A 227,686-nucleotide genomic window follows, 5' to 3' on the forward strand; every position below is an offset into this window, starting at 1 on the left:
TACCCCCAGGCAGATACCCTGATCGCATGGACGACGACGGCTGGGAGCGGCGGGCGAGCGCCCTCTGGGGCGACGAGACGGTCGACGACGAGGCGCGGCTCGCGGCCATGCGGGTCCTCTCGGCGACGGCGCCGCATCCGGCGCTCGGAGCCTTCGAGCTCGGCGGTGCGTACGACTCGGCCGGGCACGAGGCCGAGGCGGATCGGGAGTACACCGCGGCATACGAGGCCGGCCTCGCCGAGGTGGATCCCGACCGTGCCGCGCAGATGGCGGTCCAGCACGCGTCCACGCTGCGCAACCTCGGTCGGATCGACGAGGCGATCGCGCTGTTGGAGGACGCACCGGAGCACCCGTCGACCGGTGCGGCCCCGCGCGTGTTCCTCGCGCTCGCCCTGCACACCGCCGGACGGCATGACGAGGCCTTGCGAGTCGCGATCGAGGCGATCGAGCCGGGCCTGCCGCGCTATCGGCGCTCGGTGCGCGCCTACGCCGCGGCGTTGACCGCGCCGGGCGCGTCCCTCGACATACCCTGAGGTATGCGTACTCTTCTGAACATCATCTGGTTCTTCTTCGCAGGGATCGGCCTGTGGGTGTCCTACGCGATCGTCGGCGTGATCGCCTTCATCACGATCATCGGTATCCCTGCGGGTATCGCGTGCTTCCGCATCGCGAACTACGCGATCTGGCCCTTCGGCCGCGAGGTGGTACGCGACCCGAAGGCGGGCGCCTGGACCGTGATCGGCAACATCCTGTGGATCCCGCTGGGTCTCATCCTGGTGATCGCGCATGTCGCGACGGCCTTCACCCTCGCGATCACGATCATCGGCATCCCGATGGCGTGGGCGAACCTCAAGCTCATCCCGATCTCGCTCACCCCGATGGGTCGGATCATCGTCGAGACCCACTGAAGCTCTAGAGAGCAGCGACCGCCAGGACCTTGAGCACGACTTCGCCGGCCTCGTCGCTCGCCTCCAGGTCGATCGCCGCGACGATGCCCCAGTCGTGGTCGCCCGCGGGATCGTCGATGACCTGGCGCACGATCCACATACCCGCAGGCACCTCAGAGTGTTCGGTGACGGCGAGGGCCGCGCGAGCTCGCCCGTCGTCGCCGCTCGAGCCGGCTTCGACGAAGGTGAGCAGCGCTGAGGCGCGTGCGTTCGGCCCGATGCCCACCGCATCGTCCCCATGCAGGTCGAAGAGCGGCGCAAGCGCGTCCTCCCACGCCGCGGCGTCCCACCCCGCGGCCTTGTCGAGGGCGCCCAGAGCGTCGTAGTCCTCGCGCGCCGCGAGCTCGATCCTGCGGAACATCGCGTTGCGGATGAGGCGGCGCAGCACGCGCGGGTTGCCCGTGACCGGTCGGACGGGACCGGTCGCGGTCCCGGTCGGCGTCGGCGCCGCGGGGTCGGCGTCGTCCGCCTCGGGATTCGCGAGCTGTTCCCACTCGTCCAGGAGAGAGGAGTCGGTGGACCGCACGAGCTCGCCGAGCCAGTCCGTGATCTCCGCGACCTCCTCCGTGCGATGCTCCTCGGGCACCGTCTGCCGCATCGCGCGGTACGCCTCGGCGAGGTACCGCAGCGCGATCCCCTCCGTGCGCTCGAGGCCGTACGTCGACACCAGCTCGCCGAACGTCATCGCCTTCTCGAGCATGTCGCGGACTACGGACTTGGGGGAGAGCTCGGCGCCCATGATCCACGGGTTGGACCGGCGGTACATCGCGAACGCCGGCTCGAGAAGGTCGGCCAAGGGTCGCGGCCACGTCACCTCCTCGAGGGCGTCGAGGCGCTCCTCGTACTCCATGCCTTCCGCCTTCATCGCCGCCACCGCCTCGCCGCGCGCCCGGAACTGCTGCGCGACCAGAAGCTGGCGCGGATCCGACAGGGTCGACTCGATGACCGAGACCACGTCGAGCGCATGAGACGGCGACTCGACGTTGAGGAGGTCCATGGCGGCGAGCGCGAACGGCGACAGCGGCTGGTTGAGCGCGAAGTTGCGGGGCACATCGACCGTGAGGCGCACAGACGGCCGTGAGCCACGGGGGTGGGACGGGTCGGTGATCCGCACCCGCTCGACCACGCCTGCCTTGCGCAGCGACCAGTAGATCCTCAGCGCCTGCCGCGCATGCGCGGCACGCTGGGCCGGCGTCTCGTGCACCGCCGCCAGCAGGTCCCGCATCGCGATCACCGGATCCTGCGCCGCCCGCCCGACCCGCGCATCGTCCCTCCCGCGCGCCAGGATGTTGAGCACCATCGCGTGCGTGACCGCGAAGCTCGAGGTGAGCGGCTCCGGATCGGCGTCGCGGAGGCGCTCGAACGTCGCGTCCGTCCAGTTGACGTGTCCCGCCGGCGCCTTCTTGCGCACGATCTTGCGCTGCTTCTTGACGTCGTCGCCCGCCTTGAGGAGGGCCTTGCGGTTCTCGATGACGTGCTCGGGCGCCATGACGAGGACCTCGCCCTCGGTGTCGTAGCCCGCGCGGCCCGCGCGCCCTGCGATCTGATGGAACTCGCGTGCGGTCAGGTGGCGCATGCGCTCACCGTCGTACTTCACCAGCGAGGTGAGGAGCACCGTGCGGATCGGCACGTTGATCCCGACCCCCAGCGTGTCCGTGCCGCACACCACCTTGAGCAGACCCTGCTGGGTGAGGCGTTCGACGATGCGCCGGTACTTGGGCAGCATCCCGGCGTGGTGGACGCCGACGCCCGCGCGCAGGAACCGGCTGAGAGTCTTGCCGAAGCCGGTGCCGAAGCGGATGCCGTCGAGCGCGGCCGCGATCTCATCACGCTCGGAGCGGGTCGCGACGTTCATGCTGAGGAGGGACTGGGCGCGCTCGACCGCATCCTTCTGGGTGAAGTGGACGACGTAGACGGGCGCACGACCCGTCTGGACGATGCGCTCGACGACCTCCGGAAGAGGGTCCAGGACGTAGTCGAAGGACAGTGGCACGGGCCGCTCGGCGGTCGTCACCTGCGCGACCGGGCGGTCCGAGCGACGCTCGAGGTCCTCGACGAGCCAGTCGGTGTCGCCGAGGGTCGCCGACATCAGCACGAACTGTGTGCGCGGCAGCTCGAGGAGCGGCACCTGCCAGGCCCAGCCGCGCTGCGGGTCCGAGTAGAAGTGGAACTCATCCATGACGACGAGCGCGGCGTCGGTCGCGTCGCCGTCGCGCAGCGCGAGGTTCGCCAGGATCTCGGCGGTGCAGCAGATGATCGGGGCATCGGCGTTGACGGCGCTGTCGCCGGTCATCATGCCCACGTTGTCTGATCCGAAGACGTCGATGAGGGAGAAGAACTTCTCCGACACGAGCGCCTTCAGCGGGGCGGTGTAGTACGTGCGGCCGCCGGTGCCGGCGCGATACGCGGCGAGCGCCGCGAAGTGCGCTCCCGCTGCGACGAGAGACTTGCCCGATCCGGTCGGGGTAGCGAGAATGACATGCGCGCCCGAGACGATCTCGATCAGCGCCTCGTCCTGATGTGGATATAATGGAAGGTCCCGTTCCGCCGCCCACGTCGCGAATGCCTCGTAGAGCGCGTCAGGATCGGGGCCCGCGCCGGGCGCCGTCTTCGGCAGGCGGGCGAGCAGGGACAGGTCGGTGGCAGTCATCGTCGCCATTGTCCCGTGTCTTGACCGACTGAGACGCCGCGACCGCGCGTGATGCAGACTTACTCAGGACGTACTGACCCGGTTCTTCGTGCCCAGGCGCGTAAGAATGGCGGGAGCGTCCACACAATTGGACAGGAGCACCATGAACGACAGGGACGAGCGCGACGAGCGCCGCGCGAGCTATGACTCGCGCCCCGGAATCAACCCGCGCAAGCAGCGCGACGGCGACCGCCGCGAGGGCGGCGACCGCCCCCGTCGTCAGTTCGATGGTGACCGTCCGCAGCGTTCGAACGATGACCGTCCGCGTCGTCAGTACGACAACGACCGTCCCCGCCGTTCCTTCGACGGCGATCGTCGCGACGGTGGCGACCGCCCGCGTCGTGACTTCGACGGTGACCGTGGTCCTCGCCGCGATGGTGACCGTCCGCAGCGTTCGAACGATGACCGTCCGCGTCGTCAGTACGACAACGACCGTCCCCGCCGTTCCTTCGACGGCGATCGTCGCGACGGTGGCGACCGCCCGCGTCGCTCGTTCGACGGTGACCGTGGTCCTCGCCGCGATGGTGACCGCCCGCAGCGCTCGTACGATGACCGTCCGCGTCGCTCGTTCGACGGCGACCGACCGTCGCGTCCCGCCAACTCGGACCGTCCGCGGCGCAACTTCAACGACGACCGTGGCCCCCGACGCCCCTACGACAACGACCGCCCGCGTCGTGACTTCGACGGCGAGCGGAGCCCGCGCCGCTCGTACGACGAGGACCGTCCGCGCCGTTCCTACGATGACCGTCCCCGTCGTGACTTCGATGGTGACCGCCCCCGTCGCTCGTTCGACGGTGACCGTGGTCCTCGCCGCGATGGCGATCGTCCGCAGCGTTCGTACGATGACCGTCCGCGTCGTCAGTACGACAACGACCGTCCCCGTCGTGACTTCGAGGGTGACCGCCCGCGTCGCTCGTTCGACGGTGACCGTGGTCCTCGCCGCGATGGCGATCGTCCGCAGCGTTCGTACGATGACCGTCCGCGTCGTCAGTACGACAACGACCGTCCGTCGCGACCGGCGAACTCTGACCGTCCGCGTCGTGACTTCGATGGTGACCGTCCCCGTCGCTCGTTCGATGGCGACCGTGGTCCTCGCCGTGACGGCGATCGTCCGCAGCGTTCGTACGATGACCGTCCGCGTCGTCAGTACGACAACGACCGCCCGCGTCGAGACTTCGATGGTGACCGTCCGCGTCGCTCGTTCGATGGCGACCGTGGTCCCCGCCGTGACGGCGACCGACCCCAGCGGTCCTACGACGACCGTCCGCGTCGCCAGTACGACAACGACCGTCCCCGCCGCAGCTTCGACGGTGACCGTGACCGTGACCGCGCCCCCCGCGGCTCCGGCCGTCCGGGTGCCCGCCCTGACCGGGGCGGCCGTGCGCGCCCCGAGTCGGAGGAGCGCACCGCCCGCGTCGCAGGCGTCCCGCTCACCAGGTCGCAGCTCGTCGAGGCACCCGAGGTGCCCGAGGAGATCACCTACAACCAGCTCGACCGCGCGGTGCGCGCGCGCCTGCGCACGCTCAGCAAGGACAACGCCGAGGACGTCGGCCGCCACCTGATCATGGCAGGCAACCTGGTCGACATCGATCCCGAGCTCGCCTACCGTCACGCCCAGGTCGCGCTGCAGCGCGGTGGCCGTGTCGACGTGGTCCGGGAGGCAGCCGCGCTCACGGCATACGCCACCGGCCGCTACGCCGAGGCGCTTCGCGAGTTCCGCACGGTCCGTCGCCTCGGCGGCTCGATCGAGCACCTCCCGCTGATGGCCGACTGCGAGCGCGGCCTCGGCCGGCCCGAGCGCGCCCTCGCGATCGCGGAGGAGCCCGACGCCCAGCAGCTGCCGCGCGAGTCCGCCGTCGAGATGCGGATCGTGGTCGCCGGTGCGCGCCTCGACATGGGTGACGCCGAGGCTGCGCACCTGATCCTCAGCCGCATCACGGCTCCGAACGACGAGCTCAAGGCGCGCGTCGACGAGGCGCAGGTCGCGGTTCTCCGTGCGCTCGGCCGCGACGCCGAGGCCGACGAGCTCGAGGCGTCCATCCCCGAGCCCGTCGAGGAGGAGCTCGAGGAGGACATCGTCCTGTACGACACCGCCGAGCTCCCCGACCCCGACGTCGAGGACCACGAGGATGAGGGCTTCGACGAGGATGAGGACGACGACTTCGACGCCGAGGACGGCCTCACCGAGGTGACCGACGGCGACGAGGACGAGGACGACGACTTCGACGCCGAGCCCGCCGACGACCACGGCGACGAGGACGAGGACGAGGACGAGCCCGAGGACGAGCCCGACTCGGACATCGACCTCGCGGACGAGGACGGGAACCCCGAGGACCGCGCGTGAGCGCCGGCCTGCTCGGCACGGACACCGCGCTGCAGGACGCCTTCGACGTCGCGTTGGTCGACCTCGACGGTGTCGCGTACAAGGGGCCGCATGCGATCCCCTCGGCACCGCCCGCGCTCGAGGCGGCCCGTGCCGCCGGGATGGGCGTGATGTTCGTCACGAACAACGCCTCGCGCGAGCCCGAGACCGTCGCCTCGCACCTCTCGGAGCTCGGCATCCCGTGCGCCCCGACCGAGGTGATGACCGCCGCCCAGGCGGGCGCCGAGCTGCTCGCGGAGCATGTCCCCGCGGGCGAGCGCGTCCTGGTGGTCGGCGGCGCCGGCCTCTACACGGCGGTCGCGGCCAAGGGCTACGAGATCGTCGAGGACGCGACCGAGCACCCCGTCGCCGTGATCCAGGGCTTCTCCCCGGACCTCGGCTGGCGCCAGCTCGCGGAGGCGACCTACGCGATCAACGCCGGTGCCCGCTTCTTCGCGACCAACCTGGACCTCACCATCCCCAACGAGCGGGGCATCGCCCCGGGCAACGGCTCGCTCGTGGGCGTGGTGCGCACCGCCACCGGGGTCACGCCGCTCGCGGCTGGCAAGCCCGAGCCCGCGATGCTGCGCATGGCCGCCCGCAAGGCCGGTGCGAGCCGCCCGCTGATGATCGGCGACCGCCTCGACACCGACCTCAAGGGTGCCCGCGCGGCGGACATCCCAGGACTCCTGGTGCTCACCGGCGTCAACACCGCGCGCGACGCCATCCTGGCGGTACCGGGGGAGCGGCCCGCGTTCATCGGCGCCGACCTGTCGACGCTCGCCGACGCGCATCCCGCGCCGGTGCTCGCCGAGCACTGGTGGCACGTGGGCGAGGCCCGCGCGCGCGTCACCGAACGCCGGCTCGTCGTCGACGGCGGGGATGCGCTCGACCGGATCCGCGCCGCGTGCGCCGCGGCGTGGGATGCCGCCGATCGTGGTGAGCAGATCGACGTTGAGACGCTCCCGCACTTCGGCTAGCCTCCATTCCCATGGCTGACCTCAACGACGCGCGCGACTCACTGGGCCAGGTCGAGTACCCGGCCGAGGTTCGTGAGGCCCTCAAGGCCGTCACCGAGCTCCCCGATGACCTCGACCAGCAGGCCGAGTTCTTCGACAAGGTGCAGGAGGCGCTCTCGACACGCCTCCGCGACGAGTCGCGCTGAGCATGCGCCTGGACCGCGCGCTCGTGGCGCGCGGCCTGGCTCCGTCGCGCACCCGCGCACAGGAGCTCATCGCCGCCGGGGTGGTGACCGTCGACGGCGTCGCCGTCGCGAAGTCGTCGTTCGAGGTGGGGGACGATGCGGTGGTCGAGGCCGCCGCGCCCGACCAGTACGTCTCGCGTGCGGCCCACAAGCTCCTCGGCGCCCTCGACGCGTGCCCGGAGCTCGAGACGACCGGCCGCGTCGCTCTCGACGTCGGTGCCTCGACCGGGGGCTTCACCCAGGTCCTTCTCGAGCGCGGCGCCGCGCGGGTGCACGCGATCGACGTCGGCCACGGTCAGCTCGCGCCCGCCATCGCCGCCAACCCGCGCGTGGTCGCGCGCGAGGGCCTGAACGCACGCGAGCTCACGGCGGGCCACCTGGGCGAACGCCCCGATCTCGTGGTCGCGGACGTCTCCTTCATCTCCCTCACGCTCCTCATCGAGCCGATCGTCGCGACCCTCGCCGAGCACGCGGACGTGCTGCTCATGGTCAAGCCCCAGTTCGAGGTGGGCCGCGAACGCCTGGGCCGCGGCGGCGTGGTCACCGACCTCGATGATCGCGCCGGTGCGGTGATGTCGGTGGTGACGGCCATGATGGAGGCGGGACTCGCGGTCCGTCGCATCGCGCGCTCGACGCTTCCGGGCCCACACGGCAACGTCGAGTTCTTCGTGTGGGGGTCGCGGGCATGGCAGGCTAGTGGCGGGCCCGAGCCGCTGGTAGACCCGCAGATCAGGGCCGCGATCATCGAGGAGACGGGAGGGACGCCGTGACGCGACGCATCCTCATCGTCACGCACCCGCATCGTCCCGAGGCGGCGGATGCCGCCGCCCTGGCCGCCGAGGCCCTGGCCGCGGACGGCGTCGCGACCTGCACCGACTTCCACGCCGGCGACAAGCCCATCGAGGCCGCCCTGGTGCTCGGTGGAGACGGCACCATCCTTCACGCCGCCGACCTCACCCGCGGCACCGGCATCCCGCTCCTGGGCGTCAACCTCGGTCACGTCGGCTTCCTGGCGGAGTTCGAGCGCGACGACGTCGCCCACGCCGCCCGCCGCCTGGCCGCGGGCGACTACACGGTCGAGGAGCGCGGCACCATCGACGTCGCGGTGACCTCGCCGGAGGGCGTGGTGAGCACCGGCTGGGCGCTCAACGACGTCACCGTCGAGCGTGCCAACCTGCGCACCACCATCGAGGTCGCGCTCGACATCGACGGGCGCCCGCTGTCGACGTTCGGCTGCGACGGCGTGGTGGTCGCCACCTCCACCGGGTCCACCGCGCATGCCTTCAGCGCGGGCGGGCCCGTGCTGTGGCCCGACGTGGACGCGCTGCTCGTGGTGCCGCTCGCGGCCCACGCGCTGTTCTCGCGCCCGCTCGTGGTGAGCCCGTCCTCGCGGGTCACCGTCGAGATCCTGGACCGCTCGTCGAGCGACGGCCAGGTGGTGCTCGACGGTGCGCGTGCGATCGACCTCGCCCGCGGCGGACGCGTCGAGGTCACCCGCGGTGCCCAGACGGTGCGCCTCGCGCGCATGTCGGACGCCCCGTTCAGCGAGCGTCTGGTCCAGAAGTTCTCGCTCCCGGTCGACGGGTTCCGCGGCACCCGGCCCGTCGCCGGGTGGGGAGCGGGGATCTGACGTGCTCCACGAGCTCGCCATCGAGAACCTGGGCGTGATCGAGTCCGCCCGCGTCGATCTGGGTCCCGGCCTCACCTGCGTGACGGGCGAGACGGGCGCCGGCAAGACCATGGTGCTGACGGGGCTCGGCCTCATCACCGGCTCGAAGAGCATCCCCGCGACGGTGCGCACGGGCGCCGACTCCGCGGTCGCCGAGGCCGTCGTCGACGTCGAGCCCGGCTCCTGGCCCGCCGCACGCCTCGAGGAGGCGGGTGCGAGCCTCGACGACGATGGCACCGTCATCGTGTCGCGCACGGTGGGCGCGACCACGCGGTCCCGCACCGTCGTCGGCGGCCGCACCGTCCCGCAGGCGGTCCTCGCGGAGGTCGCCGAGCACTGGGTGACCGTGCACGGCCAGAGCGACCAGGCGCGGCTGCGATCCTCGGGCGAGCAGCGCGCGATCCTCGACGGCTTCGCGGGGCACGATGCCCTGGTCGCCTCGTACGCGGCCGCGTGGGAGGCCTGGCGAGACGCCCGTAGGGAGCTCGAGGCCATGGAGTCGGGCGCCGAGGCGGCGCGCCTCGAGGCGGCCCGCATGCGCGACGACCTCGACGCGATCGACGCGATCGATCCCCAGCCGGACGAGGACGCCGCGCTCGCCGCGCAGATCGAGGTGCTCGAGCATTCCGAGGCGGTGCGCACCGGCGTCGCGGGTGCGCGCGAGGCCATCGACGGTGACGCCGAGATCACCCTGGTGGTGGCCGTGGACGCGGCCCGTCGCGCGCTCGGCGATGCCGCCCGCCACGACCCCGCGCTCGAGGCGCTCGAGGCGCGCCTCGCGGAGCTCGCGTACGGCGCGGCGGACGTCGCGCACGAGCTGTCCTCGTACCTCGACCGCATGGACGCCGACCCCGCGCGCCTCGAGACGTTGCAGTCGCGCCGCGCGGACCTCAACGCGCTCATGCGCCGCATCGGCGCGGATCTCGACGGCGTGCTGGCCTACCGCGAGCGGGCCGCAGCCGCCGTCGCTCAGGACGACACATGGGACGAGACCCTCGCGGCGCGCCGGGACGCCGAGCGGGACGCCCGCGCCCGGCTCGAGTCCGTCGCGCGGGACCTCACCGCGAGCCGCCGCGCGGCCGCGGACCGGCTGTCCGCGGAGGTCGACGCGGAGCTCGACGGGCTCGCGATGCCCGATGCGGAGCTCCGCGTCGAGCTGCGCGCGGTCGAGCCACGCGCGTCCGGCGCCGACGAGGTGGCCATCACCCTCGCGTCCCACCCGGGTGCCCCGCACCGTCCTGTCGCACAGGCCGCGTCGGGCGGCGAGCTGTCGCGCATCATGCTGGCCATCGAGGTGTCGCTCGCGCGGCACGCCGTCACGCCGGGCCACACGTTCGTGTTCGACGAGGTCGACGCGGGGGTGGGCGGCAAGGCCGCGATCGCGGTCGGGCGCCGGCTCGCGGAGCTCGCCCGCACCCACCAGGTGCTGGTGGTGACGCACCTCGCGCAGGTCGCGGCGCACGCGGACCGGCACGTCGTGGTCGCCAAGTCGACCGACGGGTCGATCACCCGCTCGCAGGTCCACGAGGTGGCGGGGGAGGACCGCGTCGAGGAGCTCGCGCGCCTGCTGTCGGGCCATGAGGGCTCGAAGACCGCACTCGCCCATGCACGTGAGCTGCTGGAGGCCTCGCGCGTGGCACCATAGCCGCCATGACCGCCGCCACGACCGCCATCTCCGGCCCCGCGCGGGTCGACTCGTCGCCGCTCGCGCTCGCGCGGCGCCTCCAGCCCGGCGACGTGGCGATCGTGGACGCTCTCGACCTCGACAAGCGCGCCGCAGCGGCGCTGGCGGCCCGCCGCCCCGCCGCGGTGGTGAACGCGCAGGCGTGCATCTCGGGACGCCTCCCGACCACCGGCGCGCTGGTGCTGCTCGAGGCCGGGATCCCGGTGGTCGAGTCCGCCGGCCAGGACGTGCTCGCGTTCCGCGACGGCGCGCAGGTGACGGTGGAGGGCGACTCCGTCGCCTCCGCCGGCCGCATCGCCGACGCCGGCAGCCGGCTCACCCTCGAGGACGTCGAGCAGCGCATCCGCGTCGCCGACCAGGACCTCCACGTCCATGTCGCCTCCTTCACCGCGACGGCGCTGGACCTGCTCCACCGCGACGCGGACCTGTTCCTCGATGGCATCGGGCTGCCCGAGCTCCGCCTCCCCGTCGACGGCCGCCCCGTCGTGGTGGTGACGTCCCGCTTCGCCGGCGGCGACGAGGTCCTCGCCCGCTTCGCGCGCGAGCGCCGCCCCGTCGTCATCGGCGTGGGCGACGGCGCGGATGCCGCACGCGCCGCTGGTCTCAACCCGCGCATCGTCCTGGGCGATATCGACTCCGTCGGCGAGGACGTGCTCCGGCGCGCGTCCCAGGTGATCGTCCACGACCCGGCCGGACGCGACGCGGGTCTCGCACGCGCGCAGGCGATCGGCCTCAGCCACGACGACTGCGATGCGAGCCTCGCCAGCGAGGACGTCGCGCTGCTCGCGGCGCACGCCGCCGGCGCGTCCGTGGTGATCGTCGCCGGCGGACGCGACGGCCTCCTCGACTACGTGGAGGACCGCTCGACCGCGGGTGCCGGCGCGCTCCTGTCGCGACTGGTCGCCAGCGGCGCGGTGGTCGACGCCGCCGTGCTGCCCGCGCTCTACCGGCACCGGTACAGCGCCTGGACCGCGTGGGGCGCGCTCGGCCTGGCGGCCGCGGCGCTGCTGCTCGCGGCCTGGGGCACGCCCGAGGGGCACGATGCGCTGGCCGGCGCCTGGACATGGCTCGCCGAGACGGTGGGGGGCGGGGCATGAGCGACGGCCGCACCCGCCTCGTCTCGGCCGCCGCCGGCGTGGCGGTGCTCGCGATCGGCGTGGTGCTCGGGTCGGGCCCGCTGCGCGCGGCGCTGCTGGGGGACACGGGGGAGCGGATCGATCAGCTCGAGGCCGAGGTCGCGACCGCGCAGGAGGCCGCGGAGGACGCGGAGACGCGCGCCGCCACCGCGAGCGACTACGTCGACACTACGGCGCCCACCCTGCTCATCGGGCTGCTTCCCGAGACCCAGGTGGTGGTGGTCGCCGCGCCCGGCGCACCGGCCGACGCTCTCGCCGCGGTCGAGGAGCGACTCCCTCTCGCCGGCGCCGTCACCGCAGGCTCCGTCGCGCTGGGGGACGCCTGGGACGAGGACGCGACGTCCGAGTTCCGCGGTGCGCTCGCCGAGCAGGTCGCGCCCTCCCTGGTCGGTGTGGAAACGTCGGAGACGGCCGAGGTGCTCGCGCACGCGTTCGTCCAGGGCGCCACGGGTGCCGCCCCCACCGGAGCGGACCTCGCCGACATCGGCGCGGCGGGCACGGACCGCGGCGCGGTGCTGTGGGACCTGCTCGAGCAGTCCGAGCTCGCTGCGGGCAGGCCCGCGACCTCCGCCGACGCGATCATTCTCGTCGCGGGCCGAGGCGACGCGACCGCCTCGCTCGTCGAGGCCTTCGCCGCCTACGACGCGCCCGTCACGGTGGTGGGCGCGCCCGCCGCCATCCAGGGAGAGACCAGGCGGGATGATGTGGCGACCGTCGCATCGTCCGACTGGACCCTGGGGTCCGTCACGGCCGTCGCCACCGTCTCCGAGACCCTCTCCGGGTCGCTCCCGCACTACCGCGACGGCGACGTTCCGGCGGTTCTGGGCGTTTCCTGAGACGCACCCGGGACTCACGGCTGTTAGAGTTGAAGCCCGTGGAGCGAACGCGATTCTCGTCCGGTACGGACCATGTCACCCGTCAGATCTTTGTCACCGGAGGCGTCGTGTCCTCCCTCGGGAAGGGCCTGACGGCATCCAGCCTCGGCCGCCTTCTCCGGTCGCGCGGACTGCGCGTCACCATGCAGAAGCTCGATCCCTACCTGAACGTGGATCCGGGCACCATGAACCCGTTCCAGCACGGCGAGGTGTTCGTCACCGACGACGGCGCGGAGACGGACCTCGACATCGGCCACTACGAGCGCTTCCTCGACGTGGAGCTCTCGGCGGCCTCGAACGTCACCACCGGCCAGGTGTACTCCCAGGTGATCGCCAAGGAGCGGCGCGGCGAGTACCTCGGCGACACGGTGCAGGTGATCCCGCACATCACCGACGAGATCAAGCGCCGCATGCGCCAGCAGGCCGGACCCAACGTCGACGTCATCATCACCGAGATCGGCGGCACGGTCGGCGACATCGAGTCGCAGCCGTTCCTCGAGGCGGCGCGCCAGGTGCGCCACGATGTGGGCCGCGACCACGTGTTCTTCCTCCACGTCTCGCTGGTGCCGTACATCGGCCCCTCGGGAGAGCAGAAGACCAAGCCCACGCAGCACTCCGTGGCCGCGCTGCGCTCGATCGGCATCCAGCCCGACGCGCTCGTGCTGCGCTCGGACCGCGAGGTCCCCACGTCGGTCAAGAACAAGGTCGCGCTCATGTGCGACGTGGAGCCCGCCGCGGTGGTCAACGCCGTCGACGCGCCCAGCATCTACGACATCCCCAAGGTGCTCCACGCCGAGGGCCTCGACGCGTACGTGGTGCGCCGCCTCGACCTGCCGTTCCACGACGTCGAGTGGGGCGCCTGGAACGACGTCCTCAAGCGCGTGCACAAGCCCGCGAAGGACGTCGAGATCGCGCTCGTCGGCAAGTACATCGACCTGCCCGACGCCTACCTGTCGGTGACCGAGGCGCTGCGCGCCGGCGGCTTCCACCACAACACCAAGGTGCGGATCCGTTGGGTCGCGTCCGACCGCTGCCAGACCCCGCAGGGCGCGCAGGAGGCGCTCGGCGGCGTCGACGGCGTGCTCGTGCCCGGCGGCTTCGGCGTGCGCGGCGTGGACGGCAAGATCGGCGCGCTGCGCTGGGCCCGTGAGAACCAGGTCCCCACGCTCGGCATCTGCCTCGGTCTGCAGACCATGGTGATGGAGTACGCCCGCAACGTGCTGGGCCTCGAGGGCGCGTCCTCGTCGGAGTTCGACCCCGAGACGCCGCACCCCGTGGTCGCGACCATGGAGGAGCAGCTCGAGATCGTCGAGGGCAAGGGCGACCTGGGCGGCACCATGCGCCTGGGCGAGTACCCCGCGCTCCTCAAGGAGGGCTCGGTGGTGGCCGCCACGTACGGCGCCACGACCGTGGGCGAGCGTCACCGCCACCGCTACGAGGTGAACAACGCCTACCGCGCCCAGCTCGAGGAGGCGGGCCTGGTCGTGTCGGGCGAGAGCCCCGACCGCTCGCTCGTCGAGTTCGTCGAGCTGCCCCGCGAGACGCACCCGTACTACGTGTCCACGCAGGCGCACCCCGAGTTCCTGTCGCGCCCGACCAAGGCGCACCCGCTGTTCGCCGGCCTGATCGGCGCGGCGGTCGAGCGTCAGGAGGGCGCCACGGCCCCGGCGGACGCCGCGGCCGTCTGATGATCGCGGACGTCCCCGGCGCGCGGCCGGTCGTCGAGACGCGCCTCGCCTTCGAGGGCAAGGTGTGGAACGTGCGATCGGACCGTGTCGACCTGGGGGAGTCCGGTCAGGTCCAGCGCGACTACATCCATCACACCGGCGCTGTCGGGGTGATGGCGCTCAACGAGGCGGGCGAGGTGTTCCTGGTCCGGCAGTACCGCCACGCGGTGCGCGCCGAGACGTGGGAGCCCCCCGCCGGCCTGCTCGACCTGCGCGACGAGCCTCCCGTCGACGCCGCCGCGCGCGAGCTGTTCGAGGAGGCGGACCTGCGCGCCGCCCGCTGGGACACGCTCGTCGACTTCATGACCTCGCCCGGCGGGTCCTCCGAGGGCATCCGCATGTTCCTCGCACGCGACCTCACCGCGGTGCCCGAGGCCGAGCGCTTCGAGCGTCACGAGGAGGAACGCGACATGGAGGGCCGCTGGGTTCCCTTGTCCGACATCCTCGCGTCGATCTGGGCGGGCACCGCGCAGAGCCCGTCGCTCGTGGTGGGTGCGCTGGCGCTCGACGCGGCGCTTCGCTCGGACGGCGCGACGCTCCGGCCGGCCGACGCGCCGTGGCGCCGGCCTCCGTCGCTGCTGGACTGAGGGGCGGCCGGAGCGGGCGTCAGCCCGCGACCTGCGGCGCGAACCCCGCACCGCGCAGCGCCTCGAGCACCTGCTCCTGGTGGTTCGGGCCGCGCGTCTCGACGCTCACCTGCAGCACCACGTCGTTGAGCGTGAGGCCCAGGTCGTGGCGCGTGTGCAGCACCTCGATGACGTTCGCGCCCACGCGCGCGAGCAGCTCCGACACGCGGGCGAGCTGGCCCGGGCGGTCGGGGAGCGGGATGCGCAGCGTCATGTAGCGCCCCGAGGCGACCAGCCCGTGGGCGACGATGCGCTGGAGCAGCAGGGGATCGATGTTGCCGCCCGAGACCAGCGCCACGGTGGGCCCGGTCGCCTCGATGAGGCCCGCCTGGATGGCGGCCACCGGGGCGGCGCCGGCCGGCTCGACCACCAGCTTGGTGCGCTCGAGCAGCGTGAGCACGGCGCGAGCGAGGTGGTCCTCGTCCACGGTCACCACGTCGTCCACCAGCTCCTGCACCAGCGGGAACGTGTGCTCGCCGGGGCGGACCACGGCGATGCCGTCGGCGATGGTCCCGCCGCGCTCGATGGTGACGGGATGGCCCGCCGCGAGCGACGGGGGGAACGATGCGGTGGCGGAGGCCTGCACGCCGATCACACTCACGTCGCGCCCGGCTCGCGCCGCGGCCTCCTTGGCGGCCACGGCCACGCCGGCGATGAGCCCGCCACCGCCCACCGGCACGATGATCGCCTCGGCGTCCGGCACCTCCGCGAGGATCTCGAGCCCGATGGTGCCCTGGCCCGCGATCACGTCGGGGTGGTCGAACGGGTGGATCATCACGGCGCCGGTGCGCGCGGCGTGCTCCGCGGCGAGCACCAGGCACTCCTCGACGGTCGCGCCGTCGGTGACCACGGTGGCGCCGTAGCCCTTGGTCGCGAGCAGCTTGGGCACCGGTGCGCCGAGCGGCATGAAGATGGTGGCGTCGACGCCCAGCTGCTGCGCCGCGAAGGCCACGCCCTGCGCATGGTTGCCGGCGGAGGCGGCGACCACGCCGCGGGCGCGCTCCTCGGCCGTCAGGCGCGACAGCCGGTAGGTCGCGCCCCGCAGCTTGAACGACCCGGTGCGCTGGAGGTTCTCCAGCTTCATGTACGTCGGCACGCCCATGAGCTCGCTGAGGTACGAGGCGTGGTCCACCGGCGTGCGCTGCGCCACGCCCGCGAGGACCCGCGCCGCGTCCTCGACGTGGCTCAGCGTGACCTCGCGCGCGGCCATCAGGCGGCCGTGTCGCGCGCGGTGAGGCGGAAGAAGGCGGAGTGTGCCGCGGTGAGCGCCGCCGCGCCGAGCAGGTGGAAGCCCACGATCAGCGCGGGCAGCCCGGTGAAGTACTGGACGTAGCCGATCGCGCCCTGCGCGAGCGTGACGCCCGCGAGCACCCAGAAGGACAGGCGCGCCTCGTCGCGGTCGCCCGCGCTGCGGTCGCGGCGGATGCGCCAGCCGATCCACACCAGGAGCGCGCAGAACGCCCACACGGTCAGCGCGTGCGCCTTCGCGACGGACACCGGGTCCAAGGCGAGCCGCTCCGTGGCGTCCGCGTCTCCGGAGTGCGGGCCGGCGCCCGTGGTGAGCGCGCCCAGCACCAGCAGCACCACGAGGAGCCCCGCGGACACCCATCGCTCCACGGTGAGGGGGCCGCCCAGCCGCCCGCGAGCGCCGCGGTAGCGCAGCGCGAACCTCACGGAGTACCAGACGAGCGCGAGGCTCAGCAGCATGTGCGGCGCGACCACCCGGGGGTCGAGCTCGACCAGCACCGTGATGCCGCCGATGACCGCCTGAGCGAGCACTCCGAGCGCCGGCACCAGGCCCCACCACCGGAGGTCGGGCCGGGTGCGCCACACGCCGATCGCCATCGCCACCGCGACCACCAGCAGGAGACCGGTGAGCGTGCGGTTGCCGAACTCGATGAACGGGTGGATCGACGTCGCGTCGTGGCGCGTGGGGGTGAACTGCCCGGGCTCGCACTGCGGCCACGTCGAGCAGCCCAGGCCGGAACCGGTGAGGCGCACCGCGCCGCCGGTGACGATGATGCCCGCCTGGGTGGCGATGTTGGCCAGGGTGAGGCCGCGCGTGACGCGGTATCCCAGGGAGGAACGGGTCAGTTCGGTGGTGCTCGACACCCGACAATCGTAGGGCCGTCGCGGGCACAGAACGGCCCGCCGACGCGTTGTGGACAAGGGTGACCGCCGCATCGTCCCGAGGTAAGGGTCGCCTTGCTTGCGCGCTTCTTTTTAATGAACCAAAATGTTTTCAAATACCGCGTGGCCGTCGTCGACCGCGCGTCCCACGGACGAGAGGAGCAGGGATGACCGCCGACACCACGCGCGATCGGGTGCTCAGCCTCATCGCCACCGCCGGCCCCATCACCGCGGCCGCCCTCGCGTCCGAGCTCGGCGTGACGCCCGCGGGCGTGCGCCGCCACCTGTCCTCGCTGGAGGACTCCGGCTACATCGTCGACCACGAGCCCCCGGGCATCCACACCCGTGGACGCGGCCGCCCCGCGCGGTCGTTCGTCGCGACCAACGCGGGCCAGCGCGCCCTCGCCACCGCGTACCAGTCCGTCGCCGTCGACGCGATGACGGCGCTGCGCGACTCCGGCGGGCTCGAGGCCTTCGTCGAGGCGAAGGCCAAGGAGCTCGAGGACGCGGTCGCGTCCGCCGTCGACCCGGCCGCCCCGATGGCGACCAAGGTCCAGGACCTCGCCGCGGCGCTCGGGGAGCGCGGCTTCGCCGCGTCCGTGCGTCCCGGCCCCGGCGGCATCACCGTCCAGCTGTGCCAGGGGCATTGCCCCGTCCAGTCCATCGCGGAGAAGACCCCCGAGTGGTGCGAGGCCGAGGCCCGCGCGTTCTCGAGGATCCTCGACGTGCACGTGCAGCGGCTGTCGACCCTCGCGGGCGGCGCGCATGTCTGCACCACCACGATCCCGCTCGCCACCCCCACCCGTAAGGAAGGATGAGCATGAGTGCTCCGACCGAGCCCATGACGCAGGACGAGGCCATCGCCTCGATCGGCAACTACCAGTTCGGATGGCACGACTCGGATGAGGCCGGCGCGCTTGCCAAGCGCGGCCTCAACGAGGACGTCGTCCGTCAGATCTCGGCGCTGAAGAACGAGCCCGAGTGGATGCTGGAGACGCGTCTCAAGGGCCTGAAGCTGTTCGGCAAGAAGCCGCTGCCGCACTGGGGCTCCGACCTCACCGGCATCGACTTCGACAACATCAAGTACTTCGTGCGGTCCACGGAGAAGCAGGCGACCTCCTGGGAGGAGCTGCCCGAGGACATCAAGAACACGTACGACAAGCTCGGCATCCCGGAGGCGGAGAAGCAGCGCCTCGTCGCGGGCGTCGCCGCGCAGTACGAGTCCGAGGTGGTCTACCACCAGATCCGTGAGGACCTCGAGGCGCAGGGCGTCATCTTCGTGGACACGGACACGGGCCTGCGCGACTACCCGGAGCTGTTCGAGGAGTACTTCGGCACCGTCATCCCCACCGGCGACAACAAGTTCGCGGCGCTCAACACGGCCGTGTGGTCGGGTGGATCGTTCGTGTACGTCCCGCCGGGTGTCCACGTGGAGATCCCGCTCCAGGCCTACTTCCGCATCAACACGGAGAACATGGGCCAGTTCGAGCGCACGCTGATCATCGCGGACGAGGGCTCGTACGTGCACTACGTCGAGGGCTGCACGGCTCCCGTGTACAGCTCCGACTCGCTGCACTCGGCCGTGGTCGAGATCATCGTGAAGAAGAACGCCCGCGTGCGCTACACGACCATCCAGAACTGGTCGAACAACGTGTACAACCTGGTCACCAAGCGTGCCACCGCGGCCGAGGGCGCCACCATGGAGTGGGTCGACGGCAACATCGGCTCCAAGGTCACCATGAAGTACCCGGCGATCTTCATGCTCGGCGAGCACGCCCGCGGCGAGACCCTGTCGATCGCGTTCGCCGGCGAGGGCCAGCACCAGGACGCGGGCGCCAAGATGGTGCACGCCGCCCCCAACACCTCGTCCTCGATCATCTCGAAGTCCGTCGCCCGTGGCGGCGGCCGCACCTCGTACCGCGGCCTGGTCCAGGTCCTCGAGGGCGCGAAGAACTCGAAGTCGAACGTGCTGTGCGACGCGCTGCTCGTCGACCAGATCTCGCGGTCCGACACCTACCCGTACGTCGACGTCCGCGAGGACGACGTCCACATGGGTCACGAGGCCTCGGTCTCGAAGGTGTCCGAGGACCAGCTGTTCTACCTCATGTCCCGAGGCCTCGAGGAGTCGGAGGCCATGGCCATGATCGTGCGCGGGTTCGTCGAGCCCATCGCGCGCGAGCTGCCCATGGAGTACGCCCTCGAGCTCAACCGCCTCATCGAGCTCCAGATGGAAGGATCCGTCGGTTGACCGTCACCGATCACACCCAGGCCACCGCCGACGCCGCGCACTCGCACGGCATCGTCCCCGACAAGTCCCGCGCGGACCGCGTCGTCTCCTTCGACGCCGACGTGTTCCCCGTGCCCACGGGGCGTGAGGAGAACTGGCGCTTCTCGCCGGTGCGCGACCTCCGGTCGATCTTCGCGGACGAGCCGGCAGACGGCCACCTCGAGTGGACCACGTCGGAGCTTCCGGCGGGCGTCGCCCTGACCGAGGTTCCCGCGGACGATGCGCGGGCCCGCACCGTGCGCGAGCCCGGCGACCGCGCGTCGGCCCTGGCCGTCAAGCACTCCGGCGGCGCGATGGCGCTGACGATCGCGGCGAACACCGTGGTCGAGGAGCCCATCACCATCGACCTGCGCGGCACGGGCGGCGACGTCCGCGGCCACCTGCTCGTCGAGATCGGCCAGAGCGCCGAGGCGACCGTGGTGATCACCCGCACGGGCACCGCGCGCTACTCCGAGCTCGTGTCGGTCGACCTGCGCGACAACGCCGGCCTCAACCTGGTGCTCCTGCAGCAGTGGGACGAGGACGCGATCCACGCCGGCGAGGTGGTCGCCCGCCTGGGCCGCGACTCGCGCCTGCGCGGCACGGTCGTCACGCTCGGCGGCAAGGTGGTCCGCCTCAACACCTCGGCCGCGTTCGCGGGCGAGGGCGCGTCCGTGGACCTGTTCGGGCTGTACTTCGCGGACTCGGGTCAGCACCAGGAGCACCAGCTCTTCGTCGATCACGCCGTCCCCAAGTGCACGTCGCGCGTCACCTACAAGGGCGCGCTCGCCGGCAAGACGGCCCACTCCGTGTGGATCGGTGACGTCCTCATCCGCGCCGCGGCCGAGGGCACCGACACGTACGAGCTCAATCGCAACCTGGTCCTCACGGACGGCGCGCGCGCGGACTCGGTCCCCAACCTGGAGATCGAGACCGGCGAGATCGAGGGCGCGGGCCACGCGTCCGCGACCGGCCGCTTCGACGAGGAGCAGATGTTCTACCTGCGCTCGCGCGGCATCTCCGAGGACCAGGCCCGCAAGCTCGTGGTCCGCGGCTTCTTCGCGGACCTCATCCACGAGATCGGCGTGCCGGCGGTCGAGGAGTCGCTCCTCAAGCAGATCGACCTCGAGATCGCGCACGTGGAGGAGGAGCTCGAGCATGAGTGAGCAGCTCGCCTGCCTGGTGAGCGACCTGCAGCCCGGCTCCGCGATGCTCGCCGAGCTCACGGTTGCCGATGGCTCCGACATCCCGGTCGCCATCGTGCGCTCGGATGACGGCGACTTCTACGCGATCGACGACCTCTGCACCCACGGCGAGGTGTCGCTGTCCGAGGGCGACGTCGACGGCTGCCACGTCGAGTGCTGGGCCCATGGCTCCCGCTTCGACGTCCGCACCGGCGAGCCCGACGAGCTGCCCGCCATCACCCCCGTGAAGACCTACCCGACCCGAGTCGACGGCGAGCGCGTGCTCGTGGACGTCGACACCCCCAAGAATTCCGTCAAGGAGAACGCATGAGCACCCTGGAGATCCGCAACCTCCACGTCACCGTCGAGACCCCCGAGGGGACCAAGGAGATCCTCAAGGGCGTCGACCTCACCATCAACTCCGGTGAGACCCACGCCATCATGGGCCCCAACGGCTCCGGCAAGTCGACCCTCGCGTACTCGATCGCCGGCCACCCCAAGTACACGATCACCGAGGGCTCGGTCACGCTCGACGGCGAGGACGTCCTCGAGATGTCCGTCGACGAGCGCGCCAAGGCGGGCCTGTTCCTCGCGATGCAGTACCCGGTCGAGGTCCCCGGCGTGTCCGTGTCCAACTTCCTGCGCACCGCGAAGACCGCGATCGACGGCGAGGCCCCCAAGCTCCGCACGTGGGTCAAGGACGTCAAGGGCGCCATGGAGAACCTCCGCATGGACCCCGCGTTCGGTGAGCGCGGCGTCAACGAGGGCTTCTCCGGCGGCGAGAAGAAGCGCCACGAGATCCTCCAGATGGAGCTCCTCCAGCCCAAGATCTCGATCCTCGACGAGACCGACTCGGGCCTCGACGTGGACGCGCTCCGCATCGTGTCCGAGGGCGTCAACCGCGCCAAGGACACCACCGGCCTCGGCATCATGCTCATCACGCACTACACGCGGATCCTTCGCTACATCAAGCCGGACTTCGTGCACGTGTTCGTGGCCGGCCGCGTGGCCGAGCAGGGCGGCCCCGAGCTCGCCGAGCGCCTCGAGGCCGAGGGCTACGACCGCTACCTGGCGTCCGCCTGAGCATGTTCCCCGACCTCCGCGGCGACTTCCCGATCCTCACCCGCACGGTGAGGAACGGGAGGCCGCTCGTGTACCTCGACTCCGGTGCGACCTCGCAGCGGCCGCTCGCGGTCCTCGAGGCCGAGTCCGCCTTCGTCCGTGAGCACAACGGTGCCGTCGCCCGCGGCGCGCACCTGCTCGCGGAGGAGGCCACCGAGGCCTTCGAGACGGCGCGCGCGGACGTCGCGCGCCTCGTCGGCGCGCCCGCCGAGGAGATCGTGTGGACGTCGGGGGCCACCGCGGCGCTTAACCTCGTCGCCAACGGGATGCTGCAGGCGTCCCTGGGTGCCGGCGGCGCGGCGGCGGAGAGGTTCCGCGTGGGACCCGGCGACCGCATCGTCGTCACCGAGCTCGAGCACCACGCCAACCTCATCCCGTGGCAGCAGCTCGCCGCCCGCACGGGCGCCGAGCTCGCCTGGATCCCGGTGGACGATGCCGGGGTGCTGGTCCTCGATGACCTCGCCTCGGTCATCACGCCGGCCACCAAGGTGGTGGCGTTCAGCCACGCCAGCAACGTCACCGGCGTGGTGACGGACGTCGCGCCGATCGTGGCGCGCGCACGCGAGGTGGGCGCGCTCACCGTGCTCGACGGCTGCCAGTCGGTGCCGCACATCCCGGTGGACGTAGCGGCGCTCGGCGTCGACTTCATGGCGTTCTCCGGGCACAAGATGCTGGGCCCCACCGGGGTGGGCGCGCTGTGGGGTCGCAAGGCGCTGCTCGACGCGCTGCCGCCGTCGATGTTCGGCGGGGGAGCGATCGCCGTGGTCACCATGGAGACCACCACGTGGCTCGAGGCGCCCACGCGCTTCGAGCCGGGCACCCAGCCGGTCGCGCAGGCGGTCGGCATGGGAGCGGCGGCGCGGTACCTCATGGACCTCGGCATGGAGAACGTCGCCCGTCACGAGGCGCGCCTGGCGCAGATCCTGCGCGAGGGGGCGTCGAGCGTGCCGGGTGTGCGGCTCATCGGGCCGGTCGGGGACCCCGACCGCTTCGACGTGCTCGGCCTCGCGGCCGTCGCCGTCGAGGGCGTCCATGCGCACGACGTCGGGCAGGTGCTCGACGACCGCGGCATCACGGCACGCGTGGGTCACCACTGCGCGCAGCCGCTGCACCGTCGCCTGGGGCTCACGGGTTCGACCCGCGCCTCGGCGCACGTCTACACCACCGAGGACGACGCCCGCGCCTTCGTCGAGGCGCTGGCAGGCGTCCGCGAGTTCTTCGGAGCAACCCTATGAGCCTTGAGGCCATGTACCAGCAGGTCATCATGGACCACGCCCGTGAGGGACACGGGCGCGGCCTGATCGACCTCACCGCCGCCGGCCGCGGCGAGTCGCACCAGGTCAACCCGACCTGCGGCGACGAGGTCACCATGCGCGTGGGCGTCGACGGGGACACTGTCGCCGCGATCGCGTGGGAGGGCCACGGCTGCTCGATCTCGCAGGCCTCGATCTCGGTGCTCACCGAGCTGATCGAGGGGGAGTCGCTCGACACCGCCGACGCGACCGTGGAGGCGTTCCGCGCCCTCATGCAGTCCAAGGGCGAGCACCTCGACGAGGAGCGCGAGGATCTCCTCGGCGACGCGACCGCCTTTGTCGGGGTCGGCAAGTATCCTGCACGAATCAAGTGCGCGCTCCTGGGCTGGATGGCCTTCAGGGACGCGCTGATCCAGGCGCGCGGAAGCGCGGAAGGAGCAACGGCATGACCGAGGACACCAAGGCCCCGGCCAACGCGGCTGACGTCGAGGAGGCGCTCCGCGACGTCATCGACCCCGAGCTCGGCATCAACGTCGTCGACCTCGGCCTCGTCTACGGGGTGATGCTCGACGAGAACCGCCACGCGGTGATCGACATGACGCTCACCTCGGCGGCGTGCCCGCTGACGGACGTCATCGAGGACCAGGCGGGCCAGGCCCTCGACGGCCTGGTCGATGGCTTCCGCATCAACTGGGTGTGGATGCCGCCGTGGGGCCCGGACAAGATCACCGACGACGGTCGCGAGCAGCTGCGCGCGCTCGGCTTCAACGTCTGAGACGCATCGTCACCGGAGCCCCCTTCCCGTACGGGAAGGGGGCTCCGGTCGTTCCGGGGGACGATGCGGGCTCGGGTCAGAGCGTCGCGTCGACCTCGGTCGTGGTCGCGCTCGGCGTGAGGCCCTGCTCGAGCAGCCACGCGAGCACGTCCTCCGCGACGTCCTTCCACCCGTTGTCGAGCGTGAGCGAGTGGCCGCGACCCTCGTACTCGTGAAGGTCGGTGATCGACGTGGTGTGGTCCGCGTACATCTTCGCCACCTGACGCGTCACCACGCTCGGCACCACGTGGTCCTCGCCGCCCGAGGTCAGCAGCAGCGGCCCGCGGGTCGCGAGATGCGTGTCGACGGCCGCAGGGGAGCGCGTGACGAAGGCGGCCGTCGCGTCCTCGAACAGCGGGCGGCCGGGGCCGGGGATGACGAAGGTGTCGAAGATCGCGTTGCACTCCTCCTCGGAGATCGCGTTGCCGAAGCTGTAGTGGAACTCCTTCGCGGTGAGCGCGACGGTGCGGTTCTTGTTGGCGGGGTTCTTGAGCACGGGGAACCCGGACTTGAGCTGGGAGAACGGGAGGGCCGTGACGCCCTTGATGGGCGCCGGATCGATCGCGACCGCGCCGCGGACCACGCCTCGCGCCAGCAGCTCCTGGGCGACCAGGCCGCCGAACGAATGCCCGACCGCGATCGGCGTGCCGCCGAGGCCGCCGATCACGCCGGCGTAGTGGTCGACGATCTGCGCGATCCCCACCCGGTCGAGCCCGCTGGGATCCTCGCGGGTCTCGGCGACGGTGTCCTTGTCACCGGGCCAGCCCGGAGCGGTCGAGGTGTAGCCGTGCTCTGCGAACAGCTCCTGCCACGGTTGCCATGCCGTGGCGTGGATCCAGAGGCCGTGGACGAAGACGACGTCGGTGGGGGACATGAGCGGTGCTCCTTCGGGGTGTGGGTGTCGCAGGGGGATCAGAGTGTCTTGATGAGCCCGCCGTCGATGAGGACGTCGGCGCCGGTGACGTTGCCGGCGCGTCCGCTGGCCAGGAGGAGGACCAGGTCGGCGACCTCGGACGGCTGGGTGAACCGGCCGGTCGAGAAGCCGCCCTGGTGCGCGATGACGGCCTCGCGTGCGGTCGCCGCGTCCACGCCCAGCTGGGCGGCTGCGGTGGCCGCGACGCCGTGCTCGCCCAGCCACAGGTCGGTTGCGACGGGGCCTGGGCTGATGCTGTTGAACCGGAGGTTCTGGGGCCCGTACTCCTTCGACAGCGCCTTGGACAGGTTCCAGACCGCCGCCTTGGCGGCCGAGTAATCGACCACGCCGGGGTCGGGGAGGAAGGCGTTGACGGAACCGACGGTGACAACGTTCCCGCCGCCGCGGGCGATCAGCGCGGGGATCGCGGCGCGCGTCATCCTCAACATCGAGAAGAAGCAGACGTCGAAGGTCCGCGTCCACGCCTCATCGTCGATCGCGACGAAGCCGTCGCCGCGCAGGGTCACCGCGCCGACGTTGTTGACAAGGATATCGAGCCCGCCGACGCCCTCCGCAGCTGCGACCAGTGCGGCCGGGGTGTCGGGGTCGGTCAGGTCGGCCTGCACGAAGGTCACCGCCTCGCCCAGCGCCTCGATCTCCGCCGTCCGGGAGCGGGACGCGGCGATGACGCGCACGCCCTCCGAGACCAGCGCCGCCGTGATGGCCAGCCCGATGCCCTTGCCCGCGCCGGTAACGATCGCGGTCTTGCCCTGCAGTCCGAGGTCCATGCCGCCGATGCTAGGAAGCACCTCACGCCGCCGTCGTGCCCCCGGCCTTCCTAGGTGCGCCACGGTCACCCTCGCGCGACGGCGCATGGGTCAGCTGCGACAGGAGCTGGAGCCGCTCGGAGGACGGGCTGCCGGGGGCGGGCACGTACATGCCGAGCGACTGCCCGTCCGTGGCCGGCAGGTCGAACACCTGGTAGCGGAGCTCCATGGTGCCCACCTCGGGGTGGTGGAAGAACGTCGGCGCTCCGGCGGGGACGGCGGACTCGTGGCGTTCCCAGATCCCGTCGAACTCCGGTTCGAGCGCCCGGAGGTCCGCGAGGAGGCGGGTGATCTCGGGCCCGTCGTCGTACGGGTCGACTGACGCGCGCAGGTAGGCGGCCGCGCGGCGCGCATCGACGTGCCAGCCGGCATCCCGCGGCGCCTCCGGACGGTAGACCAGCCTCACCAGATTGCCGCCGGCGCGGAAGGCGGGGCTGAGCCGCTCGGCGAGCGGATTGACGAACAGGATGTCGAGGTACCGGTTGAGCACCTGGGCGGGGATCGAGGGCATCGAGTCAAGGAGGCCGAGGAGCGTGGGGCTCACCGTGCCGTCGGGCGGCGCCGCGGGCGCGTGCGGGGGTCGCGCGAGGCGATGCAGGTGGAGCATCAGAGGCGCGTCGAGCGCCAGTGCGCTGCCGATGCCGTCGACGACGGTCGACGAGGGGTGGAGCTCGCGGCCCTGCTCGAGCTTGAGGTAGTAGTCGGTGCTGATCCCCGCGAGCAGGGCCACCTCCTCGCGACGCAGGCCGTCGACGCGGCGCGCCGAGGCGCCGCGCGCGAGCGCGACCGCCTCCGGCTGCACCATCGCCCGCCGTGCGCGCAGGAACTGCGCGAGCGGGCCTGCCTTCTCCATGCGGTCAGGGTATGAGCACATCGCTCACATGCACATGGCCGTGGCGCACCCACGTTGGCCGGCGGGTCAGCGCTCCAGTGGATCGTCCTGCCGCGCGAGCCGCAGCAGCCGTTCCTCCGACGCCGTCCCGCGTTCCGCATGCGCGAGGATCACCGTCTGGTCGGCGCCGGTGACACGCAGCAGCTCGTAGGTGAGCACCATGCGGCCGACCACGGGATGCTCCATCGTGACGGTGAGCGCGTGTCCCGTCGCCGGGAGCTCCGGTGGCGCCGCGGCGAGCTCGACGCCGCGGCGTGCGAGCTCCTCGCGCAGCCTTCCGGCGTCCGACACCGCGGCCTCGGACAGAGCGAGGGGCTGCGCGAGCAACCCAGCCATGCGGTCGGCGACCTGACCCCACTCCGGCAGGGTCCGGCGGGCGCTCTCCGCGAGGAACGTCGCCGCGGCGAGGTTCCGTCCCACCGTGAAGTGGGGCGAGACCGCCCGCGCGACCGCGTTGGAGGCGACCACGTCCCAACGGTGGTCCACCACGGCTGCAGGGGTGGCGGGAAGCGACTCGACGAACTCGGCGAGCAGCGCATCGATGGGCACCATGCGCCGAGCGTAGAGCGAGCGGCCGCGCGTCGGGAGGACCCTTCCGCACCCACCCACGCTCACCCAAGCACGCTCACTCCCCGAGCGACCGCAGCGCCTCCGCCTCGGGTGTGCCGGGGTCGGCATAGTGCGCGACCAGCGTGAGACCGCCGTCGCCCGGCACCGACATGCTCTGCCAGCGCAACGTCAGCAGCATGCCGAGCGCGGCGACCCACGTCGTGCCCACGCCGCTCGACTGCACGGTGACGTCGTGCCGGGCCCAGAGCCGTGCGAACTCCGGCTCCGTCACGAGAAGCCGCCCGACCAGCTCGTGCAGCCGTGGGTCGTCAGGGTCGCTGCGCTCGCGGAGGGCCGAGATCCCGAGCGCGACGTGGTCGTCCCAGTTCGGCAGGTTCGCGCGCGCGGCGTCGGAGAAGAGCGTGTCGAACATGTTGGAGCCGACCGTCCCGAACGTGAACACGCGGCTGGCGCGCTCGTTGACGGCGAGGACGTCCTGGCAGGCGTTGATGACGTAGGCGGCGGTGTCCTCGAAACCGTCGAGGAACTCGAAGACGGAGTCGTCGAGCGATCCGGGGAGCGGGGCGAAGGAGCGCAGCGGCGGCGGATCGGCGATGCGCTTCATGTACGCTGCGGCGGCGTCGTCGAGTCCCAGCGCCGAGGCGAGACCCCGCAGCACCTGGTCCGACGGATGAGTGTCGCGGCCCTGCTCGAGGCGCAGGTAGTACTCGGGGCTGATCATCGCGAGCTGCGCGACCTCCTCGCGGCGCAGACCGTCGACGCGGCGCCCGGTGTCGGTGGGGAGGCCGACGTCCTCCGGGCGCACGGCGTGCCGGCGTGCGCGCAGGTAGTTGCCCAGCTCGTTGATCGCCACAGCGGTCAGGCTAGATCGGGTTCGAGGTCTTGGCTACGGTCGAGACCCAGGCGGCACCGCCGTTGCGGGTCGCGCGCGCAGGTGTGACGATGAACGAGGCCCGTCACCTGCGATCCCAGGAGCGTCACCATGGTCTACAAGGTCGGATACTTCATCGGCAGCCTGTCCTCGACCTCGATCAACCGGCTCCTGTCACGGGCGCTCATCAAGCTCGCGCCCGACGACATGGAGTTCGCGGAGATCCCCATCCGGGACCTGCCGCTCTACAGCCCGGACTTCGACGCCGACTATCCGGCGTCGGCCCTGGCGCTCAAGGACACCATCGCGGCTTCGGACGCGGTGCTGTTCGTGACACCCGAGTACAACCGCTCGATCCCCGGAGCGCTCAAGAACGCGCTCGACTGGGCGTCCCGACCGTGGGGTCAGAACTCGCTCGACCATGTCCCGGCGGCCGTGATCGGCGCCTCGCCCGGCAACATCGGCACCGCCGTCGGCCAGCAGAGCCTCCGGGCCGTCCTGAGCTTCTGCAACGCCCGTCAGATGACCGCGCCCGAGGCGTACGTGAAGTTCACCCCCGGTCTCATCTCCGAGTCCGGCGAGGTGCCCGACGCCGCGACCGCGACCTTCCTCGCGTCGTTCATGCAGGAGTTCCACGACCACACCGAGCGCGTGCTGACGGTCCTGCCGCGTGGCTAGCCACGTCGCGCTGATCCGCGGCATCAACGTCGGCGGCAAGAACCCGGTGTCGATGGCGCGACTCCGCGAGGCGCTTGCCGCACAGGGAGCCCCGTCCCGCACGTACATCGCCTCGGGCAACGTGCTGCTCGACAGTCCCGACCTCGACGAGGCGGGCGTCGAGTCGCTCCTCGAGGACGTCCTCCGCGAGGAGTTCGGCGTCGACACGGTGGTGGTGGGGGTCGCGGAGGCGCGCATGCGCGCCGCGGTGGACGATGCCCCGGCCGGGTTCGGCGCCGAGCCGCACCTCTACCACTCGGACGTCGCGTTCCTGCGGGCGGGCGTCGACGCGGAGGAGGCCTTCGCGGCCTTCGGGCTCCGCGAGGGGGTGGACGCGGGTTGGCCAGGCAAGGGGATGGTCTACTTCCGCCGGCTCAGCGCGCAGCGCACCAAGAGCCGCATGAACAAGGTGATGTCCACGCCGTTCTACGCGGACATGACCATCCGCAGCTGGACCACCACCGCGAAGCTGGTGGAGCTCCTCGACGCGGACTAGCGGCGCGACCGCCGCGACCTGCGCGGAGACGATGCGAGGGACGCATCGGTGTCGCCCTCGTCGTGGTGCGCCTCGCGCAGCGGAGGCTCGGCGAGGACCCGGCCCGCCGCATCGTCCCGCGGCGCCGCCGACGAGGTGGCCTCGCGCGCGGAACGCCCGTGCTCCGCGATGCCGCGCGCGTGCAGCGCCTGCCCCAGGTCCAGCGCGAAGCCCACGGTGCGGGACGCGGTGGGGATGAGGATCGCCCGCGGATCGCGGTCGAGCCCGCGCGCGCGGGCGGCGACGCGCGACTCGGTGAGGATCTGCGCGGCCTCGGGGATCGCGCGCAACGTGAGCGACACCATCACGCCGATGGTCTCGGGCGGCAGCAGCCAGCGCAACGGCCGGGCCAGCGCGGTGACGAAGTCGAGCATCGCGCCCATCGAGGTCGAGCTCGACACGGCCAGCGCGAGCGCCGCGATCGCGATGATGTCGCCCGCGAGGTCGAGCGCACGCACCCAGTCGCCGCGCCACAGCTGGAACAGCGTGGTGAGGATCGCGATCACGACGATCGCGCCCATGCCCTTGAGCGTCGCCTTGAGCGGCGGCAGCGTCGACGCGAGCAGCAGCAGGCACGCGGCCGTGATGCCGATGCTGGTGACCGGGTCCGACACGACCACGCACGTGATCGACATGCCCACCAGCAGCAGCATCTTGAACCACACCGGCGCCCGGTGCAGCGGGGTGCGCCGCGGCCGGTAGATGCCGAGGAGCGAGATCACGCCGTCGCGCCCTGCGAGGCTCGGCCGAACATGAGGTCGCGGTAGATCCCGACGGCCTCCTTGGGGTCGCCGTCGAAGACCACGCGGCCCAGGTCCACCACAAGCGTGCGCTCGGCACGCGCGGCGGAGTCGAGGTCGTGGGTGACCTCGATCACCTGGAGCGGCAGCGAGCGCAGCAGCGCGCCCACGTGCGCGCGCCAGCGCAGGTCGAGGAGGGTGGTGGGCTCGTCGGCGACCACGATCGACGGGGTGCACGCCAGCACACCCGCCAGTGCGAGGAGCTGGCGCTGCCCGCCGGACAGCGCGTTGACGGACACGTCCGCCTTGGCCGCGAGCCCGATCTCACGTAGCGCGGACATCGCGGCCTCGTCGCGCTCGGCGCGGTTCTTGATGAGGCGGCGCAGCGACAGCGCGACGTCCTCGATCGCGGTCGGCATGATGAGCTGCGCGGACGCGTCGGTGAACAGGTAGCCCACCTTGCGCCGCACCTGCGCGCCGTGGCGCTGCGTGTCGAGGCCGTCGACCTCCACCGATCCGGTGACCGGCAGCACGAGCCCGTTGATGAGGCGCGCGAGGGTGGACTTGCCGGAGCCGTTGGCGCCGATAATGCTGATGCGGTCCTCGGTGAGCGTGAGGGTGGTTGGCTCGAGGATGGGGACCCCGGAATCGGGCGCGACGACGGCCGCTTCCTTGAACTCGATCATGCGGACAAGGCTACGCGGTGGTGCGGGCGCCCTCGTCCGTCTCGTCGGTGACGGGGGACGATGCGGCGGTCACCGCGCGCGCCGAGCCCAACAGCCCCGGGTAGGCGCGGTGGATGGCGGCGGCGACGATGCCGGCGACGACCACCTTGAGGATGTCGCCGGGCAGGAAGGGGAGCACCCCGATGGTGAGGCCGGACACGCAGTCCGCATCCGTGATCGAGGTGCAGCCGGCCGGCAGGATCGGCACTCCGAGGCGCCAGGACAGCCACGGCACGCCCACCGCGTACACGAGGGGGATGGAGACCAGGCCGACGCCGATGAGCGAGACGGCCGCGACGCCGCGCCGCGCGAGCACCCCGCGCCGGGCGAGCATCTGCGCGAGCGCGCCGATCACGGTCGCGGCCAGGATGAAGCCGATGAGGTAGCCGCCCGTGGGGCCGGTGAGGACCGCGAGGCCCACCGCGCCGTTCGCGTAGACGGGCACCACGAGCCCGAGCAGCACGTAGAGCGTGACCGCGGCGAGCGCGCGCCACGCGCCGAGCACCAGGCCGGCGAGGACGATCGCGAACGTCTGCAGCGTGATCGGCACGCCTCCGACGAGCGTCACCTCGGGCACGAGCGTGGATGCGGCGATGAGGCCGGCGAAGACGGCGACGAGCGCGATGGACTGGCCGGTGAGGCCGCGGTGCTGAGCCATGGGAACCCCCTGGGATAATGGACGCCGGTCACCCTATCCACGCCCGAGGTCCCCCGGGCGGGGTTCCGGCTCGGGTGCAGAAACGTTGTGGGGACACCACAAGAACCGCCGCGGCGGAAGCAGGGAGAACGTGTGATCATCGCCAAGGATCTGGAGGTGCGCATCGGCGCACGAGTGCTGCTGCACCCCGCGAGCTTCCAGATCGGACCCGGCGACCGCGTGGGCCTGGTGGGCCGCAACGGTGCCGGCAAGACCACGATGACCCGCATCCTCGCGGGGGAGTCGCAGCCCACCGGCGGCTCCGTCACGCACCGCGGCTCGATCGGCTACCTGCCGCAGGACCCGCGCGAGGGCGAGCCCACGCAGCGCGCGCTCGACCGCATCCTGTCCGTCCGCGACCTCGCGGGCCTCATGCAGAAGCTCCGCGAGGCGGAGGAGGGCATGGCGAGCCCCGATATCAAGGTGATGGAGAAGGCGATGAACGCCTACCCGCGCCTCGAGGAGCGCTTCCGGGCCGCGGGCGGCTACGCCGCCGAGTCCGAGGCGCAGCGCATCGCCGCCAACCTGGGGCTCGACGAGCGCATCCTGTCGCAGCCGCTCGGCACGCTGTCGGGCGGCCAGCGCCGCCGCGTCGAGCTCGCGCGCATCCTCTTCTCCGACGCGGAGACGCTGCTGCTGGACGAGCCCACGAACCACCTCGACGCCGACTCGATCGTGTGGCTGCGCGGCTTCCTCGCCTCCTTCCCCGGCGGGCTCGTGGTGATCTCCCACGACGTCGAGCTGCTGCGCGCGTCCGTCACCCGCGTGTTCCACCTCGACGCCAACCGCGGCGAGCTCGACCAGTACGCGCTCGGCTGGGACCTCTACCTCCGCCAGCGTGAGACCGACGAGAAGCGCCGCCGCCGCGAGCGCGACAACGCGGAGAAGAAGGCCGCCGCGCTGCTCGCGCAGGCCGCCAAGATGAAGGCGACCGCCACCAAGGCGGTCGCGGCGCAGAACATGGCCAAGCGCGCCGAGCGCATGCTCGAGGGCGTCGAGGGGGAGCGGGTGCAGGACCGCGTGGCCGCGCTGCGCTTCCCCACCCCCGCACCGTGCGGCAAGACCCCGCTGCGCGCCGCCGAGCTGTCCAAGTCCTACGGCTCGCTCGAGGTGTTCACCGACGTCGAGCTCGCGATCGACCGCGGCTCGCGCGTGGTGGTGCTGGGCCTCAACGGCGCCGGCAAGACCACGCTGCTGAAGCTGCTCGGCGGTGTCGAGGACCCCGACACCGGCGAGGTGCAGCCCGGCCACGGCCTCAAGCTCGGCTACTACGCGCAGGAGCACGACACGCTCGACATGAACGCGACCGTGCTCGAGAACCTCCGGCACGCGGCGCCCGACCTCGACGACACGGCCGTGCGCAACGTGCTCGGCTCGTTCATGTTCCAGGGCGACGACGCGCACAAGCCCGCGAAGGTGCTCTCGGGCGGTGAGAAGACCCGCCTCGCGCTCGCGACGCTCGTGGTGTCCCAGGCCAACGTGCTGCTGCTCGACGAGCCGACCAACAACCTCGACCCCGCCTCGCGCGCCGAGATCCTGCGCGCGCTGCGCACGTACGAGGGCGCCGTGGTACTGGTCACCCACGACGAGGGCGCCGTCGAGGCGCTCGAGCCCGAGCGCGTCCTGCTGCTGCCCGACGCCGTCGAGGACCTCTACAACGAGTCCTACCGGGAGCTCATCTCGCTGGCCTAGCCGGACCCGCGGACGGTCAGCCCCAGAGCGACCCGAACCACTCCCAGAACACCACGATCAGGGTCGCGCCGAGCACGCCGGCGCCGCCGCACGCGATGCCCGTCATCGCGAGCGTGCGCGCGCCGGGGATCGGGTCCTCGGGCTCCTGGCGGCGCAGCGCCATCCATCCCAGCACCATCGCGACGCCGCCCAGCAGCAGCCCGCCGACGATCGTGAAGCACGTCACCACGGACGCGATGCCCAGCGTCACCGACCCGATCGCCCACCAGTCGCGGCGGCCTTCCTCAGAGCGCATCCTCGATCTCCTCGTCGCTGGGTTCGGCGCGCCGCCTGCGCGCCGCCTTCGGCGGGGACGATGCGCGGGGCCCGGCCCCTGCATCGTCCCCGGTGGCCGTCATGGCCGCCCATTCGCGGCGTGCCAGAAGGACGCCGGCGACGGGCGCGATGAGCGCGAACGCGAACCACTGCCACGTGTACGCCAGGTGCGGGCCCAGGCTGAGCGTGGGCAGCGGCACCTGCGCACCGAGCGCGTCCTCGCACCGGGTGGCCGTGCACACCTGCTGGACCATGCCGTAGCCGTCGATCGGCTCGGCGGCGGGCGCGGGCATCTGCACGGGTGTGATGCGGGTGGCGCCGTCGTCGCGGCGGCCGTCGTCCTCCTCGGCGGCGCGCAGCACCACCTCGAGCGTGACGTCCCCGGCGGGAAGGCCGGGCACCACGCCATCGGGCTCGCCCGAGTCGGGGATGGGCACCCAGCCCGCGTCCACCAGCAGCGACCGCCCGTCCGTGGTGTCGAACCATGCGAGCACGTGCCACGAGCGCTCGCGGTCGACCGGACGATTGCGCAGCAGCGTGGTCGAGCCCTGCTCGAACTCGCCGTCGACCGTCACCCGCGTCCACTCGGCGTCGCCCACCGGGTTGCCGGCCGGGACGGCCTCCGCCAACGGCACGGCATCGGCCTCCGCGTTGGCCTCGTAGAGCTCGATCGCGGCGGCGCGCGCCTCGTGCCTGCCGAGCTGCCAGAAGCCCGCCTTGACGGCGACCGCGGACACCGCGAGCCCCACCGCGACGATCCCGACGACGCGCAGGATCCGCGAGGCGAGCGAGGGCGTGGTCACCCGCACGATGCTAGTGCCGCGCTTTCGCGCATCCGTCCCCGCCTCCGCTAGCGTGACCCCCATGACCCGTCACGTCCTCGTCACCGGAGCCAACCGCGGCATCGGCCGCAGCATCGCCGAGGCGTTCGTCGCCAACGGCGACACCGTCTCCACCATCTACCGCGGGGGAGAGCTCCCCGACGGCGTCACCGGCGCCGTCGCGGACGTCACCGACACCGCGGCCGTCAATGCGGCGTTCGACGAGCTCGAGGCGCAGCACGGCCGCGTCCGCGTCCTCATCGCCAACGCCGGCATCACGCGCGACGGCCTCCTCATGCGCATGTCGGACGAGGACTTCGAGCAGGTCATCGACGTCAACCTCACCGGCACGTTCCGCTGCGTGCGCCGCGCCGTCAACTCGATGATCCGCGAGCGCTTCGGGCGGATCGTGCTCATCGGGTCCGTGGTGGGCCTCATGGGCAACCCGGGCCAGGTCAACTACTCGTCGTCCAAGTCCGCGCTGGTGGGCATGGCCCGCTCCGTCACCCGCGAGGTGGGCGCGCGCGGCATCACGGCGAACGTCATCGCGCCGGGCTTCATCACCACGGACATGACCGCCGAGCTGGGCGACGACGTCGTCAAGCAGTACGCGGACACCATCCCCGCCAAGCGCTTCGGCTCGACCGCCGAGGTCGCGGCCGCCGCCGTCTTCCTCGCGTCCGACGCCGCGGGCTACGTCTCGGGCGCGGTGCTGCCCGTCGACGGCGGCCTCGGCATGGGCCACTGACACCCCGCATCGTCCCCCTAGGAGCAATCATGGGCATTCTCGAAGGCAAGAACATCCTCGTCACCGGCGTCCTCACGGAGGGCTCGATCGCGTTCGAGGTCGCGCGGCTGTGCCAGGAGCAGGGCGCGACGGTCGTGCTGACCGGCGTGGGCCGCTCGCTCAAGATCACGCAGGCCATGGGCCGCCGCCTCCCCGTCGAGGCGCAGGTGGTCGAGCTCGACGTCACCAACCCCGAGCACCTCGACGGCCTCGCCGACAAGGTCCGCGAGCTGGTCCCGCACCTCGACGGCGTGGTCCACTCGATCGGCTTCGCGCCGCAGTCCGTGATGGGTGGCAACTTCATGTCGGCCGAGTGGGAGGACGTCTCCACGGCCGTCCACATCTCGGCGTACTCGCTCAAGGCTCTCGCGCAGGCGACGGCGCCGCTGCTGGTCAACGGTGGGTCGATCGTCGGCCTCACGTTCGACGGCCGCTACGCCTGGCCGGTCTACGACTGGATGGGCGTCGCCAAGGCGGCATTCGAGGCCGTCAACCGCTACCTCGCGCGGGACCTCGGCCCGCTCGGCATCCGCTGCAACGTCGTGTCGGCCGGGCCCATCAAGACCACCGCCGCCAAGCACATCCCCGGCTTCGAGCAGATGGAGGGCAACTGGTCGGAGCGGGCGCCGCTCGGCTGGGACTCCGAGGCCACCGCGCCGACCGCGCGCGCCGTGACCGCCCTGCTCTCCGACTGGTTCCCCGCCACCACCGGCGAGATGATCCACGTGGACGGCGGCGTGCACGCTATGGGACAGTGACACCGTGCCCACGCTGATCCTCGCCCGCCACGCGAAGGCGGAGGCCCCCGCGGCCGGCCTGAGCGACTCCGCCCGAGCGCTCGAGCTCATCGGCCGCAAGGCCTCGACCCTGCTCGGTCAGGTCATCGCGCGCGCGGGCATCTCGCCCGACCTCGCGCTCGTGTCCCCGTCGCTGCGCACGCAGCAGACGTGGAAGCTCATGGCTCCCGCGTTCGGCGAGTGCGAGACCGTCACCGACGACGAGCTCTACGAGACCCACGTCTCCGGACTCCTCGAGGTGCTGCACGGGCTGGGCGACGCGGAGACCGTGGTGGTCGTGGGTCACGAGCCCACGTCCTCCGCAGCGGCCGCGCACCTCGCGGGCCCCGGCTCGGACAAGACCGCGCTGCAGCGCGTCGCCCACGGTCTGCCGACCGCGACCGCGGCGGTGCTCGAGTTCGACTGCCCGTGGTCGGAGATCACGTCGCGCTGCGGTCGCCTGGTCTCGGTGCTGTCGGGCCGCGACGTCGAGGAGTGACGGACACCTCCGCGCTGTGGCGCGCGCTGCTCGCGATGCAGCGCTTCGGGTGGGAGCAGGGCGTGGCATCCCACGCTGCCCTCGACTCCGGTGACCTCGCTCTGGCGACCCTGCTGATCCGCGACGCGGTCGCGCGCCAGGATGCGGATGGCCAGCTGGGCGCGATGGACGACGCGGCGGCCGTGAACTCCGGCTCGCTCCTCGAGGCGGCGCTGCTGGTGGGACGGGACGATGCGGTGGTCGCCGAGGCCGCGCAGCGTCAGCGCTGGTGGCTGCTGCGGCATTCGCCGCGCGACGACTGGGGCGTCCTCCACCACCTCAAGGGTGCTGAGGAGGTGTGGGCGGATTCGGTCTACATGGTGGTGCCGGCGCTGGTCGCGTCGGGTGACCTCGCTCCGGCGGACATGCAGTACCGCATGCACCGGGAGCAGCTCTGGGACGCGTCCACGGGGCTCTACCGCCACCGCTTCGACATGGCGACGCGGACCTGCGTGCGCGACGCGTTCTGGGCGAGCGGGAGCGGCTGGGTCGCGGCGGGTCTCGCGCGGGCGCTGCGCCTGGGCGTCGCCGCGGAGACCGTGCGGGAGCGCTGGGAGACCGAGGCGCGGGCGCTGCTCGACGCGTGCACGCGGTACGCGACGCCCGAGGGCCGCTTTCACGACGTCCTCGACGACCCCTCGACCTTCACCGACGGCTGCGCCGGCCTCATGCTCGCGTACGCGGCGTTCACGGGCGTGGCGGACGGGTGGCTCCCGACCTCCTATGCGGACGATGCCGCGGCCTGGCTCGACGCGTCCCTCGCCCGGGTCGACGCGACCGGGGTGGTGCGCGACGTGTGCGGCGCCCCCGGCTTCGATGCGCCCGGCACGAGCGCGGAGGCGCAGGCCTTCGCGATCATGGCCCTCGCGGCCCGCGACCGCCTGGCCTGACCCGGCTCCCGCCACCCGAGCCTCGCGCAGCGCCCGGACTGCCTTGAGTGCCCGGAGCGCGTGTCCGCGCGATGCGTGTCGCCACGCTGGCCGTTTTCATGCACTTTGGTGAGCGTTGAGCCGGTCCACGGGCCGATCGCCCGAGCGGTTCACGAACGATCGGCAGGCTCTCCGGCATCATCCCTGGTAGATGAGATCCGGAGCGTTCCGATGGGGCGATGCGGCGCGCGGGAACGCGCCGGAGCGCCCGCGAAAGTGCATGAAAACGGCGAGTGTGGCCCACCGGGGCACGGAAGCCAGGGCGGTCGGGCGGTCCGGCACCGCGTCGGGATCAGCCGAGGATGATCGCCAGCGCCGCGTCGAGCCGGGGTGCGTTGAGCGCGACGTCCGCCTGCTCCTGGACGATCGGCTTGGCGTGCCACGCGATGCCCAGCCCGGCGGCGGCCATCATGTCGAGGTCGTTCGCGCCGTCGCCGATCGCGACCGCGTCACCCAGGTCGCAGCCCACCTCGGCCGCAAACGCACGCAGCGTCTCCGCCTTCGCCGCGCGGTCGATCACCGGGCCGACGGTACGGCCGGTGAGCCGCGCATCGTCCACCTCGAGGCGGTTGGCGCGGAAACGGGTGATCCCCAGGCGCGCCGCGAGCGGCGCGACCACCTCCGCGAAGCCGCCCGAGACGAGCGCGACCTCGAAGCCGGCGTCCTGCAGACCCGCGACCAGCTCGGGGGCCCCGGGCGTGAACTCGACCTCCGCGAGTACCTCCGCGAACACGGTGTCCGGGACCCCGACGAGGGTCGCGACGCGCTCGCGCAGCGATTCGGCGAAGTCGAGCTCGCCGCGCATGGCGCGCTCCGTGATCTCGGCCACCAGCTCGCGCGTGCCCGCGCGGGCGGCGATCAGCTCGATGACCTCGGCGGTGATCAGGGTGGAATCGACGTCGAGGACGCACAGCCTCATGCGGTGACGACCGTCCCCTTCGCGACGACGGTGATGCCGCTCTCGGTGACGGTGAACCCGCGCGCGAGGTCCGCCTCGCGGTCGATGCCCACGCGCGCGCCCTCCTGCACGTCGACGTTCTTGTCGAGGATCGCGCGGTGGACCTGCGCGTGGCGGTGCACCTGGACGCCGTCGAGCAGCACCGAGTCCGACACGGTCGACCAGGAGTGCAGGCGCACGCCGGGGGACAGCACCGATCCGGTGACGGTCGCGCCGGACACGATCACGCCGGGGGACACGATCGAGTCCGCGGCGTGGCCCAGGCGGCCCTCCTCCGAGTGGATGAACTTGGCCGGCGGGTGCGTGATGAGCCCCTGGTGGACGGGCCACTTGTCGTTGTACACGTTGAACACCGGCTGGACCGCGATGAGATCCATGTGGGCGTCGTAGTACATGTCCAGCGTTCCCACGTCGCGCCAGTAGTCGCGGTCGCGGTCGGTCGAGCCCGGGACGTCGTTGCGGATGAAGTCGTAGAAGCCACACGTGCCCTTGTCGACGAAGTAGGGGACGATGTCGCCGCCCATGTCGTGCTTGGAGCTCGGGTTGTCCGCATCGGCGGTCAGCGCCTCGAGCAGCGCGTCCGCGTTCGCGACGTAGTTGCCCATCGAGGCGAGGATCTCGCTGGGGGAGTCCGGCAGTCCGGACGGGTCCTTGGGCTTCTCGAGGAACGCGCGGATCCGGTCGGGGTTGTCGGGGTCGATGTCGATCACGCCGAACTGATCCGCGAGGGAGATGGGCTGGCGGATGCCCGCCACGGTGAAGTCCGCGCCCGACTCGATGTGCGCGTCGACCATCTGCGAGAAGTCCATGCGGTAGACGTGGTCGGCGCCGACGATCACCACGATGTCGGGCTGCTCGTCCTCGATGATGTTCACGGTCTGGTAGATCGCGTCCGCGCTGCCGAGGTACCAGTGCGGGCCGCGACGCTGCTGCGCCGGCACCGGTGCGACGTAGTTGCCCAGCAGCGGCGACATGCGCCAGGTGCGGGCGATGTGGCGGTCGAGCGAGTGCGACTTGTACTGCGTCAGCACCACCACATGCAGGTAGCGGGAGTTCACCAGGTTGCTCAGCGCGAAGTCGATGAGGCGGTACGTCCCTCCGAAAGGGACCGCCGGCTTCGCGCGGGCTGCGGTGAGGGGCATCAGGCGCTTGCCCTCACCTCCTGCAAGGACGATGGCGAGAACCTTCTGCGCTGGCATACCGCCAGCATAGGGGGCGAAGCGGGACACATGCAGGCTCTGGCGCGGGCGAGCCGCTAGCGTGGGGGTCATGCGCGTCGACATCCTCACCCGCGAGTACCCGCCCCACGTCTACGGAGGCGCCGGAGTCCATGTCACGGAGCTCGCGGCGGTGCTGCGCGCGCACCTCGACGTGCGCGTCCGCGCGTTCGAGGGACCGCGCGACGAGCCCGGCGTGACCGGCTACGACGCACTCGGCGGCGGGGTGGGCGACGCGTCGCTCGACGTGCTCGCGCACAACCTGCCGATGGCGAAGGACTGCGGCGGCGCCGACATCGTCCACTCGCACACCTGGTACGCCAACATGGCCGGCCACCTGGCCGCGCGCCTGCACGGCATCCCGCACGTGCTGTCCGCGCACTCGCTCGAGCCGTTGCGGCCGTGGAAGGCCGAGCAGCTGGGCGGCGGGTACCGCGTGTCCAGCTGGATCGAGCAGACCGCCTACGAGGGTGCGGACGGGATCATCGCCGTGTCTGACGGCATGCGCAAGGACGTGCTGCGCTGCTACCCGGAGGTCGACCCCGGCAAGGTCCACGTGGTGCACAACGGCATCGACGTGGCCGGCTGGGCGCCCCCCGCGACGGACGAGGCGCGCGCGAAGGCCGATGCCGTGGTCGCCGAGCACGGCATCGACCCGAACCGCCCCGCGATCGTGTTCGTGGGCCGCATCACGCGCCAGAAGGGCCTGCCGTACTTCCTCAAGGCGGTCGAACAGCTCCCGAAGGACATCCAGGTGGTCCTGTGCGCCGGGGCGCCCGACACCAAGGAGATCGCCAGAGAGGTGTCCGGCGCGGTCGCGAAGCTCCAGGAGACCCGCGACGGCGTGATCTGGATCGAGAAGATGCTGCCGCGCCCCGAGCTCGTCGCGGTGCTGGACGCCTGCACCGCGTTCGTGTGCCCGTCGGTGTACGAGCCGCTCGGCATCGTCAACCTCGAGGCCATGGCCGTCGGCCTGCCCGTGGTGGCGACCGCGACGGGCGGCATCCCCGAGGTCGTGGTGCCCGGCGAGACCGGCACGCTCGTCCCGATCGAGCAGGTCCAGGACGGCACCGGCACCCCGCTCGACCCGGAGGGTTTCGCGAGGGATCTCGCCGACGCGCTCACCGCCATGGTGTCCGATCCCGCGCGCGCGAAGGCCATGGGCGAGGCCGGTCGCCGCCGCGCCGCGGAGAGCTTCTCCTGGGAGGCGATCGGGGAGAGGACCCTGAGCGTCTACCGCTCGATTCTTGGATAGGCTCACCTGCCATGACTGAGGTGCTCGGGTTCGAGGGCGTGCGCGTCCGCCGCGGTGACAACGAGATCCTCCGGGACGTGTCCTGGAGCGTCTCCGACACGGACCGCTGGGTGATCCTCGGCCCCAACGGCGCGGGCAAGACCACGCTGCTGTCGATCGCGTCCGCGCGGATGTTCCCGACCGAGGGTTCCGCCACCATCCTCGACGAGCGCCTCGGCGACACCGATACCCGCGAGCTGCGCGTCCGCGTGGGCCTGTCGAGCGCCGCGCTCGCGGACCGCATCCCCCCGCACGAGACGGTCCGCAACGTGGTGATGACCGCCGCGCATGGCGTGACCGGTCGCTGGCAGGAGGAGTACGACAGCTTCGACGAGGACCGCGCCGACGCGCTGCTGTGGGCGTTCGGGATGGCTGACTTCGCGCAGCGCGAGTTCGGCACCCTGTCCGAGGGCGAGCGCAAGCGCGTGCAGGTGGCCCGAGCGCTCATGCCCGACCCGGAGCTGCTGCTGCTCGACGAGCCCGCCGCGGGCCTCGACCTGGGCGGCCGCGAGGAGCTCCTCGAGGCGCTGCGCGAGCTCGCGGGGGACCACCGCTCGCCCGCGATCGTCATGGTGACGCACCACGTCGAGGAGATCCCGGTGGGCTTCACCCACGTGCTGCTGCTGCGCGACGGCGCGGTGGTCGCGGCCGGGCCCCTCGAGTCGACGCTCACGTCCGAGTCGCTGTCGCAGACGTACGGCATGCCGGTGCAGCTGACCGCCGCGGGCGGGCGCTACTCCGCGCGCCGCGTCTAGCCGCGATGAAGGTCTCGGCCCGCGCCGACTACGCCCTGAGGGCGGTGGCGGAGCTCGCGCGCGCCGATGCGCCGCGCACCACCGGCGAGATCGCCGCGAACCAGGGGATCCCCCGCAAGTTCCTCGAGGGGATCCTCACGGCGCTGCGCGACGACGGCCTGGTGATCGGCCAGCGCGGCATCGGCGGCGGCTACCGCCTCACGCGCGACGCGGCCGACATCACGCTCGCGGACGTGGTCCGGTCGGTCGACGGACCCCTCATCTACGTGCGCGGCGAGCGCCCGTCCGGCCTCGAGTACGACGGCGCCGCCTCCGAGCTGCTCACCATCTGGGTCGCCGTGCGCGCGAGCATCCGCGCCGTGCTCGAGCGCGTCACCGTCGCGGACCTCGCGACAGGGGAGCTTCCCGGCGAGATCCGATCACTTGTCGAGGACCAAGCTGCCTGGGAGGACGCCCAAACAAACCTACTTGGCGAGTAGGAATTGATTCCTACCTACTAGGTGGGTATGGTTTGTCTCATCTCGACCCATGGCCGCGCCCGCGGCCGGCTCGGGAGGAGGCATCTCATGCGTTCTCTTGTCCTGCTGGCGATCGTCGGCTTCGGCGCGCAGCTCGTCGACGGCAGCCTCGGCATGGCGTACGGCGTCACCTCGTCGACCCTCATGCTGGCCGTGGGTCTGAGCCCGGCGATCGCGTCGGCCACCGTCCACCTCGCGGAGGTGGGCACCACGCTCGCGTCCGGCGCGGCGCACGCCCGCTTCGGCAACGTCGACTGGCGCGTGGTGTGGCGCGTGGGCGTCCCCGGCGCGATCGGCGCGTTCGCGGGCGCCACGTTCCTCTCGAACCTGTCCACCGAGGCGGCCGGCCCGATCATGGCGATGCTGCTGTTCGGCCTGGGCGTCTACGTCCTCACGCGCTTCACCGGCACCAAGGTGAGCGCGGACAAGGCCAAGCGGCCGCTCCGCTCGCGCTTCCTCGCCCCGCTCGGCCTCGTGGCCGGATTCGTCGATGCGACCGGCGGCGGCGGGTGGGGTCCCATCGGCACCCCGACCCTGCTCGCGTCGGGCCGCATGGAGCCTCGCAAGGTGATCGGCTCGATCGACACCTCCGAGTTCCTGGTCGCCGCCGCCGCGTCCGTCGGCTTCATCTTCGGCCTCGGCACCTCCGGTATCGACTTCGGCTGGGTGCTCGCGCTGCTCGCCGGCGGCCTGCTCGCGGCACCCCTCGCCGCGTGGCTCGTGCGCCTCGTCCCGCCGCGCATGCTGGGCGCCGCGGTCGGCGGCATGATCCTGCTCACCAACGCGCGCACGCTGCTCCACACGGACGCGCTCGCCGCCGTCGCGCCCTACAGCTGGGCCGTCTACGCGGCCATCGTGAGCGTCTGGGCATGGGCCATCGCCCGGGCCTGGAAGGGCCACCGCGCGGACGTCGAGGCGCGCAAGGCGCTCGAGGTCGCGGCCCCCTCCGAGGCGACCGCCGCGTAAGCCTCACGGCCGCTCCGGCTCAGGGCGCGCATCGTCCCCGCGGACGATGCGCGCCCTTCGTCGTCCCTGCTAGCGTCGCATTGACAAGGAGGACGCTGTGGAACAGTTCCTGTGGTGGTTCATTGCGGCGATGATTCTCGGGGCCATCGAGATCTTCACGCTCGACCTGCTGTTCGCGATGCTCGCGGTCGGCGCGTTGGCCGGAGGCTTCGCCGCGCTGCTGGGGGCGCCGTGGTGGCTCGCGATGATCATCGCGCTCGCCGTCGCGGCGGCACTGATCGGGCTGCTGCGCCCGTTCCTGCTGCGCTCGCTGCGTGCGAAGGGTGGGGGAGCCCCGCAGACCAACACGGCCGCGCTGGTCGGCCGTGGCGCGCGCGCGATCGACGAGGTCACCGAGACGCGCGGGCGAGTGAAGCTCAACGGGGAGGTGTGGTCGGCGCGCACCGAGGACGATGCGCAGGCCATCCCCGAGGGCACCGAGGTGACCGTGCTGAGGATCGATGGGGCGACCGCCGTGGTCGCGCCGCAGAAGGAGAGCTGAGATGGACAACGTCGGAACCATCGTGATCTGGGTCGCGATCGCGGTCCTCGCGATCTTCGTCATCACGGCGATCGCGCGCGCGATCATCGTGGTGCAGCAGACTCAGGCGTACCTGGTGGAGCGGCTCGGCCGCTATCACGCCACCATGGACGCGGGTCTGCACCTGCTGGTCCCGTTCATCGACAAGGTGCGTGCCAAGGTCGACCTGCGCGAGATGGTGTACTCGTTCCCGCCGCAGTCGGTCATCACGTCGGACAACCTGGTGGTCGACATCGACACCGTCATCTACTTCCAGGTGACCGACCCCAAGTCCGCGGTCTACGAGATCGCCAACTACATCACCGGTGTGGAGCAGCTCACCGTCACCACGCTGCGCAACATCGTCGGCACCATGGACCTCGAGCAGACGCTCACCAGCCGTGACCAGATCAACGGCCAGCTGCGCGGCGTCCTCGACGACGCGACGGGCAAGTGGGGCATCCGCGTCAACCGCGTCGAGCTCAAGTCCATCGAGCCACCGCTGTCGATCAAGGACTCGATGGAGAAGCAGATGCGCGCCGAGCGTGACCGTCGCGCCGCGATCCTCACGGCCGAGGGCTTCAAGCAGTCGCAGATCCTCACGGCCGAGGGCGAGAAGCAGTCCGCGATCCTCCGTGCGGAGGGCAACGCGCAGTCCCGCATCCTCGAGGCAGAGGGCGAGGCGCGCGCGATCCTCCAGGTGTTCGACGCCATCCACGAGGGCGACGCCGACTCCAAGCTGCTCGCGTACCAGTACCTGCAGATGCTTCCCGAGATCGCGAAGAACGAGTCCAACAAGGTGTGGTTCGTGCCGACCGAGTTCACGGGCGCGCTCAAGTCGATCTCCGCGGCATTCGGCGAGGAGGAGGCGCCGTCTCCGCTCGAGCGTGACCCCGAGCGGGCCAAGCGGGCCGGCTCGCGCATCACCTCCGCGCTCGCGGATCCCCGCGCCGCGCTCGAGGAGGCCCGTCGCCAGGCCGAGGGTGTGTCCGCGGAGGCCGAGCAGGCCGGCTCCGCCTCGGGCAAGCCGTTCGACCCGGATGCCGAGAAGGGTCAGTAGGTTCCGGAGGGACGATGCGGCGGGCCCCGGGGGAGCGATCCCTCGGGGCCCGCTGTCGCGTCCGGGGCGTGACGGCGGCACCCGGGCGCGACGCCTCCCTCGCTACGGGCCGGGAGGGGCGCCCGCCGGCGCCTCGGGCGGCTCCGCAGGCGGCGTCTCGGGACGGCGCTCGCGTACCAGCCACACCGCGAGCGCGACCAGCACCAGCCCGGTGGCCATCACCGCGACCCACGTCGCGACCGCGTCGCCCACCAGCTCGCTGATGAGCCGCGGCACCGCGACCAGCAGCCCGATCCCGCCGGGCACGATCAGCGGCATGAGGCGCGCGGTCCCGACCGCGAGCGCGATCATCGCGACAGCCAGCGCGACCGCGGCCGCGAGGATGATGATGCGCCCGTCGCCCGCGGCCGCGGTCTGCATCCCCAGCACCGCGAGGAGGCCGCCGGCGGCGAGCGCGATCGACGGGGGCCCCAGGAGGCGCGCCGCCCCGAGCGCGGCCCACGCCACGCCGAGCGTCGCCCAGGCGACGCCCATCCAGGTGGAGTCCACGGAGTCGTCCCAGGGGGAGACGACGGCCGTGAGCACGGCGGCGAGCGACGCGAGCAGCGCGAGCTGCGCGAGCGCGCGTCGGCGCAGCGCGTAGACCGTCGCCGCGACCACGGCGAGCGTCCCCGTCACCCACCTGGCCAGCGCATCGTCCCCCGTGAGCCCCGCGACGTCGTGCGCCACCACCCAGGAGAGCCACCCTGACAGGGCCACCGTGGCGAGCAGCAGGACGGAGGCGAGGCGCTGCGCGGACGGCTGCGCGGCGCGCGCGGCGAGGATCCCGCCCGCGGCGACCACCGCGGTGAGGGTGAGGACCAGCGCGAGACGCGCGACGTCGCCCAGGTCCTGCCACGTGCGGCCCACCACGAACGCCGCCCCGGACACGGCGAGCACCGCGCCCAGGTAGCCGACGATCTCGCCGACCACCGCGAGCGCACGGGGTGGGGGCGTGACGGGCTGGGGTGTGGCGGGTTCCGGGGCGCCGTGCTCGGCCTCGTAGCGGCGCACCTCTGCCGCCTGCTCGGGCGTGATGAGCCCCTGCTCGACCCACCTGTCGAGGCTGATGTCCACGCTGTGCATGACCGCCTCCCTCCGGCGGCGGCGACATCGTCGTCGTCGCTTCCAGGTTACGCCCGGGGGCATGCGCGCGCCCCTGCGGACGGCCGGGTGCTGGGATGATGGCGCCATGCCCGTGATCGCGATCGACGACCCCGCCGACCCCCGCCTCGCCGACTACCGCGGCCTCACCGACGTGGCGTTGCGCCGCGTCCTCGAGCCCGAGCGCGGCCTGTACATGGCGGAGGGCGCCAAGGTCATCGCGCGGGCGCTGCGCGCCGGGCATGCGGCGCGGTCGGTGCTGGTGAGCGAGCGGTGGCTCGAGTCGGTGGCGCCGCTGGTCCCGGACGAGGTGCCGGTGTATCTCGCGCCCGCGGCGCTGCTCGAGGACGTGACCGGTTACCAGGTGCATCGTGGTGCGCTCGCGTCGATGGAGCGGCCCGAGCTGCCCGCTTTGGCGGACCTTGCGCGGGACGCGCGCAGGATCGTGGTGCTCGAGGGGATCGTCGACCATACCAACGTGGGTGCGATCTTCCGTTCGGCCGCGGGGATCGGCGCGGACGCGGTGGTGGTGTCGCCCACGTGCGCGGACCCGCTCTACCGGCGGTCGGTGAAGGTCTCCATGGGGACCGTGTTCCAGGTGCCGTGGACGCGCGCGACCTCGTGGCCGGGGGCGCTCGACGAGCTGCGGGCGCTCGGCTTCACCGTGGGCGGGCTCGCGCTGACGGACGATGCGGTGGCGCTGGACGCCTTCGCCGCGACGGCGGGGGAGAGGGTCGCCCTGGTGATGGGCACCGAGGGCGACGGGCTCACCCGCCAGGCGCTCGCGCACGTCGACACCGCGGTGGTCATCCCCATGCACGGGGGCGTGGACTCGCTCAACGTCGCCGCCGCCTCCGCCGTCGCGATGTGGGAGCTGCGCGCGCGCTGAGCTCGCCCGGCCCCGCCCTCCGCGGCCGCCTTGCCCGGTGTCGGAGGGTGGGGTCATAATCGAACATACGTTCGAACACATGTTCGAACGGGTGGACGATGCGGGAGGTGAGCGGGCATGGCGGAGACGGCCGAGACGAGGCTCGCCCGGGCACGCGAGGCGCTCGCGGGCGTCCAGCGGCGGGTCGGCACCACCCGCGAGACCTGGGACGCGCCCACCCTGCCGCTCGCCCCGGTGCTCGACCAGGTGCTGCCGCAGGGGCTGCGGCGCGGCCAGGTGATCGCGGTGGCCGGGTCCACGTCGCTCATGCTCGCGCTCGCGGCCGCCGCGTCGGAGGCGGGCTCCTGGACGGCGGCCGTGGGGCTGCCCTCGCTCGGGGTGGTGGCGGCGGCCAGGCGCGGCCTCGAGCTCGCGCGGCTCGCGCTCGTGCCGTACCCGGGCGCCCAGGCGGCCGCCGCGGCAGGCGCATGCGTGGACGGCATGGACGTGGTCCTGCTGGGCCCGCGCCTCGCGCTGTCCGAGGCGGACAGGCGTCGACTCGCCTCGCGCGCCAGGGAGCGCGGCGCGGTCATCGTCGCGGACGGGGCCTGGACGGGGGCGCACGTCACGCTCACCGCGGTCGGGTCGCGCTGGCACGGGCTCGGCGCGGGCGACGGCCGGCTGCGCGGCAGGGATCTCACCGTGCGGGTCGAGGAGCGGCGCGGCGGCACCGCGCGCCTGGTCACCGTGCCGCTCGACGGCGTCGGGACCCCGGTCCGTCGCGGCACGGGCGTGCCCGCGGTGCCCGGGCACGTGCGCGCGCTCGGGGGCGCGGCATGAGCGTCGTCACCGTGGTGCGCCGCGCCGTCCTGTGGGTGCCGGACTGGCCCGTGGTCGCGGCCATGACGGAGGCGGGGCTCGGCGCGGACGTGCCCGCGGCGGTCCTGCACGGGCGCGGGCTGGTCGCGGTCTCCGCCGCGGCGCGTGCCGCCGGGGTCAAGCGCGGCAGCACCAGGCGGCTCGCGCAGCGCGCCTGTCCCGAGCTCGCGATCCTTCCCCATGACGAGGGACGCGACTCGCGCCTGTTCGAGTCCGTCGCGGCGGCCGCGGAGCACGCCGTCTCCGGGGTCGAGATCTCCCGGCCGGGCCTCATGATCATCCCCGCGGACGGCGCGGCCCGCTTCCACGGCTCGGAGGAGGCGCTCGCGGAGGCGCTCGTCACCGCGGTCGCCGAGCAGGCGGGGGTGGAGTGCGCGGTCGGCGCCGCGGACGGGCTGCTCGCCGCGGTGATCGCGGCCCGGTCCGCGGAGCTGGTGCCCGCGGGGACCTCGCGCGAGTACCTCGCCCCCGCACCCATCGGCGCGCTCGCGCTCGCGGCCATGGAGCGCGTCCAGCGCGAGGAGGTCGAGCGGCTCGCGAGCGTGCTCACGCGCCTCGGGATCGTCACACTGGGGGACCTGGCGGCGCTGCCGTTCGCGGACATCCTCGCCCGGTTCGGCCCCGTGGGGGTGTGGGCGCACAGGCTCGCCTCCGGAGAGGACCTCGCCCCGCCGGTGCTGCGCCGCACCGAGGAGGACATCGCGGTCGAGCACGTGTTCGAGGACCCGGCGGAGCGCATCGAGCAGCTGGTGCACGTCGCCAAGGAGGCCGCGATCGCGCTCGACCGCGCCCTGCTCGACGCCGGCATGCGCTGCGGGCGGGTGCGGATCACGGCCCGCACGGAGAAGGGGCAGGACCTCGAGCGGGTGTGGCGCACGGACGTGGGCACCCGCGCCGGCGCGTTCGCGCGGCACATGACGGACCGCGTGCGCTGGCAGCTCGAGGGCTGGCTGTCGGGCACCGCGGGATCCACCACCGGGGACAAGGGCCCGGAGCCGTCCCCGCTGGTCTCGCTCGGCCTGGTCGCCGAGGACGTGGTCCCGCTCGGCTCCGAGCAGGCCTACCTGTGGGGCGGGGTGTCGGGCGCGGACTCGCGCGCGCATCGTGCCCTCGAGCGCGTCCAGGGGCTGCTGGGCCTCGAGGGCGTGCTCGCGGTCGCCGAGCAGGGCGGACGCTCTCCCCGCGACAGGGCGCACCTCGCGCCCTGGGGCCAGGAGGCGCCGCCCGCCCGCGCGATCGCCCACCCGTGGCCGGGGCGCATCCCCGACCCGCCGCCCGCGACCGTGCCGCCCGTCGCGCGTCCCGCGCTGGTGCTCGACGCGGGAGGCGCCCCCGTCGCCGTGAGCCAGCGGCTCGCGGTCAGCGCCCCGCCCACGTGGGTGCGGCTCGAGGCGGACCCGTCGGACGAGCGCGCCCGCGCCGCGAACCGCCACCCCTCCTCGGGGCACGTCGGGCACGTCGACGGCCCCGTGTGGGACCGCCCCCGTCCCGTGGAGTCCTGGGCGGGCCCGTGGCCCGTGTCGGAGCGCTGGTGGTCGGAGGACGCCTCCCGGCAGGCGTACCTCCAGGTCGCGCTGCGCGACGGCGAGGGCGCCGTCATCGCGGTGCTGCTCGCCTACGGCGGCGGCGAGTGGCGGCTGGAGGCCGTGTATGACTGAGATCCCCGAGTACGCGGAGCTCCACGCCCACAGCGCCTTCAGCTTCCTCGACGGTGCGAGCCAGCCCGAGGAGATGGCCGCGGAGGCGGGACGCCTGGGCCTCAGCGCGCTCGCCATCACCGACCACGACGGCCTCTACGGCGCGGTGCGGTTCGCGGGTGCCGCCAGGGAGATCGGTCTGCCCACGGTGTTCGGTGCGGAGCTCAGCCTCGCGGCGGACGGCCCCGGCGGGCGCCCGGTGCTCGACCCGCCTACCGGGGTGCCCGACCCGCGCGCCTCCCACCTGGTGGTGCTCGCGCGCGGTGCCAGCGGCTACTCGCGTCTCAGCCACGCCATCGGCATGGCGCACCTCGCCACCGGGGAGAAGGGCCTCGCCCGCTACACGCTCGAGACGCTGGCGGACGCCGGCGGCGGCGACCTCCTGGTCCTCACCGGCTGCCGCAAGGGGGCGGTGCGGTCCGCGCTCGTCGGGCCCGGCGGCGGGGCGCTCGCCGGCGGGATCTCGCGCGACGGTCACGCCGCCGCTCGGGCGGAGCTCGACCGGCTGGTCGCGCTGTTCGGGCGCGAGGGCGTCGCGGTGGAGATCACGGACACGGGCTCGCCGTTCGACTCCGAGATCAACGCGGCCCTCGCGGATCTCGCCTTCGACACGTCGCTGCCCCTGATCGCCACCACCAACGCGCACTACGCGACCCCGCGCGACGCGGACCTCGCCGGCGCCCTCGCCGCGGTCCGCGCCCGCTCCTCGCTCGACGACATGGACGGCTGGCTGCCCGGCTCGCCCGGCCAGCACCTCCGCAGCGCGGGGGAGATGGCGTTCCGTCACCGTCGCCACCCGCAGGCCGTCACCACCGCGGCGCGCCTCGCCGCGGAGTGCGCGTTCGACCTCGACCTGGTCGCCCCGAACCTGCCGCCGTACCCCGTCCCGCCCGGTCACACCGAGGCCACCTGGCTGCGCGAGCTCACGTACCGCGGCGCGCGCGAGCGCTACGGTCCGCCCGACGCGGAGCGAGTCAAGGGCGCGTGGGCGCAGATCGAGCACGAGCTCGCCGTCATCGAGGCGCTCGACTTCCCCGGCTACTTCCTCATCGTCCAGGACATCGTGGCGTTCTGCCGTCGCGCGGACATCCTGTGCCAGGGTCGCGGCTCCGCCGCCAACAGCGCGGTGTGCTTCGCGCTCGGCGTCACCGCGGTGGACGCGGTGACGCACGGGCTGCTGTTCGAGCGCTTCCTCGCGCCCGAGCGCGACGGGCCGCCGGACATCGACGTGGACATCGAGTCGGATCGCCGCGAGGAGGTCATCCAGTACGTGTTCTCACGCCACGGGCGCATCAACGCCGCCATGGTCGCGAACGTCATCCAGTACCGGCCGCGCTCGGCCGTGCGCGACGCCGCGCGGGCGCTCGGCTTCGACGTGGGCCAGCAGGACGCGTGGTCCAAGTCGATCGACCGGTGGAGCGCGCTGCGGGTGCCCGCCGAGAAGCAGGAGGAGTGGGCGGCCAAGCAGCGCGACGCGATGTGGCCCGAGCCGCCGCCCACCCAGGATCTCGAGCACATCCCGGAGAACGTGCTCGACCTCGCCGACCGGTTCATGCGGCTGCCCCGCCACCTGGGCATCCACCCCGGCGGCATGGTGCTGTGCGACCGGCCCGTCATCGACGTGTGCCCCGTCGAGTGGGCGCGCATGCCCGGCCGCACCGTCCTCCAGTGGGACAAGGACGACTGCGCGGATGCGGGCCTGGTGAAGTTCGACCTGCTCGGCCTGGGGATGCTGTCCGCCCTCAAGTACGCGTTCCGGTACATGCAGGAGGTGCGCGGGGAGGACCTGGGGCTGCACTCCCTGCCGCAGGAGGACCCGGCCGTCTACGACCTGCTGTGCGCCGCCGACACGGTCGGCGTGTTCCAGGTGGAGTCGCGTGCCCAGATGGCGACCCTGCCGCGGCTGCGGCCGCGCCGCTTCTACGACATCGTCATCGAGGTCGCGCTCATCCGTCCGGGCCCCATCCAGGGCGGCTCCGTCCACCCGTACATCAACCGGGCGCGCGGCCGGGAGCCCGTGACGTTCCTCCACCCGCTGCTCGAGAAGTCGCTGGGCAAGACCCTGGGCGTGCCGCTGTTCCAGGAGCAGCTGATGCAGATGGCGATGGACGCGGCCGGCTTCGACGGCGCCCTCGCGGATCAGCTGCGCCGTGCCATGGGCTCCAAGCGCAGCCCCGAGCGCATGGAGGCGCTGCGCGCCCGCTTCATGGTGGGCGCGCACGAGCGCGGCATCCCCGCGGACGTCGCCCACCAGATCTTCGACAAGCTCAAGGCGTTCTCGGACTTCGGCTTCCCCGAGTCGCACTCGTACTCGTTCGCATACCTGGTCTACGCGTCCAGCTGGCTCAAGGTGCATCGGCCCGCCGCCTTCTACGCGGGCCTGCTCGCGGCGCAGCCCATGGGTTTCTACTCGCCGCAGTCGCTCGCCGCGGACGCCCGCCGCCACGGTCAGGCGATCCTCCGTCCCTGCGTCGCCCGCTCCGAGGTGCTCGCCCGCGTCGAGGAGCTCGAGACGCCGTTCGCGCCGCCCGAGGAGCGGCGCGAGGAGATGGCCCGGCTGGTGCGGGTGGACCCGCGGCTCGCCGTCCGCATGGGCCTCGCCGCGGTGCGGGGCCTGGGGGACGATGCCGCGGCGGCCATCGTGGCCGCGCGCGCCTCACGCCCGTTCGAGTCGCTCCACGACATGGCGCGCCGCGTCCGGATCCGCCCCAAGGGGGTGTCTGGGCAGTCGGGGCTCGCGCCGGAGAAGGGGCTCACCACCGCGCAGTGGGAGGCGCTCGCCACCGCGGGCGCGCTCGAGAGCTTCGGGGTGACGCGGCGCGAGGCGCTGTGGGCCTCCGGCGTGCTGTCCCGCGAAGGACCCGACACGCTGCCGGGAACGGTGCCCGGCGCGAAGGCGCCCATGCTGCCCGGCATGAGCGTGGTCGAGGAGGCCGTCGCGGACGTGTCGGCCTCGGGGGTGTCGGTCGAGGGCTACCCGACGGCGTTCGTGCGCGAGGGGCTCGACCGGAACGGGGTGCTGCGGGTCGCGGACGTGCTCGCGCACGAGGCCGAGCGCCGCGTCACCGTCGCCGGCGTGGTCACCCACCGCCAGCGGCCGGGCACCGCGCGCGGCGTCACGTTCATCTCCCTCGAGGACGAGACCGGCTTCCTCAACGTCATCTGCTCGGTGGGCGTGTGGAAGAGGTTCCAGGCGGTCGCCCGGCGCTCGCCCGCACTCATCATCCGCGGCCGGATCGAGCGCGCGGACGGCGCCACCAACCTGGTCGCCGAGCACCTGTCGCCGATGTCCCTCAAGGTGCCGTCGCGCAGCCGCGACTTCCGCTGATGCGGTCCGCGTCCGCCCGGAGCATGCTGGAGGCGGAGGTGCGGCATGAGCGACGTGACCGCGAGGGCGGGGGCGGGCACGCTCGCGATCACCGGCGGCCTCGACTGGGGGGACGGGCGCACCACCGTGGAGACGCGCTTCACCGGCATGCACCTCACCCACCTGGCCATCGCGGGATGCGTGCTCAACGACACGTACCGCGAGGCGGCCGCGCTCGGGATCCAGGTCGACGGCGTGCGCGTCGAGGTGCGCGGGGCGTTCGACATGGCGGCCGTCACGTTCGGCCCGGTGGACTACACGCTCGTGATCGACGCGCCCGAGCCTCGTGAACGGATCGCCGAGCTCGAGAGGCGCGTCGAGTCCGTCGCGGAGGTCCCGCAGGCGCTCGCGCGCTCGCTCGCGGTACGCAAGGTCGACGGCTGACGGGTGGTGCGGCCGCCGTCCGCGCTACGCGACGGCAGATGCCGCGGGCGCCGGGGTGACCAGGTGCCGCACGGTTGCGAGCAGCCACTTCACGCCGATCACGGAGGCGAGCGCCACCACGGCGACGGTCGACCCCGTCACGAGCGCCCACACGAGCGCGCCGACCGCGACCACGCTGAGTGCCGCGCCGGCCCGGTGGTACCAGCGCTTGCGCGCGGCGTCGGACTCCCACGACTCCGTGGAGCCGCCCGCGCACGCGCCGATCCCGAGCACGAACACCAGCCCCGCCGTGGTGCGGGCCGAGCCCACGAACGGCCAGTCGAGCCCGTTGACATGCGCCCACGTCAGCGCCGCCGACCCGCCCACGAGGACGGTCGCGAGGACATCCCTGCTCGACGCGATCATGATCAACCCCCTTGCCTCGAGCCGTGCTCCGGGGACCTGCTTCCACGCTACGCGCGGGCACCCCTGCCGCGAGGGCCCAAGGTCCCCGACAGCGGCCCCCGGCCGAAGCATCGTCCTACGCGGCGGGAATACCTGGGACGTCACCGGAGGTTGACACAGGCGCAACCCGGGTACGCACGCACATTGAAGAAGAAAGGCAGCATCGAAATGGAATTCCTCCTGTGGATTCTCGCCGTGATCCTCGTCGTCTTCGGCATCGTCCGGCTCATCCAGAAGCAGATCCTCTGGGGCATCGTGCTCATCGTCGTCGGACTGCTGGTGGGCCCGGGAGGCGTCAGCATCTTCACATGACGCGGGATCACTAAGTTTTCTCGGTGATCCGCACCCCGATGGCAAATCGGCGTCTCCGGACCGTGCTACAGTTCTTCTCGCGCTGAGGCGCTCGGAAGAGCATCTCGGACCACCTGTCCGGGTGGCGGAATTGGCAGACGCGCTAGCTTGAGGTGCTAGTGCCCGTATAGGGCGTGGGGGTTCAAGTCCCCCCTCGGACACCGAACAGAAGGCCCCGACCATGAGGTCGGGGCCTTCTGCGTTCCCCCGTGGCGCCACCACGGAGCGTGCCCGTGAGCCGTGCACGAACCGGACGGAACCGCCGATACGATGCGACCAACGCGCCCCACCGGGGCGCCTCGGAGGCAGGGAGCGCGGGTGGCAGGCACGACGACGCGGAAGGCACCGTTGCCGTCCGAGTGGCTGGGCCTCGCCGAGGAGTGGGCCGCGGGCTTCCGCGACTCGCGTCGCTCGCGCCTGGGAGTCCTCGCGCTCTACCTGGCGGTCGCCGCCGCGATCGTCATCCCCGTGGTCCTCGGACCCGGCACCGCGATGTCGCGCATCGACGAACCCACCCACGCCGACTACGCCTGGCGTGCCGCGCACCTCGAGATCCCCTACGCCGGATCGATCATCGCGCCCGAGATCCGCGAGATCTGGGCCTGCGTGGGGCAGGAGCGCTACGAGCTTCCGGACTGCGGCGCCGATGCCGACGCGTGGGAGTTCCCCTACGAGGGCCAGCAGTACAACTTCTCGCACCCGCCGCTGTACTACCTCGCCGTGGGCCTGCCCGCACGCGCGGTCGACGCGCTCATCCCCGCGGCCGACTTCGTCACGGCCGCGCGCCTGCTCGGCGTCCTGTGGCTCGGGCTGGGCATGTTCGTGATGTTCGTGGCGCTGCGCCGCTGGCGCGTGGACCCCGCCGCGGCGATCATCGCCCCCCTGCTCCTGCCCGCATTCCCGCGCGTCCTCCATGCGGTGACCACGGTCAACCCGGACGCCGCGTCGGTGGTGATCGGCGCATCGGCCGTCTGGCTGGCCGCCCGGATCTTTGTCGACGACGACGCACCCTGGTGGCTCGCGGCCCTCCTCGCCGGCGTCGCGGGTATGACCAAGACCATCGCCGCGATCCCGTTCATCGCGCTCGGCGCGCTGCTGACGTTCCGCATGCTCCGCGACTGGCGCCGCTCGCGCCCGCGCGGCCACGACCTCGCTATCGTCGGCGGCATGGCCGGTGCGATCCTCGTGCCGTACCTCATGTGGCAGGGATGGCAGGGGACACGCGGAGACCCGAACTGGCAGAACCCGCTGGTGGGCCTCAACACGCGCGACGTGCTCGGGCTGCCGGGATCCGAGTGGCTCGAGACCGCGTTCAGCGGCCTCAACCTCGCCTCGGACTACTACCTTCAGGAGCCGCTCGACGTCGCGATCATGATCTCGTGGACGCGGCTGCTCAACTTCCTCGTGATCGGCGCGATCTTCGCCGTGATCGTCGCGTGCGCCAAGGAGCCGGCGCGCCGCGCGCTCGGCTGGATGGTGCTCGCCGGCACCGTCCTGTACCCGACGGTGGTGCAGATCCAGGCGTACCTCAACACCGCGGTCCCGCAGTACTTCCCCAACGTCACAGGACGGTACGGGCTCGCCCTCATCCCGGGCGCGGTCGCGTGCATGGTGATCGCGGCCTGGAAGGCGGGCTTCCGGCGGCTCATCTACGTGCTGGCGGTCGCGGGCCTGGTGGTGCTCGGCATCGTGATCGTGAACGGCTGGCGGGTCATCTAGCCGGGACGATGCAGGGGCCGGGCACGCGGGGCCGCTAGCCTGGCCGCATGACCGAGTCCGACGTGGTGCGCCTCGCGCGCGACCTCATGCGCATCGACACCTCCAACTACGGCGACGCCGAGGGCCCGGGGGAGCGCGCGGCGGCCGAGTACGTCGCCGCGTACCTGTCGGACCTGGGACTCGAGCCCGTCATCCGCGAGGCGGAGCCCGGCCGGGCGTCGCTCACGGCGTTGTGGGAGGGCGTCGACCGCACGCGTCCGCCGCTGGTGCTGCACGGCCACCTCGACGTGGTGCCCGCGTTCCCCGAGGACTGGACGGTCGACCCGTTCGGCGCCGAGGTCAAGGACGGCATGATCTGGGGCCGCGGCGCGGTCGACATGAAGGGCGTCGACGCGATGTACCTCGCGGCGATCGGCCGCATGATCGCGGCGGGCGTGAAGCCGGCACGCGACATCGTCATCGCGTTCTTCGCGGACGAGGAGCACGGCGGCCACCGCGGCGCGAAGTGGATGGTCGAGAACCACCCCGACGACTTCCGCGGCGCCACCGAGGCCGTGTCCGAGGTCGGAGGCTTCTCGATCCAGGTCGCCGGCAAGCGCGTCTACCTGTTCCAGACGGGGGAGAAGGGCATGCAGTGGCTGCGGCTCGCCGCCTCCGGCGTGCAGGGCCACGGCTCGCTGGTGCACCACGACAACGCGGTCGCACACCTGGGCGGGGCGATGGCGCGCATCGGCGCGTACGAGTGGCCCATGGAGATCTCGCCCACGTCCGAGCACCTGCTGCGCGGCACCGCCGACCTGCTGGGCGTCGCATACGCAGAGGACCCTGCCACGGTCGACACGCTCATCGCCGGCCTCGGCGCCGTCGGACGCATGGTCGAGGCGTCGCTTCGCAACACCTCGAACCCGACCATGATGGACGCCGGATACAAGGTGAACGTCATCCCCGACACCGCCGGCGGGTTCGTCGACTCGCGGTTCCTCCACGGCCAGCAGGAGCAGGTGCTGCGCCAGATCGAGGAGCTCGCCGGGACGCACGTCAAGGTCGAGCAGTACATCACCGAGGCGTCGATCGAGCTGCCGTTCGACGTGCCGCTGGTGCACAAGGCCATCGAGGCGGTCACGTACGACGACCCCGAGGCGATCGTGCTGCCGTACACGATGATGGGCGGCACCGACAACAAGCACCTCGCGACCATCGGCATCGCGGGTTACGGCTTCGCGCCGCTGCGCCTGCCCCCCGAGCTCGACTTCCCGGGCCTCTTCCACGGCATCGACGAGCGCGTGCCCATCGACTCGCTCGAGTTCGGCACCGAGGTGATGGTGCGGTTCCTCACCGACTGCTGAGCCGCGGCGGCTCGTTAGGCCGCGTCGTCCGTCCGGCGGACGTTCATGATGCGGCGGCGCAACCACACGCGGCGCGCGCCGCCGATGAAGGTCTGCGAGCGGATGAGGTCCCACCGGCCGTACTCCGCCTGCTCCGTGAGCAGGGCGCGGGCCTCCGCTCGCGTGATCTCGCGCGGGATGTCCACCACCCTCCAGTCGAAGCGCGAGTCCGCCGGGACGGACGTGCGTCGAGGGGTGATGATGTGGGCGGTCCTGCGTGCGTCGTGGTTCATCTCGCCTCCCATTCAACCTGTTCCGCGGGTAACGTCATAGCCATGGATTCCCAGGCGCACGAGGCGCTGAGGCTGTTGATCGCGGCGTACGAGGAGCACCTCGCCGCCGTCCTCGCCCGTCGCGGCGACGCGGACGTGGCCGTCGACGATGCATACGACTCTCTCGCGGACGCCTTCGACCGGTACGAGGCCGTGCTCGACGTCGAGTACGGGGAGACGCTGCCGATGCTGCTCGACGACCTCGAGATGGAGGACGCGGGCGACGCCGAGGACGAGGACCCGGACGAGGATGACAGCCTCGACCCGCATGCCGGCGAGGACGAGGACGCGCTCGACGACGACCTGGACGACTTCCAGCTGCGCTGAACGGGCGCGGGGCCGGGGAGGGCCTCGCCGCGCGCGCACGTTCCCCGGGCTCGGAGGATCGTGCGCGCCGTGATCACCGGCGCTCCGGGTATCCCAGGTCGATCGCGGAGACCTCGTCGAGGGCGTCCACGATGGCGGGCGGCAGCTTGAGGGTCGCGGCCGCCAACGACGGGAGCAGCTGCTCCGCGGTCCGCGCCCCGACCACGGCGGTGGCGACGAAGGGCCGCGCGAGCACCCACGCGAGCGCCGTCTCCTGAGGTGTGACCCCGAGTCCCTCGGACGCGATCGCCAGCGCCTCGACGATCGAACCGGCACGGTCGTCGAGGTACGGCTCGACGAACCCGGCCAGGTGCTCGGAGGCCGCGCGCGAGTCCGCGGGGATCGCCGCGCGGTACTTGCCGGTGAGCACGCCTCGTCCCAGCGGCGACCACGCCATCACGCCCAGCCCGAGCGCCTGCGCGGCGGGCACCACCTCGCGCTCGATGCCACGCTGCAGCAGCGAGTACTCGACCTGCGTGGTCGCGAGCGTGGGGCGCCGGTCCGCGAGCGTCGCCATGCGGGCGGTCGCCCAGCCGGGGTAGTTCGACACGCCCACGTAGCGGGCGCGACCGGAGTTGACGGCGATCTCGAGCGCGTGGAGCGTCTCGTCGAGCGGCGTGCCCGCGTCGTACTGGTGCACCAGCCACACGTCGACGTGGTCGGTGCCGAGCCGTGCGAGCGACGTGTCGAGCGTGTCGAGCATGGTGTCGCGGGACGCGTCGACCATGCCGCCGTGGGCGGTGCGCCGGATGCCGGCCTTGGTGCAGATCTGCACGTCGGTGCGCGAGACGGACCCGCCGATCATGCGCCCGATCAGCTCCTCGGAGCCGCCGTCCGCGTACGAGGCCGCGGTGTCGAGGAGCGTGCCGCCCGCGTCGAGGAAGGCGTCGAGCTGGCCGCCCGCCTCCTCCGCGTCCGTGTCGCGGCTCCACGTCATGGTCCCGAGCGCCAGGCGCGACACCTCGAGACCCGTGGTGCCGATCCGTGCGCGCTGCATGGGGGTGACGCTACCGAAGGTCGGCGGCGTCACCGGCGCGCAACACGCGGGCACTAAGGTTGCCGCCATGGGTTGGTGGGAAGCGGTCATCCTCGGGCTGGTGCAGGGACTCACGGAGTTCCTGCCGATCTCCTCGAGCGCACACATCCGCGTCATCGGCGCGCTGCTGCCGCACGGCGAGGACCCGGGTGCCGCCTTCACGGCGATCATCCAGATCGGCACCGAGGCGGCCGTGGTGCTCTACTTCTGGAAGGACATCACCCGCATCATCGCGGCGTGGTTCCGCGCGCTGTTCGGGCGCGACGGCTCCGACTGGAAGGCGCGCATGGGCGCGCACCACGCGGACGCGCGCATGGGCTGGTGGGTGATCCTCGGGTCGTTCCCCATCGTGATCCTGGGCGTGCTGTTCAAGGACACCATCGAGACCAGCCTGCGCAACCTCTACATCACCGTCGTGGTGCTCGCCGGCTTCGCGTGCGTGCTGTGGATCGCTGACCGGATCGGTGCGAAGCGCCGCAACCTCGACGACATCACCATCAAGGACGCGGTCCTGCTGGGCTTCGCGCAGGCGATGGCCCTCATCCCCGGCGTCTCCCGCTCGGGCGGCACCATCACCATGGGACTGTTCCTGGGCATGACGCGCGAGGCCGCGGCCCGCGTCTCGTTCCTTCTCGCGATCCCCGCGGTCCTGGGGTCCGGCTTCTTCGAGCTGTTCACCGAGTGGGACACGCTCGGCGCGCCCGGCTCGCCCGGCTTCCTCAACACGGCGATCGCGACGGTGGTCGCGTTCGGCGTCGGCTACGCCGTGATCGTGTGGTTCCTCAAGCTCGTCTCGACGCATAGCTACACGCCGTTCGTGATCTACCGGATCGCCGCCTCCGGCGCGATCCTGGGCCTGCTCACCGCCGGCGCGATCAGCGCGACCTGACCCGCGCATCGTCCCGCAGGAGGTGGTGAGGGACGATGCGGCGGTCGCCTACGCCTTCCCGTTGCCGAGGTCGCGGCGGCGGAGGAACTTCTCGAACTCCGCGGCGATCGCGTCGCCCGACGCCTCGGGCAGGCTCGTCTCGTCCATGACGGACTCGAGCTGCTCGACGTGCGCGGCGATCTCCTCGTCCTCGTCGGTGAGCTCGTCGGCGCCCGCCTGCCAGGCGTCGACCTCGTCGGGCAGCTCGCCCAGCTCGATCGGCTCGCCCAGGAAGCGCTCGAGCTGCGACAGGATCGACACGGTGGCCTTGGGGCTCGGCGGGTGCGCGATGTAGTGCGGCACCCCGACCCACACGGAGATCACGGTGATGCCGCGCAGCGCGGCCTCGTGGCCCAGCACGCCGAGCACGCCGGTCGGGCCCTCGTAGTCCGAGCGCTCGAGGTCGAACGCCTCGCGTGCGCGCGCGTCCTCGCTGGTGACGAACGTGGGGAGCGGCCTTGTGTGCGGGGCGTCGACCAGCAGCGCACCGCACGTGATGAGGGTCTTGACGTCGAGGTCCTCCGCGTAGTCGAGGATCTCGCGGCAGAACCGCCGCCACCGCATCGACGGCTCGATGCCGCGCACCAGGGCGATCTCGCGGTCGCCCACCCACGGGCCGTTCGCGGTGGAGATGACGGTGCCCGGCCAGGACACCACGCGCTCGCCGCCCGCGAGCGTCTGGATGCTCGGGCGGCTCACCTGGAAGTCGTGGTACTCCTCGGGATCGAGCGCCGCATACTCGCGTGCCTCCCACGCGGTCGCGAGGTGGTCGAGCGCGGATGACGCGGCCGAGCCGGCGTCGTTCCATCCCTCGAACGCCGCGATCATCACGGACTGGTCGGCGGCCAGGGCTACGGGGTCGCTCTCGGCTGTCATTGCGCCAGCCTAGACTGGCGCCATATGAATGAGAAGGCGACGCTCCCGGCCGCCGTGCTGTGGGACATGGACGGCACGCTCATCGATTCGGAGCCCTACTGGATCGGCGCCGAGATCGAGCTCGCGAGGAAGTTCGGCGTCGGCTGGACGCACCAGGACGGTCTGCAGCTGGTGGGCAATCCGCTGTCGGTGAGCGCGCAGATCATGATCGACCGCGGCGTCGCGCTCGACCCGGACGAGATCATCACCTACCTGGTGGGGCGCGTGACGGCCCAGGTGCGCCAGCGCACCCCGTGGATGGACGATGCCCGGGCCCTGCTGGACGCCGTGGTGTCCGCGGGCATCCCGTGCGCGCTGGTGACGATGTCCTACGCGATGCTGGCCGAGGCGTTCGTGTCGCGCGCGCCCGACGCGTTCGCCGTGGTGGTGACGGGAGACGAGGTCACGCACGGCAAGCCGCACCCCGAGCCGTACCTCACCGCCGCGGCACGCCTCGGCGTCGACATCCGCGACTGCGTCGCGATCGAGGACTCTCCCGCGGGCGTGGGCTCTGCGCTGGCGTCGGGGGCGGCGACGGTGGGCGTGCGTCGACTGGTGCCCATGGAGCCCCGCCCGGGGCTGAGCCGGGTGCGCTCGCTTGCGGGGCTCGACGTGTCCGCGCTGGGACGGATCCTCGCGGGGGAGACGGTCGATCAGCTCGGGGCCGACGTCTGACGTCGCTCAGTTCCCCGCAGGAGCAGCAAACTTTCAGAAAGCGTCGCTGAGTTCCCCGCAGCGCGTGCGGGTGGGGTACGGATGCGGGCGGGAGCGACGCGTCAGGCCGTCGCGGGGCGGACGCCCAGGGCGCGCTCGACCGCGTCGGGGTCGAGCGGGAGCTCGGTGCCGCCGAACTCGGGGCACTGCGCCTGGAAGCTGCACCACCCGCACAGCGCGGACCGGCGGGTGCGGAAGCGTCCCGCCTCCGCGGCGGCCGTGATCTCGGCCCAGATCTCGCGGATCTCGTGCTCGATCCGGGCGATGTCGTCGCCGGTGGGGCGGATCTCGAGGCGACCGCCGTCCTTGAGGAACAGCAGCTGCAGCAGCGCGGGACGCCGCGCGCGCAGCCGCTCGACCACCAGCGCGTAGAAGCGCATCTGGAAGCGCTCCTTCTTCTCGCCGTAGCGGGGGTCGGGCGTCTTGCCGGTCTTGTAGTCGACGATCCGGATGGAGCCGTCGGGCGCGATGTCGATCCGGTCGATGATCCCGCGCAGCAGCGGTCCGTCCTCGAGCTGCAGCTCGACGAACTCCTCGCGTCCCGCGGGCTCGAGGCGCTGGGGGTTCTCGAGCTCGAAGTAGGTGGCGAGGCGCGCGCGGCCGTCCGCGAGCCACGCGGCCTCGGCGGAGGCGTCGGCGTGCAGCTCCGCGAGGTCCGGCTGCTTCTCCAGCATCGCGCGCCACTGGGGCTCGAGGCGGTCCTGCGCGGCGCCCACGGTGCGCTCGCGCGGCGGGAGGTCGTACAGCTTCTCGAGCACCGCGTGGACCAGGGTGCCCAGCGTCGCGGCCGCGGACGGCGCCTCCGGCAGGCGGTCCACCGTGCGGTAGCGGAACAGCAGCGGGCACTGCTGGAAGTCACCGGCGCGGGAGGGCGAGAGGGCGGGCGGTCGAGGCATGCGACCACCCTAGGGCCATGCTCCGACAGGCACCCCGCCATCCCCAGGCGGGACGCGGCGGGACGGCGCGCGGCTCACCGGACCCCCCGGCCGCGCCCACTACCGTGGTCCCCATGAGCCAGCCCCCGACCCGCGCCCGCAAGCCCCGCGGCATCACGCTCGGACGCGTCCTCGGCGCGCGCATCGTCCTCATGCCGTCGACCATCGTGATGGCGCTCATCCTCGCGGTGTTCTACGCGGCGGACGAGGACGGCTTCAGCCGGCAGGGCTTCTCGATCGGCCTCGCGGTGGCGCTCCTGCTGTTCGTGTCCGTCTTCCTCCACGAGCTCGCCCACACCGCCGCCGCGCGCGGGTTCAAGCGCGAGGTCGACGAGATCGTGCTGACGTTCTTCGGCGGGCACACGCAGTTCCGCAGCGCGGACCCGCGCCCGCTCGAGATCGGCGTGATCGCCGCCGCCGGCCCGCTCACCAACGCCGTCATCGGCGCGCTGGCCCTCGCGGCCGCGGGCGCGCTCGACGGCATGGCCGCCCGCATCGTCCTGTACGCGGGCGCGCTCAACCTCATCCTCGCGGGCTTCAACGCGCTGCCCGGCTCGCCGCTGGACGGCGGACGCGTGGTCAACGCGATCGTGTGGGCGATCTCCGGCGACCGCTGGAAGGGCCACCGGTGGGCGGCCCAGGGCGGGCGCATCGTCGCCATCGGCGTGATCGTCGTCGCGGTGGGTGTGCCGTTCCTCCGCGGCGGCCAGGTCGACATCGTCGCCGCGATCTGGGCGATGTTCCTCTTCTCCGTGATCTGGCCCGCGGCCAGCGCGGAGCTGCGCGCGGCCACCGTGCTGGGCAGGCGCGAGAACGTCACCGCGCTGTCGCTCGCCGCACCCGCCGTCGGCATCCCCTACGACGCCACGGTCGCGCAGGCGCGCGAGATCGCCGCGCGCGCCCAGGCACGCGAGGTGGTGGTGCTCGCCGCCGATGGCCAGGCGGCCGGGCACTTCCCGGTCGCGCTCACCGAGGCCGTGCCGGAGGAGGCGCGCGCCGAGACCCGGCTCGTGTCGGTCACCATGCCGCTCGTGCGGGGCGCCCAGATCCCCGCCGCGGCGACGGGGGAGCGACTCGTCGAAGCCGTGGTGCCGTGGTTCGGCCGCACGGACGTCCTGGTGGTCGTCGACGAGGACGGGCTGCCCGTCGGCGTGGCCAAGCTGGAGGAGATCCGCGAGGCCCTCAGCTGAGGAGCGACGATGCCCGGGGGACCGGGCGCGAGGGGTCCGGTCGGGCCGTCGGCGGCCCCCGACCCGCGCCCTAGACTGGCCGCATGACCCACACCTCCGAGCCCGTCGGCGCGTCCGAGCGCAGGGGCCCGCTCCGTGCCGGCGACCGCGTCCAGCTGACCGACGCCAAGGGCCGCCACCACACCATCATCCTCACGCCCGGCAAGCAGTTCCACACGCACCGCGGCCTGTTCCACCACGACGACGTCATCGGCCAGCCCGAGGGCACGGTGGTGACCAACACCGCCGGCTTCGACTACCTGGTGCTTCGTCCGCTGCTGAGCGACTTCGTGCTGTCGATGCCGCGCGGCGCCGCCGTCGTGTACCCCAAGGACGCCGGGCAGATCGTGCAGATGGCCGACATCTATCCGGGCGCCCGCGTGGTCGAGGCTGGCGTGGGCTCCGGCGCGCTCACCATGTCGCTGCTGCGCGCCGTCGGCGATCAGGGTCGCCTGGTGAGCATCGAGCGCCGCGAGGACTTCGCGGACATCGCCCGCGCCAACGTCGTGTCGCACTTCGGAGGCGCGCACCCCGCGTGGCGCCTCGAGATCGGCGACTTCGCCGACCGCGTGGGCGACGCGTTCGAGCCGGGCACCGTCGACCGCATCATCCTCGACATGCTCGCGCCGTGGGAGAACATCGACGCGGCGGCCGATGCGCTGGCCCCGGGCGGCGTGTTCCTCGCGTACGTCGCGACCACCACGCAGCTGTCCCGCCTCGCGGAGGACCTCCGCGAGCACGGCGGCTACACCGAGCCGCGCGCCTGGGAGTCGATGGTGCGCACGTGGCACCTCGAGGGCCTCGCGGTGCGCCCCGATCACCGCATGATCGGGCACACCGGCTTCCTGCTCACCGCGCGCCGCATGGCGCCCGGCGTCGAGCCGCCGCGCCGCACCCGCCGTCCCGCCAAGGGCTCGTACCCGACGACCGACGGCGAGTGGAGCCCCGAGGACGTCGGGGAGCGTCCGGTGAGCGAGAAGAAGATCCGCAAGGTACGCCGCGACGCGATCGCGGCGGCGCCGCACGGCGACGCGTCGTCCGTCGAGACCCCAGGGGAGGAGTGATGGTGGCCGAGGCCCAGGACCTGATCGCGCGCCTCGAGCGCCAGAACAACGAGCTCCAGCGGCTCCTCACGCTCGCGCGCGACCAGATCGGCGAGATGCGCGAGAAGCTCGCCGAGGCGTCGCAGCCGCCGCAGACGTTCGCCACGTTCGTCGAGTGGTCGGGCCGCCATGCGGACGTGGTGGCGAGCGGTCGCCGCCTGCGCGTCGCCGTGCTTCCCACCCTCGAGGCGGACCTGAACCCCGGCGACGAGGTGCTGCTCAACGCCATGTCCGTGGTGGTCGACGTCGCCAAACCCGACCGCACGGGCCAGGCCGCGATCGTGCGCGAGGTCGTGGACGAGGACCGCCTGCTCGTGGTGTCCCGCGGCGAGGACGAGCGCGTCGTCACGCTCGTCGGCGGCGACGCCGCGCGCCGCGTGCACGAGGGCGACACCGTCATCATCGACCCTCGCACGGGCTTCGCGACCGAGAAGGTCGAGCGCACCGGCGTCGAGGCGCTCCTGCTCGAGGAGGTGCCCGACATCGACTACGCGTCGATCGGCGGCCTCACCCCGCAGATCGAGCGCATCCGCGACGCGATCGAGCTTCCCCTGGTCCACCCCGAGCTGTACCGCGAGCACGCGCTGCGGCCCCCGCGCGGCCTGCTGCTGTACGGCCCGCCCGGCTGCGGCAAGACCCTCATCGCGAAGGCCGTCGCGCACTCGCTGGCGGACGCGGTGGGCGCGGACCGTTCCTACTTCCTGTCCGTCAAGGGCCCCGAGCTGCTCAACAAGTACGTGGGCGAGACCGAGCGCTACATCCGCACGATCTTCGAGCGCGCCCGCGCGAAGGCGCACTCGGGCGCCCCTGTGGTGGTGTTCTTCGACGAGATGGACGCGCTCTTCCGTGCCCGCGGCTCGGGCGTGAGCTCCGACATGGAGACCACGATCGTCCCGCAGCTGCTCACCGAGCTCGACGGCGTCGAGGCGCTGGGCAACGTCATCGTGATCGGCGCCTCGAACCGCGAGGACATGATCGACCCCGCGATCCTGCGCCCCGGCCGCCTCGACGTGAAGATCGAGATCTCGCGCCCCAGCCCCGAGGCGACGGCGGACATCTTCGGCAAGTACCTCACCGCGTCCCTGCCGCTCGCGCAGGCCGAGCTCGACGCGCACGGAGGCGACCGCGACGCCACGGCGCGCGCGCTCATCGACGCCGGCGTGGGCCGCATCTTCGCGCACGCCGACGCGTCGCGTCACGTCTCCGGCGCCGTGGTCCGCAACGTGGTCGACCGGGCCAAGACGGCCGCGATCAAGGGCGTGGTCGCCGGCCACGCGCGGGGCCTCACGCGCGCGCACCTCGAGCACGCCGCGGACCAGGAGCTCGCCGAGGCGCGCGCCGTCGCCGCGGGCACCCTCGCGGGGGAGTGACGTGCGGGTCGTCGGCATCGAGACCGAGTACGGCATCGTCGACCCCGCCGAGCCTCGCGCCAACCCGATCCTGCTGTCCTCGCGCCTCGTGACGGCGTGCCGGGCGTGGGCGGGGGAGCGCACCAGCCGGTGGGACTACGGCGGCGAGGACCCGCTGCAGGACCAGCGCGGCTTCCGCCGCTCCCGGATGGGCGCCTCCGCCGACCTCCTCACGGACGCGGCCGAGTTCGATGCGACGGCCGGCAGGGTCACCCTGCGTCGTCGCCGCGGCTCGTGGGAGGACCCGGCCCACCTCAACGCGGTGCTCGCCAACGGCGCCCGCTTCTACGTCGACCACGCCCACCCCGAGTACAGCGGGCCCGAGGTCACCGGCGCGCGCGACGCGGTGATCTGGGACCGCGCGGGCGACGCGATCGCGCTCGCCGCGGCCGTGCGCTACGCCGAGGACGAGGACGGTGCCGTCCACCTCTACAAGAACAACGTGGACGGCAAGGGTGCCTCGTATGGCACTCACGAGAACTTCCTGGTCGCCCGCGCAGTCGCGTTCGACGACCTCGCCCGCCGCCTCACCCCCCACCTGGTGACCCGTCAGGTGTACACGGGCGCCGGCCGCGTGGGCCTGGGCCAGTTCGGCGAGGAGCCCGGCTTCCAGCTGTCGCAGCGCGCCGACTACATGGAGGCGGAGGTGGGCCTCGAGACCACCCTGCGCCGGCCCATCGTCAACACCCGCGACGAGCCGCACGCCACGCGCGACAAGTACCGCCGCCTGCACGTCATCATCGGCGACGCGAACCTGTTCGACGTCGCGACGTTCCTCAAGATCGGCACCACGTCGCTGGTGCTCGCCGCCATCGAGGCGGAGGACGAGCGCCTCGACGAGCTCGAGCTCGCCCATCCCGTGGAGGCCGTGCAGGAGGTGTCGCGGGACGTCTCGCTGCGCCGCCGCATCGTCCTCGCCTCCGGCGAGACCGCCACGGCCCTCGAGGTCCAGCGCGCCCTGCTCGAGATCTGCCGCACCTACGCGACGGACGCGGGCGACGCCGCCGTGCTCGCCCGCTGGGAGGGCGTGCTCGAGAGGCTCGGCGCGGACCTCTTCAGCGCGGCCCGAGAGGTCGAGTGGGTCGCCAAGCTCCAACTGCTGGGCAGGCTCCGGTCGCGGCACGCCTCGGAGACCCGCCCGGACGGGCTGCCGTGGGACGATGCGCGGCTCGCCGCGGCGGACCTCCAGTGGAGCCGCCTCGGGGACGGGTGGGCGACGCGGCTCGCGGACGCCGGCCAGGTCGAGCGGCTCGCGACGGACGACGAGGTCGCCGCCGCGGCGACCAGGGCGCCCCAGGACACCCGCGCGCGCCTGCGCGGAGGCATCGTCGCCGCGCGTCCCGACCTGGTCGACGCGGCCGGCTGGTCCACCGTGGTGCTGGACCGCGAGACCGACCACGGGCACCTCGAGGTGGTGCATCTGGACGAGCCCGGCGCGGCGCGTCACCCCCTCCTCGACGCCCTGATCGACGGATAGACTCGCGAGCATGGCCCAGCTCAACGCGCAAGGACAGCCCTACGAGGACGACGCCCCCGAGCCGGAGGCGCCCGCGCCCGCCGCGGGGGCGACCGCCTCGAGCGACGCGCTCGACGACCTCCTCGCGGAGATCGACGGGTCGCTGCAGGTCAACGCCGAGCAGTTCGTGCGGTCCTTCGTCCAGAAGGGCGGCCAGTAGTCCGCTTGGACTGCCCACCATGCTCTCCACCGACATCCCGCCGCCGCTCGACGTCGACCCCTCCCGCCGCATCTTCGGGCTCGAGACCGAGTTCGGCCTGCACCTCGACACCGGCGCCGCGCGCCCGGTCACGCCCGAGGAGGTCGCCGGCCACCTGTTCCACTCCGTGGTGCAGTGGGGCCGCTCCTCCAACGTGTTCCTGCCCAACGCGTCGCGCCTGTACATCGACGTGGGCGCGCACCCCGAGTACGCGACCGCGGAATGCGACACCCTCACCGACCTGATCGCGCTCGACAAGGCCGGCGAGCGCATCGTCCACGACCTCGTGGCCGGGGGAGAGCAGCGCCTGCGCGACGCGGGCGTCGACGGCACCATCCACCTCTACAAGAACAACACCGATTCCGCGGGCAACAGCTACGGCTGCCACGAGAACTACCTGGTGCGCCGCCGTGCCGACTTCAAGGCGTTCGCGTCCGCGCTGCTGCCGTTCCTGGTGACCAGGCAGATCGTCACCGGCGCCGGGACCATCACGCGCACCCCGTCAGGCGCGCACTTCAGCTTCTCGCCGCGCGCGGACCACATGTGGGAGGGCCTCAGCTCCGCGACCACCCGGTCGCGCCCCATGATCAACACCCGCGACGAGCCGCACGCGAACGCCGAGCTCTACCGGCGCATGCACGTGATCGTGGGGGACTCCACCATGGCCGAGCCCACCACGCTGCTCAAGATGGGCGCGACCGACCTGGTGCTGCGCCTCATGGAGGCGCGCGTGGTGCTGCCCGAGCTCACGCTCGCGCGCGAGATGCAGGCCATCCGCGACGTCGCGCACGACCTCACCGGGGCCGCGACCGTGGAGCTCGCCGACGGGCGCCGGCTCACCGCGGTCGAGGTGCAGCAGGCGTACATCGACCTGGTGCGCTCGCACCTCGGCGGCGTGATCGAGCCCACCGACGAGGTCGACCGGATCCTCGACCTGTGGCAGCGCGGCGTCGACGCGGTCCGGACCCAGGACTTCTCCGGGATCGAGACCGAGCTCGACTGGGCCATCAAGCACCGCCTCGTGATGCGCTATCGCGAGCGGCTGGGCTGCGACCTCGACGACGCACGCCTGGCGCGCCTCGAGCTCGCGTTCCACGACGTCTCGCCCGAGCGCGGCGTCTTCTACCGGCTCCAGCAGCAGGGCCTGGCCCGGCGCATCGTGTCCGACGCCGACATCGAGCGCGCGATGACCACCGCGCCCCAGACCACGCGGGCCCGCCTGCGCGGCGAGTTCGTCACCAAGGCGCTCGCCTCGGGGCGTGACTTCACCGTGGACTGGGTCCATCTGAAGATCGCGGGATCCTCCGGCACGACGGTCCTGCTCAAGGACCCGTTCCGGACCGAGGACGCCCGCGTCGACGCCCTTCTCGAGGCCCTCGACCCCGCCTGACCGGCCGTAGACTTCTACGGTCCCGAAAGGAATCCCCCTCATGCGTCGTCTCGTCGTGCTCGCGCTCGCCCTGGTGCCCCTGGCGCTCGCGGCGTGCACCGCCGCGCCCTCCGAGACCGACCCGAGCGTGTCGCCCTCCGGCGACATCTCCGACATCGTCATCGGCGGCTCCGACACCCTCGCGCCGTCGCTCGAGTTCACGCCCGGTCTCGACTACGCCGAGGAGCAGTCGACCGTGGTGTGGGACGGCGACGGCGAGTACCTGCAGGACGGCGAGCCGCTGCTCCTCGACATCTACGGCGCGTCGCTCGACGACGGCACCACGCTCATCAACACCTACGACGGCCTGCCGCGGTCCTTCCTGCTCGCCCCCGAGGTGGTGGGCGAGGAGATCTACGACCGCCTCATGGACGTCCGCGTGGGCGCCCGCCTGCTCGTGGTCGCGCCGCCCGGGTTCGAGTCGGAGGCGGAGGAGCCCATCGCGATGGTGATCGACGTGCTGCCCGACCACGCGGTCGGCACCGAGGTCGCCGCGAGCCCCGACCTGCCCGAGGTCAGCAGGGACAAGACCACCGGCGAGCCCTCGGTGACGATCCCGAAGAAGAAGGCGCCCACCGACCTCCAGGTCGCGACCCTGATCCAGGGCACCGGGCCGCAGGTGAAGGAGGGGTCCTACCTCTCCGTCAACTACACCGCCTGGTACTGGGCCGACGGCAAGGACGAGGACGGCAGCTGGAAGAGGGGCGACGTGCTCGACTCGTCGTGGCCCGTCGAGGCCGCGCCGTTCGAGCTGCAGATCGGGTCAGGCCAGGTCATCCGCGGCCTCGACGAGGGTCTGCTCGACCAGACCGCCGGCTCCCAGGTCGAGCTCGTGGTGCCCGCGAGTTACGGCTACGCCGCGAAGGGCACGCTCGTGTTCGTCGTGGACATCCTCGACGTGTTCAACCCGGAAGGAGGCGCCTGATGGGTGTCGCCGTGCGTGTGATCCCGTGCCTCGACGTCGACGCGGGGCGCGTGGTCAAGGGCGTCAACTTCGAGAACCTGCGCGACGCGGGCGACCCCGTCGAGCTCGCCGCCGCCTACGGCGCCGCGGGTGCCGACGAGGTGACGTTCCTCGACGTCACCGCGTCCTCCGGCAACCGCGAGACCACCTACGACGTGGTGCGCCGCACCGCGGAGCAGGTGTTCGTGCCGCTCACCGTCGGCGGCGGCGTGCGCGCGCCCGAGGACGTCGACCGGCTGCTGCGCGCCGGCGCGGACAAGGTGGGCGTCAACACCGCCGCCATCGCGCGGCCTGAGCTCATCTCCGAGATCGCGCGCCGGTTCGGCAACCAGGTGCTGGTGCTGTCCGTCGATGCGCGGCGCGTGCGCGACGGCGTCGCGACGCCGTCCGGCTTCGAGGTCACCACTCACGGCGGACGCCAGGGCACAGGGATCGACGCCGTCGAGTGGGCGCGCCGCGGCGCGGAGCTCGGCGCGGGCGAGATTCTGCTCAACTCGATGGACGCCGACGGCACCACCGACGGCTTCGACCTCGAGATGCTGGCGCGCGTGCGCGACGTGGTCGACGTGCCGCTGATCGCCTCGGGCGGCGCGGGCACCGTGGAGCACTTCGTCTCCGCTGCCCTGGCCGGCGCCGACGCCGTGCTCGCGGCATCGGTGTTCCACTTCGGCACGCTCACGATCCAGGAGGTCAAGGACGCGATGCGCGCGGCAGGGGTCGAGGTTCGATGACGTCACGCGACCAGGCGCGCCGGTACGAGGTCTCCGGCCGCTTCACCAGGAAGGCTGCCCAGCTGCTGATCCACGCGGTACGTGAGCAGCCCTGGCAGTTCGGCATCGCCGTCGCCGCCGCGGCGGCGTTCAGCCTGCTCACCGTGCTGTTCGGCACCTTGCTCGGCGACGTCACGGACCAGGTGGTCATCCCCGCCGCCGCGGGCGAGCCCATCCAGGGCTACTGGGGCGAGCGCACGCAGGACCCCAAGACCGCGATCTGGCTGGTCGGCGGCGCGTTCGTGCTCATCGGCCTCGCCAACGCGGTGCTGGTCGGCATGCGCCGGACCGTGCAGGGCTTCGGCGTCGCCGGGGTCGGCGCGAGCCACCGCCGGGTGGTGGCCGATGCGCTGGCGTCGTTGCCGCTCGGCTGGCACCGGTCGAACCCGTCGGGACGCATGCTGTCCGCGATGTCCTCGGACTCGGAGACCGCGACGTCCCCGCTGCACCCGTTCGCGTTCACCGTCGGATCGTTCGTCATGATGATCGCCGCCGGCTGGTCGATGTGGCGCATGGACCCGTGGCTGGCGATCACGGGCCTCGCGGTGGTGCCCATCATCTTCGCCATCAACGTGGTCTACGAGAAGGTCATCACGCCGCGCTGGGACCTGGGCCAGAGCCTGCGCGCCGACGTCGCCACGATCGCCCACGAGAGCTTCGAGGGCGGCACCGTCGTCAAGGCGCTCGGCGCCGAGGACCGCGAGACGGCCCGCTTCGCGCGCGCCGCGAACGACCTGCGCGACGCCGATACGCGCGTGGGCCACACCTCCGCATGGTTCGAGCCCCTCATGGACGTGATCGTGCCGCTCGGCGCCGTCTCCCTCATGGTCGTCGGCGCGGTCCGCGCGTCCGCGGGTGCGGTGTCGGTCGGCGACGTCGTGTCCGCGATCTACCTCGTCACACTCATGGCGGTGCCCATCCGAGGGCTCGGCTGGGTGCTCGGCCAGATGCCGCAGGCGCTGGTCGCGTTCACCCGCATCGGCGACATCGCCCGCGCTGCGACCGAGGTCGACGAGCCCGGCCACACCGAGATCGCCACCGTCGGCGCCGGCGGCGTGCGCTTCGACAACGCGTCCATCGCCGCTGATGACGGCGACGGTGAGCTGGCTGTCATCCTCCACGACGTCTCGCTCGAGCTGCGCCCCGGCACCGTCACCGCGCTCGTGGGATCCACCGGTTCGGGCAAGTCCACGGTCGCGCTGGCGGCCGCCCGTCTCGCGCGCCCCTCCACGGGCTCCGTCACCCTCGACGGCACGGAGCTCGAGGCGATCGCGCGGCTCGGCGACCATGTCGCGCTGGTGCCTCAGACGGCTTTCGTGTTCGCCGGCACCGTCCGCGACAACGTCACGCTCGGCGCCGACTTCACGGACGACGAGGTGTGGGACTCCCTGCGCCGCGCGAACGTCGTCGACGTGGTCGAGCGGCTCGCGCGCGACGGCGGCACGGGCCTCGACGCCGTGCTCGCCGAACGCGGCATGAACCTCTCGGGCGGCCAACGCCAGCGCCTCGCGCTCGCCCGCGCGCTCGTGCGCCGGCCGCGCGTGCTCGTGCTCGACGACGCGACCAGCGCCGTCGACCCGCGGGTCGAGCGGGAGATCCTCACCGGGCTGGCGGGCGAGGACGGCCCGACCGTCCTCGTCATCGCCTACCGGTTGGCGTCGATCCTGCTGGCCGACCACATCGTCCACGTCGACCGCGGCCGCGTGGTCGACGCCGGCGCGCACGCGGACCTGATCACGCGCGACGCCGGCTACCGCGAGCTGGTGCTCGCCTACGAGGAGGACTCCCGCCGTCAGGCCGAGGAGCAGGCGGGATACGTGGGATGAACGAGCAGATGACCATGCGCCGGCTGTTCCGGCGCGGCCTCGAGCTGAGCCCGGAGTTCCGCAAGGGCCTGGGCGTGACCCTGACCCTGGCGGCGATCGCCGCGTCCGGGCGCGCGGCCACGCCGTTCCTCACCCAGCGCGTCACCGACCTGGGCCTGCTCGCGCCCGGCGGGGTCGACATCGGCCTCGTCGCCGCCTACGCGGCCGGCGGCGCCGTGGTGCTCCTCATCGCCGCCTCGCTGTCGTACGTGGTGCGCCGGCGCATGGTGACCGCCGCGGAGGCGGGCCTCGCCACGCTGCGCATCCGCGCGTTCGGCAAGGTCCACGAACTGTCGGTGCTCACGCAGAACGAGGAGCAGCGCGGCCGCTACGTGTCGCGCGTCACGGGCGACGTCGAGACCATGCGCGACCTCATGCAGTGGACCGGCGCGGCCATGATCATCTCGGCCATGGAGGCAGCGGTGGTCTTCGCCGTGATGCTCGCCTACTCGTGGCAGCTCGCGCTCATCGTGCTCGCCGCGTTCGTGCCGATGTCGCTCACGCTCGCATGGATCCAGCCCCGCATCAGCGAGGCCTTCTCCCGTGTGCGCGGCCGCATGGCCGATCTCATGGGCCGCACGTCCGAGCAGCTCGTCGGCGTCTCGACCATCCGGGCGTACGGCGTCCAGCAGCGCATGCGCGACCAGCTGGGCGGCGACATCGACGCGATCCTCGCGGCCGAGAAGCGCGCCTCGATGCTCGCGTCGGTGACGTTCTCGTCGACCGCGTTCGGCCAGTCGCTCGCGACCGGCATCGCGCTCGTCGGGGGCACGCACCTCGCGCTGGCAGGCGAGATCAGCGTGGGCACCGTGGTCGCGTTCGCGTTCCTCGTGTACATGTTCGCCGGCCCGCTCATGTGGATCATCGAGATGCTCGCGGAGATGCAGCGCGCGCTCGTCGGCTGGCGGCGCGTGGTCGAGCTCGTCGACGAGGAGATCACCATCCCCGACCCCGGCGAGGACGGCACCGCCATCCCGCACGGCCGCGGCGATCTCGCCATGGACGGGATCCGTCTCACCTACCCGGGCGGGCCCGAGGTGCTCAAGGGCATCGACCTGCACCTGCCCGCGGGCAAGCGCCTCGCTCTCGTCGGCACCACCGGCTCGGGCAAGACCTCGCTCGCTCGCCTCATGTCCCGCTTCTTCGACCCCACCGAGGGCACCGTCCAGGTGGGCGGAGTCGACCTGCGCGAGGTGCCCATGGGCTCGCTGCGCAGGTCCGTCGCGGTGGTGCCCCAGGAGGGCTTCCTCTTCGACGGCTCGGTGCTCTCGAACCTGCACTACGCGGTGCCCGACGCGGACTCGGACGAGCTCCGGAGCCGCGCCAACGCCGCGTTCGAGTCGCTCGGCCTCGAGGGCTGGGTCAAGACGCTGCCGCACGGCCTCGAGACCCACGTGGGCCCGCGCGGCGAGCTGCTCTCGGCGGGCGAGCGGCAGCTGGTCTCGATCGCGCGGGCCTACCTGCGCGACCCCGACCTGTTGATCCTCGACGAGGCGACGTCCGCCGTGGACCCGGCGACGGAGGTGCGCATCTCGCGCGCGCTCGAGTCGCTCATGCAGGGCCGCACCGCCGTGGTGATCGCGCACCGCCTGTCGACCGCCGAGCGCGCCGACATCGTCGGCGTGATGGAGCACGGCGAGCTCATCGAGCTCGGCCACCACGACGAGCTGGTCGCGGCAGGCGGCACCTACGCCGGCCTCCACGAGGCCTGGGTGACGCAGACGCGGGACTGAACCGGCGCATCGTCCCTCCTCCGTGTGGGACAACTCACGTCGTGTCGCTCTGGCGCGAGGGGACGATGCGGTGGTGAGATCGGTGCGGGCGCCCGGCCGGGCGCGGGCCGGGTGAGGAGCAGCAGTGGCGGAGTCGTTGGCAGCGAGCGTGCGGGGGTTGCGCATCGAGGCGTTCGAGGCGCATCTCGCGCGGTTGGAGACCCTGACCGTGCGCGAGCTCGTCGCGCTGTCCAAGGCGCGCCGCCTGGGGCTCACCGAGGTGTTCGACGTGCTCGCCGACACCGACTTCCTGGTGGGCGACTGGCACCCGGCGTGGCGCGAGGCGCACGAGACGGTGCGGCGCGTGTGCGCGGAGCGCGGCCTCGACGGGCTTCCGATCGTGTGCGACGCGGCCGCGGACGCCGCCGCATGCCAGGCGCTCGCGCGGCTGTTCGGCTCCGACGTGGGCATCGACATCCACGTCAAGCTGTCCGAGCCGTGGCGGTTCGTGATGGAGCGCGGCGCGCGCTGAGCCCCGTGCGCGCCGGCGCGGTGGCGGCGTGGAAGGATGGTCCGCATGCCGCTCGACGCTGACATCGCTGCGCGCCTCAAGCGCGACCCCGCCGGACTCGTCTGCGCCGTGGTGCAGCAGCACGACACCCGCGAGGTCCTCATGGTCGCGTGGATGAACGACGACGCGCTCCACGAGACCCTCACCACGGGCAGGGCCGTGTACTGGAGCCGCTCGCGTCAGGAGCTGTGGCGCAAGGGCGACACCTCCGGCAACGTCCAGCGCGTGGTGCGCGCCAGCCTCGACTGCGACGGCGATGCGCTGCTGCTCGAGGTCGACCAGCGAGGCCCCGCCTGCCACACCGGCACCCGCACGTGCTTCGAGGCCGGGGGAGACCTGGGCGCCGTGAACGGGCTCGCCGAGGCGACCCCGTGACCGCCGCACGCGTCGAGTGGGGCCAGACCTGGCCGACGCTCGGCGGGTTCGTCGACCTGGGCCGCTCGCACCGGGTGGTGCCGGTGGTCCGTCGGCTGCTCGCGGACTCCCTCACGCCCGTGGCGGTCTATCGCGCGCTGGCGCAGGAGCGGGCAGGCACCTTCATCCTGGAGTCCGCGGAGCCCGATGGCTCCCGCGCCCGCTTCTCGTTCGTGGGGGTGCGCTCGCGCGCGATGCTCACCGTGGACGGGGACGATGCGCGGTGGAGCGGGGACGTGCCCGTGGGCCTCGCGGACGGCGCGCCGCTCCCGGCGATCGCGCAGGTGCTCCAGGAGATGCGCTCGGAGGCGATCGAGGGGCTCCCGCCGCTCACGGGCGGCATGGTCGGGGTGCTCGGCTGGGACATCATCCGCCAGTGGGAGCCCACGCTGCCCATGAAGGCGCCCCGCGAGATCGACGTGCCCGACGTGCTGCTGCTGCTCGCCACGGACATCGCGGCCATCGACCACCGCGACGGCTCGGTGTGGCTCATCGCGAACGCGGTCAACGCGGACGCGCAGGAGGCCGGCATCGAGAACGCCTACGCGGACGCCGTGGCGCGGCTCGACCGCATGCAGCGCGACCTCGCCGCCGCCGCACCGGGTCCGGTGTCCGTGCTCGACGACGGCGCGGACCCGGAGGTGACCCAGCGCAGCGCGCCGGGGGAGTACGAGGCCGCGGTCGCGTTCGCCAAGGAGGCGATCCGCGACGGCGAGGTGTTCCAGATGGTGCCCTCGCAGCGCTTCGACGTGCCCTGCGAGGCGAGCCCGCTCGAGGTGTACCGCGTGCTGCGCACCCTCAACCCGAGCCCGTACATGTACTACTTCCAGCTCGAGGACGACCGCGGCCGCGAGTTCGCCGTGGTGGGCGCGAGCCCCGAGTCGCTATGCACCGTCAAGGACGGCCGCGTGTCGACCTTCCCGATCGCGGGCTCGCGCCCGCGCGGCGCCACGCCCGCCGAGGACCGCGCCCTCCAGGAGGAGCTGCTCGCGGACCCCAAGGAGGTGGCCGAGCACGTCATGCTGGTCGACCTCGCGCGCAACGACCTGGTCAAGGTGTGCGAGCCCACCTCGGTCGAGGTGGTCGAGTTCATGACCGTCAACCGCTACTCGCACATCATGCACATCTGCTCGACGGTGGTCGGCACGCTCGAGGCGCCCCACGGCGCGCTCGACGCCTTCACCGCCGTGTTCCCTGCCGGCACCCTCTCGGGCGCCCCGAAGCCCCGCGCCATCGCGCTGATCGACGAGATCGAGCCCACGCGCCGCGCGTTCTACGGCGGCGCGGTCGGGTATCTCGACTTCGCGGGGAACATGGACATGGCGATCGCGATCCGCACCGCGCTGATCGAGGACGGGACCGCGCACGTGCAGGCCGGCGCCGGCATCGTCGCCGACTCGGTACCCGCCACCGAGGACGCCGAGACCAAGCACAAGGCGGCCGCGATGATCCGCGCGATCGCCACCGCATCGCGCCTGGTCGAGCCGCGCGCTTCGCTAGACTGACGCCCATTCCACGAGTCCCCGAGGAGAACCCCATGTCGAGCGTGCACCTGGAGCCGCAGGACCTTCCCGAGATCGCCCCCCACAACCACGGCCGCACCACCGCCGCCTGGGTGACCAACTGGGGCCTGGTGATCGCCGCGCTGCTCATGTCGGTGGGCATCGCGATCCCGGTGCACCCGCTCACGTTCGTCGGCATCGGCGTGGCCGTCGTGTCGCTCGCCGCCGGCGCCGCGTTGCGGGCGCTCGGCCACGGCCAGCCGCTCTCCTAGGCACCTTGTGCCGTAATTTGAGGCGTCCTTGAGGCGCCCTTTGCGGCGGTAGAGTGGTCGCCATGGGAGAGGGTGGAATCAGCGTTCTCGACAGCATCGTGGCTGGTGTGCTGGAGGACCTCTCGGTCCGCCAGGAGCTCACCACGATGGACGCGCTCAAGGAGCGCGCCTCACGCCTGCCGAGCGCGCTCGACGCGCGGCAGATCCTCGCGCGCGACGAGGTCGGCATCATCGCCGAGGTCAAGCGCTCGAGCCCGTCCAAGGGGTCCCTCGCGGACATCACCGACCCGGCGCTGCTCGCGACCGAGTACGCCGCCGGCGGCGCGTCGGTCATCTCGGTCCTGACCGAGCAGCGACGCTTCAACGGCTCGCTGACGGACCTCGACGCCGTCCGCGCGAAGGTGGACACGCCGATCCTGCGCAAGGACTTCATCGTCACGCCGTACCAGGTGTGGGAGGCCCGCGCGCACGGCGCGGACGTGGTGCTGCTGATCGTGGCGGCCCTCGAGCAGCTCGCGCTGGAGAGCCTGATCGAGCGGGTCCACTCGCTCGGGATGCTCGCCCTGGTCGAGGTGCACGACGAGGTCGAGGTCAAGCGCGCGGTCGACGCCGGCGCCACGGTGGTGGGCGTCAACGCGCGCAACCTCCGCACGCTCGAGGTGGACCGCACCACGTTCGCCCGCGTCGCGCCGCACATCCCCGCCGGCGTGCTCCGCATCGCCGAGTCCGGCATCCGCGACAGCCACGACGTGGTCGAGTACGCCCGCCTCGGCGCGGACGCCGTGCTCGTCGGCGAGGCGCTGGTCAAGGACCGCGACCCCCGCGCCACCGTCGCGGAGATGGTCGCCGCTGGCGCGCACCCGGCCCTGCGGTCGGTGCGCCCGTGACGGATTCGCTCCAGGAGGCCCCCGGGCCGTACTTCGGCGAGTTCGGCGGCAGGTTCGTCCCCGAGGCGCTCATGGCGGCGCTCGACGAGCTCACGGACGCGTACGACAAGGCCCGCATCGACCCCGAGTTCACCGGCGAGCTCGAGCGGCTCGCCCGCGAGTACACCGGGCGACCGTCGATCGTGACCGAGGTGCCCCGCTTCGCCGCCCACTGCGGCGGCGCGCGCGTGCTCCTCAAGCGCGAGGACCTCAACCACACCGGCTCGCACAAGATCAACAACGTGCTCGGGCAGGCGCTGCTGACCAAGCGGCTCGGCAAGAGCCGCGTGATCGCGGAGACGGGCGCCGGCCAGCACGGCGTCGCCACCGCGACCGCGGCCGCGCTCATGGGTCTCGACTGCGTGATCTACATGGGCGAGGAGGACACGGAGCGCCAGTCGCTCAACGTGGCCCGCATGCGCCTGCTCGGCGCGGAGGTGATCCCCGTCGCGACGGGCACCCGCACCCTGCGCGACGCGATCAACGAGGCGTTCCGCGACTGGGTCGCGAACGTCGAGACCACCAACTACGTGTTCGGCACCGCGGCGGGACCGCACCCGTTCCCCGCGATGGTGCGCGACTTCCAGCGCGTCATCTCCGTCGAGGCTCGCGCCCAGATGCTGGAGCTCGGGGGACTGCCGGACGCGGTCCTCGCCTGCGTGGGCGGCGGGTCCAATGCGATCGGCTCGTTCGACGCGTTCCTCGACGACGAAGGCGTGCGGCTCATCGGCTGCGAGGCCGCAGGCGACGGCGTCGAGACGGGTCGCCACGCCGCGACCCTCACCGGCGGCCGCCCCGGCATCCTGCACGGCTCGATGTCCTACATCCTTCAGGACGAGGACGGACAGACCCAGCCCTCGCACTCGATCTCCGCGGGACTCGACTACCCGGGCGTGGGACCCGAGCACACCTGGCTGTCGAGCATCGGCCGCGCCGAGTACTGGCCGGTCACCGACGCGGAGGCCATGGAGGCGTTCCGCCTCCTCACGCGCACCGAGGGCATCCTGCCCGCGATCGAGTCCGCGCACGCCCTGGCGGGCGCGATCCGCCTGGGCCGCGAGCTCGGCCCGGAGGCGACGCTGCTCGTGACGCTCTCCGGGCGCGGAGACAAGGACGTGGAGCAGGCGGCCCGCTGGTTCGCGATGCTGCCGGAGGGGGACGAGTGAGCGCACTGACCGATCGGCTCGACGCATGCCGGGCCGAGGGGCGTGCCGCGCTCGTGGGCTACCTTCCCGTCGGCTACCCGGAGGTCGAGACGTCGATCGCCGCGATGCGCGTGCTGGTCGAGGCGGGCTGCGACATCGTCGAGGTGGGCCCGCCGTACTCCGACCCCGTCCTGGACGGCCCCGTCATCCAGCACGCCGCCGCACGCGCCCTCGAGGGCGGCGTCACGGTGGACGATGCGTTCGTCGCCGTTCGCGCCGTCGCGGAGGCGGGCGCGGTGCCCGTGGTGATGAGCTACGCGAACCTCATGCTGCAGCGCGGCTGGACGCGCTTCGCGGCGGATCTCAAGGCCGCCGGCGGTGCCGGCGTCATCACGCCCGACCTCACGCCCGATGCCGCGCCCGAGTGGGTCGCGGCCGCCCGTGAGGTGGGCGTCGACACGATCTTCCTTGTCGCTCCGTCGACCACGCGCGAGCGCATGCAGCTCACGTGCGACGCCTCGACGGGATTCGTGTACGCGACCCCGCTCATGGGCGTGACGGGCGAGCGCACCTCGGTCGGCGACGCCGCCCAGCGCGTGGTGGCGGGCGCGCGCGACGCGGGCGCCGAGCGTGTCTGCATCGGCGTCGGCGTGTCCACCGGGGAGCAGGCCGCGGAGATCGCCGGCTTCGCCGACGGCGTCATCGTCGGCACCGCGTTCGTGCGCGCGCTGGGCGACGAGGGCGACCTCGAGCGCCTCCGCGCCAAGGTCGCGGAGCTCGCCGCGGGTGTGAGGAGCGCGCGTTGACGACCTCGATCCCCAGCCCGCCCATCGAGTGGAGCTCGTTCTCGATCGGGCCGCTCACCATCCACGCGTACGCGCTGTGGATCCTGCTCGGGATCCTCGTCGCGCTGTGGCTCACCACGCGCCGCTGGGTCGAGCGCGGGGGAGACCCCGAGGTGGTCGGGGACATCGCCTTCTGGGCGATCCCGTTCGGCATCGTGGGCGGCAGGCTGTACCACGTCATCACCACGCCCGGACCGTACTTCGGCGAGGGCGGCAACCCCGTCGACGCCCTCAAGATCTGGAACGGCGGGCTCGGCATCTGGGGCGCGGTCGCGCTCGGCGCGCTGGGCGCGTGGATCGGGGCGCGACGCGCGGGCGTCAGCTTCACCGCCTTCGCGGACTCCGCGGCACCGGCCGTGCTCATCGCCCAGGCGATCGGGCGCATGGGCAACTACTTCAACCAGGAGCTGTTCGGCGGCCCCACCACCCTGCCGTGGGCTCTCGAGATCGATCCCGCGTTCCGGCCCGACGGCTACGAGCAGTTCGCGACGTTCCACCCGACGTTCCTGTACGAGATGGTGTGGAACCTCGCCGGGGCGGCGCTGATCATCTACCTCGACCGCAGGTTCAGGCTGTACGGCGGACGCGTGTTCTGGCTCTACGTCATGGTCTACGTGTCGGGTCGCCTGTGGATCGAGGGCGTGCGCATCGACGACGCCGTCACCATCGCGGGGCTCCGCATCAACGAGTGGGTGTCCATCGTCGTGCTCGTCGGCGCGACGGCCGCGTTCGCGGCCCTAGGATGGGCGCAACGCAGATCCGGCGAGCACCCCGAGCGCTCGCTGCTCGCGGCCAGCGCCTCCCACCCCGAGGATGCGGCCGCGGAGGACGTCGCCGAGACGCCCGACGTCGCCGACACCCCCGGCGACGGCCCCGCCGGGGCCTGAGAAGCGGGATTCCGTGCCTGCCGCCGTTCGCGGTAGGCTGAACGCCCGTGTCAACACCGGGTCGACGGCGCCCCGAAATCTACGAATGTCCCCGCTTGCCCGGGGACGCTTAAGGACGGTGTGATGGTCGCGCATCTTGGCGCTCCCCAGCCCGCAGCGGGGCTTTACGACCCCGCATACGAGCACGACGCGTGCGGCGTCGCCTTCGTCGCCACCCTGCGTGGCACGGCGGGCAGGGACATCGTCGATGCGGGCCTGACCGCCCTCAAGAACCTCGAGCACCGCGGCGCCGTGGGCGCCGAGACGGAGACGGGCGACGGTGCGGGCCTGCTCACCCAGGTGCCCGACGCGTTCCTGCGCGAGGTCGCGTCGTTCGAGCTTCCCGCCGCCGGCGAGTACGCCGTCGGCATCGCGTTCCTCACCCCGGGCGCCGAGGCGGCCGAGGTCGCCGCGTTCGAGGCCGCCGCGGCCGACGAGGGCGTCCGCGTGATCGGTTGGCGCGACGTCCCGACGAACCCCGAGCCGCTGGGCCCGAGCGCCCGCGCCGCCATGCCGACGTTCCGCCAGGTCTTCGTGTCCCACGACGGCCTCGCCGGGATCGATCTCGACCGCAAGGCGTACCGGGTGCGCAAGCGCGCCGAGAACGCCGGAGGACCCTTCTTCGCGTCGCTCTCGTCTCGCACGCTCACCTACAAGGGCATGCTCACCACGTACCAGCTCGAGCAGGTGTTCCCCGACGTCACGCACCCGCTGTTCGCGTCGGAGCTCGCGCTGGTGCACTCGCGGTTCTCCACCAACACGTTCCCGTCGTGGCCGCTCGCGCAGCCGCTGCGCGGCATCGCCCACAACGGCGAGATCAACACCGTGCGCGGCAACCGCAACTGGATGGCCGCACGCGAGGGCACCCTCCGGTCGGACCTGCTGGGCGACCTCGAGCCGCTCATGCCGGTGTGCACCCCGAGCGCCTCGGACACCGCGTCCTTCGACGAGGTGCTCGAGCTGCTGCACCTGGGCGGCCGCCCCATCCACCACGCGCTGCTCATGATGATCCCCGAGGCGTGGCAGAACAACGAGTCGATGGACCCGTCGCGCCGCGCGTTCTACGAGTACCACTCGGCCCTCATGGAGCCGTGGGACGGTCCGGCCGCGCTGCACTTCACCGACGGCACCGTGATCGGCGCGACGCTCGACCGCAACGGCCTGCGCCCCGGGCGCTACTGGGTGACGGACGACGGCCTGGTGGTGTGCGGGTCCGAGGCGGGCCTCCTGGACCTCGACCCCGCCAAGGTGGTCCGCAAGGGTCGCCTCCAGCCGGGCCGCATGTTCCTGGTCGACACCCGCGAGGGCAGGATCGTCGAGGACGAGGAGATCAAGTCCGCGCTCGCCGCTGAGCACCCCTACGAGCAGTGGGTCGCCGACAACGCGATCCGCCTGTCCGAGGTGCCCGACCGCGAGCACATCTCGCACTCGGCGCGCTCCGTGCAGCGCCGCCAGCGCGCGTTCGGCTACACCGAGGAGGAGCTCAAAATCCTCCTCGCCCCGATGGGCCGGACCGGCGTCGAGCCGATCGGCGCGATGGGCTCCGACACCCCGATCGCGGTCCTGTCGAAGCGCCCGCGCCTGCTGTTCGACTACTTCGTGCAGATGTTCGCGCAGGTCACCAACCCGCCGCTGGACTCCATCCGCGAGGAGATCGTCACCGCGACCGGCGGCGCGCTGGGCCCCGAGCCGAACCTGCTCGACGCGACGCCCGAGCACGCGCGCAAGATCATCATCGACTTCCCGGTGATCGACAACGACGAGCTCGCGAAGATCCTCCACATCGACCGCGACCCCAAGCGCCGCGGAGTGTTCTCCGCGCGCAAGATCCGCGGCCTCTACCGCGTCCAGGGTGGCGCCGAGGCGCTCGACGAGCGCCTCGCGGAGATCTTCCGCGAGGTCGACGAGGCGATCCAGGACGGCGTCTCCTTCCTGGTGCTGTCCGACCGCGATGCGAACCCGGACCTCGCCCCCATCCCGTCGCTGCTGCTCACGTCCGCCGTGCACCACTACCTGGTGCGCACCCACCGCCGCACCCAGCTGTCGATGGTGGTGGAGGCCGGCGACGTGCGCGAGGTGCACCACGTCGCGCTGCTCATCGGCTACGGCGCCGGCTGCGTCAACCCGTACCTCGCGATGGAGACCGTCGAGGACCTCGCCAAGCGCGGCTACCTCGGCGACGTCGCCCCCGAGGAGGCCACCCACCACCTCATCAAGGCGCTCGGCAAGGGCGTCCTGAAGATCATGTCCAAGATGGGCATCTCGACCATGGCGTCCTACCGCGGCGCGCAGGTGTTCGAGGCGATCGGCCTGTCGAAGGAGCTGGTGGACCTCCACTTCAACGGCACCCCCAGCCAGATCGACGGCGTCGGGCTCGACGTGGTGGCCGCCGAGGTCGCGGCGCGTCACGCCGACGCGTACCCCGCCTCGGGAGAGCTGCCCCCGCACCAGGCGCTCAAGACCGGCGGCGAGTACCAGTGGCGCCGCGACGGCGAGGAGCACCTGTTCGACCCGGAGACGGTGTTCAAGCTCCAGCACGCGACGCGCACCCGCCGCTACGACGTGTTCCGCGAGTACACCGACCGCGTCGACGACCAGGCCAAGCGCCTCATGACCTTGCGCGGCCTGCTGGGGTTCGCGGCGGACCGCCAGCCGGTCCCGATCGACGAGGTCGAGCCCGTCAGCGAGATCGTCAAGCGCTTCAACACGGGCGCCATGTCCTACGGGTCCATCTCGCAGGAGGCGCACGAGACCCTCGCGATCGCGATGAACCGCCTCGGCGGCCGCTCCAACACCGGCGAGGGCGGCGAGCCCGTCGAGCGCCTGTACGACCCGGAGCGCCGCTCGGCCATCAAGCAGATCGCGTCCGGCCGCTTCGGCGTCACCAGCGAGTACCTGGTCAACGCGGACGACATCCAGATCAAGCTCGCGCAGGGTGCGAAGCCCGGCGAGGGCGGCCAGCTCCCCGGCAACAAGGTGTACCCGTGGGTCGCCGAGACCCGCCACGCCACCCCCGGCGTCGGCCTCATCTCGCCGCCGCCTCACCACGACATCTACTCGATCGAGGACCTCAAGCAGCTGATCCACGACGCGAAGAACGCCAATCCGAAGGCGCGCGTCCACGTCAAGCTGGTGGCCGAGGTCGGCGTCGGCACCATCGCGGCAGGCGTCGCGAAGTGCAAGTCCGACGTGGTGCTCATCTCGGGCCACGACGGCGGCACGGGCGCGAGCCCGCTCAACTCGCTCAAGCACGCCGGCGCGCCGTGGGAGATCGGCCTCGCCGACACCCAGCAGACGCTCGTGCTCAACGACCTGCGCGACCGCATCGTCGTCCAGGTCGACGGCCAGATGAAGACCGGCCGCGACGTGATCGTCGCGGCGCTGCTGGGCGCCGAGGAGTTCGGCTTCGCGACCGCCCCGCTCGTGGTCGAGGGCTGCATCATGATGCGCGTGTGCCACCTCGACACCTGCCCGGTGGGCGTCGCGACGCAGAACCCCGAGCTCCGCGGCCGCTTCTCCGGCAAGCCGGAGTTCGTCGAGACCTTCTTCGAGTTCATCGCGGAGCAGGTGCGCGAGCACCTTGCCGCGCTCGGCTTCCGCTCGATCGCGGAGGCCGTGGGCCACGTCGAGGTGCTCGAGACCCGCGCCGCGATCGACCACTGGAAGGCGCAGGGGCTCGACCTCGCGCCCATCCTCGCCCGTCCGCGCGAGGGCGCCGCGCTGATGAACTCCACCACGCAGGACCACGGCCTCGACGCGGCGCTCGACAACGAGCTCATCGCCGCAGCCGAGCCGGCCCTCGAGCGAGGCGAGCCGGTGCGCATCGAGACCGAGGTGCGCAACATCAACCGCACCGTCGGCACCATGCTCGGCTACGAGGTCACGCGCCGCTACCGCGGCGCGGGTCTGCCCGACGACACGATCGACGTGACGTTCCGCGGCAGCGCGGGGCAGTCCTTCGGAGCCTTCGTGCCGCGCGGCATCACGCTGCGCCTCGAGGGCGACGCCAACGACTACGTCGGCAAGGGACTCTCGGGCGGCCGCGTGATCGTGCGCCCCGCGCGCGAGTCCATGCTCGACGAGACGTCCGACGTCATCGCCGGCAACGTGGTGGGCTACGGCTCCACGGGCGGTGAGATCCTGCTGCGCGGCCAGGTGGGCGAGCGCTTCCTGGTCCGCAACTCCGGCGTCACCGCGGTGGTCTCCGGCGTGGGCGACCACGGGCTCGAGTACATGACGGGCGGCACCGCGGTGATCCTCGGCCGCACGGGCCGCAACCTCGGCGCGGGCATGTCCGGCGGCACCGCCTACGTGCTCGACCTGCGGACCGAGCGGGTCAACGCGCAGGCGCTCGCCTCGGGCGAGCTCACGCTGAGCCCGCTGGACGAGGAGGACGCCGTGATCGTGCGGACCCTGGTCGAGCGCTTCGCCGAGGAGACCCGGTCGCCCGTCGCGCGGGAGCTGCTCGCCGACTGGCCCATGACGGTGGCGCGCTTCACGCGCGTGCTGCCCGCACAGTACGCACGCGTCCGCGACGCGCTCAACGAGCTCGAGGCCAAGGGCGGCGACCTGTCCGCCCCCGGCGCCTGGGCCGAGTTCCTGGAGGTGACCGGTGGCTGACCCGCGTGGATTCCTGAAGGTTCGCGAGCGGGAGGTCCCCGCCTACCGCCCCGTGCCGGTCCGCCTGCGCGACTGGTCCGAGGTGAAGGACGAGCTCGGCCGCGACGAGGTCGTGCTCAAGCGCCAGGCCGGTCGCTGCATGGACTGCGGCATCCCGTTCTGCCACCAAGGGTGCCCGCTCGGCAACCTCATCCCCGAGTGGAACGACCTCGTGTGGCGCGACCAGTACGCGGACGCGATCGAGCGCCTCCACGCCACCAACAACTTCCCCGAGTTCACCGGCCGGATCTGCCCGGCGCCGTGCGAGACCTCCTGCGTGCTGGGCATCAACCAGCCCGCCGTCACCATCAAGAACGTCGAGGTCGAGATCATCGAGCACGCGTTCGAGGACGGCAACGTCACGCCCCACATCGCGCAGCGGCACACCGGCAAGACCGTCGCCGTGGTCGGCTCCGGCCCGGCGGGCCTCGCGGCCGCGCAGCAGCTCACCCGAGCCGGCCACACCGTGGCCGTGTACGAGAAGGACGACCGCGTGGGCGGCCTCCTTCGCTACGGCGTGCCGGACTTCAAGATGGAGAAGCACGTCATCGACCGCCGGATCGTGCAGATGGAGCGCGAGGGCACCCGCTTCCGCACCGGCATCTCGATCGGCACCGACATCACCTGGGACGACCTCCGCGCCCGCTACGACGCGGTGCTCATCGCCACCGGCGCCCCCGTCGAGCGCGACCTGCCCATGCCCGGACGCGAGCTCGACGGCATCCACTTCGCGATGCCGTACCTGCACCAGGGCAACCAGGCCGCGGCCGGCGACGAGGTCCCCGACCAGATCACGGCCGACGGCAAGCACGTCATCGTGATCGGCGGCGGCGACACCGGCTCCGACTGCATCGGCACCGCGCTGCGCCAGGGCGCCGCCACGGTCACCACGCTCGCGATCGGCAAGAAGCCTCCGGTGGACCGTCCCGACAGCCAGCCGTGGCCCACCGACCCGCGCGTGTTCGAGGTGTCCTCGAGCCACGAGGAGGGCGGCACGCGCGAGTACCTCGCCTCGACCGTCGAGTTCGTGGGCGACGAGAATGGGCACGTGCGATCGCTGAAGGTGGCGGTCACGCAGTACAACGCCGACGGATCCCGTACCCCGACCCCGGGGACGGAGCGCGAGATCCCGGCGGACCTGGTCCTCATCGCGATGGGATTCACTGGGCCTGAGGTCACGAACCTCCAGGCACAGTCCCAGGTAGCGTTGACATCGCGCGCTCAGATCGAGCGTGCGGACAACTTCGCGACCACCCAGGAGGGCGTGTTCGTGGCCGGTGATGCCGGCCGTGGAGCGTCGCTCGTGGTCTGGGCGATCGCGGAGGGACGCGCGGCCGCGGCCGCGATCGATGAATACTTGACAGGGAGCACCGAGCTCCCGGCGCCGGTCACGGCGCACACGTCGGCGCTACGCGCCTGATACCGAGGTTGGAGAACATGCGAAACGCGAAGATTGTCTGCACGATCGGCCCGGCTACCGCACCGATCGAGCAGATGCGCAAGCTCGTGGGCGCGGGCATGGATGTCGCCCGCATCAACCGCAGCCACGGCTCCGCCGAGGAGCACGAGCAGGTGTACCGCAACATCCGCCAGGCCGCCGAGGAGTCCGGCCGCAACGTCGCGGTCCTGGTCGACCTCCAGGGCCCGAAGATCCGTCTCGAGAAGTTCGCCGACGGCCCGCACGACCTCGCGGTCGACGACGTCTTCACCATCACCACGCGTGACGTGGTGGGCACCAAGGACATCTGCGGCACCACGTTCAAGGGCCTCCCGGGCGACTGCAACCCCGGCGACACGCTGCTCATCGACGACGGCAAGGTCCGCCTCGAGGTCACCGAGGTGACCGAGACCGACGTCATCACCAAGGTCGTCGTGCCCGGCCCGGTCTCCAACAACAAGGGCATCAACCTGCCCGGCGTCGCCGTCTCGGTGCCCGCCATGTCGGACAAGGACGAGGCCGACCTGCGCTGGGGCCTCAAGCTCGGCGCCGACTTCATCGCCCTGTCGTTCGTGCGCAACGCCGCCGACTACGAGGACGTCGCGCGCATCATGACGGAGGAGGGCCGCACGGTCCCCGTCATCGCCAAGGTCGAGAAGCCGCAGGCGGTCGACAACCTCGCCGAGATCGTCGACGCGTTCGACGGCGTGATGGTCGCCCGCGGCGACCTGGGCGTCGAGCTCCCGCTCGAGGAGGTGCCGCTGGTCCAGAAGCGCGCCATCGAGCTCTGCCGCTCGCAGGCCAAGCCGGTCATCGTCGCGACCCAGGTGCTCGAGTCGATGACGCACTCGCCGGTTCCCACGCGCGCCGAGACCTCGGACTGCGCCAACGCCATCCTCGACGGCACCGACGCGGTCATGCTCTCGGGCGAGACGTCGGTGGGCGACTACCCGATCATCACGGTCGAGACCATGGCCCGGATCGTCAAGAACACGGAGGAGAAGGGCTACTCGCGCATCGCGCCGTACCTCTCCACGCCGCACACGCGTGGTGGCGCCATCACGCACGCCGCGGCCGAGATCGCCGAGAACCTCGACATCAAGTACATCGTGACGTTCACCCAGTCGGGCGACTCGGCGCTGCGCATGTCGCGCCTGCGTCCGTCCACCCCGATGCTCGCGTTCACGCCCCGCCCCGACACCCAGAAGCGCCTCGCGCTGTCCTGGGGCATCCAGGCGGAGCTCGTCGACAAGGTCGACTCCACCGACGAGATGGTCAGCCTGGTCGACTCGTACCTCAAGAGCTCGGGCCGTGCGGTGGACGGCGACTACGTCGTGGTCGTCTCCGGCACCCCGGTGGGCGTGCCCGGCACCACGAACTCGATCTTCGTGCACAAGGTGGGCCAGGTCCGCGGCTAGCGACCACCCGCTCCAGCAGGGCCCCGTCGGCGACCACGCCGGCGGGGCCCTCGCCGTTCCCCGGGACCACCGCATCGTCCCGTCCTAAGGTGAGAGGAGGCGCGACGTTGCGCCGGGCGAGGGGGTCCGTCATGGCACGCAACGCTGTCCAGCTCATCACCTACGCTGACAGGCTCGCCGGCGACCTGCCGGGCCTCGCGCGGCTGCTCGCCTCGCCGCCGTGGTCGGAGGCGTTCGGGGGCGTGCACATCCTGCCGTTCTTCACGCCGTACGACGGTGCCGACGCCGGGTTCGACCCCGTCGACCACACGGCGGTCGACCCGCGCCTGGGCGGCTGGGAGGACGTGCGCGCGGTGGCGGACGGCCGCGAACTCATGGTCGACGTGATCGTCAACCACGTCTCCGCGGACTCGGCGGCGTTCCGCGACTGGCGTGAACGCGGGGACGGCTCGCCGTACGCCGGCATGTTCCTCACGATGGCGGCGGTGTTCCCGTACGGCGCCACCGAGGACGAGCTCGCCCGCATCTACCGGCCGCGCCCCGGGCTGCCGTTCACGCCGTACACGGTCGCGGGAGAGAAGCGGCTGGTCTGGACCACGTTCACGCCGCAGCAGATCGACCTCGACATCGCCCATCCGGGCGCCAGGGCCTACCTCGACGCGATCCTCGACGCGATCGCCGCCGCGGGAGCGACCTCGGTGCGGCTCGACGCGGTCGGGTACGCGGTGAAGACGCCGGGGGAGACGTGCTTCATGACGCCCGACACGTTCGCGTTCATCGGGGAGTTCACGGAGCGGTGCCGGGCGCGCGGGCTCGAGGTGCTGGTCGAGGTGCACTCGTACTACCGGCGTCAGGTCGAGATCGGAGCGGCGGTGGACCGCGTGTACGACTTCGCGTTGCCGCCATTGGTGCTGCACGCCCTGGCGACGGGGGATGGAGAGCCGCTCGCGCGATGGCTCGAGGTGCGGCCCCCGAACGCGGTGACGGTGCTGGACACCCACGACGGGATCGGCGTCATCGACGTCGGCGCGGACCAGACCGCCCCCGACGCGCCCGGGCTGCTGCCGCCGGAGCACCTCGACGCGTTGGTCGAGCGCATCCACGCCGCCTCGGGCGACACGTCGCGGCTGGCCACGGGTGCCGCGGCCTCCAACCTCGACCTCTACCAGGTCAACTGCACCTTCTACGACGCGCTCGGTGCGGACGACCACGCCTACCTGGCCGCCCGTGCCCTCCAGTTCTTCACGCCCGGCGTCCCGCAGGTGTACTACGTGGGGGCCTTGGCCGGCCGCAACGACGTGGGCCTGCTGCGCGCCTCCGGCGTGGGCAGGGACATCAACAGGCACCGGTACTCCGCGGGCGAGGTCGCGCACGAGCTCGCCCGGCCCGTGGTGCGCGCGCTCATGGCGCTGTGCGCCTTCCGCACCGCGCTGCCCGTGTTCGACGGCGACTTCGCCTTCACCCTCGAGGACGGGGTCCTCACGATGAGCTGGCGGGCGGGGGAGAGCGAGGCGCAGCTCACGGTGGACCTCCTCACGCACCGCTCCGGGCTGTGGTGGCGGCACGCCGGGCTCGAGGGCGCGACCGACGACCTCCTCGCGGACCCGCCCCGTCTCGCGGGCTGACGCTCGGCTACTCGCCGGTCTCCGGGCGCATCGCCTCCCAGTCGCGCGGCCCCAGGTCCGGGATCTTGCGCTCGTAGCCGTCGCGGAACAGCGGCGATGAGATGAGGAAGTCCGCCGTCGCGACGTTCGATGCGATCGGGATGTTCCACAGCGCCCCCAGACGCAGCAGGGCCTTCACGTCCGGGTCGTGCGGCTGCGGCTCCAGCGGGTCCCAGAAGAAGATGAGCATGTCCAGGGTGCCCTCGGCGATGCGCGCGCCGATCTGCTGGTCGCCGCCCACCGGGCCCGACAGGAACCGGTGCACCCGGAACCCGAGCTCGTACTCGAGCATGGTGCCGGTGGTGCCCGTCGCGTACAGCTGGTGGTGTGCCAGCGACCCCTTGTTGAAGGAGGCCCACTCGAGCAGTTCCGCCTTCTTGTTGTCGTGCGCGACGAGCGCGATGTGCAGGGTGGTCGCGTGGGTCATGGAGGCCTCCTCGGGTGCTCACCCGAGCATCCCACGAAGGGCCACCCTGGCGCCCAGGGCCGCGCCGCATCGTCCCGTCGCGAGGGGACGATGCGGCGGGCGCCCGGGACGGTCGTCCCGGGTCGGAAGGGTGCCCCGGGTGGGATTCGAACCCACAACACCGCGGGTTTGAGCCGCGTGCCTCTGCCAGTTGGGCTACCGGGGCGGGGGCACTAGGCTATCGCCTGTGACTGATGCGAACGACGCTCCCCAGGCGGAGAACCAGACCCAGGCCCCGAAGCGCGCGCGACGCGCCGTCGTCGCGGAGGACGAGGCGCTCATCCGCATGGACATCGTCGAGACGCTCCGCGAGGGCGGCTACGACGTGGTCGGCGAGGGCGCGAACGGCGAGGAGGGCGTCGCGCTCGCCCGCGAGCACAAGCCCGACGTGGTCGTCATGGATGTGAAGATGCCCGTGATGGACGGCATCACCGCCGCGGAGCAGATCGCGAAGGAGCGCATCGCGCCCGTGGTGCTGCTGACCGCCTTCTCGCAGACCGAGCTGGTCGAGCGCGCGCGCGACGCCGGCGCGATGGCGTACGTGGTCAAGCCCTTCACGCCCGGCGACCTGCTCCCGGCGGTCGAGATCGCGGCGTCCCGCTACGTCGAGATCCGCGCGCTCGAGTCCGAGATCGCGGACATCACGGAGCGCATGGAGACCCGCAAGAAGGTCGAGCGCGCCAAGGGCCTCCTCATGGAGAAGATGAAGCTCAACGAGCCCGAGTCCTTCCGCTGGATCCAGAAGACCTCGATGGACCGCCGTCTCACGATGCGAGAGGTCGCGGAGGCCGTGATCGAGCAGATGGGCGGAAAGTAGCGCAAACCGGTCGCGCCTTGCGTCATTCGGTCACGAAATCGTGATGGACACGACGCAAATGCGTAACAGGCTCCCGCTAGGTTGACGGGTACCGCGACGGGGAACTCCCCTCGACGCGCGTCAACCAAGGCGAGATTCGTCTCGCCGAGTGGGAGGAAGAAACATGGCTCGATGGAAGCCCATCGCCAGCGGCGCGGCGTTCGCCGCGGTCGCGACCCTGTCCCTCGCCGCGTGCTCCGTCGAGGGCAGCGAGACCGGTTCGAGCTCGAGCGCCGAGGGCGCCTCGGGTGAGGGCCTGAAGGTCGGCTCGCTGCTCCCGATCACGGGTTCGCTCGCGTTCCTCGGCCCGCCCGAGATCGCGGGCGTGGACCTGGCGGTCCAGGAGATCAACGAGGCTGGCGGCGTGCTGGGGTCGGACGTGACCGTGCAGCACGAGGACTCCTCGGACACCGACAACCCGAACATCACGTCGGACTCGGTGACCAAGCTCCTCAGCGGCGGCGTGTCCGTGGTCATCGGTGCGGCCTCGTCCTCGGTGACGCTGAACGCGGTGGACGACATCACCAACGCCGGCGTGGTCCAGATCTCGCCCGCGAACACCGCGACGAGCCTCTCGGGCTACTCGCCGCTCTACTTCCGCACCGCTCCGCCGGACACCGTCCAGGGCAACGCGCTCGGCAACCTGATCCTCGCGGACGGCTACAAGAACATCGGCGTCCTGGTCTTCAACGACGACTACGGCACCTCGCTGCGCGACGTGGTCCAGGAGACCGTCGAGGCCGAGGGTGGCTCGCTCACCTACGGCACCTCGGGTCAGGAGTTCGACCCGTCGGCCTCGAGCTTCGCGTCCGACGTCCAGGCGATCCTCGCGACCAACCCCGAGGCGATCGCGCTCATCGCGTTCGACCAGACGGCGCTGATCATCCCCGAGCTCGTCGCGGCCGGCTTCGACACCTCCAAGCTCTACCTGGTGGACGGCAACCTCGCCGACTACTCGGACGAGCTCGAGGCGGGCGCCCTCACCGGCGCCAAGGGCACCCTCCCCGGCGCGAGCCCCGAGAGCGACTTCCGTTCGCGCCTCGACTCCGTCGCGGACGGCGGCTCGCTCGACGAGTACGCGTACGGCGCCGAGTCCTACGACGCGGTCATCCTCTCCGCCCTCGCGGCGATCAAGGGTGGCGCGACGGACGGCCAGACCATCGCGGACAACCTGCCCGCCGTGTCCGGCTCGACGAGCGGTACCGAGTGCACCACGTTCGCGGAGTGCGTCGAGCTGCTCGACGCCGGCGAGGAGATCGCCTACGTGACGGTCTCGGGTGCTGGTCCGTTCAACGCGGACAACGACCCGTCGAGCGCGTACATCGGCGTGTACGAGTACGCGGACGACAACACCTACTCGCTGCTCGACTCGGTCTTCGGCGAGGTCCCCTCGGAGTGATCCCGCTCCGCTGAGACACACTCTCGGAAGAGCCCCGGCCCTCGTGGTCGGGGCTCTTCTGTGTGTTGGAAGGGGGCAGGGCGCGGTGCCGTGGGCGTGCTCCTGCCGGCGATCCTGCATGCAGGACCGGCGCGGGGTCGGTCCTGCATGCGCGCACGCATGATCCGGGATGCAGGACCGAACGGTGATCGCTCCTGCATCGCCGATCGAGCGCAGCACCCGCTCGCCACCAGCCTCCGTGAGCCGTCCTTCGCCGCGGTGAGCGTGCGCACCCACCCGACCACCGCATCGTCCCTCAGCGACCCCGGGCACGGCAGAAGGCCCCGACCCCTTCGAAGGGGGCCGGGGCCTCAGGCGCGGTGCGTCAGGCGCCCAGCGTGCCCAGGTAGAGCTCGATGACCTTCGGGTCCTTGAGCAGGTCCTGGCCCGACGCGGTGTACGCCGAGGTGCCCTGGTCGAGCACGTAGCCGCGGTCGCAGATCTGCAGGCAGCGCCGGGCGTTCTGCTCGACCATGATGACCGTGACGCCGGTCTTGTTGATCTCGCGCGTGCGGACGAATGTCTCGTCCTGGCGCGCGGGGGACAGTCCGGCGCTGGGCTCGTCGAGGAGCAGCACGTGCGGGTCCATCATGAGCGCGCGCGCCATCGCGACCATCTGGCGCTCGCCGCCCGACAGCGAGCCGGCGCGCTGGTTCTTGCGCTGGATCAGCACGGGGAACAGGTCCCCGATGCGTGCGAGCTGCTTCTTGTAGTTCTTGTGCGCCTGGTACGCGCCCATCTCGAGGTTCTCCTCGATGGTGAGCGACGGGAACACGTTGTTGGTCTGCGGGACGAACCCGACGCCGCGCTTGACCAGCTCGTCGGCGCGGAGGTTGGTGATGTCCTCACCCCCGAGCGTCACGGCGCCGTCACGGACGGGCACCAGGCCGAACAGCGCCTTGAGGAACGTCGACTTGCCGGCGCCGTTGGGGCCGATGATGCCGATGAGCTCGCCCTCCTTCACCTCCATCGAGCATCCGTTGAGGATGTTGATGCCCGGCAGGTAGCCGGCGATGAGGTTGTCCGCGTCGAGGATCACGGGCTTGTCGTTCATTCGTCGTCCTCCAGGCTGAGGTCGGACAGGTCGGTGTCGTGGTGGGCGCCCAGGTACGCGTCCTGCACCGCCGGGTTGGCCATGACGGTGCCGGCGGGACCCTCGGCGATGATCTTGCCCTCGGCCATCACCACCACCCAGTCCGAGATGCGGCGCACCATGTGCATGTCGTGCTCGACGAAGAGCACGGTCATGCCGTCCTCCTTGAGCTCGACGATGTGGTCGAGCAGCGACTCGGTCAGCGCGGGGTTCACGCCGGCCATCGGCTCGTCCAGCATCACCATGGTGGGCTTGCACATGAGCGCGCGAGCCATCTCGAGGAGCTTGCGCTGGCCGCCGGAGAGCGACCCGGCGTAGTCGTCGCGCTTCTCGTAGAGCTTGAAGCGGTGGAGGAGGTCGTGCGCCTGCTCCGTGATCTCCCGCTCGCGGGCCTTCCAGAGCGGCGGCGCGAACGCGCGCAGCAGGTTCTCACCCGGCTGCTCCTGCGCGCCCAGGCGCATGTTCTCGATGACCGTCATGCGGCTGAGCGCCTTGGTCAGCTGGAACGTGCGGACCATGCCCGCCCGCGCCACCTTCGCCGGCGGCATGCCGCGCAGAGGCTTGCCGTTGAACTGGCCCTCGCCCTCCTGCGCCTGGTCGAAGCCGGTGAGCAGGTTGAAGAAGGTCGACTTGCCGGCGCCGTTGGGCCCGATCAGCGCGGTGATGGTGTTGCGCTGGACCTCGAAGTGGTCCACCTTCACCGCGGTGAGGCCGCCGAACCGGCGCGTGACGCCGTCGGCGATGAGGATCGGGTCGGGCTTGGCGGCGCCCGGCTCGTGGGGGACGGAGACGAATGCGGTGTCAGCCATCAGAACGCCAGCTCCTTCTTGTTGCCGAGCACACCCTGCGGGCGGAACACCACCAGCAGCATGAGCGTCACGCCGACGAGCACGAGCGAGAAGGGCTCGAGCTCGGTGGGCGCGAGCACGTCGGACGGGATGAACGCGGAGGCGAGGCTCTTCACGAGGGTCAGCGAGGACCAGAACAGGATCGAGCCGAGCACGGGGCCGAACACGGTCGCCGCGCCGCCGAGCAGCAGCAGGGTCCACAGCCAGAAGGTGGTGGGACGACCCATCGAGTCCGGCTGGACCGAGTTGCCGAGCGCCCACGTGATGCCGCCGAGCGCGCCGATCACGCCGCCGATGATGAGCGCCTGCATCTTGTACGAGTAGACGTTCTTGCCGAGCGAGCGGACGGCGTCCTCGTCCTCGCGGATGCCCTTGAGCACGCGGCCCCAGGGGGAGTTCGCGAGGCGCCAGAACAGTCCGGCGCACAGGAGCACGATCGCCCACGTCACGGTGGTGAGCCACCACGACGAGGAACGCGAGCCGTGCATCGAGAACGGGCCGATGTTGACGATCGCGTCGGGGAAGGGCGACAGCTCCTCGAAAGGCGCCTTGTAGTCGGAGCCGCGGATGCCGCTCGAGGCGCCCGTCAGGCCCGCCAGACTCTGCGAGCGCCCCAGGAAGCGCACCATCTCCGCGGCGGCGATCGTGACGATCGCGAGATAGTCGCCGCGCAGCTTCAGCGTGGGCCAGCCGAGCAGCACCGCGAAGATCGCGGCGGCCGCGAGCCCCACGAGGATCGCGACCCAGATGGGCCAGCCCTGCTGGATGGAGATGGCGAAGCCGTACATGCCCAGGAGCATGAAGCCCGCCTGGCCCATGTTGAGCAGGCCGGTGAGGCCGAAGTGGAAGTTGAGGCCGATCGCGGCGAGCGCGAACGCTGCGGTCGACGGCGCGATGGCCGTCCGGAGCACGTCGAAGAGGATGTCCATGTCAGCCGACCCTTTCCGCCTTGCCGAGGATGCCCTGCGGGCGGACCAGCAGCACGATGATGAGGATGCCCAGCGCGGTCGCGAACTTGAGGTCCGGCGGGAGCCACACGGTGGACACCTCGGCGACGACGCCGATGATGAGCGAGCCGACGAGCGCGCCGTACGGGTGGCCCAGGCCGCCCAGCGTGACGGCCGCGAACATCATCATGAGGAGCTTGGTGCCGTCGTCGAAGCCGATGCCCTGCTGGTAGAGGGCGAGCAGGATGCCGCCGAGGGCGGCGAGGCCGGCGGCCATCATCCACACGATGCGGATGATCGAGTCGACCTTGATGCCGGAGGCCGATGCGAGGGCCGGGTTGTCCGACACGGCTCGCGTGGCGCGGCCCAGGCGGGTGCGCTGGAGGAAGAACGCGACGGCCAGGAGGGCGACGATCGCGATCACCATGGAGATGAGCGTGACGTTGCCCACGGAGATCGGGCCGTACTGCTTGCGCGGGTCGATCGACGTGACCAGGCGCACCGGGCGGCCGCCCATCCACCACTGGATGAAGTTCACCAGCGCGAGCGAGAGGCCGATCGAGACGATCATCTGCTGGATCATCGCGACGCGGCGGCGGCGCAGCTGGCTCCAGATGATCTTGTCCTGCACCCAGCCGAGCGCGGTCGCGATGGCGATACCGGCGGGCGCCGCCAGCCAGAACGGCCAGTTCACGGTGAACTCGAACGGCAGCAGCGGGAACGACACCGCCTGCGGCGTGGCGAGGAAGTACGTGATCATCGCGCCGAACGTCACCATCTCGCCGTGAGCGAAGTTGCTCAGCCCGGTGGTGCCGTAGATAAGCGAGAGGCCCACCGACGCGAGAGCGAGCAGCAGGCCGAAGACGATTCCGTTGAACAGGTTCTGGATCAGGAGGTTGGTCCCACCGGAGGTGGCCGCGGTGGTCACGGCCTCCGTCTCGGTGGCGGCTTGCGCCGTCCCCCCCATCGAGAGGATCGCGGTGATTCCCACCGCCGCGACCACGAAGACGAGCGCTGCACGCAGCATCGTTCGTCGGTCAAGAGTTGCCAACACGGGGCCCCCTCCAAGGTCAAGGTTGCGGGTCAACCTACCCGAGCGATGTTTCGGTTATGTGGCGCGGCGCGGTCGAATCGCGCAGGTAAGGCGCCCCACCGCGACCGTTGAGCCCGATTCGTCCGTGATCGTCACCGCGTAGGTCGCGATCGTGCGCCCACGATGGACCGCGGACGCGGTGCCGGTGACGGTGCCCTCGCGCAGGCCGCGCACATGGGTGATGTTGAGGTCGACGCCCATGGCGACCCCGTCGGGGCCGGCGTGCGCCGCCGCCGCGAGAGAGCCCAGGGTCTCCGCGAGGACGGCGGACGCGCCGCCGTGCAGGAGGCCATAGGGTTGCGTGTTGCCCTCGACGGGCATGGTCCCGACCGCGGTGTCGGGGGTGACCGTCGTGATGGAGATGCCCATCCGGGTGATGAGCCCGCCCGCGGGCAGCGGCGGCAGGGCGACGTCGGCGTCAGACATGGAAGATAGGTTGGCACCTGTGAGCGAATCCACCAAGGGAACACTCCTGCTGGTCGACGGATTGTCGATGGCGTTCCGCGCCTTCTTCGGCCTTCCGGTCGAGAACTTCGCGACCTCCACGGGGGTGCCCACCAACGCGGTCTACGGCTTCACCGCGATGCTCGCGACGCTGATGAAGGACAACCAGCCCACGCACCTGGCGGTGGCGTTCGACCTTCCCGGCGGCACGTTCCGCACCGAGCGGCTGCCGTCCTACAAGGGAACGCGGGACGAGACCCCGGCGGAGTTCGAGCCGCAGGTGCCCCTCATCCGCGAGGTGCTGGGCGCCCTCGGGGTCGCGGCCGTGGACAAGCCGCGCTTCGAGGCCGACGACCTCCTCGCGACGTACGCCCGCATGGGACGCGAGGCGGGCCTGCGCGTCCTGGTGGTGTCGGGCGACCGCGACACCATCCAGCTGGTGAACGAGGACGTTACCCTGCTCTATCCGCGCAAGGGCGTCTCCGACCTGGTGCGGTTCACGCCGGACGCGGTGCAGGAGAAGTACGGCGTCGCGCCGCACCAGTACCCGGACATGGCCGCGCTCGTGGGCGAGACCAGCGACAACCTTCCCGGAGTGCCAGGGGTGGGGCCCAAGACGGCGGCCAAGTGGATCGGGACGTACGGCGGGCTCGCCGGGATCCTCGACCGCGCGGACGACGTCCCGGGCAAGGCGGGCGAGAGCCTGCGGGCCCACGTCGAGCAGGTGCGGCTCAACCGCGAGCTCAACCACCTCCTCACCGACCTCGAGGTGGCGGTCCCGCTCGAGGACCTCGAGTACCGCGGAGGCGACGCCTCCGCCATCCACCAGGTGTGCGATGCGCTCCAGTTCCGGACGCTGCGCGATCGCCTGATCCCGCTCGCGGCCTCGGGAGAAGCCCAGGAGGCGCCCACGGAGACGGCGGCCGTGGTGGTGCGGACGGAGGGCGCCGTCGCCGCGATCACCGCGATGACGGGCCCGGTCGCCGTCCACGTCGAGGGCCGGGGCGGCGTCGACGCCGATGCCTGGGCCCTGGGCGTCGCCGACGCCGCGGACGCCGCATGGGGGGTGGACCTCACCTCGCTCGTTCCCGAGGACGAGTCGGCGCTCGAGGCGTGGCTCGCCGACGCCGCGGTGCCCAAGGTGCTGCACGCCGCGAAGGACGGCTGGCACGCGCTGCAGGCCCGGGGCTGGGACCTCGCCGGGATCGTGGGGGACACCCAGATCGCCGCCTTCCTGGTCAACCCCGACCAGCGCGGCTTCGACCTCGAGCAGATCCTTCAGCGCCACATGGGGCTCACGCTCGCCTCGGCGGCCGCCGCGGGCGAGCTGGACCTGGGTCTCGGCGGCTCGGCCGCGGAGGACGCGGGCGAGCGCGCCGCGCACGTGCGCGCCCTCGCGGCGGTGCTCGACCCCATGGTCGCGGAACGCGGCATGGCGGAGCTGTACCGCGACCTCGAGATCCCGCTCGTCACGGTGCTCGCGCGCATGGAGCACGCGGGCATGGCGGTCGACCGCGAGCACCTCGCGGGGCTCGCGGACGAGGCGCGCGGCCGTGCGGACCGCGCCGCCGAGGACGCCTACGCGGCCATCGGCGGGGACCAGGTGAACCTCGGCTCGCCCAAGCAGCTCCAGGAGGTGCTGTTCGACCGACTCGGCATGCCCAAGACCAAGAAGATCAAGACGGGCTATTCGACCGACGCATCGTCCCTGCACGACCTCAACGAGAAGTCGCCCCACCCGTTCCTGACCGCGCTGCTGGCGCACCGCGACGCGTCCAAGCTGTCGCAGATCATCGAGACGCTCGCGCAGGCGGTGGAGCCGGATGGACGCATCCACACCACCTTCTCGCAGGTGGTCGCGTCGACCGGGCGCCTCAGCTCCAAGGACCCCAACCTGCAGAACATCCCGATCCGCACCCCGGAGGGGCACCGGATCCGCGAGGCGTTCGTGGTGGGCGAGGGCTTCGAGACCCTGGTGACGGCGGACTACTCGCAGATCGAGATGCGGATCATGGCGCACCTGTCGGGGGACGAGGGCCTCATCGAGGCGTTCGCGGCGGGGGAGGACCTTCACCGGTTCGTGGGTTCCCGGGTCTACGGCGTCGCACCCGAGGACGTCACGCCCGAGATGCGCTCGCACGTCAAGGCGATGTCCTACGGCCTGGCGTACGGGCTGTCGACCTTCGGGCTGTCGCGGCAGCTGAGTATCCCCGTCAACGCCGCGCAGGCGCTCGTCGACGACTACTACGCGCGCTTCCGCGGCGTGCGCGAGTACCTCGACGCCGTCGTGGAGAAGGCCCGTGTCGACGGCTACACCGAGACCATCTTCGGGCGCCGTCGCTACATGCCGGACCTCACCTCGTCGAACCGCCAGCGCCGGGAGATCGCGGAGCGCGTCGCGCTCAACGCGCCCATCCAGGGCTCCGCGGCGGACCTCATCAAGCGGGCGATGCTCGGCGTCGAGGCGCGCCTCAGGGACGAAGGTCTGGCATCACGCCAGGTACTTCAGGTGCATGATGAGCTCGTGGTCGAGACAGCACCGGGGGAGCGCGAGGCGGTCGAGACCATCCTCCGAGAGGAGATGCGCGCCGCCGGCGATCTCAGCGTCCCTCTCGATGTCAACGTCGGAACGGGCGGTGACTGGCGCACCGCCGGACACTAGGGTTGGTGGCATGCGAATCGGTCTACTCACCGGAGGGGGCGACTGCCCCGGTCTGAACGCGGCGATCCGTGCGGTCGTCAAGCGGGGCACCTCGGAGCTCGGCTGCTCGATCGTCGGGTTCAACAACGGCTGGCAGGGGGTGATCGACGGCGACGCGCGCCCCCTGACGCGCGACGACGTCTCCGGCATCCTCGTCCACGGCGGCACCATGCTCGGCACGGCCCGCTGCCACCCCCACAAGGTCGAGGGCGGCATGGAGGCCGTCCAGGAGACCTTCGAGAACGAGAAGCTGGACGGCTTCATCTGCATCGGCGGCGACGGCACGCTCAAGGCCGCCGGCAAGGTGTCGAAGGCGCTCGGCGTCCCGGTGATCGGCATCCCGAAGACCATCGACAACGACGTGGTCGGCACGGACGCCGCGATCGGCTTCGACACCGCGGTCTCGATCGCGACCGAGGCCATCGACCGTCTGCACTCCACCGCCGAGTCGCACAACCGCGTCATGGTGGTCGAGCTCATGGGCCGCCACTCCGGATGGATCGCCGTGACCGCGGGCATCGCGGGCGGCGCGGACATCATCCTCGCCCCCGAGGAGCCGTTCGACATCGACGTGATCGCCAAGCGCATCAAGCACCGTCACCGCTACAAGAACTTCTCGATCGTCGCGGTCGCCGAGGGCGCGCTCCCGGCCGAGGGGTCGAACTGGACGGGCAAGGACACGCTCGACGCGAAGGGCAACCCCATCGCCGGGTCGATCGGTCACGAGGTCACCAAGGCCATCGAGGCGGCCACCGGCTTCACGTCGCGCCTCACCACGCTCGGATACGTGCAGCGAGGCGGCGTGCCCACCGCGGCCGACCGCCTGCTCGGCACCCGCATGGGCGTCGCCGCGATCGACGGGATCGTCGCGGGGGAGTCGCACAAGTTCACGGCGCTGCAGGCCGGCCACATCGTCCTCGAGCCGTTCGAGACCATGATGGGCAAGACCAAGTGGGTGCCGGACGAGCTGCTGATGGCGGCGCGCGGGCTGTAGCCCGCCGCCCCCGCGGCACCCGTCGCGGGACGATGCGCCGGTGACCAGGGAGGTCCCGTCACCGGCGCGCGTGCCCGCATTGCCCCGGACGGGGGGAACGCGGTAGGATATCCGATGGTCTGGCGCGCCCGCGTGCCGTGACCATCCCTATCCATACGATTCCCTGTCCACCGGAGCAACTCCTTAATGTCCGTTTCCACCCCCGAGTCCGCAATCGCCGTCAACGACATCGGCACCGCTGAGGATTTCCTCGCTGCCGTCGACGCGACCATCAAGAACTTCGACGACGGTGACCTCGTCGAGGGCACCATCGTCAAGGTCGACCGTGACGAGGTCCTCCTCGACATCGGCTACAAGACCGAGGGCGTCATCCCCTCGCGCGAGCTTTCCATCCGCCACGACGCCAACCCGGATGAGGTCGTCAACGTCGGCGACACCGTCGAGGCGCTCGTCCTCACCAAGGAGGACAAGGAGGGTCGCCTGATCCTCTCGAAGAAGCGTGCGCAGTACGAGCGCGCGTGGGGCTCGATCGAGAAGATCAAGGAAGAGGACGGCGTCGTCTCCGGCACCGTGATCGAGGTCGTCAAGGGCGGCCTCATCGTGGACATCGGCCTCCGCGGCTTCCTCCCCGCCTCGCTCGTCGAGATGCGCCGCGTGCGCGACCTCGCGCCCTACATCGGCCAGTCCATCGAGGCGAAGATCATCGAGCTCGACAAGAACCGCAACAACGTGGTCCTGTCGCGTCGCGCCTTCCTCGAGCAGACCCAGTCCGAGGTGCGCTCGTCGTTCCTCACCGCGCTCGCGCCGGGTCAGGTCCGCAAGGGTGTCGTCTCCTCGATCGTCAACTTCGGCGCGTTCGTCGACCTCGGCGGCGTGGACGGCCTCGTGCACGTCTCCGAGCTGTCGTGGAAGCACATCGACCACCCGTCCGAGGTCGTCTCGGTCGGCCAGGAGGTCGAGGTCGAGGTCCTCACCGTCGAGATGGACCGCGAGCGTGTCTCGCTGTCGCTCAAGGCGACCCAGGAGGACCCGTGGGCGGTCTACGCCCGCACCCACGCGATCGGCCAGATCGTCCCGGGCAAGGTCACCAAGCTCGTCCCGTTCGGCGCGTTCGTCCGCGTCTACGAGGGCATCGAGGGCCTGGTGCACATCTCCGAGCTGGCGACCCGCCACGTCGAGCTGCCCGAGCAGGTCGTCTCGGCCGACGAGGACGTCTTCGTCAAGATCATCGACATCGACCTCGAGCGTCGCCGCATCTCGCTCTCGATCAAGCAGGCGAACGAGGGCGTGGACCCGCAGGGCGAGGACTTCGACCCCGCGCTCTACGGCATGACCGCCGAGTACGACGCTCAGGGCAACTACAAGTACCCCGAGGGCTTCGACCCGGAGACCCAGGAGTGGCGCGAGGGCTTCGAGTCCGAGCGCGAGGCCTGGGAGGCCGAGTACGCCAAGGCGCACGAGCGCTGGGAGGCGCACAAGGCGTTCGTCGCGAAGCAGGACGCGCAGGCCGCCGAGGCCGAGGCGACCGCTCCCGCGGCGTCCTCCTCCTCCGCTCCCCGCAAGGGCGGCCGCAAGGCCGACGGCCCGACCTCGTACTCGTCGCACGACGAGACGTCGGCGGACCAGGGCACCCTCGCCTCGGACGAGCGCCTCGCCGCGCTCCGCGAGAAGCTCACGGGCAACTAGCACCCGAACGCTCACGAAGGCCGTCACCCCTCACGGGGTGGCGGCCTTCGTCGCGTCCGCCCAGGGTTGGCGGCTGTCGGACCCGCGTGCTTGACTGCGGTGGTGCTTCGCATCGGCCTCACCGGGGGGATCGCCTCGGGCAAGTCCACCGCCTCCGCGCGCTTCCTCGAGCTCGGCGCGCGCGTGATCGACCACGACGAGCTCGCGCGGCGCGCCGTCGAGCCCGGGTCAGCGGGCCTGGTCGACATCGCCTCCGAGTTCGGCGACCGCGTCATCGCCGACGGCGCGCTCGACCGGCGGGCGCTGGCCGCGATCGTGTTCCACGACGAGGGCGCGCGCCGGCGGCTCAACGGGATCGTCCACCCGTACGTGTTCGCGATGGGTGCCGCGGCGGACCGTCAGGCACGGCGCGACGGCGTCGCGGTGATCGTGCACGACATCCCGCTGCTGGTCGAGAGCGGGCAGGAGCCGGACTTCGACCTGGTGGTGACGGTCGCCGCGCCGGAGGACGTGCGCGTCGCCCGCATGGTCGCCACGCGCGGCATGACGGAGCACGATGCCCGGGCCAGGATCCGCGCGCAGGCGACGGACCAGGAGCGCGCCGGGCTCGCGGACGCCGTCCTCGACGGCTCCGGCACGGCCGAGCACCTCGCGTCCCAGGTGGACGCCTTCTGGCGCCTCAACGTGCCCCGGTGACCGCCGCATCATCCTGTCGGACCCCCGGCGTACCGTAGTCGCATGAGCAGCCCCGACCTTCGCCGCAGCGAGGCGCCCTTCCAGGTGATCTCGGAGTACCAGCCCTCGGGCGACCAGCCGAAGGCGATCGACGAGCTCGCCCGACGCATCCAGGCGGGGGAGCAGGACGTGGTGCTGCTGGGCGCCACCGGAACCGGCAAGTCCGCGACCACGGCGTGGCTGGTCGAGCGGCTGCAGCGGCCCACGCTGGTGATGGCGCACAACAAGACCCTCGCCGCGCAGCTCGCGAACGAGTTCCGTGACCTCCTGCCGAACAACGCGGTCGAGTACTTCGTCAGCTACTACGACTACTACCAGCCGGAGGCGTACGTCCCGCAGACGGACACCTTCATCGAGAAGGACTCGTCGATCAACGAGGAGGTCGAGCGGCTGCGCTACTCCGCCACCAACTCGCTGCTGACCAGGCGAGACGTGGTGGTGGTGTCGTCGGTGTCCTGCATCTACGGGCTCGGCACCCCCGAGGAGTACATCCAGGGCATGGTGACGCTCGCGATCGGCGACGTGCTCGACCGCGACTCGCTGCTGCGCGAGTTCGTGCAGATGCAGTACTCGCGCAACGACCTCGCGTTCACGCGCGGCACGTTCCGCGTGCGGGGCGACACCATCGAGATCATCCCGGTGTACGAGGAGCTGGCGATCCGGATCGAGATGTTCGGGGACGAGGTCGAGGCGCTGTACACGCTCCACCCGCTCACCGGCCAGGTCGTGGAGAAGCGCACCCAGGCGCACATCTTCCCCGCGTCGCACTACGTCGCGAGCGAGCAGCGCATGAACGCGGCCATCTCGACCATCGAGATCGAGCTGGGGGAGCGGCTGCAGGAGCTCGAGCGCCAGAACAAGCTGCTCGAGGCGCAGCGCCTCAAGATGCGCACCACGTTCGACCTCGAGATGATGCGCTCGGTGGGCACGTGCTCGGGTATCGAGAACTACTCGCGGCACATCGAGCAGCGGGAGGCCGGCACCCCGCCGCACACGCTGCTCGACTACTTCCCGGACGACTTCCTGCTGGTGATCGACGAGTCGCACGTGACGGTGCCGCAGATCGGCGCGATGTACGAGGGCGACTCGTCGCGCAAGCGCACCCTGGTCGAGCACGGCTTCCGCCTGCCCTCGGCGCTCGACAACCGGCCGCTCAAGTGGCCCGAGTTCCAGGAGCGGGTCGGCCAGACCGTCTACCTGTCCGCCACCCCGGGCAGGTACGAGCTCGAGCGTGCGGACGGCGTGGTCGAGCAGATCATCCGCCCCACCGGGCTCGTGGACCCCAAGGTGGTGGTCAAGCCCACCGAGGGTCAGATCGACGACCTGCTCGAATGCATCCGCGAGCGCGTCGAGAAGGACGAGCGCGTCCTGGTCACCACGCTCACCAAGAAGATGGCCGAGGACCTCACGGAATACCTGGGAGATCGCGGCGTCCGAGTCGAGTACCTCCACTCGGACGTCGACACGCTGCGCCGCGTCGAGCTCCTGCGCGAGCTGCGGATGGGCCGCTACGACGTCCTCGTCGGCATCAACCTGCTGCGTGAGGGCCTGGACCTGCCCGAGGTGTCCCTCGTGTCCATCCTGGACGCGGACAAGGAGGGCTTCCTGCGGTCGGGGACGTCGCTGATCCAGACCATCGGCCGTGCGGCGCGCAACGTGTCGGGCGAGGTGCACATGTACGCGGACTCGATCACCGACTCGATGGCGTCCGCGATCGACGAGACCAACCGCCGCCGCGAGATCCAGGTGGCGTACAACACGGAGAACGGGATCGACCCGCAGCCGCTCCGCAAGCGGATCGGCGACATCACCGAGATGCTCGCGCGCGAGGAGGCGGACACCGCCGAGGCGCTCGAGCAGGCCAAGCGGGCCCCCACGCCGTCCACGGTGGGCGGCAAGCACGGGCTGCTCGCGCAGCGTCCCGCGGAGGAGCTGTCGCAGCTCATCGAGGACCTGTCCGCGCAGATGCGCGAGGCGGCCGCGGACCTGCAGTTCGAGATCGCGGCCCGCCTGCGCGACGAGATCGGGGAGCTCAAGAAGGAGCTGCGCCAGATGATCGACGCGGGCTGACGCGCGGAGGAGGCGGGGGCGGCCTCTACGATGGTCCGGTGGAATCGACGACCATCTGGCTCATCACCATCCTCGGCGTGGTCGCGGTGGTCGCGTTCGACTTCCTCGTCGTCGTGCGGCGGCCCCACGAGCCCTCCTTCAAGGAGTCGGTGCGCTGGACGCTGTTCTACGTCGCGCTCGCCGCGGTGTTCGGCCTCGCGATGTTCGCGTGGGCCGGCCCGCAGAAGGGCACCGAGTTCTTCGCCGGCTACCTGACGGAGTGGTCGCTGTCCGTCGACAACCTGTTCGTGTTCCTGGTGATCCTCGCGCGCTTCCAGGTGCCCGCGCAGTACCGCCAACGGGTGCTGCTCTTCGGCGTGGTGCTGGCGCTCGTGCTACGGGGCCTGTTCATCGCGGCGGGTGCGGCCGCGCTGCACGCGTTCTCGTGGGTGTTCTACATCTTCGGGTTCTTCCTCCTGTGGACCGCGGTGAGCGTCGCCCGCGAGGGCGGCGCCGAGGAGGGCGAGGTCGAGTACAAGGAGACCGCGCTCGTGAGCCTCGCGCGCCGGTTCCTGCCCGCGACGGACGGCTACCGCGGCGCCGCCGTGATGGTCCGCGAGAACGGCCGCCGGCTCATCACGCCGCTGCTGCTGGTGATGCTCGCGATCGGCACCACCGACGTGCTCTTCGCGCTCGACTCGATCCCGGCGATCTTCGGGCTCACCGACGACCCGTACATCGTGTTCACCGCGAACGCCTTCGCCCTCATGGGCCTGCGCCAGCTGTTCTTCGTGGTCGAGGGCATGCTGCGCCGCCTCATCTACCTGTCCTACGGACTGTCGATCGTGCTCGCGTTCATCGGGATCAAGCTGGTCCTCGAGGCGCTGCACCAGAACTCGTTGCCGTTCCTCAACGGCGGCGAGCCGGTCGCGTGGGCCCCCGAGATCCCCACGTGGATGTCGCTCGCGGTGATCGTGGTGGCGATCGGCGGTGCGGCGCTCGTCTCGGTCATCGTGTCGGGCCGCAGCGGGGAGACGCTGCCGCGCGAGCACCACCACGAGGCCAAGGAGCCCCACGACCCTCAGAAGCCGCGCGAGGACGCGCCGGTCGACGAGGGCTGACGCTCAGGCGGTCCAGGGACCGCCCGCGGGCCACGCGCGCACCGAGTGCGACACCACGAGCCCGGCGGTCTGGTACGGATCCTGCGCGAGCATCGCCTCGACCGCTGACGGGCTGTCGGCGTCGAACACCAGCAGCGCTCCCGGCTGGCCGTCGTCCTCGTACCGCCCGAATACTTTCGCGATGCCCTGGCCCGCCAGGCCCAGCAGCCAGGCGCGGTGGACGGGGCGCATCTCCTCGCGCTCGTCGGCGCGCTCGTCGTACACGTAGTGGATCGCGTAGAGGCTCATGGCTCCATCCTCGCGCCTGCCGCGAAGGGACGATGCGCGGCGCGCGGGCCGTGCGGTCGCTCCGGTGAAGTCGGGGCACAGACGTGTGCGCGGGGACCTGCGCGATCGGATCAGCGGGGTGTTCAGGCCGCGCCGGCACCGCTCTCCAGCTCGCGCAGCGCGGTGATGTGGCCGTAATAGGCCGACCGGCCCTTCGAGGTCGCGCGGATCCACACGCGGCGCTTCGGGCCGCGGAGCCACGGGCGCGGGAATCTCAGGTATCCCGCCTCGCCGAGCGACAGCAGCGCGCCGCGGAGATCCGGGTCGGGGGCGACGCTGCCGAGGAACTCGGCGTCGACCTCGCCGTCGACGGCGCACACCGCCGCCATGGTCTCGAGGCGCCCCGGCGCGCCGAGGACGGGGTCGAGCAGCACGAATCCGCCGCGCGGGACGTCGGCCACCACCGCGCGGCGCCTCCCCGCCGCCATCAACGCGAACAGCGTCGCACCGCCGGCGACCGCGCACGCGAGCGAGACCCACCCGGAGACCTCCGCCACATCGAGAGCGATGGCGCCGGCCATGAAGGCGAACAGCGTCGCCATGCTGATCCACATGAAGCCGCCGCGCAGCGGCGACCCTCCCGTGCCGACACCGGTGAGCTGCGCGCGCGCGGCGTCGAGCACCGCCAGGCCGAGGATCCACGCCGCGAGCACGACGATGCCCCAGGTCCCCGGAAGATCGATGGTGGGTCCCAGGAGGAACCACCCGGCGAGGAAGCTTGCGAAGCCGGCGGAGTGCCAGAGCGGCGGGATCGCGAGCTCCGCGGCCCGCGTCCTGACGGCGGCGTTCTCGGCGAGAGCGTCAGCGGGATGGTCGTCGTGCTCCATGACGGCAGGCTAGGGCACCGGCGTCGCGGAGCCCCTGAGCGCGGCGACATGCGAGTTGAAGGCCGCGATCCCCGCGGGCGTGGCGCGCAGCCAGATGCGGCGGCCGCCGAACGGCTGGTCCGGGTCGGTGAGCTCGGCGTAGCCGGCGGCCACCAGAGGAGTGAGGGCCGCGCCGACCACCATGTCGGCGGCGTCGAGGGCGTGCTCCACCGCGGGCGCCTCAAGATGTCCCTGGTAGGAGGCCAGGACGCCGAGCAGCCGCAGGCCGAGCGGGTCCGTCAGCACCGGATCGAGCCGGGGCGCGGCGGTCGCGTCGGGCGTCGCGGGCCGCGCCGCCAGGCGCGCCCACCACAGGTGCAGCCCCAGGAGGACGATCGCGACGAAGGCGCCGAGCCCGATCCCCAGGCCGGGCTCGCGCTCGTTCCAACCGAGCCAGAGGGCGGCGGCGAACGCGGGGAGGAGGAGCAGCACGATCACGGCCGCGGGCCACGCCCAGGTGAGCCACCCGCGCTGGCGCGGCCGGCTCGCGTCCCGGAGCTGCGCGAGCGCCGGGGCGATCGTCGCGGCGAGTGCCAGGAACGCCCAGGCGGGCAACGTGCCGGATGCGTATGCGGCGAGGAACGCCCCGGTGCCGACCGCGTTCGAGACCGCGCGCCATGCCGGCGTCCGCACCCTGTCGGCGAGGCGCCCGTGCGCCCGCTCGATCCCCGCCAGCGCCTCCGCGGGCGTCTCCGCACCGTCCACCCTCGCAACCTAGCGTCACCGGGTGCCCCGGCCCGCGCATCGTCCCCCCGACACGCCACCTTCGAACGTGTGTTCGAAGCGATTTCCGCGTAGCATGGCCGGGTGAACGACCGTCTCCTCGTCCGCGGTGCGCGTGAGCACAACCTCAAGGGTGTCGACCTCGACCTTCCCCGCGACGCCCTCATCGTCTTCTCGGGGCTGTCCGGCTCGGGCAAGTCCTCGCTGGCCTTCGACACCATCTTCGCGGAGGGGCAGCGCCGCTATGTCGAGTCGCTGTCCGCGTACGCGCGCCAGTTCCTGGGCCAGATGGACAAGCCCGACGTCGACTTCATCGAGGGGCTGTCGCCCGCGGTCAGCATCGACCAGAAGTCCACCAACCGCAACCCGCGGTCCACGGTGGGCACCATCACAGAGGTGTACGACTACCTGCGCCTGCTGTACGCGCGCGTCGGCACCCCGCACTGCCCGGTGTGCGGCGAGGTCATCCAGGCGCAGACCCCGCAGCAGATCGTCGACTCGGTGCTCGCGCTGCCCGAGGGCACCCGCTATCAGGTGCTCGCTCCCGTGGTCCGCGGCCGCAAGGGCGAGTACCAGGACCTGTTCGAGGACCTGCAGCAGCAGGGCTTCGCCCGCGCGCGCGTCGACGGCGAGACGGTGCAGCTCACCGAGCCCCCGAAGCTGGAGAAGAAGCTCAAGCACGACATCGAGGTCGTGGTGGACCGCCTGGTCGCGCGCGACGGCGTGCGCCAGCGCCTCACCGACTCGGTCGAGACGGCGTTGCGGATCGCGGACGGGCTGGTCATCATCGACCCGGTCGACGGCGAGATGGAGCCGCGCCGCTACTCCGAGAAGCGCGCGTGCCCCAACGACCACGTGCTCACGCTCGAGGAGATGGAGCCCCGCACCTTCTCCTTCAACGCCCCGTACGGCGCGTGCCCCGAGTGCACGGGCATCGGGATCAAGCTCGAGGTGGACCCCGACCTGGTGATCCCGGACCGCGACCTGTCGCTCCGGGAGGGCGCCGTGGCGCCGTGGGCCGCGACCAGCTCCGACTACTTCACCCGCACGCTCACCGCGCTGGCGGACGACCTGGGCTTCGACATGAAGACCCCGTGGCGGCACCTGCCGAAGGAGGCGCAGAACGCGATCCTCACCGGCAAGGACTACCAGGTCCACGTCCGCTTCAAGAACCGTTACGGCCGCGAGCGGCAGTACACCACCGGCTTCGAGGGCGTCATCACGTGGATCGAGCGCCTGCACGAGCAGACCGAGTCCGAGTGGTCGCGCGAGAAGTACGAGTCCTACATGCGCGAGGTGCCCTGCCCCGTGTGCAGGGGCGCGCGCCTCAAGCCCGAGGTGCTGTCCGTCACCATCGGCGACAAGTCCATTGCGGAGGTCTGCGAGCTGTCCATCGCCGACGCGCGCGACTTCCTGGTGACCGCCGAGCTCGACGAGCGCGGCCGCCACATCGCCGTCCAGGTGCTCAAGGAGATCGACGCGCGCCTGGGATTCCTGCTCGACGTGGGCCTCGACTACCTCACGCTGGCCCGCGCGGCCGGCACGCTCTCGGGCGGCGAGGCGCAGCGCATCCGCCTCGCCACCCAGATCGGGTCGGGCCTGGTGGGCGTGCTCTACGTGCTCGACGAGCCGTCGATCGGCCTGCACCAGCGCGACAACCGCCGCCTCATCGACACGCTGACGCGCCTGCGCGACCTGGGCAACACGCTCATCGTGGTCGAGCACGACGAGGACACCATCCGCACGGCCGACTGGGTGGTCGACATCGGCCCCGGCGCCGGCGAGCACGGGGGAGAGGTGGTCCACTCGGGCACCTACGAGGAGCTGCTCGCCAACGAGCGCTCGGTCACCGGCGCGTACGTCGCCGGCCGCCGCCGCATCGAGCTGCCCGAGTCCCGCCGCGCCGTGGACCCCAAGCGCGAGATCACCGTGGTCGGCGCGCGCGAGCACAACCTGCGCGACATCGACGTGAGCTTCCCGCTGGGCGTCCTCACGTCCGTGACGGGCGTGTCCGGCTCCGGCAAGTCGACCCTGGTGAACTCGATCCTCTACACGTCCCTCGCGAACACCCTCAACGGCGCCCGCCAGGTCGCGGGCCGGCACACCCGGATCACGGGCGTGGACCAGCTCGACAAGATCGTGCACGTCGACCAGGGGCCCATCGGCCGCACGCCGCGCTCGAACCCCGCGACCTACACGGGCGTGTGGGACAAGGTGCGCAAGCTGTTCGCGGACACGCAGGAGGCGAAGGTGCGCGGCTACGGCCCCGGACGCTTCTCCTTCAACGTCAAGGGCGGACGATGCGAGGCGTGCGCGGGCGACGGCACGCTCAAGATCGAGATGAACTTCCTCCCCGACGTGTACGTCCCGTGCGAGGTCTGCAAGGGCGCCCGGTACAACCGCGAGACCCTCGAGGTGCACTTCAAGGGCAAGAACGTGGCCGATGTGCTCGACATGCCCATCGAGGAGGCCGCCCACTTCTTCGAGGCGATCCCGTCGATCGCGCGGCACCTCACCACGCTGGTCGAGGTGGGGCTCGGCTACGTGCGCCTGGGCCAGCCCGCGCCCACGCTGTCGGGAGGCGAGGCGCAGCGCGTCAAGCTCGCCTCCGAGCTGCAGCGCCGCTCCACCGGCCGCACCATCTACGTGCTCGACGAGCCCACCACGGGCCTCCACTTCGAGGACGTCCGCAAGCTGCTCGGCGTGCTGCAGGGCCTGGTCGAGAAGGGCAACACGGTCATCGTCATCGAGCACAACCTCGACGTCATCAAGTCCTCGGACTGGGTGATCGACATGGGTCCCGAGGGTGGCTCCGGGGGTGGCACGGTGATCGCGGAGGGCACACCCGAGGAGATCGCCGGCGCGGAGGGCTCCCACACGGGCGCGTTCCTCGCGGAGATCCTCGGCGCACCGGCGCGCGCCTGATCCGTAGGCTGGCGACGTGACCGACCCTGCCTCGTACCGTCCGGCCCAGGGCACCATCCCGACCAAGCCCGGCGTGTACCGGTTCCGGGACCCGCACGGTCGCGTGGTCTACGTGGGCAAGGCGAAGAGCCTGCGCGCGCGCCTCGCGAACTACTTCCAGGACCCGGCCCAGCTCCACCCGCGCACGCGCGCGATGGTGACCACCGCATCGTCCGTCGAATGGACGGTGGTGCGCAACGAGGTCGAGGCGCTCATCCTCGAGCACACCTGGATCAAGCAGTACGACCCCCGGTTCAACGTGGTGTTCCGCGACGACAAGTCGTACCCGTACCTCGCCGTCACCATGAACGAGAGGTACCCGCGGATCCAGGTGATGCGCGGCGATCGCAAGAAGGGCGTCCGGTACTTCGGGCCGTACGCGAAGGCGTGGGCGATCCGCGAGACCGTCGACACGCTGCTCACCGCGCTGCCGGTGCGCACCTGCGCCCCGGGCGTGCTTCGCAAGGCCGAGCGCCAGGGTCGGCCGTGCCTGCTGGGCTACATCGACAAGTGTGCGGCGCCGTGCGTGGGCCGCATCTCCGAGGAGGACCACCGCGAGCTCGCGGAACGCGTGTGCCAGGTGCTCGCCGGCGACGCGAAGTCGCTGGTGAGGGACCTCACCTCAACGATGCACGCGGCGGCGGAGCGCGAGGACTTCGAGTCCGCGGCGCGGGCCAGGGACCGGCTGCGCGCGCTGGACGCGGTGATGGCGCGCAACGCGATCGTGCTGGATGCCGGGGTGGACACGGACATCTTCTCGCTCGAGGACGACGAGCTCGAGGCCGCGGCGCACGTGTTCCACGTCCGTGACGGCCGCATCGCGGGCGAGCGCGGCTGGGTCGTGGACAAGCCGGAGCCGCTCGGGCCCGCCGGGATGGTGGTGCGCCTGCTCGAGGAGGCCTACGGGGCCGCCGACGCGGAGGAGATCCCGCCCGAGGTTCTGGTCCCGCACCTGCCAGAGGACCACGCCGTCCTCACGGAGTGGCTGTCCGGCCTGCGAGGCGCCAAGGTGACGATGCGCGTCCCGGCCCGGGGGAAGAAGGCCGAGCTCGCCTCCACCGGGCACGGCAACGCGGTGCAGGTGCTCGAGCAGCACCGGCTCAAGCGCGCCTCGGACCTCACCACGCGGTCCGCCGCGCTGCAGGAGCTCCAGGAGGCGCTGGGGCTGGGTGAGGCGCCGCTCCGGATCGAGTGCTACGACATCTCCCACACCCAGGGCACCAACCAGGTGGGATCGATGGTGGTGTTCGAGGACGCGATCGCGCGCAAGCCCGAGTACCGGCAGTTCTCCATCGCCGACGCGGTCGACGACACGGCGGCGATGCACGAGGTGCTGTCGCGCCGCTTCCGGCGCTACCTCGAGGAGTCGCAGCTCCCGCCCGAGGAGCGCGAGACGGCCCGCTTCGCGTACCCGCCGCAGCTGGTGGTGGTCGACGGCGGCCTGCCGCAGGTGAACGCCGCGCGCAGGACGCTCGACGAGGTGGGGGTGCCCGACATCGCGGTCGTGGGGCTCGCGAAGCGCCTCGAGGAGGTGTGGGTGCCGGGGGACGACTTCCCGGTGATCCTGCCGCGGGGCTCCGAGGCGCTCTACCTGCTGCAGCGTGTCCGCGACGAGGCGCACCGCTTCGCGATCAAGCACCACCGGGCCAAGCGCGGCAAGTCGATGAAGGTGTCGCAGCTGGACCAGGTGCCGGGCGTGGGCCCGGGCCGCGCGAAGGCGCTGCTCACGCACTTCGGCTCGCTCGCGCGCCTCAAGGAGGCTTCCGTCGAGCAGATCGCGCTGGTCCCCGGCGTCGGATCGGGCACCGCCCGGACCGTCTACCAGGCCCTGCGGGGCGAGGCTGGCATGCTGGACGCATGATGGACGAGGTCCCCCCGGTCACCTTCCCCTCCGGCATCCCGCGCCCCTCGCTCGACATGTCGGGCGTCGACGCGGAGGTCATGGTCCTCACCGGCATGTCCGGCGCCGGTCGCACCAAGGCCGCCGCCGCGCTGGCGGACCTGGGCTGGTACGTGGTCGACAACCTGCCCCCGCAGCTGCTCGCCGGGCTGGTCGAGATGGTCGGACGGGGACGCCACCACCGGCTCGCCGCCGTGGTGGACGTGCGCGGCGGCGACTTCTTCCAGGACGTCATCGCGGTGCTCGACGACCTCGAGGACCGCGGCATCACGGTCCGCCTGGTGTTCCTCGACGCCTCGGACGCGACGCTGGTCCACCGCTTCGAGGAGGCCCGCCGGCCGCATCCGCTGCAGGGCGACGGGACCATCCTCGAGGGGATCGCGCGCGAGCGCGCCGCCCTCGCGGAGGTGCGCGAGCGGTCCACCGAGGTGGTCGACACGTCCGACCTCAACGTCCACCAGCTGCGCGACGTCATGACCGAGACGGCGGGGGAGACCGAGCGCCCCCTCCAGGTCAACGTGCAGTCCTTCGGTTTCAAGAACGGGTCGCCCCGCGACGCAGACTTCGTCGCCGACGTGCGTTTCCTCCAGAACCCCCACTGGGAGCCCGAGCTGCGGCCGCTCACCGGGCTCGACGCGCCGGTGCGGGACTACGTACTCGCCTCGGACGGCGCGCGCGACTTCGTGTCCGGCTATGCGGACGTGATCGCGGGCGTCCTCGACCGCTACCGGGCGCACGACAAGCACTCCGTGACGATCGGCGTCGGCTGCACCGGCGGCAAGCACCGCTCGGTCGCGATCGCGGAGGAGCTGGGGCGCGTGCTGGGGGAGCGCGGCTACCAGGTCCGCGTCACCCACCGCGACAGGGAGCCGCGTTGACCGGGCCGCACGTGGTCGCGCTCGGCGGCGGTCACGGCCTCTACGCGACCCTCACCGCGCTGCGCGGCGCCTGCGATTCGATCACCGCGGTGGTGACCGTCGCGGACGACGGCGGCTCCTCGGGCCGCATCCGCGCGGAGATGCCCGTGCCGCCGCCCGGCGACCTGCGGATGGCGCTGTCCGCGCTGTGCGAGGACACCGACTGGGGGCGCACCTGGCGCGACGTGCTCCAATGGCGTTTCGCCACGAACGGCCCGCTCGACGGCCACGCCGTGGGCAACCTCCTTATCGCGGGCCTGTGGGACCGCACCGGCGGGATCGTGGAGGGCCTGGACTGGGTGGGGCGCCTGCTGCGCGCGGAGGGCCGCGTGCTGCCCGTGTCCACCGAGCCCATCACCGTGAGCGCCGAGGTGGACTGCCCGGACGGGCCGCTGCGCGTGACCGGGCAGGTGGCCGTCGCGACCGCGCCCGGGCGCGTGCGATCCCTCGCGATCGAGCCGTCCGACCCCGCGGTGCCCGCCGCGACGCTCGAGGCTCTCGCCTCCGCCGACGCCGTGATCCTGGGCCCCGGGAGCTGGTACACGTCCGTGCTCACGCACTTCCTGGTCCCACGCGTCGCCGCCGCGCTGATCGAGGCAGGCCCGCGCACCATCCTCACGCTCAACATCGCCGACGAGGACGAGGAGACGGCGGGCACGTCGCGCCTCGACGACATCGCGGCGCTGCGGGCGGCGGCGCCCGGCTTCGTGCCGGCCGTGGTGCTCGTGGACGCCTCGGAGGACGATGCGGCGCTGAGGGCCGCGGTCGAGTCCTGGGGGGCGCGGTACGTCGCCGCGCCGCTGCGCGAGGACGGGACGCTGGACCGGCACGACGTCACGCTGCTGCGGGAGCGGTACCAGGCCCTGGTCACCTGGGTGCGCGGCCACGGCGCTGTCACCGGCTGACAGATGGCAGGATTGTCGCCATGGCTTTGACGGCACAGGTGAAGGACGAGCTCGCGCGCGTCCCGGTCGAGAAGGTGTCCGCACGGAAGGCGGAGATCGCCGCCACCCTCCGGTTCGCGGGCGGCCTCCACATCGTCTCCGGGCGGATCGTGATCGAGGCGGAGCTCGACACCGCGGCCGCCGCGCGTCGACTCCGGGGGTACATCGGCGAGACCTATGGTCTCGGCTCGGAGATCATCGTGGTCTCCGGCGGCGCGCTCAAGAAGGGCAACCGCTACGTGGTGCGCGTGGTCAAGGAGGGTGAGTCGCTCGCCCGCCAGACCGGACTGCTCGATCACCGGGGTCGCCCGGTGCGAGGCCTGCCGCCGCACGTGGTGGGCGGCGGCATCGAGGACACGGTCGCCGCGTGGCGCGGCGCATTCCTCGCGCACGGCTCGCTCACCGAGCCTGGACGTTCTTCCGCGCTCGAGGTGACGTCTCCCGGCCCGGAGGCCGCCCTGGCGCTCGTGGGCGCCGCCCGCCGCCTCGGCATCGGCGCGAAGTCGCGCGAGGTGCGCGGCGTCGACCGCGTGGTGATCCGCGACGGCGACGCGATCGCGGCGCTGCTGGCCCGGCTCGGCGCGCACGACTCGGTGCTCCAGTGGGAGGAGAAGCGGACGCGCCGCGAGGTGCGCGGCACCGCCAACCGCCTCGCCAACTTCGACGACGCGAACCTGCGACGCAGCGCCCGCGCCGCGGTCGCGGCCGGCGCGCGCGTCGCGCGGGCCTTCGAGATCCTCGGCGAGGACCTGCCCGAGCATCTGCGGGAGGCGGGCGAGCTTCGCCTCGCCAACCGCGAGGCCTCGCTCGAGGAGCTGGGCAAGCTCGCCGACCCGCCGCTCACCAAGGACGCGGTCGCGGGGCGCATCCGCCGTCTCCTCGCGACGGCCGACAAGCGCGCCGAGGAGCTGGGCATCCCCGACACCGAAGCGGGCATCTCGCAGGAGCTCCTCGAGGACGATTAGCGGTCCGTGAGCGGTCACACCTGGGACTTCTGTCCGCTGGGAGGCCCTCGCGAAACGTTGTAGGCTCATCAGCAGTGGCCCGCCCCGCGGCGGCGTCCGGCGCACGTCGAGGTGCGCATCCCACCATCCACTATCGCGTCGCCCCGGCGGCGCACCGGAGGAGACACAACAGTGACCATCAAGGTCGGTATCAACGGCTTCGGCCGCATCGGACGTAACTTCTTCCGCGCCATCGAGGCGCAGGGTGCAGACATCGAGATCGTCGGTGTCAACGACCTCACGGACAACGCCACGCTGGCGCACCTCCTCAAGTACGACACCGTTCTGGGTCGCTTCCCCAAGGAGGTCACCTTCGACGACGAGAACATCTACGTCGGCGGCAAGGCCATCAAGGCCCTCGCCGAGCGCGACCCCGCCAACCTCCCGTGGGCCGAGCTGGGTGCGGACATCGTCATCGAGTCGACCGGCTTCTTCACCGACGCCGAGAAGGCCAAGGCCCACATCGAGGCCGGCGCCAAGAAGGTCATCATCTCCGCCCCCGCGAAGAACGAGGACGCGACGTTCGTCATCGGTGTGAACCACACCGACTACGACCCGGCCGCGCACCACATCATCTCGAACGCGTCCTGCACCACGAACTGCCTCGCGCCCGTCGCGAAGGCCCTCAACGACGCGATCGGCATCGAGCGTGGCCTCATGACCACGATCCACGCGTACACGGGTGACCAGAACCTCCAGGACGGCCCGCACCGCGACATGCGCCGCGCCCGCGCCGCCGCCCAGAACATCGTTCCCACCTCGACCGGTGCCGCCAAGGCCGTCGCCCTCGTGCTCCCCGAGCTCAAGGGCAAGCTCGACGGCTTCGCGATGCGCGTGCCGACGATCACCGGCTCGGCGACCGACCTCACCTTCGAGGCGTCGCGTGAGGTCACGGTCGACGAGGTCAACGCCGCGGTGAAGGCCGCCGCCGAGTCCACCATGGTCGGCACCCTCTCCTACGTCGAGGACGAGATCGTCTCCTCGGACATCGTGGGCGACCCGCACCAGTCGATCTTCGACGCGAAGCTCACGAAGGTCTCGGGCGGCACCACCGTCAAGATCGTCTCGTGGTACGACAACGAGTGGGGCTACTCCTCGTCGCTCGTCAAGCTCACCGAGTACGTCGGCGAGCGCCTCTAAGCACTCTCTCGAGAGACACGTAACGACGGCCGCGCACGCTCTGACGTGTGCGGCCGTCGTCGCGTCACCCCGCATCACCCCTTCCCATCTCGCAGGAACGGAACCTCAATGAAGACCATCGACTCGCTCGGCGACCTCGCCGGCAAGAAGGTGCTGGTCCGCTCGGACCTCAACGTCCCGCTCGACGGCACCACCATCACGGACGACGGCCGCGTGCGCGCCTCGGTCCCCACCATCCAGAAGCTGCTCGACGCCGGCGCCGCCGTCATCGTCACCGCGCACCTGGGCCGCCCCAAGGGCACCCCGGAGGACAAGTACTCGCTCGCGCCCGCCGCCGCGCGCCTCGCGGAGCTGCTCGGCCGCCCCGTCACGCTCGCCGACGACCTGGTCGGCGAGTCCGCCAAGGCCACCGTCGCCGCGCTCGAGCCCGGCCAGGTCGCGATGCTCGAGAACGTGCGCTTCGACGCGCGCGAGACCTCCAAGGTCGACGAGGAGCGCGAGTCGCTCGCCGCCGAGCTCGCCGCGTTCGCGGACGCGTTCGTCTCGGACGGCTTCGGCGTGGTGCACCGCAAGCAGGCGTCGGTCTACGACGTCGCGAAGGTGCTGCCCGCCGCCGCCGGCACGCTCGTCGAGAAGGAGGTCGTGTCGCTCGGCAAGGCCGTCACCGACCCGGCCCGCCCGTACGCCGTGGTCCTCGGCGGCTCGAAGGTCTCGGACAAGCTCGGCGTCATCGCGAACCTCCTCACCAAGGCGGACCGCCTCCTGATCGGCGGCGGCATGGTCTTCACCTTCCTCGCGGCCAAGGGCTACGAGGTCGGCACCTCGCTGCTCGAGGGCGACCAGATCGACACCGTCAAGGGCTACCTCGCGACCGCCGAGGAGAACGGCGTCGAGATCGTGCTCCCGACCGACATCGTCGCCGCGGACAAGTTCGCCGCCGACGCGGACGCCGTGGTGGTCGCCGCCGACGCGATCCCCGCGGACCGCATGGGCCTCGACATCGGCCCCGACTCGGCCGCCCTGTTCGCGTCCAAGCTCGCCGACGCCAAGACCATCGTCTGGAACGGCCCCATGGGCGTGTTCGAGATGGACGCCTTCGCGGCCGGCACCAAGGCCGTCGCGCAGGCGATGATCGACTCCGACGGCTTCTCCGTCGTCGGCGGTGGCGACTCCGCCGCGGCCGTGCGCCTGCTCGGCTTCGACGAGGCCGGCTTCGGCCACATTTCCACGGGCGGCGGCGCGTCGCTCGAGCTGCTCGAGGGCAAGGTCCTGCCGGGCCTCGCCGTTCTGGAGGACTGACCCATGGCACGTACCCCGCTGATCGCCGGCAACTGGAAGCTCAACCTCGACCACCTCGAGGCCACGCACACCGTCCAGAAGCTCGCCTGGCTGCTCCGCGACGCCAAGCACGACTTCTCCGAGGTCGAGGTCGCGGTCCTGCCGTCGTTCACCTCGCTGCGCTCGGTCCAGACCCTCGTGGACGCGGACCAGCTCGAGCTGAAGTACGGCGCGCAGGACATCTCCGAGCACGTCTCGGGCGCCTACACGGGCGAGGTCTCCGGCACCCAGCTGTCGAAGCTGGGCGTCTCCTACGTGGCCGTGGGCCACTCGGAGCGTCGCCAGTACCACGGCGAGACCGACGCGGTCGTCGCGGCCAAGACCAAGGCGGCGTTCGAGCACGGCATCGTGCCCATCGTCTGCGTGGGCGAGGGCCTCGACATCCGTAAGGAGGGCACGCACGTCGAGTACACGCTGGCCCAGGTCGACGGCGCGCTCGAGGGCCTCCCGGCCGAGCAGGCCAAGGACGTCGTCATCGCCTACGAGCCTGTCTGGGCGATCGGCACCGGCGAGGTCGCGACCCCGGCCGACGCGCAGGAGGTCTGCGCGGCCATCCGCGGCCGCCTCGCGGAGCTGTACGACGCCGAGCTCGCGGACGGCGTCCGCGTCCTCTACGGCGGCTCGGTGAAGTCCTCGTCGATCGCGCAGCTCATGGCGGAGGAGGACGTCGACGGCGGCCTCGTCGGCGGCGCCTCGCTCGACCCGGAGGAGTTCTCCAAGATCGCGCGCTTCAAGTCGCACAACGTCGCGCTGTAAGGAGGCGTCGGACCGGCCCGGAAGTGGGCCGGTCCGGCCCTTCGCGTCGCGTATCCTTGTGAGCGCAATCCATCATCTGGGAGAACAGTGGACATCCTCGAGACCATCCTCTGGGTCATGCTCGTCGTGACCTCGCTGCTCATCATCGCGCTGGTGCTCATCCACCGCGGTCGTGGCGGCGGCATCACCGACATGTTCGGTGGCGGCCTCGCGTCGGGCGTGCAGTCGTCCGCCGTGGGCGAGCGCAACCTCACCCGCATCACCTGGACGGTCGCGATCGTCTGGTTCGCGGTCGTGGTGCTGCTCGGCCTCGTGTCCAAGTTCTCCATCTAGCTAGTCGACGGAGGTCGTACCCATGGCAGGGGGCAACGCCATCCGAGGTTCGCGCGTAGGCGCCGGACCCATGGGAGAGGACGAGCGGGGCGAATCCGCGCCGCGTCAGGTCGTCTCCTACTACTGTGCACGAGGTCACGTGACCTCGCCGAGCTTCGCGATCGGTGACGATCAGGAGATCCCGGTCGAGTGGGACTGCCCGCGCTGCGGCCTTCCCGGTGGACTCGACCAGGACAACCCGCCGGAGCCGATCCGCAACGAGCCGTACAAGACGCACCTCGCGTACGTGAAGGAGCGTCGCAGCGACGAGGAGGGCGCCGCCCTTCTGGACGAGGCGCTCTCCGCGCTTCGCGTGCGTCGCGGCGACCTCGCGGTCGCGGAGTAGTCCGCACCGCCTGAGCACAGGGCCGTTCCCCTCCGGGGGAGCGGCCCTGTCGCCGTTCTCGAGGGCCCCGGCCGCCGCATCGTCCCCCTGCGACGGGACGATGCGCGGGTCGGGGGAATCCCGCGCCGCCCGCTACGGTTGGCACCAGCACGAACGAAAGGAACCACCGTGCAGATCGAGATCGAGTACTGCGTGCCCTGCGGCTACCTGCCGCGCGCGACCGAGGCGCAGACGCGCCTGCTGGAGGAGTTCGGCAACGCGATCGCGGGCGTGACCCTCAAGACCGGCCGCAAGGGCGTGTTCACGTTCCGCGCCGACGGCGAGGAGATCTACGCGAAGCCCGCGGAGTTCGACATCGAGGGCATCGTGTCGACGGTGCGTGACCGCCTGCCGGCGCGCGAGGGCGTCGACGCCGAGGGCCGCGACCTGCTCATGGGCAAGCGCCACTAGCGCCCCGTCGCGCAGCGAGGTCGGGCGTCAGACCTTCGCGACCGCCTCCGCGTCCACCAGCCACAGGGTCTCCGCGGTCCCGCGCACCGCGGCGGCGGGCAGCTCGAGGTCGCCATGCAGCGCGCGCGCGACCACGTCGGCCTTCGCGGCGCCCGCGGCGACGATCCACACGCGCTTGGCGCGCCGGATCGACTCGAGCGTGAGCGACACGCGCGTGGGCGGGGGCTTGGGGGAGTCGTGGACCGCGATCGCCTCGGCGCCGCGCTCCGCGTAGCCGGGGTGGCCGGGGAACAGCGAGGCGACGTGTCCGTCGGGGCCCATGCCGAGCATGAGGACGTCCCAGTCGGGTGCTCCCTGCGCGGCGATGTCCTCCGCGTAGGAGAACGCTGCCTCCTCGACGGACGCGAACTCGGACGAGGCGCCCATGCGGTGGATGTTCTCCTCCGGCATCGGCAGGCCGCCGAGCAGCGCGGCCTGCGCCTGGCCCTCGTTGCGGTCCGCATCCCCGGCGGGCACGAACCTCTCGTCGCCCCACCACGCGTGGACGCTGGTCCAGTCGATGGTCGCGGCGAGCGGGGACCGCGACACCGCGGCGAGGGTCTCGATGCCGACGGTGCCGCCGGTGAGGACCACGTCGACGCGATCCTGGACGGACAGCGTGTCGACGATCGCGAGCAGCAGCCGCGCCGCGGTCGCCTCGGCCACCGCCGACGCGGACGGGTGCACCACCACGCGCGTCGCGTGGTCGGCGGCGCCCGTCACAGCGGGACCACCGTCTCCGCGGTGAAGGACGCGAGCGCCTCGCCGTAGATCTCGTCGGAGTCGAGGCGGCGCAGCTCCTCCGCCAGGGCCTCCTCGAGCGAGCGCGCCGGCAACGCGATCACGTGGTCGGGCTGGCCGGGCTGCGTGATCCGGGCGTTGTGGCCGTCCGGACGGCTGATCTGGATCGGGCCGGACGGGGTCTCGAGCGTGATGCTCTGGAGGGCGGCGACCGAGTCGTCGTACTCCGCCTCGACCTCGCAGTCGAGCGCGCGCTTCAGCCACGCGCCCAGCAGCAGGATCGACGGGCTGTTGGTGTCGCCGTGGATGCGGGCGCGGGTCACCTGCGGGTCGGGGACCTGCTCGAGCGCGACCGCGAGCAGCGCGCGCCAGCGGGTGAGGCGCGTCCACGCGAGGTCGGTGTCGCCGGGGCGGTACGTGGTGCCGAGCGACAGAAGCGTGCCGATCGGGTCCGGCTCGCCCTTGGTGTCCGTGATGCGTCGCTGCGCCATCTGGCCCAGCGAGCAGGAGCCGATGTTGTCCGGCACGGCCGCGGGCCACCACACCACGATGGGCGCGTCGGGCAGCAGCAGGGGAGTGACGAGGGTGTCGTCGTGGCCGATCTGCGCGCCGGAGGGACGCAGCACGATCACCTCGGATGCGCCCGCGTCGCCGCCCACCCGCAGCTCGGCGTCGAGGCGCGCCTCGTCCGACGTGCCCGGGGCGATGACGATGATGCGGCACGGGTGCTCGCGCGACGCGACGTTCGCGGTGGCGATCGCCTGCTCGGCGTCGGCGCCGGTCGCGTCGATCACCAGCGTCATCACGCGGGCGAGCGTGATGACGCCGCCGTCCTTGCGCGAGTCGATGAGGCGCTTGTTGATCTCGCCGGTGGTGGTGTTCGGGATCTCGATGATCATGGGCGCCTCCAGACGCGTCCGTCGCGGGCCATCATCTGGTCGGCACCCGCGGGGCCCCACGTGCCGCTGCGGTAGGGCTCGGGTTGACCCTGGGTCTCCCAGAACTCGGTGATGGGGTCGAGGATCTTCCAGGACAGGGCCACCTCCTCCTGACGGGGGAACAGCGGCGGGTCGCCGAGCAGGACGTCGAGGATCAGGCGCTCGTACGCCTCGGGCGAGCTCTCGGTGAACGCATTCCCGTACGCGAAGTCCATGGTGACGTCGCGCACCTCCATCGCGGTGCCGGGGACCTTGGATCCGAACCGCAGGGTCACGCCCTCGTCGGGCTGCACGCGGATCACGAGCGCGTTGGTGCCGGTGTCGCCGCCGGTGACCTCCTGGAAGTGCGGCGAGGGCGCCTTCTTGAACACCAGGGCGATCTCGGTGACGCGGCGGCCCAGGCGCTTGCCCGCGCGCAGGTAGAACGGGGCGCCCGCCCAGCGGCGGTTCGGCACGTCGAGGCGGATCGCGGCGTAGGTCTCGGTGATCGAGTCGGGGGAGATGCCGTCCTCGTCGAGGAAGCCGCCCACCTGCTCGCCGCCGCGCCATCCCGCGGCGTACTGGCCGCGCGCGGTGCCCTCGCCCAGGTCCGCAGGCAGCACCACGGAGCGCAGCACCTTCTCCTTCTCCATGCGGAGGTCGTCCGCCTCGAAGGACGCGGGCTCCTCCATCGCGGTCAGCGCGAACAGCTGGAGCAGGTGGTTCTGGATGACGTCGCGGGCGGTGCCGATGCCGTCGAAGTAGCCGGCGCGCGACCCGATGCCGATGTCCTCGGCCATGGTGATCTGCACGTGGTCGATGTACTGCGAGTTCCAGATGGGCTCGAACAGCTGGTTGGCGAAGCGCAGCGCGAGCAGGTTCTGCACCGTCTCCTTGCCCAGGTAGTGGTCGATCCTGAACACCGAGTCGGGCGGGAACACGTCCGAGACCACGGCGTCGAGCTGCTCGGCGGACTCGAGGTTGTGGCCGAACGGCTTCTCGATGACCACGCGACGCCACGTGCCCTCGCGCGGGTCGGACAGCCCGGACTCGCGCAGCTGGGTGATGACCTGGGGGAACGCCGAGGGCGGGATCGACAGGTAGAAGGCGTGGTTGCCGCCGGTGCCGCGCTCACGGTCGAGGTCCTCGACCGTGTCGCGCAGGCGCTGGAACGCCTCCGGGTCGTCGAACGTGCCCTGCACGAACCGGATGCCCTCGGCCAGCTGCTGCCACGTCTCCTCGCGGAACGGCGTGCGCGCGTACTTCTTCACGGAGTCGTGGACCACCTGCGCGAAGTCCTGCTCGTCCCAGTCGCGCCGCGCGAAGCCCGTGAGCGCGAACGCGGGCGGGAGCAGGCCGCGGTTGGCGAGGTCGTAGACCGCCGGCATGAGCTTCTTGCGGGCGAGGTCGCCCGTCACGCCGAACATGACCAGGCCGCAGGAGCCGGCGATGCGGGGCAGGCGACGGTCGCGCGGATCGCGCAGGGGATTGTTCACGCTGGGTAACCTTCCAGGGGGGACGTCGAGCCAGGTGGCTGTGCTCCCGCCATCCTATTGCGGGCGGACGATGCGGTGGCGCCACCTGCTGAGATGGGCGTCGCCCGGCGCGGGGCGGGGACACGAAAGGGGGCCCCGCGAGCGGGACCCCCTTCCGTGTGGACGATGCGTCAGCCGGCGGCGGCGATCGACTCGCGGGCGACCGCGGCGACGTTCTCCGCGTTGAAGCCGTACTTCTTCAGCAGCAGCGCGCCGTCGGCGGACTCGCCGAAGTGGTCGACCGACACGGTGCGTCCCGCGTCGCCGACGACCTCGCGCCAGCCGAGCGCCGAGCCGGCCTCGACGGACACGCGCGCCTTGAGTGCCGCCGGGAGGACGGACTCGCGGTACTCGGCGTCCTGACGTGCGAAGCGCTCGCGCGACGGCATCGACACCACGCGGGCCTTGACGCCCTCGCCGGCGAGGATCTCGCGGGCGCCCAAGGCGACCTCGACCTCCGAGCCGGTCGCGACCAGGAGCACGTCGGCGTCCTCGTCGGCACCCGCGAGCACGTAGGCGCCCTTGAGGACGCCCTCGGTCGAGGTGCCCTCGAGCACGGGAAGGTTCTGGCGCGACAGGATGATCGCCGAGGGGCGGTCGGTCGTCTCCAGGATCGCCTTCCACGCGGCCGCGGTCTCGTTGGCGTCCGCGGGACGGATCACGTCGAGGCCGGGGATGGCGCGCAGCGTCGCGAGGTGCTCGATCGGCTGGTGGGTCGGGCCATCCTCACCAAGGCCCACCGAGTCGTGCGTCCACACGAACGTGGTGGGGATCTGCATGAGCGCGGCGAGGCGCACCGAGGCACGCATGTAGTCGGAGAACACCAGGAAGGTGCCGCCGTACACGCGGGTAAGGCCGTGCAGCGTGATGCCGTTCATGATCGCGCCCATGCCGAACTCGCGGATGCCGAAGTGCAGCGTGCGGCCGTACCACTCGGCGTTCGGCCACGAGTGGGTGGCGCGGCGCGGGGGCAGGAACGACGGCTCGCCGCCCATGGTGGTGTTGTTCGAGCCGGCGAGGTCGGCGGAGCCGCCCCACAGCTCGGGCAGCACCGGCGCGAGGGCCGTGAGGACCTTGCCCGAGGCGGCGCGGGTCGCGACCTTGCTGCCGACCTCGAAGGTGGGCAGCGCATCGTCCCAACCCTCGGGGAGGGTGCGGGTCACCAGGCGCGACAGGAGGGCGGCGCGCTCGGGGTTCTCGGCCTCCCAGCGCGAGAACTGCGCGTTCCACTCGGAGTGCGCGGCGGCGCCGCGCTCCTTGACCTGGTGCATGTGGGCGAGCACCTCGGGCTCGACCGCGAAGGACTGCTCGGGGTCGAAGCCGAGCACCTCCTTGAGGCCCGCGACCTCGGCGGCGCCGAGCGCGGAGCCGTGCACGCCGCCCGAGTTCTGCTTGGTGGGCGACGGCCAGCCGATGATGGTCGACAGCTTGATGATCGAGGGCTTGCCGGTCTCGGCCTTGGCGGCCTCGATCGCGTCGAAGAGGGCCTGCGGGTCCTCCTGGTAGCCGTCCTCGGTCACCCAGGACACCGACTGGGTGTGCCAGCCGTAGGCCTCGTAGCGGCCGAGCACGTCCTCGGTGAAGGAGATGTCGGTCTCGTGCTCGATCGAGATCTTGTTGTCGTCCCAGATGAGGATGAGGTTGCCGAGCTCCTGGGTGCCGGCGAGAGCCGACGCCTCGTGCGCGACACCCTCCTGGAGGCAGCCGTCGCCCGCGATGACGTAGACGAAGTGGTCGAACGGCGAGGTGCCGGGGGCCGCGTTCGGGTCGAGAAGGCCGCGCTCACGGCGCGCGGCCATCGCCATGCCGACGGAGGAGGCGATGCCGGTGCCCAGGGGTCCGGTGGTGATCTCGACGCCGTCGGTGTGGCCGTACTCGGGGTGGCCGGGGGTGAGGGAGCCCTCGGTGCGCAGCGCCTTCAGGTCGTCGAGGCCCAGGTGGTAGCCGGACGCGAACAGCTGGAGGTACAGCGTCAGCGAGGAGTGACCGGCGGAGAGCACGAAGCGGTCGCGGCCGAGCCAGTGCGAGTCCGCCGGGTCGTGGCGCATGACGTTCTGGAACAGCAGGTACGCGGCGGGCGCGAGCGAGATCGCCGTGCCCGGGTGGCCGTTGCCGACCTTCTCCACGGCATCGGCGGCGAGGACGCGGAGGGTGTCGACGGCGCGACGGTCCGTGTCGGTCCAGTTGATGGTCACAGGGGTCTCCCTTGACAGGTGTGCGGGTACGGGGGCCAGCCTACCCGGGCGCCATCCCTTTGTAGGACGTTCACATTGGCCGATCGGGGTTGATCTCATGGTGCGAGACGCGCGGGCGAGGGACCCTGGTCCCGGTGTGCGCGGTTACACTTGTCCGCATGCCGACCGCCACCTCCGAGGCTCATGCCGCCGTGCCCGTTGCGGCCCCTCGTCGGGTGGCGTCGACCATCGGCGCGTACGTCGCGCTGACCAAGCCTCGGATCATCGAGCTGCTGCTCGTCACCACCATCCCCACGATGGTGCTCGCGGCCGACGGCTGGCCCTCGCTGGGCCTCCTGGTGGGCACGCTGGTGGGCGGCGCGCTGTCCGCCGGCGGCGCCCAGGTGTTCAACAGCTACCTCGACCGCGACATCGACGCGCTGATGAAGCGCACCCGCCGTCGCCCCCTGGTGACCGGCGCGGTCTCCGAGCGCGGCGCGCTCGTGTTCGCGTGGGTGCTGTCCGTCGTCTCGACGCTGTGGTTCTGGCTCATCGTGGGCTCGCCGCTCGCCGCGGTGCTCAACGTGGTCGCGATCGTCGGCTACGCGGTGGTCTACACGATGATCCTCAAGCGCCGCACCGCGCAGAACATCGTGTGGGGCGGCATGGCGGGCTGCATGCCCGTCCTGATCGGCTGGGCGGCGGTCACGCAGGAGCTGTCCTGGACGCCCGTCCTGCTGTTCCTCATCATCTTCTTCTGGACGCCGCCGCACTACTGGCCCCTGTCGATGAAGTTCAAGGGCGACTACGAGCAGGCGAGGGTGCCGATGCTCCCCGTGGTCGCCCCGGTGCGCAAGGTCGCCGTCGAGATGGTCGGCTACGCCGCCGCGATGGTCGCGACCAGCCTGGTGCTCGCCTGGGTCGCGGACATGACCTGGGTGTACGTCGCGGTCGCCGCGGCCGCGGGTGCGTGGTTCCTGACCGCGTGCGTGCAGCTGTACCTGCGTGCGAAGACGGGAGCGACCAAGCTCCGCGAGATGCGGCTGTTCCACGCCTCGATCACCTACCTGTCGATCGTGTTCGCGGCGGTGATGGTGGACCCGTTCCTCGCCGACGTCCTCTCGGTCCGCTGACGCATGCTCGAGCGGCAGCGTGACGCGTACCTCGCGCACGTCGCCGTCGAGCGCGGCCTGAGCCCGAACACCGTCGCCGCCTACCGGCGAGACCTCGACCGCTACACCGCGTTCCTCGCGGCCCGTGGGCTCGACGACCTCAAGGACGTCGCGCGCGAGGACGTGTCCGCGTTCGCCCAAGGGGTGAGCACCGGAGCCGACGGCGGACGCGCGCTCGCCCCGGCATCGGCCTCCCGCACCGTGGTCGCGATCCGCGGCTGGCACCGCTTCGCCGTCCTCGAGGGCTGGACGGTCGCGGACCCCTCGGCGCAGGTGAAGCCCCGCGCGATCCCCAAGCGGCTGCCCAAGGCGATCCCCATCGACGACGTCGCGCGCATCCTGGCCCAGGCGGGCGCGGGCGACGGCGGCACCCCGCTGCGCGACCGCGCCCTGCTCGAGCTCGTCTACGCGACCGGCGCGCGCATCTCGGAAGCCGTGGGCCTCGACGTCGACGACCTCGAGCTCGCGCCGGGGGAGGAGACCGTGCTGCTGCGAGGCAAGGGTCGCAAGGAACGGATCGTCCCCGTGGGCGGGTACGCGGTCGAGGCGCTCGACGCGTACCTGGTGCGGGCGCGCGCGACCTTCGCGCAGGCGGGCGCCGGCACCCCGGCGCTGTTCCTCAACACGCGCGGTGGGCGCCTCTCGCGCCAGTCGGCGTGGGCGATCCTGCGGGCCGCCGCCGAGCGGGCGGGCGTCGAGGACGTGTCCCCGCACACCCTGCGCCACTCGTTCGCGACGCACCTGCTAGGTGGCGGGGCGGACGTGCGCGTGGTGCAGGAGCTGCTGGGCCACGCCTCCGTGACGACCACCCAGATCTACACGCTCGTGACGCGCGACACGTTGCGCGAGGTGTACGCCGCGACGCACCCGCGCGCCCGCTGAGCGGCGCCGTCACCAACCGGTAAGGTTGGCGCGTGACCGACTTCCCTGCACCCGAGCCTCTCGACAGCCACGGTCCCGCGCGAGTCATCGCGCTGTGCAACCAGAAGGGCGGGGTGGGCAAGACCACCACGTCGGTCAACCTCGCCGCCGCGCTCGCCGAGTACGGCCGCAAGGTGCTGCTCATCGACTTCGACCCGCAGGGCGCGGCCTCCGCAGCGCTCGGCATCAACGCGGACGCGCTCGAGAGCACCGTCTACAACCTGCTGATGGAGACCGGCGTCTCCACCCGTGAGGTCATCCTCGAGACCAAGGTGCCCGGGCTCGACCTGCTGCCCGCGAACATCGACCTGTCCGCGGCGGAGGTGCAGCTGGTGGGCGAGGTCGCCCGCGAGAGCGCGCTCGCCCGCGCGCTCCGCCCCGTGCTCGACGACTACGACGCGATCCTCATCGACTGCCAGCCGTCGCTCGGCCTTCTCACCGTGAACGCGCTGGTCGCGGCCCACGGCGTGGTCATCCCGCTCGCCTCCGAGTACTTCGCGATGCGCGGCGTCAAGCTGCTGGTCGACACCATCCGCAAGGTCCAGGACCGTCTCAACACGCGCCTCACCATCGACGCGATCGTCCCGACTCTGTACGACGGCCGTACGCTCCACGCCCAGGAGGTGGTCGAGCGGGTGCGCGACGCGTTCGCCGGCCAGGTCACCGACACGATGATCCACCGCACCGTGAAGTTCCCCGACGCGACCGTCGCGGCGGAGCCCATCACCACGTTCGCCCCGTCGCACGCCGGCGCCGAGGCCTACCGTCAGCTCGCCCGCGAGCTCGTGGCGCGCGGGGTCGCCGCCTAGCGTGACCACCGAGGTCGCTGCGGAGGCCCCCCGGGGCTTCGAGGTCCACCTCGACAACTTCGAGGGACCGTTCGACCTGCTCCTCAGCCTGATCTCGAAGCATCAGCTCGAGATCACCGAGGTGGCGATCGCGCGCGTCACCGACGAGTTCCTCGCGACCATCGCCGCCCGCGAGGACGACTGGGACCTCTCGCAGGCCTCCGAGTTCCTGGTGGTCGCGGCCACGCTGCTCGACCTCAAGGCCGCACGCCTGCTGCCGCAGGGCGAGGTCGACGACGTCGAGGACCTCGAGCTGCTCGAGGCCCGCGACCTCCTGTTCGCGCGCCTGCTGCAGTACCGCGCCTTCAAGCAGGCCGCCGCCGCGTTCGAGGGCATGCTCGCCGCGCCTCGCCGGGTGCCCCGCGACGTCACGCTCGAGCCGGAGTTCGCGATGCTGCTGCCCGAGCTGGTGTGGACGGTGACCCCGGAGCAGCTCGCGCAGCTCGCGGCGCACGCGCTGCAGCCCAAGGCCGCACCCATGGTGAGCATCGCCCACCTGCACAACCCCGCCGTCAGCGTCCGCGAGCAGGCGGCGCTCATCACGCACCGCCTGCAGCGCGAGGGCGCGGTCACGTTCCGCTCGCTCGTGCGCGACGCGGACGGCACCCCCGTGGTGGTCGCGCGCTTCCTCGCGCTGCTCGAGCTGTTCCGCGAGGCGGTGGTCGCGTTCGATCAGGTACGCTCCCTCGGCGAGCTGACGGTCCGGTGGACCGGCGGCGAGACCGCCGTCGAGGTGTCGGCGGAGTTCGATGAGGACGATGCCCTGGGCGTCGCCTCCGAGGCCGCCGGGATCGCGCGGAGCACGGATGGGGAGGGGCTGTGAGCCCGATGGAGCTGCGGGGCGCGCTCGAGGCCGTCCTCATGGTGGTCGACGAGCCGGTGCCCGCCGCGGAGCTCGCCGCCGCCGTCGAGGTGCCCGTGGCCGAGGTCACCGCGGCGCTCGAGTCCCTGCGCGACGAGTACGCCGACCCCGACGCGCCGCGCGGCTTCGAGCTGCGCGAGGTCGACGGCGGCTGGCGCATCTACTCGTCGCGGCTGTACGCGGACGTGGTGGGCCGGTTCATCGTCGACGGCCAGTCGGCGCGCCTGTCGCAGGCCGCGCTCGAGACCCTCGCCGTGGTCGCGTACCGCCAGCCCGTCACGCGCGGCCAGGTGTCCCAGATCCGCGGCGTCAACGTGGACTCCGTCATGAAGACGCTGTCCGCGCGCGGGCTCGTCACCGAGGTGGGGGAGATGTCCGGCGCCGTGCTGTACGGCACCTCCACCGAGTTCCTCGAGCGCATGGGGATGTCCAGCCTGGACGACCTGCCGCCGCTCGCGCCGTACCTGCCCGACCTGGCAGACATCGATGGGGAGGGCCGCTGATGGCCGAGCTCGAGATCCACCGTCCCGAGGGGATCCGGCTGCAGAAGGTGCTCGCCTCGGCGGGCGTCGGATCGCGCCGCAAGTGCGAGGAGCTGATCGAGCGCGGCCGCGTCCGCGTCGACGGCGAGGTGGTCGACCAGCTGGGCGTGCGCGTCATCCCCGAGGAGGTGGTGATCGAGGTCGACGGCGAGCGCATCATGGTCGACGCGAGCCACGTCACCGTGATCCTCAACAAGCCGTTCGGCGTCGTGAGCACCATGAGCGACCCGCAGGGTCGCCCCGCGCTCGACCAGTTCGTGTCGAACTACGAGGAGCGGCTGTTCCACGTGGGCCGCCTCGACGCCGAGACCACCGGCCTGCTGCTGCTCACCAACGACGGCGACCTCGCGAACCGTCTCGCACACCCCACGCACGGCGTGTCCAAGATCTACGTCGCCAAGGTGAAGGGCCGCGTCTCCAAGCACCTGTGCACGCAGCTCAAGCAGGGCGTCGACCTCGAGGACGGCCCCGTGCGCGCGACGGCGTGCCACATCCTCGACGTGGCCGGCGACTCGTCGCTGGTCCAGGTGGAGCTCCACGAGGGTCGCAACCGGATCGTGCGCCGCATGCTCGACAAGGTCGGGCACCCGGTCCTCGAGCTGGTCCGCACGCAGTTCGGCCCCATCCGCCTGGGCACCCTCGCGCCCGGCGAGGTCCGCGAGCTCGGGCCCGTCGAGGTGGGCAAGCTCATGGACGCCGCCGGGATGTAACGGTCCCGGCGGGGTCAGGGCGCGCCCGGCGGGCACCCTGCCAGCCGATACGATGGTCGCCATGACTATCCGTGCGATCCGTGGCGCCATCACCCTGGACCGCGACGAGAAGGACCACCTGCACGAGCGCACCATCGAGCTGATCGAGGCGCTGATGCGGGAGAACGCCCTCACCACCGACGACCTCATCTCGGTGATCTTCACCTGCACGCCCGACATCCACAGCGACTTCCCGGCCGCCGCCGCCCGGGCGCTCGGCTTCGGTGCCGTGCCGCTCATGTGCGCGCAGGAGATGGACGTGCCCGGCGCGCTCCCGCTGGTGGTGCGCGTGATGATGCACGCCCACCTCGACCGCCCGCGCGACGAGATCTCGCACGTGTACCTCCGCGACGCCGTCAGCCTGCGCCGCGACCTCGCCCAGTAGGAGCACCATGTCTCCGCGCACGCACATCATCGGCGCCGGCCTGATCGGCGCCAGCCTCGGCATCGGGCTGACCGCCGAGGGCTGGGCCGTCACCATCGAGGACAACGACGCCGAGGCGCAGGCGCTCGCCCGCTCGATCGGCGCCGGCGCCGCACTCACCGAGGCCGCGCCCGAGCTCGTCATCGTCGCCGTCCCCCCGTCCGCCGCTGCCGCCGTCGTCGCGGCGGCGCTCGGTCGGTACCCGGATGCGATCGTCACGGACGTGGCGAGCGTCAAGGCCCCCATCGCCGCCGCGGCCCACGCGACCGGCGCATCGTCCCGCTACGTGGGCTCGCACCCGATGGCGGGCCGCGAGGTCTCGGGCGGGCTGGGCGCGCAGGGCGACCTGTTCAAGGCGCGCCCGTGGGTGCTGTGCCCCAACGGCGCCACCGCGGAGGCCGTCGCGCTGGTCGCGCGGGTGCCCGAGGCGCTGCAGTGCGACGTGGTCACCATGGAGGCCGAGGCGCACGATGCCGCGGTCGCCCGCGTCTCGCACGCGCCGCAGGTCGCGGCGTCCGCCGTCGCGGCGGCCCTGGGCATCCTCCACGCCGACGACGTCGCCCTCGCGGGCCAGGGCCTGCGCGACGTCACCCGCATCGCGGCCTCGCTGCCGGGCATGTGGGCGGACATCGCGCGCCTCAACCGGTCGCACCTGGTCGAGACCCTCGACCACATCATCGCCGACCTCGAGGAGGTGAGGGAGGCCGACGACATCGGCGAGGCCCTCACCGACCTCATCGACCGCGGCCGCTTCGAGGTCGCGCGCATCCCCGGCAAGCACGGCGGGGCCACGCGCGACTGGACGCCGGTCACTGTCATCGTCCCCGACACCCCCGGCCAACTGCTGCGCCTGCTCGCGCACACGGCCGAGGTGGAGGTCAACATCGAGGACATCGCCATCGAGCACTCGCCGCGGCAGCCGGTGGGACTCACCACGCTCTACGTGCTGCCCACGCGGGCGCCCGACCTGGTCGCGGCGCTCGAGCGGCAGGGTTGGGAGATCGCTGCATCATGACCGGAATCTCGATCGCGATCGACGGCCCCGCGGGGACCGGCAAGTCGACGGTGGCCAAGGAGGTCGCGCGACGGCTCAAGCTCGCGTACTTCGACACGGGCGCCACGTACCGCGTCGCCACGCTGTGGTGCATGCGCGAGGGCGTCGACTTCTCGGTGGAGGACGACGTCACCGCCATGGTGGAGACCATGAACGTCGCGCTGGTGCTCGACCCCGCCAACCCTCGCGTGCTGCTCGAGGACGAGGACGTGTCCTCGCTCATCCGCACCGATGCGGTCGCGCTCACCGTCTCGAAGGTGGCGACCAACCTCGAGGCGCGCGCCGCGCTGGGCCGCTGGCAGCGGGAGGTCATCGCGCACGAGCTCGAGGGCGGCTACTCCGACGGCCGCGGCATCGTCTCCGAGGGTCGCGACATCACCACGATCATCGCCCCCGAGGCCGAGGTGCGGATCCTCATGACCGCCGACGAGGAGATCCGCGTCGCCCGCCGAGCCGGCGAGGGCGCGGACCTCGCCACGGTCCGCGAGGCCGTGCTCGGCCGCGACAAGAAGGACTCCACCGTGGTGTCCTTCCACACCGCCGCCGACGGCGTCCACACGCTCGACACCTCCGACCTCACCATCGAGGAGGCGGTCCAGGCCGTGCTCGACCTCGTGGCGGAGGTGCGGGGGGACGATGCGGTGAGCGGGTGACCCAGGACGTCCCCTCCCGGTGGGGGCCGCGCTGGTCCCGGTGGATCGGCAGGTTCCTCGCGCGGGTGCTGTGGCGCACCGAGGTGCGCGGGCGCGGCAACGTGCCCGCGACGGGCGCCGCGATCATCGTGTGCAACCACGTGGGGCTGATCGACGGCCCCGTGGTGCACGGGGTCATCCCGCGCGGCTCGCACTTCCTCATCCGTGAGGGCATGATGACGGGCCCGCTCGGCGCGATCCTCCGGGCCGCGCAGCAGATCACGGTCGAGGGCTCGGGGCGTGACGCGCTCGCGCGGGGCCTCGCGGTGCTGCGCCGCGGCGACGTGGTGGGCGTGTTCCCCGAGGGCACGCGCGGCGCCGGGACCGCGGAGGCCGTCCACGGCGGCGCCGCGTGGCTCGCGATCCAGTCGGGCGCGCCCGTGGTGCCCACCGCGATCGTCGGATCGCGGCACACGGGGGAGTCCGTGAACGTGTGGCCCAAGCCGGGACGCCGCATGGTGGTCGCGTTCGGCGCGCCGGTGGTCCTGGAGCCTCCGGCCGACGTGCGCGGAGGCCGCGCGAAGCACGCGTGGGCGGCCGAGAGGCTCGCCGAGGCGCTGCGCGACCAGGTGGCCCGTACCCTTGACACATCAGACCTCGAGCTTCCGCTCGACGACCCGCGCCGTGAAGGCCGCGAAGAGAAGGACCACGCATGACGGACGAGCAGCCGCTTCCGGCCCCCCACGAGTCGGACGCGCCCGAGACGCTCGACGAGATCCGCGAGGCCGCGCTCCGCGCGGGTCTCGAGGAGTACGACCTCACCCCCGAGGACCTCGCGGACCTCACCGGCGAACCGCTGCCCGAGACGGAGGAGGCGCTGCCGGTCCTCGCGATCGTCGGGCGCCCCAACGTGGGCAAGTCGACGCTGGTGAACCGCATCATCGGCAAGCGTCTCGCGGTGGTCGAGGACAAGCCGGGCGTCACGCGCGACCGGGTCGCCTACCGTGCCGAATGGGCGGGCCGCGACTTCACGCTGCTCGACACGGGCGGCTGGGAGAAGAACGTCACCGGCATCGACCTGTCGGTCGCCCAGGCCGCGGAGGCCGCGATCGAGATGGCCGACGCCGTGCTGTTCGTGGTCGACGCCATGGTCGGCGCGACCGCGACGGACGAGCAGGTGGTGCGCCTGCTGCGCAAGGCCGAGAAGCCCGTGGTGCTCGCCGCCAACAAGGTCGACGGGCCGCAGGGCGAGCTCGAGGCCGCGGCGCTGTGGAACCTGGGCCTCGGGGAGCCCTACCCCGTCTCCGCGCTGCACGGCCGCGGCACGGGCGACCTGCTCGACGCCGCGATGGCGATCCTGCCCACCGAGCTCGAGCAGGTCCAGATCGACGAGCACGCGCCGCGCCGCATCGCGCTGGTCGGGCGCCCGAACGTGGGCAAGTCCTCGCTGCTCAACAAGCTCGCGGGCACGGAGCGCGTGGTGGTCAACGAGCTGGCCGGCACCACGCGCGACCCGGTCGACGAGCAGGTCGAGATCGGCGGGCGTCCGTGGACGCTGGTCGACACGGCCGGCATCCGCCGCCGCGTCCACATGACCAAGGGAGCGGACTTCTACGCGTCGCTGCGTACCCAGACCGCGATCGAGCGCGCCGAGATCGCGCTGGTGCTGCTCGACTCGTCGACGCCGCTGACGGACCAGGACCTGCGCGTGGTGCAGCAGGTGGTCGACGCGGGTCGCGCCATGATCTTCGTGTTCAACAAGTGGGACCTGATGGACGAGGATCAGCGGTTCCTGCTCGAGCGGTCCATCGAGAAGGACATGGTGCAGCACTCCTGGGTGCCCCGCATCAACCTCTCCGCGAAGACCGGCTGGCACACCAACCGCCTGCTGCCCGCGATCGATCTGGCCCTGTCGAGCTGGGACCTCCGCGTGTCCACCGGCAAGCTCAACTCGTTCCTGGGCGAGCTGGTCGCCGAGCACCCGCACCCGGTGCGCGGCGGCAAGCAGCCCAAGATCCTGTTCGCCACGCAGGCGTCGACCCGTCCGCCGCGCTTCGTGATCTTCGCCTCCGGGTTCCTCGACCCGCAGTACCGCCGCTTCATCGAGCGTCGCCTGCGCGAGAACTTCGGCTTCGAGGGCACGCCCATCCAGATCTCGGTGCGCGTGCGCGAGAAGCGGGGCAAGCGCAAGTAGCGCGGCGCGCCACCCTCGGCACGGGTGGCGGTCAGGCGAGCGCGTCGTAGTCGCCCCGGGCGAAGGCGATCTCGACGAGGTCGTTGAGGATCTCGAGGTCGATGCCGTCGAGGCGCTTCACGTAGACGCAGCCCTTGCCCTCGGTGAAGGCCCCGAGGCGGGGGAGCAGGCCGGCGCCCTCGGGCGTGTCCTTGAGCCCGTAGAACGTGAGCTGGGCCTTGCGTGGTGAGAACCCGACCGCGGGCATGTCGCCCTCGCGACCGGTCGCGTAGCGGTAGTGGAGCGATCCCCAGCCGATGATCGACGGGCCCCACATCACGGGTGCCGCGCCGGTGGCGGCGGTGAGGAGCGCCACCACGCGTTCCGCCTCCTCGCGCCGTCGCGCGGGCTCGACCCCGGCGACGAAGGCCTCGACGGGCACGTCGGTGGGCACGGTCTTGGGGGTGCTGTCCGCCACCGTCTCACCATAGGCCCCGCGACCGGAGGACGTCGCGCAGGAGGTCCGCGCGGTCGGACACGATCCCGTCGATCCCCGCATCCAGCAGCGTCTCCATCTCGGTGCGGGCGTTGACGGTCCACACGTGCACCACCTTGCCCAGGTCGTGGGCGAGGCGGACGTGGCGCTCGTTGAGCACCGGGACGGGCCCCACGCGCCAGGGGATCTGGAGCCCGTCGACGTCGGTGAGCGAGCGCAGCGTCCCGAGGCGCGCGAGCCCGCCCACCAGGAACCGCGCGGCCTCGGAGGTCCCGGCGCTGGTGGCGACGGGTCGGCTGAGGCGAGCGACGGTGGCCCGGCGGCGTTCGGCGGAGAAGGACGCGACGCAGACGCGGTCGTGCGCGCCGGTGCGCTCGATGGCGTCGGCGATGGGCACGATGCCGGACTCGGCCTTGACGTCGATGTTCACCCGGAGCTCGGGCCAGGTCCCCAGGACGTCCTCCAGCAGCGGCACCGGTTCCACGCCCCCGATCCGGGCCTCCTTGACCCGCGACCACGGCAGGTCGGCGACGTCGCCCTCGGCGTCGGTGGTGCGGTCGAGCGAGGCGTCGTGCAGCGCGACCGCGACGCCGTCGACGGTGCCGTGCCCGTCGGTCTCGACGTACGAGTAGCCCAGGTCGACCGCGGCCTGGAACGCCGCCATCGAGTTCTCGAGTCCGTCGAGCGAGAATCCGCGGTGCGCGAGCGCGGCGAAGGGCGCGTCGAAGTACGGGTGGTCGGGTCGCATGAGGTTCATGGGATCGCCTTCGGGAGCCAGGAGCGGATCGCGTGCAGGTAGGCCGCACGCGGTACGGGGGAGGACAGGGACAGCTCGTGGACGCCGCCGGTGATGACGGCCTCGGTGACGTCGGTTCCCAGACGCTGCGCGTGGCGGGCGATCGCGCGGACGTCCACCACGGTGTCCTGGAAGCCGAGCAGCGGGTTGTCCGGGTGGTCGGGACCGCTCGAGTGCGATCGGGCGACCAGGACCGGCACACGGATGTCGAGGCCTCGTGCCACCCGCGCCTGGGCGCGCCGGATGGCGGCGAGCCACCCCGCACGGACGGGCACCCCGAGCGGGGTCTTCCACGTGGTGTCGAACTCCCACGCGCCGCCCTCGGGCTCGAGCAGCCGCGTCGCGTAGTGGGAGGGCTGCTGGTGGAGCACCGCCAGGGGGCGGGCACGCGCGATCATCGGGACCGCGCGGGTGGCGACGCGGTGGCCGCGCTTGGCGACGGCGGCGAAGAAGGGGCTGTCGAGGATGAGCCCCGCGAGGCTTGCGGCCGGGCGGTCGGAGGCCCAGATCGCGGCCGCGAGGCCACCATTCGAGTGGGCATGGACCACGAGCGGCAGTCCGGGGTGCACGTCCTCGATCGCCGTCGTGGCGGCGGCGATGTCGTCGCCCAGCTCGTCGATGTCGGACACGAGGTGGGGCACGTCGCCCTCGCGCAGCGACCGGCCCGCGCGGCGCAGGTCGACCGCGTAGAACGCCAGCCCCTGCTCGAGGAAGAACTCGGCCAGGTGCTCCTGGAAGAAGTAGTCGTTGTAGCCGTGCACATGGAGCACCGCTCCCCGCGGCGACGCCGGCTGGACCGTCGCCCGGACGAGCGTCGCGACCCCCAGCGGGCGCGACTCGAACCCGGCCAGCGCATCGTCCTCCCAGGTGGTGGCGTCCTCCATACCTCGATCGTGCCATCTGCGGCGCCGTCGTTCAGCGCGTGTTTGCGTGTTGGTCGCGCACAGTTCACCCGGGACCGGCACTCTTGGCGCATGACCTCCGAGGTGTCCTCGTCCACGGCGGCCCGCGATGAAGCCGGCCGCCCCGCCCACTGGGGCCGCGTGGTCGCCTGGTCGCTGTGGGACTGGGCGGTGCAGCCGTTCAACACCGTCATCATCACGTTCGTGTTCGTGGCGCTCTACCTGACGTCCGATGCGTTCATCGACCCGGAGCTCGCGGCCTTGCCCGAGGGTGACGCGGCGCGCGAGGCGGCGCTGTCTCAGGTGGCGTCCAACCTCGCGTTCGGGGTCACCATCGCGGGCGTGCTGGTCGCTCTGCTGGCGCCCGTCCTGGGCCAGCGGGCCGACACGTCGGGCCGCCGCAAGGCATGGCTCGGGGTCTCCACCCTCGCGGTGATCGCGTGCATGCTCGGGCTGTTCTTCGTGCAGGCGGACCCCGCGTACTTCCTGCTCGCGGTGGCGCTCATCGGCATCGGCAGCGTGTTCGGCGAGATCGGCGGCGTCCACTACAACGCGCTGCTCGCGCAGGTGAGCACGCGCGAGAACGTGGGTCGGGTGTCGGGACTCGGCTGGGGCCTCGGGTACCTGGGCGGCATCGTGGCGCTGGTGATCGTGGTGGTCGCCGACGGCGCCGACTGGTGGGGTCTCGACACCTCCAACGGGCTCGCCTACCGCCTCATCGCGCTGGGCTGCGCGCTGTGGGCCGTCGCGTTCGCGTGGCCGGTGTTCGCGTTCGTGCCCGAGGCGCCTGCCACCGGCCGCCCGAAGGTGTCGCTTCTCGGCAGCTACGTGCGACTGTGGCGTGACCTGCGTGCCCTGTGGCACGACTCCCGGCCGACCCTCTGGTTCCTGGTCGCCAGCGCCATCTACCGCGACGGACTCGCCGGCGTCTTCACGTTCGGCGCGATCATCGCGGCGCGGGCCTACCACTTCAGCGACCAGGAGGTGGTGATCTTCGGGATCGCGGCCAACCTCGTCGCGGGCCTGGCGACCATCCTCGCGGGGCGCGTCGACGACTGGGTCGGCCCGCGCACCCTCATCATCTGGTCGCTCGCGGGGATGATCCTCGCGGGCTTCGCGGTGGCCTTCCTGCATGACCTCGGATCGATCGTGTTCTGGGTCGCGGGCCTGGTCCTGTGCCTGTTCGTGGGGCCCGTGCAGTCGGCGTCGCGCTCGCTGCTCGCGCGGGTGAGCCCGCGAGGCAAGGAGGGGGAGATCTTCGGCCTCTACGCCACCACGGGTCGCGCGGTGTCCTTCCTCGCGCCAGCGCTGTACGGCGTCGCGATAGCCATCACTGGTGCGGTGATCTGGGGAGTGCTCGGGATCATCACGGTGGTGGCGCTGGGGCTGGTGGCGATGCTGTTCGTGAGGATCGACGCGAGGTAGTCGCCGCGGCCACGCGGGACGATGCGCGGGCTGGGTGGCGCGCCCTCGCGGCGCTTGCGTCGGGTGCGGATCAGGGCTGCCTGGACGTGGCTGTGCGGCGCCGCCTGGGAGGGGTGGCGCCGCGGGGCGGGTGAGCTATTCGGGTGGCGTGCCGGAACTATTGCTGTGGGTGGTGGCCTTCTTGTTCCAGGGTCGGGGGGTGCCGAAGCGTGCTCGGCCGCCTTGCCAGGGTGTCCGCGTGGGGTCGACGGTGGCGGGTGGGATGAACCAGATCTCGGTGTCGGTGGCTCTGATCTGCCAGCCCTGATCATGGATCACGTGGTGACAGTGGGAGCAAAGAAGTGCCCCGTTGGACAGGTTCGTGGGGCCGCCTCTGGACCAGAAGATGATGTGGTGAGCCTCCACCCATGCCGGGGGTGCTCCGCACTTCGCACAGCCGCCGTCACGCTCGCCCAGGGCGATGCGTTGGGCCTTGGAGAAGGGGTAGATGCGGTGTCCGAGCTTGAGCAGCTCGCCCTTGTCGCCGATGAGGGCGGGCACGATGATCGCGGTGGCGGCCATGCGCAACGCGATGCTCATCCCGATCGGGGTGGCACAGCCGTCGACCTCAGCTAAACCTGTGCCGGATTCGAGGTCGGCTGCGGTGGCGCGGACGACGACGGTGGTGGTGCCGAACAAGGCGGTGGTGGTCTCACAGCCCAGGGCGTGACGGGCGAGGTCCGCTAGCGCGTCGGCTCGCATCTGCTCGGTGGTGCGGACGTCCTCGCCGGGGGTGTTGCGGCTGGCGTGGATCGCGTCACCGACGCGCTTGCTCAACGCTGCTTGTAGGGGTGCGGCGGTCTCGGGATCGAGCACGCCGTGGAGCTCGACCATGCCCTCACGGTTGTTCCAGATCTTCAGATACCGTTCCCGACGCTTCTGGGCCAGCGTGCGCTCATGCTGCTCCACGTCCAGCGCGGCCTTGAAACCGCGCACGATCGAGGCGAACTTGCCCGAATCCAACCCCTGGGCGCGCTTGACGAGGTCGGCTGCGGCCTCCTCCTTCGCCTCATCCGTCACGTCCTCCGACAGCGAGTCGAGCATGATGAGGATCTGCGACCCACAATCCGCGGAGATCAGCCCATCGTGGAGAGCCTCGGTCACGATCGCCCGATACCGCACCTGAGGGGTGGGCTGAGGGTCCTGGGGGTCGGGCGGATCGTTGTCCTCGGGATCATCCGGATCGGGACCGTCATCGGGATCGTCAGGATCCGGCTCATCGGGATCGGGACCCGGATCAGGCTTGGGCTTGCCGCCCTTCTCACGCTCCTCGAGTGCCCGTCCGACCTCGATCAGCCGGACCGCCTCGGCCTTGTGCGTCCCCATCCGCGACGCCACCAGATCAGCCGCGCTCCGGAAGCCGTGATGCTTCGCGAGCCCACCCCCGGGCACATCGGACTGGACCTCGATATCGCGCGCGGTACGCGCGAGGACCAGATCCATCTCGTGCGCCACCTGCGCCGCCGCACCCAACCGCTCCACCGCATCAGGCGAGCCGCCCACCGAAGCCAGCGCACGCATCGTCCCCACCGCCACCCGAGCATCCACACACGCCGACGCGAACCCGGCGCCAGAGCCGCCAGGCAAGTCGTCGAACAGGTGTGCTGCATCCATATGACCATCACACCAGAGGGGTCTGACATTCCCGACAATCCGGACAAGCGCAGGTGTGGAGAAGTCCAAACGACCTGCTAGAGGGGCTAAAGCGCCGCGAGCAACGTCCGCAACACAGGCCGCGCCTCGTCCTTGGCCTCCGGCGAGGACAGCCGCGACCACGTCAGCGTCACCACGGCGCGGTCGGCACGGAGACTGATCTCCGCGAGAAGCCGCGACCCGTCGGCAAGGGCGGCGCGCCACCGCCGGTACGCGGGAGTAGCGGTCGAGCTCGCCGAACCAGCGAACGGCACGCCACCCACGCCGGAAAGCCCGGCCGCGACACCCAGCCACGCAGCGAGCGCCTCGTCCAGCGTGCCTCCATGAGTCCGGCTCACGGAGCACTCGTACGTCCCGTCCTGTCGCTGCCCGGGAGTGCGGCGCCCGATGTGCTGCTCGTACGCGACCGCGGTCATCTGCGCCCACCAGCCGGGGTTGTCGACGTGACCGAGCTCCCGGGACGCGACCGCGACCAGCTCCCGATGGTCAAGCGACGCCCCGCCGGCCGCCGCGAACACCTCCACCCAAGAAGCCCACGAGCGCCCCGACGCCCGCTCAACAGCCTCCACATTGGCCGCCGACGTCACAGATGTGCCTCGATGGGCCCGGTGCCGCGCGCGTTGTAGACGGTCGCGCTGGACTCGCCGTACGCGCGGTACACCTCGAGCGCCTCCTCGCGCAGCACGTCGCTGGTGACGGCGATGCCGCGCGCCTCGAACTGCTCGGCCCAGTCGGCGACCACGGGGCCCTCGTCGAACCTTGTGAGACGCTCGAGCTCCGGGCCCTCGCCCGCGACCACCAGGTGCCGCACGCCGGACCACAGCGTCGCGCCGTAGCACTGGACGCACGGCCGCCAGTTGACCACCAGCGCCAGCTCGCGGTCCTCGCCCAGATCCCACGTCCCGAGGCGCGCCTGCGCGAGCGCCAGCGCCATCACCTCGGCGTGACCGGCGCTGATCCCCGTGCCGAGCACCACGTTCACGCCCACGGACACCAGTTCGCCCGTGACCGCGTCGACCACGATCGCCGCGAACGGGCCGCCGCCGCCCTCGCGCCAGTTGCGGTCCGCGAGCCGGTGCACCAGCGCCATCTGCTCCTCATGCGTCGCGAGCGCGTCCGGCAGCGCCGGCACCTCCTCGATCAGCCAGGCGGGCAGGGACAGGGTGACGCTGGTGGCGAGGCCGTGGGCCATGGTTCCTCCGGGGGACGATGCGGCGGTTCAGTTGTCGGTGCGGCCCGAGATGATCTCGTCCCAGGTGGGGGCGCGGTACGCGGGCTTCTCCTTGGGCTCCGCGTCGGCCTCGGGGGCAGGCGTGTCCGCGTCCTGTTCAACCTCGGGGACGTCGCCCGTCGCGGGGGACCACATGGCTGGCGCCGCGGGCTCGGGCTCAGGCTCGGGCTCAGGCTCGGGCTCAGGCTCGCGCTCCTGCTCGTCCACCACCTCGGCCTCGGGCTGCGCGGGGGCCAGCGGAAGCCCGAACGCCGGGGTGTTGCCGACGATCGGCTCGGCGATGGGCATGAGGAACGGCTGCGTCGCCTCGGACTCGTCCTCCTCGTCGAGCACGGGCTGGGGTGCGGTGCGCTCACCCATGACCGTGTCGACCACCGTGCGCAGCGCCTCCGCGAGCACCTCGGCGGGGAGCGCGGGCCCGGCGACGGCCATCTCGGGGGTCGCGGGCAGCTGGACCAGGCCGCTGGGCACGCCCCACTCGGCGAGCTCGCGCTGCATCACGTAGAACACGTGGTTCGCCAAGCCGGTGCCGGCGTTGAGCGACAGCCGCGCGGGCAGACCCCGCGCCTCGAGCGCCGCCACGATCTCCTTCGCGGGAAGCGTCGACCACAGCGCGGCGGACGCGCCCTCGACCACCGGTGCGTCGACCGGCTGGACGCCGTGAGCGTCGGGGACCGCGGCATCGTCCAGATTGACCGCCAGCCGCTCGACCGTCACGGCCGGCGCGCCCGGGTTGGTCGCGACCACGATGACCGCGTCGGGCAGGTGCTTCGCCACGGACGCCCGCAGCCGTCGCGCCGCCTCCTTGTACACGGGCGCGAGCTCGCGATGCACGATCTCGGCGGACCCGTGCCACGTCTCGGCCAGGATCCGGACGGCGTCGGCGGAGGCCTCGGCGGTCGCACCGGGCATCGGCTCGAAGGAGGTGATGAGCACGCGTGACATGCCCCCAGGGTAGGCCGTGGCGGTGACAGCGCGGGGCAGGTACGAGGGTGTGACAACGCCCACACCGGACTTTGCGGCGCGCGTGCGCATCCGTACGCTGACCGGGTGATCGATCCGATGAGCGTGCGCCTCGCGCTCGCCATCGTGGTCGCCCTGGCCGCCGTCCACACCGTGATCGTGCTGCGGCGGACGTCGGGGGCGCCCATCCTCGCGTGGTGGGCCCGCGCGCTCGTCGCCTATGGCGCCAGCACCGTCCTGTTCATGGGCAACGGCTCCGCCCTCCAGGCCATCACCGTCCCGTTGGCGAACACCGCCGGCGTGCTCGGCGGAGTGCTGGTGCTGCGCGCCGCGCGTTCGGTGCGCGGCGCGACCCTCTCGCGGTGGGTCACCGTCCCCGCGGTCCTGGGCGCGTTGGCGACCGGTGGGCTCGGGGATCCCGCACACGAGACCTGGGCGGGCGGCGCGTACTTCCTCGCGGCGATGGGCGCCACGGTGGGTGCGGCAAGCGCCGAGATGTGGCGCATGTGGCGGCTCGGGGACGATGCTGCGGCCGGGTCGGGCGCGTCCGCACGCGGCGCGCTCCTCACCTTCGCGGCCGCCGCCACCGTCTACGCGCTGTTCTACGGCGTCCGGCTGGTCGCCTTCGTCACCGAGGGCCCCGACAGCGACCTCTTCCAGACCGTCGGCGGGACCGGCCAGACCACCCTGGTGCTCATCGCGACGGTCACCGCGGTCACCCTGGCGGCCGCGCACCTCGCGGAGGCCTCCCAGCGCGAGGACCTGCACCGCCGCGCGACCACCGACGACCTGACCGGGGTGCTGGGGCGCGCGGAGCTGCTCGCCCGGGCGGAGGTCATCGTCGCGGACCGGGCCGCGTCAGGCCGCTGTGCCGTCGTGGTCTCCGACCTCGACTTCTTCAAGCGCGTCAACGACACCCACGGCCACGCCGAGGGCGACCGCGCGCTCGTCGCGTTCGCTCGCGCATGGCAGGCGGAGCTGGGCGCGGCCGACGTCGTGGGCCGCCTGGGTGGCGACGAGTTCGTCGCGGTGCTCGTCGGCGCCACGGCAGACGAGGCGGCGGCGCGGGCCGATGCGGTCACGCGGCGATTCGTGGCGGCGCCGGAGCTCGAGGTCGCGCATGGAGGCGGATCCGGCGCGGAATCACCGACCGCCAGCCACGGCGTCGCGGCCGCGGAGCCCGGAGTCGGGTTCGCGGACCTGCTCGCCCGCGCAGACGCCGCGCTCTACGAGGCGAAGGCGGCCGGCCGCAACACGGTGCGCGTCCACCGTGGCGCGCCGGAGCCCGCCGCCTGACAGGTCGCCGCCGGTCGGCGCGACACGCGGGCGACCACAGTGCTTGACGCGGGACGCGGCTGCCCGTAGCGTCACCCGTAACCTGAATCACCTTTCAGGTACGCAACTTTCAACGGCGAAAGGGCAGTCCCCATGCGTAAAGAGAAGGCAGCGCTCATCGGCGCCGTAGCCGCGTTGACTACCATCCTGGCAGCCTGCGCACCCACCGCCGAGTCTCCCGGCGCCGAGCCGTCGAGCTCGTCCTCCACCTCGGCGGGGACGTCCCAGGCGACCGAGGTCACCGTCGGCGTCATCACCAGCGAGTCGGGAGTCCTCGCCGGGTACGGCGAGCAGTTCCTGTCGGGCTTCGAGGCCGGTCTCGACTACGCGACCGACGGCACGAACATGGTCGGCGACACGACCATCGTGATCGAGAACCGCGACGACGCGGGCGACGCTGACAAGGCCGTGACGGCCGCGAAGGAGCTCATCGGCTCGGGTGTCGACATCCTCACGGGCACGGTCTCGTCGGGCGTCGCGCTCGCCGTCGCCGAGCAGGCCGCCCAGAATCAGGTGCTCTACATCTCGGGAGCCGCCGCGGCGGACGCGATCACCGGGATCAACGACTACACCTTCCGGTCCGGCCGTCAGAGCGCACAGGATGTCGCGACGGCGGGTGCGTTCCTCGACGACGTCGAGGGCAAGAAGGTCCTCGTGTTCGCGCAGGACTCGGCCTTCGGTCAGGGCAACGTCGCGGCGGTCGACGCGATCCTCGGCGGACAGGGCGCCGAGGTCTCGTCGATCCTCGTCGCGGAGGACATCACCGAGTTCACGACCTTCGCGCAGCAGGTGCTCGACGCCAAGCCGGACCTCGTCTTCGTGGCCTGGGCGGGTGCGACCTCGGGTGCGATGTGGCAGTCGATGAGCCAGCAGGGCGTGCTCGACGAGGTTCCGGTGGTGACCGGCCTGGGCGATGTCGCCACGTACGGCGCGTACGGCGAAGCCTCGGAGTCGATCAAGTTCCTCAACCACTACTTCGCGGGCGCGACCGACAACGAGGTCAACGCGGCGATGGTGGAGCACATCGAGGGCGCCGGCGGCACCGCCGACCTGTTCAGCCCCGACGGCTTCAACGCGGCGCTCATGGTGGTCCAGGCCATCGAGGAGGGTGCAGGCGACGTCGACGCCATGATCGCGGCGCTCGAGGGCTTCTCGTTCGAAGGCCCGAAGGGCACGATGACGGTCCGCGAGAGCGACCACGCGCTCCTGCAGGACATGTTCCAGGTGCGGCTCGTCGCCGACGGCGACTCCTTCTCGCCCGAGCTCGTCGCGACCGTCCCGGCCGCGGACGTCGCGCCGGCCGAGGCGGGGTAGACGGACCCATGAGCACCGCAGTCCCGTCCGCGCTCCGCATCGAGGGTCTCGGCCTGAAGATCGGCGGCGCCACCATCCTCGACGGCATCGACCTCGACATCCCGCCCGGCTCGCTCGTCGGCGTCATCGGCCCCAACGGGGCCGGCAAGACGACGCTCTTCAACGCGATCTCCGGGGTGGTGACGCCGACGTCGGGCCGCGTGCTGATGGACGACCGCGACATCACGGCGACCTCGGTCGCCGCGAGGGCGCGGGCGGGGCTCGGTCGCACGTTCCAGACCTCGAGCAACTTCCCCCGGCTGAGCGTGCTCGAGAACGTCCGGGTCGCCGCACAGGCCGCCCGTGGCGGCAGCTACTCGTTGCTGCGCTTCCCACGCGGGGACGATGCGGCCACTGCGGCCGCACGCGACGCCCTCGCCCAGGTCGGGCTCGAGCACCGCGCTCACGCCCCGGCCGGGGACATCTCGCACGGCGACAAGCGCAAGCTCGAGATCGCGGTGCTGCTCGCCACCGATGCCCGGCTCGTCCTCCTCGACGAGCCCATGGCAGGCGTGGGATCGGGCGATGTCCCCGGCCTGGTCGAGCGCATCCGCGACCTGCATCGGGTCAAGGGCTGCACCGTCCTCATGGTCGAGCACCACCTCGAGGTCCTCATGGGCCTCGTCGAGAAGGTCGCGGTGCTCGTGGCGGGTCGCATCGTCGCCTTCGACACGCCGGAACGGATCATGGCCGACCCCCGGGTTCAGGCCGCCTACCTGGGGAGCGCCGCATGAGCGCCATCCTCGAGGTCGAGGGCCTCCACGCGTCCATCAACGGCCAGCAGGTGGTCGAGGACGTCTCCTTCGCGGTCCCCGCCACCGGCATCACCGCGGTGCTCGGTCGCAACGGCGTCGGCAAGACGTCAACGATCCGCGCGATCCTCGGCCTCATCGATCGCGCCGGCGAGGTGCGTCTCGCGGGCGAGCGCATCGACGGCTTGCGCACCCACCGCATCGTCCGCAAGGGCGTCGGCTATGTGCCCGAGGACCGCGAGGTCTTCGGAAGCCTCACCGTCGAGGAGAACCTCCAGCTCGCGGTCCGCCAGCGCCAGCCGCGCCGCGACCTCGTGGACTCGCTGTTCCCCGACCTGGTGCAGCGGCGCCGCCAGATGGCGGGCACGCTCTCGGGCGGCCAGCAGCAGATGGTCTCGCTCGCTCGCGCGCTGCTCAACGACAACCGCCTGCTGCTCGTCGACGAGCCGACCAAGGGTCTCGCACCCCTCATCGTCGACCAGGTCGCCGACGCGCTCGAGGAGGCGTCCACCACCGTGCCCATCCTCCTGGTCGAGCAGAACCTCGACGTCGTGCGCCGTCTCGCCACCGACGCGATCGTCATCAGCGACGGCCGCGTGGTCCACACGGGTCGCGCCGCGGACATCCTCGGCGACGAGGCCCTCACTCATCGCCTCCTCGGCGTCGGCGTCGCTCCCGCGGCGGGAGGCGCCCGATGAGCACGCTGGTCCTGGTCCTGCTCACCGGCGTCGGTCTCGGCGCCCTGTACTTCCTCGTCGCCTCGGGTCTCAGCCTGATCTACGGACTCATGCACGTCCTCAACTTCGCGCACGGCGCGTTCCTCACCCTCGGCGCCTTCATGGGATTCGAGGTGGCGCGGCGGCTCGACTCCACCTCCTGGTGGGCGTTCGCCGTGTCGATCCTGGTCGGCGGCCTCGTCGGCGCGGGCGTCGCGGCGCTCACCGAGCTCGCGCTCATCCGACCGCTGTACGAACGGCACATCGAGCAGGTCCTCGTCACCGTCGGCCTCGCGTTCGCCGCGGTCGCCCTGTTCGAGGGGATCTGGGGCTCCGATCCCATCTACATCCAGGCGCCCGCGTGGATGCGGGAGACCACCGGCGTGCTCGGCGCGCAGGTGCCGAACACCTATTGGGTGCTCATGGCGGCGGCCACCGCGCTGCTGATCTCTCTCGTGGTGTTCCTCCGCTACACCCGCTTCGGCACGATCATCCGCGCCGGCGTCGAGAACCGCGCCATGGTGACCGCGCTCGGGATCGACGTGCGCACCGCGTTCCTGCTGGTCTTCGCGATCGGCGGCTCGGCCGCCGGCGTGGGTGGTGTCCTCGCCGCCCACTACACCGGCTACGTGTCCGCACACCTCGGCTCGACGCTGCTGATCTTCGCGTTCATCGTCACGGTCATCGGCGGGCTGGGCTCGCTGCCGGGCGCGGCCATCGCGTCAGTCCTGGTCGCAGTGCTGCAGCAGTTTGCGAACTACTACCTGGGCGGCACGGGCGACATCATCGTCGTGGTCGCACTCGCAGGGGTGCTCCTCGTGCGACCGTCCGGCCTTCTCGGAAGGAGGTTCGCATGACAACCGCCGTCGCGGCCGCGCGCCGCGTCCCCGTCCCGCTGCTCGTCGGAGTCGGGCTCGTCGTCCTCATGGTCTGCCTGCCGCTGCTCAACCTCTCGGTGCCCGGCGTCCTGCCGACGCCGACCTACCAGCCCGGCACCCTCGCGCTGCTGTCGCTCGCGATGATCTTCGCGGCCCTCGCACTGAGCTACAACATGCTCCTCGGCACCGCCGGGATGCTCTCGTTCGGCCACGCGCTCTACTTCGGCGCCGGCGCGTACGGGCTCGGCATCGGCCTCGAGAACCTCGGGGTCCCGCTATGGCCGGGGGTCTTCATCGCACTCATCGGCGGGCTCGTCATCGCGCTCGTGACAGGGGCGGTGTCGATGCGCGTGTCCGGCATCCCGTTCGCGATGGTGACGCTCGCGTTCGCCCAGGCCGGATCGGTGCTGGTGCGACGCAACTCCGCCGTCACGGGCGGGGAGGAGGGCCTCAGCCTCAACACGGACGGCGTGCCCGACTGGCTGGTCGGCGTGGTGAACACCCGGAACCTGTACTGGGCGACGCTCGCGGTGCTCGTGCTCGTGTACCTCGTGTCCGTGTGGGTCGACCGGTCGCGGCTGGGGCACCTCGCACGCGCGACCCGCGAGAACGAGCTGCGCGTCCGGGTGCTCGGGCTCGAGCCGTCGCGCGCCCGCCTGCTCGTCTTCGTCATCGCCGCGTTGTGCGCCTCCCTGGTCGGCGTCGCGTACATGCTGCTCCAGTCAGGGACCGTGCCGCGATCCGTCTCGACGGACCTCACCATCACGGTGCTCGTCATCGTGGTGCTGGGCGGCGTGGGTTACCGGTGGGGTGCGATCGTGGGCGGTGTGGTCTACACGATCCTCGACCAGCGCCTCACGGTGCTCGCCGGCTCCGACGCGATCGCGTCGCTGCCGTCGGTGCTGCGCGTGCCGCTGTCCGAGCCGCTCTTCATCCTCGGCGTGCTGTTCATCCTCGTGGTGATGTTCCTGCCCGGCGGCATCGCCGGCACCGTCGACTCGTGGATGAGCCGTCGCCGGTCCGGCCGCGCGCACGGGGCACCCGTGGTGTCGGACGATGCGCCGGCCGGGCGCGTCGAGGGCGCGGAGCAGGTCCTGGAGACGGCGGGGCAGGAGGCGCGGTCGTGAACGCCCCGCACACCGTCGGACGGTGGCTCGTCGACAGCGCCGCGCGTTCACCGGAGCGTATCGCCATCGATGACCGTGGCCTCACCGTCGACTACAGGTCGCTGGCCGACCGGGCAGTCTCGCTCGCCGCCCGGTTGCGCGACGGCGGCTACGGTCCCGGCGACCGGATCGCGACCGTGTCCGCGAGCTCGGCCGACCATGTGGTGCTGTTCTTCGGATGCGCCCTCGCGGGGATCGCGTTCGTCCCGCTGTCGTGGCGGCTCACAGCCGAGGAGCTGTCCCGGCTGCTGAGCAGCTCCCGACCGGCGATCGTGGCCGCGGACGACGAGCATGCGACGCTGGTGGCCGAGGCCATGCAGATCGCGAACGGGGACGACCAGGCCCCGCCGGTCGCGATGCTCGGCAGCGCCGGCATCGAGGCGCGCGTGCCGGCCTCGGGCCGCACCGACACGGCGCGCGCGGTCCGCGACGACGACGCGCTCCTCATCGTGTACACGTCGGGGTCCGAGGCGGAGCCCAAGGGTGCGATCCTCACGCACGAGGGCTGCTTCTGGAACAACCTCGCGCTCGCGGGCGCGCTGCCGCTCGACGAGGACGACGTGGTGCTCGCGATGCTCCCTCAGTTCCACGTGGCCGCGTGGAACGTGCAGCCGCTGCTCGCGTGGTGGCGCGGCGCCACCGTGGTGCTGGAGAGCACGTTCCAGCCGTCCCGCGTGCTGCGGCTCATCGCCGAGCGCGGTGTCACGTGCACGATGGGAGTGCCGACGCAGTACCGGCTGCTCGCGGACGACCCGGGCTGGGATGCGGCGGACGTGTCCTCGCTGCGGCTCGCCGTGGTCGGTGGTGCGACCGCCGCCCCGGACCTGCTCGCGGCCTGGGCCGACCGCGGTGTCACGCTCACGGCGGGGTACGGCCTCACGGAGGCGGGCCCGAACGTACTGTGCCTGGCCGCTGCGGAGGCATCGCGTCACCCGGGGGCCGTCGGTCGTCCCTACCCTCACGTCGAGGTGAGGCTCGTCGACCCGGAGAGCGGGCTCACGCTCGACGGCCCGGCGACCGGCGAGCTCCAGGTCCACGGCCCCAGCGTGTTCGCCGGCTATCTGGGCGACCCCGGGGCCACCGCCCGGGCGCTCGACCACGGCTGGCTGCGCACCGGAGACCTCGCGGCGCGTGACGCCTCGGGCGTGTACCGGGTGGTCGACCGGCTCAAGGACATCTACATCTCCGGCGGTGAGAATGTCGCGCCTGCGGAGGTCGAGCGCGCGCTCGAGCAGCATCCGCTCGTCGAGGCGGCGGCGGTGGTCGGGGTGCCCGACCCGGTGTGGGGAGAGCGCGGGGTCGCGTTCGTGCAGCCGCGCGCAGGCTCTCTCGTGTCCGACGATGAGCTCCTCGCGCACGCCCGCCACCACCTCGCCGGTTTCAAGGTCCCGGTGCGGATCGTCCTCGTCGACGAGCTCCCGCGCACCGGTTCGCAGAAGGTTCGCCGCACGCTCCTGCGGGATCGCGCGGCACGAGCAGCGAAGGAGGCGTCCGATGAGCGTCGATGAGATCGACGAGCCGACCTCGGCGGCCGGCAAGCCGCTGACCAAGCGTGGCGAGCGGACGCGCGGCCGGCTGCTCGAGGCCGCCGAGCACGTGTTCGCGGATCAGGGCTATCACGAGGCGTCGATCGTCAAGATCACCGAGCGTGCGGGCATCGGCCTCGGCACGTTCTACCTCTACTTCGACTCGAAGCAGGCGATCTTCGAGGCGCTCGCCCTCGACCTCAACCGGCGTGTGCGCCATGCGATGAGCGAGGAGATGGCGGGAGCCGCCACCCGCATGGAGGCCGAGCGCGCCGGCTTCGCCGGGTTCTTCCGCTTCACCGCGGAGCACCCGGCGCTCTACCGGGTGGTGCGTGAGGCCGAGTACGTCTCGCCAGGGACGATGCGCGAGCACTACCAGCGCATCGTCGCCGGCTACGAGGAGGGCCTGCGCCGTGCGCAGGCCGAGGGCGACGTCGACCGCGGTCTCGACCCCGAGGTCACCGCGTGGACGCTCATGGGGATCGGCGAGCTCATCGGCATGCGCTACCTCCTCTGGGAGCGCACCGACGACGGCGCGCCGCGGCTGCCCGACCACGTGTTCGAGTCCGTCATGAGAGTGGTGCGCAACGCGCTCAGCGCCGGGAAGGAAGGGTGATGGCGACCGATCTCGAGGGGCGCAGGGCCCTGGTCACCGGCGGCGCGAGCGGCATCGGTCTCGCGTGCGCGAGGGAGCTCGCCGGGCGAGGTGCCCGCGTGGTCGTGGCCGACATCAACGCCGAGGCCGCCGACGCCGTCGCCCAGGACATCGACGGCGAGGCCTGGCACGTCGACCTCTCACGCACACGCGAGCTCGACACGCTCACCCTCGACGTCGACGTGCTCGTCAACAACGCGGGCCTCCAGTGCGTGTCCCCGCTCGACGCGTTCGACCCGGACGCGTTCCGCCTCCTGAACGACATCATGCTCATCGCCCCGTTCCTGCTCATCCGCGCCGCGCTGCCGCACATGTACGAGCGCGGTTGGGGGCGCATCGTCAACGTGTCGTCGGTCCACGGCCTGCGTGCCTCCGCCTACAAGTCCGCGTACGTGGCCGCCAAGCACGGCCTCGAAGGACTGTCGAAGGTCACCGCGCTCGAGGGTGGCGCTCACGGCGTGACAAGCAACTGCGTCAATCCCGCGTACGTGCGGACGCCGCTGGTCGAGAAGCAGATCGCGGACCAGGCCCGGGTGCACGGGATCCCCGAGGATGAGGTGGTCGAGCGCATCATGCTCACCGAGACCGCGGTCAAGCGGCTCGTCGAGCCCGAGGAGGTCGCGTCGCTGGTCGGCTGGCTCACGTCCGACGCCGCGGGCATGGCGACCGGCGCCTCGTACACGCTCGACGGCGGATGGACGGCCCGATGACCGCGCACGCCTATCGCCGCGTCGAGGTGCCCGTCGAGGGCGGCGCCCTCGCGGTGGGTGTCTGGGAGCCCACGGGGGAGCCCACGGGCACCGCCTTGCTGGTGCACGGCGTCACCAGCTCCCACCTCGCCTTCACCCACCTGGTCAGCCGTGTGCCCGGCATGCGGTTCATCGCGCCCGACCTGCGGGGTCGCGGCGCCAGCCACGGCGTGCAGGGCGCTGCGGGCATGGCGGCCCACGCGCGAGACATCGTCGCGGTGCTCGATGCGTTCGGGCTCGACGGGGTGCCCGTGGTCGGCCACTCGATGGGTGCGTTCGTGGCCGTGGTGCTCGCGCATCGTGCGCCCACGCGGGTGTCCAGGCTCGCGCTCCTCGACGGCGGCCTTCCGCTCGCGGTGCCGGCGGGGCTGTCCGCCGAGGACACCGTGGCCGCGATCCTCGGCCCTACCGCGGAACGGCTGTCGATGCGCTTCCGTGACGTCGACGACTACCTTGGCTTCTGGCGCGCCCACCCCGCGTTCACGCGCTGCTGGACTCCCGAGCTCGAAGACTACTTCGCCTACGACCTCGTGCCCGGCGACGGCGGTCTGCGACCCGCGACGAGCTACGCCACCACGGTCGACGACACCGTCGACCTCAACACCGGCGACGCGCTTCGTGAGGCGCTCGCGGCGCTCGACAAGCCGACGCTCCTCATGACCGCGCCCCGTGGGCTCCTCGACGAGGAGCCCGGGCTGTACGAGGAGTCCCGCCTCGCCTCCATGCTCGCCGACCGTCCGGCCATCCGGCACGTACGGGTCGACGGCGTCAACCACTACACGCTGGTGATGTCACCCGCGGGCGCCGCAGCGGTCGCCCCCGCGGTGGCCGCCGCCTTCGCAGGGGAGAGGAGCACCGCATGACCGCCACGCAGGAGGACCGCACCGCGCCGATGGACGGCCTGGTGTCCAGGCTGATCGAGACGCCTCGGCTCGTCGCGCACCTGATCGAGCGCGAGGCCGCGGCGCCGCGCCGCACGGCCGTGTTCGTCCACGGCAACGTCTCGTCGGCGGTGTTCTGGCAGCCCACGATGCTGGGACTGCCCGAGGACGTGCGCGCGGTCGCGATCGACCTGCGCGGCTTCGGCGCGTCGTCGGTGCTTCCCGTGCACGCGACGCGAGGCGTGCGGGACTTCTCGGATGACGTCGCCTCGGTGCTCGATGCGCTCGAGACGGGCCCGGTCGAGCTCATCGGCTGGTCCATGGGTGCCGGCGTCGTGATGCAGCTGCTGCTCGACCGCCCGGAGCTGGTCTCCGGCATGACGCTCGTCGCGCCGGTCTCGCCGTACGGCTTCGGGGGCACCGCGGGGCCCGAGGGCCGGCTGCTGCGCGAGGACTGCGCGGGCACCGGCGGTGGCGGCGCCAACCCCGCCTTCGTCGCCGCGATCGCGGCGGGGGACCGGACCGCGGATCAGGCGGTGTCGCCTCGCGCCGTGTTCCGAGCGGCGTACGTGGCCCCATCCGCTGAGCCGGCAGTGCTCGAGGATCTGTGGGTGGAGTCGATGCTCACGACAGCGACCGGAGAGGACAACTACCCGGGCGACGCGGTCGCCGCGGACGGGTGGCCCGGGTTCGGCCCCGGCCGTCGAGGCGTGCTCAACACCATGGCGCCGTGCTGGTTCGACGTCTCCGCGATCGCCGAGTCGGACGTCAAGCCCCCGATCCTATGGGTGCGAGGCGACGCCGACGCGATCGTGTCCGACACGTCGCTGTTCGACCTCAACCACCTGGGGGCGCTCGGCGCGATCCCGGGGTGGCCCGGCGAGGACGAGGCGCCCGCGCAGCCGATGATCGCGCAGACGCGTGCCGTCCTCGCCCGCTACGCGGCGAACGGCGGCACGTACCGCGAGGTGACGTTCGCGGGCTGCGGGCACTCGCCCCACCTCGAGCGGCCGGGGGCGTTCCTCGACGCGCTGGTCGAGCACCTCGGCTGAGAGCGCGTGGCGGCTACGCCTCCACCGCGCGCTCCACGCCGTCGACGGTCGCGATGAGACCCCGCTCGCGAAGCTCGCGCAGGTAGCGCTCCTGCCCCCGCTCGCCTTTTCCGCGGAAGAGCGGCATGAGCCGGGGGAGAGCGTTCGGCACCAGCAGCGCGGCGCGCACCAGCCACGACTCGCTTGGCCGCGGGTACGCCTCGAGCTTCGGGCGGTCGAGCAGCCCCATCATGGTGCGCGCGACGTGCTCGGGCGACTGCGGCGGGTCCTGGAACTGGAGCGAGTTGCCGCCGTCGAGCGCCTCCTGGCGCAGCATGCGCGTGTCCGTGGCGGACGGCAGCACCGAGCTCACCGTGATGCCCTTGTCGCGCAGGTCCAGCGCGATCGACAGCATCGCGCCGCGCAGCCCGAACTTGCTTGCCGTGTAGATGGGCGTCTCGCCCAGCGGGAAGATCCCGCCCAGCGACACGGTGGTGATGACGCGCGGGTCGTCGGACGCGCGCAGCAACGGCACCGCGAGCCGCGTCAGCACCAGGGGAGCGGTGAGGTTGACCGCGAGCTCCCGCTCGATGCTCTCCACAGAACGCTCGTCGAAGCGATCCGCGCTGGTCATCCCGGCGTTGTTGACCAGCACGTCGATCCGTCCGTGACGGTCACCGATCCGCGCGATCAGCGCCTCGACCTGCGCCCGGTCCGTCAGGTCGCAGGACTCCGCGGCGTGGCGGCCCTCGCCGCCCGGAAGGGCCGCGACGGCCCGGGCCGCGGCATCGTCCCTCACGTCGACCACGACGATGCGGGCGCCGCGCTCGGCGGCGAGGGCGCCGAACGCACTGCCGATGCCGCCGGCGCCGCCGGTGACGACGACCACGCGGTCCGTGAGGTCGAGCCGCGCCGTCACGGGATGGTCCAGCCCATGCGCTTGGCTGTGCGGTGCAGGTACTTGGTGATGGCGACGCCGTCGACGTAGCCGGCGTGGCGGGTGGAGTCCACGAACCTGATGCCGCGGGTGAGGTCGGGGGTGTCGGTCGCGATGACGCGCTCGAACTGCTGCCATCGGTCGGGCCGCTTCTCGCGGTCCTCGATGTGCTGGGCGATCATCGTCGCGAGCTGCTCCATGAGCACGTACGCGGCGCCGTTGGTCTCGACGAACCCGAGCCCGTAGAGGCCCTCGTTCCTGGAGAAGGCGGTGAGGTAGAGGTCCGGGTGCGGGCCCTCGCCCATGAGCTCCTGCGCGAACGGGACGGCATGGTGGTAGCCGGTCGCGAGCAGGATGAGGTCGACGTCCTCGGTGCTCCCGTCAGCGAACGTGACGACGGTGCCCTCGATGTCCTTGATCGCCGGGCGCGCGGTGACGTCGCCGTGGCCCAGGTGGTGAAGGAGCTGGGTGTTCATGAGCGGGTGCGTCTCGAACACCTTGTGGTCGGGCTTGGGCAGGCCCAGGCGGGTCGGGTCGCCGTTGAGGATCCTGAGGAGAACGCCGAAGACGCGCTGCTCGAGCCACATCGGCATGGTGGGGCCCTCGTCCGCGAACACGTCGGCGGGCTTGCCGAAGACGTGCTTGGGGATGAAGTGGTAGCCGCGGCGCAGGCTGATCACGGCACGGTCGGCGGAACGGGCGGCGTCGCATGCGATGTCGGCGCCGGAGTTGCCCGCGCCGATGACGAGGACGCGGCGGCCCTCGAGCTCCTTCGCGCTGCGGTACGTGACGGTGTGGCGCACCTCGCCCGTGTAGCGGCCCGGCAGGTCGATGACGTTGGGGATCCACTGGACGCCGGGCGCGACGATGACGTGGGCGTGGTCCGAGGTCACGCCGTTGGCGCGGGTCACGCGGTAGCCGCCTTCGATCTTGTCGACCTTCTCCACGGCGGTGTCGAACTCGATGCGCTGGTCGAGCCCGTTCTCCGCCGCGAACGCGCGCAGGTAGGAGAGGATCTGCTTGTAACTGGGGTAGTCCGGGTAGTCGTCCGGCATGGGGAAGCTCGGGAAGCCCGACATCGTCTTCGACGAGATGAAGTGGGCCGACTCGTACATGGGGCTTCCGGGAGCCTCGATGTCCCACAGGCCGCCGACCCCGGAGTTGCGCTCCAGGTGCGTGTAGGGCAGGCCGCGCTCCTTGAGCGCGTGGGCGGCGGCCAGGCCCGCGGGGCCGGCGCCGATGATGGCGGTGTCGAGCACGGTTCTCCTCGTCGGTGAGCAGTACCGCGATCGTAGGGGTTGCGAGGGACGATGCGGCGGTTGCGGGCCGTGTCGCGGCGAACGGTGGTGACTTTGTTGTGCCGGTTTCGGGGTGCTGTGTGGTCTTTGGTCGCCCGAGTTTCCGATATAGTTAACCGCTGTCACGGGCTGTGGCGCAGCTTGGTAGCGCACCTGACTGGGGGTCAGGGGGTCGCAGGTTCAAATCCTGTCAGCCCGACGTGACGGAGGCCGTTCTTCCTGGTAAATGCCGCGAAGGGCGGCCTTCTTGTTGCCTCCTGAGGGCCGATTTGGCCATCACTTTCAGTACTTGCTTGACGGCTGTTCAGAAGGTGACTCCGGCACCCAGGCCCGTGGAACTGCTTTCGTCGATGAGGTAGGCAGGCCTTCCCCGCGGGCTGTTGACGCGCCAACTGTGCTCCCGGGCGATCGCCCGTCGCGACGCTCGGCAGCCTCATGGATGCATCCCCATGGGACTGGCCCAGCATCGGATGGCGCCACGGCCTACGGCGCCTGCTCCTGAGGGTGGGTCGCCAGCGCTTCCACCGTCACGTCGAGCCACGGCGCCATCGGCAGCGACGTGAGCGCCGCGTGCAGTGCGGTGGCGTCGGTGGCTTCGTAGAGCCCGATTGTCGCGTTGCGGCCGGGGACCCGCCACAGCCTCTTCAGGACTCCCTCCGCGCGCAGCTCCATGGCTCGCACGCGCTCGGCGCTGCGCAGCTCCTCGCGGCGCTTGGTCGGCGTGTCTGCCGGGAGACGGTTCTCGGACCGCACCAGGAACTCCATGTCAGCCCACCTTGCTCGTCTGGGCGGACACGATGTCGCCGTCCGCAGGTGGCAGGGCAGACGCGGCCGCGATCCCGGTCAGCAGGTCGGCCAGCGCCTGCGGCGCGGTCACCATGGCCTCGTGCCCGGTCTCGAGCTCGTGCACCGGCCAGGCGCGGGCACGTGCCCGATCGGCCTGGCCGCGGAACACCCGCATCCAGCTCACGCACTCGATGAACGCTGCGGACACCCGTGCCAGGTCGCCTCCGAGGCGGAGCGCATCGGTGTAGGTCTTCCACGGATGGGCGGTGAGGCGAGGTAAGAGCCAGTCGCGATCGGCCGGGTCCTCGACCCCGAGCACCGTCAGGTCCCGGACCGGGACGAGCCACCCGAAACCTTTCTCGGCCGCTGCCTCCGCCCAGTGGTGTGCGACGTTCTCGGGCAGCAGGTCTCGCGCCGCGTCCCCGTCGTCCGCCACGAACGCGTCGAGGTACACGCGCACCGCGATCGCGTCGGAGCGCCGATCGGCCACACCGCTGACGACCTGGCCCGCGTAGCTGTGCCCGACGAGCACGACGTCCTCGAGCCCGAGGACGTCGATGAGCCGGGTGATGTCCTCGATATGCGTCTCGAGTCCCACGAGGGGGGAGAGCAGGTGGCTCCGCTCGGACAGGCCGGTGAGCGTCGGGGCGTGGACCTCGTGGCCGCCGCGGCGGAGGTGCTCCGCGACCCGGTCCCAGCACCACCCGCCGTGCCACGCCCCGTGGACGAGAACGAAAGTCGCCACCCGCGCCTCCTCATTGAGATCCTGGCGATTCTGTCGACGATATTGTTAACAGATCAGACGCCGTGCGGTCGAGAGCGACATCGGATTCTGAGGATGGGGAGTCGTCCTCGCGCAGCGGAGAAAGCCGATGGACCCGTCACCCCGGCGCGCGCAAGACCGCCGACGCGGCGACGCGGCCGAGGACGGTCTTCAGCCAGGCAAGCCCAGTGTCACGCTGGCGGGACGGATGCCAGAAGGCGTGCTCCGTGAACGTCTCGCTCTCGAACGGCGTCTCCGCGACAGCGAAGTCCTCCGAGTCGCACGCGTTCGCCGCCAGCGATCGCGGCATCAGCGCCCAGTGTGAGCTACGGCGGAGCAGGTGCGGCATCGCCAGGTAGGAGTGCAAGGACGCATGCGGCCCCGTGGTGCCGAGCGCGAGGTGCGCGTCGACGCCGGCGAGCGGGCGCAGCTGGCTGCGCGGCCCGAGCTCGGCGTGCAGCTGAGGAGAGCTTTGCAGGTCCTCCATCGTGAGCTCGGGACGCTGGGCGAACGGGTGCGAGCTCGAGGTCACGACGACGAAGTCGTCGTCGAACAGAGGCATCGACGCGCTCGCGTACGCAGGTAGGTACACGACCGGGAGGACCAGCACATCGCATTGCAGCAGGGCGCCGTCGGGATCCCTGATGAAGGTGGTCGGCGTCGGTTCGAACGAGACTCCCACGTTCGGTGCCTCGTCCCGCAGGATCTCCATGAGCGCGGGGCCGATGCGGAACAGCGAATAGTCGGAGACGCAGATGCTGAACACGCGCTCCGAGGTGAGCGGGTCGAACTCGACGCCCCCCGAGAACAGCTCGCTCGCGGCGTCGTAGGCCGCGCGCGCGGCCGGCCGCAGGCTCTCGGCGAACGGGGTGAGCTGCAGCTCGTTGCCCACCCTCACCAGCAGCTCGTCGCCGAAGTAGCCGCGCAGGCGCCGGAGGATCCCGCTCATCGCGGACTGGCCGATGTGGAGGCGCGCGCCCGCGTTGGTCACATGGCGCTCCTCGAGCAACGCGTTGAGCGCGACCAGAAGATTGAGATCGATGGATTCCAATCGGGCGACCACGGCGTCCTCCTTCTCGTGCGGGGAGCGTAGCAGTTGGTGATAGCGGGCATCGCGAAGAACCATTTCCGCGCACATGCCGCGGCTTCCTACGGTGGGGACACCCGGATCGCCTCGGCGTGCGGGCATGAGCGAACGTCGATGGCGACCAGAGCCGTCGATGGACCGACGGCAGGAGGCCGCAATGACCCCGATCCACAGTCTCGGCTACGTGGCGTTCCAGTCGCCGCGCGCGGACGAGTGGCCACGGTTCGCGACGGAGGTGTTCGGGCTCGAGAGCGAGCAGGACGAGTCCGGCGCCGTCAACCTGCGCTGGGACGACCGCATGTACCGCATGCGCATCGAGCCGGGCCCCGACGACCGTCTGCTCCACCTGGGCTGGGAGACGTCCAACAGGCTCGACTTCGCCGCCGCCATCGACGACCTGCGAGGCAAGGGTGTCGAGGTGGTCGAGGAGCCCCCTGAACTCGCGGACGAGCGTCGCGTGAGCGCGCTGGCCTCGTTCCATGACCCGTTCGGGGTGCGTCACGAGCTCTTCTGGGGACCCGGCCACATGGACCGCACGTTCCGCGGCCAGCGCGCGACGTCGTCGTTCATCACCGGCGACCAGGGTCTCGGCCACGCCGTGCTCATCGTCCCCGACCTGGAGATCGCGAGCCAGTTCTACGAGGTCACGCTCGGGTTCAAGTGCAGCGACATCGTCGACGTCGGCATCGGCCCCATGGCGTTCCTCCGCTGCAACCCGCGCCACCACAGCCTCGCGATCTGGGGCATCCCCGGCTCGCTCGGGCTCAACCACGTGATGGTGGAGAGCACCGACATCGACGATGTGGGACGCGCCTACGACCTGGCGCAACGCAGCGAGTACGAAATCAGCGCGAGCCTCGGGAGGCACGCCGGCGACGAGCAGCTGTCGTTCTACACGCGCACGCCCAGCGGCTTCGACCTCGAGTTCGGTGCCGACTCCCTGGTGATCGACGACGACGACGCCTGGAGCATGCGCCGCATCGACCGACGCTGGGGCAACCGCAGCGAGATCTGGGGCCACCAGTTCCGACCCCTGCCGCCGCAGAGCTCCGTGCACGCGTACCCGGAGGAGGCGACGCGGTGATCGACGTCCACGCCCACCTGTTCTTCGACGAGCTGCTGGGCACGGCCGGAGCGCTCGGGCCGGAGATCCGCAGGGTGGGCGAGGGGCGCCACGAGATCGTCGTCGGCGGCTACCGCTGGCCGATCGGGCCCAAGTCGAGCCTAGCCGAGACCGCGCAGCAGCGGGTCGACTCGCTCGACGAGGACGGCATCGACGTCCAGGTGCTGTCCTTGTCGCCGCTGTGGCTGCTTACGCACACCCCGACCGAGGTCGCGCAGCCGTTCCTCCGCTCCGCGAACACTCTCATGGCGGACTGGTGCGCTCAGCAGCCGGGTCGGCTCAAGGGGTTCGCCGCGCTGCCGACCGTGGACGTCGCCGCCGCCATCCGCGAGCTCGAGTTCGCGGTGCGCGAGCTGGGGCTCGTGGGCGCCTACATCGGCACCGACGCCCGGGCGTCGCTGGACCACCCCGACCTGGATGACATCTACCAGGCGTGCATCGACCTCGACGTGCCGCTCTTCGTCCACTCGACGGTGCCGGGCGTCGACGGCCCTGCGGGCGATCCCCGCCTCGACCGCTTCGACTGGCACGTGACCCTCGGGTACCCGCACGAGGAGACCCTCGCGGTGGCCTCGCTGCTCTTCGGGCGGGTGCTGCTCCGGCACCCTCGTCTGGACGTGTACGTCAGCCACGGCGGCGGGAGCTTCGCGTTCCAGCACGGTCGGTTGCGCGCGTTCGCCGCGCTGCCCCGTTCGCCGATCACGGTCGAGGAGTTCGACGCGCAGTTCTCGCGGCTGTGGTTCGACACGCACGTCAACTCGGAGGAGTCCCTGACGCTGCTGCGCGCGGTCGCGAACCCGGACCGCCTGGTCTTCGGTACCAACTATCGCGGCTGGGACTCGGGATCGACGGCCGAGGTCGAGACGATCGCCGCGAGCGTCGTCGCCAACGCAGGGGTCCTGCTGCGCGCGCCCGAGCGCGTTCCGGCGCACGGGAAGGGAAGGTCATGAAGATCGCACGATGGCAGCGACGCGACGGCACGATCGAGGCGGGCTTCATCCACGACGGCCATGCCGTGCCCCTGCCCGAGGGCAGGCCCGTCGACGTCCTGATCCAAGCCGGCCTGCCGACCACGCTCGCGTTCGGCCGTGAGGTGATCGAGGAGGGTGACCGTTCGGATTGGCGTCCGCTCGACACCGTCCGGCTCGTTCCTCCGCTCGTCCCACGGAGCGTCCGTGACTTCGTGACCTTCGAGGAGCACGTCGAGGGCATGGTGAAGGGCGGGTCGCCCGACGCGACGGTGTCCGACGAGTGGTACGAGGCCCCCACCTTCTACTTCACCAACCCCCACACCCTGATCGGCCCCACCGAGCCCATCGTGCCCCCGCGGACCTCGCGGCTGGACTTCGAGCTCGAGGTCGCCGTGGTGATCGGCGCGACCCGGGAGTGCGACGGCCGGCACATGAGCGTCGAGCGCGCGGCGGCCCAGATCTTCGGCTACACGATCTTCAACGATTGGAGCGCGCGCGATCTGCAGGCGCGTGAGATGAAGGTCAACCTCGGGCCGTGCAAGGGCAAGGATTTCGGCACCACCCTGGGGCCGTGGATCGTGACCGCGGACGAGTTCGCCGACCGCCTCACGGACGACGGGTTCCTCGATGTCCCCGTGGTGGTCGAGGTCAACGGCGTGGCCTTCGGCAGCGACAACCTGTCGCGGATGGCCTGGACGTTCCCGGAGCTCATCGCCTACGCGTCGCGCGACTCGCGCGTCGCGCCCGGAGACGTGCTCGCCTCTGGAACGGCCGGGAAGGGCTGCCTCGCGGAGACGTGGGGCCGCACCGGCGAGTTCGACCCGCCTGCCTTGAGGCCCGGCGACACCGTGCGGATCGTCGTCGACGGCATCGGCGAGACGGCCAATGTCGTCGGTGAGCCCCGTGCGACCCAGCCGTCGATTCCGTCCGCTCGGCGCCGCGCGGCCCGCCTTCACGCTCTCTGAGGGCGCGTGGGGACGATGGTCCCGCGACTCCTTGACATCTGTTCCTTACCGTGGGCACGTACCCAAACGCCGGCGAAGAAGCCGGATCCACCACCCCGAAAGGACGGGTCCACGATGAACCACCAGGAGCACTACGACGACGTGATGTGCGGCATCGGCGCCCTCGGCGAGCACATCCCCGGCACCATCAAGAGCTTCTTCGCGCTGCACCACGCCGCCCTCGCGGACGGCGCCCTTCCGAAGTCGACCAAGGAGCTTCTGGCGCTCGCGATCGCGATCTCGGTGCGCTGCGGCGGGTGCATCACGTGTCATGTCAAGGACGCCCTCGCGGCGGGCGCGACGGCAGAGCAGATCTACGAGACCATCGGCGTCGCGATCCTCATGGGCGGCGGCCCGTCCGCCGTGTACGGCAACGAGGCGCGCAAGGCCGTCGAGGCCTTCACCGCCGTCCCGGTCTGATCCTCCTTCACGAAGGCGGGGATCCCTCCGGTCCCCGCCTTCGTCATGCCCGCGGGCAGGGCGGCCGGTCAGAGGATCGCCACCGGATTGATGGGGGAGCCCACCGCCCCCGTGATCGGCAGCGGCGCTGCGGACAGGAGGAACTCGTAGCGCGAGGTTGCCGCGCACGCGAGAGCGAGCTCGTCCAAGTTCCACATCTCGCCGACCGTCAGCCCCATGTTGGGGATGACGACCTGATGGAGAGGCTGGAACGAGGGCGCGTCGAACTCGTTGGGGCGGACCTCGAAACCCCACGTATCCGTAGCGATCGCCGCGATCTCAGTGCGGTGGAGCCATCCGGCGGTCGTGAGCGAGAGCCCCGGCGCCGGGCCGCCGGCGTAGTCGCCCCAGCCGTCGCGACGCGTACGGCTGAACTGCCCGGTGCGCACCGCGACGATGTCACCGCGCCGGACGATGCTCGAGGTGCCCTGAGCCGCGATGGTGCGCTCGAGGTCCGCGGCGGTGATCGCGTAGCCGTCCTCGAGCTCGCCGCTGCCGGGGCGGAGGGCGCGGCCCACATCGAGCAGGACGCCGCGCCCGACGATGACGTCCGCGGCGTTCTCGATCCCGGTGACGCGGTCGCCGTCGCTCGTCACGACGTCGCCGGCCCTGCGCCCGTTCCACGCCGCGCCGTGGTCGAAGATGTGGCCGAGGCCGTCCCACTGCGTCGAGCACTGCAGCGGCATCGAGATGACATCGTCCGCCCCGCCGATGCCGTGCGGGAAGCCCTGCGAGCCGCGCTCCGCGTCCGTCCCGGTGTCGGTCATCGTGTGCACCGGGTTGGTGCGACGCCGCCAGCCCTTCTGCGGGCCGGAGGTGTCGAAGCGCTGCGCAAGCGAGATCACGCGTCCTGTCCGCACCAGCGCCGCGGCAGCGACGCGCGCGGGGCCGTCGATGTGGTTGAGGGTGCCGAGCACATCGTCCCCGCCCCAACGGCCCCAGTTGCGGTAGGCGAGGGCGCGCATGCCGATCTCGCCCTCGGGATCGTTGCGATCGAGATCGGCGGGGTCCTCGCTCGGCGCGGTCATGGGGCTCCTTCGTCACGTCGAGGGGAAGGCGAGCGCGCTCAGCGTCGTCATCCGGCTAAAGGGGCTGCGCGAGCAGCTTGCTGACGTCGGTCATGAGCTCGGCCGACTCGCGGTTCCTGTCGGCCTCGCGCCGCCACTCCGCGATCTGCAGCGAGCTCTCCACGACGGCCTGAGCGCGCGGCACGCGGCGGGCGTAGAACTCGTCCCAGAGGTCCTCGTCGAGGCGGTCCCGGCGCGCCAGGAGATCCGCCAGGACGACGGCGTCCTCGAGACCCTGGGCCGCGCCCTGCGCGAGCGTCGGCGGGCAGCTGTGCGCGGCATCGCCGATCAGGGCGACGCGGCCGCGGTGCCAGTCTCCGGGCAGAAAGAGCGCGCTCATGCGGGTGTAGTTGAGCGCGGACGTGCTCGTCAGGGTCGTCACGATCTCGTCCCACGGGCCGTGGTACTGCGATGCGAGAGCGCGCATCTCCTCGAGCATCTGCTCCGCTGACAGGTGGGACCGGTCGCGGTAGTCGTCGACGATGTATACGTACATGCTGTCGGGCCCGGTGGGGGAGTAGCCGGAGTAGTACGCCGCTCCGCCGTAGATGAGCTCGGTGCAGGTCACGTCGTGGGCGAGCGGCACGAACGCCCGCCACACGCCGAAATCGAGCATCTCTGGTTGCGTGCGGATCCTGAGCAGCTTCCGCACCGTCGAGTGCAGGCCGTCGGCTCCGACCACGAGGTCGGCCTCCCGGGTCAGCCCGCTGGCCGCGGTGACCCGGGCATGGTCGGCGTCCTGCGAGATGCCCACGACGCGGGTGCCTTCGTGCACGGTGACGCCGAGCTCGTCCGCGCGGGCACGGAGGACGCGCGCGAGGTCCGGCCGGTACATCCCCGCGGCCGCCGGGTACTCGGGGCCGCCCGACCGGTGCGTGTCGACACGGAACAGCTCCGTGCCGGCATCGTCCGGGGCCCGCAGGACCAGCGCGTCGAACACCGATGCGTGACGCTGCACCTCCTCCCACACGCCCACCCGGTCCAGCATCCGCAGCGCGTTGCCCTGCAGGCTGATGCCTGAACCGACGGGGGCCGAGGTGCGATACGCCTCGAGCAGGTCGACCTTGATGCCCTCTGCGGCGAGCAGGCAAGACAGTGCGAGGCCGGAGATGCCGCCTCCGGCGATGACCGCGGACTCGATCGCCGTCATCCCTGTTGCCTCTCGGCCTGCGTGTGCGAAGCCATCGGCTTACGTCCACAGGCGGTGTGGGCGGGTGCGGCGAAGGTGCGAAGATGCACCACCTCGTGGGCGCTGGTTGTCACGGGGCCTCCCGGTGCGAATCGGCGACATTGCTGATCGGCGCCAATCTATGGATGAACCGGCCGGAGCGGAAACAGCGATCGGCGATACCGGCAATGTGTGGGCGCGATGCATGGGGAGACTCGCCGCTGGTCGAGGCGACGCCTGCCATCGGTGCGCAGACGCGGCGGTGTCGGCATCCACATCGCCGGGGGTGATTCCCGGCATCGGCAAATGTCTCTGTGTCGATGGGCGGCGACCTCCCTAGGGTGGGGGCGACGCAACGGCGCGAGCGAGGTGTGGAGCCCCCATGTTCATGTACTTCCCGACCAACTACGTGTGGAGCATGGCCGCGGTCGCGGCTCTCAACAACGGCGGCCTCATCGACGAGGTGGACCGCGCCTGCAAACCGGTGCTCGAGGCGTCGCGCAACGGCGACGACGTCGGCACCGAGCTTCTGTACGAGTCGTGGGCGGCGGTGGCCGATCGGCTCATCGCCTCGGCCGAGGACGATGTCGCGCGTGGTCGGCTCATCGGCGCCGGCGACAAGTACTACCGTGCCTCGCTCTACACGTCGCAGGCCGAGCGCCTGCAGTCTCCCAGCTGGGAGGGCCGCAAGGCCGCCTACCAGAAGTCGATCGACCTCCTGCTGCGGCATGTCGAGCTCTCGGGCGCACCCCTCGAGACGGTCGAGATCCCCTACGGCGACGCAAGCCTGCCGGGCTATCTCTACCGGGCGGACCCCGGGGTGGTCGCGCCAGGCGAGAAGCCGCCGGTGATGATCCAGTGGAACGGGCTCGACTCCACCAAGGAGATGATGTACTACTCGCAGTTCCCGCAGATGCTCGCCAGGCGTGGGATCTCGACCCTCATGGTCGACACCCCCGGATCCGGCGAGGCGCTGCGCATGCGCGGGCTCACCGCGCGGCACGACACCGAGGTCTGGGCCGCCGCGTGCGTCGACTTCCTCGAGGGTCGGGACGATGTGGACGCATCCCGTGCGGGCATCGTCGGCTGGTCGCTGGGCGGCTACTACGCTCCGCGCGCGGCGGCCTTCGAGAAGCGGCTGCGGCTCGTGGTCGCATGGGGCGCGAACCACGACTGGGCCGCGGTGCAGCGCCGCCGACTCGACCGGGAGGGGGAGAACCCGGTGCCGCACTACTGGCAGCACGTCCAGTGGGTGTGGGGTGCATCGGGGACGGACGACTTCCTCGAGCGCACCAAGGACATGCACCTCGACGGCGTGGTCGAGCGGATCTCGGTGCCCTTCCTCATCACCCATGGTGCGAACGACCGCCAGATCCCTCTTGCGATGGCGCACCGTTCGTACGAGCAGGCGGTCAACAGCCCCAAGCGTGAGCTGAGGGTGTTCGATGAGCCGGAGGGTGGCACCGAGCACATCTCGATCGATCACCTGGCCTACGTCGCGTCATTCATCGCTGATTGGGTCGCTGAGGCGTTCGCAGCGATGCCCCAGGACGCGGCTCTGCCGAACTCACGGGTTTCCGGCGACCTGGATCGCGAGCCCATCAAGATCCCATCAGATTCAACCGGGACCAACCGGAGATGACCGGGTACAGTCGGGATGAGGGAGCCGCCACGTTCCCGAGTAATCCGAGGGAATTCGCGAGATTCCGAGACGACCGTGAAGGACCGGAAGATGTCCGGTCCCTGCAGGGGGTCGCAGGTTCAAATCCTGTCAGCCCGACTCGGGAGAAATCCCTGGTAAAAGGCCGGTTTCGATAAGTCGAGGCCGGCCTTTCTGCTTGTCTGCAGGCGGCAATCGGCCGGTCGTGCTTGCCCACTGCCGGTCGGATTGAAGACGCTGGGCCTCAAGCGAGTCTCGGTGAACGCCCTTCAGTAGGACTGGTGCGCGCGCCGTTCCCGCGAAGCTACCGCGTGCGGCAGTCGCAAGGGTCACGACTTCGTCAGGGCGTAGCTCGGAGCCTCGGTTCGGCTACGCGGCGTCGAGGGTGATCGTCGCGATCGCGCCGCCGCCGTCGATCCCTTTGAGCTCGGCCTTCCCTCCGTGCGCGGACACGATGCTGCGCACGAGCGGGAGGCCCATGCCGTGTCCTGTGATGTCAGCGACGGCGGGCGCCCTCCAGAACCGTTCGAATGCTCTGTCTGAGTCGGAACGGCTGAGGCCGGGGCCGTCGTCGGTGACGGCGAGGAGCGCGGAGTTCCCGTGGTGGGCGACGGCTACCGTCACCTGCCCCTCGGGTCCCGAGTACTTGAGTGAGTTGTCGATCAGGTTGCGGACGGCGCTGACCATGAGGTCGTGCGACACGAGCACGTCGACGTCGTCCTCGAAGTTGAGCGCCACACGACCCTCAGCGTCGTGCTCCCGGATCGCAAGCTCGGCCGCCTCGGCGGCGACCTCGGCCAGGGGCAGCCGTTCGCGTGAGGAGGCGAGCTCGACGCGGTCGTCACGGGATAGCAGGAGAAGCTGCTCGGTCAGGTGGGACAGGGACTCGACCGTCTCGAGGGAGGTGCGCAGAGACTCTTCGTACTGGTCGACGGAGCGGCGTTTGAGGAGTGCCCACGACATCTCTCCCATGAGGATGCCGAGCGGCGTCCTGAACTCGTGCGACGTGGCGTCGATGAACTGAGACTGGACCTCGTAGCTGCGCCTCAGGGGGCCGAGTGCGAGCCGCGCCATCGCCCAGCTGACGATCGGTGAGACGACGAGGAGCACTGCGTAGGAGATCAGAAGCACGTCTCGTAGGTTCTCGAGCGCGTGATCAACGGCATCCTCGTTCACGATTCCGGTGTCGGTGGACACGGCGTCGAAGTCGAACGCGAAGGCGGCGAACACGTAGATTCCCACGAAGGCGAGCGCGACCACGGCGAGCATGATGGCGGTGAACATGAGCGTGAGGCGGATGGTGGTCCTGCGGACGATCACGAATGGACCTCCATCACATAGCCGGCGCCACGCCGGGTCTGGATGACATCGCTGGCGCCTACCGCGTCGAGCTTGCGCCGAAGGTAGCGGACGTAGGTCTGGACCACGTTGGAGTAGCCCTCGTAGTTCGAGTCCCACGCGTGGTCGATCAGCTCGCTGGTGCTGACCACGCGTCCCGCGTTGCGCATCAGGTACTCGAGAACGGCGAACTCCTTGGCGGTGAGCTCGATGTCCTGGCCGCGGCAGGTGACCTCTCGTGAGGCAGGGTCGAGCGCCACCTCGCCGACGGTCAGGACAGGGTGGTCTGCCTTGGGGGAGCGGCGCAGCAGTGCCCGTACCCTGGCCAGCAGCTCGAGCACGTGGATCGGCTTCACCACGTAGTCGTCGGCTCCGCCGTCCAATCCGGTGACCCGGTTGGCGATCGTGCCCATGGCGGTGAGCATCAGGATCGGCACGTCCGGGTCGGACCGGCGGACCTCGGCGCACAGTTCGTAGCCGTCCATCGGGGATCCGTTGAGCATCACGTCGAGGATCAACAGGTCGTAGGACTCGACATCCACCTGTTCGAGGGCGGCGTCGGACGTGTGGGCAACATCGACCGCATACCCGACCTCGGTGAGGCTGCGTTGGATGATCGAGGTGAGCTTCGGTTCGTCGTCGACCACGAGGATCCTCATCCCAGGTCCCTCCTTTCGGTGCGCCTCGGTGGTGTCCTGATGCTACGTGGCTCAGTCGGCCTGCTCGGCGCCACCCGGGCTCTTGATGCCGGTGCCGGTGGCGATCTGGAGCCCCGACGCCGCGACTTCGACGGTGAAGTCGATCTCGTTCGTCGATGAGCGGTAGACGCTGTAGGCGTTCTCGGGGAAGTGGCCGGTGCCGGCGCCTCCGTCGAACCACACGGTGACGGTGCCTCCCGCGGGGATGGTCACGCCGTCGAGCGCCTGGTAGTAGGACTCCGAGGCGCCGGTGGTGGTGTCGGTCATCGTGTAGTACATCTCGAGGCCGGTGGCCTCTTGCGGCGACGTGTTCGAGATCGTCACCTGGAGGCAGTCGGGGACGTCGGCGCCTGAGGCGTCGGTGTTGTCCTCCAACAGCACTTGGGTGACCTCCAGCCCCGGGGTGGTGGAGTCGTCGACGATGGGGTCGGAGGCGACGGGAAGGACGGCGGACGTGGCTGTTGTCGCCGTCGCGGCTGACGTGGACGACGCGGTGGTCGCCGGGGCGGCGGACGTCGAGCAGCCGGTGAGGAGCGCGAGGCCTGCGAGGCCGGCGGTGGTGGCGGCTGCGATGCGGCGGTGGAGCGGGTGGTTCATCAGGACCTCCTGAGGGTGTGGATGCGGCGGCCGGATGCCGCCGCGAGGGTGAGGGCGGCGGCCGTGAAGGCGAGCGCGCCGTAGACGTAGCGGAACGTGCCGTCCCATATGAAAGCCAGGCTCTGGCCGTTGTACGTGTCCTTGATGCCGAGCGTCGCGAACGTGAAGCGCTCGTACAGCTTGGAGATGGAGCTGACCTCGAGACCGTTGCGGGCGCTCTCATACGCGGTGAAGTGGTCAAGCACCGCGTGCTCGTCCGTCTTCGCGATCGCGAGGGCCTTGAACAGTCCGCCGGGCACCTGGTTGTCAGGGTCCATCGTGTCGCCGATCTGAGGGATGACGAGCACGACCACGAGCCACGCGACCAGCAGGGTGAGCAGGGCTCCCGTCGAATTGCGGGTCAGCGTCGTGACGGCGACAGCGACGGCGCTCCAGAACAGGACGTAGACCCAGCCCGCAACTCCGGCGAGCGCTACTCGCGCCACTTCGTGCAGCCCGATCGTCGCCCCGCCGATCATCGCGACGGAGGCGAGCGCGATGACGACGATCGCCGCCATGATCGCCGCCCACAGGACTGCGAGCCCGGCAAGTTTGCCCATCACGATCGACGTACCGGAGCGGGCGCGGGTGAGAAGCAGGTCCACGGTGCCGCGCGAGCGTTCCTTCGCGATCGCGCCGTAGCCGATCATGAGGGCGAAGAGCGCGGCGAGCACCTCCACGTACTCCATGCCGCCCCGCAGCAGCGTGAGCGGGAACAGCTGCGGGGCGGCGGGAGTGACTCCGCTGCCGGACGCGGTGACCTGGGCGACATACGCCTCGTAGTCGGCAAGCTGGGCGCGGTAGTCGAGGGAGGCGACGATCACGGACAGGACGACGGCGACGCCGAGCGTGCCGAGCACGATCCAGACGATGCGGTCGTGGCGCAGGTCGAGCAGCTCCTTGCGAGCGAGCGTGAGGGTCTCATTCATGGGTTCCTCCCGTGGTGCGGTCGGCGCGGATCAGGACGGCGGCGGCGAGTGCGAGGCAGGCGAACAAGGCGACGATCAGGGCCGACGCGAGCGGTGAGCCTGTGGACGAGGACTCCAGCAGCGCGGCTGAGGCCGTCTTGAAGTGCTCGGTGATCGCCAGCGGCGAGAGCACCTGGGACAGCCAGGAGAAGGCGCCCGAGTCCTGCGCGGGAAGAGGGACCGGATTGAGAAGGGAGACGGGCCGAGCCGCGGTGCCGAGCTGCGGAATCACGAATGCGATGACGGCCCACGCGACCACGGGTGCGAGCAGCGCGGTGCGCTCGCGCCGAAGCAGCCGCCCCGAGAGGACTCCGATGCCGGCGAATCCGATCAGCAGCAGCCAGGTGATCACCCCGAAGCCCGCGATCGCTAGGGTCTCCGACGCGGACAGCGGACCTCCGACGAGTGCGCTGACGCTGATCCAGGTGATGATCTGGGTGATGCCCACGAGGGCCGCGAGCAGGAGGCCGAGCCCGAGCAGCCGTCCCGCCCGCAGCGCTCGTCCGTCCACGGGGCGCGTGCCGATGAGGGCCGCGGTCTCGGCCTTGCGGTCGCGCAGCGCGGACTGCACGCCGAGGGTGGCCGCCATGAGTGAGCCGATGAGCAGGACGTAGATGACGGTGTTGCGCACGTAGTACAGCGGCGACACGTCGGTGAACGGGTTGGGCTGGGTGGTGAGCCCGTCTGCCAGCACCTGGTCGTAGATCGAGGTGACGGTCACGGAGGTGCGCCAGCCGATGAAGGTGGATGCGGCCACCATCCCGAGGAACGCCGCCACGAGCGCGTACGGCGCCTTCGCGCGCACGCTCGCGAGCAGCTCATGGCGGGCGGCGGTGAGGATGGTGCTCATGAGGTGGTGGTCCCCGCCGCGAAGTAGGCACGCTCGAGCGCGTCGTCCGTGGGGAAGGCGCCGACCGTGTCGGCCAGTGTGCCGTGGTGCACCAGGCGGCCTGATCGCAGGATCCCGATGCTGGTGCACGTCTTCGTCACCTCGGACAGCAGGTGGGTGTTCATGAAGATGGTGGTGCCCCAGTCCGCGTTGACCCGCAGGATCAGCTCGCGCAGCGCCTTGACGCCTTCGGGGTCCAGGCCTGAGGTGGGCTCGTCCAGGAACAGCACCGCGGGCTGGTGGATCAGCGCCTGCGCCAGGCCGACGCGCTGGCGCATGCCCTTGGAGAACGTCCCGACTCGTTCGCGGTCGTGGCCGGTGAAGCCCACGAACTCCAGTACCTCGCCGATGCGCGCCTCGGGGCGGCGCAGACCGGACAGGCGGGCGAAGAAGGTGAGGTTCTCCATCGTGGTGAGGTCGTCGTAGAAGGAGACGTTCTCGGGCAGGTAGCCGATCGATCGACGTACCTGGTGGGACGCCTCGCGCACGTCGTGGCCCGCGACGGATGCGGTACCGGAGGTGGCCTTCAGGAGCGTGGTCAGGATGCTCACGGTGGTGGTCTTGCCGGCGCCGTTGTGTCCGAGCAGGCCGAAGATCTCGCCTTCGGGGATGTGCAGGGTGAGGCCGTCGAGGGCGGTGGTGGGGCCGTACCGATGGGTGAGGCTCCGAATGGAGATGGCTGCGGTCGTCATGCCCACGACGCTAGAGAGCGGGCGATGAGAGGACTGTGAGAGCCCCCTTGTCTGCCTGTGATGCCTGCTAGATGGGCGCGGGGAGACGTTCGGGTGCCCCGAGGCGATGGGCGAGCACGACCGCGGTGATCGCTTCAGCGCACAGCAGAGCGATCAGGACGACGACCTGGAATCGAGCCGCTTCGGCCACGTTCGCTCCGCCGACGAGTGCGCCTGCGAATGCGCCTGGGAGGGTCACGAGGCCCACGGTGCGGGTCTGGTCGAGCGCGGGCACGAGCGCCTCGTGGATCGCGAGTCGGGTGAGTGGTCGCACTGCCTCGCGTGGCGTAGCACCCAGGGCCAACCACGCTTCGACCTCGTCGCGGTGATCGCGCAGCGCCGCGGTGAGTCTGCGGCCGGTGAGGGTGGCGGCGGTCATCGCGCCCCCGATCACGATGCCTGAGACCGCGATCAGCGTGCGGAGGTCGCGGGTGAGGGTCGGCAGGCCCACCACGATCGTGACGGTGACGGACGCGCCAGCGAGAATCGCGACCGCGACGGACGCGAGGGCGTGCTCATGTTCTGCGATCCTGCGCGCCGCCGTCCAGGTAGCGACGGCGAGCATCACGGTGAGCACCACGATCGCCACCGGCGGTGCGGAGAAGACGCCTCGAAGGGCCAGAGCGACGACGGTGAGCTGCGCGGCGGCGCGCAGCGACGCGAGAATGATCGCGCGCCGCTGCGGCACGCCGGCAAACGTGAGCGCGCCGATCGCGAGGACGAGCAGCAGAGCGACTCCGACGATCAGGTTCCATGGCACGCGCATCAGTATGGTGCGGCTCCCTCGGCATCCGTGCGATCCGGTGCGGGCCCAGACGTCGCCGGGGTGGGCGCGAGTGGGAACGCGAGACGCACCTGGGTTCCCGTGGGGAAGAGGCGTGTAGGGCTGATCGACGCCTCGCCGCCGATGCGGCGCATCTGTTCGACGATGATCGCCAGCCCCAATCCGCTTCCCTCGGGGCCGGATCCCGCCTTGCGCACGAACGGTCGCAACGCCTGGTCGATGTCGTCGATGCCCGGCCCGCCGTCGTCCACCGTCACTATCAGCTGCTCGCGTTCGGACGCGGCCGACAGGACGATCTTCGCTCCGTCGCTGCCGTGCTTGATCGCGTTGTCGAGGGCATTGCGCAGCGCCGACGTCGCCGCGACCACCGGCACAAGCGAGGGATTGTCGGCGCCGGCCACGACCTCGAGCTCCACTCCTGCGCTGTCCGCGTCGGCCAGGACGTCGGCGAGCACCGAGCGCAGCACCGTGGTGAACGCCTCCGTACTCGTGTGGGAGTCCGGTGCTGATTGGGCGCGAGCGAGCGTCAGGAGCTGTTCGACGACGTGTCGTGAGCGGGCGACGCCCTCGCCGAGATCCTCCAGCCGCGCACGAAGCTGGGTGTCATCGGGAGCAAGCGCCGCACGTTCGAGTTGCAGCGACACCGCGGTCAGCGGCAGCCGCAGCTCGTGCGCGGCCTGCATGATGAACAGCCGCTCGTGTGCGACCGTCGTCGCCACACGCTCGCGCTGGATGTTGAGGGCACTGAGGAAGCCTTGGAGCTCGCGCGGCGCTCGTGCCGCATCGAACGAGGGCATGTCGGCGCCGTCGCTATGGGCGACCTCGTCGGCGAGGGCGCGCACGGGGGCGAGCGCACGTCGCGTGGCGAGCACGAGCGCGATGAGTAGCACGGGGATGAGGATCAAGAACGGCACGATCGCCGCAAGCGCCGCCGAGCGGGCGATGTCGGTGCGCGCGGCTACCGGCTGGGCGGCGACGACAGCGGGCCCGTCGCCGATCCGTGCGATCGCGATCCGTTCGGGAACTCCGTCGATCGTCACCGTCATCAACCCCGGGGTGGTATCCGACGGCAGGCCCGCGGCGGCGAGCGAGGTGATGTCGATGTCGGTGGTCGGGTCGTCTGCGGCGGGGCTGTCCGTCGTGAGCGTCGAGTCAGCCTGTGCGGCGCTGGCGGCAAGCGTGGCGACTTGAGTCAGCACGTCGTCCTGCAGGCTCTTGGCGCTGGTGAACGTCGACCGATATGACCACGCTCCGCCCAGGCACGCGACGACGAGCGTCAGGGCGGCGAGCGTGACCGACAGACGGCCAGAGATCGAGTGCATGCTCACGCGCCCTGCTCCTGTCGCGGCACCATCCACCCGACGCCACGGATGTTGCGGATCGAGTCGCTGCCGAGCTTCGCCCTCAAGCCGTGGATCGCGTACTCGATCGCGTTGCTCTCGACCTCATCGCCCCAGCCGTACACCTGATGCTCCAGATCGGTGCGGGAGAGGATCGCGCCCGGCCGCGACATGAGGGCGCGAAGGACCGCGAACTCGCGGCGGGGCAGCTCGACCCGCGTGCCGTCCTTGAGGATCGCGACATGGCTGTCGAGCTCCAGGTGCAGGTCGCCGATGTCGAGCGTCGCCGCCTGGGTGACCTCGCCGCGCCGCCTGAGCACCGCGCGCATCCGTGCCATCAGCTCGACCGATTCGAACGGTTTGACGATGTAGTCATCAGCGCCACCGTCTAGGCTGGTCACCCTGCTGCCTACGTCGTCCCGTGCGGTGACGACGATGATCGGAGTGCCCTCGCCGCCGCGCCGCAGTGCGGCGAGCAGTTCGGTGCCGTCGACGTCCGGAAGCCCTAGGTCGAGCAGGACGACGTCGTAGGTGTGCGTCTGGACGCTTGCCGCGGCAGACCGGGCATCGCGCACCCAGTCCACCGCGTAGGCGTCGTCCTCGAGGCGTCCGACCAAGGCGGCGCCCACCATCGCGTCGTCCTCGACGAGCAACACCCGCATGACCGTCCTTCCTGCGCTTACGACTCCCCTTCGACGGTAGCGATCGTCGACTGCAAGGCGGTGACGGCCGTGGCGCACGCGTCCTGCGTGGGCGTGCCGGCTCGCACTGCGGTAAGCGTCTCATCGATCGCGCCATCGATGGAATGCCAGTCCGCAGGCGACTGCGGCTTCATCGCAGCCTCAGACGAGTCCCACGCGACCTCAAGGTCCTTCGCGCGGGCCTTCGCGCCCGCAAGATCACCGGTGTCCACCAGCGACCCGATGTCGTCGACGATCACCGCGATCGAGGTGAGGTCACCGATCGGGGAGGTGGCGTCCGCCTCGATCGCGGTGCGCGCGCTAGACACGTCGGTGGTCGTGGCGGTCGCGGCGGGAGCCATCAGCAAGGCGGCGGCGGCGACTGCGACCGCGCCCGAGCCGGCCCAGGCCATGTCGCGTGCAGGGTGCACGGCAGGTGCTTGGCCCTTGGTGCGGATGCCGTGACGGCGCACGACCAGCTGCTCGCGGGCGACGAGGCCGACGATCACGATGAAGAACAGGATGCTCGTGGTCTCCGCACCCAACCCGATGCCGCCGTAGGCCTTGTCCTGCGACAGGAGGTCGCCGAGCGATGCTCCGAGCGGGCGGGTCAGTACGTAGGCGATCCAGAACGCGACGACCGTGCTCAGGCCGAGTTTCTTGGCAGCCCACACCGCGAGGATCAGGCCGCTGAAGATGAGTGCGCCGTTGCGGAAGCCCAGCGACAGCGCCTCGGTGGCCAGGTCACCTGCGGCGGTGCCGAGCGCGAACGTCACCAGGATCGCCCCCCAGTAGAAGCGTTCCCTGCGGGGCGTGTCGATCGAGGTGATCGCCAGGGTGCGCTCCTCGCGCCACCACACGGTGAAGACGATCGCCAGGAGCACAGCGAACACCGCGGTGCTGACGTAGAGGCTGACCCCGAAGATGTCGGTGAAGAGGTCGGTGATCTGGGTGCCGACGATGCTGACGAGCACCACCGTCGACCAGTACAGGACCGGAACGTAGCGTCGAGAGCGCAGCTGGCCGGTGAGCACTGCGGCGAGCACCAGGAGCATCGCTCCGTCGGTGATGGCCCAGCCGAGACCGACCTGCACGGTGAGGTAGTCGGCGAAGGTCTCGCCGACCGTCGTGGACAGCACCTTGATGAGCCAGAAGGTCGCGGTGATCGCCGGAACCTTGTTCAGGAACGGCTCCAGTGAGCGTCGGGCGGTGGGATCTGTGGTGGATCGGGTTGTCATGGGGCCAAGGACAACCCATGAGACTTAGCGCAGGCTTAGGGCCTCGGGGCACCTCATAGTGTCGGTGTCTGTCCAGCCTCGACCGTGTCGAAATGCATGAAGAGGGTCCCGCGCGGGGGCACGCGGGACCCTCTGTCTTGTTGGCAGGCCGTCAGTCGGTCTCGCCGGTCTCGTCGGCGTCCTGGTGTCCAGGCTCGTTCGGGTTCGCGTCCGGCCCCTGGTCGGCGCCGTCGTCGGCCTCCTCGACGCCTTCGACCTCGGTGGCGTCGTCTGCCTCGTCCACGCCCTCGACCTCGTTCGCGTCATCCGCGGTCTCGGTGTCCGCCGACTCCGTAGCCATGGCGGTCGTGGTGTCCTGGGTGGCAGCAGGGTCGGGGGTGGCTGCGTTTGCCGCAGTCGCACCACCGAAGGCCAGGCCTGCGAGGGCCAGCGCCGTCCCGCTCGCAGCCAGCTTGCGCTTCAGCGTCGTCATGGTAGGTCTCCTTGTTCCGTCGATCGTCGTTCGCGTCGACGGTCCTCACCTTCGCAAGGCGCCCCTGAGAGGATCCTGAAAGCGGCTGAGGACGCTCTCAGGCTCCTCTCAGGGTCGCTGCGCGAGGATCCGGGGCATGGAAGAGACCCAGGTCCGATGCGTGCGTTGATCGTCGAGGACGAACGGCGCCTTGCCCGCACCGTCGCACGGGGCCTTGTCGCGGAGGGCTTCGTGGTCGAGGCGGTCCATGACGGGGTCGACGGCCTCGAGGCGGCGATGACCGGCGAGTACGACGTCATCGTGCTGGACATCATGCTGCCCTCGATGAACGGTTACCTCGTCTGTGAGGCGCTTCGCCGAGCGGAGGTGTGGACGCCAATCTTGATGCTCACCGCCAAGGACGGCGAGTTCGACGAGGTGGAGGCGTTCGAATTCGGGGCGGATGACTACCTCACGAAGCCGTTCTCGTTCGTCGTGCTGGTCGCGCACCTGCGGGCACTGGTCAGGCGCGCGGCTCGCGCGCGACCGGTGATGCTGAGCGTCGGCGGGCTGGCATTGGATCCTGCAGCGAAGACGGTCAGCCGTGAGGGCCAGTCGATCATGCTGACGCCGCGCGAGTTCGGGTTGCTGCACTTCCTCATGCGCCATGCGGGGACCGTGGTGTCGAAGTTGGAGATCCTCCAAGGCGTCTGGGACGCGAACTACGGGGGCGACGAGAACGTGGTCGAGGTCTACGTCGGCTACCTGCGACGCAAGATCGATGTGCCCTTCGGGTGCCGCACGCTGAGAACGGTCCGGGGCGTCGGATACGTGCTTGACGACGACCGCGGGGGCTCGCGGTGAGGCGTGTGCGGGGCGTGCGTGCACGCATCGTCCTCGCCGCCACCGGAGCGGTGGCACTGTTACTTGCGGCGGGCAGTGCGATCTTCGTCGTCGCGCAGCGCCAGATGCTGGTGGACTCGATCACCTCCGAGACTGTCCAGCAGGCGAACGAGATCGCCGTCGCACTCGATGCAGCCACGCCGCCCAGCGACCTTGCGACAGGGGCGGGGGAACAGTGGTTCGTGCAGATCATCGACGCCGATGGCGCGGTGGTCGCGTCGTCCACGTCCATCGAGGGCGAGCAGGCACTGACCGATCTGACGACCGGCACGGGCCAGACCGAGGTCGTTCATGCGTCGAATCTCCCCCTGGGTGAAGGCGACGAGTTCGTCGTCGTCGCCAGGGGAGTGGCCGCGCCCGACGATGTCGCCACCGTCGTCGTCGCGCGCAGCCTCGAGCTCGTCGCCGACTCCACCGCCGTCGTCGTCAGACTCCTCCTGATCGGCTTCCCGATCATCCTCGGACTCGTCGCGCTCGCCTCGTACGTCGTTGCCGGCCGGGCGCTGGTATCGGTGGAGACGATGCGCCGGCACATGAGTCAGATTCAAAGCACCGCACAGCTCGACGCGCGTGTGCCGGAACCCGCGGGCGACGACGAGATCTCTCAGCTTGCGCGCACGATGAACGGTGCGCTCGCACGCCTCGAGTCGAGCGTGGATCGGCAGCGACGGTTCGTCGCGGACGCCTCGCATGAGTTGCGGAGCCCACTGGCGACGATCCGGGCCGCCTACGAGATCTCCGATCTGCACGGCGGTGCCAGCGGTCCCGACGGCGACGTGCTTGCCGAGCTGGACCGCATCGACTCGCTCGTCAGTGACCTCCTCCTTCTGACGAGGCTCGACGACCACGGAACCACGCTCCACCTCGCCGAGGTCGACCTGGAGGATCTGGTCCTCGACGCAGCGCGACGTGCAAGGCTCCGCTCCAGCCTCGACGTGCACGTCGAAGCACCGCCTGCACGCGTGTACGGCGACCGCGCCGCACTCGAACGCGCGATCCGCAACCTGGTCGACAACGCGGTTAGAGCCGCAAACGCGCGAATCGATCTGCGCGTCCAACTGCGGCCCGATCGTGCCGCCGTCGAGCTGGAGGTCGAGGACGACGGTCCGGGTGTGCCCGCCGATGACCGCCAGCGCATCTTCGAACGCTTCGTCCGACTCGACGACAGCCGGGTACGCGACAGCGGCGGGAGCGGACTGGGACTCGCGATCGTCAAGGAGATCGTGCATGCGCATCGCGGCACGATCACCGTCGAAGACGGTGCCAAGGGTGCCAGGTTCGTCCTCACGCTCCGCACCGCCCCCTCATTCGATGAGCGGGACGGCACGTGACCAGCCCACTCGAGCGTCGTCCGCCTACGTCCCCCCCCACCCGCCTGCGCGGGGCGTTGAACGAGCCCAACCAGAACTTGCCCAGACCCCACCATCGAGATCGAAAGGCACCCTGATGCGACACCTCACCATGAACGGACCTCACCTATGATCGGGCTCCACACCAGCCTCGTGCCCGACACCGGCACGCTGCTGCACGCCTTCGGACCGTGGGTGCTGCTCGGCATCGCGCTCATGATCTTCATCGAGTCCGGCGTCCTGTTCCCGTTCCTGCCGGGAGACTCCCTGCTCGTCACCGCTGCGATCCTCGCAGGCGCTCTCGGCATTACCCCGTGGCAGATCATGCTCGTCGGAGTGCCCGCCGCGATCCTCGGCGACCAGGTCGGATACCTGCTCGGCCGCCGCGTCGGACGCCGCTTGTTCAAGCCCGACTCACGAGTGCTCCGACTAGACCGACTTGAGGAAGCCGAACAGTTCTTTGCCCGCTACGGAGGCTTCTCCCTCGTGCTCGGCCGATTCGTGCCCATCGTCCGCACCTACGTGCCCCTCGCCGCGGGCACCGCCGCGATGCGCTACCGCCGGTTCCTGCTGTGGAACGTCATCGGCGCCACCCTGTGGGTCGTCGGCATGACCACCGTCGGCGTCCTGCTCGGAGGCATCCCGTTCGTCGCGAACAACATCGACGCACTCATGATCGTCGTCGTCGTGGTGTCGCTGCTGCCGATCGCGATCGGAGCGCTGCGTCGTGCCCGCAGCGCAAAGGGCAACGCCGCTGACTCGAGCCAGGAGGTGCCGGTCGCCGAGGACAGCCTCCGGTGATCGCCCAGCAAGGCGGAGTCCGGCCGTACCTGCTGCGGCCGACCGTCAGCCTCGGTAGGGCTGTCGGCGCGGTCGCCGCGATGGCAGTCCTCCTGTTCACCCTCGGATTCGCCCTGCGGAGTCATCCGGTGGACGCGGGGATCGTCCGGGGGCTCAACGAGCTGCACGTCGGTCTCTGGGGCGTCATCGCAAGCGGCCTGTACCGCGCGCTTGAACCGATCATCGCGATCCCGCTCGTGATGCTGCTCGCGGCCGTCGTGTGGAAGGCAAGCCGAGACATGCGGCTTGCCCTCGCGTTCAGCGGAGTCGTCGCGTTGACCTGGCTCCCCACCGAGGTCTTCAAGGTCGTCGTCGCTCGCCCTCGCCCGGATATGGCGGCACTCGCGCATCCGTTCTCGCCCGCACAGAGCGACGGCTCGTTTCCCAGTGGCCACACTGTGTTCGTCGCAGCGCTGGCGATCGCGGTCTTCTATCTGCTCAAGGAGACCCGGTGGGCGACCGCGGCGATCCTCGGGGGCGTCATCGCTATCGCCACGATCTCCGTGGCAGTGGTCAGCGACGGGCTGCACTACCCCACGGACGTGATCGCCTCCATCTGCTGGGCGCTTGCGATGGCGCCAGTCGCCCGGTGGCTGACGGTGGACCTGATCCTTCCTTGGCTGGACGGGTTCCTCCCGTCCAGGGCCTCCCCGATGTCGGAAGTCATCGCCCCGCACCGCGAGTCGTGAGGCGGCGCCCGGTGTCTGACACCGCACTTGCCAGTGTTCGATCCCGAGTCGCGTGATCGCCCTGCCGGCTCGACCCGGCATCAACGGGGACTGCTGTTTCGTCGACCGTCGCGAGCGGCGCGACCTCATCAAATTGTCATCAGATTCAACCGTGAACAACCGTGAATGTCCGGATACACTCGTGAACGACGGACCGCCCGGTTCCCGAACAACTTGAGGGAATCCGTGAGTTCCGGGAACAACCGTGAATGACCGGAAAGAGACCGGTTGCTGCAAGGGGTCGCAGGTTCAAATCCTGTCAGCCCGAGGTCAAGTCCCGTGGAGTGGTGTAGCGGTTTCCTTCGTCAGGCGGTGAGTGCGTAGGGCTCGGTCACCTCCTCGATGCCGGTGTTGGGCACGGGGGTGAGGCGGCAGCGGGCGAGGATCTCGAGTCCGAGGTAGCGCCGTCCCTCGGCCCACTCGTCGGTCTGCTCGGCCAGGACTGCGCCGACGAGGCGGATGATGGCGTCGCGGTTGGGGAAGATCCCGACGGCGTCGGTGCGGCGGCGGATCTCCTTGTTGAGCCGTTCGGCGGGGTTGTTGGACCAGATCTGGGTCCACACGTCCTTGGGGAACGTCGTGAACGCGAGGAGGTCGTCGCGGGCTGCCTCGAGGTGGTCGGCGACGGCGGGCAGCTTGTCGCTCGTGTAGTCCAGGAGGCGGTCGAACTGGGCGTGCACGGATGCTGCGTCGGGCTGGTCGTATACGGAGTGCAGCATGGACTTCACGACCGGCCACAGCGCTTTCGGGGTGACGGCCATGAGGTTCGCCGCGTAGTGGGTGCGGCAGCGCTGCCACACCGCCCCGGGTAGGTTCGCCGCGATGGCCTCGACGAGGCCCGCGTGGGCGTCGGACGTGACGAGGCGGACGCCGGCAAGGCCGCGGGCGACGAGGTCGGCGAAGAAGGTGTTCCAGGCGGACTTCGTTTCGCTGGTGGCGACCTGGAGTCCGAGGACTTCGCGGTGGCCGTCGCCGTTGACGCCGGTGGCGACCAGGCACACGGCGTTGATGACGCGGCCGCCCTCGCGGACCTTCATCGTCAGCGCGTCTGCGGCGACGAACGTGAACGGGCCGGCCTCATCGAGCGGGCGGTGTCTGAAGGCGGCGACGGCCTCGTCGAGGTCGGCCGCCATGCGCGACACCTGCGACTTCGACAGCCCGTCGATGCCGAGGGTCTTCACCAGCTTGTCCATCCGTCGGGTAGACACGCCTGCGAGGTAGCAGTCCGCGATGCCGGTGATCAGCGCCGACTCGGCGCGCTTGCGGCGCTCGAGGAGCCACTCTGTGAAGTACGTGCCCGAGCGCAGCTTGGGCACGGCGACGTCGATCGTGCCGGCCCTCGTGTCGAGGGGTCGGTGAAGGTAGCCGTTGCGCTGCGCGACGCGGTCAGCAGACGGCTGGCCCCATTCGGCTCCACAGACGGCGTCCGCGTCGGCGCTGAGCAGCGCGTTGATCATGGTCTGCAGCAGCGAGCGCATCATGTCGGGCGATGCGTCGGTGAGGAGATTGCCCAGCACGCGGGCAGGGTCGACAATGTGGGGTGCGGTCATCGTGATGTTCCGTTCGAGAGACTGTCCAAGGTGAACTCGAAGGTCCTCACGGTGGCCGCTTCCTCATTTACGAGGAGGCTTGCCACCGTCGAGGGCTACACCACTCTATGGGGCACTACTCAGCCCGACGTGACGGAGGCCGTTCTTTCTGGTAGATGCCGCGAAGGGCGGCCTTTGTGCTGACCCCCGACCTGATATCGCACCGCGTGCGTGGATCGTGGCGGCTCGCGCCGCATGCGGGCCATCTATGCGAGTGTCTGAGAGTCGAACTAGTGTTCGAACATGGCTCGCTCGACGTCCGACTCCCGAGAACAACTAGCGGCCGCAGTTGCGGTGTCGGATTCATGGCGTGGTGTGCTCCGGTGCCTTGGCCTCATGGCAACCTCGGGTGGTGCAATTGCGTCCGTTCGGCAGTCCGCTATCCGCGCCGGTATCGACTATGGGCACTTTCACAGCGCGGGGCGGCTAGTCGAGCTCGACGCGCGACCGTCGGTTGCGACGGACGAGCCGGAGGAATATACGCGCTTTGCAGGGCCGCTCGGCGAGGCGGGCAATGCAGTCACGAGGGAACGCGGCAGAGAGTCGGATGTCGGCCGCGACAGCCCCTCCGGCGCCGAGGGCGACGCTGCTGGTCGGCGACCCGTCGCGAGTATGCAATCCCGGCGCGCTCGCGTGGGTCCGTTGCTTTCGGCGGCGTGGTTCATGATGCATGGTGGTGCCGTGTCGTGGCCGCTCGAGCCGGAGCCCTACGATCTGCTCGTTGAATTGCGGTCTGAACTGATTCGGGTCCAGGTGAAGACGACGACTTCGCGCGAGGGCTCGTCGTGGGAGGTGTTCCTCTCTCGTTCAGGCAGAGTGCGCCGTACAAATGGTCCGGGCGAGGTCGACGAGTTCTTCATCGTGGACGGCGGCATGGGCCTGTATCGAATCCCAGCGGCGGACGTAGGTGGGGTTCACGCGATCAACTTGAACGCCTATGCCAACTACTGCGTGGGCAAGTTTGCTTTGCAGGGAAAGGCGGGGACCGTGGCCGATCCGCGTTGACATGACGGGTGCGCGCTGCGCTCGACAACGGGTGACGTTCGCTCCACGGTTGGCCCTGGACGGCACCACAGCCGCGCTGACGCTGGCGTGTCGCTCTGCGGGAGGCGAGAGCTCGAGCGTCGCGAGTGCGGCATGTGGCGCACGCATGGAAAAGCGAGGCCAATTGTCCGCCCCCCATGGCGACGTAAGGAGCGAGAGCACGTCGAGACCCATACTCAAGCGACGCTTTCCGGCAGTCCTCATCGACGCGTCGAGACGGTAACTGTGAACTTGGCATTGCGCGCCACCTGCTCGGTGGGCCCGATCGCACGCTCGAGCAGCGGCCGGTACTTGAGCCCAGAGTTCCACACGCACCACAGCTGACCTCCCGAGCGCAGGACCCTGGCCACGTCCTCGAACATGCGCGGCGCGATGAGGTCGGTCACGGCGGCGCCCGAGTGGAACGGCGGGTTCAACGCGATGAAGGACGCGCTATCGGACGGCCTGGCGCCCAGGATGTGGTCGCGTACCACGGTGACGCGCTCGGCGATGCCGTTGGCGAGCATCGTCTCCCGTGCCGACGCGACCGCGATGGCCGACTGGTCGCACGAGTAGACATGCGCACCGGGATATCGCGTCGCCATCCACGCACCGATGACTCCCGTGCCGCAGGCCAGATCGATCAACGGATCGCTCGGCGTCCCGCCGGTCGGAGCGTCGGGAAGGTGCTCGAGCAGCAGGCGAGTCCCGATGTCGAGCCGCGCGCCCGCGAAGACCCCGCCGTACGCGCGCACCTCGAGGCCCTCGACCCGCGCGCCGGCAGGCATGGGATCACGACCATCGCGCGGCGCGCGGGCGACAAGCGCCCGCGACTTCTGTCGGGCATGGCTGATGTCCAGCTGCCCGAAGTGCTCGCGAAGCACGTCGTTCATCGACACCGACATGTGCTTGAGCCGCCCGCCCGCGACCACGACCACTCCGGGGTCGGCATGCGCGGCGATCAGGCCGACGATGTCGCGGAGAGCGTCGAGGGAGCGGGGCAGGCGGAGCAGAACGATGCGTGCCCCGCGCACCAGCTCGGCGTCGAGGGGGAGCGGACGGAAGCGGTCGGCCAGCCCAAGGCGAGAGGCGTTGGCCTCAAGCGCGCGCTCGCCTGTGAGCGCGTCGATATGCGTGCGGATCCCGCTCGCGCCGGGATGCGCCGCCCCGAGGGTCAGCGCGCCGTAGGTGTCGTTGATCGCCACGATGCCATCTGCCTGGGCAGAGGCGCGCAGCTCCGCCGATTCGTCCAAGATCAATCGATCCGCCGCATCGACGGCGACAAGCCCGGGCGCCTCCACATCGGGCCAGCGCCGCAGCACGTCGAAGATCTCGCTCACGGAGCCGCCAAGGCAAGGAGGAGGGCGCGGGTGGGCACGATGCGCGGGTGGGGGCCGATCACGACGAAAGCCTAGCCGCGGGTAGCCAGGGAGCCCCGCACGGTGCCCGCGTCTACGCGCTACGTCAACGCGGACGCGAGGGCCTCGAGCGTCTCGGTGGTGCCGGCGTCGAGCTTGACGTGCGCGCGGCGGTCGCCCTTGGTGGCGCCCCGGTTGATGATCACGATCGGAAGCCCGCGGCGACGCGCGCGCTCCACCAGTCGCAGCCCGGAGTTGACGGCCAGCGATGAGCCCGCGACCAGCAGCGCCTCGGCGTCGTCGACGATGCGCTCGGCCGCGCGGGTCTGCTCGGCGGGCACGAGCTCCCCGAAGAAGACGACATCGGGCTTGAGGATCCCGCCGCACACCTGGCAATCGGGAACCGCCACGTGTTCCCAGGACTCCGGCAGCACGTCGCCGTCGGGTCCGAGCCGTACGCCGTCGGGGAGCGCGAGGGCGGGGTTGTCCCTCTCAAGGCGAGCTGCGACCTCTTCGCGCGCACACCGCGTGCCGCACGCGAGGCACGTTGCGCCCCGCATGTTGCCGTGCAGTTCGACCACGCGGCGAGAGCCAGCTCGCAGGTGGAGTCCGTCGACGTTCTGCGTGACGAGCCCCGAGACGACGCCGGCGTCCTCAAGCCCGGCGAGCGCAAGATGGCCCGTGTTCGGACGCGTGGCCGAGAATGTCCTCCAACCGAGGTGGGAACCCACCCAGTAGCGCCTCCGCTTCGCCGGATCTCCCACGAAGTCCTGGAAGGTCATGGGCGTCCGCCGAGGGGAGCCGTCCCCGCGATAGTCGGGGATTCCGGAGTCCGTCGACAGGCCTGCGCCGGTGAGCGCGGCGATGGTCCGGCCCGCGAGCGCCTCGACAGCGCGCGAGACCTCGGGCGCTGCGCATGCGGGAGCCCCAGGTTCCACAGTCGTCACGCGGCTCCTCCTCGCGGTTCATGGCATCGTGCCGTGCTCACGATGTTCGCACGGCCGCGATAGCCCGATGGTGCAGAACTTTGGGTACCCGGGCCGTTGAGCCCGGCGTGTGGGTGCGCTAGCCTCCGACTACCAGCGACGATGCACCACCGGGGGCGACGGCTATGAAGCAGGCAGAAGTCAAGGCGCAGGTGCGGCCATACGTCCGGCTGACGTTCGCGTTCACCGCGGTCGCGGCGCTGGCCGGCTGCACCGGCGCCCAGGGCGACGCGGACGCGTTCGAGCTGACCGATCCCGCCGTCGCGATCGTCGCGACCGACGAGGGAGCCGCGCTCCGCATCAGCGGAACGGTGGCCAACACCTCGGACGATGTGCTCGACGACGTCGCGGTCGCGGTCGTCCTAGATGAGGGTCTCGATGACTACATCCCGGCCGGTGCGGCGACTCTCCCCGTCGACGGCGTCGACCACATCTACCCTGCGGACACGCCGCGCTCCGAGGTGCCGTCCGATGGCGCCCGCGGGATCGAACTGGAGGACACGCGGCACCTCGAGGGTACGGGCGACTACCTCAACGAGGTGGCCGACCTCGCCGGCGCGCTGGTCGTCAAGGTGACGTGGGATGGCGGGGAGCAGACCCTCACCACGACCACCGAGGTGCTCGACCCGGACGGCCTTCTCGCGGGCTGATCGTGGCTGCCGCGGATCCGCCCCGGTGTGGGCCATCCGTGGGGGCGCTGTGGGTGGGGTGGGCCGACGCCGCGCGTGAGCCTGGTGGCACCAGCAACCCACGCAAGGAGAAGCCGCCATGACCGCGACCGTCCCGCACGACCAGCGCCCCGACATCCAGGAGATGGTGGTGATCCACCGCGCCTTCCGGCGCGAGTTCGGCATCGTCCCCACGTATATCCGTGCGACCGCCCACGGCGATCCGGGCCGCGCCGCCGTGGTCGCCCAGCACCTGCGTCTGTGCATGGCGGGGCTGGAGATGCACCACACCGGCGAGGACATCGTGCTGTGGCCGCTGCTGCTCGAGCGTGCCGCGCCGTCGACGGGCCTCGTCGAGACGATGCAGGCGCAGCACCATGGCGTGGATGCGCACATCGAGGCCGTCGGGCCGGCCCTCGCCGCCTGGCAGGAGCACCCCACGGCGGCCGCAGGCGAGCAACTCGCAGCCCTGGTGGAGGGCTTCAGCGCCGCGCTTTTCGAGCACCTCGACCTCGAGGAGCGGGAGATCCTTCCGCTGGCCTACCGCCATGTCACCGATGCGGAGTGGCGCCAGATGGGACAGCACGGCACCGAGGTGATGTCGACAAGCGAGCTGCCGATCATGTTCGGGCTGGTCCTGGAGGATGCCGAGCCCGACGAGCGCGCGCGCATGCTTGCCACCCTGCCCGTCCCGGTCCGCGTGGTGCTGCGCACCGTCGGCGCGTGGCAGTTCAACCGGTACGTGCGGCGCCTGCGCGGGCGGTGACGGTCGCGCATCGTCCGGCGATCGCGGCCCCGTCCGCGGCCCGGCCGTCGGCCCACTCCCGCGCGAAGGCGGCCGGGTCGAGCGCGACACGCGCCTGCTCGAGACCGCGGTCGGCGAGCGTGCGCGCGATCGGGAAGGTCGGATCCACCGCATCCGCCACCGAGACCGCCGCGGCGGCGCCGAACAGCCACGCCGCGGACTTGGGATCGCCGACGCGCAGCGCGACGCCGGCGAGCGCGGGCAGGGCGTAGCCCAGCGTCCAGCTCAACCGACCGGTGACCGAGAGCGCCACCGACTCGCCCAGAAGCGCCGCGGTGGCGCCGGCGTCGCCCTCGATCTCCGCGAGCGTCGCGTGCACGTTGAGCGCGGTCGCGAGGGTGAACGGGTTGCCCAGCTCGCGCGCGCGATCGACCGCGTCCGCGACCTCCGCCCCGGCCAGCACGAGATGGCCGGACGCGAGCGCCACCTGAGCCCGCGCGATCCGGGCATGGGCCAGCACCCACGCGCTTCCGGCCGCCCGGGCCTGCGACTCGGCCTCGTCGAGCACGGACGACGCCGCATCGAGGCGACCCGCGAACACGGCCGCCTGGGCGAGCAGCGTCAGGCTGACGCACGTGATGGACGGATCCACGACGCGCCGGCATGCGGCGGAGGCGCGGTCGGACTCCCGCGCCATCGCGACGCGCTCGCCGGTGAGGAGCAGCAGCCCCAGCCGCGCCGTGAGAACCCGGCAGCGGGTGGCGTCCTGGAGCCCGGCGCCGACGCGGTCGAGCCACTCGAGCCCCTCGCGCGCGTGGCCACGGAGCGCGAGGTAGAGCCACAGCCGCGCCGCCAGCTCGCCCGCATCGTTGTCGCGATCGAGCTCCACCAGGCGCAGGAACGCCGCGCGCAGGTTGCCGTGATCCGCGTCCAGCCTGTCGAGCGTGGGGATCAGCCGGGCACCCTCGAGACCGGCGGCTGCGGCTGTCGCGACCGTGCGGAAGTACGCGGCATGCGCATCCGCGGCGGCGTGCGCGCCGCCAGCGGCGTGCAGCCGCGCCATGGCGTACCGGCGCACGGGCTCGAGCATGCGGTAGCGCGGCTCGCCCCCAGGCACATCGATGCGCATCACCAGGGACTGCTCGAGGAGCGCCGCGAGGACGGGCCACGACGACACGCCTGAACCGCCGCCCACCGCGCCCGCCAGGCGGACATCGGTCGCGACGGCCTCCATGGCGTCGAGGGAGAAGCCCCCGATGAAGACGGACAGCCGCTCGAACAGGACGATCTCCTCGGGCTCGAGCAGGTCCATGCTCCACTCGAGGACGTGCTCCATGCTCAGGTGCCGCGGAGGAAGGTCCTGCGGCGCGCCGCCGAGATCGACCCGCCCGAGCATGGCGAGCAGCGCCCGGGGCGTGAGCAGACGCAGGCCCGGCGCGGCGAGCTCGAGCGCGAGCGGGATCCCGTCGAGCCGTCGCGCGATGGCGGCGAGCGCGGCGGCGTCCTCTCCGGTCCGGGGAAGCTCGCGGCCCGCGGCGCCCGCGCGATCCAGCAGGAGCCGCACCGCGGGCGAGGACATCACGGCATCGCTCGCCGTCGAGGCAGGGAGGGTGAGCGGGGATACCGAGAACTCGAACTCGACACGGATCCTCAGCGCCGCGCGGCTGGTCGCGAGCACGACGAGTCCGCGGCACCGCGCGACCAGGTCGGCGAGGATGGCCGCGATGCCGGCGACCTGCTCGAGATTGTCGAGGACCAGCAGCACCGGTGCGCCGTGGAGGTGGCGTGCGAGCTCGCCGAGGGGGTCCTGGTCGATGAGGTCGGGCCTGCCGAGCGCCGCCGCGATGCGGGGGAGCGCGTGCACGGCTTGGCGGACGGGGGAGAGGTCGACGGCCACGGCGCCGCCGGGAAAGCGGTCCGCCTCGGTCCCGAGGACGTCGAGCGCGAGACTCGTCTTGCCGATGCCGCCGGGGCCCGTCAGCGTGATGAGCCGGTGGTGCCCGCCCGCCAGCAGGGCGCGGAGGTCCGCGATCTCGGACTCGCGCCCGACGAGGTCGCCGGGAGGTGCAAGCGGCGTGGCCGTGGCGACGGGCGCGGCCGCCGCATCGGGCCAGGCAGGGTCGCGATCCGATCGAGCCCCCGGCTCCGCCGCCACGACCCGGCCGGGCACGGCGGCGACGAGCGCGGCCCGCTCATCCTCCGTGAGCCCCAACCCCTCGGCGAGGGCACGCACGGTGTGAGGGTACGGGCGGCGGCGCTCGCCCCGCTCGAGCGCGCCGATCGCCTTCGCGGTGATGCCGGAACGCTCCGCCAGCTCCTCCTGGGTCAGCGCGCGCGACTCGCGCAGGCGCCGCAGGACGGCGCCGACCCCCTCGGGCGTGATGTCGTGGCCCACGTCGGCACGCTAACAGGGTGGACGTCCGGCCGCAGGAGGACGCCCAGGACCCCGGCCGGTGTGGCGCCGGTGTGGGTCCGCTGTGGGTGTGGCGAACGGGGCCGGGCGAGAAGGCTGGGAGGCGGGCGGCAACGGCCGTCCCTCCACGAAAGGAACCACCATGTCCGCCGTCCCCGCACCCTCCGTCAAGGCTCCGACAGTCCCCTCCGTCGAGCCGCGCACCGCCTCCTACGGCCGCCACCTGCGCGGCATCCTGCTCGCGGCGTTCACCCTCTCCGCGGCCCACACCGTCTACGCCTGGCTCGCCGGCATCGAGGACCCGACGTTCACGGTCACCACGCCCCTCGCCTGGGCCTTCTACGGCGTCGCCTTCGCTATCGCCTGGCTCTCCGGACGCCCGGCACGCTGGGCGCAGCTCACCGTGCTCGGCTACCTTGCGGTGCTCCTCGGAATCTCGATCTTCTACTACCCGACCACGTTCGGCCCCGCGCAGCAGACCACCTTCGGGTGGTTCGAGAACGACGTCTACGTGGGCGTGCTCGTGACCGCCGCCTACCTGGGTGTGCAGCGGCTCCGCGGCGTGGCGATCCGCGAGGCCTGAGGGCGCCGTCGCCACCGCTCGCGCACAGCCCCGACCGGGGCGACAATCAAGGCGTGACCCAGAGCGTCGCGATCGACATCGCGGCCCCGCCCGACCGGGTGTGGGCGGTGCTGAGCGACGTCGACCACTGGCCGGAGTGGACACCCACGGTCACGTCGGTGACCCGGTCCGACGACGCCCCGCTCCATGTGGGCACCCACGTGAAGGTGGCGCAACCCAGGCTCGCCGACGCCGACTACGCCGTCACCGAGCTGGATCCCGGCCACTCCTTCACCTGGGTCGCCACGCACCCCGGCCTCGCCACCACGGCCCGCCACGAGGTCGACCCGCTGCCCGACGGCGGCACCCACGTGACACTGTCGATCACCCAGGGCGGGCTGCTCGGCCCCCTCATGGGCCGCGTCTACCGGGGCCTCACCGACGAGTACCTCCACCACGAGGCGAACGGCCTCAAGGCCAGGTGCGAAGCGGCCTGAGCGAGCGGGTCAGACCGTGCGACGTGGAGGCGCCGGTGGCACCTCCTTGGCGGCGATGATGGTGTCGCCCACGATCCGCACGGTCCCGCGCCGGGTCTCGACCACCACCTCCGCCGCGTCCACGCTGACGAGGGTGCCCAGCGCATCGGTCGCCTGCCCGTCTTCGAACAGGTACCGCACCACCACGCGATGCCCGGGCGCGGGCAGCCGGATCACGCCGTCACCACTTCGAGGGCGCGTAGTCCTTGAGGAACACCCCGAAGAGGTCCTCGCCGCCCTCGCCGCGCACCACCGGGTCGTACACCCGGGCGGCGCCGTCGACCAGGTCGAGCGGCGCGTGGAAGCCCTCCTCGGCCAGCCGCACCTTGGTGGGGTGAGGACGCTCGTCGGTGATCCAGCCCGTGTCGACGCTGGTCATGAGGATCCGGTCCGTCTCGAACATCTCGCGCGCGCTGGTCCGGGTGAGCATGTTGAGCGCCGCCTTCGCCATGTTGGTGTGCGGGTGGCCGGGGCCCTTGTAGCCGCGCTCGAACACGCCCTCCATCGCGGAGACGTTCACCACGTAGGAGCGACCGGTGGACGATGCGGCGGCCGCCTGAGCGAGCGACGCACGCAGGCGGTTGATGAGGATGAACGGGGCGGTCGAGTTGCACAGCTGCACCTCGAGCAGCTCGAGCGGGGTGACCTCGCCGACGGCCTGGATCCACGAGTTGGTGTCGTGGAGGTCGGGCACCAGCCCGCCCGCGTCGATGGCGGTGCCGTCCGCGAGCCTCTCCAGCGACGAGGACCCGGGCGCGAGCGCGAGGTCCGTGAGGCGCTGCGCCTCGGCGGCCGCGGCGCCGGCGCCCATCTCATCGAGATGCGCGGACGCGAGGAGCGGATGCGTGGCGACGCTCGACTCGATGCTGAGCGGGTGCGCGTCGTTGGTGCGGCCAAGCGTGAGGAGGTGCGGCCCCTTGCCGTCCTCCCACAGCCCGTGCGGGATGGGCACAGACTCGGCTTCGACCAGCGGCGCGTACGCGCCGGGGGAGCGGCGCACCGTCTGAGCGGCGTTGTTGATGAGGATGTCGAGCGGTCCATGCGCCGCGACCGAGTCCGCGAGCGCGACCACCTGGGCGGGATCGCGCAGGTCGATCCCCACCACAGTGAGCCGGTGGAGCCAGTCCGCGGCGTCGGGCATGGCCGCGAAGCGACGCACGGCGTCGCGCGGGAACCGGGTCGTGACGGTGAGGTCGGCACCGTCACGGAGCAGCAGCAGGGCGATGTGCATGCCGATCTTCGCGCGCCCGCCCGTGAGCAGAGCGCGCTTGCCGCGCAGGTCGGTGCGCGCGTGGCGCTTCGCGTGCCCGGTCGCCGCGCAAGCCGGGCAGAGCTGGTGGTAGAACGCGTCGACCTGCGTGTACTTCTGCTTGCAGATGTAGCAGGGACGCGCCTTGAGGTAGGTGCCCGCGGTGGGCGCCGAGGCCCGCGCCTCGAGCGTCAGCCCGCGGGTCTCGTCGTCGATCCTGTCGGCGGCGCCGGTCGCGGTGGCCGCGACCACGGCCGAGTCCGCCTCGGCGATCGCGGCGCGGCGGTCGCGCCTGCGGCTCTGCTTGACGGCCTTGATCATCGCCGCCGTCGCGTTGCGGACCGTGCTGAAGTCCGGGTGGTCCTCGTCGACGTCGTTCAGCGACGCCAGCACGCGCAGCGTGGTGGCGAGGTCGTCGGGGTCGATGACGTGGCTGGGGGGAGCGTCGGCAGGGGTCTCGGGCACTCGCTCGATTCTACCGGCGCCCCCCACGGCGCGACGTCAGTCCCAGCGCGGCTTGCGCGGGCGACGGTCGTCGCCCCGCGAGTCGCCGCGGAAGTCACCGCGCGAGTCCCCGCGGTCGCCGTAGCGGCCGCCACGCGATCCACCCCGCGAGTCGCCTCGCGAGTCGTTCCGGTCGCCGTACCGACCTCCACGGGATCCGCCGCGCGAGCCCGGCCCGCCGTCGGGCTTGATCTCGATCAGCCGGCCGGAGATGCGCGTCCCGCTCAGGCGGTTCAGCGCCGAGGGCGGCAGCGTCGACGGCAGCTCGACCAGCGAGAACTCGGGCTTGATGGTGATCTTGCCGAAGTCGCCGCGCGCGAGCCCACCCTCGTTCGCGAGCGCGCCCACGATCTGCCGGGGCTCGACCTTGTGGCGCTTGCCCACCTCGATCCGGTAGGTCGTGAAGCCCTCGCTGGGCCCACGGCCCCGGCGGTCGTCGTCGCGGCCCGCACCCCGCGCATCGTCCCGCGCACGGTCGCGCGTGCCGCGGTCGGGAGCGAACTGCTGACGCTTGGGCTCGTCGGCCGGGTCCAGCAGCAGGGGAGTCTCGCCCTGCGCGACCACCGCGAGGGCCGCGGCCACGTCCGCCTCGGGGACGTCGTGGTGCTCGACGTAGTGGCCGATGATGTCGCGGAAGCGGCTGATGCGGTCGGCCTGCTCGAGGGCGGCGGTGATCGAGTCGTCGAAGCGTGCGAGGCGGGTCGCGTTGACCTCGTCGGCGCTGGGCCAGTGCATCTCGGTGAGCGGCTGGCGCGTGGCCTTCTCGATCGCGGTGAGCATGCGGCGCTCGCGCGGCGTGATGAAGCTGATCGCGTCGCCGGTGCGGCCCGCACGGCCGGTGCGGCCCACGCGGTGGACGTAGGACTCCGTGTCGATCGGGATGTCGAAGTTCACCACGTGGCTGATGCGCTCGACGTCGAGACCGCGGGCGGCCACGTCGGTGGCGACCAGGATGTCGAGCTTGCCGTCCTTGAGCTGCTTGATGGTGCGCTCGCGCTGGGCCTGCGCGACGTCGCCGCTGATCGCGGCGGCCGCGAGGCCACGGGCGCGGAGGCGCTCGGCAACGGTCTCGGTGTCGTTCTTGGTGCGTGTGAACACGATCATCGCCTCGAAGTTCTCGACCTCGAGGATGCGGGTGAGCGCGTCCATCTTCTGCTGGTACGACACCACCAGGTAGCGCTGGGTGATGGTCGACGACGTGGTGGTCTTGCGCTTGACGGTGATCTCGGTCGGGTCCGTGAGGTAGCGCTGGGACAGGCGCCGGATGGACGCGGGCATGGTCGCGGAGAACAGCGCGACCTGCTTGTCGTCGGGCGTGGACGCGAGGATGGTCTCGACGTCCTCGGCGAAGCCCATCTTCAGCATCTCGTCGGCCTCGTCGAGCACCAGGTACTTGAGCTCGGACAGGTCGAGCGTGCCCTTGTCGAGGTGGTCCATGATGCGGCCAGGCGTGCCGACGACGATGTGCACGCCGCGGCGCAGCGCGGACAGCTGGACGCCGTAGCCCTGGCCGCCGTACACGGGCAGCACGTGGACGCCCTTGATCTCCGCGGCGTAGCGCTCGAACGCCTCGCAGACCTGGAGCGCGAGCTCGCGGGTGGGGGCGAGCACCAGCGCCTGCGGCGCCTTCTGCGCCTTGTCCAGGCGCGCGAGGATCGGCAGCGCGAACGCGGCGGTCTTGCCGGTGCCGGTCTGGGCCAGGCCCACCACGTCGCCGCCCTCGAGCAGCAGCGGGATGGTCTCCGCCTGGATCGCGGACGGCGTCTCGTACCCCACCGCCTTCAACGACTTGAGAATCGGGCCGTCGAGGCCGAGGTCGGCGAAGGTCTGCGTGGGCGCGTCAGCGGCGTCGGTCTCGGGGCTGTCGGAAGTCATGTGACAACCGTAGGCGTCCGCGGTCCCGTACGGGGACCAAGCGGGCGTTTTGGTCGCGATCGATCGGTGCCGCGCGCCCGGCGCGGCGGCATTGGCGGTGCCTACGATGGCCGCGTGAGCATGTCCATCGCCGGGCGGCCGCACCGTCCGCCTGGGCGCGCGCGCCGGTGGATCGGCAGGGTCGCCGCGGTCGTGGTCGCGCTCGCCGCGTGCAGCGGCGGAGGGGACGATGCCCCGGCTGGGGGCGACGCCACGTCCGGGGGCGCGCAGGCGGACCGTCCGTACGAGGTCCACGTGCCCCCTGCGGCGGGAGAGTCGCCGCCGTTGCTCCTGGTGCTGCACGGGTACGGCATGACCGGCGACCAGCTCGTCGACATCTACGACATCGACACCCTGTCCGAGCAGCTCGGCCTCGTCTACGTCGCGCCCGACGGCACGCCCGACGAGTCCGGTCGCCGCTTCTGGGACGCGAGCACCGCGTGCTGCAACTTCACCGGCACGCCCGTCGACGATTCGACCTACCTGGCGGACCTCGTCGACGCGGTGGTGGCGGAGCACGGCATCGACCCTGCGCGGGTGTTCGTGCTCGGCGTCTCGAACGGCGGCTTCATGGCGTACCGCCTCGCGTGCGAGCATGCCGACGCGTTCGCCGCGATCGCGAGCGTCGCGGGCGCGAACGCGCCGCCCGGGGAGTGCGCCGCGGACGTCGCCATGAGCGTCCTCGAGGTCCATGGCACCGCCGACGACACCATCGCGTACAGCGGCGCGTCGATGGGCGCCACGACCTACCCCTCGGCGCCCGACGGCGTGACCGCCTGGGCGGACCTCGACGGCTGCGACGCGCGGCTGCTCGAGCAGGACGGCGCCCTGGACCTCGAGGCGACCATCGACGGGGCGGAGACGAGCGTCGCGAGCGCGCCCGATTGCCCCGAAGGCGTGGCAGCGGAGCTCTGGACCGTGACCGGCGCCGACCACGAGATGGACTTCGGGCCGGACGCCGTGCCGGCGATCCTGGATTTTCTGCTCGCCCATCCCCGGGCGGGGACATGAGGGGGACGATGCGCGGGCCGGCTCTCACGCAGGCTCGGCGCCCTCGGCCTCCGCGACGATCCTGTTGACCATGCCGCTGAAGATCAGTCCGTGGAACGGCAGCATCGCCAGCCAGTACAGGCGCCCCGTCAGCCCTCGGGGGAAGAAAACCGCACGCTGGCGGTACACGGATCCGGACGGCGTGGGCTCGACCCCGAGCTCGAGCCACGCCTGGCCCGGCACGCGCATCTCGGCCCGCAGCCGCAGCAGCCGCTCGGGCTCGACCACCTCGACCCGCCACACGTCGACCGCATCCCCGACGCGGAGGTCGCCACGCGTGCGCCGGCCCCGCCGCTGACCCACGCCACCGACGACCCGATCCATGAGCCCCCGTGCGGCCCACAGCACCGACGCCGAGTACCAGCCCGTGGCGCCGCCCACCGCGGTGATGACGTCCCACACCGGTCCCGGCCCCGCGCTCGTGACCTTGCTGCGGGCGTCCTGGAAGACCGTCCTCCCCGCCCAGTCGGGATCGCTGGGCATCGGGTCGCTGGGAGCGCCGAGGACGCGGGAGTCGACCCAGCTGGTCTCGACCTCGTCGATCTCGACGCGTCCGAGCGCGAGCCGGACAGCCTCGCGGTAGCCGGTGAGCCCGCCGGGCGGCGGCGGGATCACCCCGGCCACCGCATCGTCCCTCACCACGCACGAATGCAGCAGCGACTCGACCAGCGGGCGCGCGATCTGACGGGGCACCGGCGTCACCAGTCCCACCCAGTGCGACGCCAGGCTCGGCGTGAGGACGGGCAGCGCGGTGATGCCGCGACGGGGGAGCCCGGCGACGGCGGCGTAGCCGTTCATCATCTCGGAGTACCGCATGACGTCGGGCCCGCCGATGTCGAGCTCGCGGTTGACGTCGGCCTCGATCCGGGCGGCGGAGAGCAGGTAGTGCATCACGTCGCGCACGGCGATCGGCTGGATGAGGTTGCGCACCCACCGCGGCGCGGGCATGTACGGCAGCACCTCGGTGAGGTGGCGGATCATCTCGAAGGACGCGGACCCGGACCCGATCACGACTCCGGCCTGCAGCACGATCGTGGGCGTCGCGGACGCGAGCAGGATGTCGCCCACCTCCTTGCGGGACGCCAGGTGGGGCGAGAGCTCGACGCCGTCGGGGTGCAGTCCAGAGAGGTAGACGATGCGGCGGGGACGATGCACGGAGGCCGCCTTCGCGACGGTGAGGGCGATGGCCCGGTCGAGCCTGCCGTAGTCACGGCCGCTGTGCATGGAGTGGATGAGGTAGTAGACGAGGTCGACGCCCGCCATGGCCCTGTCCATCGCCGCCGGGTCCGCGGCGTCGCCCTCGATCACCTCGATGCCGTCCGCCCACGGCAGGCCCGTCAGCCGCGCCGCGGATCTGGTGAGCGCGCGCACGCGGTAGCCGCCGGCGAGCAGGCGTGGCACCAGGCGTCCGCCGATGTAGCCGGTCGCCCCCAGCACCAGCACGAGCGGCGCGCTCCCGTCCGGGCCCGGCAGTGCGCGGAGGTGCGCCTCGGTGCCGAGGGGGCTGCTGAGGCCGGCGGGGTCGAGCGGGGCGGGGCGTGCTGCGGGCATCGGTCCTCCGTCGCGTCGTCGCCAGCGGGTGCTCTGACGGAACCATGGCGGGGGAGCGCGGTATTCCCGGACCGCCACCGCTAGGGTGAGCGCGACGAAGGGGGAGGTACATGGTCAAGGTGGTGCGCATCGGGTCGCGGCTCGACCTCGCGGGAGCGGCGGTCGGCCTCGCCGCGGTGGCGGTCTCGCTCACGCCGTCCCTCCTGCCTCGCCCCGCGTGGGGCCAGGGCCTCGTGTCGGGTCTGGCGTTCGGCGTCGGCTACGGCGTCGGCGTGCTGGCATGGCGCGGCATCGCCCGCCTGTCCCGCGGCCGCCTCCCCGAGGCGGCCGAGGCGCGGGCGTGGATCGTCGCGCTCATCGGCCTCGCCGGTGCCGCCGTCCTCATGCCGTTCGCGGTCGACTGGCAGAACTCGGTACGCGAGGCCGTCGGGATGCCGGACACGGACGGCTTCGATTGGATGGTCGCCGCACTCGCGTTCGCCGCCGGTTCGTGGCTCGCCTTCGCGATCGGGCGCGGCGTCGCGGCCGGGTACCGCCGCCTGTGGGCGCTCATCTCGCCCCGCATCCCCGGCCGCGCGTCGCGACCGCGCCTCGCGCGGCTCGGCGGCGGCGCCGCGACCGTGGTGGCGATGCTCGCGGTCTTCTCCGTGGGCCTGTCGGTGCTCTCGTGGCTGCTCACCCTCGCCTCCGAGCACGCGAACCGCCAGTACGACCCGGAGTACATCCAACCCACCAGCGCGCTGCGCTCCGGCAGCCCGGACAGCCTGGTGCCGTGGGATCAGATCGGCCAGGCCGGCGTGAAGATCGTCGCCGGCGGGCCCACCGCGGACGAGATCGAGCTGGTTACCGGCGTGCCCGCGCAGGAGCCGATCCGCGTCTACGTGGGCGTCGACGTGCCCGGCACGTTCGAGGAGAAGGCGCAGCTGGCGGTGCAGGAGCTCGAGCGGACCGGCGCCGCCGACCGCTCGGTGCTGATGATCGCGGGCACCACCGGTTCGGGCTGGCTCGACCCGGCCGCGATCGACGGATTCGAGTACCTCCACGCGGGCGACACCGCGATCGTGAGCCTGCAGTACGGCGCGACCGGCAGCCCCGTCTCCGCGCTGCTCACCCCCGACCTCTCGCAGGACGGCACCACCGCTCTGGTGGACGCGGTCACCTCGTGGTGGAACGAGCTTCCCGCGGACGGTCGGCCCCAGCTGGTGGTCTACGGGCTCAGCCTCGGCAGCTTCGGGATCCAGTCCGCGTACGCCGACATCGCGGACCTGCGCGCCTCGACTCAGGGCGCCGTGCTCGCGGGCACCCCCTCGTTCACCCCGGTGTGGAGCGCCGCCCAGGACGCGCGCGACGCCGGCAGCCCCTACCCGTTGCCGGTGCTCGACGACGGCCTTGAGGTGCGCTGGGCCGACGCGTGGGGCGGCCTCGAGACGCTCACGGGCCCGTGGGAGCCCACCCGCGTGGCGTACCTGCAGCACGGCAACGACCCGATCGTGTGGATCGGGCCCCGCGTGATCTGGTCGAAGCCGGCGTGGCTCCAGGACGGCCAGCGCTCGGCGCAGGTGAGCGAGGACATGGTCTGGATCCCGGTGGTGACCGCGTTCCAGGGCGTCATCGACCTCATCCTGTCGACCGCGGTGCCCGAGGACGCCGGCCACAAGTACGGCAACCTCGCCGTCGACGGTCTCCACCAGGTCACCGGCGACGCGGGCCTGTCGGACGAGGCCGTCGAGCGCGTGCGGTTCGTGATCGAGCAGTACGACACGTTCTCGCCCGTCTCGAACTGACCGCGGTCGCGGCCGAGACCTCGTACCGCGCCCGCGGTACGAGGAAGTGTCTGCGCGCGCACGATGACCCCGCGCGCGGCCCACGGGACGCTGGAATCCTGCGGCGGACAGCCCGCCGGCAGGAGGGAGCCGCGCCATGTCCACCGCCCACGACACCACCTCGCTCCGCGCCGGAGCCGGCCTCGGGATCACCGCGGCGGTGATGATGACCGCTGCGGCACTCCTCATCCCCGGGCCGCCGTCCGCGTCGCGGGCACACGTGGCCGACGTGGACGCGATGGCGGTCGAGACGCTCACGCTCGATCAGGCCATCGACGCGAACATCGCCGAGATCGAGTACTTCATCGACCTCGGCGGCGCGTTCGAGCGAGGTCCCGACGGCATGGCGATCCTGGACGCCCACGGCGCCGCGGCGATCGCGGGCCTGCGCGAGCTAGGAGGCGACGTCGCGACGTCCTTGGCGATGGACCCGGCGGTGGTGGCCGACGCGATCGCCGCCGCCGACGGCTCGCCGATCGACGCCGCGACCGGGCTCGCGACCGGCACGGCGCGCGACGCCGGCTACGAGGTGATCTGCACCGAGGCGCACGGCGGCATCACGCTCGGCTTCGCCCCGGTCGCGGCCTGAGCCGCGGCGCCGCCGCTCAGCTGCGAGCCCACAGCTCCTCGATCGCGACGTCCTCGCCGAGGATCCGGCACGCCGCACGGTGACCCGACCGCAGCGCGGCGGGGACCGTCGCGGGATCGTCGGTCCACGTCGCCTCGCCGGCGAGGTGCAGCACGCCGCCGACAGGCGTCGCGAGAGCGTCGTGATCGCCGGTGGTCGACCCCGGTCGCATGAACGCGTACGCGCCCCGCGCATACGGGTCCGCCTGCCACGCGGTCACCGCGACGCCCTCGGGCTCGGGGATCCCGTCGCCGTAGAGCCGGCGGAGCTGCGCCATCACGGACGCCGCGACTCGGTCCGCGTCCCACCCCGCGATCGCGCGCGCGGCGGGGCCCGCCGCGAAGGTGAGCAGCGTGGGCGTGCCGTGCAGGTCGGTGAGGTCGTACCAGGAGTGCCACCAGCGGCCCTCGGGTCCCTGCTGCCGGATCGCGTAGGCACCCTCGCCCCAGAAGCGTGTGGGGAACCGGAGGAACACCTTCTCGAACGCGTTCATCTCCAGGCGGCTCAGCGGCCCGGCAACCGCGTCCGGGAGCGGCGGATCGATCGCCAGGTCGCCGGACCGCAGCACGCCCACGGGCACCGTGAGCACGCACGTGTCCGCGGACACCACCCGGCCGTCCGCCGTCACCCGCACCCCGGAGCCCGACCACGCGACCCTCGACACCACGTGCTCGAGCCGCACGTCGAGGCCCTCGGCGAGCGCAGCGGGCAGCCGGTCGTACCCGTCCGGGAACACCACCTCGTCGCCCTCGACCGCGTCGTCGTCGAGCCCGTGTGCCGCGAGGTCCTCGATCCAGGCCCCGTACTGCTCCTCCGTGCGATGCTCGAGGAACTCTCGCACCCGCGCGGCCCGGTCCGGCGCCCATCCCTGCGCGGCGATCGCGCTCTCCGTCACGTGCCGGTACGTGTCGAGCGGCGCCGAGCCCGCGATCGCGTCGCGCAGGGCGGCGTCGACGGCCCGCACGTCCGCCGCGAAGCCGGCCGCCGCATCGTCCCCGAGCGGTGCGCCCTCGGGGGAGAAGTACGCGATCGGGCGGCCGTCGACCTGGTAGCTGCCCACGGTGAACTCGTGCATCCGCATGCCGAACGCGCGCGTCGCGTCCGCGACCGGGCAGTCGTCGATCCCGTGGATCCACGAGGCGCCCAGGTCCGTGATGGCGCCGCCGTCGCGGCCCGTCCACACGCGTCCGCCGATCCGGTCGCGGGCCTCGAGCACCACCACCCGGCGGCCGGCGCGCCGCAGCAGCCGCGCGGCCGCGAGGCCGGACACGCCGGCCCCGATGACGATCGTGTCGACGTGCTCCATCGCCTCAGGCTCCCTCGCATCGTGGTGGGACGGACACTACCGCGCCGCCGACCACGCACGCGCCCGCATGTGAATGGCCATTAACAAGATGCGTGACAACCGGCACGGAGGCGGGCACACTGGGACCGCGCGTACAGCGACGTACCGAAGGGGTTCTCATGGTGGCAGCGGCGCCTGTGACGGCGGTGGTGGTGGAGGCGCCCGGTGCGAGGCCGGAGCCGCGCGAGGTCCGCTTGGACGCGCTCCGCGGGGACGAGGTGCTGGTCGAGATCGCCGCGTCCGGGATCTGCCACACCGACCTCACGGCCATCGACGGGGGCGCGGCGTTCCCGTTCCCTGCCGTGTTCGGGCACGAGGGTGCCGGCACCGTCGTCGAGGTGGGCGCCGGCGTCCGGGGGCTGGCGCCGGGGGACCGCGTGGTGCTCACCTTCGACGCCTGCGGCACCTGCCGACGTTGCCGCGACGGTCACCCGGCGTACTGCGAGCAGTTCGCGGCGCGCAACTACACCGGCGGCCGCGCGGACGGCTCGGCCACCGTGCGCGGGAGGAACGATGCCCCGGTCGCCGCGGCGTGGATGGGTCAGTCCTCGTGGGCGACCCGGGCGATCGCGCGCGCCACCAACGCGGTGCCGATCGGCGACGAGCTCCCCTTCACCCTCGCGGCACCGCTCGGCTGCGGGGTCCTCACGGGCGCGGGCACGGTGCTCACCGTGCTGCGACCGGGGCATGACGACCGCCTGCTCGTCGTGGGTGCGGGCACGGTGGGGCTGGCGGCGGTGATGGCCGCGCGTGCGATCGGCGTCGCCGGCATCACGGTGGTCGAGCCGGACCCCTCGCGGCGCGCACTGGCGCTCGAGCTCGGCGCCGAGCGGGCCGTGCCGCCCGAGGACGGCGCCTCGCTGGGACGAGGGTTCGCCGCGGCGCTCGACACGGTCGGCTCGCAGGCCGCGCTCGATCTCGCGATGCGCGCCCTCACCACGCCGGGCACGTGCGCGACCGTCGCGCTGCGTCCCGGTGCGAACCCGATCACAGTGAGCCAGAGCGCCCTGCTGTGGGGTCGCGCCCTGGTGGGCGTGATCGAGGGCGACGCGGTGCCGTCGCGGACCATCCCTCTCCTGGTGGGGTTGTGGCGCGCCGGCGTGCTCCCGCTGGAGCGGCTCGTCACCACGTATCCGCTCGCGCGGCTGGACGATGCCGTGGCGGACGCGCGCGCGGGCGAGGCGGTGAAGGCGGTGCTCGTGATGGGTGATGCGCCCACCCCGGTGGAGCCTGACGCAGCGACGGCGGGGATCACGGGCCCGGAGCGGGTGCTCCGGATCGCGGCCGCGGGACACGGCGAGCCGGCCGTGCTCGGCGCGCTGTGGGATGTCCTGCCTCCCGCGCGCTCCGCGGATCTGAGTGGGCTGTGGCGCGGCACCGGCATCGACACGGGGCATCGCATCCATGCCTCGCTCACCAGCGCCTCCTGGTTCGGCAAGAACTTCCTGTCCGACCATGCCGTGCAGCCGATCGTGTGCCGGGACACGGACGGCACGCTGGTGGCGGACGTCGCCCTCGCCGGTGGGGGCGCGTGGCTGAGCGACAGCGAGCACCGCGGCAGGGTGACGGCCACGATGACCTACGACACGCGCCCGGTCCACGACCACTTCGTGCGGGTCGACGCGGACACGCTCCTCGGGGTGATGGCCGGCAAAGGCGCGCGCGACGGAGGCGCGGACTACTACTTCCTGCTCCGGCGCGAGCCCGGCGACGCGCCGGGACGCCTGCCGGAGCGCCGGGCCTGACGCGCGCGCTAGGGTCGGAGCAGACCCCCGCACAGTCGAAGGAGACTCGCATGCCCACCATCGCCATCATCGGTGCCGGACCCGGTCTGGGGGCGGCGGTCGCGCGCCGATTCGGGCGCGAGGGGTTCTCGGTCGCGCTGATCTCGCGCGACCAGTCCAAGCTCGACGCGCTCGCCACCGACCTGGCGGCGGCCGGCGTGACCGCCCGCGGCTACGCGGCCGATGTGCGCGACGGCGCGTCGCTCGAGGCCGCGCTCGCCGACGCGGCCGCCGAGCTCGGCCACGTGACCGTGCTGCAGTACAGCCCGCTGCCCTCGCGCGACTACCTCAAGCCCGTGCTCGACCTCACCCCGGAGCTCGCGCTCGAGTCCCTGCGCTTCTCCGCGCTCGGGCTCATCCACGCCTCGCGCGCGGTGCTGCCCGCGATGCGTGCGGCGGGCGAGGGGAGCATCGTCCTCATCAACGGCGGCACCTCGGTGCAGGCGCGGCACGACTTCGCCGGCACCTCCGTCGCGTTCCCCGCGGAGAGCGCCTACGGCGAGATGCTGCACGACGCGCTGGCGGACTCCGGCGTCCGCGTCGCCCAGCTCGTGATCCCCGGATCGATCCCCAAGCTGCGCTACACGGTCGACGAGGTCGCCGACACCATCTGGGACCTGCACCTCGCCGACGGCGGCTTCCGCACCATGCTCATCCCCATGGACGAGGGGCGCGAGTAGGGTCCGAGCCCCTGCGCGGCCCGCCGGGCGCACCTACGCTGGAGGTGTGGAGCCACCACCGTCCCGGTCGGGAGAGGGGGTGAGGAACATGACTCCGACGAAGCCCTCCATCGCGCTCGCGGCCCACATCGATGCACCGGTCCACACCGTCTTCGAGTACTGCCGCGACCCGCGCAACCTTCACGATGGCGATCCCATCGAGGTCGTCGCCGTGCAGTTCACCGACGACGGGATCGGCACCACCGCGCAGCTGCGGTACCCGGCGCCCTTCCCGTTCGACGAGGATGTCGAGTTCGAGTTCACCGAGTTCGTCCCGGACAAGCGGATCGTCTTCGAGGCCCGCCCCACCGTGTGGATCCGGGGCCACCACGGCCCCCACCACGAGTTCGACGCAGAGACGTTCGTGTGGACGTTCGCGCCCGACGACGGCGGGACCCTGCTGAGCGTCGAGGTCCGCCCGGACCACGAGGGTCTCGGCACCCGCCTGGGCCACGCGGCGATGCTCGACCGCGTCCAGGCGCGGCTCGACAGGATCGTGCTGCACATCGAGGGGCCGGACCCGGAATAGGCCGATCACGCGGGCCCCTCCCTCGCGAGGGGCCCGTCCTCGTGTCAGCCCTCGAGCACCACCAGCTCGCGGGTGGCGCGCGTCATGGCGACGTACCGGTCCACCGCACCCGTGAGGCCGTCGCCGAAGGACGCGGGCTCGACCACGACCACCAGGTCGAACTCGAGACCCTTCGCGTCCGCCGGCGTGAGGGACCGGATCCGGTCGCCATCCGGCACGGTCGGATCGCCGATCACGCACGCGACACCCTCGGCGTGCGTCGCGAGCCATGACTCGAGCACCGCCGCCAGGTCGGCGCGGCGTCCGTGCTCGACGGGCAGCCCGCCCTCGCGGATCGATCGCGGCACATTGGCGTCGGGCAGCGCGGCACGGATCACGGGCGCCGCGTAGGCCATGATCTCCGCCGGTGTGCGGTAGTTGACGGTGAGGTGGGAGACCCGGGCATCTCGCATGCCGACCCGCGCGAGGCGCTCCTCCCAGGTCTCGGCGAAGCCATGGCGCGCCTGCGCGCGGTCGCCCACGACGGTGAGGCTGCCCGACGGGCAGCGGCGCAGCAGCGATCGCCACTGCGCATCCGTGAGCTCCTGCGCCTCGTCGACCACGAGATGCGCGAACGGGCCGGCAAGACGGTCGCCCGCCGCCTCGTCCTCGACCACGTTGCCCTCCCACGTCGCGCCCAGGTCCTGGCCGCGCAGCATCGACATCACGCGCAGCTCCGTGTCGTCCGACGCGATGAGGTCCTCCGCGACCTCCCTCATGCGGGCACGGTGGGCCTCGCGCCGCAGACGGTCGCCTCGAAGCCGCCGCGCGCGCTCCGGGTCACCCAGGCGGTCCCGCGCCGCGTCGATCAGCGGCAGGTCGGCGACGGTCCACGCGTCCGGCGCGTCGCGTCGGAGACCCGCGACCTCCTCCGCGGACAGCCACGGCGCGCACCGTCGCAGGTACGCCGGTACGGTGAGGAGATCGCCCACGATGTCGGTGGGCTCGAGGATGGGCCACGACGCGCCGATCGCCTCGAGCAGCCCTCGGTCGCGCGTGAGCGCCATGCGGAACGCCGCGTCCGGGTCGTCGACGCCCAGCCCGTATGCGTCGAACTGGTCGAGATCCTGCGACCCGACCCCCGCATCGTCCCCCTGTCCTCGCAGGCGATCGAGCAGGATCGCGAGCAGCGCCTCCCACACCTGGTCGCGGGCGTCGTTGTGCGGTGTGCCGGGCTCGGGCGCCGCGAACGCCTCCGCCCAATCCGCGGAGGTCACGCGCAGCTCGTCCTCGCCGAGCACGATCACGGGTCCGTCGCCCGGAGGCTCCTCGTACAACGCGACAGCCGCGTCGATCGCCAGGTCGAGCGTCGATTTCAGCCGCGCGACCTCGGGATCTGCCTCGTCGACGGCGTGGGCACCCTCCGGGACCAGGTCCGTGACCGTGCAGGTGCGCACCGAGTCCTCGCCCAGGCCGGGCAGCACGTCCGCGATGTACGCGAGGTACGGGCGATGGGGGCCGACCACCAGCACGCCGCCGCCCTGCGCGGCCAGCCGGGCGTCCGAGTACGTGAGGTACGCGGCGCGGTGGAGGGCCACCACCGTCTTCCCTGTCCCGGGACCTCCGTCGACCACGAGCGCGCCCGCCGAGCCCTCGCGGATGATCGCGTCCTGGTCCGCCTGGATGGTCGCGAGCACGTCGCGCATGCGCGACGAGCGGCTCGCCGCGAGGCTCGACATGAGCGCCGCGTCCTCGTCGAGCGCGACGCCCGGCACCCCATCGACGCCGAACGGCTCGTCCCAGTAGTCCACGATCCGTCCGCCTGTCCACCGGTAGCGGCGCCGGCTCGCGAGGCCCATGGGACGCGCCGCGGTCGCGCCGAAGAACGGCTCGGCGGCGGGGGAGCGCCAGTCCACCAGCAGGCGCGCCCCGTCCCCGTCGGTGAGTCCGAGGCGGCCGATGTAGGTGACCTCGCCGTCGTCGTGGACGATGCGCCCGAGGCACAGGTCCCGGCCGTACCGTTCGAGCGTGCGCACCCGGGCGCCGAGCCGGTGCACCTCGAGGTCCCGCTCCACGGTGGCCTGGCCGCCGCCGCCCGGCTTGAGCCGCTCCGCCTCGATCCGTGCGCGGAGCATCCCTACCTGGTCGTCGACGGCACGTGCGACCCGGGTCAGATGCGCCGTGTCCACGGAGATGAGCGCGGGGGCGGCCTTGGCGGTCAGGCGGGCGGGCAGGTCGAACATGACCTCGATCATCGCCCCGCACCGGGGCCTTGCCGCAAGCCCCCGTCCACGCGATATGGTGACGTTGAGAGGGAGCCGCGCCGCCGCATCGTCCCTGGTCCCGCCGCGTGGACGCCGCTAGGGTGGTCGCAACCGTGGAAGGGGAGACCATGACCGTGCCGGACGTGCCCGAGGGCTACACGCGCTACCTGATGAAGAGCAAGTTCGGGATGGGGCGCGACTTCCGCATCCTCGACCCGGCGACGGAGGCCGACCTGTTCTTCGTCGACGGCAAGGTGGGCGCCCGCCCCAGGGCCGAGGTGCAGGGGCCCGACGGTGCCACGCTGTTCACCGTCACCGGCAAGATGCTCGGCATCCCCAAGCGGATGGACGTCACGGACGCGTCCGGGGCCCAGGTCGCGCACCTCCACGCGCAGGCGTTCAAGTTCATCAAGGACAAGATCGACGTCACCCTCGCGTCCGGCGAGGAGTGGCTCCTCGAGGGCAACGTCATCGAGAAGGACTACTCGGTGCGCAACGCGCAGGGCGGCGTGGTGCTCCAGATCACCCAGAAGTGGCTGACCGTGCGCGACAAGTACACGATCGACGTGTGGCAGGGCGTGGAGCCGGGACTCGCGTTCGCGCTGGTGTGGGCGGTCGACCGTTGGGTCGAGAGGGACTGATCCCGTGTTCGTGCTCATGTCGATCCACCACCCGCATCCCGAGCATCGGGAGGCGTTGATCGGCTCGATGCACCGGTACGGCGACGCGATCCGCGGCGAGCACGGGCTCGTGTCCATCCACACGCTGGCCGACGCGGGCTCGGACCGGCTGGTGGGACTCGCCGTCTTCGCAACGGAGGAGGACTTCCGGCGCCTCGCCCCGCTCGCGCGCGCGGCCGTCGCCGACGACCCGTTCGAGGTATGGGAGCGGGTCCCCATCGACGGGCTCGCGCTCACCGAGGTCTAGGAGCACCCGTTCCCGTTGCCGCTCCTGCGGGGCGGTCGTATCCTGACGGACGCGCAGCATTCGTGACGAGTCCTCTCACTGGAGCGCCCTCCGCCGGTGCGAGCGGAGCGAGGTGAGCCGGTGTCAGCGATGCTCTTCGCCCTGGGAGCGTGGGCCTTCCGCGCCCGTAGGCTGGTGCTCGGGGCGTGGCTCGTGGTGCTGGTGGCCGTCGTGGGAGCGTCCGCGGTGATCGGTACCGGGACCACCAACAGCTACACCTTCCCCGGCACGGAGTCGCAGGATGCGCTCGACTCCCTCGCGCGCACCTTCCCACAGTTCTCCGGCACCTCCGCGCAGCTGGTGGCCGTCGCGCCCCCGGGCGGCGACGTGCGCGACCAGGGCTTCCGCGCCGCCGTTCAGGACGCGGTCACCCGCATCCAGGACGTCGATCAGGTGGCGGGCGCGAGCTCGCCATACACCGGCGCCGCCACCGGGAACGTCGCGCCCGACGGCTCCGCGGCGCTGGTGCCGATCCAGCTGACGGTGCAGGCGCCCGAGGTGCTGCCCTCGACGTCGGAGCGGCTGCAGCGCGAGGGCGTCCGCCTGCAGGCCGCGCTGCCCGCGGGCTCGCAGGTCGCGGTGGGCGGCGCCCTGTACTCCCAGACCGACGCGAGCATCGGGATCAGCGAGATCACCAGCCTGGGGATCGCGTACGCGGTGCTGGCCGTGACGTTCCTGTCGCTCGTGGCGGCGGGCATGCCGCTCGCGACGGCGACGCTCGGCGTCGGGATCGCGGTGGCGCTCGTGCTCGCCGTCACCCGGTGGGTGACCATCACGTCGACGGCGCCCCTGCTCGCGGTGATGCTGGGTCTCGCGGTCGGCGTCGACTATGCGCTGTTCGTGATCAGCCGGCATCAGGACCAGCTGCGGCACGGCATGAGCCCGGAGGAGTCCGCCCCGCGCGCGATCGCGACGGCCGGCTCCGCGGTGGTGTTCGCGGCGACCACCGTGATCGTCGCACTGCTGGGCCTCGCGGTGGCCGGGATCCCGTTCCTCACGGTCACCGGCGCGGCCGCGGCCGCAGGCGTCGCGTCCGCCGCGCTGATCGGGCTCACGCTCACCCCGGCGCTCCTCGGCTTCGCGGGCACACGCGTGCTGCGCAGGCGGGACCGGCCACCGGTCGCGGCGACGGCGGACGGCTCCGCCGGCGAGGACGCGGGCGAGGACGGCGGCGAGGACGATGCGGCGGCCGGGCCCACGTCCGAGGGGGCCGAGACGGGGGCGCCGGAGCCAGAGCCGCCATCCGAGACGCCGGTACGCGGGCTGTTCGGGCGCTGGGTGCGGGCCGCCACCCGATGGCCCGTGCTCACGGTGGTGCTCCTGGTGGCGGTCCTCGCCGCCGCGGCCGTGCCCGCGACCGGGATCCGGCTCGCGCTGCCCGACTCGGGCTCGCTGCCCGAGGGCGCACCCGGACGCGTCACGTACGACCTCATCGCCGAGCACTTCGGACCCGGGTTCAACGGACCGTTGCTGCTGACCGGCTCCGTGATCCGGAGCACCGATCCGGTCACCCTGGTCCAGGACCTCGGCGACGAGGTCGCCGGGGTGCGCGGCGTCGCCGAGGTGGTGCTCGCGACACCCAACCAGACGGGCGACACCGCGATCATCCAGGCGGTGCCGTCCGGCGCCCCGGACTCCGAGGAGACCGAACGGCTCGTGCACCGGCTCCGCGCACTGGAGCCGCACTGGCTGGACGAGTACGCCGTCGCGCTCGCCGTGACCGGCTATACCGCTGTCGGCATCGACATCTCCGACCAGCTCGGCGCGGCGCTCGCGCCGTTCGCGCTGCTCGTGGTCGGCGTGTCACTGGTGCTGCTCGCGATGGTGTTCCGGTCGATCGTGGTCCCGATCACCGCCGCGCTGGGCTACCTCCTGTCGATCGGGGCGGCGTTCGGCGTCGCGACGCTCGTGTTCGTCGACGGCCACCTCGCCACCCCGCTGTCGGTCGCGCACGTGGGCTCGATCATCAGCTTCATGCCGATCATCGTCATGGGGGTCCTGTTCGGCCTCGCCATGGACTACGAGGTCTTCCTGGTCTCCCGCATGCGCGAGCACTATCTCCAGAGCCCCGACCCGCGCTCCGCGATCCACCTCGGATTCGTCGGATCAGCCCGCGTGGTGACGGCGGCGGCGATCATCATGACCGCGGTGTTCGGCGGATTCGTGCGCGGGGGAGAGGCATCGATCCAGCCGATCGCGCTCGGCCTCGCCGTCGGCGTCGCGTGCGACGCGTTCCTGGTGCGCATGACGCTCATCCCTGCGGTGCTCGCCCTCTTCGGCCATGCCGCGTGGTGGTTCCCGCGGGCCCTCGACCGGCTGCTGCCCCGCGTCGACATCGAGGGCGCCGACCTCGCGGTCGAGGATGCGCTCGCCAACTGGCCGGCGGACGGTGAGGGTCTCGCGATCGCCGCCGAGGGGATGCGCGTCGCGGCGGCGCCCGAGAGCGAGCTCACCGTCGCCGTCCCCGCCGGTCACGTCATGGTCGTCGAGGGCGGGAGCGCGGCGGACCGCACCGCCGTGCTGCTCGGCCTGACCGGCCGCGCCGCGGTGGTCGACGGCCTCGCCAAGGTCGGCGGTCTCGTGCTGCCCGTGCGCGCGGCGAGCCTGCGGCGCCGTTCGGCATACGTGCGGCTCACGCCGGAGGCGGACCCGGTCGCACCCGTGCTCGACGCCATCGCGTCGAGCCGTGTCGCGGTGCTCGCGGTCGACGGCGCGGACTTGTCACCGGCGGGACCGCGTCGCGTCGAGCTCGCCGGGCTCGTGCGCGCGACGGGCGGCGCCGGCGGCGGACGGGAGACTCCCGTCACGTGGATCCTCGCGTGCACGGACCGTGCGTCCGTCGCCGATCTGGTCGAGGGTCTGCCGGCGGTGGGCGTGGCGTGGGGCGAGCCGGCTCGTGCGAGCGCGGGGGCGCCGGCATGACGGTCCGCGCCTTCGACCCGTTCGCCGGCGCCGAGCGGTGGACGTGGCCCACGGCCGTCGGGGTGGTGCTCCTCCCGGTGGCCGTCGCCGTCCTGCTGTCGTGGGCGCTCGGGGCGCCCGCGCGCGATCTCGCGCGTGTGACCGCCGCCGTGGTGAACGCCGACCAGCCGGTGCAGGTCGATGGCCAGACCGTCCCGCTGGGCAGGGAGTTCGCCGGTGCGCTCGTCGGCGGCGATGCGGGCGAGGGCGCGCCCGGTGACCCGGGACCTGACGCCAGCGCGAGCCCGGCCCCGTCCGGCCCGAGCTTCACGTGGGTCCTCACCAACGGGGACGACGCGGTGGAGGGCCTCGACGCGGGACGCTACGCGGCGATCGTGAGGATCCCGCCCTCGTTCTCCGCGGACGCGACGTCCCTGTCGGGTCCCGCCAAGGACGCGGTCACCGCCACCGTCCACGTCACCACGACGCCCGCGACCGCGTTCCTCGACCCCGCCCTCACGGACGTGGTCGTGCAGGCGGCGGTCGCGAGCCTCGACGCGCAGCTCACCGCGCGCTATCTCGCGCAGCTGTACGAGGGGTTCACCACCATCCACGACTCGGTGGCGCAGGCGGCGGACGGGGCGGCCCAGCTCGCGTCGGGTACGGACACGCTCGCGTCGGGGGCCGACGACCTGGCCACGGGTGCGACGCAGCTGTCGCGGGGTCTGGACTCCCTCGACGCCGGCGCCGCCGACCTGGCCGCCGGCATGGGCACGCTCGCGGGCTCGGTGGGTGGCCTGCCCACGGAGACGACTCAGCTCGCCACCGGCGCGGCGGAGGTGGCGGGTGCGCTCGACGGCGAGGCGGCGATCCTCGCGGCCAGCGCGGCGACCGTCGCCGCGCTCGCGGCGGACCTCTGCGACAGGCCACGGCAGCCAGGTTGCACGCGCGCCACCGCGCTCGCCGAGAGGACGAGCGCGGCAGCCGATGCGGTGGCGACCCTGGCGCGCGGAGCGGACGCGGTCGCGGTGGGCAACACCGAGCTCGCCGCGGGCATGCCCGCCCTGGTCGCGGGCGTCGACGGGGCGGACGCGGGTGCCGACGAGGTCGCGGCCGGGGCGGAGGACGCCGCCACCGGGGGTGCCGACGTCGCTGCCGGGGCGGACCGGCTGGCGTCGGGGGCGGCCTCGGCCGACGAGGGCGCACGGCAGCTGTCCGACGGTCTCGAGGAGGCGGTGACCCAGATCCCCTCGTACGGGAGCCGAGGCATCGCCACACTCTCGACCGTGGCCGCGCGGCCCGTGCTGACCGACGTCTCGGCGGCCCCGGACGGGATCGTGTCGGTCCCGCTGTTCGCCGCGGTGGGCCTGTGGATCGGGGGGATCGCGATCGCGCTGGGTCGGCGTGCCGTCCCACGACGCTGGCTCACCACCGCCGTCGCCACGCCTACGGTGGCGGCGCGCGCCGCCGGCCCCACCGTGGCGTTGGGAGCGATCCAGGGACTCCTTGTCGGGGCCGCGGTCGCAGGCTTCGTCGACGTCGCGGCGGGGCAGCGGGCGTGGTTCGTCGCGGCCGCCACCCTCGCGGGCGCGGTGCTCGCGCTCGCGAATCAGGCGCTCGCCGCCGCCTTCGGCGGCGTGGGCAGGTGGGTCGCCGTGGCGATCGCGACCGTCGCGCTGGCGGCCGGCACGTCGTCGACCGTCCCTGCGGTGGTGCACGGTATCGACGGCGTCCTGCCCGTGCACATGGCGCGGCGCGTGATGGGTGCCGCCCTCGGGGTGGGGGACGCGCCGGGCCCGCTGGTGGCGCTCGGCGTGGTGACCGCCACGTCGGCGCTGCTGGTCCTGGGCGGGATCGCCCGGCGCCGTGCGCCCGACGTCAGCCGAGCGTGATGCCCCAGGCCAGCGTGTGGCTCGTGCCGGGGTCGAGCGTGACGAGCCGCTCGCCCGTCCTGAACGCATCCGCGATGCAGGACATCGGCTCGATCGCCACGCCCGCGCGGCGCACGCCGGGAACCTCGTCGCCGGTGCAGACCTGCCACGCCGTCGCCTCCGAGTCGGCCCAGATGCCCACCGACGTGCCATCCGCCCAGCCGAGCCGCGCCCAGGAGCGCCGGTCCGCATCGAGGATGGGGTCGACCCAGGCGTCGTCGAAGGCGACGCCCCGGAGCGAGCGGGCCTCGCGCAGGTCGTAGTCGCCGTCGACCGGGATCTCGGACGCCGGCAGGAGGCGCTCATCGACCGTCACGCGGGAGGCCGCGTCGAGCTGCAGCGTGCACTCGTCGAGAGGGGTCCCGCCCGGCGCGAACCACGGGTGGAAGCCCACGCCGTACGGGAGCGGCTCCGCGCCCGTGTTGCGGGCGGTCGTCGTGATGGTCAGCCCGTCCGCGGCCAGCGAGTAGGACGTCGCGAGGGACAGCTGGAAGGGGTAGCCCGGGCTGGCGGGAAGGTCGAGCGCGAGGGTGACGGAGCTCGAGGTCGACTCCGCGACCTCCCAGCGGTCCCAGCACACGAGCCCGTGGAGGGCGACGCCGCGGCCCGGCTCGGACAGGGGCACCTGCAGGTCGCGGCCGCCGAACGCGTAGCGCCCGTCACGCAAGCGGTTGGGCCACGGTGCGAGCACCATGCCGTGGTACGCGGGTGCGATCTCGTCGGCACCGAAGGGCACCACCACATCACGTCCGCCGACCGCGTGCTCGCGGAGCGCGGCGCCGACGGTGGCGATGGTGGCGACGGCGTCGCCGTGCGCGATGGTGATCTGGTCTCCGGACACGTGGCTCATGCCGAAGAAACTACCTCCTCCGCACCGGGACCCTCGACCCGGACGATGCTTGACTGGGCGGGTGGAGCCCAAGGTCGACCTCAAGCGCACGCTCGACGGCTATCGTGCGCGGCGCGGAGAGCTCCGCGTGCTCGACGTCCCCGCGGCCCGGTACCTCATGGTGGACGGCGCGGGCGACCCGAACGTCTCGCCCGACTTCTCCTCGGGCGTCGGGGCGCTGTTCCCGCTCGCGTATGCCGTGAAGTTCGCGAGCCGACGCGAGCTGGGGCGCGACCATGTGGTGATGCCGCTCGAGGGGCTGTGGTGGGCCGAGGATCCGACGGCGTTCGTCTCGCGCGACAAGGCGGCGTGGTCGTGGACCCTCATGGTGATGATCCCCGAGTGGATCGAGCCGGATCTCATCGAGGCGGCCCGACGGACGCTCGAGGTCAAGGGGGCACCTGCGCGGCTGGAGGACGTCCGCGTCGCGGCGCTCGTGGAGGGGCGCTGCGTCCAGACGCTTCACGTCGGCTCGTTCGACGACGAGGGCCCGTTGCTCGCGCGCCTCCACGACGAGTTCCTTCCCGCGCACGGCCTGCGTCCCACCGGCTGTCACCACGAGATCTACCTGAGCGACATGAGGCGCACGGCGCCGGAACGCCGGCGCACCATCCTGCGACAGCCCGTCGAGCCGGCGTCCTAGAAGCGGAGGAAGACCGGGCTCGACTGCCAGATGCTCGTCTGCTGGACGCCGCTCCCCGGGTTGAGGGCCTCGACCTGCTGGCCGTTGCCCAGGTAGATGGAGACGTGGCCGGGCGACCAGATGACGTCGCCGGGCCGGGCCTCCGAGGACGAGATCACGGTCCCGACGGCGCGGATCGCGCTCGAGGAGTGCGGCAGGCTCTTGCCGACCTGCGCGTACGCCCAGGAGACCAGGCCGGAGCAGTCGAACACGGTGGGGCCGGAGCCGCCATACGCGTACGTCGACCCGACGCGCGACAGCGCGGCCGCCGTGATCGAGCTCGCGTACGCGGACACCTCCGCCGGAGACGAACCCGAGGCGGTCACGGTGCTGCTGCTGGTCTCGGTCGCCGCCGGCGCATAGTCGTCGAGCAGGCGGGTCGCGATGTAGCCGGTGAGGCCGTCCTCGGTGTAGACGAGGGTGAAGTCGCCGTCGGTGACCGGGTCGGCGTCCGTGCCCAGCTCCGCGCCCTCCGGCAGCACGGTGAAGGCCTCCGCGTCGACCGAGGCCTCGGAGCGGAGGTTGACCGCGGCGGCGGTCACCACCTCGGGGTCGTCGGCGCGCCCTCGCGCCTTCCTGATCCAGGAGGGCTGCTCCCACAGCGGGGTCACCTCGACGTCGGCGATCTCATGCGCGCCCCATCGAGCATCGTCGGACGCCTCGATGGGCGACACGATGGCCGCGGACGCCCGGACCTGCTCCTGGGCCGGAGCCTCGGCGGGCGTGCTGCCCGACGCGGGAGACGCGAAGGCGGCGGTCGCGTAGCCGATCGTGAGGGCGCCGCCGGCGACGGCGGCGGAGGCCCTGCGGTGGGTGGGACGGTGGAACGGCGAGTGCATACGGAACAACGGAAACTCCTTGAACAACTCGCACGAAGATAACAAATTGATCACGGCCCGCGAGGCCAGGAGGCCCTCGCGGGCGTGTCGGCGGCCCCGGAGAGGCGCCACGCACGCCCGGCCCGGGCATCGTCCCCGCGCCCGCCGGCGGCTCTCTCGCTAGCCTCGAGGCATGGACGACCACGCCCGCGTCCGGGTCTCTTCCCGCAGGTACGTGCGGTTGCGAGCCGAGGCGTGGGGGTTCGGGCTCGGGTCCCTGTGCTTCGCCGTCGGCGCGCTCCCGTGGTACGCCGAGTGGGCGGGCGCGGTCGCGACCGGTGTGACGTTCTTCACGGGCTCCGTGCTGTTCACCGTCGCGGGCGCGATCCAGCTGCTGCTGAGCGGTCGTTCCCTGCCGCGCGGAGGAGCGACGCGCGCGGACCGGCTCGACTGGTGGGCCGCCGCGGTCCAGTCGGTCGGCACGGTGCTCTTCAACGTCAGCACCTTCGCGGCCCTGGCGGCGGCGCTGCGTCAGCCGGACGCGGTCGGGATCGGCTGGCGGTCCAACGCGTGGGGCTCGCTCGCGTTCCTGGTGTCCGGCGCGCTGGCGCTCGGTGCCGCCCGTCGCCGCCACGAGCTCTGGCACGTCCGGGCCCGCACCCCCGAGGCGGCCTGGCTCGGGATGGCGGGTTCGGTCGCGTTCGGCGTGTCCGCGATCGGGGCGTACGTGGTTCCGGAGACGGGCTCGTTCGTCAGCCTGCTCTGGGCGAACCTCGGCACCTTCGTGGGCGCGCTGTGCTTCCTCGCCGCGGCCGTGCTGGTCCGGCCGGGCGCCACGGCGGAGGTCGCGCCCGCCGGCTGACCCGGCGGGTCAGTGGTGGAACGCGGACCCGGTGCGCTCGACGGGGATGGGCCCATCGAGGCTGTCGAGGTACTCCACGCACGCGCGGAAGTCCTCGAGGAAGTCCCGGGCGGCGGAGCGCCGGCCGCGGCGCACCACGATCCTCTGCACCGTGACGTCCTGGAGGTCCTCGGGCATCGGGTAGGCGGGCACCTGCCATCCGCGGGCGCGCAGCCGGTCTGACAGGTGATAGAGCGTCCAGTTGTCCGTGTGCCCCTCCTTGAGGCGCCACGCGAACACCGGGATGTCGCTGCCGTCGCTCACCAGCTCGAACGGCCCCATGCGCGCGATCTCGCCCGACACGTACAGCGCCACGTCGCGGGTGTGCGAGTGGACCGCGCGGTAGCCCTCGAAGCCGAGCCGGAGGAACAGGTAGTACTGGAGCAGCACCTGGGCGCCCGGGCGCGAGAAGTTGAGCGCGAGCGTCGGCATGTCGCCGCCGAGGTAGCTGACCCTGAAGACCATGTCGTCAGGCAGATGCTCCTCGGTGCGCCACACCACCCATCCCAGGCCCGGGTACACGAGCCCGTACTTGTGGCCCGACGTGTTGATCGACACCACCCTGTCCACGCGGAAGTCCCAGGCGATGTCGGGCTGGATGAACGGCGCGACCATGGCGCCGGACGCGCCGTCGATGTGGATCGGGACGTCGAGACCGGTGTCCGCCTGGATGCGGTCCAGCGCGCGGGCGATCGCCTCGACCGGCTCGTAGGCGCCGGTGTAGGTGACGCCCATGATCGCGACCACGCCGATGGTGTTCTCGTCGACGTAGCCCGCGAGGTCGTGCCCGTCCAGCGTCGGGTGGGCGAGCGACACCGGCACCAGGCGCGCCTCGATGTCCCAGTAGTTGCAGAACTTCTCCCAGCACACCTGGACGGCGGCGCTCATGATGAGGTTCGGCCGGTCCGTGGGCCGGCCCGCCGCGCGCCGGCGCGCCCGCCACCGGCGCATGAGCGCGAGCCCCGCGAGCATGGCGGCCTCCGACGAGCCGATTGTCGAGGTGCCGATGCTGCGCTCCGGGTCCGGCGCGTGCCACAGGTCCGCGAGGATGCGCCAGCACCGCGTCTCGATCTCGGCGGTCTTGGGGTACTCGTCCTTGTCGATCATGTTCTTGTCGAACGTCTGCGCGTACAGGCGGTTGGCGTGCTCGTCCATCCAGGTGCCCACGAACGTCGCGAGGTTGAGGCGCGCGTTGCCGTCGAGCATCGCCTCGTCGTGCACGATCTGGTAGGCCAGCTCGGGCGCCATGCTTCCGGGTGGGAGCGTGAACCAGGGCTCTGCGAAGTCGTCGTAGTCGTTGGTGAACCCCGGGGGCGAGGTGACCTCGCCGTCACGGCTGCCGGGTGCGGTGGTCATGGCTGCTCCCCTCGGCCCGGGCGGCGGGCCCTTCTCGGCCAACGTAGCCCCGGCGCGGGCGCGGCGCAGGGCGAGGGGACGATGCCGCGGCCGGGTACCGCGTCAGTCGCGCCTGGCGCGCGCCGGGACGCGGGCGGGCCAGAACGTTGCGGGGCGCAGGACAACCAGCACGCGCAGGAGTCCCGACACCGCGAGGCCCACCGCGGCGATGGCGCCGAGCGTGGCGAGGATCGCCGCCGCACCGCGGGCCGGGTCGAGGAACGGATACGGCACCCACCCGTCGAGGAAGGCGCGGAACAGCAGGTAGGACACCCAGATCGCCGGCAGTGCGAGGACGCTCCACAGCGTGCCCATCGGCAGGCGCCGGCGTCCCCCGATCAGAACCCAGTCGGCCACCAGGATGAGGCCCGATCCGCCGTGAAGGATCGCGTTCGCCCAGGGGAAGTACGGGGTCGTGAAGGGTGCCAGCAGCATCCAGTACACGGCGCCCACCACCACCAGGTAGGTCGCCGAGTTGACGCGCAGCACGGTGACCCAGCGGGGCTCCGGTCGGCGGACCCGCGCGGCGGCGAGCAGCGCGACGATGCCCGCGAGGTTGGCGAGCGGCGTGAAGTAGCCGGGGAGCTGGCCCCAGGTGAAGGTGCCGAAGGTGAGGTCCGCCCAGGCCTGGAAGCCGAGGGCGGACAGGATGATGGACGCGCCGATGAGGCGCAACGTCCGGATGGTGGCGTCTTTGCTCACGCTCACGGACGTTACCAAATCTTTAGGCGTGCTTGAAGAACCTCCGCGCGTGTCTTCGCTCACACATGGCGCACCTCGGGCCTCCGGTTGCCGTCGCCGTATGCCCCGGTGAGGATGGACGGGGGCCCGGCGCCGCGCCGGGCGAGGGGGCATCATGGGGCTGTCGGGACGCGCGCGCGCCGCGAAGGATGAGATCGACCGTGTGACGGGGTTCTTCGCGTCGGTGGGTGCGCGCGCCGACGAGCCGGGGGTTGCCGACCTCACCTTCGGCAATCCCCACGAGCCGCCGTTGATGGGACTGGTGGAGGCGATCCGTACGCGGCTGGAGCCGCGGTCCGACGACTGGTTCGCGTACAGGACGAACGAGGCGGCAGCGGCGGAGGCCATCGCGCATGGGTTGCGCGCCGAGCTGGGGCTCCCCGTCGAGCCTGCGGACATCGCGCTCACGCAGGGGGCCTTCGGGGCGATCAGCCTGGCGTTGCACCTGGTGGCGGACGCGGCGGACGAGGTGATCATTCCCGTGCCGGGCTGGTTCTGCTACGCGCCCATGCTCCGGATGTTCGGGATGGAGCCGGTGCCCGTCGCGCTCGACCCCGTCGACTTCGATCTCGACGCCGACGCGATCGGCGCCGCGATCTCGGAGCGGACGCGGGTCGTGGTGGTGAACTCGCCCGCCAACCCCACCGGGTGCGTGTACCCGCGGGACCAGCTCGAGGCGCTCGCCGTCGTGCTGGAGCAGCGGTCCGCGGCGATCGGTCGCCGCGTGTGGATCCTGTCCGACGAGCCCTACCGCCGGATCCGTTTCGACGGCATCGCGTTCACGAGCCCCGCGGAGGTGTACCCGTGGACGCTCATCGACTACAGCTACGGCAAGGTTCTCCTCGCGCCGGGCCAGCGGCTGGGCTACCTCGCGATCGGGCCCGGCGTGCCTGTGGTCGAGCGCGCGGCGCTGCGCGAGGCGCTGGTGCCCTCGCAGCTCGCGATCGGCTGGGGCTTCCCCGACGCGATCATGCAGTACGCGGTTCCGGACCTCGAGACGGTGTCCATCGACGTCGCGGAGCTGCAGCGGCGTCGCGATCGCCTCCGCGGCGCGCTGGTCGATGCGGGACTTCGCGTCGCCAGGGCGGAGGGCACGTTCTACCTGTGGGTCGAGGCTCCGGACGGCGACGGCGACGCGTGGGCGTCGCGGCTCGCGCGACGCGCGGTCCTGGTGATGCCGGGCAGCCTGTTCGACCGGCCCGGCTTCATCCGCCTGAGCCTCACGGCGACCATTGCGACCATCGAGCGCGCCCTCCCCGCGCTGCTCGACGAGGCGCCTTCGTGACCGTGCGCGAGGCCGCTCACGGGTTTGCCCGGCCGCTCCGCTACCGGGCACAATGGCCCAGCCGCCGCGCATCAAACGAGGCCTCGGATCCACCACCGGTGGGCATTGCCGGCGGGCCGCCCCAGCACATCTCGCGGGCCGCACGCCCGCGCACAGAGGAGCCTCGATGTCAGACCTGACCATCCAGACCACCACCGCGGGTTCGCTGCCGCGCTCGCCCGAGCTCGTCGAGGCGACCAAGGGCCTCGCGGTCGCGGAGGACGGCTTCACGCTCGTCCAGACCGACGAGTACCGCGAGCTCGCGGCCCGTGCGGTGTCCGACCTGGTCGCGCGGCAGGTGGAGGCCGGCCTCACCATCGTCGGCGACGGCGAGTACGGCAAGGCCATGACGGCGTCGCACGACTTCGGCGCGTGGTGGTCCTACTCGTTCCAGCGCACCGCCGGCCTGGCGCTGCCGTCGCGGGACACCCCGCCGCCCGCCCCGGTCCGCTCGAGCCCGGGCAACATCCAGCTCACATCGATGACGGACCGCCGCGACTGGGTCCGCTTCGCCGAGGCGTACTTCGACCCGACTTCCGGCGTCCTCTTCGGCGACCCGCCGTTCTGGCCCGAGGCCGTGGGCCCGCTGTCCTACCGTGGCCAGGACGCGATCGCATCCGACATCGCCAACCTCCGGGGAGGCCTCGACGCCGCGGGCCTGTCGACCGGCTTCATCACGTCCCTCGCCCCCGGCTCCGCGGCCCGCATCGGCAACGCGTTCTTCCCGACCGAGGAGGAGCACATCTGGGCGTGGGCCGACGTGATGCGCGAGGAGTACAAGGCGATCACCGATGCGGGGCTCACCGTCCAGCTCGACGACCCCTCGCTCGCGGAGAGCTGGGACCAGATCAACCCCGAGCCGTCGGTCGCGGACTACCGTGCGTTCATCCGCACCCGCATCGACGCGATCAACCACGCGATCGAGGGCCTGCCGCGCGACCAGGTGCGCATCCACCTGTGCTGGGGCTCCTGGCACGGCCCGCACACGACGGACCTCGAGCTGCGCCACATCGTCGACATGGTCGCGGAGATCAACGCCGGCTCCATCTCCTTCGAGGCGGGCAACGTCCGTCATGAGCACGAGTGGAACGTGTGGCGCGACGTCGAGCTCCCGGCCGGGACGAAGCTCCTGCCCGGGGTGGTGAGCCACGCCACCAACGTGGTCGAGCACCCCGAGCTGGTCGCCGACCGCATCCTGCGCTTCGCGGACATCGTGGGGCCCGAGAACGTGGTCGCGTCCACGGACTGCGGCCTCGGCGGCCGTGTCCACCCGCTGATCGCCTGGGCGAAGCTCGACGCGCTCGGCGAGGGTGCGCGCGTCGCGGCGCAGCGCCTCAACGGCTGACGTCGCGCTGGCGCCCGGCCTCCGACCGGGTTCCACACGGGATCTGCATGTCGCGTCGCGTTCCACGGTGAACGCGACGCGACATGCAGCGGGCGAACCCTCACATCGACCCGGGCGTGTGGAGTCCGGTCGCGGGGTCGGGCCGCGCGACGCTCACGCGAGCGTGTCGAGGACCTCGCGGAGCAGCGCGAACGTGGTCATCGGGTTGATGATCGCGAAGCGGAGCACCGGCTCGCCGTGGTGGGAGCTGGGCACCACGAACGCGCGCTGGTCGGCCAGCAGCCGGGCGCACCACGCGTCGTAGTTCGCGCGCGTCCATCCGTCCTTGCGGAACACCACCACGGACAGCTGCGGGCGTCGGACCAGGGTGAGGCCGTCGCGCGCCTCGATCTCGTCCGCGACGCGGGCCGCCAGCGTGATGCCGTGCTCGATCGCCGACCGGTACTCGTCGGTGCCGTACGTGGCGAGGGAGAACCACAGCGGCAGCCCTCGCGCGCGGCGGGTGAGCTGGACGGACAGGTCCGACGGGTTGGTCTCGGGAGCGTCGGTCAGGGTGTCGAGGTACGACGCGTGCTGCGTGTGGGCGCGGCGCGCCACCTCGGGCTCCCGGTAGATCAGCGCGCACGCGTCGAAAGGCGCGAACAGCCACTTGTGCGGGTCGACGATCACCGAGTCGGCGTGCTCGACGCCCGCGTACGCGGCGCGCATGCGCGGCACCAGCATCCCGGCGAGGCCATAGGCGCCGTCGATGTGCAGCCAGACGCCGTGACGGCGCGTGACCTCCGCGATGCCCGCGATGTCGTCGACGATCCCGAAGTTGGTGGTGCCCGCGGTGGCGACCACCGCGAACACGGCGTCCCCGTGCTCCGCGAGCGCCTCGGCGACCGCGTGTCCGTGGAGTCGGCCGTCGGCATCGGGCAGGATCCCGACGACGTCGATGTCCATCACCGCGGCCGCGGACTCGACCGAGGAGTGCGACTCGCCGCTGCACACGACGGCCCAGCGCGCGGGATCCGGCCGGCCCGCGTCGCGATTGCGGCGTCGCGCCGCGTCGCGCGCCGCCACCAGCGCGGAGAGGTTGCCGATGGTGCCGCCCTGGACGAAGACCCCGCCCGCGCTCTCGGGAAGCCCGAACTCGGCCGCGAGCCACGCGAGCACCTCGTTCTCCGCGTGGACGGCGCCCGCGCCCTCGAGCCACGATCCGCCGTAGATCGATGAGGCTGACACCACGAGGTCGAAGGCGGAGGCGGCCTTGCTGGGGGCGGACGGGATGAACGCGAGATAGCCGGGGTGGTCGGTCGAGAGGCACGTGGGCGCCAGCACGTCGCCGAACAGCGCGAGCGCGCGGGTCGCGCCGATCCCGCGCGCGGTGATGGACGGCGGCGCCTGTCCGGCGAGCTCGGCGGGGGTCGCGGGCACGTCCAGCGGCACGTCCTCCCACAGGACGCGCCTGCGGGAGTAGTCGAGCACCGCGTCGACGATGGCGTGGCTCTCGGCGGAGACGGCGTGCATGCGCTCCGGGCGGATGTCCTCGGGTCCGGGGTGGGGGATCACCGGGACAGACTATGGGCGCTGGTGCGCACGAGTCGCGTGTCACACGTGCGTCTGTGGCGTGATTCCATGCGTATTGACGGTCCGTTCGCAAGATTCTTGCGCTCGTCCGGGCGGTACTGCGACGACGTGCTGACGCCGGTGGGTGAACACCGCGGCGCGCTGCACCCCGAACGAGAGCAGCCATAGTCCAAGATCCGTGGTGACCTTCGCCGCCAGGAGGGGCACGCCGAGCGTGGTGAGCAGCAGCAGCGACAGATAGCTGGCGGCCAGCAGCGCGGAGGCGAGGGCGAGGTATCTCACCGCCTGCGGCGCCGCCGGACCGCCCGCGCGGAACACGACGCGGCGGTTGAGCGCGAAGTTCACGCCTGCGCTGAGCACGCGCGCGCCCACGACCGCAGCCGCGAGCGAACCGGTCCACCGGTCGAGCGCCATCAGGGCGGCGGCGTCGATCCCGAAGCACAGCAGCGAGGACGCCGCGAAGAGTCCGAGCGGCGCGAGCACGCGCGCCGAGTCGATCACGGGACGGAAGTGGGACGACGCGTTGTGGTCGAGGTAGACGGTGCCGACGCGGACCTCGACCATCGGGATGTGGCGGCGGGACGCGTCGAGCAGCAGCGAGAGCTCGTACGCGAAACGCTCGCCCGAGACGGACATCGCCCACGGCAGCAGTCCCGCGGGGTAGCCGCGCAACCCGGTCTGGGTGTCGGAGATCCGCCTGCCGGTCACCGCCGCCAGCATCGCGGTGGTCGCCCTGTTCCCCAGGCGCGACCGGAACGGCACCTCGCCGGTGAACGCCCGGACGCCCAGCACCACGGCATCGTCCAAGCCCCCGTCCGCGCGGCGGGCAAGCGCGTCGGCCACGAGTGCGATGTCGGTCGCGGTGTGCTGGCCGTCGCTGTCGGCGCACACCACCGGCTCGCCAGGCGCGTGCCGGAGCAGCCACGCGAAGCCCGTGCGCAAGGCCGCCGCCTTCCCGTGGTTGGCGCCGTGGCGGAGCACGACCGCGCCGCGCGAGGCCACCTGGTCGAACGGCCGCGCGAAGCGGGGCCCCGAGCCGTCGTCGACCACGAGCACCCGCCACCCGCCGCGCGACAGGTCCTCGACCAGCGCGACCATCCGCGCGTCGGGCTCGTATGCGGGGATCAGGATCCACATGTCAGCCGACCCAGAGGATGTCCGACGTGCCTCGCTCCTGGCCCGATCCGCCGGGCACGTTGATCACGCTGCCGTCGCTCACCATCGTGGAGGAGCCGCCGCCATCGAGGTTGTACGCCTCGGTCGCGCCCAGGTCGATCATGATCTGCGCGAGCTCGTCGAGGGTGACTCCCGCGCTCTCGCTCGACCGCCCGTCCACCACGACGAACACGTAGTGGTTCGCGTCGATCATCCCGATCGCGGTGCGCGGCTGGTCGCCCTGGATGGAGTGGTTGCCGACGTTGGTGTCGACCTCGACCTGGTCGATGCCCTCGACCACCGCGCCGTCGTCGACCAGCGCGGGCCCGAAGGACAGCGTCTGCCAGGCGCCGTCGTCGAGGAGCTCCTGGGCGCTGGTGGTCGTCTCGTCGTAGACGTCCATGGTGCCGTCCGCATAGATGACCGCGCCGGTCCGGGCGGGCTCGTCGCGGTAGATCACGCCGTTGCGGATCTCGATGCCCGTGGTCCGGAAGCCGTAGTAGTCGCCGTTGATCGCGAGTGCCGCACCCACCTGCGCGGCGATGTCCGACGGATCCGCGGTGATGTTCTCGCCGAACGCGTCGTCCGCGAAGGCCGAGCGCAACTGCGTGATGTCGCTCAGCACCACGTCGGCGACGTAGTAGGTCGCCTGGCCGTCGCCCGAGCCGTACGTCTCCTGGGTCAGCGTGATCTGCGGGGCGTCGGCGTCGTCCGCGTCGTCAGCCTGGGTGGCCGCGGCGACCTGCGCCTCGTACGCGGACGCGTGCGCGACCTCGACGTGGTCGATGACGTAGCGGTTGAGCGCCCATGCGGTGATGGCCGACAGGGCGAGCAGCACGGCGGCGGTGGCGGCGACGATGCGCCGACGGAGGCGGCGGGGACGGGTGGGGGCGTCGGTGGTCATGCGGTGAAACTACGGACGTCGCCTGGCCGATTCCCCGCGAGCGGGCTGGGGATTCGCTCGGAGGCGTCACCCGGTGGCGCGGGCGAGGCGCGCGAGCCGGCGGGTCGCCTCGTCGTTCGCTCGCGCGATCCTGGAGCGGGCATCGTCCAGCATGGGCGAGGAGTAGCCGCGGGGGACCCGCGCCGGGTTGAGCGCCACGTCCCGCGACCATGAGCGGATGTCCTCCGCCGCCATGAAGGCCGCGGTCGACTCGGCACCCCGCAGCGTCATCTCCGCCCACTGGGCGCGGCTGTTGCCGTACTGCGTCGGACGGCACAGCGCATTCTTGGCGTCGTCGTCGCCGCGCGTCGCCTCGACGTACCCGATGAGCGCCGCCCCGAAGCACGGGAAACCCGCCCGGATGGGCTGCAAGGTGATCGCGTCGGGCGTCCACACCGGCACGGCGGGCGGATGCGGCAGCCCGTCCGCCGCACAGTGCACCGTCACGGTGCCCGGGGGCAGCGTCACCTCGCCCTCGTCGAGCACCAGGCGACGCTGCTCCGCCGCGCGGACGTGGCCCATGCGGACCACCTGCTCGACGGTACGCAGCAGCGCGAGCTCCCACGTCGCGAGCGTCGGGCACTTCGCCATGGTCGGGGTGACGGCCGGATCGATGCGCAGCATCACGCCGGATTCCTCGAGCCGTGCGAACAGACCGGTGAGCGAGTCCGCGCCGGCGGCGGCCTCCCACACGTCCGCCGCCATCGACTGGAACCGTGCGGGCTCGGGCTGGACCCGGGCCCGGTCGAACATCCACGGGTCCCGCGGACGGACCCAGGCGAGGCGGTCGGGCGCGATGCCCGCGGTGAGAGCGTGGACGATCCCGTCCGTCGCCGTCTTGCCCGAGCCGACGATCACGATGCGCGGGGCGTCGAGGTGGGCGTCGAGGTCGCCGACGGGCACCACCGTGGCGCCGGGCTCCACCCGGAAGGGCGGCGGCGTGAGCGCGGGGATGGTCGGGGCGAGGTACCGGGCGTCGACGATGCGCGTGTCGGGACGCGCGCGGGCGACAGGCTCGCCGTCGGCGCCGACGATCGCGCCTCCGCCCGCATGGCGCGCGCCGCTCCGGAACGCGACGCGGCCCGTCGCGGTCAATCTCTCGAGGGCCGCCTCGAAGTAGGCGCGCACCTCGCCGCCGGTGGCGCGCTCGTGCAGGCCGCGCTCGGGGCCGGCGGTCTGCAGCGCACCCCCGAACGGCGTGGACGCGACGCCGTAGAACTGCGACGCCTGGTGGAGGCGCACGAAGGGATACGCGTCCCGCCAGTGGCCGCCTGGACCGTCGCGCTCGTCCACGAGGCCGACGGTCGCGTCGGAGTGGTCGACCAGCGCGTCGACGAACGCGAGGCCCGTGGCGCCCGCGCCCACCACCAGGTAGTCGACGTCCCACACGTCCGTCATCCCCTCAGCGAATCACGTCGGGGCCGTCGCGTCGCGGCGGCGACCGAGGTCCCGACCCTGCGCGGGCGGACGGGGCTAGCCTCGGGAGCACGATGACCTGGTTCTACGATCCCCGCCGCACCTACGAGGACAACTACGCCCACGGCCCGTTCGGGGCGTTCGCCGCCGCCCCGGTGGACGCGCCGCCGCGGCCGGCTCGCGCATCGTTCCTCGGACACCCGGTGGTGAGCCCCTTCGGGATCCCCGCGGGTCCGCTCGTGAACGCCGCGTTCTGCGAGGCGGCGTTCCGGAACGGCTTCGACGTCAACGTCTACAAGACCGTGCGCACCAGCGCACATCCCTCGCACGCCTACCCGAACGTGCTGGCGGTGCACGTGGAGGGGCGGCTCGCGCCGGGCCGTGCGGCACCGGTGCTCGCGGACGGCGCGCTCGATGACGCGACCAGCATCTCGAACTCGTTCGGGGTGCCGTCGCGCGACCCCGACGCGTGGCAGCCGGACATGGCGGCCGCGGTCGCCGCGGCGGGCGACGGACAGCTCCTGGTCGGCTCGTTCCAGGGCACGCATCCCGCGCCCGGCGCTCCGGACCGCGAGTCCGCGTACATCGCGGATCACGTCGCGGCGGCCGCGCTCGTCGTGGAGACGGGGGTGCCCGTGCTCGAGATGAACCTCAGCTGCCCGAACGAGGGGACCGGCGCGCTGCTGTGCTTCGACGGGCCCTTGGTGGCGCGGATCTCCGCCGCGGTGAAGGAGCGGGTCGGCGACGTGCCGCTCGTGCTCAAGCTCGCGTACTTCGGGGACGATGCGGCGCTCGCCGGCCTCGTGGACGCGACGGCGGGCATCGTGGACGGCTACGCGGCGGTCAACACCCTGCCGGCCCGCCTCGTCGACGCCGCGGGCCGCCCCGCGTTGCCCGGCGCGGGCCGGGACGTCGCCGGCGTCTGCGGCGACGGGATCCGCTGGGCGGGGCTCGACATGGTCGGGCGCCTCGCGCGCCTGCGCGAGACGGCGGCGCGGGACTTCGCGATCGTCGGTGTCGGCGGGGTGCTGACGTCGGCGCATGCGGCCGCATACCGGGCGGCGGGGGCCGACGCGGTGATGAGCGCCACCGGCGCGATGATCGACCCCGGACTCGGCGCCGCGGTCCGCGGCTAGCTAGCCCTTGAGGGTGTTCCGGACCATCGAGTAGAGCTTCGGCTCGCTGGGGAGGTTCGCCGTGATGCCGGGGGCCACGAACTCCATGTGCCAGGACTCGGGCTTGGAGCCGCCCACGCGCGCCCACAGCGGGTGCACCCAGCCGTAGCGGTCGCCGTTCGCGGCGATCCATGCGGCGGAGGCCGGGTCGAAGTCCGCGGCCATGCCCCACCCATGGTTCGAGGTGCCCGGGGTCGCGGCGAGGTAGCCCTTGGACGCCTTCGTCGCGACCTGCGCGCCGTACGAGCGGTAGGACGAGCTGAGCGACAGGTGGCGTCCCGTCTGGGCGTAGTAGTCGTCGTCGGCGCGCTCGAGGGCCTCGGCCGCGTCGCACTGGAGCTGGTTGCCGGGGGAGAAGGACAGCGAGCACAGCTGCGAGCTCGGCACCATGCCGTTGCTGTACGAGATGCCCGTGGGCGTGCCCTCCCAGCCGGCCTGACGGGCGGCGGCCGCCGCGGCGTACTGGCCCCACGCGCTCGCGGTGGCCTGGTCGACCTGGCGCTCGTAGGCGGCCATGCGCTTCTCGTTGACCGCCTTGCGCCGCGTGTTCTCCGTCCTGACCCACCGCGCGTGCGAGTCGTAGACCGCCTGCTCGGCCTCCTCGAGGCCCGCCGTGGCGGCCTCGACGTCCGCGAGCACCGCGTCGACCGCGTCGGCGTCCTCGCGGTCGACCTCGACGTCGCGCAGCGCCAGCAGATCCTCGCGGGCGGCGCGGAGGTCCGCGAGCGTGGACTTCTTCTCGACCTTGCCGTCGACGGCGTGAACCATGCCCTTGGCGGAGTCGGCGAGGCCCTTGATCGCGTCGATCTTGTTCTCGAGCGAGACGTTGGAGCGTTCGAGCGCCGCCTCGGCGGTCGCGGCCTCGAGCACGGCGGTGGTGCCCTCGATGCGTCGCGTCGCGGCGTCGAGCTGCGCTGCGGCCTTCTCGAGCTGCGCGGTCGCGGCGGTGACCGCGTCAAGGTCGTCGACCTCGCCGCGCAGCACCTTCGCGACCTCGGTGTCCGCGACGATCTCCGCGAGCGCGGCGGCCTCCTCGTCGGCGGTCGGCTCCGCGGCGGGCGTCGCCTCGGTCGCCTCGGGGGTGGCGGACGGGGAGGCGGTCGGCTCGGCGGAGGCGGTGGGCTCGCTGGACGGGGTGACGCTCGGAGACGGGCTCTCCGACTCGCCGGCTCGCGGATCCGTGAATGCCGACGCCTTGGGCTCCGCCGAGACGATCGCGCCGGCGTCGAGGGTGTCGTCGGCCTCCTGCTCCTGCGCCGCCAGCTGCTGCTCGACCTGCCCGAGCACGGCGGACGGGTCGATCTCGAGCGACGGCGTCGATGCGAACGGACCGCGCGCGGTCTCGACGCCCAGCGGTGCGCTCGCCCACGCGGGCGGGACCACGGCCGTCGCGGTGACGGTCACGTGGTGGTGCTCCGCGGCGTAGGCCGCCGACGTGGCGGCCTGCGTGAGCTCCGCCGCCGCGGAGGCGACCGCGTCCTCGTCGGAGACCGACTCCGACACCTCGGAGACCGCGCGGGCCTTCGCGAGGGTCTCCTCGAGCTGTGTGCGCTCCTCATCCAGCAGGCGTGCCTGCGCACGAGCCTCCTCGACCGCGCTGCCCACGCGCTGCTCGTGGAGGCCGAGCGAGACGGCGATGCCGCCCAGGAAGCAAGAAACGGCGAACACGGTCGCCGTCTGCCATCGGAAGGGGAGGTGAAGCTTGCGCACAGGTCTCCAGGGTGGGGTACAAGGACTGCCCTCTCGCCGTGCTGCCGCGGCTCGGCCTGCGGCGCGATCTGGTGAGAGGGCTCGAAAGACCATAACCGCGCTATGGCGCAAGATTCGTGCGCCGGCCGCGCGGCCCTGCGACGCGTTCACATGGCCGCGTCGGGTCGCCGTCCCGGAACGGCGACGTATGCAGGCACGACATCCTCCTGGGGGCATGCGCGTGGACGACGGTGTGATCTGCGTCTCACCGGGCCGCGAATGACCCGAGCGCGCGGCCGCAGGCACTAAGGTGCTCGCCCGCGCCGCGGCGGCTCGGCGTGGCGGACGCGACACGCCGAGAGCGTGCCGACCCCTACCGCGGCCATCGCCGCGCGCGCCCGCACGGCCCGCCGCGGCATCGGCCCGCGCGAGCGCCCGCCAGGGACCAAGGGCCCATGCGCCTGCGATCGCAAGATCTAGTGTTCCGGTGACGGCAATGGCACCAGATCTTGTGTTTCGGGGTGCCGAATCGAGGCGAGGGGGACCAGCGATGAGCATCACCGAGATCGACCGCGACGACGTGGAGCGGGCCGGGACGCGGCCCACCCTCCGGGTGGTCAAGCGCGACGGCCGCACCCTGCTGTTCGACGACCGGCGGATCGCGACGGCTCTCGCGAAGGCGTTCACCGCGGTGCATGGCGCGCTGACCCCCGGTCAGGAGGCGTCGCTCGACGGCCTCGTGGCCCGCATCGACGGCGAGCTGGCCGCGCGGTTCCGTGACACCGTGAAGATCTACGAGATCCAGAGCGTGGTCGAGCACGAGCTCCTGGAGGCGGGGGAGTACGACGTCGCCCGGGCGTACATCGACTACCGCGTCGAGCGCGACATCGCGCGCACCAAGGCGATGGACCTCAACCACTCGATCACGCGGCTCATCAGCAAGGACTCGGCCGTGGTCCACGAGAACGCGAACAAGGACGCCGAGGTCTACAACACGCAACGCGACCTCACCGCGGGGATGGTGGGCAAGGCGATCGGACTGCGGATGCTGCCGGCGCACGTCGCGAACGCCCACCAGAAGGGCGACCTCCACTACCACGACCTCGATTACCACCCCTATGCGCCGATGACGAACTGCTGC

At 71.7% G+C, this 227,686-nt stretch carries 217 protein-coding genes and 3 tRNA genes (1 of these 220 cut by a window edge); 140 read left to right on the forward strand and 80 right to left on the reverse strand.

Annotated features, from left to right (window positions below; all coding sequences use genetic code 11):
- Positions 1–26: 26 nt before the first annotated feature.
- Together AOM01_RS08490 and AOM01_RS08495 are read left to right on the forward strand one after the other, a co-directional pair.
- Positions 27–533, forward strand: a complete 507-nt coding sequence (locus AOM01_RS08490) for a tetratricopeptide repeat protein (RefSeq protein ID WP_062291897.1) — start codon at positions 27–29, stop codon at positions 531–533.
- Between the two features lie 3 nt (positions 534–536).
- Positions 537–908, forward strand: coding sequence for a YccF domain-containing protein (locus AOM01_RS08495; protein ID WP_062291902.1), 372 nt, complete (start codon positions 537–539; stop codon positions 906–908).
- Between the two features lie 4 nt (positions 909–912).
- Here AOM01_RS08495 and AOM01_RS08500 read toward each other — a convergent pair whose 3' ends face one another.
- Positions 913–3,606, reverse strand: coding sequence for a DEAD/DEAH box helicase (locus AOM01_RS08500; protein ID WP_156155907.1), 2,694 nt, complete (start codon positions 3,604–3,606; stop codon positions 913–915).
- The gene (locus tag AOM01_RS14380) at positions 3,527–5,194 is read right to left on the reverse strand and encodes a hypothetical protein (RefSeq protein WP_156155908.1); all 1,668 of its coding nucleotides are present in this window, start codon (positions 5,192–5,194) and stop codon (positions 3,527–3,529) included. Before AOM01_RS14380 ends, AOM01_RS08500 begins: the two co-directional genes overlap by 80 nt.
- On the opposite strand from AOM01_RS14380, the gene AOM01_RS14385 reads away from it, so the two are divergent.
- From AOM01_RS14385 to AOM01_RS08545, 10 genes are read left to right on the forward strand one after another with little or no spacing between them, the layout of a single operon-like run.
- Complete coding sequence (locus AOM01_RS14385; protein ID WP_156155909.1) at positions 5,099–5,980, forward strand: tetratricopeptide repeat protein; 882 nt, start codon at positions 5,099–5,101, stop codon at positions 5,978–5,980. The two genes, AOM01_RS14380 and AOM01_RS14385, sit on opposite strands and share 96 nt — an antisense overlap.
- Positions 5,977–6,978 (forward strand): HAD-IIA family hydrolase, encoded by a 1,002-nt coding sequence (locus AOM01_RS08510; RefSeq protein WP_062291907.1) that lies wholly within the window; start codon positions 5,977–5,979, stop codon positions 6,976–6,978. Before AOM01_RS14385 ends, AOM01_RS08510 begins: the two co-directional genes overlap by 4 nt.
- A gap of 11 nt (positions 6,979–6,989) precedes the next feature.
- A complete protein-coding gene (locus AOM01_RS14390) occupies positions 6,990–7,163 on the forward strand; it encodes a hypothetical protein (protein WP_156155910.1) in 174 nt (57 codons plus the stop codon).
- Between the two features lie 2 nt (positions 7,164–7,165).
- Positions 7,166–7,972 (forward strand): TlyA family RNA methyltransferase, encoded by an 807-nt coding sequence (locus AOM01_RS08515; protein ID WP_062291911.1) that lies wholly within the window; start codon positions 7,166–7,168, stop codon positions 7,970–7,972.
- A complete protein-coding gene (locus AOM01_RS08520) occupies positions 7,969–8,832 on the forward strand; it encodes an NAD kinase (RefSeq protein WP_062291914.1) in 864 nt (287 codons plus the stop codon). The genes AOM01_RS08515 and AOM01_RS08520 overlap by 4 nt, the downstream gene beginning before the upstream one ends.
- 1 nt (position 8,833) lies before the next feature.
- Positions 8,834–10,516, forward strand: coding sequence for a DNA repair protein RecN (recN, locus tag AOM01_RS08525; RefSeq protein WP_062291917.1), 1,683 nt, complete (start codon positions 8,834–8,836; stop codon positions 10,514–10,516).
- 5 nt (positions 10,517–10,521) lie between these two features.
- Positions 10,522–11,652 (forward strand): putative cytokinetic ring protein SteA, encoded by a 1,131-nt coding sequence (gene steA / locus AOM01_RS14605; protein ID WP_062291920.1) that lies wholly within the window; start codon positions 10,522–10,524, stop codon positions 11,650–11,652.
- Positions 11,649–12,527 carry a copper transporter gene (locus AOM01_RS14610; protein ID WP_062291922.1) on the forward strand — a complete coding sequence of 293 codons (879 nt, stop codon included), beginning with the start codon at positions 11,649–11,651 and terminating at the stop codon, positions 12,525–12,527. Before steA ends, AOM01_RS14610 begins: the two co-directional genes overlap by 4 nt.
- A 38-nt stretch (positions 12,528–12,565) precedes the next feature.
- A complete protein-coding gene (pyrG, locus tag AOM01_RS08540; RefSeq protein ID WP_062291926.1) occupies positions 12,566–14,254 on the forward strand; it encodes a CTP synthase in 1,689 nt (562 codons plus the stop codon).
- Positions 14,254–14,880 (forward strand): NUDIX domain-containing protein, encoded by a 627-nt coding sequence (locus AOM01_RS08545; RefSeq protein WP_062291929.1) that lies wholly within the window; start codon positions 14,254–14,256, stop codon positions 14,878–14,880. Before pyrG ends, AOM01_RS08545 begins: the two co-directional genes overlap by 1 nt.
- Positions 14,881–14,899: 19 nt before the next feature.
- Here AOM01_RS08545 and ilvA read toward each other — a convergent pair whose 3' ends face one another.
- Positions 14,900–16,129 (reverse strand): threonine ammonia-lyase, encoded by a 1,230-nt coding sequence (gene ilvA / locus AOM01_RS08550; RefSeq protein WP_062291932.1) that lies wholly within the window; start codon positions 16,127–16,129, stop codon positions 14,900–14,902.
- Entirely contained in the window at positions 16,129–17,031 is a 903-nt protein-coding gene (locus AOM01_RS08555; protein WP_062291935.1) for a COX15/CtaA family protein, read from the reverse strand. Before AOM01_RS08555 ends, ilvA begins: the two co-directional genes overlap by 1 nt.
- A 185-nt stretch (positions 17,032–17,216) precedes the next feature.
- Between AOM01_RS08555 and AOM01_RS08560 the strand changes: the two genes are divergently transcribed.
- The 8 genes from AOM01_RS08560 to AOM01_RS08595 are packed head-to-tail and all read left to right on the forward strand — an operon-like array spanning position 17,217 to position 23,649.
- Positions 17,217–17,867, forward strand: a complete 651-nt coding sequence (locus AOM01_RS08560) for a helix-turn-helix transcriptional regulator (RefSeq protein WP_062291937.1) — start codon at positions 17,217–17,219, stop codon at positions 17,865–17,867.
- Between the two features lie 23 nt (positions 17,868–17,890).
- The gene (gene sufB / locus AOM01_RS08565) at positions 17,891–19,297 is read left to right on the forward strand and encodes a Fe-S cluster assembly protein SufB (RefSeq protein ID WP_439645118.1); all 1,407 of its coding nucleotides are present in this window, start codon (positions 17,891–17,893) and stop codon (positions 19,295–19,297) included.
- The gene (gene sufD / locus AOM01_RS08570) at positions 19,294–20,481 is read left to right on the forward strand and encodes a Fe-S cluster assembly protein SufD (protein ID WP_062291943.1); all 1,188 of its coding nucleotides are present in this window, start codon (positions 19,294–19,296) and stop codon (positions 20,479–20,481) included. Before sufB ends, sufD begins: the two co-directional genes overlap by 4 nt.
- Positions 20,474–20,830: a non-heme iron oxygenase ferredoxin subunit gene (locus AOM01_RS08575; RefSeq protein WP_062291946.1), complete on the forward strand. Its 357-nt coding sequence runs from the start codon at positions 20,474–20,476 to the stop codon at positions 20,828–20,830. Before sufD ends, AOM01_RS08575 begins: the two co-directional genes overlap by 8 nt.
- Positions 20,827–21,582, forward strand: coding sequence for a Fe-S cluster assembly ATPase SufC (gene sufC / locus AOM01_RS08580; protein ID WP_062291949.1), 756 nt, complete (start codon positions 20,827–20,829; stop codon positions 21,580–21,582). Before AOM01_RS08575 ends, sufC begins: the two co-directional genes overlap by 4 nt.
- 2 nt (positions 21,583–21,584) lie before the next feature.
- The gene (locus tag AOM01_RS08585) at positions 21,585–22,856 is read left to right on the forward strand and encodes an aminotransferase class V-fold PLP-dependent enzyme (RefSeq protein WP_062291952.1); all 1,272 of its coding nucleotides are present in this window, start codon (positions 21,585–21,587) and stop codon (positions 22,854–22,856) included.
- A complete protein-coding gene (gene sufU / locus AOM01_RS08590; protein ID WP_062291956.1) occupies positions 22,853–23,323 on the forward strand; it encodes a Fe-S cluster assembly sulfur transfer protein SufU in 471 nt (156 codons plus the stop codon). The genes AOM01_RS08585 and sufU overlap by 4 nt, the downstream gene beginning before the upstream one ends.
- On the forward strand, positions 23,320–23,649 hold the full coding sequence (locus AOM01_RS08595) for a metal-sulfur cluster assembly factor (protein WP_062291958.1): 330 nt from the start codon (positions 23,320–23,322) through the stop codon (positions 23,647–23,649). The genes sufU and AOM01_RS08595 overlap by 4 nt, the downstream gene beginning before the upstream one ends.
- Before the next feature lie 76 nt (positions 23,650–23,725).
- On the opposite strand, the gene AOM01_RS08600 is transcribed toward AOM01_RS08595, so the two are convergent.
- The 5 genes from AOM01_RS08600 to AOM01_RS08620 form a co-directional block, all read right to left on the reverse strand.
- Complete coding sequence (locus tag AOM01_RS08600) at positions 23,726–24,562, reverse strand: alpha/beta hydrolase (RefSeq protein ID WP_062291961.1); 837 nt, start codon at positions 24,560–24,562, stop codon at positions 23,726–23,728.
- A 38-nt stretch (positions 24,563–24,600) separates the two neighbouring features.
- Complete coding sequence (locus AOM01_RS08605; protein ID WP_062291964.1) at positions 24,601–25,389, reverse strand: SDR family NAD(P)-dependent oxidoreductase; 789 nt, start codon at positions 25,387–25,389, stop codon at positions 24,601–24,603.
- 22 nt (positions 25,390–25,411) lie between these two features.
- Complete coding sequence (locus AOM01_RS08610) at positions 25,412–26,281, reverse strand: helix-turn-helix transcriptional regulator (RefSeq protein ID WP_062291967.1); 870 nt, start codon at positions 26,279–26,281, stop codon at positions 25,412–25,414.
- A gap of 66 nt (positions 26,282–26,347) precedes the next feature.
- A complete protein-coding gene (locus AOM01_RS08615) occupies positions 26,348–26,872 on the reverse strand; it encodes an MmyB family transcriptional regulator (RefSeq protein ID WP_062291970.1) in 525 nt (174 codons plus the stop codon).
- A gap of 73 nt (positions 26,873–26,945) precedes the next feature.
- Positions 26,946–27,743 carry a helix-turn-helix transcriptional regulator gene (locus AOM01_RS08620; protein ID WP_062291972.1) on the reverse strand — a complete coding sequence of 266 codons (798 nt, stop codon included), beginning with the start codon at positions 27,741–27,743 and terminating at the stop codon, positions 26,946–26,948.
- Between the two features lie 129 nt (positions 27,744–27,872).
- Here AOM01_RS08620 and AOM01_RS08625 point away from each other — a divergent pair, with 129 nt between their 5' ends.
- Together AOM01_RS08625 and AOM01_RS08630 are read left to right on the forward strand one after the other, a co-directional pair.
- Positions 27,873–28,439, forward strand: a complete 567-nt coding sequence (locus AOM01_RS08625) for an NADPH-dependent FMN reductase (RefSeq protein WP_062291973.1) — start codon at positions 27,873–27,875, stop codon at positions 28,437–28,439.
- Positions 28,432–28,974, forward strand: a complete 543-nt coding sequence (locus AOM01_RS08630; RefSeq protein ID WP_062291976.1) for a DUF1697 domain-containing protein — start codon at positions 28,432–28,434, stop codon at positions 28,972–28,974. The genes AOM01_RS08625 and AOM01_RS08630 overlap by 8 nt, the downstream gene beginning before the upstream one ends.
- On the opposite strand, the gene AOM01_RS08635 is transcribed toward AOM01_RS08630, so the two are convergent.
- The 3 genes from AOM01_RS08635 to AOM01_RS08645 are packed head-to-tail and all read right to left on the reverse strand — an operon-like array spanning position 28,971 to position 31,136.
- The gene (locus tag AOM01_RS08635; protein ID WP_062291977.1) at positions 28,971–29,735 is read right to left on the reverse strand and encodes an energy-coupling factor transporter transmembrane component T family protein; all 765 of its coding nucleotides are present in this window, start codon (positions 29,733–29,735) and stop codon (positions 28,971–28,973) included. The genes AOM01_RS08630 and AOM01_RS08635 overlap by 4 nt on opposite strands.
- Entirely contained in the window at positions 29,732–30,439 is a 708-nt protein-coding gene (locus tag AOM01_RS08640) for an energy-coupling factor ABC transporter ATP-binding protein (RefSeq protein ID WP_062291980.1), read from the reverse strand. Before AOM01_RS08640 ends, AOM01_RS08635 begins: the two co-directional genes overlap by 4 nt.
- Positions 30,440–30,449: 10 nt before the next feature.
- Positions 30,450–31,136, reverse strand: a complete 687-nt coding sequence (locus AOM01_RS08645; protein ID WP_062291982.1) for a biotin transporter BioY — start codon at positions 31,134–31,136, stop codon at positions 30,450–30,452.
- A gap of 132 nt (positions 31,137–31,268) precedes the next feature.
- On the opposite strand from AOM01_RS08645, the gene AOM01_RS08650 reads away from it, so the two are divergent.
- Positions 31,269–32,867, forward strand: coding sequence for an ABC-F family ATP-binding cassette domain-containing protein (locus AOM01_RS08650; RefSeq protein WP_062291987.1), 1,599 nt, complete (start codon positions 31,269–31,271; stop codon positions 32,865–32,867).
- Positions 32,868–32,883: 16 nt separating this feature from the next.
- Here AOM01_RS08650 and AOM01_RS08655 read toward each other — a convergent pair whose 3' ends face one another.
- Positions 32,884–33,162 (reverse strand): hypothetical protein, encoded by a 279-nt coding sequence (locus tag AOM01_RS08655; protein ID WP_062291989.1) that lies wholly within the window; start codon positions 33,160–33,162, stop codon positions 32,884–32,886.
- Positions 33,152–33,985 (reverse strand): SURF1 family protein, encoded by an 834-nt coding sequence (locus AOM01_RS08660; RefSeq protein WP_062291993.1) that lies wholly within the window; start codon positions 33,983–33,985, stop codon positions 33,152–33,154. The genes AOM01_RS08655 and AOM01_RS08660 overlap by 11 nt, the downstream gene beginning before the upstream one ends.
- A 61-nt stretch (positions 33,986–34,046) precedes the next feature.
- Here AOM01_RS08660 and fabG point away from each other — a divergent pair, with 61 nt between their 5' ends.
- From fabG to AOM01_RS08680, 4 genes are read left to right on the forward strand one after another with little or no spacing between them, the layout of a single operon-like run.
- Positions 34,047–34,751: a 3-oxoacyl-ACP reductase FabG gene (fabG, locus tag AOM01_RS08665; protein WP_062291999.1), complete on the forward strand. Its 705-nt coding sequence runs from the start codon at positions 34,047–34,049 to the stop codon at positions 34,749–34,751.
- Positions 34,752–34,780: 29 nt separating this feature from the next.
- Positions 34,781–35,548, forward strand: coding sequence for an enoyl-ACP reductase FabI (gene fabI, locus AOM01_RS08670; RefSeq protein WP_062292002.1), 768 nt, complete (start codon positions 34,781–34,783; stop codon positions 35,546–35,548).
- Between the two features lie 4 nt (positions 35,549–35,552).
- Positions 35,553–36,065 carry a SixA phosphatase family protein gene (locus AOM01_RS08675; RefSeq protein WP_062292005.1) on the forward strand — a complete coding sequence of 171 codons (513 nt, stop codon included), beginning with the start codon at positions 35,553–35,555 and terminating at the stop codon, positions 36,063–36,065.
- Positions 36,062–36,994 (forward strand): glycoside hydrolase family 88 protein, encoded by a 933-nt coding sequence (locus tag AOM01_RS08680; protein WP_062292008.1) that lies wholly within the window; start codon positions 36,062–36,064, stop codon positions 36,992–36,994. The genes AOM01_RS08675 and AOM01_RS08680 overlap by 4 nt, the downstream gene beginning before the upstream one ends.
- A 331-nt stretch (positions 36,995–37,325) precedes the next feature.
- Here the strand turns inward: AOM01_RS08680 and serB are convergent, their stop codons facing one another.
- Positions 37,326–37,952, reverse strand: a complete 627-nt coding sequence (serB, locus tag AOM01_RS08685; protein WP_062292011.1) for a phosphoserine phosphatase SerB — start codon at positions 37,950–37,952, stop codon at positions 37,326–37,328.
- Positions 37,949–39,190, reverse strand: a complete 1,242-nt coding sequence (gene glgC / locus AOM01_RS08690) for a glucose-1-phosphate adenylyltransferase (protein ID WP_062292014.1) — start codon at positions 39,188–39,190, stop codon at positions 37,949–37,951. Before glgC ends, serB begins: the two co-directional genes overlap by 4 nt.
- 70 nt (positions 39,191–39,260) lie before the next feature.
- On the opposite strand from glgC, the gene glgA reads away from it, so the two are divergent.
- The 6 genes from glgA to AOM01_RS08720 all read left to right on the forward strand — a co-directional run bounded on the left by glgA (position 39,261) and on the right by AOM01_RS08720 (position 44,360).
- Complete coding sequence (glgA, locus tag AOM01_RS08695; protein WP_062292017.1) at positions 39,261–40,463, forward strand: glycogen synthase; 1,203 nt, start codon at positions 39,261–39,263, stop codon at positions 40,461–40,463.
- 11 nt (positions 40,464–40,474) lie between these two features.
- Entirely contained in the window at positions 40,475–41,257 is a 783-nt protein-coding gene (locus AOM01_RS08700) for an ABC transporter ATP-binding protein (RefSeq protein ID WP_062292019.1), read from the forward strand.
- A 5-nt stretch (positions 41,258–41,262) separates the two neighbouring features.
- Positions 41,263–41,736 carry an RrF2 family transcriptional regulator gene (locus AOM01_RS08705; protein ID WP_062292022.1) on the forward strand — a complete coding sequence of 158 codons (474 nt, stop codon included), beginning with the start codon at positions 41,263–41,265 and terminating at the stop codon, positions 41,734–41,736.
- Between the two features lie 87 nt (positions 41,737–41,823).
- Positions 41,824–42,741 (forward strand): sulfite exporter TauE/SafE family protein, encoded by a 918-nt coding sequence (locus AOM01_RS08710; RefSeq protein WP_062292024.1) that lies wholly within the window; start codon positions 41,824–41,826, stop codon positions 42,739–42,741.
- 97 nt (positions 42,742–42,838) lie between these two features.
- Positions 42,839–43,282, forward strand: a complete 444-nt coding sequence (locus tag AOM01_RS08715; RefSeq protein ID WP_228374262.1) for an NfeD family protein — start codon at positions 42,839–42,841, stop codon at positions 43,280–43,282.
- A gap of 1 nt (position 43,283) precedes the next feature.
- On the forward strand, positions 43,284–44,360 hold the full coding sequence (locus tag AOM01_RS08720; RefSeq protein ID WP_062292026.1) for an SPFH domain-containing protein: 1,077 nt from the start codon (positions 43,284–43,286) through the stop codon (positions 44,358–44,360).
- Between the two features lie 102 nt (positions 44,361–44,462).
- Here the strand turns inward: AOM01_RS08720 and AOM01_RS08725 are convergent, their stop codons facing one another.
- The gene (locus tag AOM01_RS08725) at positions 44,463–45,485 is read right to left on the reverse strand and encodes a DUF2157 domain-containing protein (RefSeq protein ID WP_062292029.1); all 1,023 of its coding nucleotides are present in this window, start codon (positions 45,483–45,485) and stop codon (positions 44,463–44,465) included.
- 106 nt (positions 45,486–45,591) lie between these two features.
- On the opposite strand from AOM01_RS08725, the gene AOM01_RS08730 reads away from it, so the two are divergent.
- From AOM01_RS08730 to AOM01_RS08750, 5 genes are all read left to right on the forward strand, one after another.
- Positions 45,592–46,392 carry a TrmH family RNA methyltransferase gene (locus AOM01_RS08730; RefSeq protein ID WP_062292031.1) on the forward strand — a complete coding sequence of 267 codons (801 nt, stop codon included), beginning with the start codon at positions 45,592–45,594 and terminating at the stop codon, positions 46,390–46,392.
- Positions 46,393–46,509: 117 nt separating this feature from the next.
- Positions 46,510–47,211: a DnaE2-dependent mutagenesis accessory factor ImuA' gene (gene imuA' / locus AOM01_RS08735; protein WP_062292034.1), complete on the forward strand. Its 702-nt coding sequence runs from the start codon at positions 46,510–46,512 to the stop codon at positions 47,209–47,211.
- The gene (locus AOM01_RS08740) at positions 47,208–48,908 is read left to right on the forward strand and encodes a DNA polymerase Y family protein (protein ID WP_082110129.1); all 1,701 of its coding nucleotides are present in this window, start codon (positions 47,208–47,210) and stop codon (positions 48,906–48,908) included. Before imuA' ends, AOM01_RS08740 begins: the two co-directional genes overlap by 4 nt.
- A complete protein-coding gene (locus AOM01_RS08745; RefSeq protein WP_062292036.1) occupies positions 48,901–52,275 on the forward strand; it encodes an error-prone DNA polymerase in 3,375 nt (1,124 codons plus the stop codon). Before AOM01_RS08740 ends, AOM01_RS08745 begins: the two co-directional genes overlap by 8 nt.
- Before the next feature lie 45 nt (positions 52,276–52,320).
- Entirely contained in the window at positions 52,321–52,698 is a 378-nt protein-coding gene (locus tag AOM01_RS08750) for an OsmC family protein (protein WP_062292038.1), read from the forward strand.
- 24 nt (positions 52,699–52,722) lie between these two features.
- Here the strand turns inward: AOM01_RS08750 and AOM01_RS08755 are convergent, their stop codons facing one another.
- Positions 52,723–53,103, reverse strand: coding sequence for a hypothetical protein (locus AOM01_RS08755; protein WP_156155911.1), 381 nt, complete (start codon positions 53,101–53,103; stop codon positions 52,723–52,725).
- Between the two features lie 207 nt (positions 53,104–53,310).
- Here AOM01_RS08755 and AOM01_RS14615 point away from each other — a divergent pair, with 207 nt between their 5' ends.
- The 4 genes from AOM01_RS14615 to AOM01_RS08770 all read left to right on the forward strand — a co-directional run bounded on the left by AOM01_RS14615 (position 53,311) and on the right by AOM01_RS08770 (position 56,558).
- Positions 53,311–53,454 (forward strand): GPGG-motif small membrane protein, encoded by a 144-nt coding sequence (locus AOM01_RS14615; RefSeq protein WP_169746539.1) that lies wholly within the window; start codon positions 53,311–53,313, stop codon positions 53,452–53,454.
- 115 nt (positions 53,455–53,569) lie between these two features.
- Positions 53,570–53,654, forward strand: a tRNA-Leu gene (locus AOM01_RS08760).
- Between the two features lie 157 nt (positions 53,655–53,811).
- Entirely contained in the window at positions 53,812–55,212 is a 1,401-nt protein-coding gene (locus AOM01_RS08765) for an ArnT family glycosyltransferase (protein WP_062292043.1), read from the forward strand.
- Positions 55,213–55,259: 47 nt separating this feature from the next.
- Entirely contained in the window at positions 55,260–56,558 is a 1,299-nt protein-coding gene (locus AOM01_RS08770; RefSeq protein WP_062292045.1) for a M20/M25/M40 family metallo-hydrolase, read from the forward strand.
- 14 nt (positions 56,559–56,572) lie between these two features.
- Here the strand turns inward: AOM01_RS08770 and AOM01_RS08775 are convergent, their stop codons facing one another.
- Positions 56,573–56,830, reverse strand: coding sequence for a DUF5703 family protein (locus AOM01_RS08775; RefSeq protein ID WP_228374263.1), 258 nt, complete (start codon positions 56,828–56,830; stop codon positions 56,573–56,575).
- A gap of 42 nt (positions 56,831–56,872) precedes the next feature.
- Between AOM01_RS08775 and AOM01_RS08780 the strand changes: the two genes are divergently transcribed.
- Positions 56,873–57,196 carry a hypothetical protein gene (locus AOM01_RS08780; protein ID WP_062292048.1) on the forward strand — a complete coding sequence of 108 codons (324 nt, stop codon included), beginning with the start codon at positions 56,873–56,875 and terminating at the stop codon, positions 57,194–57,196.
- Between the two features lie 73 nt (positions 57,197–57,269).
- On the opposite strand, the gene AOM01_RS08785 is transcribed toward AOM01_RS08780, so the two are convergent.
- Positions 57,270–58,232: an aldo/keto reductase gene (locus AOM01_RS08785; protein ID WP_062292050.1), complete on the reverse strand. Its 963-nt coding sequence runs from the start codon at positions 58,230–58,232 to the stop codon at positions 57,270–57,272.
- 67 nt (positions 58,233–58,299) lie between these two features.
- Here AOM01_RS08785 and AOM01_RS08790 point away from each other — a divergent pair, with 67 nt between their 5' ends.
- Positions 58,300–59,160, forward strand: a complete 861-nt coding sequence (locus AOM01_RS08790) for an undecaprenyl-diphosphate phosphatase (RefSeq protein WP_062292052.1) — start codon at positions 58,300–58,302, stop codon at positions 59,158–59,160.
- 48 nt (positions 59,161–59,208) lie between these two features.
- Here the strand turns inward: AOM01_RS08790 and AOM01_RS08795 are convergent, their stop codons facing one another.
- Positions 59,209–60,075, reverse strand: coding sequence for a PAC2 family protein (locus AOM01_RS08795; RefSeq protein WP_062292056.1), 867 nt, complete (start codon positions 60,073–60,075; stop codon positions 59,209–59,211).
- A gap of 24 nt (positions 60,076–60,099) precedes the next feature.
- Here AOM01_RS08795 and AOM01_RS08800 point away from each other — a divergent pair, with 24 nt between their 5' ends.
- Positions 60,100–60,789 (forward strand): HAD family hydrolase, encoded by a 690-nt coding sequence (locus AOM01_RS08800; RefSeq protein ID WP_062292062.1) that lies wholly within the window; start codon positions 60,100–60,102, stop codon positions 60,787–60,789.
- A gap of 101 nt (positions 60,790–60,890) precedes the next feature.
- Here the strand turns inward: AOM01_RS08800 and AOM01_RS08805 are convergent, their stop codons facing one another.
- Positions 60,891–61,724 carry a RecB family exonuclease gene (locus AOM01_RS08805; protein WP_062292068.1) on the reverse strand — a complete coding sequence of 278 codons (834 nt, stop codon included), beginning with the start codon at positions 61,722–61,724 and terminating at the stop codon, positions 60,891–60,893.
- Between the two features lie 113 nt (positions 61,725–61,837).
- On the opposite strand from AOM01_RS08805, the gene AOM01_RS08810 reads away from it, so the two are divergent.
- From AOM01_RS08810 to gtfA, 22 genes are all read left to right on the forward strand, one after another.
- Positions 61,838–62,953 carry a site-2 protease family protein gene (locus tag AOM01_RS08810; RefSeq protein WP_062292073.1) on the forward strand — a complete coding sequence of 372 codons (1,116 nt, stop codon included), beginning with the start codon at positions 61,838–61,840 and terminating at the stop codon, positions 62,951–62,953.
- 83 nt (positions 62,954–63,036) lie between these two features.
- Positions 63,037–64,056, forward strand: a complete 1,020-nt coding sequence (locus AOM01_RS08815; protein WP_062292075.1) for a tRNA (adenine-N1)-methyltransferase — start codon at positions 63,037–63,039, stop codon at positions 64,054–64,056.
- Positions 64,056–65,465 (forward strand): proteasome ATPase, encoded by a 1,410-nt coding sequence (gene arc / locus AOM01_RS08820; protein WP_062292078.1) that lies wholly within the window; start codon positions 64,056–64,058, stop codon positions 65,463–65,465. Before AOM01_RS08815 ends, arc begins: the two co-directional genes overlap by 1 nt.
- A 1-nt stretch (position 65,466) precedes the next feature.
- The gene (gene dop, locus AOM01_RS08825) at positions 65,467–66,981 is read left to right on the forward strand and encodes a depupylase/deamidase Dop (RefSeq protein ID WP_062292080.1); all 1,515 of its coding nucleotides are present in this window, start codon (positions 65,467–65,469) and stop codon (positions 66,979–66,981) included.
- 10 nt (positions 66,982–66,991) lie between these two features.
- A complete protein-coding gene (locus AOM01_RS08830; protein ID WP_062292083.1) occupies positions 66,992–67,180 on the forward strand; it encodes a ubiquitin-like protein Pup in 189 nt (62 codons plus the stop codon).
- A gap of 19 nt (positions 67,181–67,199) precedes the next feature.
- Complete coding sequence (gene pafA / locus AOM01_RS08835) at positions 67,200–68,609, forward strand: Pup--protein ligase (RefSeq protein WP_062292087.1); 1,410 nt, start codon at positions 67,200–67,202, stop codon at positions 68,607–68,609.
- A 40-nt stretch (positions 68,610–68,649) separates the two neighbouring features.
- A complete protein-coding gene (locus AOM01_RS08840; RefSeq protein ID WP_062292089.1) occupies positions 68,650–69,573 on the forward strand; it encodes an FKBP-type peptidyl-prolyl cis-trans isomerase in 924 nt (307 codons plus the stop codon).
- A complete protein-coding gene (gene hisF, locus AOM01_RS08845) occupies positions 69,573–70,343 on the forward strand; it encodes an imidazole glycerol phosphate synthase subunit HisF (RefSeq protein ID WP_062292093.1) in 771 nt (256 codons plus the stop codon). Before AOM01_RS08840 ends, hisF begins: the two co-directional genes overlap by 1 nt.
- Complete coding sequence (locus tag AOM01_RS08850; RefSeq protein ID WP_062292095.1) at positions 70,340–72,208, forward strand: ABC transporter ATP-binding protein; 1,869 nt, start codon at positions 70,340–70,342, stop codon at positions 72,206–72,208. Before hisF ends, AOM01_RS08850 begins: the two co-directional genes overlap by 4 nt.
- Positions 72,205–73,980, forward strand: coding sequence for an ABC transporter ATP-binding protein (locus AOM01_RS08855; RefSeq protein WP_062292097.1), 1,776 nt, complete (start codon positions 72,205–72,207; stop codon positions 73,978–73,980). The genes AOM01_RS08850 and AOM01_RS08855 overlap by 4 nt, the downstream gene beginning before the upstream one ends.
- Positions 73,981–74,104: 124 nt before the next feature.
- A complete protein-coding gene (locus tag AOM01_RS08860) occupies positions 74,105–74,491 on the forward strand; it encodes a hypothetical protein (protein WP_062292100.1) in 387 nt (128 codons plus the stop codon).
- Between the two features lie 45 nt (positions 74,492–74,536).
- Positions 74,537–74,905 (forward strand): phosphoribosyl-AMP cyclohydrolase, encoded by a 369-nt coding sequence (gene hisI, locus AOM01_RS08865; RefSeq protein ID WP_062292103.1) that lies wholly within the window; start codon positions 74,537–74,539, stop codon positions 74,903–74,905.
- Entirely contained in the window at positions 74,902–76,449 is a 1,548-nt protein-coding gene (locus tag AOM01_RS08870; RefSeq protein ID WP_062292106.1) for an anthranilate synthase component I, read from the forward strand. The genes hisI and AOM01_RS08870 overlap by 4 nt, the downstream gene beginning before the upstream one ends.
- 32 nt (positions 76,450–76,481) lie before the next feature.
- The gene (locus AOM01_RS08875) at positions 76,482–76,718 is read left to right on the forward strand and encodes an HGxxPAAW family protein (RefSeq protein ID WP_062292107.1); all 237 of its coding nucleotides are present in this window, start codon (positions 76,482–76,484) and stop codon (positions 76,716–76,718) included.
- Between the two features lie 77 nt (positions 76,719–76,795).
- Positions 76,796–77,605, forward strand: a complete 810-nt coding sequence (gene trpC / locus AOM01_RS08880; protein ID WP_062292551.1) for an indole-3-glycerol phosphate synthase TrpC — start codon at positions 76,796–76,798, stop codon at positions 77,603–77,605.
- Positions 77,602–78,810 (forward strand): tryptophan synthase subunit beta, encoded by a 1,209-nt coding sequence (trpB, locus tag AOM01_RS08885; protein ID WP_062292111.1) that lies wholly within the window; start codon positions 77,602–77,604, stop codon positions 78,808–78,810. Before trpC ends, trpB begins: the two co-directional genes overlap by 4 nt.
- Positions 78,807–79,595: a tryptophan synthase subunit alpha gene (trpA, locus tag AOM01_RS08890; RefSeq protein WP_062292113.1), complete on the forward strand. Its 789-nt coding sequence runs from the start codon at positions 78,807–78,809 to the stop codon at positions 79,593–79,595. The genes trpB and trpA overlap by 4 nt, the downstream gene beginning before the upstream one ends.
- Positions 79,592–80,521 carry a prolipoprotein diacylglyceryl transferase gene (lgt, locus tag AOM01_RS08895; RefSeq protein WP_082110131.1) on the forward strand — a complete coding sequence of 310 codons (930 nt, stop codon included), beginning with the start codon at positions 79,592–79,594 and terminating at the stop codon, positions 80,519–80,521. The genes trpA and lgt overlap by 4 nt, the downstream gene beginning before the upstream one ends.
- 123 nt (positions 80,522–80,644) lie before the next feature.
- Positions 80,645–85,180 carry a glutamate synthase large subunit gene (gene gltB / locus AOM01_RS08900; RefSeq protein WP_062292115.1) on the forward strand — a complete coding sequence of 1,512 codons (4,536 nt, stop codon included), beginning with the start codon at positions 80,645–80,647 and terminating at the stop codon, positions 85,178–85,180.
- A complete protein-coding gene (locus AOM01_RS08905) occupies positions 85,173–86,639 on the forward strand; it encodes a glutamate synthase subunit beta (protein ID WP_062292117.1) in 1,467 nt (488 codons plus the stop codon). The genes gltB and AOM01_RS08905 overlap by 8 nt, the downstream gene beginning before the upstream one ends.
- 17 nt (positions 86,640–86,656) lie before the next feature.
- Positions 86,657–88,075 (forward strand): pyruvate kinase, encoded by a 1,419-nt coding sequence (gene pyk, locus AOM01_RS08910; protein ID WP_062292121.1) that lies wholly within the window; start codon positions 86,657–86,659, stop codon positions 88,073–88,075.
- Positions 88,076–88,206: 131 nt separating this feature from the next.
- Positions 88,207–89,700: a sucrose phosphorylase gene (gene gtfA / locus AOM01_RS08915; protein WP_062292126.1), complete on the forward strand. Its 1,494-nt coding sequence runs from the start codon at positions 88,207–88,209 to the stop codon at positions 89,698–89,700.
- Between the two features lie 7 nt (positions 89,701–89,707).
- On the opposite strand, the gene AOM01_RS08920 is transcribed toward gtfA, so the two are convergent.
- Both AOM01_RS08920 and AOM01_RS08925 read right to left on the reverse strand, forming a co-directional pair.
- Positions 89,708–90,166: a methylglyoxal synthase gene (locus tag AOM01_RS08920; RefSeq protein WP_062292129.1), complete on the reverse strand. Its 459-nt coding sequence runs from the start codon at positions 90,164–90,166 to the stop codon at positions 89,708–89,710.
- A gap of 131 nt (positions 90,167–90,297) precedes the next feature.
- Positions 90,298–90,371, reverse strand: a tRNA-Leu gene (locus AOM01_RS08925).
- A gap of 21 nt (positions 90,372–90,392) precedes the next feature.
- Here AOM01_RS08925 and AOM01_RS08930 point away from each other — a divergent pair.
- Both AOM01_RS08930 and AOM01_RS08935 read left to right on the forward strand, forming a co-directional pair.
- Entirely contained in the window at positions 90,393–91,022 is a 630-nt protein-coding gene (locus AOM01_RS08930) for an ANTAR domain-containing response regulator (protein WP_062292132.1), read from the forward strand.
- Between the two features lie 163 nt (positions 91,023–91,185).
- Complete coding sequence (locus AOM01_RS08935) at positions 91,186–92,460, forward strand: ABC transporter substrate-binding protein (RefSeq protein WP_062292134.1); 1,275 nt, start codon at positions 91,186–91,188, stop codon at positions 92,458–92,460.
- Between the two features lie 364 nt (positions 92,461–92,824).
- Here the strand turns inward: AOM01_RS08935 and AOM01_RS08940 are convergent, their stop codons facing one another.
- The 5 genes from AOM01_RS08940 to AOM01_RS08960 form a co-directional block, all read right to left on the reverse strand.
- The gene (locus tag AOM01_RS08940) at positions 92,825–93,553 is read right to left on the reverse strand and encodes an ABC transporter ATP-binding protein (RefSeq protein ID WP_062292137.1); all 729 of its coding nucleotides are present in this window, start codon (positions 93,551–93,553) and stop codon (positions 92,825–92,827) included.
- Positions 93,550–94,401: an ABC transporter ATP-binding protein gene (locus AOM01_RS08945; RefSeq protein WP_062292140.1), complete on the reverse strand. Its 852-nt coding sequence runs from the start codon at positions 94,399–94,401 to the stop codon at positions 93,550–93,552. Before AOM01_RS08945 ends, AOM01_RS08940 begins: the two co-directional genes overlap by 4 nt.
- Complete coding sequence (locus tag AOM01_RS08950; protein ID WP_062292143.1) at positions 94,401–95,369, reverse strand: branched-chain amino acid ABC transporter permease; 969 nt, start codon at positions 95,367–95,369, stop codon at positions 94,401–94,403. The genes AOM01_RS08945 and AOM01_RS08950 overlap by 1 nt, the downstream gene beginning before the upstream one ends.
- 1 nt (position 95,370) lies before the next feature.
- Positions 95,371–96,414 (reverse strand): branched-chain amino acid ABC transporter permease, encoded by a 1,044-nt coding sequence (locus AOM01_RS08955; protein ID WP_062292144.1) that lies wholly within the window; start codon positions 96,412–96,414, stop codon positions 95,371–95,373.
- 81 nt (positions 96,415–96,495) lie between these two features.
- On the reverse strand, positions 96,496–96,906 hold the full coding sequence (locus tag AOM01_RS08960) for a PaaI family thioesterase (RefSeq protein WP_062292147.1): 411 nt from the start codon (positions 96,904–96,906) through the stop codon (positions 96,496–96,498).
- Here AOM01_RS08960 and polA point away from each other — a divergent pair.
- The 6 genes from polA (at position 96,905) to AOM01_RS08990 (ending at position 106,210) form a co-directional block, all read left to right on the forward strand.
- Positions 96,905–99,586 carry a DNA polymerase I gene (gene polA / locus AOM01_RS08965; RefSeq protein ID WP_062292150.1) on the forward strand — a complete coding sequence of 894 codons (2,682 nt, stop codon included), beginning with the start codon at positions 96,905–96,907 and terminating at the stop codon, positions 99,584–99,586. The genes AOM01_RS08960 and polA overlap by 2 nt on opposite strands.
- Before the next feature lie 10 nt (positions 99,587–99,596).
- Complete coding sequence (locus tag AOM01_RS08970) at positions 99,597–100,619, forward strand: 6-phosphofructokinase (RefSeq protein ID WP_062292153.1); 1,023 nt, start codon at positions 99,597–99,599, stop codon at positions 100,617–100,619.
- Between the two features lie 186 nt (positions 100,620–100,805).
- On the forward strand, positions 100,806–102,305 hold the full coding sequence (gene rpsA / locus AOM01_RS08975; RefSeq protein ID WP_062292157.1) for a 30S ribosomal protein S1: 1,500 nt from the start codon (positions 100,806–100,808) through the stop codon (positions 102,303–102,305).
- A gap of 102 nt (positions 102,306–102,407) precedes the next feature.
- The gene (gene coaE / locus AOM01_RS08980; protein WP_062292557.1) at positions 102,408–103,001 is read left to right on the forward strand and encodes a dephospho-CoA kinase; all 594 of its coding nucleotides are present in this window, start codon (positions 102,408–102,410) and stop codon (positions 102,999–103,001) included.
- A gap of 42 nt (positions 103,002–103,043) precedes the next feature.
- A complete protein-coding gene (gene uvrB, locus AOM01_RS08985; protein WP_062292159.1) occupies positions 103,044–105,110 on the forward strand; it encodes an excinuclease ABC subunit UvrB in 2,067 nt (688 codons plus the stop codon).
- A gap of 38 nt (positions 105,111–105,148) precedes the next feature.
- A complete protein-coding gene (locus AOM01_RS08990) occupies positions 105,149–106,210 on the forward strand; it encodes a TerC family protein (protein ID WP_187330982.1) in 1,062 nt (353 codons plus the stop codon).
- Positions 106,211–106,213: 3 nt separating this feature from the next.
- Here AOM01_RS08990 and AOM01_RS08995 read toward each other — a convergent pair whose 3' ends face one another.
- The 3 genes from AOM01_RS08995 to AOM01_RS09005 all read right to left on the reverse strand — a co-directional run bounded on the left by AOM01_RS08995 (position 106,214) and on the right by AOM01_RS09005 (position 108,108).
- Positions 106,214–106,498 carry a YciI family protein gene (locus AOM01_RS08995; RefSeq protein ID WP_062292162.1) on the reverse strand — a complete coding sequence of 95 codons (285 nt, stop codon included), beginning with the start codon at positions 106,496–106,498 and terminating at the stop codon, positions 106,214–106,216.
- 122 nt (positions 106,499–106,620) lie between these two features.
- A complete protein-coding gene (locus tag AOM01_RS09000; RefSeq protein WP_062292165.1) occupies positions 106,621–107,364 on the reverse strand; it encodes a hypothetical protein in 744 nt (247 codons plus the stop codon).
- Between the two features lie 9 nt (positions 107,365–107,373).
- Positions 107,374–108,108 carry a helix-turn-helix domain-containing protein gene (locus tag AOM01_RS09005; RefSeq protein ID WP_062292168.1) on the reverse strand — a complete coding sequence of 245 codons (735 nt, stop codon included), beginning with the start codon at positions 108,106–108,108 and terminating at the stop codon, positions 107,374–107,376.
- A 102-nt stretch (positions 108,109–108,210) separates the two neighbouring features.
- On the opposite strand from AOM01_RS09005, the gene uvrA reads away from it, so the two are divergent.
- The 11 genes from uvrA to AOM01_RS09060 all read left to right on the forward strand — a co-directional run bounded on the left by uvrA (position 108,211) and on the right by AOM01_RS09060 (position 120,257).
- On the forward strand, positions 108,211–111,051 hold the full coding sequence (gene uvrA / locus AOM01_RS09010) for an excinuclease ABC subunit UvrA (RefSeq protein WP_062292171.1): 2,841 nt from the start codon (positions 108,211–108,213) through the stop codon (positions 111,049–111,051).
- 16 nt (positions 111,052–111,067) lie between these two features.
- Complete coding sequence (gene uvrC, locus AOM01_RS09015; RefSeq protein ID WP_062292174.1) at positions 111,068–112,951, forward strand: excinuclease ABC subunit UvrC; 1,884 nt, start codon at positions 111,068–111,070, stop codon at positions 112,949–112,951.
- Complete coding sequence (rapZ, locus tag AOM01_RS09020; protein ID WP_082110132.1) at positions 112,948–113,868, forward strand: RNase adapter RapZ; 921 nt, start codon at positions 112,948–112,950, stop codon at positions 113,866–113,868. The genes uvrC and rapZ overlap by 4 nt, the downstream gene beginning before the upstream one ends.
- Positions 113,865–114,812: a gluconeogenesis factor YvcK family protein gene (locus AOM01_RS09025; RefSeq protein WP_062292178.1), complete on the forward strand. Its 948-nt coding sequence runs from the start codon at positions 113,865–113,867 to the stop codon at positions 114,810–114,812. Before rapZ ends, AOM01_RS09025 begins: the two co-directional genes overlap by 4 nt.
- Before the next feature lie 20 nt (positions 114,813–114,832).
- Positions 114,833–115,816 carry a DNA-binding protein WhiA gene (whiA, locus tag AOM01_RS09030; protein ID WP_062292180.1) on the forward strand — a complete coding sequence of 328 codons (984 nt, stop codon included), beginning with the start codon at positions 114,833–114,835 and terminating at the stop codon, positions 115,814–115,816.
- Positions 115,817–115,987: 171 nt separating this feature from the next.
- Positions 115,988–116,995, forward strand: a complete 1,008-nt coding sequence (gene gap, locus AOM01_RS09035; RefSeq protein WP_062292183.1) for a type I glyceraldehyde-3-phosphate dehydrogenase — start codon at positions 115,988–115,990, stop codon at positions 116,993–116,995.
- A gap of 108 nt (positions 116,996–117,103) precedes the next feature.
- Positions 117,104–118,294: a phosphoglycerate kinase gene (locus AOM01_RS09040; protein WP_062292186.1), complete on the forward strand. Its 1,191-nt coding sequence runs from the start codon at positions 117,104–117,106 to the stop codon at positions 118,292–118,294.
- A 3-nt stretch (positions 118,295–118,297) separates the two neighbouring features.
- Positions 118,298–119,089 (forward strand): triose-phosphate isomerase, encoded by a 792-nt coding sequence (gene tpiA / locus AOM01_RS09045; protein ID WP_062292191.1) that lies wholly within the window; start codon positions 118,298–118,300, stop codon positions 119,087–119,089.
- Positions 119,090–119,176: 87 nt separating this feature from the next.
- Positions 119,177–119,422: a preprotein translocase subunit SecG gene (gene secG / locus AOM01_RS09050; protein ID WP_062292194.1), complete on the forward strand. Its 246-nt coding sequence runs from the start codon at positions 119,177–119,179 to the stop codon at positions 119,420–119,422.
- 22 nt (positions 119,423–119,444) lie between these two features.
- On the forward strand, positions 119,445–119,807 hold the full coding sequence (locus tag AOM01_RS09055; RefSeq protein WP_062292196.1) for an RNA polymerase-binding protein RbpA: 363 nt from the start codon (positions 119,445–119,447) through the stop codon (positions 119,805–119,807).
- A 168-nt stretch (positions 119,808–119,975) separates the two neighbouring features.
- Positions 119,976–120,257 (forward strand): SelT/SelW/SelH family protein, encoded by a 282-nt coding sequence (locus AOM01_RS09060; protein WP_062292198.1) that lies wholly within the window; start codon positions 119,976–119,978, stop codon positions 120,255–120,257.
- A 27-nt stretch (positions 120,258–120,284) separates the two neighbouring features.
- Here AOM01_RS09060 and pgl read toward each other — a convergent pair whose 3' ends face one another.
- From pgl to tkt, 4 genes are all read right to left on the reverse strand, one after another.
- A complete protein-coding gene (pgl, locus tag AOM01_RS09065; RefSeq protein ID WP_062292200.1) occupies positions 120,285–121,019 on the reverse strand; it encodes a 6-phosphogluconolactonase in 735 nt (244 codons plus the stop codon).
- Positions 121,016–121,936, reverse strand: coding sequence for a glucose-6-phosphate dehydrogenase assembly protein OpcA (locus AOM01_RS09070; RefSeq protein WP_062292203.1), 921 nt, complete (start codon positions 121,934–121,936; stop codon positions 121,016–121,018). The genes pgl and AOM01_RS09070 overlap by 4 nt, the downstream gene beginning before the upstream one ends.
- Positions 121,933–123,450, reverse strand: a complete 1,518-nt coding sequence (zwf, locus tag AOM01_RS09075; protein WP_062292206.1) for a glucose-6-phosphate dehydrogenase — start codon at positions 123,448–123,450, stop codon at positions 121,933–121,935. Before zwf ends, AOM01_RS09070 begins: the two co-directional genes overlap by 4 nt.
- Before the next feature lie 170 nt (positions 123,451–123,620).
- Positions 123,621–125,783: a transketolase gene (gene tkt, locus AOM01_RS09080; protein WP_082110133.1), complete on the reverse strand. Its 2,163-nt coding sequence runs from the start codon at positions 125,781–125,783 to the stop codon at positions 123,621–123,623.
- A gap of 59 nt (positions 125,784–125,842) precedes the next feature.
- Here tkt and AOM01_RS09085 point away from each other — a divergent pair, with 59 nt between their 5' ends.
- The 11 genes from AOM01_RS09085 to der all read left to right on the forward strand — a co-directional run bounded on the left by AOM01_RS09085 (position 125,843) and on the right by der (position 135,061).
- Positions 125,843–126,796 carry a heme o synthase gene (locus AOM01_RS09085; RefSeq protein WP_082110134.1) on the forward strand — a complete coding sequence of 318 codons (954 nt, stop codon included), beginning with the start codon at positions 125,843–125,845 and terminating at the stop codon, positions 126,794–126,796.
- A gap of 3 nt (positions 126,797–126,799) precedes the next feature.
- Positions 126,800–127,717 (forward strand): site-specific tyrosine recombinase XerD, encoded by a 918-nt coding sequence (locus AOM01_RS09090; RefSeq protein WP_062292209.1) that lies wholly within the window; start codon positions 126,800–126,802, stop codon positions 127,715–127,717.
- Between the two features lie 32 nt (positions 127,718–127,749).
- Positions 127,750–128,565 carry a ParA family protein gene (locus tag AOM01_RS09095; protein ID WP_062292212.1) on the forward strand — a complete coding sequence of 272 codons (816 nt, stop codon included), beginning with the start codon at positions 127,750–127,752 and terminating at the stop codon, positions 128,563–128,565.
- A 1-nt stretch (position 128,566) separates the two neighbouring features.
- A complete protein-coding gene (locus AOM01_RS09100) occupies positions 128,567–129,427 on the forward strand; it encodes a segregation and condensation protein A (protein ID WP_062292215.1) in 861 nt (286 codons plus the stop codon).
- A gap of 5 nt (positions 129,428–129,432) precedes the next feature.
- Positions 129,433–129,969, forward strand: coding sequence for an SMC-Scp complex subunit ScpB (scpB, locus tag AOM01_RS09105; RefSeq protein WP_174441891.1), 537 nt, complete (start codon positions 129,433–129,435; stop codon positions 129,967–129,969).
- Complete coding sequence (locus tag AOM01_RS09110; protein ID WP_062292220.1) at positions 129,969–130,718, forward strand: pseudouridine synthase; 750 nt, start codon at positions 129,969–129,971, stop codon at positions 130,716–130,718. Before scpB ends, AOM01_RS09110 begins: the two co-directional genes overlap by 1 nt.
- 61 nt (positions 130,719–130,779) lie before the next feature.
- Entirely contained in the window at positions 130,780–131,142 is a 363-nt protein-coding gene (aroH, locus tag AOM01_RS09115) for a chorismate mutase (RefSeq protein ID WP_062292223.1), read from the forward strand.
- A gap of 7 nt (positions 131,143–131,149) precedes the next feature.
- The gene (locus AOM01_RS09120; protein ID WP_062292226.1) at positions 131,150–132,196 is read left to right on the forward strand and encodes a prephenate dehydrogenase; all 1,047 of its coding nucleotides are present in this window, start codon (positions 131,150–131,152) and stop codon (positions 132,194–132,196) included.
- Positions 132,193–132,888 carry a (d)CMP kinase gene (cmk, locus tag AOM01_RS09125; protein WP_062292229.1) on the forward strand — a complete coding sequence of 232 codons (696 nt, stop codon included), beginning with the start codon at positions 132,193–132,195 and terminating at the stop codon, positions 132,886–132,888. The genes AOM01_RS09120 and cmk overlap by 4 nt, the downstream gene beginning before the upstream one ends.
- Complete coding sequence (locus tag AOM01_RS09130; protein WP_062292231.1) at positions 132,885–133,583, forward strand: lysophospholipid acyltransferase family protein; 699 nt, start codon at positions 132,885–132,887, stop codon at positions 133,581–133,583. The genes cmk and AOM01_RS09130 overlap by 4 nt, the downstream gene beginning before the upstream one ends.
- Positions 133,580–135,061 (forward strand): ribosome biogenesis GTPase Der, encoded by a 1,482-nt coding sequence (der, locus tag AOM01_RS09135; protein WP_062292234.1) that lies wholly within the window; start codon positions 133,580–133,582, stop codon positions 135,059–135,061. The genes AOM01_RS09130 and der overlap by 4 nt, the downstream gene beginning before the upstream one ends.
- A 31-nt stretch (positions 135,062–135,092) precedes the next feature.
- Here the strand turns inward: der and AOM01_RS09140 are convergent, their stop codons facing one another.
- From AOM01_RS09140 to AOM01_RS09150, 3 genes are read right to left on the reverse strand one after another with little or no spacing between them, the layout of a single operon-like run.
- Entirely contained in the window at positions 135,093–135,518 is a 426-nt protein-coding gene (locus tag AOM01_RS09140; protein ID WP_062292238.1) for a DUF1801 domain-containing protein, read from the reverse strand.
- A 4-nt stretch (positions 135,519–135,522) separates the two neighbouring features.
- On the reverse strand, positions 135,523–136,293 hold the full coding sequence (locus AOM01_RS09145; RefSeq protein WP_228374265.1) for a glycerophosphodiester phosphodiesterase family protein: 771 nt from the start codon (positions 136,291–136,293) through the stop codon (positions 135,523–135,525).
- On the reverse strand, positions 136,290–137,216 hold the full coding sequence (locus AOM01_RS09150) for a serine aminopeptidase domain-containing protein (RefSeq protein WP_062292240.1): 927 nt from the start codon (positions 137,214–137,216) through the stop codon (positions 136,290–136,292). Before AOM01_RS09150 ends, AOM01_RS09145 begins: the two co-directional genes overlap by 4 nt.
- Positions 137,217–137,306: 90 nt before the next feature.
- On the opposite strand from AOM01_RS09150, the gene AOM01_RS09155 reads away from it, so the two are divergent.
- Complete coding sequence (locus tag AOM01_RS09155; protein WP_062292242.1) at positions 137,307–138,659, forward strand: MFS transporter; 1,353 nt, start codon at positions 137,307–137,309, stop codon at positions 138,657–138,659.
- 135 nt (positions 138,660–138,794) lie between these two features.
- Here AOM01_RS09155 and AOM01_RS09160 read toward each other — a convergent pair whose 3' ends face one another.
- From AOM01_RS09160 to AOM01_RS09175, 4 genes are all read right to left on the reverse strand, one after another.
- On the reverse strand, positions 138,795–140,219 hold the full coding sequence (locus AOM01_RS09160) for an HNH endonuclease (RefSeq protein ID WP_169746540.1): 1,425 nt from the start codon (positions 140,217–140,219) through the stop codon (positions 138,795–138,797).
- Between the two features lie 179 nt (positions 140,220–140,398).
- Positions 140,399–140,875: a hypothetical protein gene (locus tag AOM01_RS09165; RefSeq protein WP_156155914.1), complete on the reverse strand. Its 477-nt coding sequence runs from the start codon at positions 140,873–140,875 to the stop codon at positions 140,399–140,401.
- A 59-nt stretch (positions 140,876–140,934) separates the two neighbouring features.
- Positions 140,935–141,543, reverse strand: a complete 609-nt coding sequence (locus AOM01_RS09170) for a nucleoside deaminase (RefSeq protein ID WP_062292248.1) — start codon at positions 141,541–141,543, stop codon at positions 140,935–140,937.
- A 27-nt stretch (positions 141,544–141,570) separates the two neighbouring features.
- A complete protein-coding gene (locus AOM01_RS09175) occupies positions 141,571–142,527 on the reverse strand; it encodes a pyroglutamyl-peptidase I (RefSeq protein ID WP_169746541.1) in 957 nt (318 codons plus the stop codon).
- A gap of 105 nt (positions 142,528–142,632) precedes the next feature.
- Here AOM01_RS09175 and AOM01_RS09180 point away from each other — a divergent pair, with 105 nt between their 5' ends.
- The 11 genes from AOM01_RS09180 to AOM01_RS09230 all read left to right on the forward strand — a co-directional run bounded on the left by AOM01_RS09180 (position 142,633) and on the right by AOM01_RS09230 (position 153,608).
- Entirely contained in the window at positions 142,633–143,841 is a 1,209-nt protein-coding gene (locus AOM01_RS09180) for a GGDEF domain-containing protein (protein ID WP_156155915.1), read from the forward strand.
- Between the two features lie 132 nt (positions 143,842–143,973).
- A complete protein-coding gene (locus tag AOM01_RS09185; protein ID WP_062292259.1) occupies positions 143,974–145,194 on the forward strand; it encodes a substrate-binding domain-containing protein in 1,221 nt (406 codons plus the stop codon).
- Between the two features lie 8 nt (positions 145,195–145,202).
- A complete protein-coding gene (locus tag AOM01_RS09190) occupies positions 145,203–145,967 on the forward strand; it encodes an ABC transporter ATP-binding protein (protein WP_062292262.1) in 765 nt (254 codons plus the stop codon).
- The gene (locus tag AOM01_RS09195) at positions 145,964–146,683 is read left to right on the forward strand and encodes an ABC transporter ATP-binding protein (RefSeq protein WP_062292264.1); all 720 of its coding nucleotides are present in this window, start codon (positions 145,964–145,966) and stop codon (positions 146,681–146,683) included. Before AOM01_RS09190 ends, AOM01_RS09195 begins: the two co-directional genes overlap by 4 nt.
- The gene (locus tag AOM01_RS09200) at positions 146,680–147,558 is read left to right on the forward strand and encodes a branched-chain amino acid ABC transporter permease (protein WP_062292267.1); all 879 of its coding nucleotides are present in this window, start codon (positions 146,680–146,682) and stop codon (positions 147,556–147,558) included. The genes AOM01_RS09195 and AOM01_RS09200 overlap by 4 nt, the downstream gene beginning before the upstream one ends.
- Positions 147,555–148,706, forward strand: a complete 1,152-nt coding sequence (locus tag AOM01_RS09205; protein ID WP_082110137.1) for a branched-chain amino acid ABC transporter permease — start codon at positions 147,555–147,557, stop codon at positions 148,704–148,706. The genes AOM01_RS09200 and AOM01_RS09205 overlap by 4 nt, the downstream gene beginning before the upstream one ends.
- Complete coding sequence (locus AOM01_RS09210) at positions 148,703–150,253, forward strand: class I adenylate-forming enzyme family protein (protein WP_062292269.1); 1,551 nt, start codon at positions 148,703–148,705, stop codon at positions 150,251–150,253. The genes AOM01_RS09205 and AOM01_RS09210 overlap by 4 nt, the downstream gene beginning before the upstream one ends.
- Positions 150,240–150,887 carry a TetR/AcrR family transcriptional regulator gene (locus tag AOM01_RS09215; protein ID WP_062292272.1) on the forward strand — a complete coding sequence of 216 codons (648 nt, stop codon included), beginning with the start codon at positions 150,240–150,242 and terminating at the stop codon, positions 150,885–150,887. Before AOM01_RS09210 ends, AOM01_RS09215 begins: the two co-directional genes overlap by 14 nt.
- Positions 150,887–151,636 (forward strand): 3-hydroxybutyrate dehydrogenase, encoded by a 750-nt coding sequence (locus AOM01_RS09220; protein ID WP_062292275.1) that lies wholly within the window; start codon positions 150,887–150,889, stop codon positions 151,634–151,636. Before AOM01_RS09215 ends, AOM01_RS09220 begins: the two co-directional genes overlap by 1 nt.
- Positions 151,633–152,538 carry an alpha/beta hydrolase gene (locus AOM01_RS09225; RefSeq protein WP_062292277.1) on the forward strand — a complete coding sequence of 302 codons (906 nt, stop codon included), beginning with the start codon at positions 151,633–151,635 and terminating at the stop codon, positions 152,536–152,538. The genes AOM01_RS09220 and AOM01_RS09225 overlap by 4 nt, the downstream gene beginning before the upstream one ends.
- Complete coding sequence (locus AOM01_RS09230; protein WP_062292280.1) at positions 152,535–153,608, forward strand: alpha/beta fold hydrolase; 1,074 nt, start codon at positions 152,535–152,537, stop codon at positions 153,606–153,608. Before AOM01_RS09225 ends, AOM01_RS09230 begins: the two co-directional genes overlap by 4 nt.
- Before the next feature lie 13 nt (positions 153,609–153,621).
- Here the strand turns inward: AOM01_RS09230 and AOM01_RS09235 are convergent, their stop codons facing one another.
- Complete coding sequence (locus AOM01_RS09235; protein ID WP_062292283.1) at positions 153,622–154,506, reverse strand: SDR family NAD(P)-dependent oxidoreductase; 885 nt, start codon at positions 154,504–154,506, stop codon at positions 153,622–153,624.
- On the reverse strand, positions 154,503–155,783 hold the full coding sequence (locus tag AOM01_RS09240; protein WP_228374266.1) for a flavin-containing monooxygenase: 1,281 nt from the start codon (positions 155,781–155,783) through the stop codon (positions 154,503–154,505). The genes AOM01_RS09235 and AOM01_RS09240 overlap by 4 nt, the downstream gene beginning before the upstream one ends.
- 164 nt (positions 155,784–155,947) lie before the next feature.
- Here AOM01_RS09240 and AOM01_RS09245 point away from each other — a divergent pair.
- A tRNA-Pro gene (locus tag AOM01_RS09245) sits at positions 155,948–156,021 on the forward strand.
- A 284-nt stretch (positions 156,022–156,305) separates the two neighbouring features.
- Here the strand turns inward: AOM01_RS09245 and AOM01_RS09250 are convergent.
- From AOM01_RS09250 to AOM01_RS09260, 3 genes are all read right to left on the reverse strand, one after another.
- The gene (locus tag AOM01_RS09250; protein ID WP_062292287.1) at positions 156,306–156,587 is read right to left on the reverse strand and encodes a muconolactone Delta-isomerase; all 282 of its coding nucleotides are present in this window, start codon (positions 156,585–156,587) and stop codon (positions 156,306–156,308) included.
- A gap of 1 nt (position 156,588) precedes the next feature.
- The gene (locus AOM01_RS09255; RefSeq protein WP_062292290.1) at positions 156,589–157,353 is read right to left on the reverse strand and encodes an alpha/beta hydrolase; all 765 of its coding nucleotides are present in this window, start codon (positions 157,351–157,353) and stop codon (positions 156,589–156,591) included.
- Positions 157,354–157,489: 136 nt separating this feature from the next.
- A complete protein-coding gene (locus AOM01_RS09260) occupies positions 157,490–158,434 on the reverse strand; it encodes a LysR family transcriptional regulator (protein WP_169746542.1) in 945 nt (314 codons plus the stop codon).
- Between the two features lie 181 nt (positions 158,435–158,615).
- Between AOM01_RS09260 and AOM01_RS09265 the strand changes: the two genes are divergently transcribed.
- The 4 genes from AOM01_RS09265 to AOM01_RS09280 all read left to right on the forward strand — a co-directional run bounded on the left by AOM01_RS09265 (position 158,616) and on the right by AOM01_RS09280 (position 161,976).
- Positions 158,616–159,542 (forward strand): VOC family protein, encoded by a 927-nt coding sequence (locus AOM01_RS09265; RefSeq protein WP_062292295.1) that lies wholly within the window; start codon positions 158,616–158,618, stop codon positions 159,540–159,542.
- Positions 159,539–160,531, forward strand: coding sequence for an amidohydrolase family protein (locus tag AOM01_RS09270; protein WP_062292298.1), 993 nt, complete (start codon positions 159,539–159,541; stop codon positions 160,529–160,531). Before AOM01_RS09265 ends, AOM01_RS09270 begins: the two co-directional genes overlap by 4 nt.
- A complete protein-coding gene (locus AOM01_RS09275) occupies positions 160,528–161,517 on the forward strand; it encodes a fumarylacetoacetate hydrolase family protein (protein ID WP_062292302.1) in 990 nt (329 codons plus the stop codon). The genes AOM01_RS09270 and AOM01_RS09275 overlap by 4 nt, the downstream gene beginning before the upstream one ends.
- 114 nt (positions 161,518–161,631) lie before the next feature.
- The gene (locus tag AOM01_RS09280; protein ID WP_062292304.1) at positions 161,632–161,976 is read left to right on the forward strand and encodes a carboxymuconolactone decarboxylase family protein; all 345 of its coding nucleotides are present in this window, start codon (positions 161,632–161,634) and stop codon (positions 161,974–161,976) included.
- Between the two features lie 68 nt (positions 161,977–162,044).
- On the opposite strand, the gene AOM01_RS09285 is transcribed toward AOM01_RS09280, so the two are convergent.
- Both AOM01_RS09285 and AOM01_RS09290 read right to left on the reverse strand, forming a co-directional pair.
- Positions 162,045–163,043 carry a cyclase family protein gene (locus AOM01_RS09285; protein WP_062292307.1) on the reverse strand — a complete coding sequence of 333 codons (999 nt, stop codon included), beginning with the start codon at positions 163,041–163,043 and terminating at the stop codon, positions 162,045–162,047.
- A gap of 55 nt (positions 163,044–163,098) precedes the next feature.
- A complete protein-coding gene (locus tag AOM01_RS09290) occupies positions 163,099–164,232 on the reverse strand; it encodes an FAD-dependent oxidoreductase (protein WP_062292309.1) in 1,134 nt (377 codons plus the stop codon).
- A 400-nt stretch (positions 164,233–164,632) separates the two neighbouring features.
- On the opposite strand from AOM01_RS09290, the gene AOM01_RS09295 reads away from it, so the two are divergent.
- A complete protein-coding gene (locus AOM01_RS09295; RefSeq protein WP_062292312.1) occupies positions 164,633–165,892 on the forward strand; it encodes an alpha/beta hydrolase family protein in 1,260 nt (419 codons plus the stop codon).
- A gap of 387 nt (positions 165,893–166,279) precedes the next feature.
- Here the strand turns inward: AOM01_RS09295 and AOM01_RS09300 are convergent, their stop codons facing one another.
- The 11 genes from AOM01_RS09300 to AOM01_RS09350 all read right to left on the reverse strand — a co-directional run bounded on the left by AOM01_RS09300 (position 166,280) and on the right by AOM01_RS09350 (position 175,684).
- Positions 166,280–167,230, reverse strand: a complete 951-nt coding sequence (locus AOM01_RS09300) for a sensor histidine kinase (protein WP_062292315.1) — start codon at positions 167,228–167,230, stop codon at positions 166,280–166,282.
- Positions 167,227–167,907: a response regulator transcription factor gene (locus tag AOM01_RS09305; RefSeq protein WP_062292319.1), complete on the reverse strand. Its 681-nt coding sequence runs from the start codon at positions 167,905–167,907 to the stop codon at positions 167,227–167,229. Before AOM01_RS09305 ends, AOM01_RS09300 begins: the two co-directional genes overlap by 4 nt.
- Before the next feature lie 51 nt (positions 167,908–167,958).
- The gene (locus AOM01_RS09310) at positions 167,959–168,543 is read right to left on the reverse strand and encodes a hypothetical protein (RefSeq protein WP_062292322.1); all 585 of its coding nucleotides are present in this window, start codon (positions 168,541–168,543) and stop codon (positions 167,959–167,961) included.
- On the reverse strand, positions 168,543–169,511 hold the full coding sequence (locus tag AOM01_RS09315) for an ABC transporter permease (protein ID WP_062292325.1): 969 nt from the start codon (positions 169,509–169,511) through the stop codon (positions 168,543–168,545). Before AOM01_RS09315 ends, AOM01_RS09310 begins: the two co-directional genes overlap by 1 nt.
- Positions 169,504–170,400: an ABC transporter permease subunit gene (locus tag AOM01_RS09320; protein ID WP_062292329.1), complete on the reverse strand. Its 897-nt coding sequence runs from the start codon at positions 170,398–170,400 to the stop codon at positions 169,504–169,506. The genes AOM01_RS09315 and AOM01_RS09320 overlap by 8 nt, the downstream gene beginning before the upstream one ends.
- Complete coding sequence (locus tag AOM01_RS09325; protein WP_062292332.1) at positions 170,397–171,131, reverse strand: ABC transporter ATP-binding protein; 735 nt, start codon at positions 171,129–171,131, stop codon at positions 170,397–170,399. The genes AOM01_RS09320 and AOM01_RS09325 overlap by 4 nt, the downstream gene beginning before the upstream one ends.
- A gap of 67 nt (positions 171,132–171,198) precedes the next feature.
- The gene (locus AOM01_RS09330; RefSeq protein ID WP_228374267.1) at positions 171,199–171,930 is read right to left on the reverse strand and encodes an ABC transporter permease; all 732 of its coding nucleotides are present in this window, start codon (positions 171,928–171,930) and stop codon (positions 171,199–171,201) included.
- Between the two features lie 5 nt (positions 171,931–171,935).
- A complete protein-coding gene (locus tag AOM01_RS09335) occupies positions 171,936–173,276 on the reverse strand; it encodes an ATP-binding protein (RefSeq protein WP_062292338.1) in 1,341 nt (446 codons plus the stop codon).
- Between the two features lie 2 nt (positions 173,277–173,278).
- Positions 173,279–173,956 (reverse strand): response regulator, encoded by a 678-nt coding sequence (locus tag AOM01_RS09340; protein WP_062292340.1) that lies wholly within the window; start codon positions 173,954–173,956, stop codon positions 173,279–173,281.
- Between the two features lie 17 nt (positions 173,957–173,973).
- A complete protein-coding gene (locus AOM01_RS09345) occupies positions 173,974–175,212 on the reverse strand; it encodes a COG4705 family protein (protein WP_062292344.1) in 1,239 nt (412 codons plus the stop codon).
- Positions 175,213–175,363: 151 nt separating this feature from the next.
- Positions 175,364–175,684 carry a hypothetical protein gene (locus AOM01_RS09350; protein WP_062292345.1) on the reverse strand — a complete coding sequence of 107 codons (321 nt, stop codon included), beginning with the start codon at positions 175,682–175,684 and terminating at the stop codon, positions 175,364–175,366.
- A 156-nt stretch (positions 175,685–175,840) separates the two neighbouring features.
- Here AOM01_RS09350 and AOM01_RS09355 point away from each other — a divergent pair, with 156 nt between their 5' ends.
- The 4 genes from AOM01_RS09355 to AOM01_RS09370 all read left to right on the forward strand — a co-directional run bounded on the left by AOM01_RS09355 (position 175,841) and on the right by AOM01_RS09370 (position 179,444).
- The gene (locus AOM01_RS09355) at positions 175,841–176,527 is read left to right on the forward strand and encodes a response regulator transcription factor (protein WP_062292348.1); all 687 of its coding nucleotides are present in this window, start codon (positions 175,841–175,843) and stop codon (positions 176,525–176,527) included.
- A gap of 14 nt (positions 176,528–176,541) precedes the next feature.
- On the forward strand, positions 176,542–177,897 hold the full coding sequence (locus AOM01_RS09360) for a sensor histidine kinase (protein ID WP_156155919.1): 1,356 nt from the start codon (positions 176,542–176,544) through the stop codon (positions 177,895–177,897).
- A gap of 147 nt (positions 177,898–178,044) precedes the next feature.
- Positions 178,045–178,716: a DedA family protein gene (locus AOM01_RS09365; RefSeq protein ID WP_062292353.1), complete on the forward strand. Its 672-nt coding sequence runs from the start codon at positions 178,045–178,047 to the stop codon at positions 178,714–178,716.
- Positions 178,713–179,444, forward strand: coding sequence for a phosphatase PAP2 family protein (locus tag AOM01_RS09370; protein WP_062292356.1), 732 nt, complete (start codon positions 178,713–178,715; stop codon positions 179,442–179,444). The genes AOM01_RS09365 and AOM01_RS09370 overlap by 4 nt, the downstream gene beginning before the upstream one ends.
- Before the next feature lie 344 nt (positions 179,445–179,788).
- On the opposite strand, the gene AOM01_RS09375 is transcribed toward AOM01_RS09370, so the two are convergent.
- On the reverse strand, positions 179,789–181,033 hold the full coding sequence (locus AOM01_RS09375; RefSeq protein WP_062292360.1) for an IS256 family transposase: 1,245 nt from the start codon (positions 181,031–181,033) through the stop codon (positions 179,789–179,791).
- Between the two features lie 375 nt (positions 181,034–181,408).
- Here AOM01_RS09375 and AOM01_RS14400 point away from each other — a divergent pair, with 375 nt between their 5' ends.
- Positions 181,409–182,077, forward strand: a complete 669-nt coding sequence (locus AOM01_RS14400; RefSeq protein WP_156155920.1) for a group I intron-associated PD-(D/E)XK endonuclease — start codon at positions 181,409–181,411, stop codon at positions 182,075–182,077.
- Between the two features lie 239 nt (positions 182,078–182,316).
- On the opposite strand, the gene AOM01_RS09385 is transcribed toward AOM01_RS14400, so the two are convergent.
- Together AOM01_RS09385 and AOM01_RS09390 are read right to left on the reverse strand one after the other, a co-directional pair.
- Positions 182,317–183,435 (reverse strand): class I SAM-dependent methyltransferase, encoded by a 1,119-nt coding sequence (locus AOM01_RS09385; RefSeq protein WP_062292365.1) that lies wholly within the window; start codon positions 183,433–183,435, stop codon positions 182,317–182,319.
- 119 nt (positions 183,436–183,554) lie between these two features.
- Positions 183,555–184,400, reverse strand: coding sequence for a Sir2 family NAD-dependent protein deacetylase (locus AOM01_RS09390; RefSeq protein ID WP_062292368.1), 846 nt, complete (start codon positions 184,398–184,400; stop codon positions 183,555–183,557).
- A 164-nt stretch (positions 184,401–184,564) separates the two neighbouring features.
- Between AOM01_RS09390 and AOM01_RS09395 the strand changes: the two genes are divergently transcribed.
- On the forward strand, positions 184,565–185,089 hold the full coding sequence (locus tag AOM01_RS09395; protein ID WP_062292370.1) for a hypothetical protein: 525 nt from the start codon (positions 184,565–184,567) through the stop codon (positions 185,087–185,089).
- A gap of 118 nt (positions 185,090–185,207) precedes the next feature.
- Positions 185,208–185,873 carry a hemerythrin domain-containing protein gene (locus AOM01_RS09400; protein WP_062292373.1) on the forward strand — a complete coding sequence of 222 codons (666 nt, stop codon included), beginning with the start codon at positions 185,208–185,210 and terminating at the stop codon, positions 185,871–185,873.
- Here AOM01_RS09400 and AOM01_RS09405 read toward each other — a convergent pair.
- Positions 185,839–188,247, reverse strand: coding sequence for an ATP-binding protein (locus AOM01_RS09405; RefSeq protein WP_062292375.1), 2,409 nt, complete (start codon positions 188,245–188,247; stop codon positions 185,839–185,841). The genes AOM01_RS09400 and AOM01_RS09405 overlap by 35 nt on opposite strands.
- A 160-nt stretch (positions 188,248–188,407) precedes the next feature.
- Between AOM01_RS09405 and AOM01_RS09410 the strand changes: the two genes are divergently transcribed.
- Both AOM01_RS09410 and AOM01_RS09415 read left to right on the forward strand, forming a co-directional pair.
- Complete coding sequence (locus tag AOM01_RS09410; RefSeq protein WP_062292378.1) at positions 188,408–188,848, forward strand: hypothetical protein; 441 nt, start codon at positions 188,408–188,410, stop codon at positions 188,846–188,848.
- A gap of 53 nt (positions 188,849–188,901) precedes the next feature.
- Positions 188,902–189,324 (forward strand): SRPBCC family protein, encoded by a 423-nt coding sequence (locus AOM01_RS09415; protein ID WP_062292382.1) that lies wholly within the window; start codon positions 188,902–188,904, stop codon positions 189,322–189,324.
- Positions 189,325–189,333: 9 nt separating this feature from the next.
- On the opposite strand, the gene AOM01_RS09420 is transcribed toward AOM01_RS09415, so the two are convergent.
- The 3 genes from AOM01_RS09420 to AOM01_RS09430 are packed head-to-tail and all read right to left on the reverse strand — an operon-like array spanning position 189,334 to position 192,991.
- Positions 189,334–189,540, reverse strand: coding sequence for a putative acetyltransferase (locus AOM01_RS09420; protein WP_062292384.1), 207 nt, complete (start codon positions 189,538–189,540; stop codon positions 189,334–189,336).
- 4 nt (positions 189,541–189,544) lie between these two features.
- A complete protein-coding gene (locus tag AOM01_RS09425) occupies positions 189,545–191,077 on the reverse strand; it encodes an SDR family NAD(P)-dependent oxidoreductase (protein ID WP_062292386.1) in 1,533 nt (510 codons plus the stop codon).
- 36 nt (positions 191,078–191,113) lie between these two features.
- The gene (locus tag AOM01_RS09430; protein WP_062292389.1) at positions 191,114–192,991 is read right to left on the reverse strand and encodes a DEAD/DEAH box helicase; all 1,878 of its coding nucleotides are present in this window, start codon (positions 192,989–192,991) and stop codon (positions 191,114–191,116) included.
- A gap of 120 nt (positions 192,992–193,111) precedes the next feature.
- Here AOM01_RS09430 and AOM01_RS09435 point away from each other — a divergent pair, with 120 nt between their 5' ends.
- Positions 193,112–194,041 (forward strand): CE1 family esterase, encoded by a 930-nt coding sequence (locus AOM01_RS09435; protein ID WP_062292391.1) that lies wholly within the window; start codon positions 193,112–193,114, stop codon positions 194,039–194,041.
- Between the two features lie 24 nt (positions 194,042–194,065).
- On the opposite strand, the gene AOM01_RS09440 is transcribed toward AOM01_RS09435, so the two are convergent.
- A complete protein-coding gene (locus AOM01_RS09440) occupies positions 194,066–195,631 on the reverse strand; it encodes an SDR family oxidoreductase (protein ID WP_062292394.1) in 1,566 nt (521 codons plus the stop codon).
- A 110-nt stretch (positions 195,632–195,741) separates the two neighbouring features.
- Here AOM01_RS09440 and AOM01_RS09445 point away from each other — a divergent pair, with 110 nt between their 5' ends.
- Together AOM01_RS09445 and AOM01_RS09450 are read left to right on the forward strand one after the other, a co-directional pair.
- Complete coding sequence (locus AOM01_RS09445; RefSeq protein WP_062292396.1) at positions 195,742–197,415, forward strand: alpha/beta-hydrolase family protein; 1,674 nt, start codon at positions 195,742–195,744, stop codon at positions 197,413–197,415.
- A 136-nt stretch (positions 197,416–197,551) separates the two neighbouring features.
- Entirely contained in the window at positions 197,552–198,043 is a 492-nt protein-coding gene (locus AOM01_RS09450) for a hypothetical protein (RefSeq protein WP_062292399.1), read from the forward strand.
- 16 nt (positions 198,044–198,059) lie between these two features.
- On the opposite strand, the gene AOM01_RS09455 is transcribed toward AOM01_RS09450, so the two are convergent.
- Positions 198,060–199,388, reverse strand: coding sequence for a flavin monoamine oxidase family protein (locus AOM01_RS09455; protein ID WP_062292401.1), 1,329 nt, complete (start codon positions 199,386–199,388; stop codon positions 198,060–198,062).
- A gap of 158 nt (positions 199,389–199,546) precedes the next feature.
- Here AOM01_RS09455 and AOM01_RS09460 point away from each other — a divergent pair, with 158 nt between their 5' ends.
- From AOM01_RS09460 to AOM01_RS09470, 3 genes are all read left to right on the forward strand, one after another.
- A complete protein-coding gene (locus AOM01_RS09460) occupies positions 199,547–201,172 on the forward strand; it encodes an alcohol dehydrogenase catalytic domain-containing protein (RefSeq protein WP_082110141.1) in 1,626 nt (541 codons plus the stop codon).
- Positions 201,173–201,222: 50 nt separating this feature from the next.
- Positions 201,223–201,891 carry an SDR family NAD(P)-dependent oxidoreductase gene (locus AOM01_RS09465; protein ID WP_062292403.1) on the forward strand — a complete coding sequence of 223 codons (669 nt, stop codon included), beginning with the start codon at positions 201,223–201,225 and terminating at the stop codon, positions 201,889–201,891.
- An 88-nt stretch (positions 201,892–201,979) separates the two neighbouring features.
- Positions 201,980–202,459 (forward strand): SRPBCC family protein, encoded by a 480-nt coding sequence (locus AOM01_RS09470; protein WP_062292406.1) that lies wholly within the window; start codon positions 201,980–201,982, stop codon positions 202,457–202,459.
- A 44-nt stretch (positions 202,460–202,503) separates the two neighbouring features.
- Here the strand turns inward: AOM01_RS09470 and helR are convergent, their stop codons facing one another.
- Positions 202,504–204,693: an RNA polymerase recycling motor ATPase HelR gene (helR, locus tag AOM01_RS09475; RefSeq protein ID WP_062292409.1), complete on the reverse strand. Its 2,190-nt coding sequence runs from the start codon at positions 204,691–204,693 to the stop codon at positions 202,504–202,506.
- A gap of 137 nt (positions 204,694–204,830) precedes the next feature.
- Here helR and AOM01_RS09480 point away from each other — a divergent pair, with 137 nt between their 5' ends.
- The 4 genes from AOM01_RS09480 (at position 204,831) to AOM01_RS09495 (ending at position 210,461) form a co-directional block, all read left to right on the forward strand.
- Positions 204,831–205,343, forward strand: coding sequence for an LURP-one-related/scramblase family protein (locus tag AOM01_RS09480; protein ID WP_062292412.1), 513 nt, complete (start codon positions 204,831–204,833; stop codon positions 205,341–205,343).
- Positions 205,344–205,347: 4 nt separating this feature from the next.
- Positions 205,348–205,629, forward strand: coding sequence for a hypothetical protein (locus tag AOM01_RS09485; RefSeq protein WP_062292415.1), 282 nt, complete (start codon positions 205,348–205,350; stop codon positions 205,627–205,629).
- A gap of 129 nt (positions 205,630–205,758) precedes the next feature.
- Positions 205,759–208,590 carry an MMPL family transporter gene (locus AOM01_RS09490; RefSeq protein ID WP_062292417.1) on the forward strand — a complete coding sequence of 944 codons (2,832 nt, stop codon included), beginning with the start codon at positions 205,759–205,761 and terminating at the stop codon, positions 208,588–208,590.
- A complete protein-coding gene (locus AOM01_RS09495; RefSeq protein ID WP_156155922.1) occupies positions 208,587–210,461 on the forward strand; it encodes a hypothetical protein in 1,875 nt (624 codons plus the stop codon). Before AOM01_RS09490 ends, AOM01_RS09495 begins: the two co-directional genes overlap by 4 nt.
- Here the strand turns inward: AOM01_RS09495 and AOM01_RS09500 are convergent.
- Positions 210,448–211,350, reverse strand: a complete 903-nt coding sequence (locus tag AOM01_RS09500) for an aldose 1-epimerase family protein (protein ID WP_062292424.1) — start codon at positions 211,348–211,350, stop codon at positions 210,448–210,450. The two genes, AOM01_RS09495 and AOM01_RS09500, sit on opposite strands and share 14 nt — an antisense overlap.
- Before the next feature lie 61 nt (positions 211,351–211,411).
- Between AOM01_RS09500 and AOM01_RS09505 the strand changes: the two genes are divergently transcribed.
- Entirely contained in the window at positions 211,412–212,032 is a 621-nt protein-coding gene (locus tag AOM01_RS09505; RefSeq protein WP_062292427.1) for a GyrI-like domain-containing protein, read from the forward strand.
- Here the strand turns inward: AOM01_RS09505 and AOM01_RS09510 are convergent.
- Positions 212,029–212,910 (reverse strand): C40 family peptidase, encoded by an 882-nt coding sequence (locus AOM01_RS09510; RefSeq protein WP_062292430.1) that lies wholly within the window; start codon positions 212,908–212,910, stop codon positions 212,029–212,031. The two genes, AOM01_RS09505 and AOM01_RS09510, sit on opposite strands and share 4 nt — an antisense overlap.
- A 172-nt stretch (positions 212,911–213,082) precedes the next feature.
- On the opposite strand from AOM01_RS09510, the gene AOM01_RS09515 reads away from it, so the two are divergent.
- On the forward strand, positions 213,083–213,751 hold the full coding sequence (locus tag AOM01_RS09515; RefSeq protein ID WP_062292433.1) for a hypothetical protein: 669 nt from the start codon (positions 213,083–213,085) through the stop codon (positions 213,749–213,751).
- Positions 213,752–213,760: 9 nt separating this feature from the next.
- On the opposite strand, the gene gad is transcribed toward AOM01_RS09515, so the two are convergent.
- The gene (gene gad, locus AOM01_RS09520) at positions 213,761–215,146 is read right to left on the reverse strand and encodes a glutamate decarboxylase (protein ID WP_082110144.1); all 1,386 of its coding nucleotides are present in this window, start codon (positions 215,144–215,146) and stop codon (positions 213,761–213,763) included.
- Positions 215,147–215,248: 102 nt separating this feature from the next.
- Positions 215,249–215,887, reverse strand: coding sequence for a Pr6Pr family membrane protein (locus AOM01_RS09525; protein WP_156155924.1), 639 nt, complete (start codon positions 215,885–215,887; stop codon positions 215,249–215,251).
- Positions 215,888–216,041: 154 nt separating this feature from the next.
- Here AOM01_RS09525 and AOM01_RS09530 point away from each other — a divergent pair, with 154 nt between their 5' ends.
- Together AOM01_RS09530 and AOM01_RS09535 are read left to right on the forward strand one after the other, a co-directional pair.
- Entirely contained in the window at positions 216,042–217,211 is a 1,170-nt protein-coding gene (locus tag AOM01_RS09530) for an aminotransferase class I/II-fold pyridoxal phosphate-dependent enzyme (RefSeq protein WP_062292438.1), read from the forward strand.
- 166 nt (positions 217,212–217,377) lie between these two features.
- A complete protein-coding gene (locus AOM01_RS09535; RefSeq protein WP_174441890.1) occupies positions 217,378–218,595 on the forward strand; it encodes a cobalamin-independent methionine synthase II family protein in 1,218 nt (405 codons plus the stop codon).
- Between the two features lie 153 nt (positions 218,596–218,748).
- Here the strand turns inward: AOM01_RS09535 and AOM01_RS09540 are convergent, their stop codons facing one another.
- From AOM01_RS09540 to AOM01_RS14730, 4 genes are all read right to left on the reverse strand, one after another.
- Positions 218,749–220,107 (reverse strand): pyridoxal phosphate-dependent decarboxylase family protein, encoded by a 1,359-nt coding sequence (locus AOM01_RS09540; RefSeq protein ID WP_062292441.1) that lies wholly within the window; start codon positions 220,105–220,107, stop codon positions 218,749–218,751.
- An 81-nt stretch (positions 220,108–220,188) separates the two neighbouring features.
- Complete coding sequence (locus AOM01_RS09545; protein ID WP_062292445.1) at positions 220,189–221,304, reverse strand: glycosyltransferase; 1,116 nt, start codon at positions 221,302–221,304, stop codon at positions 220,189–220,191.
- A gap of 1 nt (position 221,305) precedes the next feature.
- Positions 221,306–222,226, reverse strand: coding sequence for a phosphodiester glycosidase family protein (locus AOM01_RS14725; protein WP_062292448.1), 921 nt, complete (start codon positions 222,224–222,226; stop codon positions 221,306–221,308).
- A 66-nt stretch (positions 222,227–222,292) separates the two neighbouring features.
- On the reverse strand, positions 222,293–223,663 hold the full coding sequence (locus AOM01_RS14730) for an NAD(P)-binding protein (RefSeq protein ID WP_062292451.1): 1,371 nt from the start codon (positions 223,661–223,663) through the stop codon (positions 222,293–222,295).
- Positions 223,664–223,755: 92 nt separating this feature from the next.
- Here AOM01_RS14730 and AOM01_RS09560 point away from each other — a divergent pair, with 92 nt between their 5' ends.
- On the forward strand, positions 223,756–224,817 hold the full coding sequence (locus tag AOM01_RS09560) for a beta/alpha barrel domain-containing protein (protein ID WP_062292454.1): 1,062 nt from the start codon (positions 223,756–223,758) through the stop codon (positions 224,815–224,817).
- Here the strand turns inward: AOM01_RS09560 and AOM01_RS09565 are convergent, their stop codons facing one another.
- The gene (locus AOM01_RS09565) at positions 224,818–226,566 is read right to left on the reverse strand and encodes a M15 family metallopeptidase (RefSeq protein WP_062292457.1); all 1,749 of its coding nucleotides are present in this window, start codon (positions 226,564–226,566) and stop codon (positions 224,818–224,820) included. It abuts the gene before it with no gap.
- A gap of 529 nt (positions 226,567–227,095) precedes the next feature.
- On the opposite strand from AOM01_RS09565, the gene nrdD reads away from it, so the two are divergent.
- Positions 227,096–227,686: the 5' portion of an anaerobic ribonucleoside-triphosphate reductase gene (gene nrdD / locus AOM01_RS09570; RefSeq protein WP_062292461.1), read on the forward strand. The gene runs 1,641 nt beyond the window's last position; 591 of the gene's 2,232 nt are visible here — the first part of the coding sequence; it begins with the start codon at positions 227,096–227,098; its stop codon lies off the right edge, out of view.

It is taken from the genome of Demequina phytophila (assembly GCF_000971135.1).
Taxonomy (GTDB): domain Bacteria; phylum Actinomycetota; class Actinomycetes; order Actinomycetales; family Demequinaceae; genus Demequina; species Demequina phytophila.

Coding starts and splice junctions, on each gene's coding strand:
- AOM01_RS08490 (WP_062291897.1), top strand. CDS start 27: ATGGACGACGACGGCTGGGAGCGGCGGGCGAGCGCCCTCTGGGGCGAC.
- AOM01_RS08495 (WP_062291902.1), top strand. CDS start 537: ATGCGTACTCTTCTGAACATCATCTGGTTCTTCTTCGCAGGGATCGGC.
- AOM01_RS08500 (WP_156155907.1), bottom strand. CDS start 3,606: ATGGCGACGATGACTGCCACCGACCTGTCCCTGCTCGCCCGCCTGCCG.
- AOM01_RS14390 (WP_156155910.1), top strand. CDS start 6,990: ATGGCTGACCTCAACGACGCGCGCGACTCACTGGGCCAGGTCGAGTAC.
- AOM01_RS08515 (WP_062291911.1), top strand. CDS start 7,166: ATGCGCCTGGACCGCGCGCTCGTGGCGCGCGGCCTGGCTCCGTCGCGC.
- steA (WP_062291920.1), top strand. CDS start 10,522: ATGACCGCCGCCACGACCGCCATCTCCGGCCCCGCGCGGGTCGACTCG.
- AOM01_RS14610 (WP_062291922.1), top strand. CDS start 11,649: ATGAGCGACGGCCGCACCCGCCTCGTCTCGGCCGCCGCCGGCGTGGCG.
- AOM01_RS08545 (WP_062291929.1), top strand. CDS start 14,254: ATGATCGCGGACGTCCCCGGCGCGCGGCCGGTCGTCGAGACGCGCCTC.
- ilvA (WP_062291932.1), bottom strand. CDS start 16,129: ATGGCCGCGCGCGAGGTCACGCTGAGCCACGTCGAGGACGCGGCGCGG.
- AOM01_RS08560 (WP_062291937.1), top strand. CDS start 17,217: ATGACCGCCGACACCACGCGCGATCGGGTGCTCAGCCTCATCGCCACC.
- sufB (WP_439645118.1), top strand. CDS start 17,891: ATGACGCAGGACGAGGCCATCGCCTCGATCGGCAACTACCAGTTCGGA.
- AOM01_RS08575 (WP_062291946.1), top strand. CDS start 20,474: ATGAGTGAGCAGCTCGCCTGCCTGGTGAGCGACCTGCAGCCCGGCTCC.
- sufC (WP_062291949.1), top strand. CDS start 20,827: ATGAGCACCCTGGAGATCCGCAACCTCCACGTCACCGTCGAGACCCCC.
- AOM01_RS08585 (WP_062291952.1), top strand. CDS start 21,585: ATGTTCCCCGACCTCCGCGGCGACTTCCCGATCCTCACCCGCACGGTG.
- sufU (WP_062291956.1), top strand. CDS start 22,853: ATGAGCCTTGAGGCCATGTACCAGCAGGTCATCATGGACCACGCCCGT.
- AOM01_RS08595 (WP_062291958.1), top strand. CDS start 23,320: ATGACCGAGGACACCAAGGCCCCGGCCAACGCGGCTGACGTCGAGGAG.
- AOM01_RS08600 (WP_062291961.1), bottom strand. CDS start 24,562: ATGTCCCCCACCGACGTCGTCTTCGTCCACGGCCTCTGGATCCACGCC.
- AOM01_RS08605 (WP_062291964.1), bottom strand. CDS start 25,389: ATGGACCTCGGACTGCAGGGCAAGACCGCGATCGTTACCGGCGCGGGC.
- AOM01_RS08610 (WP_062291967.1), bottom strand. CDS start 26,281: ATGGAGAAGGCAGGCCCGCTCGCGCAGTTCCTGCGCGCACGGCGGGCG.
- AOM01_RS08615 (WP_062291970.1), bottom strand. CDS start 26,872: ATGGTGCCCATCGATGCGCTGCTCGCCGAGTTCGTCGAGTCGCTTCCC.
- AOM01_RS08625 (WP_062291973.1), top strand. CDS start 27,873: ATGGTCTACAAGGTCGGATACTTCATCGGCAGCCTGTCCTCGACCTCG.
- AOM01_RS08640 (WP_062291980.1), bottom strand. CDS start 30,439: ATGATCGAGTTCAAGGAAGCGGCCGTCGTCGCGCCCGATTCCGGGGTC.
- AOM01_RS08645 (WP_062291982.1), bottom strand. CDS start 31,136: ATGGCTCAGCACCGCGGCCTCACCGGCCAGTCCATCGCGCTCGTCGCC.
- AOM01_RS08655 (WP_062291989.1), bottom strand. CDS start 33,162: ATGCGCTCTGAGGAAGGCCGCCGCGACTGGTGGGCGATCGGGTCGGTG.
- fabG (WP_062291999.1), top strand. CDS start 34,047: ATGACCCGTCACGTCCTCGTCACCGGAGCCAACCGCGGCATCGGCCGC.
- fabI (WP_062292002.1), top strand. CDS start 34,781: ATGGGCATTCTCGAAGGCAAGAACATCCTCGTCACCGGCGTCCTCACG.
- serB (WP_062292011.1), bottom strand. CDS start 37,952: ATGAGGCTGTGCGTCCTCGACGTCGATTCCACCCTGATCACCGCCGAG.
- glgC (WP_062292014.1), bottom strand. CDS start 39,190: ATGCCAGCGCAGAAGGTTCTCGCCATCGTCCTTGCAGGAGGTGAGGGC.
- glgA (WP_062292017.1), top strand. CDS start 39,261: ATGCGCGTCGACATCCTCACCCGCGAGTACCCGCCCCACGTCTACGGA.
- AOM01_RS08700 (WP_062292019.1), top strand. CDS start 40,475: ATGACTGAGGTGCTCGGGTTCGAGGGCGTGCGCGTCCGCCGCGGTGAC.
- AOM01_RS08705 (WP_062292022.1), top strand. CDS start 41,263: ATGAAGGTCTCGGCCCGCGCCGACTACGCCCTGAGGGCGGTGGCGGAG.
- AOM01_RS08710 (WP_062292024.1), top strand. CDS start 41,824: ATGCGTTCTCTTGTCCTGCTGGCGATCGTCGGCTTCGGCGCGCAGCTC.
- AOM01_RS08720 (WP_062292026.1), top strand. CDS start 43,284: ATGGACAACGTCGGAACCATCGTGATCTGGGTCGCGATCGCGGTCCTC.
- AOM01_RS08725 (WP_062292029.1), bottom strand. CDS start 45,485: ATGCACAGCGTGGACATCAGCCTCGACAGGTGGGTCGAGCAGGGGCTC.
- AOM01_RS08730 (WP_062292031.1), top strand. CDS start 45,592: ATGCCCGTGATCGCGATCGACGACCCCGCCGACCCCCGCCTCGCCGAC.
- imuA' (WP_062292034.1), top strand. CDS start 46,510: ATGGCGGAGACGGCCGAGACGAGGCTCGCCCGGGCACGCGAGGCGCTC.
- AOM01_RS08740 (WP_082110129.1), top strand. CDS start 47,208: ATGAGCGTCGTCACCGTGGTGCGCCGCGCCGTCCTGTGGGTGCCGGAC.
- AOM01_RS08745 (WP_062292036.1), top strand. CDS start 48,901: ATGACTGAGATCCCCGAGTACGCGGAGCTCCACGCCCACAGCGCCTTC.
- AOM01_RS08750 (WP_062292038.1), top strand. CDS start 52,321: ATGAGCGACGTGACCGCGAGGGCGGGGGCGGGCACGCTCGCGATCACC.
- AOM01_RS08755 (WP_156155911.1), bottom strand. CDS start 53,103: ATGATCGCGTCGAGCAGGGATGTCCTCGCGACCGTCCTCGTGGGCGGG.
- AOM01_RS14615 (WP_169746539.1), top strand. CDS start 53,311: ATGGAATTCCTCCTGTGGATTCTCGCCGTGATCCTCGTCGTCTTCGGC.
- AOM01_RS08770 (WP_062292045.1), top strand. CDS start 55,260: ATGACCGAGTCCGACGTGGTGCGCCTCGCGCGCGACCTCATGCGCATC.
- AOM01_RS08775 (WP_228374263.1), bottom strand. CDS start 56,830: ATGAACCACGACGCACGCAGGACCGCCCACATCATCACCCCTCGACGC.
- AOM01_RS08780 (WP_062292048.1), top strand. CDS start 56,873: ATGGATTCCCAGGCGCACGAGGCGCTGAGGCTGTTGATCGCGGCGTAC.
- AOM01_RS08785 (WP_062292050.1), bottom strand. CDS start 58,232: ATGCAGCGCGCACGGATCGGCACCACGGGTCTCGAGGTGTCGCGCCTG.
- AOM01_RS08790 (WP_062292052.1), top strand. CDS start 58,300: ATGGGTTGGTGGGAAGCGGTCATCCTCGGGCTGGTGCAGGGACTCACG.
- AOM01_RS08795 (WP_062292056.1), bottom strand. CDS start 60,075: ATGACAGCCGAGAGCGACCCCGTAGCCCTGGCCGCCGACCAGTCCGTG.
- AOM01_RS08800 (WP_062292062.1), top strand. CDS start 60,100: ATGAATGAGAAGGCGACGCTCCCGGCCGCCGTGCTGTGGGACATGGAC.
- AOM01_RS08805 (WP_062292068.1), bottom strand. CDS start 61,724: ATGCCTCGACCGCCCGCCCTCTCGCCCTCCCGCGCCGGTGACTTCCAG.
- AOM01_RS08810 (WP_062292073.1), top strand. CDS start 61,838: ATGAGCCAGCCCCCGACCCGCGCCCGCAAGCCCCGCGGCATCACGCTC.
- AOM01_RS08815 (WP_062292075.1), top strand. CDS start 63,037: ATGACCCACACCTCCGAGCCCGTCGGCGCGTCCGAGCGCAGGGGCCCG.
- arc (WP_062292078.1), top strand. CDS start 64,056: ATGGTGGCCGAGGCCCAGGACCTGATCGCGCGCCTCGAGCGCCAGAAC.
- AOM01_RS08830 (WP_062292083.1), top strand. CDS start 66,992: ATGGCCCAGCTCAACGCGCAAGGACAGCCCTACGAGGACGACGCCCCC.
- pafA (WP_062292087.1), top strand. CDS start 67,200: ATGCTCTCCACCGACATCCCGCCGCCGCTCGACGTCGACCCCTCCCGC.
- AOM01_RS08840 (WP_062292089.1), top strand. CDS start 68,650: ATGCGTCGTCTCGTCGTGCTCGCGCTCGCCCTGGTGCCCCTGGCGCTC.
- hisF (WP_062292093.1), top strand. CDS start 69,573: ATGGGTGTCGCCGTGCGTGTGATCCCGTGCCTCGACGTCGACGCGGGG.
- AOM01_RS08850 (WP_062292095.1), top strand. CDS start 70,340: ATGACGTCACGCGACCAGGCGCGCCGGTACGAGGTCTCCGGCCGCTTC.
- AOM01_RS08855 (WP_062292097.1), top strand. CDS start 72,205: ATGAACGAGCAGATGACCATGCGCCGGCTGTTCCGGCGCGGCCTCGAG.
- hisI (WP_062292103.1), top strand. CDS start 74,537: ATGCCGCTCGACGCTGACATCGCTGCGCGCCTCAAGCGCGACCCCGCC.
- AOM01_RS08875 (WP_062292107.1), top strand. CDS start 76,482: ATGTCGAGCGTGCACCTGGAGCCGCAGGACCTTCCCGAGATCGCCCCC.
- gltB (WP_062292115.1), top strand. CDS start 80,645: ATGGTCGCGCATCTTGGCGCTCCCCAGCCCGCAGCGGGGCTTTACGAC.
- pyk (WP_062292121.1), top strand. CDS start 86,657: ATGCGAAACGCGAAGATTGTCTGCACGATCGGCCCGGCTACCGCACCG.
- gtfA (WP_062292126.1), top strand. CDS start 88,207: ATGGCACGCAACGCTGTCCAGCTCATCACCTACGCTGACAGGCTCGCC.
- AOM01_RS08920 (WP_062292129.1), bottom strand. CDS start 90,166: ATGACCCACGCGACCACCCTGCACATCGCGCTCGTCGCGCACGACAAC.
- AOM01_RS08935 (WP_062292134.1), top strand. CDS start 91,186: ATGGCTCGATGGAAGCCCATCGCCAGCGGCGCGGCGTTCGCCGCGGTC.
- AOM01_RS08940 (WP_062292137.1), bottom strand. CDS start 93,553: ATGAACGACAAGCCCGTGATCCTCGACGCGGACAACCTCATCGCCGGC.
- AOM01_RS08945 (WP_062292140.1), bottom strand. CDS start 94,401: ATGGCTGACACCGCATTCGTCTCCGTCCCCCACGAGCCGGGCGCCGCC.
- AOM01_RS08950 (WP_062292143.1), bottom strand. CDS start 95,369: ATGGACATCCTCTTCGACGTGCTCCGGACGGCCATCGCGCCGTCGACC.
- AOM01_RS08955 (WP_062292144.1), bottom strand. CDS start 96,414: ATGCTGCGTGCAGCGCTCGTCTTCGTGGTCGCGGCGGTGGGAATCACC.
- polA (WP_062292150.1), top strand. CDS start 96,905: ATGGAAGATAGGTTGGCACCTGTGAGCGAATCCACCAAGGGAACACTC.
- AOM01_RS08960 (WP_062292147.1), bottom strand. CDS start 96,906: ATGTCTGACGCCGACGTCGCCCTGCCGCCGCTGCCCGCGGGCGGGCTC.
- AOM01_RS08970 (WP_062292153.1), top strand. CDS start 99,597: ATGCGAATCGGTCTACTCACCGGAGGGGGCGACTGCCCCGGTCTGAAC.
- rpsA (WP_062292157.1), top strand. CDS start 100,806: ATGTCCGTTTCCACCCCCGAGTCCGCAATCGCCGTCAACGACATCGGC.
- uvrB (WP_062292159.1), top strand. CDS start 103,044: ATGAGCAGCCCCGACCTTCGCCGCAGCGAGGCGCCCTTCCAGGTGATC.
- AOM01_RS08995 (WP_062292162.1), bottom strand. CDS start 106,498: ATGAGCCTCTACGCGATCCACTACGTGTACGACGAGCGCGCCGACGAG.
- AOM01_RS09000 (WP_062292165.1), bottom strand. CDS start 107,364: ATGGAGCACGACGACCATCCCGCTGACGCTCTCGCCGAGAACGCCGCC.
- rapZ (WP_082110132.1), top strand. CDS start 112,948: ATGATGGACGAGGTCCCCCCGGTCACCTTCCCCTCCGGCATCCCGCGC.
- whiA (WP_062292180.1), top strand. CDS start 114,833: ATGGCTTTGACGGCACAGGTGAAGGACGAGCTCGCGCGCGTCCCGGTC.
- AOM01_RS09040 (WP_062292186.1), top strand. CDS start 117,104: ATGAAGACCATCGACTCGCTCGGCGACCTCGCCGGCAAGAAGGTGCTG.
- tpiA (WP_062292191.1), top strand. CDS start 118,298: ATGGCACGTACCCCGCTGATCGCCGGCAACTGGAAGCTCAACCTCGAC.
- AOM01_RS09055 (WP_062292196.1), top strand. CDS start 119,445: ATGGCAGGGGGCAACGCCATCCGAGGTTCGCGCGTAGGCGCCGGACCC.
- AOM01_RS09070 (WP_062292203.1), bottom strand. CDS start 121,936: ATGATCATCGAGATCCCGAACACCACCACCGGCGAGATCAACAAGCGC.
- tkt (WP_082110133.1), bottom strand. CDS start 125,783: ATGAGATCAACCCCGATCGGCCAATGTGAACGTCCTACAAAGGGATGG.
- AOM01_RS09085 (WP_082110134.1), top strand. CDS start 125,843: ATGCCGACCGCCACCTCCGAGGCTCATGCCGCCGTGCCCGTTGCGGCC.
- AOM01_RS09090 (WP_062292209.1), top strand. CDS start 126,800: ATGCTCGAGCGGCAGCGTGACGCGTACCTCGCGCACGTCGCCGTCGAG.
- scpB (WP_174441891.1), top strand. CDS start 129,433: ATGGAGCTGCGGGGCGCGCTCGAGGCCGTCCTCATGGTGGTCGACGAG.
- AOM01_RS09110 (WP_062292220.1), top strand. CDS start 129,969: ATGGCCGAGCTCGAGATCCACCGTCCCGAGGGGATCCGGCTGCAGAAG.
- aroH (WP_062292223.1), top strand. CDS start 130,780: ATGACTATCCGTGCGATCCGTGGCGCCATCACCCTGGACCGCGACGAG.
- AOM01_RS09120 (WP_062292226.1), top strand. CDS start 131,150: ATGTCTCCGCGCACGCACATCATCGGCGCCGGCCTGATCGGCGCCAGC.
- cmk (WP_062292229.1), top strand. CDS start 132,193: ATGACCGGAATCTCGATCGCGATCGACGGCCCCGCGGGGACCGGCAAG.
- der (WP_062292234.1), top strand. CDS start 133,580: ATGACGGACGAGCAGCCGCTTCCGGCCCCCCACGAGTCGGACGCGCCC.
- AOM01_RS09145 (WP_228374265.1), bottom strand. CDS start 136,293: ATGAACCTCATGCGACCCGACCACCCGTACTTCGACGCGCCCTTCGCC.
- AOM01_RS09150 (WP_062292240.1), bottom strand. CDS start 137,216: ATGGAGGACGCCACCACCTGGGAGGACGATGCGCTGGCCGGGTTCGAG.
- AOM01_RS09155 (WP_062292242.1), top strand. CDS start 137,307: ATGACCTCCGAGGTGTCCTCGTCCACGGCGGCCCGCGATGAAGCCGGC.
- AOM01_RS09160 (WP_169746540.1), bottom strand. CDS start 140,219: ATGCGTGCGCTGGCTTCGGTGGGCGGCTCGCCTGATGCGGTGGAGCGG.
- AOM01_RS09170 (WP_062292248.1), bottom strand. CDS start 141,543: ATGGCCCACGGCCTCGCCACCAGCGTCACCCTGTCCCTGCCCGCCTGG.
- AOM01_RS09175 (WP_169746541.1), bottom strand. CDS start 142,527: ATGTCACGCGTGCTCATCACCTCCTTCGAGCCGATGCCCGGTGCGACC.
- AOM01_RS09185 (WP_062292259.1), top strand. CDS start 143,974: ATGCGTAAAGAGAAGGCAGCGCTCATCGGCGCCGTAGCCGCGTTGACT.
- AOM01_RS09190 (WP_062292262.1), top strand. CDS start 145,203: ATGAGCACCGCAGTCCCGTCCGCGCTCCGCATCGAGGGTCTCGGCCTG.
- AOM01_RS09195 (WP_062292264.1), top strand. CDS start 145,964: ATGAGCGCCATCCTCGAGGTCGAGGGCCTCCACGCGTCCATCAACGGC.
- AOM01_RS09200 (WP_062292267.1), top strand. CDS start 146,680: ATGAGCACGCTGGTCCTGGTCCTGCTCACCGGCGTCGGTCTCGGCGCC.
- AOM01_RS09205 (WP_082110137.1), top strand. CDS start 147,555: ATGACAACCGCCGTCGCGGCCGCGCGCCGCGTCCCCGTCCCGCTGCTC.
- AOM01_RS09215 (WP_062292272.1), top strand. CDS start 150,240: ATGAGCGTCGATGAGATCGACGAGCCGACCTCGGCGGCCGGCAAGCCG.
- AOM01_RS09220 (WP_062292275.1), top strand. CDS start 150,887: ATGGCGACCGATCTCGAGGGGCGCAGGGCCCTGGTCACCGGCGGCGCG.
- AOM01_RS09225 (WP_062292277.1), top strand. CDS start 151,633: ATGACCGCGCACGCCTATCGCCGCGTCGAGGTGCCCGTCGAGGGCGGC.
- AOM01_RS09230 (WP_062292280.1), top strand. CDS start 152,535: ATGACCGCCACGCAGGAGGACCGCACCGCGCCGATGGACGGCCTGGTG.
- AOM01_RS09250 (WP_062292287.1), bottom strand. CDS start 156,587: ATGGAGTTCCTGGTGCGGTCCGAGAACCGTCTCCCGGCAGACACGCCG.
- AOM01_RS09265 (WP_062292295.1), top strand. CDS start 158,616: ATGACCCCGATCCACAGTCTCGGCTACGTGGCGTTCCAGTCGCCGCGC.
- AOM01_RS09275 (WP_062292302.1), top strand. CDS start 160,528: ATGAAGATCGCACGATGGCAGCGACGCGACGGCACGATCGAGGCGGGC.
- AOM01_RS09280 (WP_062292304.1), top strand. CDS start 161,632: ATGAACCACCAGGAGCACTACGACGACGTGATGTGCGGCATCGGCGCC.
- AOM01_RS09285 (WP_062292307.1), bottom strand. CDS start 163,043: ATGACCGCGCCGAGCGAGGACCCCGCCGATCTCGATCGCAACGATCCC.
- AOM01_RS09290 (WP_062292309.1), bottom strand. CDS start 164,232: ATGACGGCGATCGAGTCCGCGGTCATCGCCGGAGGCGGCATCTCCGGC.
- AOM01_RS09295 (WP_062292312.1), top strand. CDS start 164,633: ATGTTCATGTACTTCCCGACCAACTACGTGTGGAGCATGGCCGCGGTC.
- AOM01_RS09305 (WP_062292319.1), bottom strand. CDS start 167,907: ATGAGGATCCTCGTGGTCGACGACGAACCGAAGCTCACCTCGATCATC.
- AOM01_RS09310 (WP_062292322.1), bottom strand. CDS start 168,543: ATGAACCACCCGCTCCACCGCCGCATCGCAGCCGCCACCACCGCCGGC.
- AOM01_RS09315 (WP_062292325.1), bottom strand. CDS start 169,511: ATGAATGAGACCCTCACGCTCGCTCGCAAGGAGCTGCTCGACCTGCGC.
- AOM01_RS09320 (WP_062292329.1), bottom strand. CDS start 170,400: ATGAGCACCATCCTCACCGCCGCCCGCCATGAGCTGCTCGCGAGCGTG.
- AOM01_RS09325 (WP_062292332.1), bottom strand. CDS start 171,131: ATGACGACCGCAGCCATCTCCATTCGGAGCCTCACCCATCGGTACGGC.
- AOM01_RS09335 (WP_062292338.1), bottom strand. CDS start 173,276: ATGCACTCGATCTCTGGCCGTCTGTCGGTCACGCTCGCCGCCCTGACG.
- AOM01_RS09340 (WP_062292340.1), bottom strand. CDS start 173,956: ATGCGGGTGTTGCTCGTCGAGGACGACGCGATGGTGGGCGCCGCCTTG.
- AOM01_RS09345 (WP_062292344.1), bottom strand. CDS start 175,212: ATGACAACCCGATCCACCACAGATCCCACCGCCCGACGCTCACTGGAG.
- AOM01_RS09350 (WP_062292345.1), bottom strand. CDS start 175,684: ATGACGACGCTGAAGCGCAAGCTGGCTGCGAGCGGGACGGCGCTGGCC.
- AOM01_RS09355 (WP_062292348.1), top strand. CDS start 175,841: ATGCGTGCGTTGATCGTCGAGGACGAACGGCGCCTTGCCCGCACCGTC.
- AOM01_RS09365 (WP_062292353.1), top strand. CDS start 178,045: ATGATCGGGCTCCACACCAGCCTCGTGCCCGACACCGGCACGCTGCTG.
- AOM01_RS09375 (WP_062292360.1), bottom strand. CDS start 181,033: ATGACCGCACCCCACATTGTCGACCCTGCCCGCGTGCTGGGCAATCTC.
- AOM01_RS14400 (WP_156155920.1), top strand. CDS start 181,409: ATGGCAACCTCGGGTGGTGCAATTGCGTCCGTTCGGCAGTCCGCTATC.
- AOM01_RS09395 (WP_062292370.1), top strand. CDS start 184,565: ATGAAGCAGGCAGAAGTCAAGGCGCAGGTGCGGCCATACGTCCGGCTG.
- AOM01_RS09400 (WP_062292373.1), top strand. CDS start 185,208: ATGACCGCGACCGTCCCGCACGACCAGCGCCCCGACATCCAGGAGATG.
- AOM01_RS09410 (WP_062292378.1), top strand. CDS start 188,408: ATGTCCGCCGTCCCCGCACCCTCCGTCAAGGCTCCGACAGTCCCCTCC.
- AOM01_RS09430 (WP_062292389.1), bottom strand. CDS start 192,991: ATGACTTCCGACAGCCCCGAGACCGACGCCGCTGACGCGCCCACGCAG.
- AOM01_RS09435 (WP_062292391.1), top strand. CDS start 193,112: ATGTCCATCGCCGGGCGGCCGCACCGTCCGCCTGGGCGCGCGCGCCGG.
- AOM01_RS09440 (WP_062292394.1), bottom strand. CDS start 195,631: ATGCCCGCAGCACGCCCCGCCCCGCTCGACCCCGCCGGCCTCAGCAGC.
- AOM01_RS09445 (WP_062292396.1), top strand. CDS start 195,742: ATGGTCAAGGTGGTGCGCATCGGGTCGCGGCTCGACCTCGCGGGAGCG.
- AOM01_RS09450 (WP_062292399.1), top strand. CDS start 197,552: ATGTCCACCGCCCACGACACCACCTCGCTCCGCGCCGGAGCCGGCCTC.
- AOM01_RS09455 (WP_062292401.1), bottom strand. CDS start 199,388: ATGGAGCACGTCGACACGATCGTCATCGGGGCCGGCGTGTCCGGCCTC.
- AOM01_RS09460 (WP_082110141.1), top strand. CDS start 199,547: ATGGTGGCAGCGGCGCCTGTGACGGCGGTGGTGGTGGAGGCGCCCGGT.
- AOM01_RS09465 (WP_062292403.1), top strand. CDS start 201,223: ATGCCCACCATCGCCATCATCGGTGCCGGACCCGGTCTGGGGGCGGCG.
- AOM01_RS09470 (WP_062292406.1), top strand. CDS start 201,980: ATGACTCCGACGAAGCCCTCCATCGCGCTCGCGGCCCACATCGATGCA.
- helR (WP_062292409.1), bottom strand. CDS start 204,693: ATGATCGAGGTCATGTTCGACCTGCCCGCCCGCCTGACCGCCAAGGCC.
- AOM01_RS09480 (WP_062292412.1), top strand. CDS start 204,831: ATGACCGTGCCGGACGTGCCCGAGGGCTACACGCGCTACCTGATGAAG.
- AOM01_RS09490 (WP_062292417.1), top strand. CDS start 205,759: ATGCTCTTCGCCCTGGGAGCGTGGGCCTTCCGCGCCCGTAGGCTGGTG.
- AOM01_RS09495 (WP_156155922.1), top strand. CDS start 208,587: ATGACGGTCCGCGCCTTCGACCCGTTCGCCGGCGCCGAGCGGTGGACG.
- AOM01_RS09500 (WP_062292424.1), bottom strand. CDS start 211,350: ATGAGCCACGTGTCCGGAGACCAGATCACCATCGCGCACGGCGACGCC.
- AOM01_RS09510 (WP_062292430.1), bottom strand. CDS start 212,910: ATGCACTCGCCGTTCCACCGTCCCACCCACCGCAGGGCCTCCGCCGCC.
- AOM01_RS09515 (WP_062292433.1), top strand. CDS start 213,083: ATGGACGACCACGCCCGCGTCCGGGTCTCTTCCCGCAGGTACGTGCGG.
- gad (WP_082110144.1), bottom strand. CDS start 215,146: ATGACCACCGCACCCGGCAGCCGTGACGGCGAGGTCACCTCGCCCCCG.
- AOM01_RS09530 (WP_062292438.1), top strand. CDS start 216,042: ATGGGGCTGTCGGGACGCGCGCGCGCCGCGAAGGATGAGATCGACCGT.
- AOM01_RS09535 (WP_174441890.1), top strand. CDS start 217,378: ATGTCAGACCTGACCATCCAGACCACCACCGCGGGTTCGCTGCCGCGC.
- AOM01_RS09540 (WP_062292441.1), bottom strand. CDS start 220,107: ATGCACGCCGTCTCCGCCGAGAGCCACGCCATCGTCGACGCGGTGCTC.
- AOM01_RS09545 (WP_062292445.1), bottom strand. CDS start 221,304: ATGTGGATCCTGATCCCCGCATACGAGCCCGACGCGCGGATGGTCGCG.
- AOM01_RS14725 (WP_062292448.1), bottom strand. CDS start 222,226: ATGACCACCGACGCCCCCACCCGTCCCCGCCGCCTCCGTCGGCGCATC.
- AOM01_RS14730 (WP_062292451.1), bottom strand. CDS start 223,663: ATGACGGACGTGTGGGACGTCGACTACCTGGTGGTGGGCGCGGGCGCC.
- AOM01_RS09560 (WP_062292454.1), top strand. CDS start 223,756: ATGACCTGGTTCTACGATCCCCGCCGCACCTACGAGGACAACTACGCC.